This window comes from Staphylococcus piscifermentans (genome assembly GCF_900186985.1).
Lineage (GTDB): Bacteria > Bacillota > Bacilli > Staphylococcales > Staphylococcaceae > Staphylococcus > Staphylococcus piscifermentans.
This window is the reverse complement of record NZ_LT906447.1, coordinates 1,268,772-1,499,457: the sequence shown is the minus strand read 5'-3', so window position 1 is coordinate 1,499,457 and position 230,686 is coordinate 1,268,772. Positions and strand designations below refer to the sequence as shown.

Here is a 230,686-nt window from a genome sequence, read left to right as displayed (position 1 = left end):
ACTGGATTTCTTTTTCTTCAAACGTACGATCCATCTGTTCAGTAAATTGTTCTTTTTTTGTCGCACGGAGCTGTTCGGCCATTTTTTTAGCCATTTCATTAGAAAGAATAATTTCTCTGTTTTCATTAATCCCCAATACGCCTTCGACCATTGAATTGATGAGGCTGTCTCTGATGTTTTTTGAAGCAGAAATTTCATCAATATGTCTTTGGATATCATTACTCATCTTATTGAAAGAATGTGCTAATTCACCAATTTCATCTTTCGAATTAATATTGTTAACTTGCGTATAGTCGCCTTCAGATACGTTCATTGCTTGAGTACGGAGTTGGCGAAGCGGTTTGGTAATTCTTGATGATAAAAAGAATGCAAAAACAGTTGTTATAATTAAGAAGATAACTGCTGTCGCTAAAATAATAATAGTAATCACATTATTGGTATCATCTATACTCTTTAAGTCTTGATAAATAAATACTGCACCGTTTGGAGTGGCAGCATCTATTTTTGTCGGATAACCTAACAATACGTAAGTTCTAGTTTTATCATCGACTTTTAACTTCACATGCTGTGAGGTTTTTTGATGGTCTTTAAACACCTTTTGATAATTAGAATTTTTAGTAATCACATTCATCATTTCGTTTTTCAACTTAGAATGTGAATTATAGAATTCATCATTTTTATTTTTCATGATAATCAAGCCGCTCGGACCTTCGATCAATGCTTTACTATGCTTGATTGCCAGTCCCTTGTTATCGGATTCTTCGAGTAATACACTGATGCGTTCGGCATCTTTAATTAAGGATTGTTCAGTATCTTGCGTATAATAGTTTTGAATAAACGTAATTAAAGCTGCACTGAGTAAAATTAAAACTGTCGTCACTATAAGAATTATAGTTAACCACAGTTTTATTACGACATTATTGAGCCGTTTCATCATTGCTGTTGACCTCGAATTTATAACCGACGCCCCAGACAGTTTGAATCATGTGCGCTGCATCTGAGGAAACACGATTTAATTTTTCTCTAAGACGTTTGACATGTGTATCTACAGTACGCAAGTCTCCGTAGAATTCATAATGCCATACATCTTTCAATAATTGTTCACGGTCAAAAACCTTGTTCGGTGTCTTCGCTAAGAAGATTAATAGTTCATATTCTTTCGGTGTTAAGTTGACTTGAGTACCATCAGCAAGTACGCGATGTGCATCGTTATCAATCACTAAATGTTTGAATTCAATCAAATCTCTAGCGTGTGGCTCATTTTGCTCAGAAGCTGCTGTTAAAGTACGTCTTAGTAAGGCTTTAACACGTAAAACAACTTCGCGCGGTGAAAATGGTTTGACGATATAGTCATCTGCCCCAGATTCAAATCCTTCCACGCGGTTTGTCTCTTCCCCTTTAGCGGTCAACATAATAATAGGTGTGTCTTTATACTCTCTTAAACGGTTTGCAACTTCTATACCGTCTAATTCGGGAAGCATTAAGTCTAATAAGATACAAGCATAATCATTATTCAATGCCATATCTAATGCTTCTTTGCCGTCTTGAGCTTCTTCGATATCAAAAGATTCTCTTTCTAAATATAATTTAAGCAGTCTTCGGATTCTTTCTTCATCATCAACGACAAGTATTTTTGTCATAGTTATTGCTACCTCCCATTTGAGTATCCAATTTTATATGATACTTTAAGACGAATTGTGTTTATTGCAATATCAATTTCGTTGTATCATTCATCTTTTTTATATGTTTAGAGTTGTTAGTATTGGATATTTTAAAATTTAACATCGTTCATTTGTCGATTAGTATTGCCTACTTTATAACAAATAATTTTTCACTACAAAGGATATTATATCATAAGCATATATCAACAAGATAATTGAAACTAAGAGTTTGCGAACACAACGTAAAATATTGTGTAAAGTTTCACAAAGATTTTGCTGCAATTTTATGCTTTTTCAGATTTAACCGTTCTCGGCCAAGTTTCTGAGCTTTTTAACTTCATGCGGCGTCATTACACGCCCTTCACCAGCATTTAAACCTTTAAGTGTTAAAAATCCGCCTAACTCAATACGTGAAAGTTTAGTAACTTCGTGCCCAAAATGTTCAAACATACGGCGTACTTGACGGTTTCTGCCTTCTGAGATTGTAATTTCTACTACCGTTGTATTTTTTTCTTGGTTTTGATTTTTGATTTTGATTTCAGCTGGATGCGTTTTACCATCTTCTAATTGAATACCTTTTTCCAGCGCTTTGACTTCATCTCTCATTAAGTATCCTTTTAATTTAGCAACGTACTTCTTCTTGATTTTATATCTCGGATGTGTCATTAGATTAGTGAATTCTCCATCGTTAGTTAACAGCAATAACCCTGAAGTATCATAATCTAATCTGCCCACAGGATAAATTCGCGTTTCCAAGTCATCGAAATAATCCGTTACAACTGTTCTGCCGCGATCGTCTGAAACGCTGGTAATGACTTGTGCCGGTTTGTAAAAAAGAATATAAAGTTTATCTTCTTGTTCTAACTTAACACCTTCTACTTCGACATTATCAGAAGCTTTAACTTTTGTGCCTAATTCAGTTACTGTTTCACCGTTTACTTTAACTTTCCCTTCAGTGATTAATGTTTCCGCTTTTCTGCGTGAAGTATAGCCGCTGTTTGCAATTCTCTTTTGTAATCTTTCTAATTCTTTACTCATTATTATCTCCTTTTTGGTTAATCAAATTATTGAAAAATGATTCTATTTCTTCTTCCTCTTCTTCGGTTGTCGGAAGCTCATCCAAGTTTGCCATACCAAAAACATTCAAGAATAACGGCGTTGTATAAAGTTGTTGACTGCGTGAGTTATCTTCTGCTTTAGCTTCAACTAAACCTCTTGCAATCAACGTCTTAGCTGCACCATCCGAATTAATGCCGCGAATTAATTCAATATCGCTTCTTGTTACGGGTTGATTATAAGCGATAATGGATAATACTTCCATTGCTGCTTGCGAGAGTTTCATATTCGATTGATTTTTAATCAACTTTTCAATATATGGAGCAGCTTCGGATTTAGTAGTTAAGACATATGTAGTACCATATTGTTGAATCATTAAACCAGGAGCTTGGTAGGATGCTGCAAGTTCATTTAACTCATCTTCGGTTATTTCCAATACTTCCATTATTTGTCTGGCTTCTAAGCCTTCATCCCCTGCTGTGTATAATAAGCCTTCTAATATCCCCTTATGCTCCAATGCCATAATTTACACCTCTTGTAATACTGATATCTGCAAAATCTTTATCTTGGTTAATTTGTATAATTCCCGATTTAGACATTTCTAAAATTGCTAAGAAATGAGTCACCACTTCTTCTGTCGTTTCTTTAAAAGTGAAGAGACTGAAAAAATTAAAAGAGTTAGAAAGTGCGAGCTTTTCAGTGACTTGTTTTGATGCTTGTTCAATAGTAAACGTTTCTTTTTGAATTGTTACACTTTTAGGTGTATTGAAAGAAGTTCTGGTTTTGATTCTTTGATACGCCATGATTAATTCTGTTAAATCAATAGTTTGAGTAGCGTCCCAGACTTCTACAGTCTCTAAATGACTTAAATCTGTAGGATGTTTGCTGTAATAATTCTCTCTTTGCGCTTTCATTTCATTCAGAAACTCTGTATATTCTTTATAGTTCTGATATTCAATTAATCGGCCGACTAAATCTTCACGCGGATCATCTAATTCACTTTCTTCCTCTACGTCATACTGAGGTAAAAGCATTTTGCTTTTAATCATCAATAATTCAGAAGCTACAACTAAATATTCGCTGGCGATATTAATTTCTAATTTTTTCATAGCGTGAATATAATTCATATATTGCTCTGTTAAAGCTTTCATCGGAATATCGTAAATGTCGATTTCATATTTATGTATCAAATGAAGCAATAAGTCCAAGGGCCCATTGAAAGCATCTAGTTTAACTTCGTACATTTCGTTCTCCTTTAATTGCATGTTACGTTTGTCATTCAGTAAAATATTATACATGAATAGTCTAATAAAATAAATCAGAAGCAGGAGGTGAAGACAATGGAAGAAGCATTACTATCTTATTTTTATCAATTTCATGCTAAACAACATTATTTTTTATGTCATGACATTTTAGAAGAAGCATGGAAAGCGCAATCTTCCTATTCTAAAAAAGATGCTGTAGTCAGTCTGATATTATGCGCAACAGGATGTTATCATTATCGTCGTGGCAACTACAAAGGTGCGGCAACTTTATTTAAACGGGCGTACCGTGTAGCAGATTATCAGAATAACAATATGGAAACCTTAGGAGTAAAGCATCAGGCCTATTTGGATTTGCTCACACAATTATGTGAAAATGCTAGCCAACAATGCAGTTTCCAAGTTATCGAATTACCTCTTCTCGCTACAACTATTAAGAAACTGCAGCAATGTTATCCATATTATACAGTGATGACCTATATTAATGAAAGACCGTATATTTATGACCATCATTTATTAAGAGATCGACATGAGGTAGAACAAGCTAGAATAGAAGCGTTAAAAAGAAGTAAATTAAAATGGCAGAAAGATAATAATAATATAGAGGGAGAATGATTATTTTGTACCTTTCTAAAAATTAAAAAATAGCTATGAAGAAACCTGCAATTAAAGATTTCTTTATAGCTAAACTAAGTATCTTCGGATTAAGCTCTAGGATGAAATTCGTTATACATTTTTCTGATTTGTGATTTTGAGACATGAGTATAAAGCTGTGTAGTCGAAATATCTGAATGTCCCAACATCTCTTGAACCGCTCTTAAATCAGCACCATTTTCGAGTAAATGAGTAGCAAATGAATGTCTAAGTGAGTGCGGTGTCAGTTTCTTTTTGATATTAGCTTTAACGCCATATTGTTTGATAAGTTTCCAAATACCTTGTCTAGATAAAGGTTTGCCATGCATATTTAAGAATAAAACGTCCGTAACTGTTTGTTTCAACAACTGCGGTCTGACTGTTTCGATATATTTTTTTAAATAATCTATTACAGTCTCGCCTAAAGGAATAATACGTTCTTTGCTGCCTTTACCGAAAACTCGCACAAATCCCATGATTAAATTGACATCTTCAACGCGCACATGAATCAATTCTGTCACACGCATTCCAGTCGCATACAATAATTCTAAAATGGTGCGGTCTCTGTAACCGTTATTTTTTGACAAATCGGGTGTTTCTAATAATGCGAGTACGTCCTCAACATCTAATACATCAGGCAAGCGCCGTTCATATTTAGGCGTTTCAATTAAAACAGTCGGATCTTTCGCTGCATAACGTTCTCTTAAAGCAAACTGATGAAAACTTCTGACAGTTGAAATAAAACGAGCAATAGACTTAGCTGAATGTCCATCATCATGCAAGTATCCTAAGCATTGTTGAATAATTTCACGGTCTATAAAGTCTATATTATTAATTTTCTTTAAAACCAGATACTCTTTATATTTATTCAAATCTCTTCGATAAGCGCCGATTGTATTCGCACTTAATCCTTTTTCAATTTGAATAAATTTTAGGTATTCTTCGATAACCACATCATAATTGGTTTCCATCACACTTCACCTTCTTACCTTGTCATACTTCTTTTTTCTTTTGTTGACATTCATTGCAAATGCCATGAAATGTAAGACGATGATCTAAGATTTTAAAATTAAATTCATTTTCTACGCGTTCTTCAACTTTCGGCAATAAATCTTCAGCAATTTCCTCAACTTTGCCACATTCCATGCAAACTAAATGGTGATGGAAGTGTTTTTCGCCTTCTTTTTTCAAATCAAAGCGAGATACACCATCTCCGAAGTTGATCTTATCAACGATCTTCAACTCTGCAAGCAACTCTAATGTTCTATACACTGTTGCCAAACCGATTTCAGGCGCTTTGTCCTTTACTTTCAAATAGACATCTTCAGCACTAAGGTGATCAGATTCATTCTCAATCAAAACTCTTAAAGTTGCTTCACGTTGTGGAGTTAATTTATAAGATGATTGTTGTAATTGCTGCTTCACGCGTTTTAAACGTTCTTCCACGGAAGCCTCACTCCTCTACTAATAATTATAATCATTTTAATTTGTTTAATGACTCAATTATTAAATTACCAGTATTTTGTTAAAAAAGCAACTCATTCTCACTCTTTATTTAGAATGATTATAATTTGATAATAGATGTTGAAGAGCTATTAAAGTTTTTGAATCTGTAATTTCTAAGTTTGCTACTAAATCATTGATTTCATCAATACTTAACTCTACTTGTTCGACAAATTCATCAGGGTCTAAATGGACATTTCCTTTCTTCAACTTATCTGTAAAATAAATGGAGATTTTCTCATTTGCGAAGCCTGGAGAAGTATAAACATCTGCAATTAATTCTAAACTTTCAGCGATATATCCTGTTTCTTCTTCTAATTCGCGATGTGCAGCTTCCTCAGGATCTTCCCCCTCCTCTAATTTTCCGGCTGGAATTTCTAATAATACTTTTTCAACTGGTTTACGATATTGTTTCACAAATACGACTTTATTTTCAGGTGTAAGCGCACAAACTGCTACAGCTCCTGAGTGGTTTACAATCTCTCGTTTGGATGTATCTCCGTTCGGCAACTGTACTTCATCGACATCAACATCAATAATTTTTCCTGAATAGATATGTTTTTTACTAAGTGTTTTTTCTGTTAAGTCCATTATAATCACGTTCCTTTTAACTATTTTGATTTATTGCTAAACTAGGATTGTTAGACAATTAAAGTGTATCGAAAGGAGTAGAAACATGCAAAAGAATGTTTTGAAGAGCGGATTAGAGATATCTGAATTAGGTTTAGGGTGTATGAGCCTAGGAACAGAAAAGAAGCATGCACAAGCTATTATTGAACGTGCAATTGAATTAGGAATTACTTATTTTGATACAGCTGATATGTATGATAAAGGGATAAATGAGAAATTAGTCGGTGAAATTCTGAAACCTTATCAAAATACGGATGACATTGTTATCGGCACTAAGGTAGGAAATCATCTGAAAGCAGACGGCACTACTTTCTGGGATCCTTCTAAAAAACACATTAAAGAAAGCGTTAAGCATTCATTGAAAAACCTTGGCGTAGATGAGTTGGATTTATATCAACTTCATGGCGGTACGATTGATGATCCACTAGATGAAACAATCAGTGCATTTGATGAATTGAAGAAAGAAGGTCTAATTCGTGCATATGGGATATCTTCTATTCGCCCTAACGTTATCAATTATTATTTAGAGCATAGTGATATCGATACATGGATGGCGCAATTTAATTTAATTGATAATCGTCCTGAAGATTTATTCCAAGCAGCACACAAAAAAGGCGTAAAACTCTTAGCACGTGGTCCAGTGTTTAAAGGATTGTTAACTTCTTCTAGCAATCAAGCTTTAGATGATAAATTCAATGACGGTATTTTTGATTACAGTTATCAAGAATTAGGCAGTACGATTGCTTCTCTAAAAGAAATTGAACATAACTTAACAGCATTGACGTTTAATTATTCCCGTGCTCAAGATGTGCTTGGATCTATTATTGCAGGCGCAAGTAGCGTAGAACAACTTGAAGAAAATGTAAGAAATCTTAATACAGAAGTAGATTTTAATCGTATTCAAGCAGCTCGTAAACGTGTAAAAGACCTTCATTACACAAATCATTTAAATTAATAGAAAACCAGATGGAGTGGCATGTTATTGGGAACCCCCCCTAATATGTCACTCTTTTTTATTATTAAATAATTTTGGAAAAGCGCGTTCTAACTTTCTGGGTGCTAATTGGTATAATTTAAGTAAACTGTTCAGCCATTTGGGTGCATTTAACTCAGCTTTATTACGCAGCATATAGATTATTATTTGGTTGGCTAGTTTATCAGGGTCTAACATCAACTTGTCCACTTGAGTTGCATACTTCAAGGTAGGATCTGCTTTTGCATGGAAAGGCGTACGAATAGGCCCTGCGTTCACTGTTAAAATATGATAATTCGGATGCTCGAGACGATAAGTATTCAATACTTGGTTGAAGGCAGCTTTACTTGCTGCATAATGGCCGCTATGAGCTTGTGTAGAGTGTGCAGCTAAACTGCTGATGCCTATAATATAAGGATGTTCTGAAAAACTATGAGCCAAATGATTTAATAAGATGTTGAAATGAACGACATTGATTCTGTATGTCTCAAGCATCTCTTCTTCGCTATGTGCACTGATTGACTTGAAATAACCTAAACCAGCACTATGTATAAGGCCATTAATTGTTGCATGCGCAAAGTCCAAACGTTTAATTTGTTCTGCTGAGTTCAAATCACATTGCACTGCCTGAAGTAAATGTGTGTTATGCGGAAAAAAAGTTTGCTTGAATTTAGTCATACTTCTGACGAGGAGGGTCACCTTTGCTCCCCTTTCCAGTAGTACTTTTGTTAAAGCGTAGCCTAGCCCGCTTGTCCCTCCTGTAATGACAAAATGCTTTCCAATTAAGTTCTCCATAGCGTGAATTACCTCCTGTTTATAACTTCAAAGATGTTTGATTAACACCATAACAGGTAAATAATAACATTGTTGTGTCAAATATGTGCATGAATTGTGCTATCATATAAAATATCTTATTACTAATACAGGGAGTGCTATTCAATAATGAAAATTGTATTTTATGGTTCAGGCAATATGGCACATGCTATTTTTGCAGGTATCATTGATTCTAACGTAATTGATCCTAATGATATTTATATTACGAATCGTTCGAATGAAGCGGTTCTTAAAGGGTATGCTGATGAATTAGGTGTGAATTATAGTTATGATGATGCTGCGTTACTAGCAGATGCAGACTTTGTTTTTCTAGGTACAAAGCCTTATGATTTCGAATCATTGGCCGACCGTATTCGTCCATACATTACTGATCAAAATAAATTTATTTCTATAATGGCTGGCATTTCAATTCAATATATCAGAAAAGAATTGGAACATGATAATCCAATTGCCAGAATTATGCCGAATACTAATGCTCAAGTAGGTCATTCAGTCACTGGATTGAGTTTCTCGAAAAATTATCCTGAAGACGCACGTCAAAAAGTCGTCGATATTGTGAATGCGTTTGGTTCAGAACTTGAAGTTCAAGAAGACGCGTTGCATCAAGTTACGGCGATTACTGGAAGCGGTCCTGCTTTCTTGTATCATGTATTTGAGAAGTATGTAGAAGCGGGCGTGAGATTAGGATTAGACAAAGAAGAAGTTGAAGAATCTATCCGTAATTTAATCATCGGTACTGGTAAAATGATTGAACGTTCTGATTTGAGCATGGAACAATTAAGACAAAACGTGACGTCTAAAGGTGGTACAACACAGGCCGGCCTTGATGCTTTATCTCAACATGATATCGAAGGTATATTCGAGGATTGTTTTAAAGCTGCTGTTAAACGTAGTAAAGAACTTTCAAATAAAGAATAATATATATGAAGAACCGCTAAAAAGAGTTGAATCTATTCATCCTCTGCTTCAGCGGTTCTTTTTAGATTGTAAAAGTATCAAAATCTCTGACAAATTTAAATTTTAAATCTGGGTATTGATTCTGTAACTCAGCATAGAGCTTATCTATATCATTTAGATTGTAACGATTGCTGATATGATTTAATAATGCTTGTTTCGCTTCTGATTCTTCTAGCAAAGATAAAACGTCAGCAATATGACTATGATGATGGTTATCTGCTAATGTTCTATCGCCATCTATATATGTAGATTCATGGACAAGAACATCGACTCCGTGTGCGATTTTAAGTTCATTTTCACACGGCATTGTATCTCCGAAAATTGCGATTTTCGGACCAACTTTTGCTTCCCCTTTAAATTCTGAAGATTGATAGATTTTATCATTGAAAATAAAGGTCTCAGAATCTTTTACTTCTTGATATTTTGGTCCAGGTTCCATTCCAATTTCACGTAAGGCAGCAACATTTATTTTTCCTGGTGTAGTCGGTGCTTCAATACGATAACCGAACGAAGGTACACCATGATTCAGATGGTACGCAGTAACTGTAATGCCTTCATGTTGGTAATGCAACTGTTCATCAATTTCAATAAAGGTAATTGGATAATTCAAACGTGAAAGTGAAGCTTGCAGTGTGATCTCAATGTATTCTTTGATACCTCTAGGACCTACTATTGTTAAAGGTTTATTTTCGCCGCCTTGGAAAGAACGACTGGTCAATATGCCTGGCAATCCATAGATATGATCGCCATGCATATGCGTTATAAAGATATGATTAATTTTTCCGAGTTTAATAGAATGATGCAGAATTTGATGTTGTGTCCCTTCCCCTGCATCAAAGAGCCAGATAGAATTAGAATATGGTTCCAAGTTGAGCGCTATAGCTTGTGTATTGCGTTCTTTGGTCGGCAAAGCGGCGCCTGTACCGAGAAATGTAATTTCCATAACAACGCTCCTCTCTATTCGTAAGTGTACCATAATAATATATCAGCGTTCACGTACAAATTTAAGCAAAAATGTGTTATAACATTTCTGCATAGTCTATAATAATAGCATAACTTATTAAGAATTGAGGTTTTGAATCTTGAGTAATAAAAGAAAGCATATACCATGTTTGATTACAATATTTGGAGCAACCGGCGATTTAAGTCATCGCAAACTTTTTCCATCGCTCTTTCACCTATACCAACAAGATAATTTAGATCAACATGTTGCAATCATTGGTATTGGCCGGCGAGATTATTCTAACGATGAATTTCGCAAACAAGTTAAAGCATCAATACAAGCTCACGTAAAAGATACAAAACATCTTGATCAATTTATGGAACATGTATTCTACTTTAAACATGATGTTAGTGACGAACAAAGTTATGACGAATTATTGCAATTCAGTAATCAATTAGATTCTGAATTTGGTTTAGAAGGCAACCGTCTCTTCTACTTAGCAATGGCTCCTAACTTCTTCGGCGTAGTTACTGATTATTTGAAATCCTCAGGGTTGACTAAAACACGTGGATTTAAACGATTAGTTATTGAAAAACCTTTCGGTAGTGATTTAGCTTCAGCAGAAAAGTTAAATAAACAAATCCGTAAATCATTCAAAGAAGAAGAAATTTATCGTATCGACCATTATTTAGGTAAAGATATGGTACAAAATATAGAAGTTTTAAGATTTGCAAATGCTATGTTTGAACCATTATGGAACAATAAATATATTTCTAATATCCAAGTTACTTCATCCGAAGTTCTCGGTGTTGAAGATCGTGGCGGTTATTATGAAACAAGTGGTGCTTTGAAAGATATGGTTCAAAACCACATGTTGCAAATGGTAGCATTATTAGCAATGGAGCCGCCTATTAGTCTGAACAGTGCTGACATTCGCGCTGAAAAAGTTAAAGTACTTAAATCACTACACCCTCTTGGTGCTGAAGATGTAAGAACTAACTTTGTCAGAGGACAATATGGTGAAGGAGAAATCAATGGTCAATCTGTAGTCGGTTATAGAGAAGAAGATCGTGTAGCAGATGATTCTGATACCCCTACTTTCGTTTCAGGTAAAGTGATGATTGATAACTTCAGATGGGCAGGCGTACCATTTTATATTCGAACTGGTAAAAGAATGAAACGTAAATCTATTCAGGTTGTAGTTGAATTTAAAGAAGTTCCAATGAATTTATATTATGAAAAAGATAAACACTTAGATTCAAACTTGCTTGTGATTAATATTCAACCTAATGAAGGTGTCTCTCTGCATTTAAATGCTAAGAAAAATGTACAAGGTATTGAAACAGAACCCGTTCAACTTTCTTACTCTATGAGTGCTCAAGATAAAATGAATACAGTAGACGCATATGAAAACTTATTGTTCGATTGCCTAAAAGGCGATGCAACAAACTTTACACATTGGGAAGAATTAAAATCAACATGGAAATTTGTGGATGCAATTCAAGAAGAATGGGATCAAGTGATTCCAGAATTCCCTAACTATAAATCAGGAACTAATGGACCATTGGACAGTGAGTTATTATTAAGTCGTGACGGTTTCCATTGGTGGGACGATATTCATTAATTAACAATTAAAGAGTTAATACTAAATATAGACAAGTTTGTGCTTATTTTTTGCGCAGGCTTGTCTATTCTTTAACCCTTTTTTAAAGGAAAAATATTAGGAAATGCGGTATAATAAAAAGCAAAAGTAATTTACGGTAATTTTAGGAGTGAAAAGTTTGGACGTTATCAAGCAAATTCAGCAGGCAATTGTTTATATCGAAGATCGCGTCATTGAGCCTTTCCATTTGCAAGAATTGAGTGATTACGTCGGTCTTTCTCCCATGCATCTTGATCAGTCTTTTAAAATGATTGTGGGTCAGTCTCCAAGTGAATATGCAGAAGCTAGAAAACTAACTAAGGCAGCAGAAGATGTTATTCAAGGTTCATATCGTTTAGTCGATATTGCTAAAAAATATCATTATGAAGATACAAATGCTTTTGCGAACGCTTTCAGCGACTATCATGGAGTATCGCCGATTCAAGCAAAGGTAAAAGAAGATGAATTACGCATGCAAAAACGTCTATATATAAAAATAACTACAACAGATGCTCCGCCATATACATATCGGTTAGAAACATCTGATTCCTATACATTAGTAGGCTATGCCCGTTTTATCAATACAGAAGATTTAAGCAATCCATTTGTAGTGGCAGATTTTATTGAAGACTTGCTGGATAGCGGTAGAATTAAAGAACTCCAAAGATATAATGATATGAGTCCGCATGAATTATTTGTTGTTAAGTGTCCGTTAGATAACGGTGCTGAGATTTTTGCCGGCGTACCAAGTGAACGTTATCCTGCCCATTTAGAGAGTCGCTACTTACCATCGAGACAGTATGCTAAATTTAATTTGCAAGGAGAAATTGATTTCGCGGTAAATGAAGCATGGCACTATATTGAGACGAGATTGCAATTGACCTTACCTTACGAGCTTAATAGTTTATATGTTGAAATTTATCCATTTGATATTTCATTTGAAGATCCTTTTACTAAAATACAATTATGGTTGCCGATCGACCCAGATATTACGAATGATTAAATAGAAAAAGCACGGTTGAAATTTTTCAACCGTGCTTTTTGCCTTATTAATTATTTTTCCTCTGCCCAATGTGTATGGAAAGTACCTTCTTGGTCTTTACGTTGGTAAGTGTGTGCACCGAAGTAATCACGTTGTGCTTGGATTAAGTTTGCAGGTAAGTTTTCTGAGCGATAGCTGTCATAGTAATTGATACTTGCAGCAAATCCTGGAGTTGGAACACCATTTACTACGCTTTCAGCTACAACATCGCGGAGTGCTGATTGATAATTTGTAACGACCTCTTTGAAGTAAGGGTCAAGTAATAAATTGTGTAAATCAGCGTTATTGTCATAAGCATCTTTGATTTTTTGCAAGAACTGTGCACGGATAATGCAACCTTCTCTCCAAATCATAGCCAAATCACCAAGTTGCAAGTTCCAATCGTGTTCTTCACTTGCTTTACGCATTTGAGCAAATCCTTGAGCATATGAACAGATTTTACTCATGTATAATGCTTTGCGGATTTTTTCTAAGAATGCTTCTTTATCTCCATTAAATTGAGGTGAAGGTCCTTCTAATTGTTGAGAAGCTTTCACACGTTCTTCTTTCATTGAAGAGATGAAGCGTGCAAATACTGATTCAGTGATTATTGTTAAAGGAACACCTAATTCTAAAGCATTGATTGAAGTCCATTTGCCTGTTCCTTTTTGGCCAGCTTTATCCATTACTTTTTCAACTAATGGTGTGCCGTCTTCATCTAGTTTATTGAAGATTTCTCCAGTGATTTCGATAAGATAGCTATCAAGTTCACCTTGGTTCCATTCTTTGAATGTTTTAGCAATTTCAGTATGAGACATGTGTAAAGCATCTTTCATAAGTGCATAGCTTTCAGCAATTAATTGCATGTCAGCGTATTCAATACCATTATGCACCATTTTTACATAGTGACCAGCTCCGTCTGGGCCGATATAAGTGACACAAGGTGCACCGTCTTCTGCTTTAGCAGAAATTGCTTCTAAAATATCAGATACTTTGTCGTAGGCTTCTTTTTGTCCGCCAGGCATAATTGAAGGGCCTGTCAAAGCACCTACTTCACCACCGGATACACCTGTACCGATAAAGTTGATACCACTTTCAGCTAGTGCTTTATTTCTGCGGATTGTATCTTGATAGTTAGTATTACCTCCATCTATTAAGATATCTCCATCATCTAATAATGGTAATAAGCCTTCAATAGTAGCATCAGTAGCTGGACCTGCTTTAACCATTAATAAAATTTTGCGTGGACGTTCTAATGAGTTGACGAATTCTTCTAAAGAATATGTGGGGTGAATATTTTTACCTTTAGATTCTTCAACCATTTGTTCTGTTTTTTCTTTTGAACGGTTGTAAACTGATACTGAATAACCACGTGATTCAATATTCCAAGCTAAGTTTTTACCCATTACGGCTAAGCCGACTACACCTATTTGTTGCGTCATATTACTTACCTCTCTTATTAAAAATTTTCTACCTCATTGTAACACAATTCAGAGTCTTCCTCACTCATTCAAACTTTACTTTGTATGACTGACGATTTTAACAATATTAATAAGTTGTTGTGCTAATAAATTTAATGATTTAATTTCCATTCTTTCTTCGGTAGTATGAATATTTTCATAGCCAATTCCAAGTATAACAGTTGGAATACCTAAAGCGTTGATTATATTTCCGTCTGATCCGCCACCAGAAATTACTGTATTTCCGCTCAATTGAAGTTCTTTGGCACTTTCTATGGCAATTTGTGTCACTTCTGCATCTTCAGATACTTTAAATCCTTGATAACTTTCTTCGACTTCAACGTCTGCTGTACAGCCGTATTTTTCTGCTGTTTCTTCAAAAACTTCTTTCATGTGTTGGATTTGTGTTTTGATTTTTTGAGGAGAATGAGAACGTGCTTCTGCATGCAATGTCACTTCATCTGCAACAATATTAGTTACAGAACCGCCATGAAAACTGCCGATATTAGCAGTTGTCTCTTCATCAATTTGTCCTAATTTCATCTTGCTGACTGCTTTAGCGGCAATATTAATGGCACTGACTCCTTTGTTCGGCGTACTTGCGTGTGCTTTCTTACCATGAATAACTGCTGCAATTTTCATTTGTGTAGGCGCTCCTAGAACTGTAGTACCTACTGGCGCACTTGCATCTACAGCATAACCAAACTGGGCATCTAATAAATCAGGATTTAAAGCTTTAGCACCTAATAATCCTGATTCCTCTCCAACTGTAATTACAAATTGAATTTGGCCGTGTTGGATATCTTGTTCTTTTAGAGTTCTGATTAACTCAAAGATTGCAGCCAATCCAGCCTTATCGTCTGCACCAAGCACAGTTGTGCCATCTGAATAGATATAGCCATCATCTTTAACGATAGGTTTAACGCTAATACCAGGAATCACAGTATCCATATGGCTAGTGAAATAAATTTTATCGATTTGATTAGAAGCATCTTTATGTGCTGGCAGTGTACATACTAAGTTGTTTGCGCCTAATCCTGGTTGTTCGCTAGCGTGGTCTTCTTTAACATCAAGACCTAAATTTTGAAATTTTTCTTTTAATATTGGTTGAATAAGTTCTTCATGACCCGTCTCTGAATCAATTTGTACGAGTTCTAAAAATGTATCGAGTAATCGTTGTTCATTAATCATGTCAATTCCCCTTTCTCTTATAATATTAGTGTATATGAATATTTAATTTCAGAAAACTTATATGTTTCAAAGTATGTAGTAAATTTGTGATATAATAGTGGGAAATCATGCCCATTGCATTGGTGCTTTATGTGTTTTAAAATGTAAAACATTACGTAATCAATGCGACAAGGCAAGCAATTATTAGAGGAGAGTTGAAAGTGTTTAAAGGTAAAGTATCTAAAATTGTTATTATCGTCATGTTAGTTGCAGTAATTGTTGCACTGATTCTTTCAAGTTTAGCACCATTAATGCAATAATTAACGCAAAAAAAGCTTGGGAGCGGGACATTAAAATGTCTCAGCCCAAGCTTTTTTATTTTAAACTTCATGGTACATTTTTAAAGAACCGAATTGAGATTTAATTTGTAAATATCTCTCTAATTCATTCACAATTTGTATTTCGTTTGCTCTATTAATAAGTGCTTCTTTACTATCCGGTAATGCCTGGTCATACAATTCAATATGGAGCTCATATAATGAATATAAACGCATTGCAGTATAGTCATTGCTGTTTACATTTTTAGCTATTTCTGCAAATAGTGTTCCTAAACGATGTAAAATGGCATCTTCAGACTCCATTGACTTTAAAATATACTGGATACGCTCTATAATTTCCAATTGTTCTTCGCGCATATCGAAATAATGGTAATAAGAATTTTCATTACGGACGTAATGATTTTTAACATCTCGGAAAGCAAAAGATTTCGCTTTTTGAATCTCAGTTGATACTTCTTTCAAAGGTACTTCAACACTGTAATTAACATCGAAACAAGCTTTGCTGAAAGTATAAAAAATCTCAGTGAATTGCTTTTCGATTTTATGTTTATATTCCTCTAATTTATTATCTAAGCTCGGCATGATCATATTCATTAAAAATGCAATGCCTAATCCAACAATTAATAATAATACTTCATTCACAAATAAATGAAAATCTATTACTTTAGCATTGAAAACGTGCAGTAGAATTACACAGCTTGTCACAATACCTTCTTGAACACCTAACATAACAGTTAACGGAATAAATAAGAGTACAATGAGACCTAATACAATGGCATTCTGGCCAAGTAAGCTGAAGATAACAGAACCTAATATAAGTATGAGAATACAGGATACAAAACGGGAAATAATTGCTTGTAGGGAATGTACTTTGGTGTGTTTAATACATAAAACAACTAAAATGGCACTTGAAGAAAAATTATCTAAACCAATTAATTTGGCAATAATTATTCCCAGTGCCATTCCTACAGCAGTCTTAATCGTTCTAAATCCTATTTTATAGGGATTTAAACGTTTCATCTGCTAACCTCTTAGCGTTCTTCGCAATATTTTTCAAATAAGCTTTGAAGTTGATTAATAACATCCATGATATCATGTCCTTCAATTTGGTGACGTTCAATCATTTCAGCAATTTTACCATCTTTTACAAGTGCAAATGATGGACTTGATGGCGCATAACCTTCAAAGTAGTCACGTGCTTTTTGAGTTGCTTCTTTATCTTGACCAGCAAATACTGATACTAAACGATCCGGCATTTTATCATAATGCAAAGCGTGCTCTGCAGCTGGACGTGCAATGCCGCCAGCACAACCACATACTGAGTTGACCATCACTAAAGTAGTACCGTCTTGTTTCAACACTGCATCTACTTCTTCCGGTGTTGTAAGTTGCTCGTAACCTGCATTTTCAATTTCATTACGTGCTTGATTCACAACATCATTCATATATAAATCGAAATTTAAATCCATATCGATATCACCTTTCAGTCTTAGTAAAGTTCATACTTTATTCTACTAATTAATTTGACATTCTTCAACATGCTTGTTCTAGTCGAAGAATATATTTTAATAAATATGCGTATGTTCAATAGAATATTGTTCAATACGTTCTTTGATATAATTCATAAATCTGCCCGCTTGCAAACCATCGAGTATACGGTGATCTATGGAAATACAAAGGTTAACCATATTACGGATAGCAATCATATCATCAATAACCACTGGTTTTTTGACAATAGATTCAACTTGTAAAATAGCTGCTTGAGGATAGTTGATAATCCCCATCGATGATACGGAACCGAATGTTCCTGTGTTGTTGACAGTAAATGTGCCGCCACTTAAGTCTTCTTGTGTTAATTTATTATTTCTGGCTTTCTGTGCCAATGTATTAATTTCACGTGCAATACCTTTGATGGATTTTTCATCTGCATGATGAATCACTGGTGTGAAAAGCTTATCTTCGACAGCGACTGCGATAGAAATATTAATATCTTTATGCACTTTGATTTCAGAACCTTGCCAGCTGCTATTAAGCATAGGAAAGGCTTTAAGTGCTTCTGCTGCTGCCTTTACAAAGAAAGCAAAGAACGTCAGGTTATAACCTTCATCTTGTTTGAATTTATTTTTATAATGGTTTCGTGTGTTAACTAAGTTTGTAGCATCGGCTTCAATCATCATCCAAGCATGCGGGATTTCAGTCACGCTCGTAACCATATTCTTAGCAATTTGTTTTCTGACACCGTTAACTGGAATAGAATCTGTATTTGAAGATGTATTATTTTGAGCATATGTTTCATTAAGAGTTGGTGTATCTGCAACTTCAATAGAAGTTTGATCTTGAACGTTTGATTGTTCGAGCATCATGTCTGGATTTTGAATCACATTTTCAATATCTTTTTTTGTAACTCTGCCTTCAAATCCAGTACCTTGAACTTGTGAAAGGTCTATCTGATGTTCAGATGCAAGTTTAAATACGACAGGTGAGAAGCGACCGTTATTCAACGGTTGATTAGATGTTAAGTTAGTATTACTTTTCTGATGTTCATGAGTTTCATTTTTAGAAGACTTTTCTTCGTCTTTCTTCTCTTCAGAGTTTTCTTTTTCAGGAGCTGAAGTTTGAGTGTTTTCACCTTCTATTTCGCAAATCGGAGTCCCAACTTTGATTGTCTCTCCTGCTTCTACTAAGATTTTAGTGATTGTACCTGCTTCTGTTGAAGGGACTTCTGCGGTTACTTTATCTGTTATAACTTCACAGATCGGCTCGTATTCTTCGATAGTGTCCCCTACTTCAACCAACCACTGTTCGATTGTTCCTTCATGTACACTTTCACCTAATTTAGGCATATTGATTTCCATTTAAAGTCCTCCTAGCGATTAAAAGCGCGCTAATTCAAGCATTTTTTCTTTAATTTTATCAGGGTTCATCATAAATTCATCTTCTAATACTGGAGAGAATGGCATTGCAGGAACATCCGGTCCAGCAAGTCGCATAATTGGTGCATCTAAGTCGAAGAGACAGTTTTCTGCAATGATAGCGGAGACTTCTGACATAATGCTGCCTTCTAAATTATCTTCAGTTACCAATAAAATTTTTCCAGTACGTTTTGCTCGATTGATAATTGTTTCTTTATCAAGTGGATATACTGTACGTAAATCAACAATTTCTGCGTCTATGCCCTCTTCAGCTAATACGTCTGCAACTTGCAGACAGTAATTGACACATAAACCATATGTGAATACTGTTAAGTCGCTGCCTTCACGTTTCACATCTGCTTTACCTAATGGCACAGTGTAATATTCTTCAGGTACTTCTTCTTTTAATAAGCGGTAAGCTTTTTTATGTTCGAAATAAAGTACTGGATCATCAGATTCGACTGAAGCTAATAATAAACCTTTAGCATCGTAAGGGTTGGACGGGATGACGATTGTAAGCCCGGGTGTTGATGCAAAGACACTTTCAATACTTTGTGAATGATATAAGCCCCCATGGATGCCCCCGCCGAACGGTGCACGGATAGTTAATGGCACGTTCCAATCGTTATTAGAACGATAACGTGTTTTAGCTGCTTCACTCATAATTTGGTTTGTCGCAGGTAAGATGTATTCTGCAAATTGAATTTCAGCAATAGGTCGTTTGCCAAGCATTGAAGCACCGATAGCTGTTCCGACAATGTTGGATTCTGCTAAAGGTGTATCGATGACACGTTCGATGCCGAATTTTTCTTGCAATCCTAAAGTGACGCCGAAAACGCCACCTTTTTTACCGACATCTTCTCCTAAAACAAAAACATTCGGGTCTTTTTCCATCGCTTGAAAGATGGCCTGTTGAATGGCGGATAAGTATGTTAATTTAGCCATTATTCCACTCCTCCTTCTGCATACACAAAGGTATAAGTCTCACTTGGATCTGGATAAGGGGAAGCTTCAGCTTCTTTAGTTGCTTTCTGTACAATTTCTTTGTTGGCCTTTTCAATTTCAGTTAACCAGTTTTCATCAATAATTCCAAGATCTAATAAATGTGTTTTGAACTTAATGTTGCAATCTTGTGTTTTTAAATCTTTACGAATTTCTTCGCTGCGGTATTTATCATCATCATCAGAGGAATGAGCTGTCATACGTGTACACATAGCTTCTAATAAGGTAGAGCCTTCTCCATTTAGTGCACGTTCTCGCGCCTCTTTCATCGCTTTATACATTGCGATAGGATCATTGCCATCTACTCTTTCACCGTGAATACCATAGCCTAAAGCTCTATCTGATAATTTGTCGGCTGCATATTGTAAATTAGAAGGAACTGAAATGGCATATTCATTATTTTCAATCACACAAATAAATGGCAACTTTTGTACTCCAGCAAAATTCAAGCCTTCGTGAAAATCACCTTGGTTAGAAGTTCCTTCACCTAGTGTCGCCATCGCAATGTTAGGTTTTTTATCCATTTTTAAAGCAAGCGCTGCCCCTACTCCTTGAAGAACTTGGGTACCTACTGGTGAACTTTGAGATAGAATATCCACTTCTTTTTTACTATAGTGTGAAGGCATTTGTTTACCAGCTGAATTGATATCGCCACGTTTACCGAATGCCGACATCATAGTTTCGGCAGGTGTAATGCCTAGATAAGTAATTAATGCTAAGTCGCGGTAATAGGGAGCTGACACATCCCCTTTTTCCATTGCAAATGCCATTCCGATTTGAGCGGCTTCTTGACCTTGACAGCTAATGACGAATGGAATTTTACCTGCTCTATTTAATAACCACATTCTCTCATCTAATTTACGACCTAAATCCATCCATTTATACATTGATTTTAAGTCTTCTTCGGTTAATCCGACAGATTGATAATCCATCATATTTGTTTCCTCCTTAATTTAAGCATGCACTGAGCGTTTTGCTGCTTTAAGTCCTGCTTCCATTAACACTTCAGAAATTGAAGGATGTGCATGAGTCGTCAATCCTAATTCTAGTGTTGATCCATTCATAAATTGCAATAAAGCAACTTCATTAATCAATTCTGTAACATGCGGGCCGATCATGCTTAAGCCTAATACAGTTTCTGTGTCTTGATCTACAACTAATTCACAGAATCCGTCTTGTTGTGTTGCGTCTTCGATGACAGCTTTACCTACAGCTTTAAATGGCACTTTAAAACTTCTGGCTTTTGTATAGTCTGCGTCCTTAGCTTCCTCTAAAGTCATACCGATAGAAGCAATTTCAGGATAAGTGTAGATACATCTTGGAATAGTATTATAATTAACAGGGATTGTGTTATCTTCGAACATGGCCTCTACAGCAGTTGTCCCTTCTTTAGAACCTGCATGTGCCAGCTGAAGTTTACCAATACAATCTCCTGCTGCATAGATATGTTGTTCTGCTGTTTGTTGATTTTCATTAACTTCAATAAAGCCTTTAGCATCTGTGGCAATCTTGGTATTGTTCAATCCTATATCAGATGTATTCGGCGTTCTGCCGATTGCTAGCAATATTTTATCTGCAGTTAGTTTTAAATCAGCTTCGTTAATTTCTATTGCTTCATCTTTTAAAGTAAAACTTTCTTGGGAAAGTTGAACATTTTCATAAATTTTAATGCCGCGATCAGTAAAATGTTTCTTTAAGTTACTGGCAATATTTTTATTTTCACTAGGCAATATACGCTCGCCGGCTTCTATCACAGTAACATCAGTGCCGAAATCATTAAGTAATGAAGCGAATTCCATTCCGATAACACCGCCGCCTACTATCACTATAGAGTCAGGCAATTGCTTCATATTGAGCAAATCAGTACTTGAAATAATTGTTTGATGATTGAATTTCAAGAATGGCAGTTCAGCTGGTTTAGAACCAGTAGCAATAAGCACATAATCATTAGGTAAGAGTTCGGATGCTCCATCTTCATATTCAACCGATATAGTGCCTGGTCTTGGTGAAAAGATAGAAGAACCTAAGATTCTACCTGTTCCATTATAAATATCTATGTGGTTATGTTTCATCAAGTGCTCAATTCCTGTATACATCTGCTGGATAATTTCATTTTTTCTATCCAAAATTTGTTTATAATTAATTGAAAAATGCTCTGTATCAATACCATATAATGAAGCTGTTTTCACAGTATGTAATACCTCAGCTGACTTTAATAATGTCTTTGTAGGAATACATCCTTTATGCAAACAAGTTCCGCCTAATAATTGATTTTCTACTATAGCGACTTTCTTCCCTAATTGAGATGCACGAATGCCTGCTACATATCCCGCAGTGCCGCCACCTAATATCACTAGGTCATATTGTTCTTCTGCCATAATCGAACTCCTAACTATAATTATTTACTTGCTCTTTATTATTCATCACATCATTTACTCTAAGTGCAAGTGTTTCCATTTCTTTCTCACCAGGAAATACAGAGACAGGCGCAATCCAATCTACATATTCAGTAATGTGATCAGTTAAAAGGCTGCTGTTAGCCAGTCCGCCTGTTAAAATAATCTGGTCAACCTTTCCTTTGAATATAATTGCTTTTTCGCCTATTTGTTTAGCAATTTGATATATCATTGTGTCGATTGCTAAATGAATAATCTCATTTTCATGATACTTTTCTATAAGTGCTCTTAGATTATTACTTCCGCATAAAGCAATAAGTCCTGATTCTTTACTCAATATATGATTCATCTCTGCTAGAGAATATTGATGGCTGTGCGCCCATTGATAAAGTGAATCGTTCGGTAAACTTCCTGAACGCTCTGGACTTAAGGGCCCTTCTCCTAATAAACCATCATTGACATCTACCACTTTACCATATTGATGAGCACCTATCGTTATTCCGCCGCCCATATGCGCGACAATAACATTCACTTGTGTATAGGTTTTATTTACAGATTCTGCATACTGTCGAGCTACTGCTTTTTGATTCAAAGCATGGAACACACTTTTGCGTTGTATTGCTTTAACACCAGTCAACTTTGCAATATCGATCATCTCATCTACTACAACTGGGTCTACGATAAAAGCAGGAATGTCAAACTTTTGAGCCAATTTAAAACCAATAATTCCACTTAAGTTTGATGCATGAGTGCCATATTTAAATTTACGTAAATCATCATACATTTTATAATTAATAGCATAGGTCCCTCCAGAAATCGGCTTTAATAAACCGCCGCGACATGCAATTGCATCGATTTCATTTAAAGCAATATCATGCTCTGCGAGGAATGCTTCAATAGCCTGTACTCTGTGTGCCTCTTGTTGTAATAAAGAAAGCTGCGTAATTTGTATATCATGTTGAAGCAATGCTTCAGCGATACAATGTTGTTGATTATAAATTGCGACTTTTGAAGAAGTGCTGCCTAAGTTGATGACTAATACCTGCGTCATATGTTCACCTGCTTTAATTTGAATTCTATGATGTTTTGATGTGAGCATTTATACTATTAATTAAATGAACCCTTTATATTTTACCTTAATTACTATGCCTTTTTAAAGTAATCATAATAGATAATAATAACTTGTTACCAACAAATAGTTATTTTCCAATAAAAAAGGAGCAGAATTATTTCATCTTCTTGTCCCAATGAAGCTAGCCAGAAACGAAAGTAGATTATAAAATAAGTGAGTTTCTTTTGCGATAGCTATAGAAAAATCGAGAAGAAGCTGAGACATTTTATGCCCCAGCTCCAAAAAAAATCAATATGATTATGAGAGAGTTCGTAATGCAAGTATTGCTGAATTCACTTTATTTTCAACAGAATCTGCTCGTGATGTCAGTACAACCGGAAACTTAGTTCCTAATATTAAACTGGCTACCTTAGCATTTGCAAAGTAAGTCAATGATTTATAAAGCGTGTTACCGACGTCTAAATGCGGTACCACGAGCACATCAATGTTGCCCGCAATTTTTGAATCGATGCCCTTTTCAATCGCACTTTCTTTATCAATTGCATTATCAAAGGCAAATGGTCCTTCTACAGTTAAGAAATCATCAGTTGAAAAGTGTGCTGAAATTTCTGCCGCATCTATTGAGGAGGGAATCTTATGTGTTGGATTTTCGACTGAAGATAATAATCCAACATTGAGATGTGCATAACCAATATTTTTAGAAAATGCTTCAATATTGCGTATCATTTTAATGCGGTCATCAATGCTTGGATGAATATTTAGCGCGACGTCACTAATCATTAACATTTGATGGTAAGACGGGATTTCAAAACAAGCAATATGATTTAAAAAGTTATTTTCATCGATAAATGATTTATGTTCGAGAATAAATCTCAGAATTTCAGCTGAGGTAACATTGCCTTTCATCAAAATGTTAATAGTAGCTTCTGATAAATCATCTGCACACTTATCATATACACTTTCTTTATCATCAAATATTCTCAAGTGGATGCGATTTAAAAATTCACCATCTACATTAAATGAACGTATGAGTTCAGTAGGATCTTTAACGCCGTAGAGTGTAACGTGACTCTGTGTTTGTCTGAGTATTTCGATGACAGAAGAAATAATGTGTTCATCATCTGCAAAAACAACACCGACATTGCCCGACAGTGACTTAGAATCAGATATTAAAGATTGAAATTGCATAAGTCAAACTCCTCTCAAATCATTATTTTATAAAGCAGCGTGATTTTGCTCAATCATCTCTTTAGCATTTTCTCGCGTGATTTTAGTGACATTGGCCCCAGATATCATACGTGCTACTTCATCAATTCTTGATTCCCCAGTTAATTCTTGGACTTGAGTAGTGGTGCGTTCATCTGTTGAAGCTTTACTGATTAATAAGTGATGATTACTCATAGAAGCCACTTGCGGTAAGTGGGAAATACAGATGACTTGGATGTATTGAGAGATATCTCGCATTTTTTCAGCCATTTTTTGCGCTGCTATTCCTGATACACCAGAATCTACTTCATCAAATAATATGGCAGTTTGTCCTCTGGATTTCACGAAGATACTTTTTAAAGCTAACATGATTCTAGACAATTCTCCGCCAGAAGCAATTTTGCCTAAACTTTTCAAAGGTTCGCCTTTATTTGGGCTAATTAAGATTTCTACTTTTTCAATACCCTCTGCAGTAGGCTCATCAAGAGATTTGAACGAAATTTCTAAATTAGCATCTTTCATTTGCAAGTTTTGTATTTCATCTACAATATGGTCCCTTAACTCTCTAGCTACTTTACGGCGTTCTTTTGAAAGTTTCTGGCCATCTTCTAATAATTTAGATTTTAATTGTTTAATTTCTTCTTTAAGATTTGCTGTACTTTGCTCATAGTTCTCTATCTTACCTATTTCATTAACCAACTTGTCTTGATACTGAATTAAATCTTGAATATCTTTACCATATTTTCTTTTTAAATTGTTCAACAAATTCATTCGCGATTCTAATTCGTTTAAATATTGCTCATCAAACTCAGTATTCGATATTTCATCGTATAACTGATGTTTCGCATCCTCTAACGTATAATAAAATTGATCTACGTGCTCTTTCAATTCGCTAAATTCATTCGGAATAATTTCGTTGATTGTTTCTAAATGCTGACTGAGTTCATATAAACGATCTGGAATTGCTTGTTCATCGGTTAAAGTAGTATGTGCTGCATTTAAGGCAACGCTTAAATTTTCAGAATTTTGTATACGTTTAATATCCGATTCTAATTGCTCAACTTCTCCTTCTTGCAAATTAGCTTCTGACAATTCGTCTGCTTGAAATTTCATTAAATCTAAACGTTGCAACAAAGCTTGATCAGCAGATTCCAGTTCATTTAATTCATTAGTTTTATCTTTATAGGTTTGATAGGTCTCTTGATATTGCTTCAGATAACGTTCGTATTTACCGTCTGCATAAGAATCCAATAATTGTAAATGGTATTTCTGTTTTAATAAGGATTGGGTTTCATGTTGTCCATGAATATCCAATAATTCTTGCATAATCATTCGCAAATCATGTAAAGTAACCGTTTGATTATTTACCTTGCAGATACTTTTTCCTGAACTGAAAATTTCTCTTTTTACTAAAAGAAAGTCTTCGTCGATATCGATATCAAGATAATGTAAAGTCTCTATGACTGACTGGTTATCATCAATATCAAAAATACCTTCAATTGTTGCTTTTTTTTCACCATGACGAACAAAATCGGAAGATGCACGCATACCAATAAGTTGACCGATAGCATCAATGATGATAGATTTACCCGCACCTGTTTCTCCGCTTAAAACTGTCAGACCGTCTGCAAAATTAATTTCTAATTCATTAATAATCGCAAACTGTTTAATTGTTAAAGTTTGTAACATGGCTTATCGCTTCCTTATAACAAATTAAAAATTCGTGTTTTTATTGCTGTTGCAGATGCTGCATCGTGACAAATCAAGAGACAAGTATCATCTCCGCAGATAGTACCTAAAACTTCATCCCAATCAATCTGATCTAAGATTGCTCCGATTGACTGTGCGTTGCCGGGCAAGGTTTTTAAAACTAATAGATTGCCTGTTCCCTCAATATTTACAAAAGAATCCATTAAATATCTGCCTAATTTTTCAAGTGGATGATATTTGCGATCATTCGGTAAACTGTATACATATTGACCAGTAGGAGCAGGTACTTTAATGAGTTGTAATTCTTTAATATCCCTAGATACAGTTGCTTGAGTAACGTTTAAATCAAACTGATTTAAACGTCGCACTAACTCATCTTGAGTTTCAACCTGTTCAGTGGAAATGATTTCTCTGATTTTTATATGTCTAACTGATTTTTTAGCCACTTATTAACACCTCAAATTACGAATATTTATACAAGTATAGTATCATAATTTTTGTTGAAAAGGCTAGTGATAGTCTTGAGGTTTAACTTTAGTTATGTATAGAAATGTATCTTTATAAACAAAGTTTTAAAAATAAATAAACTGAGACACCTCATAAAGCGTCTCAGTATTTTAAGTCTTTAATGATCACGTTGATAAAACAATTGAGTCAGATACTCTAATTGTGAGGTATCGTAGGATGCTTCTCTTAATTTTTCTAGGCATTTTTCGGCCTGTTTAACATGGTAATCAAGCTTTTGTTCTGTTTTATCTTGACCTAATAAAGTAACATAAGTATTTTTATGATTTTTTTCATCGCTGCCGACTGGTTTACCTAATTTATCTTCATCGCCATACACGTCTAATAAGTCGTCTTTGATTTGGAAAATTAAACCTAAATGCTGACTGTAATCCTCTAGTAACTCAGAAACGTCATCTGATGGTTGAACGATAGTTACCGCAGCCATAATTGCAAAAGTTAATAATGCTCCGGTTTTTTCCTTATGGATGTGTTGCAAAGTTTCTAGTGAAATATTCTGATTTTCACTTTCCATATCCAGTGTTTGACCGCCAATCATTCCTAAATGGCCACTGGCATCTGACAATAGTTCCACTAATTTAATACGTGTCTGAGCATCTATAGATCCATCAGTACTGATTAGATGGAAAGCTTTAGTTAAAAGTGCGTCACCAGCTAGTAACGCTTTCCATTCACCATAAACTTTATGATTCGTTAATTTACCTCTGCGATAATCATCATTATCCATAGCAGGTAAATCATCATGAATTAAAGAATAAGTATGAACCATTTCTAAAGCTAAAGCAGTTTGTATACCCTTTTCGTAATTATCGCTTTTAGAAAGCATTTTTAGCGTTTCGATTAATAAAACCGGTCTAATACGTTTGCCGCCTGCTTCTAAGGAATAACGCATGCTTTCTTCAAGATTTGTTTCTAGTGGAGATGATGGAATGGATTGTAAAAGTAGATCGTTGATTTGGTTCACTAATTTATTCATCAGTTTGCTCAACTTCTTCGTCATCATTTTTCATCAATTGATTTACTTTTTTCTCTGCATCTTTTAAAGTTTCATCACATGAGGCAGATAACTTCATACCTTTTTGATATAACTCTAATGCATCTTCTAAAGAGACAGCTTCGTTATCTAACTTTTTTACAATCGTTTCTAATTCTTCCATCATTTCTTCAAAAGTCTGATTATTGCTCATTATCATTACACCTTACTTTCTTAACAATTGCATCTACAGTACCATCTTTCATCTGTAAATTGATTTCGTCATTAGTTTTCAAGGATTGAGTGCTTGTAACAACTTGGTCTTCTTTATTTACAATTGTATAACCTCGTAACATTGTATTTGAAGGACTTAAGTTATTTAATGTTTCAACTCTTTGGCTCAATTGTTTTTTAGAATTTTTCAACACATTTGTAATAGATTTATTAAGTGATTCATGTAATTGAAGTCTTGTTTGCATGCCTTGCAAAGTTTGTTGTTTCAAGTCTCGTAAATTCAAACGATTGGCTAGTAATTGAAGTTGTTGTTGTGAACGTTCAAGTTTAGCCTTTATCGAAAGATTCATTTGACGCTCTAAGTCGTCTCTTCTTTGTATTTGCTGATCATATAATAACGATGGCTGTTTGAATTTATAGTATGAGGAAACATGTTCTAAGTGCTTTTTCTTATTATTAATGATTTGAAAAATTTGTCGGGAAAGATGAAGTTCCATTTGTTTAATGTACTGACTTAATTCGACTTGATCAGGAGTCGCCATAACGGCTGCTTGTGTCGGTGTAGCTGCTCTCACATCAGCTACAAAATCACTTAGTGTAAAGTCTGTTTCATGTCCTACAGCTGAGATGATAGGTGTTTCAGCTTTGAAAATAGCTCTAACAACTTCTTCTTCGTTGAAATTCCATAAATCTTCTATAGAACCCCCGCCACGTCCGACAATAATGACATCTGCTCCTAATGTGTCTGCATATTTGATTTTTTCAATAATATCATTTTTAGCTTGTTCTCCTTGAACAAGTGTACTGATTTGTATTTGCTCTACTAGAGGATAGCGACTATTGATAGTCGAGTGAATGTCCCTGATTGCTGCACCAGTGCTAGCAGTAAGCACAGCAATCTTTTGGGGAAATTTCGGTATGGGTTTCTTGTGTATTTCATCAAATAAGCCTTGTTTTTTCAGTTCTTTTTTTAGAGCTTCTAATTTTTGATATAGATTACCTATACCATCTAAGTGCATTTTAGATACGTAAATTTGATAATTGCCACGTCGTTCGTAAACAGATACACGTGCTTCAATTAGGACTTCATCGCCTTCTTTAGGTTCGAAATCCAACTTGTTTGCTTGCGCTTTAAACATCATCGCATTGACTACACTGTTTTTATCTTTCAAATTGAAATACAAGTGCCCGCTGCTATGCTTTTTGAAATTAGAAAGTTCCCCTTTTAATAGTACAGACTGCAAATGAGGATCTTGGTCAAATTTATATTTAATATATTTAGTTAGCGCTGTTACACTTAAATAATCAGACATAGTTATCACTCAATCTTATTGATTTAAATTACTTAGAACACCATTGATAAAACGGTAATGGTCGTCATCACTGTATTGCTTTGCTAATTCAACTGCTTCGTTAATAATAACTTTTGGAGGTGTATCGCTATTTGCAAGTTCGAATGCCGCCATACGTAAAATAATGCGGTCTGTTTTGAGCAAACGAGAAATTTTCCAATCTTTTAAATTCTGTTGGATTTTTTCATCTAAAACAGGTTGATGGTCTTTGACTCCAGAAACTAACCAATGAATAAAATCAAACTCTAAGTCAGGATGATCATCTTTTATAAAGTTAATTGCTTCATCGATAGATAAATCTGTATTTTCCATTTCAAGTTGGAATAATGCTTGAAATGCTTGGCTTCTTGATTCTTTACGACTCATGAGAGTTTCTCCTTTATTTCTTATTTCTTAGTATTTTCAACTTCAATATGTGTAATATGAATGTTGATTTGTTTAGGAACTATAGTAGTCATTGTACTTAAAGAGTTGTAAATCGTTTCTTGAATTTTCGTAGCTGTTTTAGAAATATTAATGCCATATTTGAATTCACAGAATACATCTATATAAATACCATCATCTTTTGTTTCTAATTTAATTCCTCTTGTTAAATTTTTACGGTTCAACTTTTCAGGAGAAGCATTTTTAAGTTCAGCAAAATGGCCATATAAGCCATCGATTTCTGAAGTTGCAATACTTGCAATTGAAATGAGAACTTCTGGGGAAATTTCAACTTTGCCTAAATCTTTATGGTTGTTATCTAAGACCTTTACCATATATATTCCTCCTTTTTAAGCTCTTATTCTAAGCTATTCTTCGTCATCCATAATGTTGTTTTGTTCTAAGAACTTAGTACTATATTCTCCGCCTCTAAAGATATCATTTTGTAAAAGACGTATATGGAAAGGAATAGTAGTATCAATACCAAGTACTAAGTATTCACTCAAAGCACGCATACCCGCCATGATTGTTTCTTCTCTATTTGGCTCATGCACAATAAGTTTAGCCACCATAGAATCATAATAAGGTGGGATTGAGTAGTTAGTATAGCAAGCAGACTCTACTCTTACTCCATAGCCCCCTGGTGCGAGATATTGTGTGATTTTTCCTGGAGAAGGCATAAAATTTTTGTATGGATTTTCTGCATTGATACGAAATTCCATAGCATGACCATTGATTTTGATATCATCTTGAGTAAATGGTAATGGTTCTCCCATGGCTACTAGTAGTTGTAACTTAACTAGATCCACACCAGTTACCATTTCAGTTACTGGATGCTCTACTTGAATTCTGGTATTCATTTCCATAAAGTAAAAGTCATCTGTATCTAAATCGTAGATATATTCAATTGTTCCTGCATTTTCGTAATTAACGGCTTTGGCAGCTCGAATAGATGCAGCTCCCATTTCAGCTCTCTTTTCAGCCGTTAGTATAGGAGAAGGTGCTTCTTCTACAAGCTTTTGCATTCTTCTTTGAATAGTACAATCGCGCTCACCTAATTGAATGACATTACCAAATTGATCTCCAATAATTTGAAATTCAATATGTCTGAAATTCTCAATGAATTTTTCCAAATATAATCCGCCATTGCCGAATGCAGTTTCAGCTTCTTGTTGTGTCATTTTATATCCGTTTTCCAATTCTTTTTCATCTCTGGCCACACGGATACCTTTACCGCCGCCTCCTGCTGTAGCTTTGATGATTACTGGATAACCAATTTCTTTTGCAGTTTTTTTAGCGGCAGCGATTGATTCAACTAATCCATCACTACCTGGCACTACAGGTACATCGGCATTAATCATTTCTTCTTTCGCTACGTCTTTGATGCCCATTTTTTGAATAGATTCATAACTAGGACCAATAAATTTTAGTTGACAGGCTTCACATAACTCTGCAAAGTCTCCGTTTTCTGATAAAAATCCGTAACCTGGATGGACCGCATCACAACCAGTTGAAGTTGCGATGGATAAGATATTCGGAATGTTTAAATAAGAATCCTTTGATTGTGTAGGACCGACACAGTATGCTTCATCCGCCATTTGAGTATGTAAAGCGTCTTTATCCCCTTCAGAATATATAGCAACTGTATGTAATCCTAAATCTTTACAAGCTCTTATTATTCTAACGGCAATTTCACCGCGATTTGCAATTAATACTTTTTTCATAATTATTTCACCTTGAACAACGGTTGGCCATACTCTACCATTTGTCCGTCTTCAACTAAGATTTCAGTAATTTCCCCAGAGATTTCAGCTTGAATTTCATTGAATAGTTTCATAGCTTCTAAAATACAAACTGTTGTATCATTGGATACGGTGTCCCCAACTTGAACGTAAGCACCTTCTTCAGGTGATGGTGATTTATAGAATGTTCCTACCATTGGTGCATTTATTGTTTTACCTAAATCTTCTTCACCGGCAGAAGCAGCTGGTTCATTGTTTGCTGTATTGTCATTTTGTACTGGAGCTGGCGCAGCAGCTTGAGTAGCCATTGGTTGTTGTGAAATCTGAGGTGTAATAATTTCTCGTTCTTTTTCTTTCTTTAAGTTAATAACGCTGCCTTTATTATCTTCTATATTAATTTCGGTAAGGTTTGAGTTATCTAATATCTCAATTAATTCCTTAATTTCTTTAAAGTTCATAGTACTGCTCCTTCAGATTGTTTTTACTCTTCTTGTACATTTTACTCGAGTGAAATTCCCAATTCAAGCATATCACTGCTACTATGTACAGAGTCCAGATTCAAAATAGTTATTAATTTTGTTAAAAGAAAAACCCTTCTTCTCTTAAACATCAATAACAAGTGCGAATAAAATTATAACATAATCTCATCTGCACTTGTTTGAAATTTGACATTTAAGCAAAGAAAGGTTTGATACATTAACAAATATTAGGCTCTAGAAACATAGCTTCCATCACCAGTATTGATAACAAGTACATCGCCTTCGTTAACGAAAAGAGGTACATTTAAAGTGTAACCAGTTTCTACAGTTGCTGATTTTGTTGCTCCAGTTGCAGTATCACCTTTAATACCAGGTTCTGTTTCAGTAACTGTCAATTCAACAGTTTTAGGTAATTCAACTCCGATAGTTTCGCCTTCATAACTTTGAATTTGAACTTCCATGTTAGCTTTTAAAAACTTCAATTCATCTTCAAGATAATCGCCAGGCAATTCTGTTTGTTCGAAAGTTTGATTATCCATGAATACATGCATGTCACCATCGTCATATAAATATTGCATACGGCGATTTTCAATCATAGCTTGTTCTACTTTTTCTCCAGCACGGAAAGTTTTTTCTTGAATCGCTCCTGTACGTAAATTACGTAATTTTGAGCGGACAAAAGCTGAACCTTTACCTGGTTTTACATGTTGGAAATCAATAACTTTCCAAATACCATTATCTACTGAAATTGTTAAACCTGTTTTAAAATCATTAACCGAAATCATTCAGTTTCCTCCTCATATACGCTTTCATTATAAAATAATAAGGTCTTTTGTGCATTTAGTAAAGACTTCATTACCATTTTCAGTAATTAATATATCATCTTCTATACGCACGCCGCCTAATCCTTCTATATAAATACCCGGTTCCACTGTAACGCAATTATTCGGAACTAATTTTGTATCCACTGTTTTTGCGAGCATAGGTTGTTCGTGAATTTCTAAACCGATACCGTGACCTGTAGAATGGCCGAAATATTCGCCATAGCCGTGTTCTGCAATAATATCTCGTGCAATAGCATCTGCTTCTTTCCCAGTCATGCCTGCTTTGATTTTATCTACAGCAGTTTGTTGTGCTTCTAGAACAATATTGTAAATTTCTACTAGTTTAGGATCAGGCTGGCCTATTGCAAATGTACGCGTGATATCTGAGACATATCCATTATAGTAAGCGCCGAAATCTAAAGTAATCATGTCTCCTTCTTCGATTTTCTTATCACTGGCTACTCCGTGCGGCAATGCGCCTCGATAACCTGAAGCGACGATAGTATCGAATGAAGGACCACTCGCCCCTAAATGCAACATTTTGCTTTCTAATTCAGCTTTTAACTCTTGCTCAGTCATTCCTACTTTTGCAATTGATAAAATATATTCGTATGTTTTGTCTACAATTTCAGCTGCTTTTTGGATAGTTTCAATTTCATATTGATCTTTTACAGCTCGGATATCCTCAATTGCATCAGAAATACTTTCTAAAGAAATTTTTGCTTTATTTAGTTCTAAGTAAGTATCGTAGCTTACAATGTGCCCTTCAAAGCCGACGTTTTCGACTTTCAATTGTTCTAATAAAGCAACGACTTCTGGAATTAAGCCTTGTGACCGATTAACGATTTCAAAATCAGGTGCTTGATTAGATGCTTGATCAATGTAACGGAAATCTGTTACTAAGTATCTTTCTTGAGGGGTAATCACTAAAGCACCGCTTGTACCTGTGAATCCTGATAAGTATCTTCTATTATAGTCTGATAAAACGATTACAGCATTTAGCCCTTTTTCATTCATAAATGAATTTAATTTATCAATTCTAGACATTCTGACTCCTCCTATGTAATGAAAACCAATGATTAATTATATTCTATAAAGTTTCCTCTGATATTCTATATTTAAATCTTATCATAAACACAGATTGAACTATAAAGTTATGTACTGAAGATTCAAAATTATTAGTTATGAACATTAAATACATCTCTAAGAGTAGCAATAATAAGATTCTCTGCAGAAAATATGATAAAATATGACTACAATTATTGCTTAGAGATTGGAAGATTATTATGAAAAAAGTATTAACCACTGTGCTTGGAGCATCTATTCTATTATCTGGTTGCGGGAGTCAAAATCTTGGGCCTTTAGAACATAAAACAACAAAGTTAAGAGAAGAAAATCATCAACTGAAATTAGATAATCAAGAACTCAACCAACAAATCAGTGATTTAAAAGATAAGGAAAAATCATTAAAAGCAGATAAGGATAATACCAAAACTGCAGCAGAAAATGATTTAAAAACAAAATCAGCTAATGCTTCTTCTAAGTATTACCAACAAGTAACGGAAACATTGAATAATTATCATGATCTCGAAACAGATCTTGATAAAAATAAACGTGACGAAAAAGTTGTCAGTAAACTAGATAAAGTTGTGACCGATTTGCAAAGTGCAAATGATAAGTATAAATTAGATCGGGAACAACGAAAAATGTCTGAGGAAGACAAAGCTGAAGATAAAAATATAGAGAAGTTAAATAAAGATTTAGTTAGTGCATTTAAAACAATTCGTGACGGATATTCAAAAAAAGATATAAAGAAAATTAAACAAGGACAAAATCAACTTTCACAAGTTAACGTTAAAAATCCTCAATCTTAAGGCAATAGTTTTAAAGAGGTGAAAAAATGATTAAAAAAATATTATTCTATGCTGTATTGTTGGTTGCATTGATTGGATTAATTACTAATTTAGATGCTATATTATTTTCATTAGCCAGAATGGTGATTAGTCTAGCAATATTAGCGGGCATAGCATATTTAGTCTATTTCTTTTTCTTCTTAACAGAAGATCAAAGAAAATATAAAAAAGCTCGTTGGAAATATAAATGGCGTAATAGATAAAAGAAGAGTGGAACCGAAATAACATTTATTTAGATTATTTCGTGATTCCACTCTGTTTTTTATTTTCGATAAGTCCATTCGTCAGATTTATATTTTGCTTCAATCTCTTTAATTTCTGCTTTTTGCGCTTCAGTTAACTCAAGTGGTTTGAAATTAACATTCAACCCTTTTTGGAATCCTTTTTCGAAAGCCTTTTCCATCTGTTCTAAAGTCACTTTAGTATCTGATATATCATTGATAGCTACTGCTTTATCAGTAAAGGCATTTTTCATTTTTTCTTTTAAGCGCTCATTTTTGAAAATAAACATATCAAATAAGTTATCGACGTCGATATCTTTTAAAATTGAACCGTGTTGCAAGATTACGCCCTTCTGTCTTGTTTGTGCACTTCCTGCTATCTTGCGCCCTTCCACAACCAGTTCGTACCAACTTGGTGCGTCAAAACAAACTGAACTTCTAGGTTGTTTTAATTTCTCACGTTCCTCTTTACTTCTAGGTACAGCAAAGTAAGTTTCAAAACCAAGTTCTTTAAACCCTTCTAATAAACCTTGCGAAATAACTCTATATGCCTCCGTAACTGTTTTAGGCATCTCAGGATGTGATTCAGGAACAATGACACTATATGTAAGTTCTTTGTCGTGAAGAACTCCTCTGCCGCCTGTTTGTCTTCTAACAAGCCCATAGCCCTTTTCTTTAACTTTTTCAATATCTATTTCTTTTTGCAGTCTCTGAAAATATCCAATAGATAATGTCGCTGGATTCCATGTATAAAATCGAATTACAGGGTCGATTTCTCCTCTTGAAACGAAATTAAGCAATGCTTCATCCATTGCCATATTATAATATGGATCATGGCTGCCTGAGTTAATAAAATTCCATGTCTCTGTCAATTTAAAAATCTCCAATCGCCTTTAAATTACTGTTATGTAAGTATATTAACATACTAAATTTAAATTAGTTCAACTCTTACTCATAATCATATAAAAAGACTTGAATTATTTAAGAAAAACATTTTGATAATTGCATGAAACAGTCTTATAATTGTAGTATCGGTAAATTAGGGAGGAAGCAAAATGAGTAACTTTTGGTTTATCATTTTAGCTGTTTTAATTATTATCGCTTTATATATGTTAATCCAATTTTTTGTAAATCGAAGAGCAGTTACTGAGCTTGATCAGGACGAATTCCATAAAGGATTGCGAAAAGCTCAAGTCATCGATGTAAGAGAAAAAGTTGACTATGATTATGGTCATATCATTGGTGCTAGAAATATCCCAATGACTTTATTCAGTCAACGTTATAAAGGTCTTCGAAAAGACCAACCAATCTATCTTGTTGATGCCAACGGAGTTGCAAGTTATCGTGCAGCTCGTATTCTTAAAAAGAATGGTTATAAAGATATTTACATGCTTAAAGGCGGCTACAAAAAATGGACTGGTAAAGTTAAAGCAAAAAAATAATCTACAGCACTATATGCAACAGCAACGTCTAGAAAAGATGGTTGCTGTTTTTTTATTGAAAAAACGGGTTGAGACTCATTAATGTCCCAACCCGTAATTTCTAAACTGGCATAGCTATCTGAATAGAAAAGATGCTTGTTTCTGCCCCCTCTTTTCTAGTTAGCTTTGCCCATTATTTTTGTGTTACTCTTTTTCTTCGTGAAGTTTATCAAATTTCAATACTGGATGACGTGCAGCTTGTGTTTCATCCAATCTATCGATTACTGTATTGTGTGGTGCTTCAAGCACTTTATCTGGATCTTCTTTAGCTTCATTTGCAATTTGAATCATTGCATCGCAGAAGTAATCTAAAGTTTCTTTAGACTCAGTTTCTGTTGGTTCAATCATCATACCCTCTTCTACGTTAAGCGGGAAGTAGATTGTAGGTGGGTGTACACCAAAGTCTAAGAGACGTTTAGCCATATCTAAAGTACGCACACCTTCTTTTTTCTGCTTAGAACCGCTTAGTACGAATTCATGCTTACAATATTGTGAATATGGAATCTCAAAGGCATCTTTTAAGCGCGCTTTAATATAGTTCGCATTAAGAACTGCTGCTTCAGATACTTCTTTAAGACCGATATTACCCATTGTGCGGATATAAGTATACGCACGTAGATAAATTCCAAAGTTGCCGTAGAATGGTTTAACACGTCCGATTGAATTTTCAATATCATTATCATAACGATACGTATCCCCATCTTTGACTACCATTGGTTTTGGCAAGAAACTTGCTAATTCTTTTTTCACGCCTACAGGACCTGATCCTGGGCCACCGCCGCCATGCGGACCAGTAAATGTTTTATGCAAGTTTAAATGTACTGCATCAAATCCCATGTCTCCTGGACGTACTTTGTCCATAATGGCATTTAAGTTAGCTCCATCGTAGTATAATAACCCACCTGCATCATGGACAATCTTACCGATTTCCATAATATTATGTTCAAATATACCTAAAGTATTAGGATTTGTTAACATAATAGCTGCGGTATTTTCATTCACAAGACGTTTTAAGTCTTCAACATCTACTTCACCGTTTTCGTCAGATTTAACCGTAACAGCTTTGAATCCAGCAAAAGCAGCTGAAGCAGGGTTTGTACCATGTGCTGAGTCCGGTACAATAACTTCATTACGATGACCTTCACCATTTTTCTCATGATATGCTTTGAAAATCATAAGCGCAGTCCATTCACCGTGTGCGCCTGCTGCTGGTTGTAGTGTTACTTCATCCATGCCAGTAATTTCTTTCAATTCTTCTTGCAAACTGTGAATGATTTCTAAAGAGCCTTGAACCTGTGATTCTTGTTGTAATGGATGTGATTCCGCAAATCCAGGAATACGAGCGACTTTTTCATTGATTTTAGGGTTGTATTTCATTGTACAAGAACCTAATGGGTAGAATCCTGAATCTACTCCGAAGTTTTTATTAGAAAGTTCAGTGTAATGTCTCACTAGGTCTAATTCAGCTACTTCAGGAAATTCTGCTTTGTTTTTACGGATAAACTTATCATCTAGTAGTTCTTTTACAGCATTGTTATCAATTTCTTTTTTAGGTAAAGAATAAGCATATCTACCTGCTCTAGAACGTTCGAAAATTAATGGACTTGATTTACTTACCATTAATTTCACCCACTTTCTTCACAAAAGTATCAATTTCATCTTTTGTTCTTAGTTCAGTTACTGCAACAAGCATTGCTTGTCCCAAATTTTCATTTACTTCGCTTAAATCAAAACCGCCGATGATACCTTCATCTAACAATTTATCATTCACTTCTTTTACTGGTTTATCAAGTTTAATAACGAACTCGTTGAAAGAAGTGCCAGGCAGTACTTCGATTCCTGCTTCTTCGAATTGTTTTTTAGCATAATTAGCATTTTCAAAGTTTTGCTCAGCAATATCTTGTAGCCCTTGTTTACCTAAAGCGGACATTGCTATAGATGAAGCAAGTGCATTTAATGCTTGGTTTGAACAAATATTAGAAGTTGCTTTATCACGGCGAATGTGTTGTTCACGCGCTTGTAAAGTTAAGACAAATCCGCGGTTGCCATGGTCATCTTCTGTTTGTCCAACTAAACGACCAGGTACTTTACGCATTAATTTTTTAGTTGTAGCAAAGAATCCGCAATGCGGGCCACCAAATTGTGCGGGGATTCCAAATGGTTGTGTATCTCCTACAACAATATCAGCACCGAACTCACCTGGAGGAGTCAATAAACCAAGTGAAAGTGGATTTGTATAAACAATGAACAATGTTTTTTTGCTCTTAATTAATGATTTAATTTTCTCTAAATCTTCTATAGATCCATAGAAGTTTGGATATTGAACAGCAACTGCTGCTGTGTCATCGTCAATTGCAGCTTCTAATTTATCTAGGTCAGTAACTGTACCGTCTAAGTCTACTTCTACAATTTCATAGTCATTTCTGATTTTTGCGTAAGTATGCAATACTTGTAAAGCTTGATAATGTAGACCTTTAGAAACTACAATTTTATTCTTTTTAGTTTGGCTGAAAGCTAAAATACATGCTTCAGCGAATGCTGTGATACCATCATACATTGATGAGTTTGCAACATCCATACCAGTCAATTCACAAATTAAAGTTTGGAATTCAAAGATTGCTTGCAATTCACCTTGAGAAATTTCAGGTTGATAAGGTGTATATGCAGTATAGAATTCTGAACGAGAAATCATAGCATCTACTACAGCTGGTGTGTAATGATCATATACTCCAGCGCCTAAGAAAGATGTATGATCTTCTTTAGTTATATTTTTATTTGCAATTCTGCTTAATCTTTTAAATAAAGTTGTTTCATCTTCACCATTTGGAATATCCAACTCTCTGTTAAGCAATATTTCTTTAGGTATGTCTCCAAATAGTTCTTCAACGGAACTTGCTCCGATTGTTTCTAACATTTCTTGTTTGTCTTTTTCAGTTAACGGTATATATCGATGACTCACCACTGCCACCCCTTCACTAATTATTTACTAATTTGATTTTTCTTGACAATCTTAGCTTTAACTTGTCTTTTTCTGATTTGTACGAGTACCTCACGGCCCATTTCAAATTCATCACGATTAATGATTGCTAGTGCAATACTTTTTCCAGTAGATGGAGATTGTGTACCAGAGGTAACTTGCCCTATTTTATTACCATCTAAATCTAATACATCATATCCTGTTCTTGGAATTCCTTTATCAATCATTTCTAGCCCGACAGTACGTTCTTTAGAACCATTTTCTTTTTGATCTTTTAAGACTTCTTTACCAATAAAATCTGCATCAATCAGTGGTTTAGCAGCGAAAGCAATTCCACCTACATAAGGTGTGATTTCTTCCGATAAATCTTGTCCATGCAATGGAAGTCCAGCTTCTAAACGTAAAGTATCACGAGCGCCTAGTCCTGCAGGAACAAGGTCTTTATTTTCAAGCAATCCGTCCCAGATATCAACGACATCATCTGAATTACAATAAATTTCAAAACCATCTTCACCAGTATAACCAGATTGAGATAAAATCACATTTTTACCGAAGATTGTTACGTCTTTTTTGAAATCAAATGGTTTCATATCAGTCACATCAACATCGACTAAACTTCCCACATAGTCTCTTGCTTTTGGACCTTGAACAGCCAATTGCCCATATTGATCTGACACATTTTCAACTTTTACGTCAAACTTATCAGAATGAGATTTAATCCATTCATAATCTTTATCAGTATTTGCTGCATTTACAACTAATAAATATTTTTGATCATCTAATTTATAAGTAATTAAATCATCAATAATTCCGCCCTTTTCGTTACAAAGTGCAGTATACTGAGCTTTGCTATCAGTAAGCTGATCTGTATCATTTGAAAGTACATATTGGATGAAATCAGCAGCATCTTTACCTTCAATTAATATTTCGCCCATATGGCTTACATCAAAGATACCCATTTCTTCTCTGACAGCATTATGTTCGTCTTTAATACTTGTAAATTGAACAGGCATAGCCCAACCGCCGAATTCCACAATTTTAGCATCGCTTTCAACGAAACGATCATATAACGGCGTCTTTTTTAAATCATTTGCCATTTTTTAACCTCCTAATATGTGATTAAATATTAAAAACAGGATAGCAAATAAAATTGCTACCCTGTAGTTACCTTCAGGAACGCGTCCCAGTATTATCCTTTTGCCTGAGAGATTCGAACAATATCTTGCCCCTTCGGCGATAAATTCTGATAATTCATTAAATAATTTAACAAAATTTATACTCTCCAATACTGATCATCCGCATTTAAAATATTCATCAAATTTTGATACAAAATATCAACTTCTATATTTGTATCTATTCTGCTGAATGCGATTTCATTATATCGTGAAAGTCTTGATAAATACAACCTTTTTAAATCATCAAATGCTTTATTATTAGCATTTGGTCGATTGCTATCATTTTTAATTCGCTCGTATATAACTTCGATATCAGTATCTAACCAAAAAATATTATTTAATTTAGATAAAGTATTCATAGATGTTACACTTTCGACGATTCCTCCACCTGTCGATATTATATCGTATTTTTCCAAAGAGTCGATTAAATATTTACTTTCAAGTTCACGAAATTTTAGTTCGCCTTCTTCTGCAAATATTTCCGGGATGCTCTTATTTGTTTCTTTCTCTATGATTTTATCTAAATCAGCAAAAGTTTTATTTTCTTTATGCGCTATATATTCCGCTAAAGTTGTTTTGCCTGTCCCCATGAAACCGACTAATATTACTGGTGCTGTTTTGCTAATTTCCTTTTTCACTTGCATCATCCTTAATATAAAGACTTGTTAACTGTTCGGTATAATACATATTTAAATTGTGTATTGTCTTTAATTTTAATCCAAATTGGATGTTATAGGAAGTGATGATTAAAATGAATAACATAAATACAATTGTAGTGAAAGGAAGCATATATGCGTGTGTCTTATATAATAAGTATTTTCTTATATTGCCGATTATTTTCAAATAAAGTTAAGTCCACCTTGATATATTTATTATTGATTTTTGTGAGTTTAAAGTCCTTTATATTTTGGATAAGAGTGATATTACCTTTTCCGTCTACTGTCTTATAAATCTTTTCCTTTGTAAAAGTGAAATTAATGAGCCGTGCTTTTTTCTTAGCGATTAAGTGATTATTATCAATTTCAATATTTTTAATCGAAACTTCATTAAGTTCTCTTGTTATATCTTGAGAAAAAAATTCAAAGTTTATAAGAGCTGTATCGTTTATTTGATTGTTAAGTGCATTGACAGATTTAAATAATGGAGGAATTAAACTAAGTGCCAAACAGAAAATTGAAAATGCAAGGAGAGTTTCTATTAAAGTAAAAGCAAAGAACTTATTATTTTTGGATACATTGTTTTTTACCAATTTCTGAATCAATAATACATATTTCTTTATAATCGCTTTTAATATTATAATGCTCAATTTCCACTCCTTGAGTTAATTCTTTAGTTTTAAAACGATGTATTGCAGTTATCAATATTCTATTCATTTCTGCAATATGAATTTCATTTCTAAATTGTTGGTGTTGATTTATGGTAAAAGGTAAAAATAGTAATATCAATGTCAATATGAGTCCAAAAGAAGTTAGTGCATCTAATAGAAAAGATGCTTTAAACTTTTTGTTTTTCAATTCTTAAACTGCCTTTCTCAATATGAAAAATAAACCTGAATAAAGTTTGGTCAAATTTAATATAAATTGAACCAAAACGATTGAGTTGGCCTTCTTTATCAATCGTAACAATATCCATATTATTGCTATCTTTTATTATTCCATTTTCTAGTTGGATAGTATTAATTTTATTTCTCTCTTCTACTACTTTTACTTCTTTAGATCCTCGATTGAATATTATTGTAATACTATTTTGGTCCTTAATTGCCTTTGATTTTAAATATATAATTTGTGATGCTAGGTTTTTGGCTTTAGCTTCACTTTGAATTTTAGTGTATTGGGCCTGATTTTGAGCTGATAAACTTAAAAATGTAAATAAACTTATTAGTGAAAGAACTAAAAGGGTTTCTAGCATAGTAAAAGCTTCAATTTTTCTAGCTAATAGAAGCTTCACCATTTTTTATAGTAATGCTTTCTCCGGATTTACATTTCTTTTGCCCTTCTTTTAAATATCCTTGAGTAACGAGATCATCAACTGAATCTGGTTTTCGATTATTTTTTAAAGTATAAGCTTCAATTTGACTATTTACCATTTTTTGTTGTGCTTCGCATCCGGTTGCTTGCACATGTTCAGATTGCTTTGCGATATTAGGAATGATTAGAATCAAGAGTACACTGATTACTAAAAGTACAAGTAACATTTCTAAAAGCGTAAAAGCCTTAATATTTCGTTTTTTTATTTTTAAATAAATATTTTTCATAAAATTGTTCCTTTCAGTTTATTTAATAGATTGCATCATATCAAACATAGGCAGCATAATTACAAGATATAAAGATACAATTAAAAGACCAAGAAGTAAGAAAATAACGGGTTGTATCAACCTGATTTGTTTGTTCATTTTTGTTTCGATTTGACTTAATAATATTTGTGTATAGATAGTCAATTCTACTTCTAGTTTTCCGCTTTTCTCGCCCTGCTCTATGAATTGGATTAAATCATTTTCAAAGCAGCCTATACTTTTGAAAATTTCTGGCAAGCTCAGGCCTTTTTGAATATGGTCAATTGTGTAATTGCCGATATAGTTAAGAAATAAATCGACATTTTGTTCTGTGTAAATTTTTGAAATTTGTTGCAATACAATACCGTTTCGAAAAAATAAAGAAAGTTCATTTGCAACTTGATACGTTTTAAAGAGTTTAAAATATTTGCTTACAATTGGTATTTTTAAAATGAATTTCAATCGCTGTTTGATTGTTAGTTTTCTATAAACTAAATATGCGAATATGCTCATAATAGAAATAAGGACGAGGAGAGATAAAATAATAAGTGGGAAATGTTGAATGAGGTTGTTTAAAAATCTTAACGTCGGAGATAAGTGAATGTCCATTGTAGAATATATTTGTTGGAATTCGGGGAGTATAAAATGATTAATTCCGAACAGCATCATCATAAAGACCATGATTAATATGAGAGGATATTGGATAGTCTTAATTAATTTTTGTTTGGTCTCATTTTTTCTATTAAGAAATTCATAAGCGTCCTTTAAATTTTCAGTAAGTTGTCCATATTTTTCAGAGAAATAGATTTGCATAATAATAGTTCGGGGAAAGTTGAGAAATTTCAGTATTGAGTAGCAAGATGCGCCGTTTTTAATAAGATGGATAATTTCTTTAGCAGTCTCCTTTTGTTTATATTGAATATGCATATTTAAAAAGGTGAAACATTCTATTAATGTAAAACCATGTTCTAAGAGGATATTCAAACGATACAATAAGATTAACTGCTCTTTGGTATTCAGCTTTTTTGAAGGGACCAAGGAATATTTAAGTATATCTTTCGAGAATCTCTTCACAGATAACGCCCTCTTCACTCATTTGAGTTAATACTTTACTTAATTTCATAAAATGTTTCGGCATTGTGTAATCATGCTTGAAAAAATACTGTATATCCGACTGATACATCGTTTCATAAGCGAGTTCGCGGTTGCCGTATTGATTTGTAACTAAACGCTGATTTGAAATTAACGCGATAGATTGTTGGGCTTCCTGCGGTGTCACACCCATTTCTAATAATCTTAATAATGCGCCTTCGCAATCATTAGAATGTAAAGTGGATAAAACCAAATGTCCGCTTAAAGCAGCATGGATTACGCATTTAGCTATCTGAGCATCTCTGATTTCACCAATAAGAATGATATCTGGATCGCAACGTAAGATAGCTTTGAAAGAGCTCTCATAATTAATACCCGCCTTTTCATTAACCGAAATTTGGGTGATACCAGTAATTCTTTTTTCCACAGGATCTTCGACTGTTATAATATTTAAATTCAAATGCTCTTGAGCAAAAGCAACCATTTCATACATCATCGTGCTTTTACCTGAACCAGTTGGCCCTGTAAAAAGTATGAGCCCTTGTTTCTTATTCATAAGATGATAGAAATTTTTAGGGCCTGCCATTTTAGAATCTTGGGAATAATACTGCGGTGAAAGACGTATTACACAGCTTTCCATACCTAAGGAAAGCGGTAAAGTCGATATCCGCAAATTATATAAAGTTTGATGCTTAAAAGTTGTTTGGCCGCTTTGAGCTTGATGATAATTTGAAACATCGAGTCCTGCTTGAAATTTCATAAAGGTAAGCAATTTTGAATAATTTAGAATCTCAATTTTATCGTAATTAATCAAATCATCATTGACTCTGAATTTAATCGAGACTTCCTTTTCAAGCGGTATAAAATGGATATCTGATACGTTCTTAGCGATTGCATCTTTCAAAATTTGGTCTAAAAGTTTTTTCATAAAAAATCACCTCCTACAATAATAAACGTAGAAGGTGAGGAAATTTCTTTTATTTTATGAAATTTATTTTACCCATGAAGATATGGATTTAATTGTTCACCATTGACAGTTGTTGAAGAACCGTGTCCTGGATATAACGGTAAGTCGCCTTCAATTTCAAAAATTTTGTCTTGAATTGAATCAACTAAAGTTTCATAATCACCGCGGTATAAATCTGTTCGACCAATACCGTTGTTGAATAATGTATCGCCTACAACAGCGAAATCATTAAATACATAAGTTAAACTGCCAGGTGAATGTCCTGGTGTATGCAATACTTTTACATCGAAACCGCCGATGTTATGCGTACCCTCTTTTAATGATTGAGGTTTCGCCGAACTCTTAACGGGTTCCAATCCATATTGTTGGAATTTTGATGACCCATTTTTACTTGTGTCAGTTAAGAAATCAAATTCTTCTTCATGTAAATACACAGGCACATCATATTCATTTAATACTTCGTCCAAAGCACCAATATGATCAAAATGGGCATGTGTTAAAATAATTGCTTTTAAGGGTTTATCGATTGATTTAAGCTTGTCTATGATTTTTTTGCCATCACTTGATGGATCTACTAGTAAAACACTATTTTCATCCTCAATAAAATAAGTATTGGTATCAGCAATACCAAGTGTTAAAGATGAAATATTCATTATTGATCACCACTCATTTTGTCTAATTGTTTTTGAACAGATACCAATTTGTCGTTCATTTTGCGAGATTTATCACGACGGTCATCTATTCTTATATTAGTACATACCCTTTCTAATCCTTTATCAAAAGGTAATTCATGAATAGCTTGAACAACTTTGAATAAATCTTCTAAATCACCTTCAATAAGTGTATTCATAGGTGTTAATTGATAATCAATCAAGCCTTGTTCCTTAAATTCTTTTAGCTTAGTTTGAATCTCAGCGATATATTTACTGACGCTAGGTCCTTCTGTTCCAACAGGAATTACTACTACATCTACTATTGCCATTATTCAACTCTCTCCTCATCTATCACGTAAGTTTTTATTAAACCAGCTGCACCTGCAATCCCTGCATCGTTACCTAGTTGAGCTTTCACTATTTCAGTTCCATTTTGAGCTGGAGTAAATGTCAAATTACGATACTCTGTTTTAATGTTCTCTATTAAAATATCTCCTGCTTCGGACATGCCGCCACCCAAAATGATGTATTTCGGATTACTCATTACACTAATAATACTGCAAGCATATGCAATATAGTTTGCCACTCTTTCTGTTATGAACAAACAGAATAAATCTCCTTTTTTAGAGGCGTCAAAAACATCTTTGGCTGTCACACGATCTTCTTTAATAAGTTCTAAAATAGAAGATTTAATCGTTAATTTAGGATGGTAAAATTTGACCAAATTAACTACACCAGTGGCCGAAGCAACTGTTTCTAAACAGCCGTATTTTCCACAATTACAAGCAAATCTTTGATCGAAATCTACTCTGAAATGACCAATTTCTGCGCCAGAACCATTATGGCCATGAACAAGTTTACCATTAGAAATAATGCCGCCGCCTACTCCTGTACCTAAAGTTATAGCCACAACATCATCTGCGTCATGACCTGCGCCTTTGTGTTTTTCGCCTAAAGCTGCTGCATTAGCATCATTATCTACAAATACTGGAAAGCTGACATATTGAGAAAAGATTTCTCTAATATTTACGTCGCCTGGCCAGTTAAGGTTGACTGCCCCATGAACTACTCCCGTTTCAAAATCAACAGGTCCGGGGACGCCCAGTCCTAATCCTATTACATCTTCTAATTTAAGATTAAGTTCAGTTAACTTTTGTACAAAAGCACTATAGACTGATTTAAGCAGAACGACTCCTGTCGGATCACTGATATCTGTTTGTATTGACCACTTCGCCAGTCTGTCTAGATGTTTATCAAAAATCCCTAACTTGCATGTTGTACCGCCAACATCCGCTGCCAATATTAAATTTTTCATTACTTACTCATCCTTCTTTGATTGATAATTAGAATACACTTAATAAACGTGTCTTTGGATATGAGCTGATATTCATGAAGCTCCCTTATTTCTTGCTCCATCATTTCTAGCATATCTTGTTTATCTTTAAAATAAATTATAAAACCAAATTGCTTTAATAATTGCTGCACATCATAAAAACTATTTATCTGCTGATTCATTGTCATGCGTCAACTCTTCTTTAAGATATTTGTATTTTTCATTGTGCGGGTGATTTTTATAAGCGATTTTAATATGCTTCAAAGCAGATTTTTTATCACCTAATGAACGATTTGCAATAGCTAATTCATAATGCAAAATGCCAGATTCAGGATAATATTTGAGTCCACGTTCCCATGTGGAAATGCCTTCTGCTTTAGAATCTTTAGTTGCTTTAATCAGGCCACTTAAATAATATGTCTCATCATCTTCATAACCTTTATTTATAGTGTGTTCTACAAGTTGCGATGCTTTATTATAATTCCCTTCATTCATTTCATCTCTTATTAACTTATCATAAATATTATCTTCTTTGATAGTTAAAGTTCTTATAAGTAGGAGAATTGTCAATATCACCATTATTCCAAGTGAAATCCAAAAATATTTGCGATTTACTTTATAATAATAACCTATAAATGTAATTAAAATTCCACCAATAAAACCGCCAATATGGGCGAAGATATTCACATTGGAAATAAATAACGAAACTAGCGTTAAAAGTAAAAGCACACCGATGAGTTGAAATAATGTTTTGCGCTCGTATTGTTTGCCAATAAACATCATAGCAAATAGCGCACCAATTAAACCGAAGATTGCACCGCTCGCCCCAACTGAGATAGAAGTGCTATCTATAGCGAGTGAAACAAGGTTTCCAAATACTCCTGAAATCAAATAGATGCCTAGCATCCGCCAATGACCGGCTATTGCTTCTACAAGCTTACCAAAAATAAATAATGAGAGCATATTCATCAGTATATGTTCAAAATTAAAGTGTAAAAACATCGAAGTAATTAATCTGTACCATTCCCCGTGTACCACATTAAAATGCACTAATCCTCCTACATCAATCATCCGGTTATCTGAGAATATATTGAGTATGAGAAACATATAAAGCCAAATTATCACATTTAAAGCGATTAATCCGTATGTTACAGGGGCAAATTTCATCATATATTTTTCTAATGGATTATCACTTAATACTCTTTTTTTATAATAAAGTGAAGTTTTATCATTATTTCGTGAGTAAAGACGAATAAGAAGTGGATTAGGAAATATCTTATTCAAATCTTTCATATTTCTAATCACATTGAACTTCATTTTAATTGGATGTACTTCGTTAAGATTTTCATATGTAAAAATCTTTTCAGTCAAATAGTAAAAATCAACCTCTTTGATTTTAAAACCTGTAAATTCTGATATTTCTTTTTCGTGCTCTTGGACACGACTTTTATCAAAGCGAATTTCCTGAGAGCTATTGACTTCGGTTTTAAAAATAACAATTTTATGTTTTCTTTTATTGCTTAACCATATTTCTGAATCTTCCTTATTTCTGTATGCAATTTCGTAGTTCAAATATCGAATCCAATAATAAATTAATTTCCAAAATTGTTTTTCTATTCTCATGAGGCCTCCAAATAACTTACTTTGTTTTAGCAATAATTAAGCGGTCAACTTTTTCATCATGACTTTCAGTATTGAAATCATTATTTAATTGAATATCATAAATCAAGCTGATAGTAGCTGCTCTATGTTGACTTAAAAATTTATCAAAATAGCCGCCGCCATAACCGATTCGGTAACCATAATTATTAAAGACTACGCCGGGTACTATAATTAAATCTAATTGATCTGTTTTTTCAGTAGGTGCGTTCACATATTTAATCCCTTTTTCATCTACTGCTAGTGTTGATAAATCTGTCAGACGCTGAAAAGTCATTTTCTTTGTAGAATATTCAGTAGCAGGAACGAAAGCTTGTTTATTTTGATTAATAATTTGTTTAATAATCGAATAGGTATCAACTTCATGATTCATTGCTAAGACAATCCCTATTTTTTGAGCATTTTTATATTCTTCTGTCGAAAAGAGTTGCTCAGCCAGCCACTGATCGGCTTTTTCTTTTATACTCTTATTTAAATTTTTCATGTGTTTCAAGGTTTCTTTTCGAAAATCAGACTTCTTCATAATACCCCTACTTTAATTAATAATTTGATATACATATTATAACGTTTCTCAGATTAAGTGTCATTAAAGTTAAAATAGAAAACTTCTCTAGTTATATAAGTATTTGATTACTGCTTATATAAAAAACTCCCTATAAAGTTTTCACTGTTTAAGTGTCTGCTTTATAGGGAGCACCTCATTTAGTCTCTTATTATATATTGCTTATTTTTCTTTTTTATCTTTAAAGTAATAATTGATAACATCTCTACCAAGGTCTCCACCTTGCAACCAAGGTTCTGGAACAGGTTGGTTAGTGTAAACTATAGAGAATGAAAGTTGAGGATCATCTTTTGGAGCATAACCAATATACGTTGAGTTAACTCTCGGCTCTCCATTTTGGAATACCTCAGCGGTACCTGTTTTACCAGCTGAAGGAACTACAGTGTTATGGAAACTTTGATACCCAGTACCTGGAGCTTTATTAAATGCCATGTCGAATCCGTCTTGAACTTCCTTGATTTGGTCAGGCGTGTTATTAACTCTATTTAATACATTGCCTTTTATTTTATGTTTCACAGGTCCTAAATTGTCTTTATTTGTTGCTTTTCTGATTTCTAAGCCGACATGTGGTTGAATACGATATCCATTATTAGCAATGGTTGATACGTATTGAGAAAGTTGGAGCGGTGAATAGGTATCGTATTGTCCTATTGCTAAATCTAAATAATTACCGCTATTGGTATCTAATTTCTCAATTTGTCCTGCTACTTCATTTGGTAAATCAATACCAGTTTTAACGCCTAATCCGACTTGATTTAAACCTTTTCTCAATTTTTGACCTGCATCGGCAATATTATTTGGAAGTGCCATATTATAATGGTATGGATCTTTCGCTAATTTTAAAGCAGTTTTAAACATATAAACGTTTGATGAGTGCATTAATGCTTCTTTATCATTGATTCTTACTTTGCCGTTTTGGTTGAAGTAAGAACGTTTAGTAAGACCCCCTTGGAAATGGAGCGGCTCATCAATCATTTCTTCTCCAACATGGATTGCACCATTTTGATAACCTGCAAGTAAAGTTCCGCCTTTTACAGATGAACCAACTGTATATTGAGATGTGAAGTTACCAATATCATAATCAGTCATTTCGCCATTTGGCTTAATCTTTTTACCTGCCATAGCAAGTACATCGCCATTTTTTGGATCTTGAACAACAATCATTGCTGTATCCATATTTTTAGCGCCTTCGCTACGTAATTTATTAATTTGTTTTTCTAGTGCATCTTCTACCTCTTTTTGTAAATCAACATCAATTGATAATACTAAGTCGTCACCGCGAGAACCAGGATTTATAACTTCTGTATTAGTTATTGCGCCTGATTTATCTGTTGTATATTTCATTTCTTTTTTCTTTCCTCGTAATATACTCTCATATTGATATTCGAGATAAGACTTACCTACACGATCGTTTCTTGAATAGCCTTTTGATAAATAGTAATCAGTTAATTCTTTAGGAATCCCTTCTTCAGTTGTTGATACATCACCGAATAATCCTTTTAACAAATTACCATAAGGATATTTTCGATCCCAATCCATGGACGTATTCACGCCTGGTAATTTTGATAGTTGTTGTGAAACTGCAGCATATTCTTTTTCAGTTACATCTTTGTTTTTAATAGTTTGCGGGTTTAATGTTGATCCGGCCATCATTTCTCTGTAGATTGCTAATACCTGCAAGTCTTTTTTAGTTAATTGTTTAAGTTGTTTTTCTTTAATCTTGTTGTGTAGTTCTTCGTCATACTGATCTTGAGAAATATCGCCATCATTTAACATTTTTTCCTCTTTTTTCATCATATCTGCTGCTTTATTAGGATGTAATTGGATCCAAAAATCTTGTTCGTCTCGCTTAGTTATATGATCAGTATCCATTTTAATCAGTTTTGATAAACGTTTTGCTGTATCTAAGATTTCTTTTTGTGAAGTTTTGCGGCCTCTTGTATATGTAATAGACTTTTTAGAAGCGTTATCTACCAAAATTTTACCATTTCTATCCAGAATTCTTCCTCTTGGTACTGATTCATTGACAGTAATATTTTCATCATTTTTAATGAGTTGCTTATAATGAGAACCTTGTGCAATTTGTAAGTAACCTAACCGTAAAACAATGATTACAAATACTATGACAACTAGACCAAAGAAGAAATTGATTCTCTTATCCATCAGATTTCTAGTTTTTTCATCATTTGATTTTTCTTTTAACCTTTTTAACAAAACAACCTACCTCAATTCAACAGTTCTCTAAACAAATGATATATGAAAACGAAACTTTTTTCTATGATTTGTATTGAATTCCTGTCATAAATTTGTAATTGTGCGTTAAACTGTATGTTATGTAAAATATTGTAAAAGAAAAACAGTAACCGGAATAACCGATTACTGTTTGTGTAGATACTAGTTTAATTTAAATAACCTAGTATTATTTTGTTGCAGCTTCATAAAGTTCGTCAACTTTATTCCAGTTAACAACATTCCAGAATGCATCAATATAATCTGGACGTTTATTTTGATATTTAAGGTAGTAAGCATGTTCCCAAACATCTAAGCCTAAAATAGGAGTTTTGCCTTCTGTAATAGGGTTGTCTTGGTTTGGTGTAGAAACGATTTCTAATTTACCGTTTTTATCTACAACTAGCCATGCCCAACCTGAACCAAATTGTCCAGCAGCTTTTTTAGCAAATTCATCTTTGAATTTATCTAAAGAGCCCCATTCTTCTTTAATTTTATCAATTACAGTACCTTTTTCTTCAGAATTAGGTGTAAGAAGTTGCCAGAATAATGAGTGGTTTAAGTGTCCCCCACCATTATTACGAACTGCAGTTTGGATGTCTGATGGTACGCTGTCTAAATTAGCAACGATTTCTTCGATTGATTTATTTTCTAAATCAGTACCTTCGATTGCTGCATTTAATTTTGTTACATAAGTGTTATGGTGTTTGTCATGATGGATTTCCATTGTTTCTTTGTCGATATATGGTTCCAATGCATCAAACTCGTATGGTAAATTTGGTAATTCAAAAGCCATAAATAATCATCCTCCTAATTTGTTTTCATCTTAACTATATCAAGTCACGAGAAAGCTTACAATTTAAATGCTTGTATTATAAGTTCATCATGACTTTATTATCTCCATCTAATGTTTATCACTTTATAGTGTATTTCAAACATAAAAAAACAAATTCTGAACTGGTAATGCTCAGAATTTGTTAGGATGCGATTATAAAATTATTATTGGCAGTTTTCGCAAATGCCATATACTTCTAATTTATGGGTGTGTATTAAAACCCCTGGCAATTGTGCTTGAATTTCTTCCATCGGACAATAATCAATAATTTTAGTTTCGCCGCATACTTCACAAATAAAGTGATGATGGTGATGATGCGCACATGCGATACGGAATTTCATTTCACCATCTAGCTCTGTATTTTCAATAATCCCAAGATCTTTAAATAAATAAAGATTTCTATAAATTGTATCGAATGAAATACCTGGAAATTTTGAATCCATGCGTTGTTGAATGGCTTTTGCACTTATATACTTATCTTCATGTACAAATATATCAATAATCATTTTTCGTTTATCTGTGTATTTATGACCTTCGTCTTTTAAAATTTTAATAGCGTCAGTCGTATTCATACTAATTAACTCCTTTTTTAACTTTCACACGCAATGTTTGAATTAACATTGTAGCTACTAATATCAATACTAATAAGACTACAATGACACCACCTGGCGATAAGTTGAGATAAAAAGCGATTATTAGGCCGCCGATTACCGAAAGTTCACCTAATATAATACTTAATATAATAAGTTGCTTAAATCCTTTAGTAATTCTCATAGCAATTGCAACAGGAAGTGTCATGAGCGCACTTACTAAGAGTATCCCTACTACACGCATAGATGCTGAAACGACCATTGCAACTATGATTATAAATAAGAACTGTATCCATTTCGGAATACCGATAACTCTGCTATATTCTTCATCAAAAGAAAGAATAAATAATTCTTTATAAAATGAGAAAATAAACACCATTACGATAATAGCTATGACAAGTACTGTGACCATATCACTTAATGAAACAGCACTGATAGAACCAAATAGCAAGCCTACCAATTCTTGATTAAATCCATCTGCTAAGGATATGAAGATTGCACTCAAACCTATACCTGCACTCATAATAATTGGTATAGCGATTTCTTGGTAATTTTTATAAGAAGTACGCAATTTTTCAATTAATAATGCGCCCACTACTGCAAAAAGTATACCACCCCACATAGGGTTGATAGAAGCAAAAATCGGTGACAGAGTGGTAAGCAGCATTCCGAATGAGATACCGCCTAAAGTTACGTGACTTAAGGCGTCCGCAATTAGCGATAATCTACGAACCACAATAAAGGCGCCTATAAAGGGTGCGATAAACCCGATAAGTATCCCACTGATAAGAGAGTACCTCATAAAATCAAAGTTTAATAATGCATCAATCATTAGTTACAGCACTCCCTTTCGTGTTGATGGTCCACAAATTTAATAGGATAGCCATAAATCTTAGAAATCTCAACTTGATCTAATGATTTAAATTCTTTTGCAGAACCGTGGAAATGTAAATGTTTATTTAAACATGCAACTTGTGTCGCTGTATCAACCACAACTCCGATATCATGTGTAACTAAAATTATGGTTACACCCTCTTGCTTCAATTGTTCTAAAGTTTCATAAAACTCACTTACATGCTTTGCATCGATGCCATTAGTCGGTTCATCTAGTATGAGGACAGACGGATTTGAAATAAGCGCACGGGCAATTAACACACGCTGCTGCTGTCCCCCTGATAATTCAGCGATATTTTTATGAAGCAGAAATTCGATGTTCAAGCGTTTCAATATATCTTTGACCTTCTGCACATCTTTCTTATTAAACCATTGAAATAAGTGCTTTTTTTTAGTTAGACCACTTAGAACTACCTCTTTAACACTAGCTGGGAATCCAGCGTTAAAAGCAGAAGCTTTTTGAGAAACATAACTGATTTTTAAATCAGAAGCTTTTCTTTGATATTTAATACCATCTATGTACATCTCGCCTGTTTGTAGAGGCAATAATCCAAGCATTACTTTAAGTAATGTAGATTTACCTGCGCCATTTGGTCCTACAATCGCTAAGAAGTCACCTTTATAAATTTTAATATTAATGTTTTCTAATACTTGTTTTGTACCAAAATGGTAATTGATGTTTTTTAATTCAAAAACAGGAGTTGTCATGATTTCACCTCGCTACAAATATAACCTTGTTTTCTAATTATGTAAATTGTAATGCTTACGATTAAGAAGATAAAATAAAAGTGGGACGGAAATAATATACATTCAATTTATTTCAACGCCCACTCTAATAACAGCATCTTATTCAGCCATAATGATTTCTTTCATATTAGGATTAAATGTTTGGGATTCTAACATTTCAATTTCATGTTTATAAGGAGGTCGCTTGTTTTTCTTATCTTCACCTACGAACGGTGTCTCTAAGATTTTCGGAATATCTTCGAACACTTCATGATGTACGATGTAGTTTAAAGCATCAAATCCAATATGACCGAAACCAATATTCTCATGACGGTCTTTATGGGCGCCTATTTCATTTTTACTGTCATTTACATGTAACACTTTGATTCTATCTAATCCTATTATTTTATCAAATTCTTCTAAAACAGAATCAAAATCATCTTTAACTTTATAACCAGCATCATGCGTATGACAAGTATCAAAACAAATAGAAAGTCGTTCGTTATGGTTTACTCCATCAATAATTTGTGCTAGTTCTTCGAAGGTTCTGCCGACTTCTGAACCTTTTCCAGCCATAGTTTCTAACGCAATACGCACGTCATTCTCATTTGTTAATACTTCATTAAGTCCTTCGATAATTTTCTTGATTCCTGCTTCTGAACCTGCACCAACATGTGAGCCAGGATGTAAAACAATATCTTTCGCACCAATTGCTTCTGTACGTTCAATTTCTTTTTGCAAAAAGTCTACACCTAACTCAAATACATGCGGCTTTTGTGTATTAGCAATATTAATAATGTAAGGCGCATGAACAACAATATTGGATAAGCCATATTCTTTCATTGCTTCATGTCCAGCTTCGATATTCAAATCTTCAATTGCTTTACGTCGAGTATTTTGAGGAGCGCCTGTGTATATCATAAATGTCTTTTCATTTAAACGATGTGCTTCTTCTGCAGAGCCTTGTAACATTTTTTTGCCATTCATGGAAACATGAGAACCTATTAACACTTTTATCCACCTTACCCTTATCTATTTTTACGTTGTTCTTTATTTTTGCGTTTGCTGTATTGCTTACGCTCTTGACGTTTTAAATTTTCTAATTCTTTTTTAAACTTTTTCTTGTAACCTGGTTTAACTTTTTTCTTGTTGCCACGTTTAATTTTACGCTTAACTTGAGTTGTTAAATGATCATCTTTGTTTTGACGCGTTTTTCGAGTGTTATGTGCTTTGATAGGTACGATTTCGCCATTTTTAATATCTACATCTTCAAAATGATAGCCTTTTTCTTCGATGTCATTTATCAGTTCTTCTTCATCTGGCGTGAACAACGTGAAAGCTTCCCCTTTGTATTGACCTCTACCAGTTCGTCCTACACGGTGGGTAAAGAAATCAATATCTTTAGGCACATCAAAATTAATGACATGACTCACTCCTTCAATATCGATACCTCTTGACGCTAAATCACTTGCAATTACATATTGGAAATCTAAATTTCTAATACGTTTCATTTGCTGCTTACGTTCACGCGGGGATAATCCACCATGAATCATACCGATTTTCAATCCATCGGCTGTAAGTTCTTCTGCTAGCTCATCTGCATTTTCTCTGCTGTTGCAAAAAATAATACATAAATAAGGATTTAATATTTTTATTAAGGACTTAGTTTTATCAACTTTCGCCGCACCTTTTGTTGGTATTAGGTAAAAGTCAATATTTTTCTTATTTTGCGTCTTATTATCGACTTCAATTAATTCTGGTTGATTCAAGTATTTATTTAAAAACGGATGTAATGATTTAGGTATCGTTGCACTGAATACTGCGATATTCGCATTGTCTTCTAATCGAGCAGCAATATGGTCCACATCTTCGATTAATCCTAAATCAATCATTAAGTCAGCTTCATCAACAACTAAGTAGTTTGCTAAATGTGTATGCAAAGTACCATCTTTAGATAAATCGTTAATTCTAGTCGGTGTGCCAATTACAAGTTGCGGTTGTATATTGCAACGCTGTTTATCTCTTTCAAAGTCAGTACCGCCGATAAACAAAGAAACTTTGACATCCTTTTTAAATTCGGCTAAATGCTGTGCCGCGTTATTAAGCTGTTGAGCCAATTCTCTTGTTGGTGCAACTACAATCGCTTGAGGTTCTTGGATAGATGGATCAATACTTTGCATTAATGGTAAAAGAAATGCATGTGATTTACCTGTACCGGTTTGAGATTGTCCGATAATACTTGTCCCTTTTAAAATTTTGGGAATAACTCTTTGTTGGATTTCAGTTGGCTGATTAAAATTTAAATCAGAGACTGCTTCTATAAGCTGATCATCTAAATCAAATTGTTCAAATGGATGTTGTTTGGCCATTTTAAAATCCCTCCTTTTTATTTATACGTAGCTAAATGGATCTGTATTTAAATCTGAAGCAATTATCTTAAACGCTGGTTGATTCAACCATTCTTGTAATAAGTGCTTAAGTCCTTCTTTCATAACATATTCACTATAGTGATTAATATCAACTAAATTAATATTATCTGTTTTTGCATCAAGTGCGTCGTGATGTTTAATATCTCCTGTAACAAAAACATCTGCGCCTTTATTAATAGCGTCTTTTTCAAAACCAATACCAGAACCGCCGATAATAGCGACTGTGTTAATTAATGAATTAGGATTACCTGTAAATCTAACACTTGGCAAATTTAAAGCTTCTTTAGCTTTGAGCGCAAACTCTTTTAAAGTTACTTGATTTTTTAAAGAACCTATTACTCCTAATCCTCTATCTAACTGTTTAGTTAAAGGAATAAAATCGTATACTGGAGTTTCGTAAGGATGCAATTCATTAATATAGTATTCAGCTTGATGACGTTGATGATTTTGAATCATAAATTCTATTTTAATTTCAGACACTGATTCTATCTCATTGAGACTTCCAATATGAGGATTCGCTTCTCCTACTGGTTTGAATTGTCCTTCGCCTGCAGTTGAAAAGAAACAATGTTCATAATTGCCTTCTGAAGCAAAGCCAGCTTGACTCATTTTTTCTTTAAAGTCGACAGCATTTTCCTTTGGAATAAAGACTTGAACTTTGTAGTAATTTGTAAATTGAGGTTCAAGGATGGCTGTATTATTAACACCAAGTGTTTGAGCCAACATTGCGTTTACACCATGTTGATATACATCTAAATTTGTGTGGAGTGCGATTAGCTGAATATCGTGTTGGATAATGCGTCTTATGATAGTTCCATAGCCACCTTCGTTAACATTACTGATACCTTTAAAAATCAACGGATGGTGAGCAATTATCGTATTGACATTATTGTTGATTGCTTCGTCCACGATTTCTGCTGTACAATCTAATGTTGTTAAAATTCCCGTAACTTCTTTTTCTTTATCTCCAATAAGCAAACCTACATTATCCCATTCTTTAGCTGATGAAAAAGGGACGTGCTGATTAATAATATTTAGTAATTCTGAAGTTTTCATTTTAACACCTCTTGAATCATTTTAATTTCGTTATTAATCTCTGATAATCTGTGGCTGTGTTTATTGCTGTCTAGATTACTTTTTATATTTTCCAAAGCTTCTAATTCTCTATTCCATTTTTTAAAGAATAAATCACTTTTTTGTCTTAATAGAATAGGACCGAATTTCAAATCGTATACATCCGTATCTTCGCTGCCAAATTCAGCAACGACGATTTCATAGATATGTCCTTTCTCTTCAATGAGTGCTTCATCAATAATATGATAATTAAGTCGATGTAGCACTTTTCTTAGAGTATAGGTCTGTATATTACTCTGTAAAATGAGACGTGGATGGTTTTTTAATTTGGATTTGCCATTCTCAATAATTGAAGCGATAAGAGGTCCGCCCATCCCGCAAATCGTAATAGAGTCTACTTTATTATTTTCTTCAATAACTTCTAGCCCATTGCCAAGTTTAACATCAATACTTTGATTTAGCCCGTATTTTTCGACATTTAAATGAGCTGCTTCAAATGGTCCTCTGACAACTTCTCCTGCAATAACAGTTTGGCAAAGTTCGTTTTGAATAGCATAAATCGGCAAGTAAGCGTGGTCTGATCCAATATCTGCAAGTATCGGTCCTTTAATATATTGGCTGACTGCTTGCAACCTTTGATTAAGTGCAATCATCTTCAATTCTCCTCTGAATAATAAAAAAAGCGAAACAATATAACCGGTATGTTTGTCTGCAAGTACAATACATGCATAAGAAGAGACTCTTAACTAAGACCTTCTGAGCCAAACATATTCAGCTTATTGTCTCGCTTAAATTTACATAATTAGTCCATGAAATCTTTGAGTCGTTTACTGCGACTAGGATGTCTAAGTTTTCTTAATGCTTTGGCTTCGATTTGACGAATACGTTCTCTTGTAACGCCGAATACTTTACCGACTTCTTCAAGTGTGCGTGTTCTTCCGTCGTCTAAACCAAAACGCAATCTTAGAACATTTTCTTCTCTATCAGTGAGTGTATCTAGAACATCTTCTAATTGTTCTTTTAATAGTTCATAAGCGGCATGATCAGATGGGCTCTGAACTTCTTGGTCCTCGATAAAGTCACCTAAATGACTGTCGTCTTCTTCGCCGATAGGAGTTTCTAAAGAAACGGGTTCTTGAGCGATTTTTAAAATTTCACGTACTTTTTCTGGTGGTAAGTCCATTTCTTCCCCAATTTCTTCTGGAGCAGGGTCTCTGCCTAAATCTTGAAGAAGTTGTCTTTGAACACGAATTAATTTATTAATTGTTTCCACCATGTGTACTGGAATACGAATCGTACGTGCTTGGTCAGCAATAGCACGTGTAATCGCTTGACGAATCCACCATGTAGCATATGTCGAGAACTTAAATCCCTTACTGAAGTCGAACTTTTCAACAGCTTTAATCAAGCCCATGTTACCTTCTTGGATTAAATCTAAGAAAAGCATTCCACGGCCGACATATCTTTTAGCAATACTGACTACTAAACGTAAGTTGGCTTCAGCTAGTCTTGCTTTAGCAACTTCATCGCCTTGTTCAATACGTTTTGCTAATTCGATTTCTTCTTGAGCGTTTAATAAATTAACGCGTCCAATTTCTTTCAAATACATACGTACAGGGTCATTAATTTTTACTCCTGGAGGTGCACTCAAATCGTGAGGATTTAATTTTTCGTCTGTATCTGAGCTGTCTTTTTCATTGACAAGATTGATATCATTATCATTTAATTGGTCAAAGAATTCATCCATTTGGTCAGAATCCATTTCGAAATTCTGCAATTTTTCAGCTATTTCTTCGTGACTAAGATGACCTTCTTTTTTACCTTTTTCTAATAATTGTTTTTTTACATCTTCCAAAGTCAATGTCGGATCGATGGTTTGTTTTTTTACTACTTTCACTTGGTTTTCAGACATAAAATGGCCTCCCGAAATTAATATAAGCACATCTTTATATTTAACAAAAAGGTAGAATACTTCTTGTTAATTACTCATAACTCATTATTTCATTCTATTCTTATTCATATTAACTATTTTCTCTAAATAGTATTTTTGTAGCTCCATATCACCAATGCGAGCTGCTTCTCTTAACTTTTCATTCAGGGTTTCTGAAGTTTCTCCATTACGATTGTCAGTGATGATATTAATGTAATCTTGTAGCTCATATTCGTAGGGATTCCTATTTAACAGAAGATTTTCAAGTGAAATCAATGTTTCTCTATCAGCTTCTTGATTACTATATAATAAGGCAGTACTTAAATCATAATGTTCATTTTCAGAATAATAGTCGTGCAAAATATTAAATATACTCTTAAAATGACTATTTGTAAAGTCATCTGATTCAATTTCTTTATTGTAATCCAAAAAAACATCTTTGCTAAACATGAAATGTTTTAGTAATTTACGCTCAGCATCTTCCTTTTTAGTGAACTGTTGTTTTTCGAAAGTTGGAATTGGCATTTTCGCATCATTATATCGAGGAGAATGCAGAGCCACTTCATTATTTAGACTATCAAAACTTACTTTAAACAATTCAGAAACGTCTTGCAATACTTTTTTTTGTAAAATGCCTGATTGCATTAGTGAAATATCATCTGTAATCTCTTTTAAATATTTTTCATATGCCATATCATTATGTTCAATTTCATCTTTATGCAAATTCACTTTATATAAAATGAAAGCTTTTCTTTCGTGATCTAAATATGCTCTGAAGGCGTCATTACCATATTTAGCAATATATTCATCTGGATCCATTTTTGACGGCATCTGTACAACAAATACATTCATACCTTGTTGCAATAAATTCTGTCCTGTTTTCAAAGTAGCTTCTTGCCCTGCAAAGTCTCCATCAAACAATAAAGTTACATTTGAAGTTAATTTCTTTATAAAAGATACATGTTCTTGCGAAAGTTGTGTGCCCATGCTCGCTACTACTTGCTTTATACCTGCTTGGTCAGCTTTAATAACATCCATGAATCCTTCAAGTAAAATGAGTTCGTTTTTTTGACGAATCGTTCTTCTCGCTCTATCAACGTTATACAGTAATTTTCTTTTTTGAAATATTGGGGTTTCCGGGCTATTTAAATATTTCGGCTCTTGATTTTTGTATGTCCGTCCAGAATAGCCTACTGTACGCCCTTGAGCATTTTTTAGAGGGAACATGATGCGATCTCTAAATCGATCATAATAACTGAAGTTTTCTTCGTTTCTGGAAAGCAATCCTGCTTCATATGCAAGTTCGATATCGTAACCTTTTTTCTGTAAGAAGTCATGGCAGAAATGAGAGTTATCAGGTGCGTAACCAATTTTTCTTTCATTTAGTAATTCTTCTGTAAATCCCCTAGATTTTAAATAATCTAACGCTTCCTCTCCTTCAACAGTTTTCATAAGAACATAATGATAATAATCTTGCATCAACTCATGCATTTTAATCATCATCAAGTCATCAGAAGCAATTTGGTTTTGAGCATCGGAATCATTGACGTCTATTTTTATATTTACCCTTTCTCCCAGCTCTTTAACAGCTTCCACGAATGAAACGCCTTTAATTTCTTGCGTAAACTGGAAAACATTGCCTCCTTTTTTACAACCGAAACAATGGCAGATTTGCTTATCTTCAGAAACAGTGAATGAAGGTGTTTTTTCATCATGAAAAGGACACAAACCTATATAATTGCGTCCTCTTTTTTCTAATTTCACATATTCACTTACTAGATCTAATATATCTGTTTTATCTTTAATTTCATTTATTACTGATTGTTCAATTCGCAAACTAACCACCTGCATAGATTTAGTCTTATTATTATATCATTTTATTTATAAATGGAAAGTGATTTGCTTGAAATAATTAAACGCTGATTGTAACACCAGCGCTTTTATCAATTGTCATGATTAATTCATTTTATTTTGTTCAATAATATACATAATATCGTTTGCAGTTTCTTCGATTGCTTTATCAGAGACATCAATCACCGGACAACCGATTTTTTCAACGATATTATTAAAATAGTCGAGTTCTTCTTGAATACGCTGACCTGTTGCATATCTTGCCGAATCTCCAAGCCCCAACTGTTTCAAGCGTTCTTTTCTGATTTTGTTCAGCTTTTCTTCGCTTATTTTCAAAGCTACACATTTTTTAGGATCAATTTCAAATAGTGCTTCAGGCGGATTTATTTCAGGAACAATAGGTATATTCATTACCTTATATCGTTTATGCGCTAAAAATTGCGACAACGGTGTTTTTGATGTGCGAGAAATACCAAGAAGAACAATATCAGCTTTTGGTAATCCTTTTGGATCTTTACCGTCATCATATTTTACCGCAAATTCGATTGCCTCGATCTTTTTAAAATATGCTTCATCGAGTTTATGCACGATACCAGGTTCGCAATATGGTTGCTCATCAATCTTATCTGTGAGAATACTCATTAATGGTCCCATGATATCGACATGCTTAATTTTGTGTTCTGCTAATCTTTCTTCCATATATTGTTTGATTTCTGGTTTTACTAAAGTGAACACCACAATATTCAATTCATTTTCTTTAGCTACGTCTATCACTTCATCCACGTTTTCTTTTGTTTCAATATATGGATAGCGTACGATTTCACTTTTAAAGTTTTTGGAACTGAATTGAGAAACACACGCTTTTGCAACTTGTTCTGCAGTTTCCCCTACTGAATCAGATGCAATAATTATTTTTATCTTTTGCATTAATATATTCACCTACTCGTCAAAAATAGATACAAATAACTTGGTTATTGTTGTTTTAGATACACGGCCGATAACTTCTAGCTTGCCATTATCTTTTCCTCTTACGATAGGTATAGAATCAATTTCTTTTTCTATCATTAATTGGGCTGCTAAAACGACTAAATCGTTTTCTTTAACATAAGTCAAATTTGGCATGCGTGTCATTATAACACTGACTGGCATCGTATGTATATCTTTACCAATCATTGATGCTCTTAATAAATCCTTTCTCGAACAAACCCCGATAAAATCATTATTTGGATTAACAATAAATAAAGTACTGACATCTTCAAGAAAGATAGTACAAATTGCTTCGTACACTGTTTTATCACTTTTTAAGATTATGGGTAGTGATTGATAGTCCTTTACTATATATTCTCTTAATTTCTCAGTCAACAATTGGTTAGTTGACTTACCGGAATAAAAATAACCTACGCGCGGTCTAGCTTCTAAAAAACCAGACATAGTAAGTATGGCTAAATCAGGTCTAAGCGTAGCCCTAGTCAAACTTAGTTGTTCAGCAATTTTCTCTCCAGTGATTGGGCCGTTATGTTTTACGATTTCAACTATTTCACTTTGCCTATTACTCAGTTCTATATGTCCTCACCCCTTCACACTTACTTTCTTATTATAACTTGATTTGTTTTGTCCTACAAATGTATGTATTTACTTGTATTTAATTATTCGATGCATTAAAATGAATATTGAAGCGAGTTAAGGACGGTGTGAGCTTAACAATTAAATTGGCCTGACAATTTAATAATCTAAGCGAGTGTCTACACTAAATTGGGTGGAACCGCGGGTTATATTTATTAATGATGAAATTAGATAACTCGTCCCAAGATTTCGAAATGTTTATTTCGTTATCTTGGGGCGTTTTTTTATTTAAAAAAGAGGAGTGTTGTAAAATGGCAAAAGATATGGATTCAGTTGTACAACTTGCGAAACACAGAGGCTTTGTGTTTCCAGGAAGTGAAATTTATGGTGGATTATCAAATACTTGGGATTATGGTCCGCTAGGTGTTGAATTAAAAAATAATATTAAACAAGCATGGTGGAAAAAATTTATTTCTCAATCTCCATATAACGTTGGATTAGATGCAGCAATCTTAATGAATCCGAAGACTTGGGAAGCTTCAGGACACCTTGGCAACTTTAATGATCCAATGATTGATAATAAAGATAGTAAAATCCGTTATCGTGCAGATAAATTGATTGAAGATTATATGCAAAATGAAAAAGGTGACGAAAACTTTATTGCTGATGGCTTAAGCTTTGATGAAATGAAACGCATCATTGAGGAAGAAGGTATTAAAGATCCAGTCAGCGGTACGGCAAATTGGACAGATATCAGACAGTTTAATTTAATGTTCAAAACTTTCCAAGGGGTTACTGAAGATTCTACAAATGAAATTTTCTTGCGTCCAGAAACTGCGCAAGGTATTTTTGTAAACTATAAAAATGTGCAACGTTCTATGCGTAAAAAACTACCATTTGGTATTGGACAAATTGGTAAATCATTCCGTAATGAAATCACACCAGGTAACTTTATTTTCAGAACACGCGAATTCGAACAAATGGAACTTGAATTCTTCTGTAAACCTGGCGAAGAAATTGAATGGCAAAACTACTGGAAAACTTTTGCTGAAAAATGGTTGTTGGACTTAGGTGTTCAAAACGAAAATATTCGTCTTCGTGACCATGATGAAGATGAGTTATCTCACTATTCTAATGCAACAACTGATATTGAATACAAATTCCCATTCGGTTGGGGCGAATTATGGGGAATTGCTAGCCGTACAGACTATGATTTGAAAAAGCATAGTGAATTCTCAGGTGATGACTTTAAATATCATGACCCTGAAACAAATGAAAAATACATTCCTTATTGTATCGAGCCTTCACTAGGTGCTGACCGTGTAACATTAGCTTTCCTTTGTGATGCTTATGATCGTGAAGGAGTAGAAGGAAGCAAAGATGAAAGAACTGTTTTACACTTCCACCCTGCACTCGCACCTTATAAAGCAGCAATTTTACCTTTAAGTAAAAAATTGTCTGAAGAAGCTATCAAAGTTTATGAACAGTTAAGCGAAAACTTTACTGTAGACTTTGACGAATCTCAATCAATCGGTAAACGTTATCGTCGTCAAGATGAAATTGGTACACCTTATTGTATTACATTTGATTTCGATTCACTTGAAGACCAACAAGTTACTGTACGTGATCGTGACTCAATGGAACAAGTACGTATGCCGATTTCCGAACTAAACGATTTCATTGCTGAACAAGTAAGATTCTAATAATTCCTATAAAAAACGGGGTTAGGACAACATAATGTCCTACCCCGTTAATTTTTTGTTTGATTGGTTTCTAAACGCTTTAATTGATTGATAAGTTTTTGACTTCTGAAGAAGATGCCAGCATATTCTCGATAAAGCATTATTAATAAATCCGACATTTCATCTAAAATTTCTTGATGAATATTGAGTTGATTCATTTTAGTGATGGAGAGTTTCTGTAAGACATCCAATAAATATAAGGTTTTATTTGAAATTGGAATAGCTTTAGGATCTCGATTTATATAATCTCTAGAAATGACACCATGAAATTTAAAACTGAATGCACTGAGTTTAGATTGATCGTTATCTGCAGAAATTGCACATTTGCCAAAATCAATGGTAAAGCCGAAATCGTTCATTTTCTTTAATAACACTATAACAGACATCAACTGTGCGCTATCTTTTTTATTAATGCGTTCTAAACAAAACGCTAGAAGTTGGAAGTTAAATTGAGAGATTTCTTCATCTTCCATAGATTTATCTATAATTTCAGCACATAAGGCAGCATAGCTGCTCTCATAGATATCTAATCTGAGCTGGTAATTTTGATTAATGACATCGACTGAATTAAGAACACCAAGCCCTCTCAGCTTGGCGTATATAAACAATCCATATACAAACAACTGTGTATTTGCTTGCAATCCAGTTTTGCTCTTCTTAGCTCTCTTAGCCATTAAAGGAACTTTAGCACCATTTTCATTTAAAATTGTGATTATCTTATCGGATTCTCCGTAGTCGACAGTTTTAATAATAATTCCTTTTTGTTTCATCAACATCAGGGGATTCACCGACCTTTACAATTTAATCTTGGTCCTCAATATAACCCATTTGGCGGATAAAGTTTACTTTATTTCGCCAATCTTTTTGTACTTTTACCCATAAGTCTAAATAAACTTTTGAGCCGAGTAAGTTCTCAATATCTAATCTAGCTCGTTTGCCGATTTCTTTTAATTTTTTTCCGCCTTTACCGATAACAATACCCTTTTGTGAATCTCTCTCCACATAAATGGTAGCTTCAATTCTAACTTTATCCTCAGATTGTTTGACCATACGTTCGACGTTAACTCCAATTGAGTGAGGAATTTCTTCACTTGTTAAGTGTAAAACTTTTTCTCTGATGAGTTCACTCACAACAAATTGTTCAGGGTGATCCGATATTTGGCCGTCTGGATAATATTGCGGACCTTCAGGCATATAAGATTTTAAGACATTAATAAAGTGGTCTACATTTAATCCTTCTAGTGCTGACATTGGAACTGCTTCAGTAAATTGCATATGCTTTTCATAACTTTCAATAATCGGCATTATTTGATCAGGATGCACTAAATCTATCTTATTAATAACTAAGAAAACAGGTGTTTTTATATTTTTTAGCATTTCCATGATATATTCATCGCCACGGCCAATTTCTTCATTTGCATTAATCATGAAGATTACAGCATCTACTTCAGAAAGTGTATTTTTTGCCACTTTCATCATATAGTCCCCTAATTTATGTTTAGGTTTATGGATTCCCGGCGTATCAACAAAGATAATTTGTGCGTCATCCTCAGTCATGACACCATGTATCTTATTTCTTGTTGTTTGAGCTTTATCAGACATAATAGCAATTTTATGTCCCAAAACTCTGTTCATAAATGTAGACTTCCCTACATTAGGTCTGCCTATAATTGCGACAAACCCAGATTTGTGTTCTGTCATAAATTCAAATCCTTTCCTGAAAAACCTAATGGTAATAACTCGTTTATATTTGTTTCAATTACTTCGCCTTTGTGATTTGTCAGATAGATAGGCATATCATCATCACATAATTCTTTAATCACTTGACGGCATGACCCGCATGGAGAAGACGGTGAATCTACATCCACAGTAATTGTCAATGATTCAAAGTCGCCCGGTTTGTAACCTTGACTGATTGCAGCCACTAAGCTTGAACGTTCTGCGCAGATTGCTTCACCATAAGCTGCATTCTCTACGTTGGCTCCAAAAAATTCTGAACCGTCTTTTGCACGTAAATATGCACCGACTTTAAATTTACTGTATGGCGAATAAGAACGGCTTTGTGCTTCTCTTACTTTTTTGAAATGTTCATCAGTATAAGCCATGTAGTGTGTCTCCTTTGTTATCTATTTAAAAATGTATGGGAAAAAAATAATAATACCTATAATAAGTGCAGCAATTGAGGTGATTAAAACACTTAAAGCTGCTATATCTTTTGCATACTTAGCATATAGTTTATATTCACCTGTTACTAAATCAACAACATATTCGACAGCTGTATTTATTGCTTCGAAAGAGAGCACTAAGCTTATGACAATAATTAATATAATCCATTCAAATTTAGTAATGTTGAAGATGAATCCTGCGGTAATAACTACTGCTGCCGCTAATAAATGCAACAGAAAATTTTGGTCTTTTTTTATGATTGTAAAAAGACCTTGTATTGGATATTTGAAACGATTCATCTAACTATTCTCTCGTTAAACCGTAATTGTCTAAAATAGTTTTTTGACGCCCGAACATTTCTTTTTCATCTTCTTCAGTCATATGGTCATAACCTAATAAATGTAAAAAACCGTGAAGCGCTAAAAAACCTAATTCTCTTTCAAAAGAATGGCCATATTGCTCTGCTTGTTCTTTAGCAACATCCGCACAAATAACGATATCTCCTAGTACTCTAGGCATATCTAAACCTTCTATTTCAGGCTCATCCTCTTCTAAGGCGAATGAGATAACATCTGTAACCTTATCTTTATCTCTGTAGTCTCTGTTGATTTGTTGGATTTCGTCTTTGTCGACAAATGTAACAGATAACTCTGCATCTTCTTCTATTTGTTCTTCGGATTTTGCAAATGTAAGCAATTTATCGATTTGGTCATACCACTCGTCTTTTACTTCGTTGGTATGATCTGTAAAATCAATTGTAAACATCTTGACTATTCATCTCCTTCATACTGATCAATAATTTTACTGACCAATGGATGACGTACTACGTCGCTTTGGTCCAATTTTTGGACACTGATTCCTTTAACACCAGACAGTCTTTTAACCGCTTGTTTCAAACCGCTTTTAACGCCTCTAGGCAAATCAACTTGTGTCATGTCTCCAGTTACGACCATTTGAGAACCAAATCCTAGTCTAGTTAAGAACATTTTCATTTGCGCATGAGTTGTATTTTGAGCTTCATCTAAAATAACAAATGCGTCGTCTAAAGTACGTCCTCTCATATATGCTAAAGGAGCTACTTCAATAATTCCACGTTCGATAAATCGTGCAGTCTGTTCTGGACCTAGCACCGTATGCAAACCATCATACAATGGACGCAAATAAGGATCTACTTTCTCTTTTAAGTCACCCGGTAAGAATCCTAGTGATTCGCCTGCCTCTACTGCTGGCCGTGTTAATACTATTCTTTTCACATTACCTTGTCGCAATTCTTTAGCAGCATATACTACAGCTAAGAAAGTTTTACCTGTACCTGCTGGTCCAATTCCAAAGACTAAATCATTATGCTTCATGGCATTTAAATATAATCTTTGCCCCATTGTTTTAGCACGTATTGTTTTTCCATAAGCATCTTTAGTGATTGATTCATCGTACAAATCGACTAAATGATTAATTGATCCTTTTTCAGCCATTTTGATTGCTGCTTCTACATCTTTTAGGTTGATAGATATACCTTGATCTATTACTTTCAATAGATTCTTAATAACAGCCTCAGCCTTCTTAATTTCTTCTTCTTGTTGCCCTTTTACAGCTATTTCTTGCCCTCTCGCATGTATAATAACTTCGAAAGCTTCTTCGATTGCTTGTATATTTTCATCATTATTACCTATAAGCGCTTGGGCTTGATTCATATCGTCAATAACTATGATTCCTGGCATACATTAACTCCTTTTCGTTAATACAGCTATCTTGTAGTCTGTAATATTAATTTTAAGATGCAGAATATTTATTCTCAACGGAAATTTACGGACTTAGTTATAATTTCCACATATTCATAACTCTATTATATCACGTTCTCTTAAATTAATAATCCGATATTGTTTACTTGAAATACGAAAAAAGGATTAGACCTTCATCAATGAAAAGATCTAATCCTATATCGATTTATTGCAGTTGTTTAGGCTTACTTAAAATTTCAGACCAAATAATTCCATTTATAACTTCATCCTCGTCAAAACGTAAATTTCCATCTGTATTCTTACCTAGCACATTGGTATCAGCAAATAGTTGTTTAAGTCTTGCTTTTTTTGCTCTATTAGAAAGATATTTGTCATTTATAATTTTTTGAGCGCGTCTTTCAATCATTAACAGTTGTTTTTCTTTCTCGCGATCAATATCAGTTCTATATGAGTGCAACTCTTGATTTAAGGAATGATTTAATTCTTTCATTTCCTCCATATCTTTCGGACTCATATTACGTGGTTTTTGTCTTTCTTCTTTAGGCTGTTCTTGAGTTGAAGCAACTCTTTTTTCAACTTTTTCGGGTTCAGTTTTCCCAAGTTGTTTAGAAGATGGTCGATTCTCACGCACTTCTTTTTGGGAAGAATTGTCGAATTCTCTTTGTAACTCTTCGAAAGTTTCGCCTAGTTGTTCAAAAATACCTTTTTGACTTTTTCTTTCTGCGCTTGGTTGTTGTCTCGGTTGTTGAGTCCTAGGTGGTTGATTTTGACGTTTTTTATGACTTTTATCATTGATGGCAGTTATTATCGAAATGATGATACTAATAATAAATATTATGAGACCAATACTCATTTAATCACCTCTTTTTACTTGTCTGGTGACTCGTTATTGTCATCTGTATGAGTTCGTTTGTTAATTGACTCTCTCATTCCTGTATCTGCTTCTATATTTTTCAAATTGTAATAATCTTTTACGCCGATATTACCTTTTCTTAATGCTTCTGACATAGCAAGCGGTACTTCAGATTCAGCTTCTACAACTTTAGCGCGCATTTCTTGAACTCTAGCTTTCATTTCTTGTTCAGATGCTACCGCCATTGCACGACGTTCCTCAGCTTTAGCTTGCGCAATATTTTTATCAGCAAGTGCTTGTTCTGTTTGAAGATCGGCACCGATATTTTTGCCGATATCTACATCTGCAATATCAATAGATAAGATTTCAAATGCTGTTCCTGAGTCTAAGCCTTTACTTAACACTGTTTTAGAAATATTATCTGGATTTTCTAAAACGACTGTATGATGTTCACTTGAACCGATAGTGGAAACAATACCTTCACCTACACGGGCGATGATTGTTTCTTCACCGGCACCCCCTACTAATCTGGAAATATTTGCACGCACTGTAATTCTGGCTTTGGCTTTCACTTCAATCCCGTTCATCGCCACCCCAGTAATAAATGGTGTTTCAATTACTTTCGGATTTACCGACATTTGAACGGCTTCTAATACATCACGGCCTGCTAAATCAATAGCTGCTCCTCTTTCGAAAGGCAGATTGATATCTGCACGTTGAGCTGCAATATTGGCATCTACAACTCTGTCTACATTTCCTCCTGCTAAGTAATGTGATTCAAGTTGGTTTGTTGTAAGATTTAATCCTGCTTTGTGTGCTTTAATTAAAGGGGCGATAACTTTTCTTGGAGATACACGTCTTAAACGCATACCGATTAATGTACCAATGCTAACTTTAACACCAGCAGCAATTGCTGAAATCCATAGTCCGATAGGCACAAATGAAAATAGTATTAATAACGCAATGATAGCAATTATTATAATAATAACTAGAGGTATTAACATAATTAATTCTGCTACTAAAAACATATTCAAATGCTATTAGAGGATTTCTCTTTTCAATGAGGTTGATTTCGATTGAAATCAGGTCTATGAACCTCTCCCAGAGCGTTACTTCCGATGTAGCCCACCGTAGTTTGAAACTTTATCTATACATTTAAATTGTGTGATAACCTTTTAGCAGTTTTCCTTTCTTTATTTTTATTACACTATCACGGTGTAATCTGTTGCTTGTTTCAAATTAATACTGGCATTGATATCTCTGTCCTTCATCATTCCGCAATGATTACAATGATACGTTCTTTGATTCAAAGGCATGGGTTGTGTATGTCCGCAATCGGAACATATTCGGCTGGATGGATAAAATCTGTCGACTTGGCGTAATTCAATACCGTAATCTCGACATTTGATTTTCAACCATTCGACAATGTAACCGAGTCCGATCTGTTGAAAACTGTTGGCCAATCTTTTGTTTCTCATCATGCCCTTGATGTTTAAATTTTCAATCGTAATAAATTGCGGATTTGTACGGAGAATAGAGAGTATGCCTTTGCGTTTGATATCTTTTTTAATATTTTTAATACGTCGGTATAATTTTTGCACTTTCAACAACTGTTTATACCAATTATGAGAACCTTTTTTCTTTCTGGATAATTTTCGCTGCTGTCTTTTCAAAGATTTATCAAGTTTGATGATAGTTTGATTCGTCTTGAAGCTTCTGATTTTTACACCGGAGGGTGTGAATACAGCTTCTTTCAATCCTAGATCAATACCGATTCCGTCTGTCTGTTTCGGTTTAAAAATAGGGAGAGGCGGTTGATCAACTAATACCGACACATAATATCTGTCATATTCTTTAACAATGGTGGCAGATTTTATATTATTTGTTGGGATGTAACCTCTTTCTTTTAATTTAATCCATCCCAGCTTCGGCAATTGGATGCGATGCCGTTGTACATGGATGGTACCGATCAAATAATAGCTTCCAATGCCTGATTTCTTTTTAAACTTCGGATAACCTTGTTTATTTTTGAAAAATGTCTGATAAGCACGATGTGCATTCATAATGGATTGTTTGACGGCTTTGCTGGCACTTTGTTTAACCCAATGTTTATCAGGGTTATTGGGAAGATATACATTTTTCATCCATTTGCTGAAGGCAAAACCATTCATATATGATTGCCCGATTTTATATAAATTTTGATTAGTCTCGATAAATTTGTTGTAAATCCAACGGCATGTGCCGATGGTTCGGTTTATGGTCTGACGTTGTTCAAAAGAAGGATTGATTTCGGTTTTATACGCTCTCAGCATATTCTGCCACCTTCTTTTTTCAATCGACCAAAATCATAGATACAACCGCTAAAAACATGGACAGTTACGGTGATGCATTAAAAATTCAAATTGATTTTGTAATGCATCAAGTTGTGATGGGTTTGTAATCCGAATGTATGCTGTATATTTACGATTAGATGGGTTGGAAATAGTACTCCCTAATTTTCCAATAATTTCTTTAGTCTTATTCATCATTGCCACCTCAATTCAATTATAACTATATTCAGAGATATTTACTGCCTTTTAATTACATTTTTAGTAACTGTACTGTGCCTCCTTTTAAATTAAGTATTTGTAGGTATTTCTCTGACTACTACTCGTGAACCCTCAACTTCAGTGACTTTGACTTTCACACCTCTCTGAATAAATGTACCATCCGATACAGCATCAATCCGTTCATCATTTAAGGAAATGATTCCTGCTGGTCGAAGCTCAGTGAGTGTTTCAGCAGTTTGACCTACTAAGTTAGAGCGGTCGTCATGTGAAGTATAGCCAGCTTCAGATGTTGTAGAGTCCCTTAAGATTACTTTTTCGAATAAAGAAATTTTTTTGTTAAATCCTTTCACCAATATCACCCATTCAACAATTGATAAAATAAAGGCAATTACTACGTTTATCAACATCCATAGTATACTGTCGCCTAACATAATAATACTGATTGTAATTAGAATAATTCCGGCTATCCCAATCACTGCACCTACTACAAAAAATTCAATGGTAAGAAGTATGACGCCTAGAATAAAAAGACCGATTGAAATTAAAGATACTTCTCCTTGAATTAAAAAACCTAGAAAGAGTGTCATCAAAGCTAATGAGGCAATAATTCCTGCAAAGTTGATTCGCTTTGAGTAAAGTTGATAAAGGAAACCGAGAAAAATAATACAGGTTAAAATCAAGGATATAAGTGGACTGGTAATAAACTCTCCAAAACGTTGCATTAAGGGGCTTTGACTTGTCTGAAATACCGAAATATTATGTAAAATTTCGATGGAATGTGACATAAATTCACCTCGCTCTCTTTTTCATTATACATGACAAATATAAAGAATTATAGTTTTAATAGAGTGAATTTATAGAAAATGAATTTAGGAAAACTTGTAAAAGAAAAGACCGTATAAACTACTGATTAGAGTAATTTATACGGTCTTCAAAAACTGCATTTATATAATTCATATTTGTTGTTGAGGGAGTCAACAGACATATCAATTATTTAAATTTACGTTTACGTGCAGCTTCAGATTTCTTTTTACGTTTAACACTTGGTTTTTCGTAAAATTCACGTTTACGTACTTCTTGAATTGTACCGCTTTTTGAAACTGAGCGTTTGAAACGGCGTAATGCATCTTCAAGTGATTCGTTTTTACGGACTACTGTTTTAGACATCTGTATTTCCCTCCCTCCAAATATCAACGGAACTTTATTTTTCGACTGCATAACACGCTATATGCTATGCAATCATAAGTATAATATATATGATAGTTGCGGTCAATTAGAATAATTAATTTTTTGAATCTTAGATAATAGCTGTGAATTCACTACGGTTGGATGCATGGTCGATTACTCTGACTACATGACCTTCATTTAACGGGTAACCTGCTTTGGTGATTTTTACACGAACGAGTTCACCAATCAGTGACTCATCGCCTTCAAATTCCACTTTCATATAGTTGTCAGCGTAACCTACAAGCGTACCTGGATGTTCTCCTGCTTCTTCAGGAATAACTTCCAATACTTCATCTTCAAAGTGAGAAGCATATTGTTTAGCTAATTGATTGCTTAATTCAATTAATTTATGAACGCGGTCATTTTTAATGTTTTCATCAATTTGATCATCCATTCTTGCAGCTGGTGTACCAGTACGTGCAGAATATGGAAAGACATGTAATTCAGAAAAATGGTGTTTTAAAATAAAATCATAAGTTTCTTGGAATTCTTCTTCAGTTTCACCAGGGAAGCCTACAATTACATCACTCGTTACTGCTAAACCAGGTAATGCGTCATGTAACTTCATCAAACGCTCAGAAAAGTGTGCCATAGAATATTTTCTGCGCATTCTTTTCAATACAGAATCAGAGCCTGATTGTAATGGCACATGTAAGTGACGTACTACTTTATTTGAATTTGAAATGACATTAATAACTTCGTCAGTTAATTGACTCGCCTCTATTGAAGAAATTCTAATACGTTCAAGACCTTCAACAGTTTCCAAATCTCTTAGTAACTGCGCTAAGTTGTAATCTTTTAAATCTTGACCATAGCCGCCTGTATGAATACCTGTAAGAACAATTTCTTTGTAGCCGGAATTAACAAGTGTTGTTGCTTGTTCAACCACTTTTTCTGGGTCTCTAGAACGCATAAGGCCACGTGCCCATGGAATGATACAAAAAGTACAGAAATTATTGCATCCTTCTTGAATTTTAAGAGAAGCTCTTGTTCTGTCTGTAAAATAAGGAACTTCTAACTCTTCATATTTACGATTTTTCATAATATTGCCTACACCATTGATAGGTTCTCGTTCTGCTTTGAATTCTTCAATATAATCTAGTAACTTAGTTCGATCCTGTGTCCCAACTACTACATCAACCCCTGGAATTTCCATGATTTCAGCTGATGATGTTTGTGCATAACAACCTGTGACACAGACCACTGCTTCAGGATTTTTTCTGATGGCACGACGTATGATTTGTCGGCTTTTTTTATCTCCAGTATTCGTAACAGTACATGTATTTATAACAAAGACATCTGCGTTGGTATCAAATTCCACTCGATCATAGCCAGCGTCTTTAAATAATTGCCAAATTGCTTCAGTTTCATAATGGTTAACTTTACAACCTAAGGTATGAAAAGCTACAGTTGACATTTCTTCACCCCATTAATTCTTTTTCATAACTTATTGCACTTAACGCATATAGCGGCGCAGTTTCAGCTCTTAAAATACGTTTACCTAATCCTACGATAAAACTTTTATCTCGGAACAAATCAACTTCTTCTTCGCTCAATCCGCCTTCGGGGCCGAAAATAATTAATATACGGTCTCCATTTTTAAAGTTTTGAAGTGCTTTTTTAAATTGGCTGGCTTCGCCTCCTTTAGCAGCATCTTCATACGCGATAAGAACATAATCATATCTATCTATATTAACATATACTTGCTGTAAATTCGATACAAATTCAATTGTAGGGATTACTAAGCGATAACTTTGTTCAGCTGCTTCTTTAACAATCTTATTCCAACGTACAAGCTTTTTATCAACTTTACTCTGATTTAGTTTTGCAACTGATCTCTGCATTTGGACAGGAATAAAATGGGCAGCACCTAATTCTGTGCATTTTTGTAGCAGCCATTCGTATTTATCAGATTTAAGTAAACCACTGCATATTGTAACTTCTACAGGTAATTCAGTATCAGAATTTTGTTGCTCTACTAATTCTACTTCAATTTCATGGTTCTCTATAGAAATAATTCTGCATTTAAAAACAACACTGTGATTAAAAGTAATAACAATCAAGTCATCAGGCTGATTTCGCATTACATTAGAAATATGATGTATATCCTCTTTGTCTGTAATAAAAAAACGCTGATTTTCATCAGCGTTTTGATTTATAAAATATCTTTGCATATTAATTGCTCGCTTTCTCGCCAACGATACAAACCCAACCGTTGTCGTGATTAATAGAAATGATATTAAAACCTGCACGCTTCATATGTTCAGTAATTTCATCGCTTTTTTCTTCTATAATTCCTGATGTAATAAAGCGACCCTTTTCATTTAAAGTATTATAAGCGTCTTCTATCATTTCATCAATAATATGCGCTAAGATATTTGCAATAACAACATCATATTTACCTGATTCTTCATGCAACAAGTTACCGGTTGTTGTTTCAATTGCCTTTTCACAAGAATTTTTTTCAAAGTTTTCCTTAGCTACCCTGACCGCCATTTCATCCAGATCAACTGCTTTAATGTGTTTTACGCCAAGCAAATGACACGCAATACTTAAAATACCTGAACCCGTACCAACATCAATTACACTGTCCTTAGGAGAAACATATTGTTCAATCGCATTTAAACACATGCTTGTAGTAGGATGATCACCAGTTCCAAAAGCCATACCTGGATCCAACTCGATGCACAACTCAGAGTCATCCTCTTTTTGATAGCTTTCCCAACTTGGAACTATTGTAAAATGGTCAGATGCTTTAAATGGATGGAAATAGTTTTTCCATTCGTTTTCCCAATCAGATTCCTTGATAATTTCTTCTTTATATTCAAATAAAACCTGATTAAGATCACTTAATTCTTTTATGCTCTCTAAGATTTTAGATTTAAGTGTCTGAGAAAAATCAAGCTCATTAAAATAAGCCTTAATTCGAACACCACTTTCAGGATAATCGTTAGGATTTAATTCATATATTTCGCCGAATTTATCTGCAAGTTGTCCATTTAAGTCATTTGAATCTTCAATAACGACGCCATTTGAACCATTTTCTTCCAGTATATTCGTTACAAATTCCTGTACATCATGATTTACTACAATTGAAAGTTCCACCCAGTTCATAGCTTTTATTCTCCTTTAAAGAATCTGCGAGCACGCTCTTTGAAGTTTGTTGGTTGTTCTGTAATTTCTTCTCCGCTTACATCGGCAAATTCCCGCATTAATGATTTTTGTTTATCATTTAGTTTGGTTGGTGTTACAACACTAATATTAACAAATAAATCACCATAGCCGTAGCCATGAACATTTTTTATACCTTTTTCTTTCATACGGAATTGTTTACCGTCTTGAGTACCTTCAGGCACACTTAACATGACATGGCCATTTAATGTTGGTACTTTAATTTCATCACCTAATGCTGCTTGAGGGAAACTGATATTTAAGTTATAGAAAATATCGTCTCCTTCACGTTCAAAGGTATCCGATGGTTCAACGCGGAATACAACGTATAAATCACCTTGTGGACCGCCGTTATGACCTGGAGCGCCTTTTCCTGCTAAACGGATTTGTTGGTCATTGTCGACACCTTCTGGAACTTTTACTTTAATTTTAACATTTTTAGTTTCAGTTCCTTTGCCATGACAAGTTGGACAAGGCTCTTCAATTTCTTCTCCTGTACCATTACAAACTGGACACACTTTTTCTGTTCTTACGCGTCCTAAAATCGTATTTTGTTCGACTGAAACATGACCTGATCCATTACAATAATGACAAGTTTTTTTCTTAGAACCTGGTTTTGCACCTGAGCCGCCACAAGTTTCACATTTCACTTGTTTACGTATTGAAATTTCCTTTTCAGTACCGAAAACAGCTTCTTCAAATGTTACTGTCATGGTGTATTGAAGGTCGTCACCTTTACGAGGTGCATTAGGATCACGTTGCGCGCCTCCACCAAAGAAAGAACTGAAAATGTCTTCGAAGCCGCCGCCGAAACCGCTAAAGTCCTGACCACCGCCGAATCCTTGGCCGCCAAAGCCACCTTGTGGACCGCTATGACCGAATTGGTCGTAGTTAGCACGTTTATTTTCATCGCTGAGTACTTCATAAGCCTCTGAAATTTCTTTGAATTTTTCTTCAGCGCCCTCTTCTTGGTTAATATCTGGGTGATATTTTTTGGACAATTTACGGTAAGCTTTTTTGATTTCGTCTTTTGACGCATCTTTGCTGACACCTAAGACTTCATAATAGTCTCTTTTTGCCACTGTAATCTCTCCTTATCTATAAAACATTTCATTTTTTACCTTATAAAGTATAGTTGTTTAAATAATAAAAAGTCAAAGCCAATGTACAATTGACTTTGACTTAAATTTTAATTCAAGAAGCCGCAAACGATTATTTAATTAATGTGCAGCTTGCACTATTGATATAAAAACAATTATTTATTGTCTTTTTTATCGTCGTCATCTTTGACTTCAGTGTAATCAGCATCTTCAACATCGCTTTGGTTTGAACCTGCAGCGTCTCCTTGTTGACCTTGTTGAGCTTGCTGTGCTTGTTGGTAAACTTTCATAGATAAGTCTTGAACGACTTTTTCAAGCTCTTCTTTTTTAGATTTGATATCATCTAAGTCTTGGCCTTCAAGTGCAGATTTTAAAGCTTCTTTTTTATCTTTAGCTTGTTTTTTATCGTCTTCAGAAACGTTGTCGCCTAAATCTTTCAATGTTTTATCAACTTGGAATACTAAGCTGTCTGCTTCATTTCTGAGGTCACTTTCTTCACGACGTTTTTTATCTTCTTCAGCATTTTGTTCTGCATCTTTAACCATACGATCGATTTCGTCATCTGATAATGCTGAACTAGATTCAATAGTGATATTTTGCTCTTTATTAGTACCTAAATCTTTAGCAGTTACGTTAACAATACCGTTTTTATCAATATCAAATGTTACTTCGATTTGAGGTACGCCGCGTGGAGCTGGTGGAATGTCAGTTAATGAGAATCTTCCTAAAGTTTTGTTATCAGAAGCCATCGGACGTTCACCTTGTAATACGTGAATATCTACAGCTGGTTGATTATCAGCAGCTGTTGAGTAAACTTGTGATTTAGATGTTGGGATTGTTGTATTTCTTTCGATTAATGTGTTCATACGTCCACCCATAATTTCAATACCTAATGATAATGGAGTTACGTCTAGTAATACAACATCTTTAACATCACCAGAGATTACGCCACCTTGGATAGCTGCGCCCATTGCAACAACTTCGTCTGGGTTAACGCTTTTGTTTGGTTCTTTGCCTACTTCTTTTTTAACTGCTTCTTGAACAGCTGGAATACGAGTAGAACCACCCACAAGGATAACTTCGTCAATATCTTTGCTAGTTAAACCTGCATCGCTTAATGCTTGACGAGTTGGTCCCATTGTACGGCGAACTAAATCATCAGATAACTCTTCGAATTTAGAACGAGTTAAAGTTAGTTCCAAGTGTAATGGTCCACTTTCACCAGCAGAGATAAATGGTAATGAAATTTGTGTTTGAGATACACCAGATAAGTCTTTTTTAGCTTTTTCAGCAGCATCTTTCAAACGTTGTAGAGCCATTTTATCTTGTGATAAGTCAATGCCATTTTCTTTTTTGAATTCTTCTACTAAATAGTCAATGATAACTTGGTCAAAGTCATCACCGCCTAATTTATTATCGCCGGCAGTTGATAACACTTCAAATACACCGTCGCCTAATTCAAGAATAGAAACGTCAAATGTACCGCCGCCTAAGTCAAATACTAATACTTTTTCATCTTGTTCAGTTTTATCTAAACCATAAGCTAAAGCAGCAGCTGTAGGTTCGTTGATAATACGTTCAACTTCTAATCCAGCGATTTTACCTGCATCTTTTGTTGCTTGACGTTCTGCATCATTAAAGTAAGCAGGTACAGTGATAACTGCTTTGTCTACTTTATCACCTAAATAACTTTCAGCAGTACTTTTTAAATTTTGTAAAATCATTGCTGAGATTTCTTGTGGTGTATATGATTTACCTTCAACATCAACTTTGTGATCAGTACCCATTTCACGTTTGATTGATTGAATAGTATTTGGATTAGTAATTGCTTGGCGTTTTGCAACTTCACCTACTTGAGTTTCACCATTTTTGAATGCTACAACTGATGGAGTTGTACGTGCACCTTCTGGATTTTGAATTACTTTTGGTTCGTCGCCTTCTAAAACAGCCACGCAAGAATTTGTTGTACCTAAGTCAATACCTATAATTTTACCCATAACTAAAAATTCCTCCTATTTTCATTTGTTGTATAGTTAGTCAGTAATATATTATTGATTTACTTTTACCATTGAAGGTCGTAAGACACGATCTTTCAATTTGTAACCTTTTTGCAACTCTTGAGTAACAGCATTTGATTCGAATGATTCATCGTTATCTTGCATTACAGCTTGATGGAAGTTAGGATCAAATTGTTGCCCAACAGCTTCAATTTCTTCTAAACCATTTTCGTTTAGAGCTCTTAGCAAGCTTTCATATACCATTTGTACCCCTTTTTGTAGAGATTTAAATGATTCATCGTCGCCTTCGATTTGTAACGCACGTTCGATATTATCAATTGTTGGTAAAATATCAGTAAGCACGCTTTGAGCTTGATAAGTTTTCAAAGTTTGGTTTTCATTTTGAATACGTCTTTTATAGTTTTCAAATTCTGCATAAAGACGTAGATATTTTTCTTCTTGATTATTAACTTCTTCTTTCAATTGTTGAATTTCTTCATCTTTGCTGTCATTTTCAGAAGTTTTTTGTTCCTCAAGAACTTCTTCTTGATTTACAGTTTCATTTTGTTCATCAGTATTCGAGTCTTTAGCTGTATTCTCTTGGTTTTCAGCAACTTCTTCATTATTAACTGATTGATCTTTTTCTGTCATTTTCTGTCCTCCAATACGACTTCATTACTAAATTTTATAGAGTAATTGAATAACATTTTGATAACGCATAGCAGTTGGTCCAATAACTGCTATATGTCCGGTTAAGTGATTTTCAATATGATAATCACTGAGAACGATAGAAATATTCTCTAAATTATTATCAATTTCCTGACCGATCTTTACATCGATACCAGAGTGATAATCATCTTCAAATAATTTCAATATCTTATTGGACTCTAAATATTGAAGAATTTGTTGTATGGAACTAACATTCTGTTCATTCAACATGTCGATTAAATTAGATTTGCCACCTAAATAAATATCCGATGTTGAATCCTTTAAACGCTGATTCAATAAGTCTATTAATTGAAGTACAGTTACTGAATCTCTTGAATGTTCAAATGCCATTTTTGAAATTTTACTTCCTGATTCATCGTTAAAATTATCTTTAATGTAATTAGCAATTTGAATTAAACGATGTTTAGAAATTTTTTCTGGGACTGCTAATTGCAGGTGTTCTACATCTCCTGATTCAAACACAATTACCATTATAACTAAGTTAGCAACTGTGTTAAATAAATGAACATCGGTAATCAAATCTTTAGTTTGATTCGGTTTCATAATTAACGTAGTATAATTAGTTGTCATAGACAATTCATTTGCATATGCACTTAAAGCATTGGACAAATTATAATTATTTTCAGCTAAAAGATCATTTAAACGTTGATTATTAGGTTTGCGAGAGTAATTATTCTCTAATAATTGATCAACATAATATCTGAAACCTTTGATAGATGGGAATCTACCTGAAGAAGCATGTGCTTTTTCAACTAATCCTTCATTTTCGAGATATTTCATCTCATTTCGAATAGTTGCAGGGCTCACATCTACGTTATGTCTATCGATAATTGTTTTTGAACCAATCGGCAGACCATAATCAACATAATCTTCAACAATAGCATTCAAGATGCTCAGTTGTCTATCGGTAATCATGTTTCCACCTCATTAGCACTCTCTTCTTTCAAGTGCTAATTATAATTTATCAAATTGGTCAAAGTAAGTCAACGTTAAAGCCTTGATTATTTCAATACATTTTAATCAATCAAAAAGGCTTCAAAAACTTCATTTCCAATAACTTTTCCACGTTCAGTCAATTTCACGAAATCTCTTTCATTTTTGATTAAATTATTTTTACTTAATTCTAGTAATTCATTTGGATAAATATCTTCAATCTTTTTGCCAAATCTATGTGCAAATAAATCCTTAGAGACACCTTGGTTCATTCTAAGACCTAGAAACATTTGTTCTTCCATTTGCTCTTTGATATTTGGTTCTGTCTGTTGAAGGATAGGAGTTTCATTATTTTGGATTTTTTTAATATAGTGGTTAACTGGGTTTACATTGGTATATCTCACACCATTTGTATAGCCGCTAGCACCAGCACCAAATCCATAATAGTATTCATTTTTCCAATATACTTTATTATGCTCGGATTCATGTCCTTGTTGACTGAAATTTGAAATTTCGTATTGATGAAGATTCGATGCATGAATTTTATCTAATAATAATTCATACATATCTTCTCCTAAATCTTCATTGGGTAACTTTAGCTTGCCCTTACGATATAAATTATAAAATTGTGTTTTAGGTTCAAGAATTAATCCGTAACTTGAAATATGATTGATATCCATGGAAAGTGCAATATCTAAACTTTCTTCAAATTGATTTAAGGTTTGATTCGGTAAATGATACATTAAATCAAGACTGATGGAATTAATATTAAATTTATTTGCCAAGTTGACTGCTTGGTAAATATCTTCTGTTTTATGAGTCCTGCCAAGAACCTTTAATAGTGAATCATCAAAAGTTTGTACTCCCATTGATAGGCGGTTAACTCCATAATCTTTAAGCAAACGAATTTTTTCATCTGTGAGTTCATCTGGGTTAGCTTCAAATGTGTATTCATCTCGAATGTCAAAATTATCTGCAATACCTTGTAATAATTTTTCTAATTGTGGAGTGCTTAGAGCGGTTGGCGTGCCCCCGCCTACAAACATTGTATTCAATTCTTTCTTTATCGGTTGATGAAATTCTTTAATTAAACAATCCAGATATTCATCGACAGGTTGGTTATGAATAAAGTACTTATTAAAATCGCAATATGTACATATTCTTACGCAAAATGGAATATGAATATAAGCACTTTTAGTTTCCATATTTCTTCTCTCCTTCAATGAAGAGTTTTCAAAATAAAAAGCTGGGACATGTTACTCGCCCCAACCTTATTATTAATCTTCATCCATTTTTAATACGGCTAAGAAAGCATCTTGAGGAATTTCAACGTTTCCTACAGCTTTCATTTTAGCTTTACCAGCTTTTTGTTTTTCCAACAACTTACGTTTACGGCTGATATCTCCGCCATAACATTTAGATAATACATTTTTACCCATTGATTTGATATTAGTTCTAGCTACAATCTTTTGACCTACTGCAGCTTGGACAGGTACTTCGAATTGCTGACGAGGAATAAGTGTTTTTAGACGTTCTACTAATGCTTTGCCTCTTTCATATGCAAATTCTTTATGTACAATAAAGCTTAAAGCATCAACTTTATCTCCATTTAGAAGAATATCCATTTTAACAAGATCACTTTCTTTGTAACCTGTCAATTCATAATCAAAGGAAGCATATCCTTTTGTATTCGATTTAATTTGGTCGAAAAAGTCGAAAACGACTTCAGATAAAGGAATATCATAAATAATATTCACACGTATATCATCTAGGTAATCCATATTAACGAACTGTCCACGTTTACGTTGACAAAGTTCCATTACAGCACCTACATAATCATTAGGAACCATAATTGTGGCACGAACGTATGGTTCATATATCTTTTCAATTTGATCTCTTTCTGGCATTTGTGATGGATTATCCACAACTACTTTGTTGCCATTTTTTAGTATACATTCATAGATAACTGAAGGTGCAGTAGCGATTAGTTCAATTCCGAACTCTCTTTCAATACGCTCTTGAATAATTTCCATATGGAGCATACCTAAGAAGCCAGTACGGAAACCAAAGCCTAATGCTTGAGAAGTTTCAGGTTCAAATTCTAGTGAAGCGTCGTTCAATTGTAACTTTTCTAGAGCTTCTCTTAAATCGTTGTAATTTTTATTATCTATAGGGAATAAACCACAAAAAACCATAGGATTCATTTTTTTATAACCCTTCAGTGGTTGTTCTGCAGGTCTATCGGCATGAGTAATAGTATCGCCGACACGAGAATCATCGACATTCTTAATACTAGCAGTAATATAACCTACATCTCCAACAGTCAATTCTTCAACCGGTAGTTGTTTTGGTGTATTAATTCCTACTTCGTTAACTTCAAATTCTTTTCCGCTAGCCATCATTTTAATCTTATCACCAGCTTTCACTACCCCATCCATAATTCTGATTGAAGAAATAACACCTCTGTAAGGGTCATACTCAGAATCAAAGATAAGGGCCTTGAGTAGAGCAGCAGGGTCCCCATCAGGTGCAGGAATGGTTTCTACAATCTTTTCTAATATTTCATCTATGCCTATATTAGACTTTGCACTTGCCAGTACAACATCGTCTTGATCTAACCCGATAACATCTTCTAACTCTTGTTTAACACGCTCTGGTTCAGCAGCCGGCAAATCTATTTTATTGACTACAGGGAGTAATTCTAAGTCGTTATCCAAAGCAAGATAAACGTTTGCTAATGTTTGTGCCTCAATACCTTGGGCAGCATCGACAACGAGAATTGCCCCCTCACATGCTGCTAATGATCTAGATACTTCATATGAAAAATCGACGTGTCCTGGTGTGTCTATTAAATGAAAAATATATGACTCACCATTTTTGGCGTCATACTTTAATTTCACTGCATTTAATTTAATTGTAATGCCTCTCTCACGTTCTAAATCCATTGAGTCTAGCAATTGAGCTTGCATATCTCTTGTTTCAACACTTTTTGTATTTTCAAGTATTCTATCTGCCAATGTCGACTTCCCGTGGTCGATATGTGCAATGATAGAAAAATTTCGTATATTTTTTTGACGTTCTAAACGCTCTTCATTATTCATTCTATCTACTCACTTTCGTAATATTCAATAGACCGTTATGTATGATATCTTTGATATAATAACGTGTTTACGTATTTAATGCAACTTATCTATTTCGAGTATACTAGCTACTATTACTCTCTATTTTACTTTAAAACAGACTATCTTGAAACCCATAGCCAAAATAAATGATTGCAGTTTAATAGTACATTTGATAAAATATTTCTTGTTGTAATCAAATATTTATTTGATGAGCATAGATCACTTTTAGGAGGTGACATTCAATGCCAAATATTAAATCTGCTATTAAACGTGTAAGAACAAATGAAACAGCTGAAGCTAGAAATATTTCACAAAAAAATGATATGCGTTCAGCCGTGAAACATGCGAAAGCAGCTATCGCTGAAAACGCTGATAACAAACAAGAATTAGTACGTGTTGCTGTTAAGAAAGTAGACAAAGCAGCTCAAGCTAACTTAATCCACGATAACAAAGCTGACCGCATTAAATCACAATTAATGAGCGCAGACAAATAATGAAAAAGTTCAAGCATTTGCTTGAACTTTTTTTATGCTCAAATAGATAAAATAAAGAGCTCAAGAATCAACTGTTTATCCATATAAGAAGATTTCAATTTATAATCAGTCTCTGCGCAAGCATTTATAATTTGCATTAACTGATTGAGTTGATATTGACGTGATGTTCTGAGCGCTAATTTAACTCGGAAAGGATGTGCTCCTACCGTTTTAGCAATTTGTTGTTGGCTATAACCTTTTTTGCCTAAAATCTTACATTGATAATAGAGTCTGAAATTACTGGTTATTAAAGCGAGTAATTTAATGGGTTCTTCTTTCATAATAATCAAGTCATTGACTAAATTAACAGCTTCCTCTTTTTGTCCCTTTTGAATATAATCTGTCAGTAAAAATACATTTTGTTCTAAACTTCTATTTACAATGGTTTCCACATCTTGTTTAGTGATTGTGGGTCTTTCACCTATAAATAAAATGATTTTTTCTAATTCTTGCTTTATCAAATTAAAATTGATCCCTGTCAATTCAATGAATAAATTCAAAGCGTCTTGTTTAATATCTTTATATTGTTGATTTAACTCATTTTTTATCCAATTCTTCATCTCATCTTCGGTCATCTGTTCAATTTTGATAAGTTTCGTTTCTTTTTTTAGTGTTTTAACTAATTTTTTTCGTTCATCTAACTTAGAATGGTAAACTTCAAAAATCACTAAAGTAGAGCCATCATACTTTTGAATAAATTCTAATAACTGATCGATGTTTTGATTGATATCTTTAGGACCTTTTTCTCCAGTGAATAAATATGCATTTTTTATAACTACTACTTTTTTATCAGATAAAAATGGTAGCGTCAGAATTTCTTCAATGCAAGTAGTGATTTCTGTTTCTGCTAAATTAAAACTAACATAATTAAAATCATCTTTGGGTTCTTGTAAGTAGTTGTCAGCTATTTCTTTTGTTTTTTTTTCTATTAATTCAGGTACTTCCCCATAAATTGTTATAATATTTTCGTTCACAAATAGCACCTCTCAGCAAATTACATACTGTAAAAGTATATCACTTACAAATGATTCCTACCATGATTGATTATTGTTCGGTTATTACTTTTATATCTTTGTCTAAATCAAAAGTAATTTCACCATTAATTTGTGTATTATAAGTTTTTGAATTCACACTTTTTAACCGCTCTATCACTTCTTTATTAGGAAGCTTATAAACATTATTTTTACCGCTAGATATTACGCTATAGGTAGGTTGAACTTTTTCAATAAAACTTTTGCTTGAACTCGTTTTGCTGCCATGGTGCCCTACTTTTAAGATATCAATTTTGGGAAGTGAATATTTATCTAAAAGTTTTGCTTCGTTGTTTATAGTAGCATCGCCAGTAGTGAGAATATTGTAACGAGGTGTCTTGATGATGGCCATAATTGAGTGTTCATTTAAATCTTTATTCCCGTTGTGAAAAGCTTCTAAGAATTGTATTTTGCTTTCATCAATAGCGATTTGATCAATTACTAAAGCATTTAACAACTTAATGCCATGATTGTTGCAGCTAGTTTTTATTGTGTTTAAAGTATCTTGAGGATAACTCGCGAAATTAATAATTAAGCCTCGTCGTACTTTTATATGATGTAATAAATACTCTAATTCTCCAATATGATCAGCATGAGGATGGGTGATAATAATATAATCTAATTTGCTGATTCCTCGTTTTTTTAGTGTTGGCATAATATGATATTTGCTTATAGAATTTGAGTTGTCTGTTTTCTTTTGTCCAAATTTAAACAAACTTTCTTGTTGGTCTGCCTTACCTCCTGTATCAATTAATACTCGATGACCATGATTAGTTTCAAATAGAAATGAATCGCCTTGCCCAACATTTAACGCAGTAAATCTTGTGTGAGGTTTGGTTGTAATACTAGTAAAAAGCAAGCTGCCAATAATAAATAAAATAAAAGAACTTTTGAATCGCCTTTTGGTTAATGTTGTGATGGTTGCTATCATCCAAGCTACAACTAAAACAACATGATATTGATTTAATTCACCAATAAACCAACGATATTGATTAAAGTGAGAAAATATTTTAATGAAATATTGATCGTGTAATGTATAGAAAAAATTAATAAGATTATTAAGATAGTTAGAAGAATTGAAGAATTGTATATAGATATAGGTAAAGATTGCTAAAGGGAAAAGAATAAATGAATAATAAGGTATAAATAAAAAGTTTGAAAAGAATCCAATCCATTGGATTTGATTAAAATAGTAAGCGCTGATGATAAAAGAAGAAATTTGAGCTATAAAAGTGATTGCTATTGCAGATTGAACTTTGTTTAAAGTTTTAATAAGTGGAGTAGATAATAGAATAAATAGTGTGATTAAAAAAGAAAATTGAAAACCAATATCAAATATAATACCAGGAGAAACGATACATAACATCAGAAATACAAGCGAAAGAATATCAAGGAGCGAGCCATAGAATTTTTTCGGCAGAATCATAACAAATGATAAACACAATATAGCTCTTAAAGCGCTTGGAGCAAAATTTGTGTAATAAGCAAATAAAAATAAGGCAATAATAATCAAACATTGTGTAAATGCTTTGGGAACGTTGAATCTATTTAAAGCAAAATAAAAGATACCTGCTATAACCGCAACGTGTGAACTACTCACAGCAAGTAAATGATAGATACCGAGCTCTTTCTCAATATCAAGTGTTTCTGCATCAATGTAGCTTACATCCCCTGTTACCAAAGCAAAAGTATTTTGCCAGTGTGAAGAATATTGCTGCAGTCTCTTTAAAGAGTATTGCTTATGCCTAGCAATGATTTGGGAAATATTTTTTGATTTATCAACTTTGCAAGTTGAGAGATTAATATTTTTAAGAATAACTGTCGGCTGATCAGAAAAAGACTCGTCTATTTTCAACTTACCATTAACGAAACACTTTGAATATCTTGGCAAATGCTCGAAATCCGTTAAAGCTTGCTTTTTGTTTGGAAAATAAAAAAATTTAAGATTATGTCCTTTGAATTTAAGATTACCTGCTACATACTTATTATTTTTCACTCGAAAATCAGTTAAATCAACAAATTCATTAAGGTTTTTAATATCCTTAAACCGATTATTTTCTTTGTTTACTTGATTTTTGTAGTCAGAAAACCAAATATTACTTATTATAGGTTGACATAATATAAATATCGTTAGTAAAAGCGAAGGCTTTTTTCTAGTTAAAATTAATAATAATAAGCCTGCGAGCAAAATAGCTAGCGGCTTATTATAAATTATCAAGATGCCATCTAAAATTGCTAATGCGATATATATCAAATAGTTATCACTTCTTTGTTAAATATTCTGCTACCTGTCTCGCATCGAATGGTATCTTTTTATATTCAATTCCAGATTGTTCCAGCAGTTGGATTGCATATTCATGATTGTGATAGTCTTGTGCATAGTAAATTCTCTTGATGCCTGCTTGTATAATTGATTTAGTACAGTTTAGGCATGGAAAGTGAGTAACGTATATCGTGGCTCCTTCTGTCGATACACCTTGCTTAGCACATTGCAATAAAGCGTTCATTTCAGCGTGTATAGTTCTGATGCAGTGGTTATCTTCCATCAAACATCCTTCATCTATACAATGTACTTCGCCAGCTACAGAGCCATTGTAGCCTCCTGCTATAATACGGTTATCTTTAACTATAGTTGCGCCTACAGATAACCTCGTGCATGTTGATCTTAAGGATAATAGGTGACTTTGAGCCATGAAGTATTCTTCCCATTTAATTCTGTCCATTTCTGTGCCCCCTATAGTAAATTCAGAATAACTCTATCTTATTACATTTTTTCGTTATTTCATATCGAAGTCTCTAAATTGTAAAATAATCTTTTAATTTCTCGAAAGACTTTTCTCCAATTCCCTTTACTTCTTTAAGTTGTTCAACTTTATCAAAGCTTCCCTTGCTTTCTCTGAATTCGATAATAGCTTTGGCCTTGGAAGGTCCTACCCCTGTCACTGTAGTCAATTCAGTTTCTTTCGCTGTATTAAGATTTACCTTTTGTTGAGTTGCTGAACTATTATCAGGAGCCCCACTACTAACTGTTGCCAAATTATTAGAAGCGTTTTTTCCTTTTTCGGGTATGTAAATCAGTTTTTGGTCTACTAGCTTTTCCGAAAGATTAATTTGATTTAAATCTGCTTTATCAGTCGGAACAGCTTTCAAGACAACATCTTTAATACGTTGAGTATCCGACATTTCATAGACGTTCGGATGCTTTACTGCTCCCTTCACATCTACCATTACTTTCTTCGATTTAGTATTTTGAGCGTTTTGTATATCCTTTTTATTAGATTGCATTTTATTGTCATTGTCATTATTTTTTAAATTATCTTTATGATTCCACTCAGTACCTTGTTTCTCTTGCACTTCATTTTCAGGTTGTTTAGGTTGTATAAAGAATAACAGTGCAATAACCAAAACTACTAACCCTGCTGCTATATAACGGTACTGTTTGTAATGCTCTAGATAATACTTCAACTTTTCTAACATAAAAATTCACTCCTTTACTATATAAACGTTAAAAGGAGTGAATTTACTTTATTTTTTTACAACAAAGAATAATCTATTACTCTCGGGATTGTGGTTATTTTGATCAAAGTCATAAAATGTTTTGATATGCTTAAAACCTGCAGCATGCAACATTTCTTTATATTCTTCTTCAGAATATGTTTGTTGATAGTGTTCTTCATCAAAACGATGATATCGACCATCATTTTGATTTTCAAAAAAGGTCATATAATGCCATACACTGTTAGGTTCATCTCCAGCTACAGCATCCCAGCCAAGAAAAACATGCTCTGTTTCATCAATATAACTTTGATTGTTGAACAGTGTCTGCATTTTATAAATAGTATGCACATCAAAAATGAAGATACCATCATCTTTCAGGTGGTTATAAACTTGTCTGAAAGTATCATTTACAGCCTCTAAATTATCTAAATAATTTAATGAGTCACAAAAGATAGTAATAACATCGAAGGTTTGACCTAAATCGAATTGAGACATATCTCCTTCTATCCATCTGACTTCATTGGATTTTTGTGAAGCTATGGCTAACATATCAGGACTTAAGTCCATCCCTGTAACTGATCCTAATTGAGTTAATTGATGAGTCAAACTCCCTGTACCACAGCCAATATCTAATATCGATACTTTATTTCTTACTATAGATTTTACGATATCCAACCAAGCATCATAGGGTTGATCTAAAGTGAGTTCATCATAATATTGACTGAATTCATGATATTGTTCCATCTTTAATAGGCTTCCTCATAGGTTTGCATCGGAGCATCTCTATAGAGCTTTTCAATGTTATAGTAACTACGTTCGTCTTTATGGAAAATGTGTACAATTACACCTGATAAATCAAGCAATACCCATCTTGCTTCATTCAGGCCTTCAAATACTGAAATATCAATACCTGCTTTATCAGCCGCTTCTTTAACCGCCCTCGCAATCGCCTGTACTTGACGTTCGTTATTACCATGACAAATTACAAAATAATCCGCCATATCATTGATGCCTTCTAAATCTAAAGAGATTACTTCTTCTGCTCTTTTACTTTCAACAGCTTGCACAGCCATATTTAAAATTTCTGTTTTTTGCATTTAATCATCCTCTATTCTTTCATCACTGAAATTATAGTAATTTAAACAATCAATTGTTGCTTTATATACACTAATATCATTACCTATTAAGAATAATACAGTACGCTTAGATATTTCATAAATCGTCTTATCTAAGTTACCTGGTTTGAAAGCCATTTCTCGTATTTCTTCCACACCAGGAATCGTTCTTTTAGGTTCAATATAATCAGCTATAAAAACAATTTTTTCGGTCTTCGTCATATGAGCACGACCCATCGTATGATATTGAATAGCCAGCAGTACTTCTTCGTCTTCAATGTCATACTTCTCTTTCATCATAACGGCACAAACTGGGCCATGTAAAATTTCCGAACCATAACTCAATAAATCACTATCTAAATTATATTTACGTACAATTTGATACATCGTTCCTAAATCATCATATTTGGAATAATCATGCAAGATGCCTGCAAGTTCTGCTTTTTTCACGTCGCCGTCATGAATTTCAGCTAATTTCTTTGCTGTTTCTGCAACGCGCAATGAATGTTTATAACGCTTTTCTGGCAACTTATCTTCTATCAGCTTTATTGCTTTTTTAGTCTTCATATAATCGCTCCCTCTTGATATAGGCTTCAACTTGTTTAGGAACTAAAACTTCAATGGGTTGTTGATGCTTGATGCGTGCTCTGATCATCGAAGAACTGATATCTATCCGGGGAATTTGGACCTCCAACATTCCCGCTTCCACCTCTTGTTTTTCTTTACCTCTATTGACCACTACAAATGTCACGAGTTCTTTCAATGCGTCTATTTGATACCATTTATCCAACTGATCGTATTGATCTGTGCCGATGACGAAATAGATTACGGCATCTCCCCATTCATCTTTTAACGCGCGTATCGTATCGAACGTATAGCTTTCACCTTTACGATCAATTTCTGCCAAACAGATTTCCCCAAATCCTAAGTCTGATGCAGCAAGTTCCAACATATTAATACGATGTTGAGTATTCAATTGAGAATCATGCGTTTTTAAAGGCGACATATAACTTGGTAAAAATAAGAAACGATCTGGACGCAACGTATGATATACCTCGCTGGCTACAACAGCATGAGCCGTATGGATAGGATTGAATTGACCTCCATATAAAACGATAGAATGTGTCATATTATGGCAATTCTATTTGTTTATTTTCATCAGATTCTTTATATAATACAATCATAGAACCGATGATCTGTACTAATTCACTATCAGTTGCTTTACTTACCGCTTCAGCCAATTCTTTTTTATCATCCATATTATTTTGCAGAATATGAATCTTAATCAATTCACGATTCTCTAATATTTCATTTAACTGCTCAATCATGTTTTCATTAATTCCCGACTTTCCAATTTGAAAAGTTGGCGTTACATGATGTGCTTTACTTCTTAAAAATCTCTTTTGCTTTCCTGTTAACATTTAATCTCTCCTTTTTAAGTGTTCTAGAACTGTCTCTTTCATCACATTTATATCCGCTGTTTGGCCTGTCCATATTTTAAAACTTTCCGCACCTTGGTTGACGAACATATCCAATCCATTATAAATCGGATTACCTTTAGCTTCAGCCAATTTCAAAATAGGTGTTTTAGCTGGAACGTATACAATATCGCTCACTAACGTATTTGGAGCAAGTTGGTCTAAACTTATCACAACATCTTGATTATCGCTCATTCCAGCTGGCGTCGTATTAATTACGACATCGAATGTATTGAGATGCGTTTCTGCTTCTTTCAACGACATAGTATTGACACTTAAATCCCAAGAATCGAAGCGCGACATCGTGCGGTTTGCCACAGTTAGTTGCTGTTCTACCACTTGATTTAAAGCTGCAGCCAAACCCTTGCTCGCTCCTCCTGCACCCAGCAGCAAGATACATGCGTCTTTTAAATTAGGATAGACACGATTTAATCCTTTAACATAACCGATTCCATCAGTATTATATCCAATCCATTTGCCATTTACGATTTTAACCGTATTAATTGCACCAATCGTTTGTGCATGCGTATCTATTTCGTCTAAATAAGGAATAATACGTTCTTTATGCGGTATCGTAATATTAAATCCGTCTATTTCTTTTTCGGTCATAATTTCTTTAATCAAATGAAAGTGTTTAGGCGGTATATCCAATGCTTCATACGTTGCTTCAAAATCTAATGCCTTAAAGTTTGCATTATGCATTACAGGAGATAATGAATGTTGAATTGGATGACCGATTACTGCATATTTCATTTTCTTCACCTACATGATTGAATTTCTTAGTACTACATCAACAGATTTAGGTACATGAACCACTACTTTAGCACCTGGGCCTATCGTAATAAAACCGAGACCAGAAATCATCACATCGCGTTTTTCTTTACCTGTTTCTAAACGCACCGCTTTGACATCTTTCAAATCAAAATGTTCTGGGTCATTTGGCGGTGTTAAAAGAGAACCAAGTTGCGTTTTCCATAACACATCTGCTTTTTCCGTTTTAGTACGATGTATCATCAAATTATTGGAAAAGTAGCATACTAGAGGTCTTTTTCCTCCAGAGACGTAATCAATTCGTGCTAGTCCTCCGAAGAATAAAGTTTGACCCTCATTCAACTGATAAACGCGTTGTTTAATTTCTTTATTGGGCATAATCTGCTTTAATTCTTTTTCAGTAACATAATGTGTCATTTGATGTTCTTGAATGATACCTGGTGTATCGAACATAAATGTATTATCGTCTAGAGGGATATCTATCATATCTAACGTCGTTCCAGGGAATCGAGAAGTCGTCACTACATCTTTCTCTCCTACACTTTGTTCTATAAGTTTGTTAATTAAAGTAGATTTGCCGACATTAGTTGTCCCTACAATATATACATCATCATTGTTACGATACGTATCAATAGCTTCTAACAATTCGTCAATGCCGTATCCTTTATTGGCTGAAATTAAGATCACCGCTTCCGGTTCCAAACCATATTTCTTAGCTGTCTTTTTCAACCATTCTTTAACACGGCGTTTATTAATTTGTTTTGGCAATAAATCAATCTTGTTTGCCGCAAGTACGACCTTTTTATTTCCGACGATACGTTTTAAAGCGTGTATAAAAGAACCTTCGAAATCAAATATATCTACTACATTGACGACAAGGCCTTTTTTATCTGCTAAGTTATTTAATAAATCTAAGAAGTCTTCACTGTCCATACCGACATCTTGTACTTCATTGTAATTTTTCAATCGAAAACAACGTTGGCAGATAACGTCCTCTTTATGCAAGCTATGTGCAGGCACATAACCTGGTTTTTTTGGATCTTCTGACTGCAGCGGTGCTCCGCAACCGATACATTTTAGGGTTTCAGTCAATCAATTTTCCTCCCATTTAATATAGCCTTTTCTTTTATATCTGTGTAACAGTCTGCGTTCTATCAAACGATTGCATTTTGTCATAAAACCATCTGTTTTTTTAACTGGAACAACCATTATGGTATACATACCGCGTCGATTGCCCCCAATTACATCCGTCATCATTTGATCACCGATGACAACTGTTTCTTCCGGCTTTAAACTCATATGTTCACATGCACGTTTAAACGATTTTCCCATTGGTTTTCTGGCTTCAAATATATAATCAACATTTAACGGTGTACAAAAATTAGCAACACGTTTTTGGTGGTTATTTGAAACGACAGTAACCTTGATATTTAAATCATTCAATTTATTGAACCAATGAATAACAGCAGGCGTAGGATCTGCTTCATCCCAACCTACTAACGTGTTATCCAAATCTGTAATGACACCTCGAATGCCAGATTTTGCTAATGCATCAAAATCAATTTGATGAATACTTTGAACGTACGCATTCGGCATACAAAGTCTGCTTAAAATTCCCATTACTGATTTCACCTTATCCTTATAAAGATTTCAACATTTCTAAAACAATGTTGCTAGAAGATTGTGCTGCCTCTCCTATAAATTCATCAAATGTAATATTTGCTTCTCCATTCGCTAAATCCGATACAGCTCTAGTAATAATGAAAGGCACTTTAAATTGATAACAAGTTTGCGCAATTGCTGCGGCTTCCATTTCGACTGCCATAGCATCAGGGAAATTTTCTTTGATTACTTTTCTTTGGCTGACTTCGCCGATGAAACTATCTCCGCTGACTATTAAACCGAGTTTTCCATTCAATTCTTGTTGTTCAACCACAGATTGTGCTAGTGTTGTTAAATCATCATCTGCAGCATATGCAATCGGCATATTCGGAATTTGACCTAATTCATACCCGAATGCTGTTGCATCAGCATCATGATACGTAGCTTCAGTACTAATTAATACATCACCGATTTCTAAAGAATGATCTAATGCACCTGCTGAACCTGTGTTTAGAATTACATCAGGAGAAAATGTGTTAATTAATAACGTTGTCGACATTGCAGCATTCACTTTGCCGATTCCACTTAAAGTCAACACGACTTCTTTATTATCAATTTGGCCTCTATAAAATTTAACATGTGCAATTGAGATTTCTTCAAGGCCCGTTATTTTTTCTTTTAATATTTGTATTTCTTCTTCCATAGCGCCAATAATACCTATCATTACTCTTTCCCCTTTCTGATTACTATCACGCTTATTTTATCATAATTTTGAACTTGCAACGACTGAAGTCAATCTTGTTGATTTACATCTATTTTTCATCGCACAAAAAAAGTTGACGCTTTATTTTGAGTGGAAACAGCCGAACATCTCATACAGCCTTTATCTCAAATAAAGTAACGTCAACTTTATAATGCACATTCAATTTTAGTCCTTCGTTACATTTCAGAAAGAATTATACCTTATTGTGATTGAATATTTGTGATTTTGACTTTCATTTCAGCACCATTTGGAAGCGGTACACGTACTTCGTCATCTAAATGTTTGCCAATTAAGCTTTGTGCAATTGGTGATTCGTTTGAAATTTTTCCGTTGAAAGCATCCGCTTCAGCTGAACCAACGATTTGATAAACTTCTTCGTCGCCGTCAGGAATTTCTATGAAGGTTACAGTTTTACCGATTTGTACGACATTATTGTCACCAGTATCTTCAATAATCAACGCATTTCTGATCATATGTTCAATACGTTGAATATCTTGTTCAATAAATCCTTGTTCATCTTTCGCAGCATCGTACTCTGAGTTCTCAGACAAGTCGCCGAAAGAACGTGCAACTTTAATTTTTTCTACGACTTCTGGACGTTTTACAGTCTTTAATTCTTCTAATTCTTGTTCTAACTTCTCAAAGCCTTCTTGTGTCATTGGATATTGTTTTTGGTTTTCCATATTAGCATCTTCCTTTACTCAAAAGTTACAGTTGATTGTTAATCAATGATTGGATTTTAGTTGTCATTATGTCGATAGCCACTTTATTACTGCCGCCCTCAGGAATAATAATATCTGCATAGCGTTTTGTAGGTTCGATAAATTGATTATGCATCGGTCGTACAACAGTAAGATATTGTTCGATTACCGACTCCATAGAACGTCCGCGTTCTTTCGTATCACGCATCAAGCGTCTTAGGATACGTAAATCAGCATCTGTGTCGACATAAATCTTTACATCCATTAAATCTCTTAAAGTTTTGTTTTCTAGTGCAAATATTCCTTCTACGATAATAACATCTTTAGGTTGAAATGCAATGGTTTCAGAACTTCTTGTATGATTAACATAATCATATGTCGGTACTTCTACAGAATGCCCATTGCGTAAATCCATTAAATTTTGAATTAATAAATCATTATCGAAAGCAAACGGATGATCATAGTTTGTTTTCAAGCGTTCTTCAAAAGTTAAATGGGATTGGTCCTTATAATAGTAGTCTTGAGCAATTAATGCAACACTATGACCTTCTAAATTGTGCAATATTTCATTGGTAACAGATGTTTTACCTGAACCTGACCCGCCTGCGATACCGATAATCGTTGTTGGATTCATGATTATACTTCCTTTCGCATCATGTTGTTAGGATAAATAGGATGATCAACTTTGAATTGAACAATTTGAAGTGGATGACGCGCAGCATCTAATTCGTTGCCTTCTTCATCATAAATTGTTTCAACGATTTGTTTGAATCCATCTATTTCAGGCCCGAAGAATTCTACTTCTTGCCCTGGTTTGAAGTGATTGCGTTGTTGAATAGTCGCAATGTGTGTTGTTTCATCATAGTCTAATACTAAGCCGCAAAAATCATAAGGTGATTTTTTATTCGATTCATTGCCGAACATCTGTTGTTGGTAACCTGGTGTGCCTTCAAAGAATGAAGAAGCTGTATCTCTATTGGCGCACTTATCGAGCTCAATTAACCACTCAGGTTTAATTTTGAAATTTTCAGGGTCTGCAGCGTAGGCATCGATAACTTTACGATAAACCGAAACCACAGTTGCAATATAGTGAATAGATTTCATACGACCTTCAATTTTTAAAGAATCAATCCCTAAATCCATCATATCGGGAATCGATTCAATTAATTTCAAGTCTTTCGGACTCATTGCAAAAGGAGTAACATGTCCGTCTTTATATAATAAATCCAATTCTCCGTCTTCATCTACTTCTAATAAATCATAATCCCAACGGCAACTTTGGCAACATCCGCCTCTGTTGGAGTCACGTGCCGTCATATGATTACTGAGAGTACAACGACCAGAATAAGCAATACACATTGCACCATGTATAAAGGCTTCAATTTCAATATCTACCTTTTCTTTCATTTCCTTCATTTCCATTGCACCCGTTTCACGAGCTAGCACTACACGGTCTAATCCCTCTTCTTTCCAATATTCTATTGCTTTATAGTTGCTGAGAGATTGTTGTGTTGAGAGATGTATTTCTAACTTTGGCGCCACTGCTTTACATGTTTCAATGATTAATGGATCTGCAACAATAATACCTGTAGCACCTGTAGCTTCAAGGCTCTTCAAGTAATCTTCCAAACCGTCCATATTTTCATCATGTGCAATAATGTTAGTCGTTACGTAAATTTTCGCACCATATTTATCAGCGAATTCTACGCCTTCTTTGATTTCTTCCATTGTAAAGTTATCAGCATTAGAACGTAATCCGTATTCTTGTCCGCCTAAGAAGACCGCATCCGCTCCATAATGTACTGCAATTTTTAATTTTTCTAAGTTGCCGGCAGGTGCCAGCAATTCAGGTTTCTTCATTTGGCTTTTTGATTTTGACTCATCTTTTTTTGCTTGTGTAATCAAGAGATAGCCTCCTTAATAAACTGTGTGTTTGAATAAGAATCCTTCATCAAACGGTCGATGTTCAGGTTGGATTTCTTCAATCGGGTCCACTAGCATGAATTTTTCATCTTCATATGCTTCAGGATCTTCTTGGTATAAGTCGATAGCTTCTCTGTATTGTTCTGTACATACATTAATATATTCTTCAGTGTGCAACACACCATCTATTTTCAAACTATCGATTCCCGCTTCCAACAATGGATCTAATTCTTCAATCAAACATATATCGTTTGGCGACATAATATGTGTCCCATTATAATCTTCAAATACTGGATATTGATTTTCACGTTCTTCATCATATAACAATAAATCTTTCCCTGAATCTTGACGTTGAATTTTCATTTGACGATCTTGGAAAGTATAGTAATTACCGAGCAACATACGTTTCGATTGGAACATACAAGTCATCCCATGCACTTGTACTTCTATTTCTACCTCAGCATGTGCTTTAATATTCAAGATTTCTTCCAAGCTCAGCTCACGCGCAAGTACCGCACGTTTAGCGCCGCGTTTGCCCCAATAATTACATTGGAAATAATTTGTAACAATCGTCTCTGCATCCCAATTCAAAGGAATAGGCTGTGCTTGCGCTTTAACATACATGACTACTGCTGGATCACCGAAAATAATACGATCAACTTTGATTTCATGCAGAAATTGAATATAATCTTCTAAAGCATTCAAATGATAATTATGAAAAATACCATTTACAGCTGCATAGGCTTTTTTACCATGGCTATGAATGAGTTGTACCGCTTCACGCATGGCTTCTCGATCAAACTCTCCCGCTAAACGCAAACCGAATTTTTGTTCTCCGATTACAAAAGCATCTGCACCTTTTTCAATCAACACTTCAATATGCTCAACTGATTTAGGTGTCACAAGTAGTTCTGTCATTTTGACTCTCCTTTAATCGCGATGGCTAAACCATCTTCTATATCTAAAAAGTTAGTTTCATAGTCTGGATGATCATTTAACCAGGTATTAAACTTTTGAATTTTCTTCACCATCTGCTTAACGTTACGACTGCGTACCACTTCTATATCTGCTACAAAATCATGGTAGAGAATATTATCTACAATCACCAAACCGCCTTTTCTCAATAGTGGCGTATAGAGTTCAAAAAATTTCTGCGATTGTGCTTTGGCCGCATCAATAAAGATCATATCAAAAGATAAATCCTCAACTGCCTCAAAAGTTTCCCTTGCATCTCCTTCAATGAGATGAACTTGCGAACCATAGGTATAATTCGCTAAATTTTCTTTAGCAGCTTTCTGCATTGTTTCATCACGTTCAATTGTCCATACATTAATGTCTTCATTGACTGAAGCAAAATGCATAGCGCTATAACCGATAGCTGTTCCAATCTCTAAAATATGTCGTGATTGATGAATTCTTATCAATTGTTTAATCATATCCAACGACAAAGGATGGATAATCGGAACATTATTTTCTTCAGCGTAAGGTCTTAAGGCCTCTAACTCATGTGAGTGTTTTTGCGATAAATTAATCAAGTAATTTTCATTTTTATCCATAATACGCTTCCTTCATCGAAAAATTAACAAAAATAAATCAGCCACGCTGACTGATTTAAAGATGTAACCAACTTCATAAACTTTTCTTATAATTTAACTTTACATATTTTACCACAAAAAAGATGTAAAATTAAGTACCGACTTTAAATTATTGTAAAATTATCTTTTCAGAGGAATAACAGCCTATAATTCTCATTTATATATCTCAAAGTGCCGAATTTACGAGGGGGAGAACAAATGTTCTTGTGTGTAAAAAAGAAAAGACGGAGCACCTGGCTCCGCCTCAATTAACCTCAATTATTCCATTTCAGTATTGACTACTTCTTCAATCATATCCCATTCTTCCTCAGAATCGACAGGTAAGAATTTACCGCCATCGCCTTCTTCATCAGGAACATTAATCATCGGAATCAATTCAATCATATCGTCGTCATCAGATGTTTCGCCTTCTTCAGCTAAAATGACATATTCTTTGTCAAATTCAGGATGATAGAACTCTAGCACTTTACGATATAAAACTTCGTTACCATCTTCATCGTATAAAGTTAAAAGTTCCTCATCGTTATTCACTTTTAATTCTGCATCTTGGTTTTTATTATTTTCAGACATAAATAATGCTCCTTTTCATGGTTTATTGTAATGAGTCTAAATAACCTTGCAATATAAACACAGCAGCCATTTTATCAATTACTTTCTTACGTTTGTTTCTAGAAACATCCGCTTCTAGTAACGATCTTTCTGCTGCCATCGTACTTAAGCGCTCATCCCACATTACAATTTTGATATCTGGTAATGCATTTTGGAGTGCTTCCTTGTATTTTAACGAAGCTTCGCCTCTAAATCCAATAGAATTATTCATATTCTTCGGTAATCCTATTACAACAGTATCCGCGTCTTCTTTTTTTATGATTTCTGTTAACTTTGAAATACCTAATTCATTTTCTTCTTCATTGATTCGGAGTGTATCTAAGCCTTGAGCGGTCCAACCCATTAAATCACTGACAGCAACGCCGACTGTTTTACTGCCAACATCTAAACCGATAATTTTATGTGTGAGCATATACTATTTATCTTTAGACGCATTCAAGTAATTTGAAACAAGTTCTTCCATGATTTCATCACGGTCAATTCTTCTGATTTGGTTTCTTGCTTCATTATGACGCGGAATATAGGCAGGGTCACCTGATAAGAGATAACCGACAATTTGGTTGACTGGATCGTAACCACGTTCATTCAAGGTATTATACACGTTAGTCAGCACTGATTTAACATTTTCTTTAGGAACATCTTCAAGATTAAAGCGCATTGTTTTATCGTAATTGTTCATTTTCTTGCACACTCCTTCTACTTTAGTAGGCTGATACATCTACCATTCTACATGAGAGTGTCGATAAGTTATAGCGTTTTAATGTAGTTTTTAATGAATTGTAATGCCTCTGTTATCTTACTTGGTTCACTTCCGCCGCCTTGAGCCATATCAGGACGACCGCCGCCTTTACCGCCGACCACTGGTGCCATGTTTTTAATAATGTCCCCAGCTTTAATTTTATCTGTTTCAGCTTTAGGTACTGTGGCAACGAGTGCTACTTTACCGCCGACATCACTTGCTAAAATAATCACTGTATCTTGTAATTTTGATTTGAAATCATCCATTGTCTGACGTAATGCTTTTGCATTTTCAGCTTCTACTTGCAAGGCTAAGACTTTCAAGCCGTTCATTTCTTCTACTTGATCATCAATATTACCCATTTTCAATGCAGTGATTTCTTGATTACGTTGTTCTAATTGTTTATGCAATTGTTTTTCGTTGTCGATGAGTTGATTTACTTTTTCAGCTACTTGGTCATCTTCTTTAGCTTTTACTTGGTGCTTAACTGCTTTAAATTTATTTTGGATAGCTTCAAGATATAAGAAAGCAGCTTTACCAGTTAATGCTTCAATACGGCGTACGCCTGCACCAGTTCCTGATTCACTGACAATCTTGAATAAACCAATCTCAGATGTGTTGTTAACGTGAATACCACCACATAATTCAATAGAGAATGGTGACATATCTACTACACGCACAATATCGCCATATTTTTCTCCGAATAATGCCATTGCTCCAGATGCTTTCGCTTCTTCTATCGGCATTTCTTTGATAGTCACATCAATGCCTTTCCAAATTTCCTCATTAACACGGCGTTCAACTTGTTCTAATTCTTCTTCTGTTACTGGACCAAAGTGTGAAAAGTCGAAACGTAATCGGTCGCCTTCAACTAGAGAACCCGCCTGATTCACGTGATCACCTAGTACTTCTTTTAAAGCGGCATGCAATAAGTGAGTCGCACTATGGTTTTTCTTAATGTCGCGACGATCTGCATGGTTCACTGAAGCTTCAACTTCCGCACCTTCAGATACTTGTCCGAATTGAACTACACCTTTATGCAAGTTTTGACCATTTGGAGCTTTCGTCACTTCTGTCACTTCAATTTCAAAGTTTTCGTTGCTCACTGTACCTTGGTCAGCCACTTGTCCACCGCTGACAGCGTAAAATGGTGTTTGTTCAAGTACAAAGAATACCGTATCGCCAGCGTCTGCTTTCTCTACACGTTCACCGTTTACAATGATGTCTGTAATTTTAGTGTTTTGATCCATCACATCATAGCCTGTAAACGTACTTGCTGTAGTGATATTTTTTAATACTTCACTTTGGATTTGCATAGATTCTGATTTTTGACGTGCTTGACGAGCACGATCTCTTTGTTTTTGCATTTCCGCTTCGAAGGTTTTCATATCTACAGTTAAACCTTCGTTATCGGCAATTTCTTCTGTTAATTCAATTGGGAAACCGTACGTATCATATAATTTGAAAGCATCTTTACCATTGATCACATTACCGCCAGCTTTAGCCTCTTTAATCATATCGTTCAAGATAGCTAAACCTTCTTCTAATGTTTCGTGGAAACGTTCTTCTTCAGATTTAATAACACGTTTGATGAAATCTGCTTTTTGTTTCACTTCTGGGTAATAAGGTTCCATAATCTCTGCTACTGTGTCGACTAAGCGATACATGAATGGCTCATTAATATCTAGAGATTGACTGAAACGTACTGCACGACGCAACAAGCGACGTAATACATATCCGCGTCCTTCGTTTGCAGGTAAAGCACCATCACCAATAGCAAAGGCAATTGTACGGATATGGTCTGCAATGACTTTAAAAGCAACATCTTGTTCTGCATTTTCTTGATATTTTTTACCTGAAATTTGTTCTACATCTTCAATAATCGGCATAAACAAGTCTGTTTCGTAGTTGGTACGTACATTTTGCGCGATAGAAGCCATACGTTCCAGACCCATGCCGGTATCAATATTTTTATTGGGAAGCGGAGTATAGGTATGATCTTTATTATGATTAAATTCACTGAATACTAAGTTCCACACTTCAAGGTAACGTTCATTTTCACCGCCAGGGTACATTTCTTCAGCTGGATCGTCTTTACCATATTCTGGTCCACGATCATAGAAAATTTCTGTGTTCGGACCAGATGGACCTTCACCGATATCCCAGAAATTGCCTTCGATACGAATAATACGACTTTCTTCTAATCCGATAACATCATGCCATAAATCATACGCTTCTGTATCCTCAGGATGAATCGTTACATATAATTTTTCAGGTTCCATTCCCATCCAACGATCACTTGTTAAAAATTCCCAAGCAAATTCAATCGCTTCACGTTTGAAATAATCACCGATAGAAAAGTTGCCAAGCATTTCGAAAAATGTATGGTGGCGTGCAGTGAATCCTACATTTTCAATATCATTGGTTCTAATGGCTTTTTGAGAGTTGACAATTCTTGGTTTTTTCGGAATTTCACGACCGTCAAAGTATTTTTTCAGTGTTGCAACACCTGAGTTGATCCATAATAAAGAATCATCATTAATCGGTACAAGCGGTGCGGAAGGTTCTACCATATGTCCCTGTTCTTTAAAATAATCAATAAAATTTTGTCTGATTTCACTAGCTTTCAATTGCTTCATATATCCTCACTCCTAATTTACGATGATAAGCTCCGTATACTTGAGCATAAAAAAATACATTCATCCAAAAAGGGACGAATGTATCGCGGTACCACCCTAGTTATGTGTACAATCCACACTACACATCACTCATTGTTTATACGGACTGACATAAAGTAGCGTTCATCAATGTTTGCGATACCTTTCACCAACCGGCACCTCTCTCAAGCATAGTACATTGACTACTCATCTTTATGTGAATTTAATTTTATTTTAGATGGATGGTGCTTAAATGTCAATTATATGTTGTTTCGAAGGTGACTTTATTTTTCAGGCGCAAAACTATAAGGTGTAACATCGCCCATTCCAATCATCGGATCGATTTTGAAAATAGTAGCTTCTGACAGTTCGATGACTTTAGTATTTTGTTCTGCAGTTGAAGTTGAATGGTTCTCTTCAGTTTCACTTGACGATGCTTCCGTGCCGAAATAATCGCGCAGTAGTTGTGCCATGCGGGTCATACGCACCTGTCCGTACGTTTGCATTCCAATATCAAAGGCTTGGCTGTCTCCTAAAAAGACTAATGATTGTTTTGCGCGAGTCAAACCTGTATAGATAATCGGTCGTTGCAGCATACGATAATACTGTTTAACAATCGGCATAATCACGATTGGAAACTCTGAACCTTGTGCTTTATGAATTGAAGTACAGTAAGCATGCGTCAATTCCATCATGTCTTGTTTCGTAAAAGTGATTTCATTACCTTCAAAATCCACAACCAAGACGTCTTTATTTAATTCATTTTCTTTTGCCCAGAAAATACCTTGAATAACTCCAATATCACCATTGAAGATATTATCATTCGGACGGTTCACTAGTTGTAGTACTTTATCGCCTTTTCGAAAAACAACATCGCCAAATTCTATTTCTCGAGTATCTTCTTCTTTAGGGTTCAAGATATCTTGAAGTACTTTATTTAAGCGTTTAATACCTGCGCTTCCTCTATACATAGGTGCTAGCACCTGTATATCGCTCATATCATATCCTTTTTTAACAGCGGAAGTCACTACTTTATTAACGACATCAGGAATCTGATCGGCACTGCATGGGATGAAACTGCGATCATGGAAGCGTTGAGTAATATCAATTGGTTGTCCTAATTTCATTTTATGCGCTAATTCGATAATGCTTGAACCATCTTGTTGCCGATAAACTTCGGTCAAATTCACGCGTGGTATCACTTTAGAATCAATCAAGTCCTTAAAGACTTGACCTGGTCCTACAGAAGGTAATTGGTCTTCATCACCAACTAGAATAACTTGCGCATCAATCGGTACGGCATTTAAAAATTGATGGAACAACCAAGTATCTACCATCGACATTTCATCAATGATAATCAACTTAGCATTAATTTCATTTTCTAATACATCTTCTGGTTTCGTTTCTTGACTCCAACCAATCAAACGATGAATCGTCATGGCTTCTAAACCCGTAGATTCTTGTAATCTTTTAGCGGCTCGTCCTGTAGGCGCTGCTAAGGCGATAGGATAATCGTCTTCATTATAATCATCATAATCGAGCGATAAACCGTGGATTTCTGCGTAAAGTTCCACAATCCCTTTGATAACCGTAGTTTTCCCTGTACCTGGACCGCCAGTCAGCAGCATTACTTTAGAATTGATTGCAGTCTCTAAGGCTTCCTTTTGCGAAGCGGCATAATTCACTTTATTCATATCTTCAATTTCACCGATATGCATCTGCAAGTCTGATTGCTCGATAGTTTCTAATTTGGTTTGATGTGCTTCTATACGATATAAATTCTGTACACTTTTCACTTCGGAATAATATAAACTTGGAACAGAAAGGGTTTCATCCGCTTCCACCAGCTTCTCTTCCTCTGTCAGTTGCAAAATCATCTCTTCCAACAATTTAGCATCAATAGATTCGCTATGTACTTGCGATAACGTATCTTGAGAGGCTTCTATGACATAATCTTTCGGCAAATAAGTGTGGCCTTGTTTAATACATTCTTCTTCAATGGTATACAATAAGCCAGCTTTCAATCGCTCGGGGTCGTTGTATTCTATCCCAAGATTTTTAGCTAAAGTGTCAGCTTTATTAAAACCGACACCTTTCACATCATAGACCAGCTGATATGGATTCTTTTCAATTTCCGATAATGTCTCTACTTGATAGACCTGATAAATATTCATAGATAATTTAGGGCCGAAACCTAAATCATGCAGACGTATCATAATCTTTTCTACTTCTTGGTTACTATAGATTTGTTCGGCAATTTGTTTTTGCTTTTTCTTAGATAAATGTGGGACTTCAGCCAAAGCTTCTTCGTTATCCAAAATTTTATTAATCGCGTTTTCGCCAAGTGTAGCGACAATATTTTCTGCTGTTTTCTTTCCGATACCTTTAAATAAATCACTAGACAAATAACTGACAATAGCATCTTTTGTTTGCGGTAATTCTTTTTCAAAGGTTTCTGCTTTCAACTGTTTGCCATACTTCGGGTGTGTAACCGCTTGTCCTTTGAAGGTATACACATCACCTTCTGCAATTTCAGGAAAGAACCCTACAATTGTCGGCATACTATCAAATTCTTCATTCGTTTCAATAGGATCTACTTTCAGCACAGTATAGAAGTTTTCTTTATTTTGAAAAAGAATGGCTTCGACCGTACCTTTGACCATAGAGTAATCAAATAATGTAGGGTTGCTCAAGTGTTATTCCTCCTCTTGCTCAAGTTGTTTAAACGTTTTAATTGCGTGCTGACTTAACAAATGCTGAGGATCAATTTTGACTGCGCGTTCAAAATATGGCAGAGCATCGTTAGTATTTTCAGATTGCATATAGCCTGCAAGACCACGATTATAAAGCGCATCTGTATTTTCAGAATTGATATTTAGCACTTTATCTAACTGCTGTATTGCAGCGTCGAACATTTCTAAATGGCACAATACTAAACCATATTGAAATTGAATTTCTTCATCATTCTTCTCATCAAGTTCAGCTGCCCGCATTAAAAATGGCAACGCTTCTTTGAATGCGCCTAATTGATTGAATGACATACCAATCATATAATTGGTATCCGCTTCATCTACTCCTTTTTGCAAAGCTTGCTGATATAATTTAATCGCATCATTATAGCTTTCAGCATTATAGTAAACATTTGCCAGATTATAATAAATTGCACCATTATCAGGATTAATAGTTAAAGCTTTTTGGAAAAATTTCTCTGCTTTTTCTACTTCTCCAGCTTCAGCAAGCAAGATTCCTGAATTAATATAGTTTTCAATAGCTTCAGGGTTTTGTTCTATATTTTCAAATAAAGCTTTTAAAGCTTCTTCAAATTTGCCTTCTTTTATGAGTTGATAGATTGCTTCTTGTTCCATTTTTCAGTCCTCATTTCTATCTCGATTCAAATATATATTTTAACAGAAATAAAGCATTTTATGTAAAAAAAGAGACGAGGTATTGTCTCGTCTCTCTACTATTCCTTTATACAATATATGTTAATTGACCTGCTTCTTTATAGACATCATCAATCGTTGCACCACCGAGACATACATCTCCATCGTATAGCACTACTGCTTGTCCAGGCGTAATCGCACGCACAGGTTCATCAAAGTCTACGCGAATTTGGTTTTCTCCGATACTTGTAACTGTAACTTTTGTATCTTTTTGGCGATATCTGAATTTTGCTGTACATTCTAAGCCGTTTGCTAAATCGATATCATTCACAAGTGAAACATCTGATGCAATTAAGTAATCACTGTAAAGTGCATCATGATGGAAACCTTGTTCTACATATAAAACATTGTCTTCTAAGTTTTTACCGACTACAAACCACGGATCTCCATCTCCGCCGATACCTAAACCATGGCGTTGGCCGATTGTATAGTACATTAAGCCACTGTGTGTACCCATTTTCTTACCATTTAACGTACGCATATCGCCTGATTGCGCTGGTAAATAATTGGATAAGAATTCTTTGAAATTACGTTCTCCGATAAAACAGATACCTGTGGAGTCTTTTTTCTTAGCTGTTGCTAAATCTTGTTCAGCTGCAATACGACGTACTTCAGATTTTTCCATACCACCTAACGGGAACATGACTTTTGATAATTGTTTATGTGTCAATTGATTCAAGAAATAGGTTTGGTCTTTATTGTTGTCTACACCACGCAACATTTCAACATTTCCATTTTTATCCCGTCTCACTTGTGCATAATGTCCTGTTGCAACATAATCTGCACCTAACTTCATTGCATGATCTAAAAATGCTTTGAATTTAATTTCTTTATTGCACATTACATCTGGATTAGGGGTACGTCCTTTTTTATATTCATCTAGGAAATAAGTAAATACTTTATCCCAGTATTCTTGTTCAAAGTTAACAGCATAATAAGGGATGCCGATTTGGTTGCAGACAGCAATTACATCATTATAATCTTCAGTTGCTGTACAAACACCATTTTCATCGGTGTCATCCCAGTTTTTCATGAAGATACCGATGACGTCATAGCCTTGCTCTTTCAGCAAATATGCTGTAACCGAACTATCAACGCCGCCTGACATACCGACAACAACTCTTGTATCTTGGTTGCTCAAGTTTATTCCTCCTTAAATCTATGATAAATCTTTTGAATTTCTGCTACGATATATTTTATTTCCAATTCAGTTGTCAGTTCATTGAAACTGAAGCGGATAGATTGTTTTGTTCTTGGATCTTCGCCATACATAGCTTCTAACACGTGTGACGGCATAGTAGAACCTGCAGTACAAGCTGAGCCTGATGATACACTGATGTTAGCTAAATCTAACAAAGTCAACATCGTTTCTACGTCAATAAAAGGGAAATAGATATTTAACACATGTCCCGTGGTATCCGTCATGGAACCATTGACTTCAAAAGGAATACTACGTTCTTGCAATTGCACTAAAAATAACTCTTTTAGATTCATTAAATGAATATTATTTTCGTCACGATGAGCTGCAGCAATTTTCAATGCTTCTGCCATTCCAGCAATTTGAGATACATTTTCAGTTCCCGCACGACGTTTGGTTTCTTGACTACCGCCAAGCTGAGAAAATTTTATGGGTGTTTTTTCTTTTACTAATAAAGCACCTACGCCCTTTGGACCGCCGAATTTATGTGCAGTTAAACTCATACTGTCAAACTGAAATTCATCAAATTTAATAGGCAAATGTTCTATAGCTTGCACCGCGTCAACATGCAACATTGCATCACATTGCTTTACAATTTCTTCTATTTCATACATCGGTTGGACAGTGCCGACTTCATTATTTACAAACATAATAGATACTAATATGGTATCTTCGCGCATCGCTTCTTTAAGTTGTGCTAAATCCACAATGCCTTCTCGGTCAACATCCAGATAAGTAACTTCGAATCCCTCGCGTTCAAGTTGTTCAAAGACATGCAAAACAGAATGATGTTCAATCTTAGAAGTAATCATGTGCTTGCCCTTATGCTGGTTTGCATAAGCTAGACCCTTAATTGCAGTATTATTAGATTCAGTTGCACCACTGGTAAAAATAATCTCATTAGGCTTTGCCCCTAAAAGAGAACCCATTTCTCTACGTGCTGCATCTAAATACTGGCGCGCATCTCTGCCGACACTATGAATAGATGACGGATTACCATAATGATGCGAATATAACTCCATCATTTTCTCTATAACTTCTGGTTTCACAGGAGTAGTTGCTGCATAATCTGCATATACTTCCATTAGTCAGACACTTCCTCACAATTTTATCAATGTTCCAATTCTAGCACCAACATGTCAATTTTTCTAGTGCTCTGCTTGATTTAATTATAACACCATGAGCTATTTTGATAAGCAATTAAATATTTTCTTTTACAAACCACTGTTATAATGAGGGCATAAATTATATAAGGAGGCTAAATTTGTGAGTGATATTAAACTTTCCGCTTTAAACTTAGTACCTATTCGCGAAGGTGGCAATGAAAAAGAAGCAATTGATGATATGGTTAAACTTGCTCAGGATTTAGATGAACTGGACTATGAACGTTATTGGATTGCAGAACATCACAATGCACCCAATTTAGTTAGTTCAGCAACTGTATTGCTTATCCAACATACTTTAGCGCAAACTTCAAATATCCGTGTAGGTTCTGGAGGGATTATGCTTCCAAACCACGCACCATTAGTCGTTGCTGAACAGTTCGGTACATTAGAAACTATTTACCCAAATCGCGTTGATTTGGGACTTGGCCGTGCTCCTGGTACAGATATGATGACTGCTAGTGCTTTAAGACGCGATCAACACAATGGCGTTTATGCATTCCCTGAAGAAGTCGCTCAACTACAGAAATTTTTCGGCCCTGAAAAACAACAAGGCTATGTACGCGCTTATCCCGCTGTTAACAAAAATGTTCCTTTATATATCTTAGGTTCTTCTACAGACTCTGCACATTTAGCAGCTAGACAAGGATTGCCGTACGTATTTGCAGGACATTTTGCACCGCAACAAATGAAAGATGCTATTGAAATTTACAAAGAGTTATTTGAGCCTTCTGACGTACTTGATAAACCATATGTTATTGTATGTTTAAATGCTATCGTAGCTGATACAGATGAGGAAGCTAAAAAACTATCAACTTCATTAGCACAAGTGATGATTAGTATTGCACGAGGCAGAATGCAGCCACTGCAACCGCCAACTGATGATTTAGCTTCACTTTTAACGCCTGCTGAATTGCAGATGGCAGAAAAACGTGCTCAAGATTCTTTAATCGGTTCTGAAGAAACTGTGAAAGCACAGCTAGAAGATTTTATCGATTTCTATGGAGAGATTGATGAACTGATGGCTGTCAGCTATATCTATGATCAAGATAAACAAACAGAATCGTATAAACGTTTGAAAAATGTCATCGAAAAATTATAGCATAAAAAAACGCCCATTTTCGGGCGTTTTTTTGTTTACATACTTATTTATCTTTATTGAATTTATCTTTGACTTTATCAGTGAAGTCTTTGACTTTATCAGCAGCTTCATCTACTTTTTCATTAATTTTACCAGAAGTTTTATCTGCTTTACCTTCATTTTCTAAATCTTTATTATCAGTAGCGTTGCCTACTGTTTCTTTTACATTGCCTTTTGCTTGTTCGAATTTATTTTCTTCTTTGTTAGCCATTATGAATCCCTCCAAAAGTTATTTCAGATATTTATTTACCTTTAAAGTCGTACATTAAACATTATTTGCTCGGTTTATCTGGACCACCGTGTTTTACTAATTCATCGTGCATTTCATCCATAACATGCTGACCCTTCTCTTTATTAGATTCATGTTCTTCCATTTTTTTCGGATCAGCATGTTTTCTTGCATATTCTTCATAATCTTTAATTTTATTTTTTTCGTCTTTCATCATTATCTTCCTCCTCGAGATAACATCTAAGGTTATATCTTCTTGATGTGATATATTTACATACCCCAGAAAAATATTTTATAAACAAAACGATTAAATTAATTATACAATTATAAAAAAGGTTCACCAACCTAACGTCAGTTGGCAAACCTTTCTCAATTAAATATAGAACATATAGTTATCAAGTTTATCGGAATCATTGAACTCTGCTAAATATTTTAACGTCGTACCATCAAGTACTTCTCTTACTGCGTCGCGCATTCTTAACCATAATTCTTTTTGTGCTGGTGGCTCAGAATCAATACTTTCAACAAATGATATCGGACCTTCTAATAGACGGATAATATCGCCGGCTTTAATTTCTTCAGCTGGTACGCGAAGTTGGTACCCGCCTTTTGCCCCACGAACACTTCGTATAAGACCGGCATTTCTTAACGGCCCCACCAATTGTTCTAAGTATAGATCACTAAGATTGTTCTCTTCTGCTATTGTTTTTAAGGATACGCAACCTTGTCCCTCTCGCTTAGCTAGGGAAATCATTAAAGTTAATCCGTATCTCCCTTTAGTTGAAATTTTCATGTTATTACCTCGCTTAATCCGATTTTGTTTTATTCAATTTTAGCATTTTTTACGTTAATATAGTAACAGAAAGGTGTGAAACGATATTGAATAATGAACCATTAGCTTCCAGAATGCGACCCCAAAACCTGGATGAAATCATTTCGCAACAACACCTGGTCGGACCCAAAGGAGTTATCAGAAGAATGGTGGAGGCTAAACGGCTCACATCTATGATTTTCTACGGGCCACCAGGAATAGGCAAAACAAGTATTGCTAAAGCTATTGCAGGCTCAACACAATTTAAAATCAGACAATTGAATGCTGTAACTAATACAAAGAAAGATATGCAAATGGTAGTTGAAGAAGCCAAAATGTCTGGCCAAGTTATCTTATTATTAGATGAAATTCATCGATTAGATAAGTCGAAACAAGACTTTTTATTACCCCATTTAGAAAATGGAAAAATCGTCTTAATCGGTGCTACGACATCTAACCCTTATCATGCAATTAATCCGGCAATTCGCTCAAGAGCACAAATTTTTGAATTATATCCTTTGGAGGAAAATGGTATCAAAACAGCTTTAGAACGTGCACTTTCGGAAAAAGAACGCGGTTTAGCTGACTATAACGTCAAAATTGATGACGATGCACTCCAATATTTTTCTACACAAAGTCAAGGAGATGTGCGCGCTGCTTTAAATGCCTTAGAGCTCGCTGTCTTAAGTGCTCAACCTGAAGATGATGGCACAGTACACATTACGCTTGAAGATGCACAAGATTGTTTGCAAAAAGGAAGTTTCATGAGTGATAAAGACGGTGATATGCATTACGATGTTATGAGTGCGTTCCAAAAATCTATTCGCGGCAGTGATACAGATGCAGCATTACATTATTTAGCGAGATTAATTGAAGCGGGCGATTTACCGACTATAGCTAGACGTTTGCTGGTAATCAGTTATGAAGATGTAGGTTTGGCTTCTCCAGGTGCTGGTCAACGTACCCTAGCAGCTATAGAATCTGCAGAACGCTTAGGCTTTCCAGAAGCACGCATTCCGCTCAGTCAAGCGGTCATAGAGTTATGTCTGTCGCCTAAATCTAATTCAGGTATCAAAGCTATCGATGCAGCTTTATCTGATATACGAAAAGGCCAAGCCGGACAAGTACCTAATCATCTTAAAGATGGCCACTATGCAAGTGCTAAAAAATTAGGTAGAGCTATCGGTTATCAGTATCCGCATAACTCTGAAAGTGGATTTATTCCGCAACAATACTTGCCAGATAAATTAAAAAATCGTCAATATTATCATCCTAAATCTACTTCAAAAGCAGAACAGCAATTCAAACAAATTTATGATAATATTACCAAACAACAAAAACATCTTTAATAAAATGGTTGTATAATGAAAAGCTGAGGAATTCATTCTTTCTCAGCTTTTTAATATACAATCTTTATTTATCTTGTTTTCTGTCTTTAATGCGTGTAACTGGAATATCTTTTAAAATATCATTAATCACATAACCTGCACAAATCAACCCTACTACACTAGGTACAAATGCATTAGAAGAAGGTGGGATTTGTCCTTTTCTAGTGGCTGCATTTTTATCTCCGACTGTTTCTTTAACATCTTCACGAATGACAATCGGGCTTTCATCGGAAAATACCACAGGTACACCTTTACGAATGCCTTCTTTTTTTAATTTTTGACGAATGATTTTAGCGATTGGATCTGTATTAGTTTCAGAGATATCAGCCACTTGGAAGCGTGTCGGGTCTGTTTTATTAGCCGCTCCCATGCTCGAAATGAGCTTAACATTACGTTTCAAACATTCTCTCATTAAATGTACTTTATACATAATCGTATCACTCGCATCGATAAAATAATCGATATCGTAATCATTAAACAGCGCCTCATATGTATCTTCATTATAAAACATATGGAGTGAAGTAACCTTGCAATCAGGATTGATTAATTTAATACGTTCTTCCATCAATGTCACTTTGCTTTGACCGATTGTCGTTGTCAAAGCATGGATTTGACGATTGACATTAGTAATATCTACATCATCTTTATCAATTAAAATGATATGGCCGATATTGGTTCTAGCTAAAGCTTCTGCCGCAAACGAACCTACTCCGCCTACTCCTAAAACTGCAACTGTTTGACTTTTAAGTAAATCCAAACCTTCTTTTCCGTAAGCTAATTCATTACGTGAAAACTGATGTTTCATTTTTGGAAAACTCCTTTAATCCTTATTTTTACATCTATTTATTATAGCAAATTCTAATTTTTAATAAACTGGGGATGAATAGCTTTATAAATAAAAAAATACGCAAGGCAAATGCCCTGCGTACGATAGAATCCGTTGTACCGTAGTTATAATAGCTTGATCATTTTGGCCTGCTATATACAGGTGGGTGCCCTGTTTCTTGTTTTGCACGTCCTCCTAGAGAGGCGTGTGCGCTGCAAGAAAACCTATTGGGCTCCCTGATCAAAGAGTGTTAGGTCAAAATACATACAGCAAACTACGAGTATTTCAGACGACTATCTTATGAGTTAATATTACCACATTTTAACCGAATTGCAAATTTAAACTATCGAATCTGCGAATTTTGTATTAATGACGAATACGGAGTGATAGTTCTTCTAATTGTTTATCAGATACTTCACTTGGTGCTTGAGTCATAAGAGATACTGCAGATGCAGTTTTAGGGAATGCAATTGTATCACGTAAGTTATTACGTCCTGCAAGCAACATCACGAAGCGGTCTAAACCAAGTGCGATTCCGCCATGTGGTGGTGCACCGAATTTGAAGGCATCTAATAAGAAACCGAATTGTTCTTGTGCCTGTTCTTTTGTGAATCCTAATACTTCAAACATTTTTGATTGGATATCTGCATTATGAATTCTGATTGAACCGCCGCCAAGTTCATAGCCATTCAATACAATATCATATGCTTTAGCTTGTGCTTTTTCAGGTTCTGAATCTAATTTGTCTAAATCTTCATCTTTAGGTGAAGTAAATGGATGGTGGGCTGCTACATAACGTTTTTCATCTTCGTCATATTCAAGTAACGGCCAATCAGTTACCCATAAGAAGTTCAATTTGTCTTTGTCGATTAAACCTAATTCATGTGCTAATTTCACACGTAATGCACCTAAACTTTGTGCTACAACACTAGGTTTGTCAGCTACAAACATTACTAAGTCGCCTGGTTCTGCGCCAGTCAACTCTTTCACTTTTTCAACATCTTTATCTTCAAAGAATCTGGCAATCGGGCCACTGAAGCCGTCTTCTACAACTTTGACCCAAGCTAAACCTTTGGCACCATAGATATTTACAAATTCTGTTAAAGCGTCCATGTCTTTACGTGTATATTTATCAGCAGCGCCTTTAGCAGCTAAAGCTTTTACTTCTCCACCTTTTTCAACTGTATCTTTGAATACTTTGAAGTCCATAGTACGACCAAGTTCAGATACGTCTTTCAATTCCATATCAAAACGTGTATCCGGTTTATCTGAACCGTAACGTGCCATTGCTTCTGCGTAAGTCATACGTGGGAATTGATCAGTCAACTCAACACCTTTAACATCTTTCACTACTTTTTTAAGCAAGGCTTCGCCCATTTCCATAACATCTTCTTGATCTACGAAGCTCATTTCAACGTCGACTTGAGTAAATTCAGGTTGTCTGTCTGCACGCAAATCTTCATCACGGAAACATTTAACAATTTGGTAGTATTTATCAAAACCACTAATCATTAGTAACTGTTTAAATAATTGTGGTGATTGCGGCAAGGCATAGAATTGCCCTTCGTGTACACGAGAAGGTACTAAATAGTCACGCGCACCTTCTGGCGTTGATTTAGTTAAAACCGGAGTTTCAATATCTAAGAAACCGTCTCCATCTAAGAACTCACGTACTGAACGTGTAATTTGATGACGCATTTTGATAGTTTGCGCAAGCTCTTGTCTTCTTAAGTCTAAATAACGATATTTTAAGCGGATATTTTCATCTACTTGTTGGTTTTCATCGTTAATTGAAAATGGAGGTGTTTGTGCTTTATTAATAATATTAATGTGATCCACTTGCACTTCAACATTACCAGTTTTGATTTTAGGGTTGACTGTTTCAGGATCACGTTTGGTAACTGTACCTTCTACTTCAATCACATATTCACTACGGATAGATTCCGCAATTTCTAAGGCTTCTTTTGAAAAGTCAGGGTTAAATACAATTTGTACATATCCTTCACGGTCACGTAAATCCACGAAAATCAAACCGCCTAAGTCTCTGCGGTTATGCACCCAACCTTTTAATGTAACACGTTGTCCTAATAAATCTTCAGTTACTAGACCACAATAAGTTGTTCTTTTACTCATATATTACTTCTCTCCTTGTTTTTCTTTCTTACTTTCAAAATAAGAAACTAAGTCAGCTAAATGAATAGAATCAGATTCTCCACTATCCATATGTTTAATATCAATATTACCATCTTCAAGTTCTTGCTCGCCGATAACGATTGTATATTCTGCCCCTACACGGTTGGCTTGTTTCATTTGACCTTTAATTTTGCGTTTCAAATAATCCTTGTCGGCTTTAATACCGTGATGACGTAAATCATTTAATAAATTGACTGCATATCTATCAGCTTTTTCACCCATTGTGACAATGAATAAATCTAAATGTTCATCTTCTTCGATTTCAATGCCTTCTTCTTCTAAAGCTAATAATAGACGTTCGATACTCAAGGCGAAACCGATACCTGTTTGTTTAGGTCCTTCTAGTAATTCTAGCAATCCATTATAACGTCCACCCCCACATAAGGTAGTAATAGCGCCATCATAATCGGGACTGTCTATCATTAATTCGAAAGCAGTGTGCGTATAATAATCAAGACCGCGCACAAGATTTGGATCCTCAACATACGGAATATTTAAGTCGTCTAAATATTGTTTAACTTGGTTAAAATATTCTTTAGATTCTTCATTGAGATAATCAGTTATACGCGGAGCAGTTTTTACCGCTTCTTTATCTCTATCTACTTTACAATCTAAAATACGCATCGGATTAGTATGCAACCGTGCTTGACAATCACTGCAGAACGTATCGATAACGGGTTCGAAATGCTCAATTAATGCTTCATTGTATTGTTTACGAGAATCGAAATCACCGACGCTATTGATAACCAATTTAAGATGTTTTAAACCAAATGATTGGTATATATGCATCACCATTGCTAAAATTTCCGCATCGATACTTGGATCTTCAGCACCGATAGCTTCTACACCAAATTGGTTGAACTGACGATAACGTCCCTTTTGCTTACGCTCATAACGAAACATCGGTCCATTATAATAAAGTTTAATCGGTTGATTAGGATCTCCTTGCATTTTATTTTCAATATATGAACGTACTACCGCTGCTGTACCTTCAGGTCGAAGTGTAATACTTCTGTCACCTTTGTCTTTAAAGGTATACATTTCTTTTTGTACCACGTCTGTAGAATCACCGACGCCTCGAGCAAATAAATCAGTACTTTCAAAAATAGGTGTACGAATTTCTTTATAATTATATAATTCCATTAATTCATCTAATTTAGTTTCGATATATCTCCATTTTCTGCTTTGGTCAGGAAGAATATCTTGTGTCCCACGCGGGATTTTAATCATAATGTCACATCCTTTAATAAATAAAAAAATCCCTTGCATGATATCACTATCACACAAGGGACGAAAATTCCGTGTTGCCACCCTAATTGAGCCTAAACGTATTCTATGGCTCCTCTTTCAACAATTAACGCTTGTAAAACGAGAGTTGATTTCGCAAAATCAAACTCCACCTCTTCTTGTGTTCAATCATGACAAAAATACTCTGAATAATCTTTCAGCCACGGATTATTTCTCTAATTGCATTTCTTAATGTCTATTCAAGAATAATAACAGTTTTCTTATTTTCTTTACTATTCAGATACTATCATAACGATTTTATGATATGTTTGCAACTGTTTAATTTGAAAAATAGGTTCTAAGCCCATCAACAATTGCTTGTTCTACAATATGACGATGCAATTCATCTCGAATCATCATCTCATCAGTAGGATTACTAATATAACCTAATTCAATCAATACTGCTGGTATTTTAGATTGGCGCAGTACTTGATAATTTTCTTGTCTCGCGCCTTTTGGAGAAAGTATAGCTTTCTTTTGAATACTCATACTTAAAGCTTCAGCCAAGCCTTCTTGTTGTTTTTTAAACCAATAGACTGTTACTCCATTTGCATCAGGTGATTTCAGCGCATCATTATGTAAGCTGATAAATGCGTCGCCGCTCAAATTACGATCTTTGAGTTTGACGTATTCATCTTTATCACGCGTCATTTTAACTTTTGCACCTTCTTGTTCAAGCAACTTCTTTAGCTCTTGACCTGTTTTAAGCGTGTAATTTTTTTCTAAGGATTTAAAATGAGTTGAACTGGAAGCACCTTGGTCACCGCCTCCGTGACCAGGATCCAGCACAATCTTTTTATTCTTTAAAGGTTTGGCATTTGGGTTGTTATCTGGTTCAATATTCAAATCAGTATGCCATCCAGCAATCCATCCCTTTTCTTTGCCATCTTGTGTTGTTACATAAATCCACTTGCCTTTTTTATCCAGTTGTTTAAAGGTTTCACCTTTTTCAGCCGGATAAATTTCTGGATAAACAGCATTGGGACCTGTACGTAGTTCAGCATCTTCTTTCATTGTTACTTTATCATCATGATCAGTTTGATAATTTGCTACTAAGATAATGATAAATAATAAAATAATTAAAGCGATTAAGGCAATAAATATAGGAATCGGTTTGAGTTTACGTTTCTTAAACCAATTTTCGATACGGTTCATATAATTTTGCCATCCTGACTTTCATAAATAATCGTCACAGGACCGTCATTTTCAATATTAACCAACATATCTGTGCCAAATTCTCCAGTTTTCACTTCAACACCATATTGTCTGAGGGCCTCATTAAAAGCTTCATATAAATGATTGGCTTCCTCAGGTGGTTTAGAATTAGAAAATCCTGGACGATTACCTTTTTTCACATCTGCATATAATGTAAATTGAGAAATCGACAAAATTGCTCCATTTACTTGTTGGACATTTAAATTTAATTTGCCATTTTCATCTTCAAAAATACGTGCATTAATAATCTTCTTGGCTATTGCTTCTACGTCCTGTTCAGTAGAATCTTGACCAACACCGACTAAAAGACAAAGTCCTTTGCCGATTTCTTCATGTATTGATTCATTTGTGACGGATGCTTGTTTCACACGTTGTACGACAATTTTCATTATTTAACACCTCTGTTAATTCCAAACTCTTGTTACTGTATATACATCGCCAAGTTGTTTGATGCGTTCTACAACTTTAAATACTTCGTTGACATTTTTAACCATGACGCTTAAGTTGATGATTGCATTTTTTTCAACATCGGACTTACCAGCAACTTTAACTAAATTACTATCTGTTGCATTGACGGCTTGCAGTACTTCGTTGAGCAAACCATTGCGGTCATAAGCTGTTACTTCTAAATCAACTTGATAGCGTTGCGTGGAGTCTTTAGATTTAACCCACTCAACATCAATCAAACGTTCTGTTTCATTCTTGATATTCGGACAATCTGTTCGATGTACTTTAATGCCGTGGCCTTTGGTAATATATCCCACAATATCATCACCTGGAATCGGATTACAGCATTTTGACAACTTGATCAGTACATTTTCGATACCTTCCACGTATACACCGCTATCAGTAGTAATGTGATCTTTTATTGGCACCGACTTTGTTACTTCTTGTGCTGCATTCAATGCTTTTTGCTTATCTAAAATACGTTGTTTTTCCGTTAATTTATTTACAATTTGAGAAGATGTCACGCCACCGAATCCGACTGCTGCAAATAAATCATCTTCGTTAGAAAAATTATATTTATCATTGACCGCTTCAATATTATCTTCAGTTAAAACATCTTCAACTTTAAAGCCTTGATCTTTAATTTCAGCTTCAACCATAAATTTACCTTTTTCAATATTAGAAGAACGATCTTGTTTTTTGAAAAAGCTTTTAATTTTACTTTTAGCACTAGATGATTTTACAATTTTCAACCAATCTCTGCTTGGCCCATAAGAATGCTTACTCGTACGTATCTCAACTATATCTCCTGTTTGCAATACATAATCGATAGGTTCTATTTTTCCATTGACTTTTGCCCCGATCATTTTATTTCCGACTTCACTGTGTACTGCGTAAGCAAAATCAATTGGCACAGCACCGTACGGCAATTCAATGACATCACTTTGAGGTGTAAAGGCATACACTTTATCACTTTGTAGATCGAATTTAAGAGATTCCATAAATTCTTGTGCATCATTTGCTGTTTTATCCGCTTCTGCTAAATCTTTAAGCCACGATAATTTTTTAGCATATCCCGAATTATCTTCTGTAACTTTCTTGCCCTCTTTATAAGCCCAGTGTGCTGCTACACCATGTTCAGCAATTTCATGCATTTCTTGTGTACGAATTTGAATTTCTAAAGGATCACCATTTGGACCTACTACTGTGGTATGCAAAGATTGATACATATTTTGTTTCGGCATGGCAATGTAATCTTTAAAACGGCCCGGCATAGGTTTCCATAGAGTATGAACTAAACCAAGTACTGCATAACAATCTTTAATAGAGTCTACTATAATACGTACTGCTAATAAATCGAATATTTGATCAAATTGTTTCTTCTGTTTCATCATTTTACGATAAATACTATAGATATGCTTAGGTCTGCCGTTTATTTCACCGTTAATTTGCATCTTATCCATTTCAGCTTGTATCCGATCGATTGCATTAGTGATATATGCTTCTCTTTCGCTACGTTTCTTTTTCATTAAATTGACAATTCTAAAATATTGAACGCCATCAATATATCGTAAAGCAATATCTTCAAGTTCCCATTTAATAGTATTGATACCTAAACGGTGTGCAAGCGGTGCATATATTTCTAATGTTTCTTTAGAAATACGAATTTGTTTTTCTCGCGGCATCGCTTTAAGTGTTCGCATATTATGCAATCTATCTGCTAATTTAACTAAAATTACTCGTACATCTTTAGCAATTGCTATAAACAATTTACGATGGTTTTCAGCTTGTTGCTCTTCTTTGGAACGGTATTTAACTTTTTTAAGTTTAGTTACCCCTTCTACTATCATTGCAACTTCATCGTTAAACATTGCTTTAACATCATCAAATGTGTATGGAGTATCCTCAATCACATCATGTAGAAAACCTGCTACGATAGTAGGTCCATCCAAATGCATTTCAGTTAAAATTCCTGCTACTTGAATTGGATGCATGATATAAGGCAGACCATTCTTTCTGAACTGTCCTTGATGTGCTTCATAAGCAATATGATAGCTTTTCAGTACATGCTCGTATTCTTCCTTGCTTAGATAAGATTTAGCTTTATATAATACTTCGTCTGCGCTATATGGATATTCATTATTCACATTAGACACCCCCACATATTCGTTAACTTTTAAAATGTTCGTATGAGGTATGTAAAATATAATCCAATTTGAATTTATTTTAGTATTGCGAAAATATTGCGGAAAGCTACCAACTTTCGTTCGCATACTTTACCTCGAACCTCTTTTACCTATTGTCCACATTTATTAAATAATACTTCTATATTACTATAAATTGAAAGATAAATGAACCTTTTCAATTTACAGTAGTTTTACATCCTACTTCTAAACTCACCCTTTTAACTTAAGAAGTTTACTTACAATTCTAATGAGATATTAATTTGAATGCAAATCAATATAAATAAACCGTTTACTGTGTAATCAGCAAACGATTTATTTTCTCTTATCTATTTAATTACTCATCATAAGAAATTAAGCTTAAAACGTCATAACCATCAAGTTTATCAATACCGTGCAAATATTTTAATTCAATAATAAATGCAATTCCTACAACAATTCCACCTAATTCTTCAACAAGTTTAATTGTAGCTTCAATTGTTCCGCCAGTCGCTAACAAATCATCAGTAATCAATACACGTTGACCTGGTTTAATAGCGTCTCTGTGCATAGTAAGTACATTTGTGCCATATTCTAAATCATATTCGTAACGAATGACTTCACGAGGTAATTTGCCCTCTTTTCTGACTGGAGCAAAACCGATTCCCATAGAGTAAGCAACTGGACATCCGATAATAAAACCGCGCGCTTCAGGCCCTACAACAATATCTACTTCTTTTTCTCGTGCAAATTCTACAATTTGATCTGTCGCATAACCATATGCCTTGCCGTTATCCATAATTGTTGTAATATCTTTAAAATCGACGCCCTCTTTCGGCCAATCTTGTACTTCTGAAACATACTGTTTTAAATCCATTTTTTCTATATCCTCCTAAATTACTTTGCTAGCTGCTCTTTTATCCATAATTTAACTTTTGAAAAATCATCATAAAGCAAAAACTTCTCTACGTCTATTCGATTCATTCTTGCTTGATAGAGTCGACTAGAAGTAATTTCTTTCTTTTCTACATCCTTGTTCACTGTTATTATACCATTATTATCTTCAATGAAATCCAATTCATTAAAGACTTTGAGCATAAAAATAAGTACATCTGGTTTTACATTCAAGTATTCACATAGTTGCATACCATCTTGTTTTAAATTCACATTATTTTTTGAAAGTAACGCTTTATAGCACTTCTTAAATTTATTCAAATCCGGCATGCCATCAAAATAAATGGAATTTCGATGGTTGAGTTCTAGTATAATTTGACTTTGCGGTAAAGAAGCCAGCGTATTTTCCATCGCCGTAATGGTTAAAGGCAACTCTTTAAAAATATAGCGTTCATATTCGTTTTCAATAACATCACCATAAAAATATTGATGCTCGTGTTCTTTTTCAGGCTTTTTATTTACAATTTCAGCAACAGGAACATCGTCATGCAGTTTTAACTGCTGTCTGGCTTTCCCTCTGAAATCTAATATTTGCAGCGTTTCAGATGCCATATCTTGAACCATAAACTGAGGAGATTGATTACCATTCCATTCGTTAATTTGTAATGTTCCTATCATGTTAATAGGTTGATTAGGTTCAATTTGGCTTGCGTAATCCCCATGCTGCCAATAAAGACTCTGTAGTTTGGAATTACCAAGTATCATTTTCAAATGCTTACCTTCTTGACCGATTCCTTTCGCTTGCATGATTTTAATATCATTAAGCTGAAAAAGCGGGCTTGTGAAGTCTGTACCAAAAGGTCTCAACTTTTGAATATCACGAATATTTTTTACTGTAATATCGTTTTCATCTAATACTAAATCTACGGTTTTACGTGGAGAAATATCTTTAGTACGAGAAATTTCCATCATATGTTGATTTAAAGCTTCACTTAACTGTTCAATATTTTCGATAGGCAACGTCATACCGGCCGCCATATGATGCCCTCCGAATTTGGTAATAAGCTCGCGCTCTTTGTCTAAAATATCATACATAGAGACTTGCTCGATACTTCTTGCTGAACCTTTAGCAAAATTTTGTGCGTTATCAATATTTAATATAATTGTAGGTAGGCCATAAGTTTCCACCACTTTGGAAGCTGCAATGCCCAAGACACCTTCGTGCCAATTTTCTTGTGCTAATACTAAAAATTGATTGCCTTTCTCAACTTGATTTGCTGCCATCAGTATAGCTTCGTCTGAAATTTCATTCACAATATCCTTACGCTCTTGATTAAAATGTTCAACTTGCTCAGCTAGAAATTCTGCATCTTCTGGGTTCTCAGACATTAACAATTCGGCTGCTAAACTTGCATCATCCAATCTTCCTACAGCGTTTAATCGTGGACCAATCACAAATCCTATTGTTTCTTCTGTAATAGTGTCTTTGTATCCAGCATGATTAAGTAATGCTTGAATAGACGGGAATTCTGTCTGATTTAATATATCTAAGCCGCTTTGTACAATTGCACGGTTCTCATCTGTCAAAGAAACTAAATCAGCGACTGTTCCGATCGCGGCTAAAACCGTAAAGTAGGATGCAGGATGATCTAACAAGGCTTGCGCTATTTTTAATGCTACGCCCGCTCCACTTAAGTATTTAAAAGGATAATTAAATTCAGGATGCATCGGGTGGACAATAGCAAAGGCTTCTGGTAGTGTTTCACCGATTTCATGATGGTCTGTCAGAATCACATCCATACCTAATTCTTGTGCTGCTTTAATTTCCTTATGGCCTTGGATTCCGTTATCTACGGTAATAATCAAATTAACGCCCTCATCATATGCATTTTTGAATGCAGCTTCGTTAGGGCCGTATCCTTCTGTAAATCGATTAGGAATGTACCAACCCACTTCAGCACCTAACTCTTGAAGTGTAGAAACTAAAATTGACGTTGAGGTCACGCCATCAGCATCATAATCTCCATATACTAATATACGTTCTTGATTATCAATAGCCGTGTTAATCCGATCTATAGCTTTTTTCATATCACTCATTTCATAAGGATCATGATGGATTGTAGATTTTTGCAATACCGCTTCAATATCTTCTTTTTCAATTATATTTTTGCTTTCTAAAATCTTCTGTACAATTGGTGTTATTTTCATTTCTGAGACGACTTGTTCAGAAATTTCTTTTGAATTCTGTTTCAAATCCCATTTGAATTTTGCTTTAATCATAAACCGGCTTCCCTCTTTTCCACATGTCATTATACAAAAGAACCATTTAAATAAAAAGTAACTTCTCTATCTTAACATTTTTTAACGAGAAAAGGGGCTAGAACAAATTAATGTCCTAGCCCCTCACCAAATCGATTATACGAGTATTTTTTCATCATTACTGCGTTTTTCACGATGAACAACTAATCTATGATCAGGCGTTTTTTTCAATTGACGTTTCTTCATCATGCCCCATAAAGGAACAGCAATAAAGATAGATGAGAACACCCCTGAAATTAAACCGATTAATAGCGCGAGTGCAAAGTTAAAGATACTTGATGCACCAAAGATTAATAATGCTACTACTACGATTACAACTGTTAATACTGTGTTAATCGATCTTGTTAATGTTTGTCTAATAGAATGGTTGACAATATTATCGATTTGTTCTGGTTTCGTAATGACTTTAATCTTACTTAAGTTTTCACGAACCCTATCGAAAGTAACGATAGTATCATTAATGGAATAACCGATAATCGTCAGTACTGCTGCAATAAACGTTACATCTACTTCTATTCTAAATAAGCTGAAGACAGCTACAATCATAAAGGCATCATGTAATAATGAGATGATTGAAGATAGTCCCATACGCCATTCAAATCGTAATGAGATGTATATAATCATACCGATTGAAGCATAAATTAATGATAACAACGCATTTTTAGCGATTTCTTGTCCAATGACAGGCGAAACAGTATTTACTGTCGGATCATTACCGAATTTATCATTAATAGTTGATTTTACTTTAGCAACTTCATTTTTACTTAAGTCATGTTTAAACTGCACTGAAGCACTGTCATTGTTTCCAGATAGTGCCACTTGGTCTGGCTTCATGCCCACTTTATCTAAAGTATTTGTCACACTTTGTTGTGTGATTTTATGATCAGCCTTCATATCGATACGTGTACCACTTGTAAAGTCGATACCTAGATTCAATTTAAAGATAAAGAGAATCACTATACCTGCTAATATCACAATACCACTGAACCAGAATAACGGTTTAGCAAGTTTCATAAAGTTCCAATGATCATATGGCGTTTTCAATTGATAAACATCAATACCTTCGTTGATATTATGTCTATCTTTCTTGTTAACACCAAATAACCAGAAGCTGTTTTTGAAATAATTAGACTGAACAAGCAAGGATAATAAGATACGTGTTAAGAATACTGCTGTCACGAAACTCATTAAGATTGCTAGTAACAACATCGTCGCAAACCCTTTAACAGCACTTTCACCAAAGAAGAATAGCACTGCAGCGGCCAGCACTGTAGTCAAGTTGGCATCCAAAATAGTGATAAAGGAACTTTTATTCGCCTTATGGAATGCTTGTTTGAGGGTTCGGCCAATCCTCAATTCATCTTTAATCCGTTCATACATAATAATGTTGGCATCCACAGCCATACCTACACCTAACACTAATGCGGCCAAACCAGGCAATGTTAACACGCCATGGATAAAGTTGAAGGCTACAAGAGTGATATAAATATATGTTGTTAATGTAATCACTGCAATAATACCAGGCAATCTATAGAAGCCGACCATGAATAAGTAAATAACGCCGACACCTAATAAAGAACCAAAGATTGTTTTATCAAGAGCATCTTGACCGAACTGTGCACCAACTGAGTTAGAGTACAATTCTTTCAAGTGAACTGGTAGTGAACCTGAGTTCAATAAGTCCGCAATTTGTTTTGCTTTTTGAACACCTTTTTCACCATTGAATCCACCAGAAATTTCTACACTGTCTGAGTTGATTGGTTGGTCAACAGAAGCTGCAGATACATATTTCGGATCTTTTTTATCTTTTTCTTTTTGATAACTGTCGCCTTTTTCATAGTCTAACCAAACAACCATAACGTTATCTTTACGTTTGGAAATTTCTTCTGTTACTTTTTTGAATTTTTTGCTGTCTTTCAATTTAAAAGTAACGGCAGGTTGGTTCGTATTTTGCTTGAATTCTTGTTTTGCAGAACCTTGTACTAAATCTTTACCTGTCAATTTAACATGATCGTCAGAATCACGAATGGTTAAATTGGCTTGAGAAGATAGGATGTCTCGCGCTTCATTTTGATTTTTAACACCGGCTAATTGAACACGAATCCGGTTATTATTTTCAACTTGAATTTTAGGTTCGGAAACCCCAAGCACATTGACCCTGTTTTCTAAGGTTTTTGCTGTTGCTTGAACAGCCTTATCGTCAATTTTCTCACCTTTTTCCAGTGGGTTGACTTGATATAATACCTCAAATCCACCTTGAAGGTCCAATCCTAAACGGACGTCTTTAACTACACTCTTGTAAGTTGCTGCCATACCTGCAAAAAGCAAAACAACCAACAGCAAGAATGCAATTATTCTACTGTTTTTCTTCACATGAACACCTCATTATTTACTTATGTAAATAGCATACTCGATAATTCAAACTTACTGCAAGTCAAAACAAGTCAAAAGTATTGTTTCTCTTTGGATTGCAGTATTTAAATGAACCACACAAGTTTACTATATCTGCATATGTCTTTCAAAAATCACGATTAAATTTAAAAAAGTCTCAAACAATCGAGATTTCAAAATAACATTACCTTACGCAAAGTTTATAATATTTAAATTACAGTTAAATCGTGTACCAAGAGTACATTATACACGCAATTATTTTAATTTAAAACAATGTTTCAGAATCGCAACGAAATAGTAATATTTCTTACAAAAGAAACACCTTCTCATTATCGTTTAAATAAAGATAATGAGAAGGTGTATTTTCAATATTATGTATAGAGCTACCCTTAACATTGGAATCTATACGTATGAATATTGTTTTATTATTTAGTCTGGATTAACTTGTTTGATTGCAGGTTTCTCAAAAGTTAATTGAGTTCCTTTATCATTAACTGAAATCACGACTGAAGTTTCGTCTAAAGAACGTACAACACCTTTAATACCACCAATAGTAGTAACGTGTTGACCTGCTTCTAAACGATTAATCATTTCACGGTGTTCTTTTTGACGTTTTTGTTGTGGTCGAATCATAAAGAACCACATAAGTGCTAATAATGCTATAGGTAAAATAAGACCAGTTAAATTCACAAAAATTACTCCTTTAAAAGTTTTTAGGATTTTCCACATTCAATCCATATTGCTCAAAGAATTCCTCTTTAAAATCTAAAAGACGATCTTCCCTAATGGCCTGTCTGATATCCTCCATTAATTTTAACAGAAAATACAAATTATGGTAAGTAGTAAGACGTATGCCGAAAGTTTCTTCGGCTTTAATCAAATGTCTCAAGTATGCACGTGAATAATTACGACATGTATAGCAATCACAATTAGGATCAAGCGGACCTAAATCATCAGCATATTTCGCATTTTTAATGACTACGCGACCTTCTGATGTCATACAAGTACCATTACGCGCAATACGTGTAGGCAAAACACAATCGAACATATCCATTCCACGGATACTACATTCGATTAACGCATCCGGGGAACCGACACCCATTAAATAACGAGGCTTATCTTTCGGCATAAATTGTTCTGTATGTTTAACCATATCGTACATAACAGGTTTCGGTTCGCCTACGGATAAACCGCCAATAGCGTATCCAGGAAAGTCTAATTTGACCAATTCTTCAGCACTTTGCTGACGTAAGTCTTTATACTCTCCGCCTTGAATAATGCCGAATAAAGCTTGGTCTTCTGGACGAGCATGTGCTTTCAAACAACGTTCTGCCCATCTTGTAGTTCTTTCAATTGAATCTTTAACATATTTATATTCAGCTGGCATTGGTGGACATTCATCAAATGCCATCATAATATCTGAGCCTAAATCATTTTGTATTTCCATTGATTTTTCTGGGCTTAAAAATAATTTCGAACCATTTTTATGATGTCTGAAATAAACACCCTCTTCAGTAATTTTTCTTAAATTACTTAAACTAAAGACTTGGAAACCGCCGGAATCCGTTAAAATCGGTCCATCCCAATTCATAAAACGATGCAGACCGCCTGCACGTTTAATTAATTCATTTCCAGGTTGTAACCATAAGTGATAAGTGTTTCCTAAAATGATTTTTGCATTAATATCATGCAACTCTTCAGGGCTCATAGTTTTTACAGTTGCTTTCGTACCAACTGGCATAAACATAGGTGTTTCAAAAGAACCATGAGGTGTGTGAACAATACCTAATCTTGCTCCCGATTGCTTACACGTTTTAATGTGTTCATATGTTACTGCAGGCATAAGCTGTATTCAACTCCCTTAAATAATTAACATTGCATCACCGAAACTAAAGAAACGATATTTCATTTCTACTGCTGTTCGATAAGCATTTAAGATATACTGTCTTGAACTGAAAGCAGAGACCAACATCACTAAAGTTGATTTCGGCAAATGGAAATTAGTAATTAATCCATCTATAGCTTTAAATTCAAAGCCTGGATAAATAAAAATATCGGTCCATCCGCTGACTGCTTTAAATTCATCATAATCACGACGAATCGTTTCCAATGTTCTCGTAGATGTAGTGCCTACAGAAATAATTCTCTTTCCGTTTTCTTTAGTTTGATTCAACAAATCAGCTGTTTCTTGAGTCATTTGATAGTATTCGCTATGCATTTCATGATCATCAATATTCTCGACACTCACGGGCCTGAACGTACCTAACCCTACATGCAAAGTGATGAAAGCAAGTTGCACCCCTTTAGCTTTGAGTTCGTCTAGTAATTCATCAGTAAAATGTAAACCTGCTGTAGGAGCTGCTGCTGAACCTGTTGCTTTCGCATAAACAGTTTGATATCTGTCTTGGTCTTCTAATCGTTCTTTAATATAAGGCGGTAACGGCATCTCACCAAGTTCGTCCAAGCGCTCTTGCAAAATACCGTCATATGAAAGACGCATAATTCTTCCGCCTTGGTCTAATTCTTTGATACACAAAGCCTCGATTTTACCTTCACCAAAAGATAACTTTTGGCCTACTTTTATGCGTTTAGCAGGTTTTAACAATACTTCCCAGTCATCGCCTTCAATTTGGGTCAACATCAGCATTTCTACTTTTGCTTTTGTTTCTTGCTTCACTCCAAATAATCGAGCAGGCATAACCTTTGTATCATTTAATACTAAAGTATCTCCTGGATTAATATATTCAATGACATCTTTAAAGTGACGATGATCTATTTCACCGTTTTCTCTATTCAACACAAGTAAACGACTTGTATCTCTATCTTTTAAAGGCGTTTGTGCAATCAGTTCTTCTGGCAAATCATAATCAAATTCTTCAATGTTCAAAATTGTCCCTCTTTCCATACTCTGCACTGAAATGGTCATATGCTAATGGTGTTGCTTTACGCCCTCTAGGTGTACGCTCTAAGAAGCCTTTTTGTATTAAAAAAGGTTCATAGACATCTTCAATGGTAATACGCTCTTCTCCTATTGAAACCGCAATGGTATCCAAACCGACGGGGCCGCCATTATATTGATTGATAATACAACTCATCATTTTATGGTCAATATAATCTAACCCGTAATCATCTACTTGCAGTAACTGCAGCGCGCGTTTGGTTGTTTCGATATAAATTTTGTCGTCTTCGTTGACTTGTTGGAAATCTCTCACTCGTTTCAACAGTCGATTTGCAATACGTGGTGTTCCGCGACTTCTTTTAGCTAATTCTATAGCACTTTCCTCATCAATTTCTGTATTAAGCACTTCAGCTGTGCGAATAATAATATCTTTTAACTCAGATTCTTTATAGTATTCTAAGCGCAAGTGTACGCCAAAACGATCACGAAGCGGTCCTGTCAGACTGCCAGCTCTCGTAGTTGCGCCTACTAATGTAAATGGTGGCAAGTCAATGCGGATACTTCTCGCTTCTTCACCTTTGCCAATGACAATATCTAAATAGAAATCTTCCATAGCTGGGTAAAGTACTTCTTCAACTACACTGCTGAGACGATGTATTTCGTCGATAAATAATACATCCCCTGGTTGCAATCCAGACAAAATTGCAGCTAAATCTCCTGGACGTTCAATAGCTGGACCTGTAACCGTCCGGATGTTAACCCCCATTTCATTAGCGATAATATTTGATAAAGTAGTCTTACCTAAACCTGGAGGTCCAAATAACAGCACATGATCGAGAGGTTCTTCTCTCAATTTGGCAGCTTTAATAAACACTTCTAAATTAGATTTAATTGAAGCTTGGCCAATATATTGTCTAAGAAGATGGGGTCTTAATGATAATTCAAACGATGATTCATCCTCATGCAATGATTGATCTACCATTCTATCATCCATTGTGTCCCCTCCATTTCATCATATTATGATACAAGTATTTTTAAACCTGCTTTTACCGCTTCATCCACTGAATGATATGTTTCAGCTTGGAGCTTTTTCTCTACTTTATTCAACTCACGTTTAGAGTAACCTAAAGCTTCTAATGCAAGCAGTGCTTCTTCAAGTACCGGTGATGCATTATTACCTTGAGGGTTATCAAAGTTGAGTAATGTGTCAGGATTTTCTTCTGTGATTTGCACTTTACCTTTTAAATCCAAAATAATTTGACGCGCAGTTTTCTTGCCGATTCCTGGAAATTTTGTTAGATAAGTTTCGTTTTCATTTTCAATCCCGATTTTAACTTCAATAGGCGTACTAGCAGCAAGAATTGCTAAAGCAGATTTAGGACCAATACCTGTTACTTTATTTAAGCTTAAAAACATTTCTTTTTCTTCTTCACTCATAAACCCGTATAACAGTTGTGCATCTTCTCTCACTACTAAAGAAGTGAAAATAGTTACTTCTTGTTGATAATATTGTTGAAAACGATATGAATTAGGTGTTTGAATTTCATAACCTATGCCATTAGTTTCAACCACAACATGCGTTGGGAACAATTGTGATAGTTTACCTTTTATATATGCGTACACGTGGTCACTTCCTTACATCGACATACTTATTATTTCTACTTTATAAACATTATCTATATTACGCAGCGCAAAAATTACATCTTCAATTGAAGTAGGACTTCCTGCCGTATTAATCGACAATGTGATAGTAGCTTTATCTTCCATGGGAATACTTTGATGAATCGTAAGTACTGACATATGAATTTGCGATATCGTATTTAAAACTTGAGCTAACATGCCTACTTTATCATGCACATAAAGTATAATCGTAAACTCTTTAGTTTCTTCTATTTTTTCATCTAAGGGAAAAATAGTATCTTTATATTTATAAAAAGCACTACGAGACAGTCCGTATTCTCTGACAGCTTCATAAATTGAGAGTTCAGGATTTTCTTTTAAGGCATCCTTAATTTGCAAAGTCTTGATCACTGACTCCGGCAAAACATCCTCTCGTATCAAATAGAACTTTTTAACATTTTTCTCGTCCACTTAGACACCTCTATTCCACGAATTCAAACTCTCCGCCAAGTATTCTTACAATATCGCCATTCTTAGCACCGCGTTCTCTTAGTGCATCATCAATGCCCATTGAACGCATTTGACGTGCAAATCTTCTAACAGCTGGATCGCTATTGAAGTCAGTCATCTTGAACATACGTTCAATCGCTTTACCGCTTACGACATAAGCAGCATCATCATCACGCGTGATGGTGAAAGTATCTTGTGAAGGTGTATGTTTGTATAATACTCTGTTAACACCAAGCGCTTCATCGTCTTCTTTAGTAAAGTCGACATCTTTGTATTCATCTAATTTATCAGCGATTGCATAAAGCAACTGGTCTATATTCTCTTTAGTGTATGCAGAGATAGGAATGATTTCGACATCTTTACCTACTTCTTCTTTAAATAATTCTAAGTTGTCTTCAGCATCTGGTAAATCCATTTTATTCGCAACCACAATTTGCGGACGTTCTTCTAAGCGTTGACCATAAGATGATAATTCTTTATTAATGGTCTTATAGTCCTCTAAAGGATCTCTGCCTTCAGAACCACTCATATCAATAACATGCACAATTACTTTCGTTCTTTCAACATGTCGTAAGAATTGATGGCCTAGGCCTACGCCTTCAGAAGCACCTTCAATTAATCCTGGTAAATCTGCTAAAACGAAACTTCTGCCGTCAGGTGTGGAAACGACGCCTAAATTAGGTTTGATTGTTGTAAAATGATAAGCGCCGATTTTAGGTTTTGCTTTTGAAACTACAGAAAGCAATGTTGATTTTCCTACGCTTGGGAAACCAACTAATCCTACATCTGCTAATAATTTCAATTCTAAGGTTACTTCTATTTCTTCACCTGGTTCACCATTTTCACTAAAATCAGGTGCAGGATTTCGTGGAGTAGCAAAACGAGAATTACCACGTCCGCCACGTCCGCCTTTCGCTACTACTGCTTGTTGGCCATCTTCTACTAAGTCCGCTAAAACTTCTTCTGTTTCAGCGTCTTTAATCAATGTGCCTGGTGGTACTTTGAGTATTAAATCTTCAGCATTTCTGCCATGCATATTACTACCTTGGCCGCCTTCACCGCGTTTCGCTTTGAACTGACGTTGATATCTGAAGTCCAATAATGTACGTAGCCCTTCATCCACTTCGAATATGACTGAAGCGCCGCGTCCGCCATCTCCGCCTGCTGGTCCTCCAAATGGAACATATTTTTCTCTTCTATAAGCTGTAATTCCATTTCCGCCGTCGCCAGCTTTTAATAATATTTTGACTTGATCGACAAACATGTTTCTCACCTCTTTTTTATTAATTTACGTTTGAAATATCTTGATTATTATATCATTTTTCGTGTCTTGAGAGAAATAAAGACAAAAATAAAACACCAGAAGTATGACTTCTGGTGTTACGTTAACAAAAATTACTCAGCTACAGCGTAAACTGAAACTTGTTTTTTGTCACGGCCTTTGCGTTCGAATTTAACAACGCCGTCAATTTTAGCGAATAATGTATCGTCACCGCCGCGACCTACATTTTCACCAGCATAAATTTTAGTTCCGCGTTGACGGAATAAAATTGAACCGCCTGTTACGAATTGACCGTCAGCACGTTTAGCGCCAAGACGTTTGGATTCAGAGTCACGTCCGTTTTTTGTAGAACTTACCCCTTTTTTAGATGCGAAGAATTGCAAGTTTAATTTTAACATCTGAGTACACCTCACTTATAATTTAATTTTATATTATCGTGATACTCTTCTTCAATAGTTTGAAGTGATACGAGCATTGCTTGTAAGATTAATTGTGCTTTTTCATCGTTAACATGAACACTTCTATAATGGAAATATCCTCCATCATCATCGTAATCAATATCAGGTCTTTCAGATGTTAATCCCATGATGGCGTTAACACTTCCAAACAGAACTGCTGAGGCTCCAGCACAGACAATATCATGACCATACTCACCATGTTCAGCGTGACCATCCATGATGACATCTGTAACCTGACCATCATTATTTAACGATATATCAATATTAATCATTATTAAGCGTTGATTTTGTCAATTGTTAATTTAGTGTATGGTTGACGATGGCCTTTTTTACGTTTAGAGTCTTTACGACGTCTGTAAGTAAATACAGTAATTTTTTTACCGCGACCTTGTTTATTAACTGTAGCTGATACAGTAGCACCTTCTACTGTTGGAGCACCAACTTTTACAGAGTCTCCACCTACAAATAATACTTTGTCAAAAGTAAAAGCGTCGCCTTCATTTACGTCTAATTTCTCAACGTAGATTTCTTGACCTTCTTCTACTTTAATTTGTTTACCGCCTGTTTCGATAATAGCAAACATACTTTGCACCTCCTATATAATAAGTCACGCCATATATAGGTGATATTCTTCAATATACTTATACCTATATTTGAGCGGTTGTATGTAGCTATAAACTACTCAACTGCTAAAGCTTACCATCCTTATGCCTTCGTGTCAATTGTTGAAGTTAATTTTTTGATAAGTTTTCTCGTTAATGTAAATAGAATGACAAGCAATATCAGATTAAGTAATGCAGTCGGCACTAATCTGAATAAAATAAATTCTATAAAATTAAACTGGATGAGTCCTAATAATCCATATATCAATGCTGTGTAAATTTCAAAAATGACAGTAAATATCCATACTCCTAAGAAAATCATGGCATGATCTCTATAATATACTTTGAAAAAATAATTCATCAGCACTACAAACAGTAAATACCCAAATGTATTTAAACCATAAATAGTCCCATAATATAAATCAGTTGTAAGCCCGAAGATAATAGCGAGAGTAATCGCAATACTTGGTTTCTTATATATTGTCAAAATCAAAAGATACATTAATAAAAGATGAGGAACGAAAACGATTTCTTTATTACCTATATGCATAGGAATAATCAAAGCAATAAGTGAGTCAATGTAAAAAAGAACTGCGCCAAATAAAAAATAGCTGAATGCGCGCATTATTGCTCACCGCTTTCATCCGTCAAAGTTTTAGGATCTCTCTTCGCTACATACACATGGTCTAAATCACTCAAGTCTGCAGCAGTTTTCACACGCACTTCTTTAGCAAGTCCGTATTCATCATTATTTACTTTGGTAACCTCTCCGATGTATAAGTCGCTTGGCAGTTGGTTAGCTAATCCGCTAGTAACTACTTTATCGCCTTTACTTATTTTATCTTTATTATCAATATCACTAATAACCAATTCATTTGTTTTGCGGTCATAATGATTAATTAAACCGAAAACTTTTTTTGATTTATGTTGAATATTAACAGAAATTTTTCCTGTTCTAGAATTAGTTGACAATAAATCCACTTGTGAAGAGAACTGATTTACCTTAGCAATACGGCCTACTAATCCTTCAGAAGTAATAACTGCCATATTATTTTTTATGCCGTCTTTTTTTCCTTTATCGATAATGACTTTATTCATCCATTGATCAGGATTTCTGGCAATGACAGTAGAACTAATTGGATCATATTTTGAAATATCTTTAACTTTTAGTTCTTTTCTAAAATCACTGTTTTCAGATTTTAAACGTTGATTTTCCGCTTCTAGTTGTTTGATTTTATTTGTATCTTTCTTAGAACTTCCCCCATCGAATAAGCCGTTAATTGAACCTGTAACGATATGTATTGGATAGGCTATTGCACGTTGTGGAACAGATACAGAATCCCCTACAAATTGTTCCACTGAAGATTGATGATGTGATCTGATCGATAACCCTATTAAAGCTATAAATAGAATTAGGGAACAGAAAATAACAATCAACTTGTTATTTTTAAAAAAATTGGACAACCCGAACACCTCTATTACCTCGAAATTTCGTATCACAATTTATTTTATATTACTACACCTAGTAATTAAAGTACTTACCCCTCATATTTATATTTACTTAACAAAAAAGTGTATCGACAAAAGTCTCTAACTAAAATTTGCCGATACACTATCAATAATATGTTATTAAATAAAATTTCAAAAGCCGCATTTAATGGATTCAATATCGACTCTATTTGCTTGCTTTTTCATTATCGTTATCGTTTTCTTTTTCATCTTCTTTATAAAGTGTTTCTTCTTTTCTCCATTGCTCGAATAATTTTTGAGCTTTTGATTGTTCGTCAGCATTCTTTCCATTATTTTGCTTACTCATAATTAATCAACCCTCTCTATAATTAATTCAACCATAGGTTAACGTAATCATTTTTCTTTTTCAAGATTATCACTTTATTATTAGAAGAAAGATTAATAAGCATTAATAGGTTTCATTTCAATATTTTGCTGCATGGCATTTAAGTCTTGAAACAATTCTATTTCAGTGGCATATACTCTGATTTTATCTGAACCGAAGCGGTACATAATAAATTGGTTGCCACGTTGGCCAATTAAATATTTATCATTATAGCCCATACGGCTCAAATCACTTACATGCATAAATTCTTTTTTATTGATCATATTAAAAATATTTTTTGTTTGACTGGCAGGCATATTATTTAACAAGTCATTTTCTTCGATTGCATAATGCTGACCAGGTTTAAATTCATCTACAGGAACACTTTCAGTATTATAAGATGAATGGACGCCTTTATTACCGACAGGATTCCAGTCTTGTTCTTTAAGAAACGGCGCATATTTCAAAGCAAAAAACACAATAACAATAATACCTGCTACAGCGATGATATTTTTTATTAAATTAAGTATAAAACGCATCTTCTACACCGCCTACTGTTATTATATGTACATATTAAAGTATAACCTTAATTTATACATCGGCCTACAGAATGATAATATAGTTATGACTTAGGACTGATGTATAGGAAATTAAAATACGCTACTATAATATAAAAGGAGTGGCCACGATGACAATTTTATCATTAATTTTATTAGTATTACTTGTCGGCTTATTATTTAGAGTTGGATTATCTATCTTAAGATTTTTAATTAAAGCTGGCATACTTGTATTAATTATATATTTAGCTTATCAGGGTGTCCTTTGGATTATGCAATATCTACAAAGCCATCCACTTTAAAGACAATCAAATATTTTCATTTATAAAACCTGATTACAAATATAAAAGTGATTAGGTTTTTTAGTTTTCCAAATATCCTCCTTCTACCATACTTAAATATTTAGCATCACCGATAATAATATGGTCTAGCAGTTCAATACCTAATACTCTGCCGCATTCTTGCAATCTTTTAGTAGTAGCTATATCTTCTTTAGACGGTGTAACGTCTCCTGAAGGGTGATTATGCACCACGATAATAGCATTGCTTGACCATTTAATTGCCGCCTTGAATACTTCTCGAGGATGTACAATAGATGAATTCAAAGTACCTACAAATATAACTTCGTGGCGGATTACAATATTTTTAGAATTTAAAAAGAGAACTTCAAATTGCTCGTGCGTCAGATGCATCATTCTTGCTAAAAAATAATCTGCAGCATCTTGCGGAGATGATATCTTAATTTTTTCCTCTATGTCCGGAACGTGCATGCGCTCCCCTAATTCAAAAGCAGCTTTCAGAATCACAGCCTTATTTAACCCAATGCCTTTTACCTTGGTTAAATCATTTAATGAAAAGGACTTTAATTCACGTAAGCTATGCGCCAATTTAATTAAATCTTGCGCCACTTCTATACTAGAATGACCTTTTCTGCCGGTGTTGATGAGTATCGCAAGTAATTCTGAGTCTGCTAAATTTATTGCACCTTTCGCAATGAGCTTTTCTCGCGGTTTATCATTATCTGGTAAATGTTTAATCATCATTTAAATTTATCTCCTAAATGTAAAAATATTGAATTAAGTAAGTGTGGAAAATTGAGGTGAATAAAAAAGCTAGAAAAATAAATGGAATAAGAGGGATTTTAGCGATTTTCTTTTTTGAGATAGACATTAAAATGATTGCTAAAAAACCTGCGAAAATAAATGTACAGCAAAATATATAAAGAAATAATGGAAATGGTATTACTATAGCTAGAAGAGAAAATATAGCAATATCACCATAACCTATAGAACTGCTTGAGATTATATATAAGAAATGCAGCAAGAGGATAATTGGGATTTGATTATAATAAATATGATTGGATAAAGCTAAAACAGTTATTGTAAAAATAATTAAAAAGTGGATTGGTATAGAGAAAGTTTTGTAGTCGTACAGTGCAGCCGCTAGTAACAAAAGATAAATGGCTATAAATAAGCTTGCTTTTAAGTGGATAAGTTGAAAGGAGATTAGAGGTATTGGGATCCAAGCTAGAAGTTCTCCTATTAAATGGATGACTGGAATTTTACAGTTGCAATAGCGACATCTGCCACGCAGCCATAAAAAACTAATAACAGGGATTAAATCGAAATGATTAAGAACATGTTTACAACTCTCACATTTTGAGCGACGTGTTAAATAAGTAAAGTTTAACTGCTTAACGTGACAAAATTGCAAGAGAAAGCTTTCTAAAATAATACAATAGCAACTTAAAATAGTGATGGACAAATACTATCTGCCCCCTTCTGTTAGTGTCATGCAAGTATTATAGCTCCATTCAAGTAAACAATCAATTATTTTTATTACTTTATCATTTTTTTAAAATATGACTCGATTATCCTTAAATTTTGCATTTTCTACATGTAGTTAGCATTAAAATCTGAATTAATAACACATAAAAAAGTTGAAGCACAAAACATGTTTATGCTCCAACTCTTCTTTTATTTATTGAAATCTATTTTCGCTTTTACTTCACTGATAAAATAAAGACTACCTGTAATTATCAAAGCGTTGCCTTGATAATTTTCTACAAAATCAACATAATCATCGATAAGTTCTGGTGTAAATGTTTCCGCTTCTGCAGCAATTTCTTCTTTAGGCTTTGCTCTATGAAAATCGAAATCAGTAATATAGATATGATTAGAAATCGTTTTTAATTTCTCTAGCATATGTGCTATCGGTTTACCGCTTACAGCTGAAAATAAAATATCTACATTATCTTTGTCATAATAATTTTTGATTGTACTCACCAATGCTGCTACACTTTCATTATTATGTGCTCCATCTATCACCATTAAAGGTTCTTCTTTGACTCTCTCGATTCTGCCTGTCCAACTTACTTTTTCCATTGCATTAATCATTTTATTGAAATCTAGTTCTATTTGCCCTTGTTCAAACAAAATAATTAGCGCAGTAATAGCAAGTGCTGCATTTTCTTTTTGATGTTCACCCAACATATCTAATGCGATGTTTTCAAGTTCATAATCTTTAAATCTATAGATAAATTCATCATCTTCAGAAACGATTGATATATCTCGATCTAGTTCAAATGCTGGTGCATCTTGTTTTTCTGCATACTCACGGAAATACTTTAAGGCATCTTCATTTTTAACAGCATAAACAAAAGGTACGTGATGTTTAATGATATCGCCCTTATCTTTTGCAATATCGCCATAAGTTGACCCTAATAAATCTGTATGATCTAAACCAATGCTGGTAATAACAGACATAATAGGTGCAAATACATTTGTAGAATCATTTTTAATTCCTAAACCTGCTTCTATTACAACGAAATCTACTGGTCTGATTTCTCCAAAGTATAAAAACATCATAGTGGTAATGATTTCAAATTCAGTAGCAGTACCATATTCTGTTTCTGCTTCTAATTCCTCGCTTACTGGCTTGACACGTGATACTAATTCTACAATGACGTCATTGCTGACGGGTTCACCATTTAAACTAATACGTTCATTAAAGGTTTCGATATATGGTGAAGTGAAAGTACCGACATCATAACCATTCTCAACTAAGGCTGAGCGCAAATAAGCAACAGTTGAACCTTTGCCATTTGTTCCCCCAACATGGATACCATTGATATTATTTTCAGGATGTCCTAAACGATGCAACATCCATTCCATACGTTTAGTACCTGGTTTAATACCGAATTTATCTCTTTCATGTATCCAATATAAGCTGTCTAGGTAATTCATAATCAGGACTCCTATGCTTTTAATTGTTCAATTCTAGCTTTTACGCTATCGTATTTTTCTTGATAATCTTGCTTTTTCGCTTTTTCTTCATTGATGATTTTTTCTGGAGCTTTATTAACAAAGTTTTCATTAGACAACTTTTTGTCTACACGATCTAGTTCACTCTGCCATTTATCAAGTTCTTTTTCCAAGCGTGCAATTTCTTTATCCATATCAATTAAGCCTTCTAATGGTAAAATAACTTCCCCTGCACCTACTACAGAAGTCATAGCTTTATCAGGTGTTTCAATATCAGTTGAAATTACAAGCTCGCTTGGATGACCGAATCTTTCAAGATAATGTTGATTTTCATTTAACATTTGTGTGATTTCAGCATCTTTAGTTTTGATATAGATAGGAATGGCTTTAGATAGTGGTGTATTCACTTCAGAACGTGCTTGTCTTACTGCTTTAATGATTTCAACCACATATTGCATCGCTTGTTTGCTTTCTTCAAACATGAATTCCTCTTCTACTTCTGGCCACGCACTTGTTACAATTGTTTCTCCTACATGAGGAAGGTTTTGCCAAATTTCTTCAGTAACAAAAGGCATGTAAGGATGAAGCATACGCATTGTGCGATCTAGCACATAGCTTAACACTGAACGTGTGACTTGTTTTTGTGCCTCATCTTCGCCATTCATAGGTATTTTACTCATTTCAATATACCAATCACAGAATTCATCCCAGATAAAGTTATATAACGCACGTCCTACTTCACCAAACTCATAACGATCACTTAAATCAGTAACTGTTTTAACCGTTTCATTTAAGCGTGTCAATATCCATTTATCTGCTAACGATAAATTATGAGTTAAATCGATATCTTCAAATTTGAATTCTTCACCAATATTCATAATACTGAATCTCGCAGCGTTCCAAATTTTATTGATAAAGTTCCATACAGATTCTACTTTTTCAGTTGAATAACGTAAATCATGACCTGGTGATGATCCTGTTGCTAAGAAATATCTTAAGCTATCTGCGCCATATTCATTGATAACATCCATAGGATCTACACCATTGCCCAATGACTTACTCATCTTGCGACCGTCTTCAGCACGAACTAATCCATGTAATAGCACATCATCAAATGGACGTTCTCCTGTAAATTCAAGTCCTTGGAAAATCATACGTGCTACCCAGAAGAAAATGATATCGTATCCAGTCACGAGCGCGTTGGTTGGATAATAGCGCTGATAATCTTCAGATTCAACATCTGGCCAGCCTAATGTTGAGAATGGCCATAAACCACTAGAGAACCAAGTATCTAAAACATCTTCATCTTGTACCCAATTCTCTGCATCTTCTGGTTCAGTTTCACCTACATAGATTTCTCCAGTTTCTTTATGATACCAAGCCGGAATTTGATGGCCCCACCACAATTGGCGAGAAATTGTCCAGTCTCTAATATTTTCCATCCATTGATTAAAGGTATGTTCGAAACGTTCTGGAACAAAATTAATACGGTTATCTGTTTTTTGATTATCTAAAGCTTGTTTAGCTAAAGGTTCCATATTGACAAACCATTGTGTAGATAAATACGGTTCAACTACTGCACCTGTTCTTTCAGAATGTCCGACTGCATGTACATGATCTTCTATTTTAATTACTAAATCTTGTGCTTTTAAATCTTCGACAAGTTGAGTTCGGCATTCGAAGCGGTCCATACCTTCATATTTACCTGCTTTATCGTTCATTTTACCTTCTTCATCCATTACAATAATTGATTCTAAATCGTGTCTTTGACCGATTTCAAAGTCATTAGGATCATGAGCAGGTGTTACTTTCATCGCACCACTACCGAATTCAACATCTACGTATTCGTCTGCAAGAATTGGTAATTCGCGATTTACGATTGGTAAGATAACTTTTTTACCGATAACGTCTGTGTATCGTTCGTCATTAGGATTAACTACAATAGCTGTATCGCCAAGCATTGTTTCAGGACGTGTAGTCGCAATTTCAATATAACCTTCTCCATCCGCATACGGATATTTGAAGTGATAGAATTTACCTTCTACGTCTTCATGCACCACTTCAATATCAGATAAAGCAGTACGCGCTTCCGGATCCCAGTTGATGATACGTTCACCGCGGTAAATCAGTCCTTTGTTATACATATCTACAAAGACTTTTCTAACCGCTTTACTCAATCCATCATCCAAAGTAAAACGTTCTCGGTCATAATCTAAACCTAAACCTAATTTCGCCCATTGTTGACGAATGAAAGATGCATACTCATCTTTCCAACTCCACACTTCTTCAAGGAATTTCTCACGGCCGATATCGTGGCGTGAGATACCTTGTTCATTTAATTTTGCTTCTACTTTTGCTTGAGTCGCAATACCAGCATGGTCCATACCTGGTAAATATAATGTATCGTATCCTTGCATACGTTTCATTCTAGTCAGAATATCTTGTAAAGTTGTATCCCAAGCATGTCCTAAATGCAATTTACCAGTTACATTCGGAGGCGGAATAACAATTGTATAAGTTTCTTTTGATTTATCACCGCTGGGTCTGAAATAGCCTTTTTCAACCCATTCTTGATAACGTCCGGCTTCTACTTCAGTCGGATTGTATTTTGGTTTCATTTCCATTGAATTTCCTCCTTAAAAATAAAAACACCCGTTCCTAAACATAGGACGGATGTTCCGTGGTACCACCTAAATTCAACATAGCATCTACTATGAAGCACTTATATTGATTAACGCTCAATTACGCTTTATCCTACTTAGGTTCAAATAAAGATCCAAGCGGGCTACCTTCAACAGCTTCATTATACATTCTCACCAACCATGTACTCTCTTCAAAAATGAAAGACTGTGTACTCTTCCCGATTTGTATTATTCACTTACTTATTTATAGTATAATAGAACTACAAAATAAGTCAATGAGGTGGTATAAAAATATGTCAGATTGCGCCTTTGGAACAACTGATCCAATTTATAAAGAGTATCATGATAAAGAATGGGGACATCCGCTTCATGACAGCAGAAAGCTTTTTGAATTAATGGCTCTAGAATCTCAGCATGCAGGACTTTCTTGGTTGACCATTTTGAAAAAAAGAGAAGCTTACCGAGAAGCCTTCTATAATTTTGAACCTGAAAAAATTGCTTCTATGACGGATGAAGATATCGATAAACTGATGGAATTTCCAGGAATTGTACATTATCGCAAAAAATTAGAAGCTATTGTGAGTCAAGCTAAAGGTTATTTAGAAATTGAAAAAATACATGGCAGTTTTAGTAAATTCTTATGGGCTTATGTAGATTTTTACCCCATTGATTTACACTACAAAACGCCTACTGATCGTATTACGGTAGACAAGCGTGCAAAACAGATGTCTAAAGATTTGAAAAAATATGGTTTTAAATTCATGGGCCCTGTAACCATGTTTTCTTTTTTAGAAGCAGCTGGGCTATATGACGCTCATTTAGAAGATTGTCCATTTAAGCCTTCGCAAAATTAACTCTGTTTACTCTTGCTACCAGTAGCGAGAGTTTTCTTGTAATAAATTCTAAATATTCATAAAATTAAGATTTATTTATGTTATTATAGCTTCTATACTCATTTTTTATACGAGGAGGAACTATAATGGAATGGATTAAATTAATTGGTATTTTAATTATTATCTTGGGATTCTTATTTAAAATCGATACTATTGCTGTTATTTTAACGGCAGCAATTGTGACTGGTCTAGTCTCGGGTATGGATTTTTTCAAAATTCTAGAAGTTCTAGGAAAAGCTTTTATTGATAATAGACTTGTATCATTATTTATTCTTACTTTGCCAATGGTTGGATTAATAGAAAGATTCGGTTTGAGAAAACAGGCTGCAAACTTGATTGGTAATATTAAATCTGTCACGAGTGGTAGATTGCTTTCGCTATATCTGCTTATTCGAGAGATAGCTGGTTTAGCATCTATCAGAATTGGCGGGCATCCACAATTTGTCAGACCATTGATAAATCCAATGGTGCAAGGAGCTCTTAAAACAAGATATAAATTATCGGATAAACAAATTGAAAATAAGGATGTTGAAAAATTAAAAGCTGAAGCTTCAGCAATGGAAAATTATGGTAACTTTTTTGGACAAAATTTATTTGTTGGTAGTGCAGGAATTTTATTAATGGTTGGAACATTTAATTCACTACATATTAAGACAAGTGCTGTCGATTTAGCTCTTGCTTCTGTACCTATTGCGATTATTACATTAATAATTGTAGGAATAAAAAATTATTTCTTAGATAGATATTTGAGCAAAAAGTATTTAAGTAAGGAGGATAAAAAATGAGCCAGCATACTTTAAATGTCATACTTGAGTTTTTCTATATTTTAATAGGTTTACAATTATTTTATACTGCTTTTCGTGCTCTTCTTTCTAAAAATAAAGATAAAAAAATAGGAACTGCACTATTTTGGACATTACTTGGAATTACCTTTATTTTTGGTCCCTATATACCAAATATTATTAATGGTCTACTCATAATATGTATGGGATTACTCACTTTATTTAAACAAGTAAAGATAAAAAATATTGTAGATGTAACAGAAAAACAGGGCGATAAAGGCGCTAGAAAATTTAAAAACAAATTATTTTGGCCTGCCGTAGTTTTAGCTATAGTTGCCGTAGTTATCTCCAATTGGACTCCTTTAGGTGGCGCAATTGGTCTGGGTATCGCATCAGTAATTGGACTTATTTCAGCTTATTTTATTATTCGACCGAAATCCAAATATATTCTATATGACAGTGACAGATTAACGCAACAAGTCGGAACTGTAGGTATATTACCCCAATTTCTTGCTGCTTTAGGTGTTTTATTTACAGTTAGTGGTGTCGGTAATGTAATTTCAAAAGGTATTTCACACTTTGTACCTGAAGGTAATCATTTAATCGGCGCAACTGCTTATATTTTAGGAATGGTAATTTTTACTATGTTGATGGGTAATGCTTTTGCGGCTTTTACAGTGATTACTGCCAGTATTGGCATACCATTTGTAATTGCCCAAGGTGCTGATCCTGCAATTGCTGGTGCATTGGCAATGACTGGCGGGTTTTGCGGAACACTGCTTACTCCTATGGCAGCCAATTTCAACACTCTGCCTGTCGCGCTATTAGAGATGAAAAATGAGTTTGGTGTTATAAAATCTCAGTTTCCAGTTGCATTTCTATTAATCATAATCCATATTGCTTTAATGTATGTTTGGGCATTTTAATATTTAAGGAGATGAAATTACTATGAAAATTTTAGTTACAGCTTTTGATCCTTTTGGTGGAGAAGCCACAAATCCTGCTTTAGAAGCAGTTAAATTATTACCAGAAAAAATCGCTCAACATGAAATTACAAAATTAGAAATTCCTACTGTATTTCATAAATCTGCAGATAAAATCGATGAAATATTAAAAGAAAATAAGTACGATGTAGTACTAGCAATCGGTCAAGCCGGTGGACGATACCATTTAACACCTGAACGCATAGGTATTAATATCGATGATGCACGTATTCCAGACAATGAAAATAATCAGCCTATCGATGTACCTATTCAATCAGATGGTGCAGCTGCTTACTTTTCGAATTTGCCTGTCAAAAAAATGACGCAGGCAATTAAAGACGCAGGAATTCCAGCATCACTATCTAATACTGCAGGTACATTCGTATGTAACCATATTCTTTATCAACTCGGATACCTGCAAGCTACACAATATCCTGATATCCAATTCGGCTTTATACATGTTCCGTACATACCAGAACAAGTTGTAGATAAACCTGATAAACCTTCAATGGCTTTGAGTAGTATTGTAACAGGATTAGAAGCTGCTATCAGGGCAATATCCAAAGATAGTAACGATATCAAAGAGCCTCTAGGTGAAATCCAATAAGAGAGAACAAGGGCTTGGAACATAAGTTTGTTCCAAGCCCTTGTTTCACGCTCTAAATTTTACACTAAATATTTCTATACCTATTTTTTAGCAGCACGTTCTGTGTAATTTAAGAAGTATTTAATTGCTGGTGCAATTAAGAATAAGATGAAGAAAATTCTAAAGATATGGAAACTAGAGATAATCGCCACATCCGCATGGGTTTCTAAAGCTACCAGTACGATTTGACTCATACCGCCAGGAGCTGCCCCCAAGAATAAATCATTGAGTGACATATGATTTAATAAATGCACGAAGTATACCATAATTCCCGCACATAAAATCAACATTACATTTTGAAAGGCAATGGCAACGGCAACTCTGCCCTTTAAATCACTCAATAATTTAGAAATTTGTATACCAATGCGTATCATGTAGGCAACTTGTGCGCCTGCAATAAGGTAATTATCTAAAGTAAAAGTAGCATTGGTAACCATATTCCATGCAATTAAAACGACAATAGGAGCTAATAATTGTTTTGTAGGAAAATTAATTTTATCCATCACAATATAAACCACTGCTACCGCTATAATTAAAAAGACAACTTGCCAAATCGAAAGTGCTTCACTGAGCGGTTTTAATTTTACTGCTTTCGCTGCGCCGCCTTCTGAATTCCCACTAGACATAAAATAAGAAAGCATCGGGATTAAGATCACCACAAAAATAATCCGCGAAGTTTGAGTCAAACTTACAACTAAAATATTTGCTCTTTTATCTTCTTCAGCCATAATCAACATTTGACTTAATGCGCCTGGAATTACACTTAACAACGCTGTTTCAGTGTTGACTCGTGCTATCTTTTTAAAGAAATAAGCAATTAAAATAGCTAATACTAGTAGTAAAACTGTGACCAAAACAATTGAGAACCAGTTTTGAGTGATATCATTCACAACGGTCTTTGTAAACGTTGAACCGATTTGTACCCCAAGTAAAATCAACCCAAGCTGACTGATCCAAAATGGCCATTGAATATCCATTTTAAAGACTCTGATACAAATGATACTCGCAACAATTGGTCCAAACATAAACGGCAACATAATATGCAAAGCCGAAAAAACCAAACTGATTATTACTGCTAATAATAATACAATTATATTATTAAACCATTTTTTATTCACTTTTATCACTACCCTTTGGCCCTGACTTCACTTTTGCTACGTTAATAATAACATTTTTCATTACGTATCGTTACTAAATTGTATCATAATAAAAGTACATACCTATCGGCATGTACTTTTATTATTTTAATATTCATTTTAATTCATTATTTATTTGCAACTTTTTCAAAAGCTTTATCAAATGCTGCAATTGTACGTTCAATATCTTCTTTAGTGTGAGCAGTTGATAAGAATGTACCTTCAAATTGAGATGGTGGTAAGAAAACACCCTCATTTGCCATTTCACGATACATTTCACTGAATAATTCTAAGTCACTTTGGTTTGCTTGTTCAAAGTTTGTAACAGGACCATCATTTAAGAAATAACCAATCATAGAGCCTGCTCTGTTTACTGTCATCGGTACATTATGTTTGGCAGCTACTTTTTTCAAGCCTTCTTCTAACATATCTCCTAATTCATTAAAGTATTCATAACTTTCAGGAGTTAATTGGCTTAATGTTTCATAACCGCTTGTCATTGCAAGTGGGTTACCTGATAAAGTACCTGCTTGGTAAATCGTACCTACAGGAGCAATTTTATCCATGATTTCTTTTTTACCACCAAAGGCACCTACAGGAAGTCCGCCTCCAATAACTTTACCAAGACAAGTTAAATCAGGCATAACGTCAAAGTAGCCTTGTGCACAATTGTAGCCGACTCTGAAGCCAGTCATGACTTCATCGAAAATCAATAGAGAACCATATTCGTTAGTGATATCACGTAAACCTTGCAAGAAGCCTTCAATCGGAGGTACTACTCCCATATTGCCTGCTACAGGTTCTACAATCACTCCTGCAATATCATCGCCATATAATTCAAATGCTTTACGGATAGCATCTAGGTCATTGTATGGAACTGTGATTGTACTTTTAGCTGTACCTTCAGGAACACCTGGAGAGTCTGGCAAACCTAAAGTTGCCACACCAGATCCAGCTTTAATTAACAATGAGTCACTATGACCATGATAGCAACCTTCGAATTTAACAATTTTATCTCGACCTGTGTATCCGCGTGCAAGACGAATCGTATCTTGTGTAGCTTCTGTACCAGAAGATACCATTCTTACTTTTTCAATAGAAGGAACGCGGTCAATTACTAATTCAGCAAGTTTAATTTCTTCTAAAGTTGAAGCACCAAAACTCGTACCTTTATCTACTGCTTTATGCAAGTTTTCAATGACTTGGGGATTCTCATGCCCAAGAATTAACGGACCCCAGCTGAGTACATAGTCAATATATTCATTGCCATCAATATCGTAAATTTTAGAACCTTTACCGTGGTCCATAAAAATTGCTGGCATATCTACAGATTTAAAAGCTCGGACAGGACTATTCACCCCGCCTGGCATTAATTTTTCTGCTTTCTTATAGGCTTCAATAGATTTTTCGTAACCCATCTTAATCCTCCTTCTGATCTAAATAACGACAAATATCTTTTGAGAAATAAGTGATAATCATATCAGCGCCTGCGCGTTTCATAGAAGTCATTTGTTCCATCACAATTTGTTCTTCGTTAATCCAACCTTGCATAGCAGCTGCTTTAGTCATACTATACTCACCACTTACGTTGTATGCAATAACAGGCACGTTGGTTCTTTCTCTGACATCTCTGATAATGTCTAAGAAACTTAATGCTGGTTTGACAATTATCATATCCGCACCTTCATGCAAGTCGCTTTCTAATTCTAACAATGCTTCGCGACGGTTTGAAGGGTCCATTTGATATGTTTTGCGGTCACCGAATGATGGTGCAGATTCAGCAGCATCACGGAATGGACCGTAGAAACTTGATGCATATTTAATACCGTAACTCATAATAGGAATATTATAATATCCCGCTTCATCTAATCCTTTTCTGATTTCAGTAACGAAACCATCCATCATATTACTTGGGGCGATAATATCTGCGCCTGCTTCAACTTGAGAGACAGCTGTTTTAACAAGCAAAGGTAAGGATTTATCATTATCAACATCATGTGTATGTTCATCAATCAAACCACAATGGCCATGGTCTGTATATTCACATAAACAAGTATCCGCAATCACTAACATATCCGGATATAATTGTTTAGATTTACGTGTTGCTTTTTGAACAATACCTTCATGTGCATATGCACCAGTACCAACGGAATCTTTTTCATTTGGAACACCAAAGAACATCACGCCTCTGATACCTAGATCATAAGCTTCTTTCAATTCTTCATCCAAACGATTCAAGCTGATTTGGTAAATACCCGGCATGGAAGGAATTTCTTCTTTAACGTTATCTCTTTCCACTACAAATATTGGATAAATCAAATCTTCTTTTCTAACGTGATTTTCTCTGACAAGGCTACGAATTGTTTTATTTGCACGTAGTCTTCTATGTCTATCAAAACTCATTTACGATTCCTACTTTCTTTAATAATGTTTAACAATCCATCAATAGTTTGTTCATTCGCTATTTCAGCTTTAAAACCAAACTGCTTTATTTTTTCAAAGGTGGGCTTACCAATTGCATAATACATATAATTTGCACCTAAATTTGCCTCTTCAGCTTCCTCAAAAAAATAATCGGCAGCAGAGGAACTTGCAAATGCGATTCCGCTTGCAAGTCCTCTTTTTAATAATGAAATAGCTTGTTCTATATTCTCAGTGTAAGCCTCAGGTTCATATAAATCTATTTTAACGACTTCGGCATCCTGTTCTTGAAGTTTAGTTTGTAGTAAAGGGCGTGCAGCCGCACTGCTAGGAATCAATATCCTACTATCCTTATTCACTGTAAATTCATTTATAAATCCTTCTTGTGAGAAATTTTCAGGAAAGAAATCCACCGTAATGTCTCTCTGATTACAATACTTCTTGGTCTTCTCACCGATTGCCGCTACATGACTCACATCAACCTTTGGATAATATTCATTGAAAAATTTCACTGCATTTTTAGAGGAAAAAATAATCCAATCATAATGGTCATTTAACAGTTCTTGATTAAATGATAACTTTTTCAATCTAATGAAAGGCAAATGAATTACTTCTTCAACGTTTTCATTTAAATTGCTGGTTTGTGTCATAATCACAGGTGCTGCCATTGATACTCAACTCCGATGTTTATGAATTAAGACTCTTCATTCAGTGCATCGATAATTTCTTTTGCACCTTGTTCTTTTAAGATATTACTTACTTCTTTGCCTAATTCTACTGGATCGTTTCCTGTAGCTGTTTGTTCATAACGTTCTTTGCCATCTGTTGACATAATTAATCCCGTAAATGAAAGACGGTCATTATCATCTTTAGTGGCATAACCGCCGATTGGTACTTGGCAACTTCCATTCATTTCTTTTAAAAATGTACGTTCAGCCGTTACACATTCAGCAACGTCTTGATTATGAACTTTTTTCAGTAATTCTAATAAATCAGTATCATCACTACGACACTCAATTCCAAGCGCTCCTTGACCGATTGCAGGCAAGAGCAGCTCAGGATCAAGATATTCAGTAACGATATCGTCTGACCAGCCCATTCTGCGTAAACCAGCAGCAGCTAAAATAATCGCATCATAATCGTCAGTTTCTAATTTGCTTAGGCGCGTATCAATATTACCTCTAATCCATTTAATTTCTAAATTCGGATATTTAGCGAGAATTTGAGCACCTCTGCGAAGAGAACTTGTTCCTACAATACTTCCATCAGGTAAATCTGCTAATTGAACATGATTTTTGGAAATAAATGCATCAAAAGGAATTTCTCTATCTGGTATACACCCTAAAGTTAATCCTTCAGGCAATTCGCTTGGGACATCTTTTAATGAATGTATTGCCATATCTATTTCATGGTCAAACAATTCTTGTTGGATTTCTTTTACAAATAAGCCTTTACCTCCAACTTTAGACAATTGCTTGTCTACGATACGATCACCTTTAGTGACAATTTCTTTTATTTCTATTTCTAAGCCAGGCTCAGCTTCTTTTAACTTTTCTATGAATTGACGGCTTTGCGTCAATGCTAATTTACTTCTGCGCGAACCTACTACAAGCTTACGCATGCTCATTCCTCCGTTTCAATCTGGTCACTCACTAACCAAAGAAATTCGGAAAGTGAGATATAAACATTAAATTAAACATACTTAACATATATATCAGCATATTGAATAATACATAATTCAATGGACTCACTAATCTCTTAGTTCTAATAATAATGTATACGACATAGCAAATCATAATAATAATAGATGAAATTACTTTGGGATCGAAGAGTATTTTAAGACCGATTGTCTGAAATCCCCATTGCGCTCCTAGAATAACACCGATTATAAGAATAATTAAACCTATGAGCGTTGAATAAAACATAATCTTTTCTAAACTGAAGACACTGCCTATTCTAAAATACTTCTGATCAAAATGCTTTTGTTTAAGATTGCGATACTGAAGGATATACAGCGCACCGTTTACAAAAGCTAATGAAAAGAGCGCATAACTGATAATAGCTAACGAAACATGAATGATTAATAACTCATGATTCACATTAAATTCAGCATGACGTATAAATGACTCATTTGGGCGGAAAGTATGAATTGCCATTACTATAAAGCCGATTGTATTAAATAAAAAGATTGAAAAATCAAGTTGCTTCACAACGCTGATGACTATCGAAATCGAGAGTATCAGCCAATTTAAAAAATAGAATACATCAAAAACTGAACCTAAAGGGACTGCATGTATACTATTGATATATAAAGATAAAGAGATTGTTTGACACAACCAAACAATCCCCAAAGTGTAGAAACCTACCATTCTAATTTTATGATTCTTTTTGAAGAAATCATAAAAATAGCAAGAAATACTAAGTAAATAAATCAGCAACGTTATTTCATGGAAACGTACGAAAAATACATCTTGCATATCATCACCATACTAAGGCTGTTTATTCAAAACCTAAAATATGTCGTGCCGAGAGTTTACGTTCTTTTTTCTCTAGACTTTTTTTGTATTCACTTTCAGCTTCAATATCAAAAATGTTTTGAAACAGCTCTAATTTTTCACTGCTATTCTTATCGTTACTCAATTCTTTAGCCTGTTTAATAGGATCTTTCAACATTTGGTTAATGATGCTTTTAGTATGTTTAGATATAACCTTGCGTTCACGTTCGCTTAAATCCGGTAATTTACGGTCGATACTCGCCATGGTATCTTGTTGTATATTCATGGCTTTTTCACGAAGTGCACGGATAACAGGAACAACACCTAACATATTGACCCAATCATTATGTTCATTAATTTCTGTTGGAATTTGGTCAGCAATTTGTGCAGCAGCTGCTTCACGTTCTCTAAGGTTAGCATCTACTAATCCTTTCAAATCATCAATATCATAATTAAAGATATTCATATCAGATTCGATTGCAGGATCGATATCTCTAGGTACCGCTATATCGATTAAGACCATAGGCTCATGACGACGTTTTCTTAAAACTTTGTTCATCATATCTTGAGTAATAATATAGTTTTGTGCACTTGTTGAACTGATTACAATGTCTGCATTCACAAGTAATTCATCTAATTCATTGATGTCTGCATAATTTGTTTGATGTTTCTCAGCAAGTTGTTGTGCACGTTCTTTAGTTCTATTCACAACTGTAATGTTATCAAGACCAGAGCCTAGAAGATTAAGCAATGAAAGCTCACTCATTTCTCCAGCGCCAATAATTACTGCATGTTGTGATTTTAAATTTCCAAATACTTTTTTAGCTAATTCAACTGCAGCATATGATACACTGACCGCATTGTCTGCGATATCTGTTTCATGATGCGCACGTTTAGCAAATGTAACCGCTTGTTTAAATAAATGATTAAAAATTGTACCAGTCGTACCTTCTTCTTGAGCAATAAAGAATGCATCACGCATTTGTCCTAGAATTTGCGTTTCCCCCAACACAATTGAATCTAGTCCAGATGTCACTCTGAATAAATGCTCTACCGCTTCATCCCCTACCAAAGCTTCTGACATTGCTTTGATTTCTTCAACTTCTAAACCGAATTTACGTGCTAAAAAGCGTTGGATGTAGTAACGTCCTGTGTGAATTTGGTCTGCTACCGCATAAACCTCTGTGCGGTTGCAAGTTGATAAAATAACATTTTCTAATATCGACTTAGTTTCAAATAAGTCCATATGTGATTCACGTATGGCATCAGCTTTGAAAGCAACTTTTTCTCTAAGTGCTACATCTGCGGTACGATGGTTGATGCTAATCGCAATTATATGCATTTATAACGCCCTCCATACTATTGACAATACTCATATTATAACACACATGTGACAACCATAAAGTTATCAATCCACATTAATTATAAATATTCTAATCTAGCAAATATTTCATTCATAATTTCGTCAAATTTCTCCTATCACATATCTTTGTTGTCATAAAAATGTCAAATCTTCTTGTTGAAAATTATAAATAATGCTAAATTCGTTGTTATTTAAGCTTTCCCCACTTTTAGTATAATTAAAGCATGCTCTTCATTATAATTTTATCATGTAATAATTATTATAAATAACGTTGAATTGCATTCCAAATCGTCTGCTGATTTTTGTTATTAATTGATGAATAGCTTATAATTGTATCTTCTTCTTCAAGTTCTAGGCGCTCTTTGATTGCTTTAAGATGCTTTTGAATTTTACCTTTAGCAATTTTGTCTTCTTTCGTAGCAATAACCAACACAGGCAGCTCATAATATTTTAAGAAATCGTACATTAAAATATCGTCTTCAGTAGGGTTATGTCTAATGTCGATTAATTGGATGACTAATTTTAATTGTTCACGTTGTGTAATGTACTTTTCAATCATTTTTCCAAACTGCTCGCGTTGTGTTTTACTTACTTTCGCATAGCCATAACCTGGCACATCTACAAAAACCAGCTGATCATCTATATTATAAAAATTTAAAGTTTGCGTTTTGCCTGGCTGTTGAGAAGTACGCGCCATATTTTTTCGGCCTATCATGCTGTTGATAAAAGTAGATTTACCTACATTAGAACGGCCGCTTAATGCCACTTCTTCTAAACCCGTCTCAGGATATTGATCTGGCTTTACAGCACTTATCAATAATTCAATATTATTAGGATTTACTTCCATTTTCTCCCTCTTTTCTTTTAGTAATTCTTATCTTAGTCGCGTTATATTATATCAGAATTTTACAGAGTTTTGATATTTTTTTGTAAAACAAAAAACACCCCAAACTACTCATGATTGAGTAATTCGGAGTGTAGCTTCAAATTATCAATTAAGCTGATGTTTTTTCTAAATTAACTTCATTACCTTCAGCGTCATATAAATCTGGATTAGATTCGTTATTGATTGTATTTTCAGTGATAACCACTTTGGCAACATCTTCTGTTGACGGGATATCATACATAATTTCGATTAACGATTCTTCAATAATTGAGCGTAATCCACGTGCCCCTGTTTTACGTTCAATTGCTTTTTCAGCAATTGCAGTTAAAGCTTCTTCTGTGAATTCTAATTCTACGTGATCTAGCTCAAGCATTTTTTTGTATTGCTTAACTAAAGCGTTCTTAGGCTGAGTTAAGATATTTTTTAGCGCAGCGATATCTAATGTCTCTAAATTTGCAACGATTGGAATACGACCAATAAATTCTGGGATTAATCCGTATGATTGCAAATCTTCTGGACGAATGTGTTCAAGTAGTGCACTTTCGTCGTATTTAGCTGCTTCATTGCTTGCAAAGCCGATAACTTTTTCACCTAAACGGCGTTTGATAACTTCGTCGATACCATCAAAGGCACCACCTAAGATGAATAAGATATTAGTTGTATCGATTTGAATAAATTCTTGGTTTGGATGCTTACGACCACCTTGTGGCGGTACACTTGCAGTAGTACCTTCTAAAATTTTAAGCAAGGCTTGTTGTACACCTTCACCAGATACATCACGTGTGATTGAAGTATTTTCAGATTTACGTGCAATTTTATCGATTTCATCGACATAGATAATGCCTTTTTCAGCTTTATCAATATCAAAGTCAGCTGCTTGTATTAAGCGTAGTAAGATGTTTTCAACATCTTCACCCACATAACCTGCTTCAGTTAAGCTTGTAGCGTCGGCAATTGCAAACGGTACGTCTAACGTTTTAGCTAGTGTTTGAGCTAATAATGTTTTACCACTACCTGTTGGACCAATTAAGGCAACATTACTTTTTTGCAATTCTACCTCATCATCTTTAGGTCCAAGTTGTTGGATACGTTTGTAGTGATTATAAACAGCAACAGACAATGATTTTTTCGCTTTATCTTGTCCTATAACATAGTTATTTAATTGATCCATAATTTCTTTAGGAGTCGGTAAATCTGTGAATTCTTCTGTGGCTGTTTGAGCAAGTTCTTCTTCTACTATTTCAGAGCATAACTCAATACACTCGTTACAAATGTAGACACCGCTGCCTGCAACAAGTTTTTTAACTTGGTCTTGGTCCTTACCACAGAATGAGCATTTTAATTTTTCTTCATCTTCATTGAATTTGAACATTATTTTTTACACCCCTATTCCATAAAGACTATACTAAAACACTCTCAATGTTTCAATTGATGTGTTTATAACCTTTATATATTTCTATTTTGGGTATCCCTTTCTAATAAACTTTTGGGTAAATAAGCTTAATCAAGACACCCCATCTCATCGGAAAGATGGCTCGTATCGATAATATAATTTCATAATTTGAATATATCATTTACGCCAACTTATGCAACAAAATTGCTTACAATTACTATAACACAACTTAATCCAAATCAGAATTATTCCGATTATAAATCAAGTGTAGAGGATGAGATAGTAAATAATACTTATCTCACCCTCTACATGTCTAATTATAAATCTGATTCAATTCAATTATTAATCTTCTGATTTTTCTTCGTCGTCTTTTGAAGGTTCAACTAATTTAGCTTTATCTAATAATAAGTCGATTACTTTTTTAACACGTACATCGCCTTTAACGATATCAGTGTTGCCTAAAGTTTTCTTAATATCTTCTACTGAGATGTTGAATTGAGTGCTCATTGCTTCTAATTCTTTATCAACATCTTCTTCAGTTGCTTCAATTTCTTCTGCTTCTGCAATCGCAGTTAAGGTTAAGTTAGTTTTGACGCGTTCTTCTGCGTCATCTTTCATTTGTTCTCTCAATTGAGATTCATCTTGACCAGAAATTTGGAAGTAAGTTTCAAGATCTAAACCAGATTGTTGGATACGTTGTGCAAATTCTTGCATCATACGATCTAATTCATTATTAATCATAGCTTCAGGAATGTCTACTGAAGCATTGTTAACAGCTTTGTTGATAGCTTCTTCTTTTTCATCGTTTTCAGCTTTGACTTTCTTTTCTTCAGCCAAACGTTTACGAAGATTTTCTTTATATTCTTCAACGCTATCAGCTTCAGAGTCTAATTCATTAGCGATTTCATCGTCTAATTCTGGAACGTTTTTATATTTGATTTCATTAATTTTAACTTTGAATGTTGCTTCTTTACCTGCTAGTTCTTCAGCATGGTATTCTTCTGGGAATGTAACTTTAACGTCTTTTTCATCACCAGTTTTTAAACCAACAAGTTGTTCTTCAAAGCCAGGAATGAACATGCCAGATCCGATTTCTAAATCGTAACCTTCTGCTTGGCCGCCTTCGAATTGTTCGCCGTCAACATAACCGTCGAAATCGATATTGACAGTGTCGCCTTCTTCAACTTCACCGTCTTCTTTAATTACCATTTCAGCTAAATGACCTAAACTATGATCGATTGCTTCTTGTAATTCTTCGTCAGTTAATTCAGCATTTTGTTTTTCAATTTCAAGACCTTTATATTCACCAAGTTCAACTTCTGGCTGAACAGTTACAGTTGCATCGAATTTCAAATCTTTGCCTTTTTCGATTTGAGTCACGTCGATTTCTGGTTGATCAACAGGTTTGATACCTGTTTCTTCAATTGCTTCACCATAAGCTTCAGGAAGCAAAATATCTACTGCATCTTGGTATAAAGCTTCCACGCCAAAACGTTGTTCGAAAATTTGACGAGGTACTTTTCCTTTACGGAAACCAGGAATATTTACTTGTTTAACTACTTTCTTGAATGCTTGATCAATTGCTTGATCTACTTTTTCAGCTGGAACGGTAACAGATAATACGCCTTGGTTACCTTCCTTTTTTTCCCATGTTGCTTTCATGTCCAAAAACCTCCATAATCTTCCTATTTTAATTTTTTCAACTTCATCATTATAGCATACGTATAATATGGTTACAAACGTTGTGTTTAAGGTGTTCAAGCACGATTAAACTTACGATACAATATTAATTTAGTACCCTATTTATTGCTTAATATTCTTTTCTACTTTCGAAATCCATGCATAGACATCTTGATTTAAATTTTCAACAGATGCAAACGATAAATTCAGCATTTGCTCAATGTAATGATAAAATGTATTTACCCATACGTTTACGGTTGCTACTTCTTCTATCTCTAATGGATATAGTGCAATTGCAAAACTTTGGAGCATTTGAGAAATTTCACTTCTTAATTGGTCGCCATAGTTATCTTCGAATCTTTCTAATACTTTAGGTATCACGTGTTGCGTGAAAGAAGCGTACTCAAGCCCTGGCAGTCTAGCTGGATAAGCACTGAAATCAGTCTCATATTTACTAAAGTCAACTTTTTTCTCGTATTGTCCTTTTTTGAGATACTCTAATATAATGGTTTGCACATTAGAATGAAAGTTGTGGCTGGATAGTAATTCTGCAAATGTATCTATGAATCCGTACTGTCCTTCATGCATTAAATCAAAAATCAAATATAATTGTTGATTTACATTTAATTCGGTAAATTGCTGTATTCTAGCAATATAATGTTTCTTGTTTTCATTTAACTGCATTTGCGCATCTTCTTTAATGGGATACAATTGCATCCGAATATTATGATCTTCAACTTGTTCAATAATCTGATTAAATACTTCTATGCACTCATAATACTGTCCTAAACCATGTAAACTTGTTATATAATAAACCATCAATTGATTGTAAGCGTCAAAGCCTTGTTTTAATAGCACAATTGCTTCTTCTCTCAGCTCCAAATATTGTTCCATTCGCAACAGCATTTCACATTTTAATAATGCAAGTTCAGTTGTTAATTCAAATTCCTTTTCATATTTCATGAAAGTATCATACATTGGTTCATATTTTTCTTGTTCAAAATGTGTTTTAATATCTTTTATTAATTTTTCTTTGTTTTGCGGAAACGGAATGATATCTGACATTTATTACACCTACTTTTAATTAAATGCTTTCAGTATTAAAGCACTCCACGTTTCAAAGTCATCGTAATTTTCAATACGTCCTTGGTGCATCCAGTTAATTTTAAGTGTATCTGTCTCTTTTACTTCTACATTTTGAGTATCCACTCTTATTTTGAACACAATACCTAAATGTACTTCTCCTACTTCGTTAGTATCATCGTTAATAAATCCAAGGTATTCCATGTTTTGAGTTTTGCTCGGACTTAACCCGATTTCTTCTTCTAATTCTCTTTGAGCATTGACGCGCAATACTTCATTAACATTTTGAGCATCCATGACATCATTCATATGTCCGCCGACGCCAATTGATGATTGACCATGCAAACGTTCTTCGCCACCGCCAGAAAGTCGCTCATATACTAAAGTTTCACCTTTTTCGTTTTCTAATAGGCAGTAGGAAATCAACTGTTTATAATTTGGATCTTCTTCCATATCTCCACGTCGTTTAACTTCATATTGATCTAACGTATCAAAGATTTTTTCACCCATCGGATCATTTTTAGGTAAGAATCCATTAAAAGCATTCTTCTCATTATTAAAAACAACTTCTCTAGGTACTACTATAATTTTTTCATCGAATTTAGACATCTTAATCTCCTTTAAGTTTTTGTTATGTACTTGTTTGTATTTTATCAAAAATTTCAAAAACCCGTAAAGATGAACTCTATTATCATATAAAAAATACTCAATCATCGAATTTCTATCAATGATTGAGTATTTTAAAATAAGCTTATTTTAAAGCAGCTTTTGCTTTTTCTACTAATTCACCGAAAGCTTTGTCATCTGAAATAGCAATTTCAGAAAGCATTTTACGGTTGATATCGATGTCAGCTTGTTTTAAGCCGTTCATCAATTTAGAGTAGCTCATACCGTGGTTACGAGCTGCTGCATTGATACGAGTAATCCATAATTTACGGAAATCACGTTTTCTTTGACGGCGGTCACGGAATGCGTATTGACCTGATTTCATTACTTGTTGTTTTGCTGTTTTATATAAAGTACGTTTAGCGCCGAAGTAACCTTTTGCTAATTTGATTACTTTTTTACGACGTGCTCTTGTTACTGTTCCACCTTTAACACGTGGCATATTAAATTCCTCCTTGGTTATGTTTATAACACTTATATTTTAGTCGTTTTGAGTGATGGCAACCTTTGATTCAAAGCTGTTGTTCACTGATTTTGTTATCTATACGATCAATTATTTTTTGTAAGCTAATAATTGTTTTACGCGTTTCATATCACTTTTAGATACTAAGCTAGCTTTACGTAATTTACGTTTTTGTTTAGTGCTTTTGTTAGCGAATAAGTGAGATGTGAAAGCTCTTGAACGTTTTAATTTACCTGAAGCAGTTCTTTTAACACGTTTAGCTGCTCCGCGGTGTGTTTTCATTTTAGGCATAATGAAATTCCTCCTATAAATTTTAAAAAGTTATTTTTCTGCTGTTGGTGCAAGCATGATAAACATTTGACGACCTTCCATTTTAGGGCGTTGCTCAACTGTAGCGATATCTTTGCATTCGTCAGCAAATTTTTCTAATACACGTTGACCAATTTCCTTATGTGTAATGGCGCGTCCACGGAAACGAATTGAAACTTTACATTTATCACCTTTGCTCAAGAATTTACGTCCATTTTTCAACTTAGTTTGGAAATCATGTTCCTCAATTGTTGGGCTTAAACGAATTTCTTTAACATTGATAACTTTCTGTTTCTTTTTCATTTCTTTTTCTTTTTTCTGTTGCTCGAATTTATATTTGCCGTAATCCATAATACGAGCAACAGGAGGTTTAGCATTTGGCGCGACAACTACTAAATCTAAACCTACACGTTCAGCCATTTCTAATGCTTCACGTTTTTGTTTTACACCGATTTGTTCACCGTCTTGACCAATGACACGAATTTCTCTTGCGCGAATTCTTTCGTTAACTTGCGTTTGATCCTTTGCTATGGTTAACACCTCCGTTATATTTACGAAATATCCCAAGTAAAAAGAGCGGACACAGAAGTGCCCGCTCTTTTTCCATTACTCAACATGATAAGATTATCACGTTGTATTGGACCTGCCAACAGCTTCAATGCGTCGCTACAGGTGAGAAGCGGGAAGCTTCTACTTGGTTCGTTTCGTATTCAACGTATATAATCATATCAACTCTATTACTCAAAGTCAATCATTATTTTATTTTTTATTTGAATTGGCTCATATCCACATCTTGACGTAAATCCACATCTTTTAATGGGATTTTTTTAGTTTTATATCTTAGTTTGTGATAAATAAAGAATGCTAAGAATACAGGAATTCCCATATAAGTGATAATGAATCTATTTGGATCAAAATCACCTGTTTTAATGAAATCAACATCTTGTCCAATGATTACGATAACACATAATATGCCTGCAAAAATCGGACCGAATGGGAACCATTTTGCTTTGTATTTCAATTCGTATTTACTGTGCTGCTGTACATTAAATGCACGACGGAAACGATAATGACTTACTGCAATTCCGACCCATGCGATAAAGCCTGTCATACCACTTGCTGCTACAATATATTCATAGGCATCTCCACTTAATTTTTGCACTAGGAAAATAAGTACTACTACAAGTCCTGTAGCGAATAGTGAGATATAAGGCACCCCGCTATTAGACGTTTTACCGAAGGCTTTCGATGCAAGTTTGTCTTTACTCATTGAATATAACATTCTTGTAGAAGCATACATTCCTGAGTTACCAGCCGATAATACGGATGTTAAGATAACGGCATTCATAAATGATGCTGCAAATGCCAATCCTGCATTTTTGAAAACTAATGTAAATGGTGAAGTAGCAATGCTATCTCCACCACCCATAAGTGCTGAGCTTGAGTATGGAATTAACATACCAATAATGAAAATAGCTAAGATATAGAATAACAAAATTCTCCAAAACACTTGTTTAATCGCTTTCGGTACGGCTCTTTCAGGGTTCTCAGACTCTCCTGCAGTAATACCGATTAATTCAGTACCTTGGAACGAGAATCCAGCAATTAAGAATACACCTAATATAGATAATAAGCTTCCACCTAAACTACCTCCAAGAATTGGGCCATCACCAGATGTAAAGACTTCAAATCCGATAAATTTACCGCCCATAATACCGAAAATAGTTAACAAGCCGATAATGATAAAGATAATAACAGTTACCACTTTAATAAGCGCAAACCAATACTCACTTTCACCGTAAACTCTAACTGATAACGAGTTCAAAGCAAAAATAATGATAATAAATAGTACGCTCCAGCCCCAAGCCGGCATTATTTTCATTGGTTCCCAATACTGAATCACTTGTGCAGCAATTGTAACGTCTGCCGCTACAGTGATGACCCAGTTAAACCAGTAATTCCATCCTAATGCAAATCCAAGCGATGGATCGACAAAGCGTGTCGCATAAGTACTGAACGAACCTGAAACCGGCAAATAAGTGGCCATTTCTCCAAGTGATGTCATTAAGAAGAATACCATGATGCCAATAATTGAGTATGCAAGTAAAGCCCCTAACGGCCCTGCATCATGAATTGCACCGCCAGATGTCATAAATAAACCTGTTCCGATACATCCGCCAATCGCAATCATGGAAATATGGCGATCTTTCAGGCCTCTTTGAATGCCTGCATCTTGACTAGTTTTATTTTCCATAAACGTTTCCTTTCCTAGGATTAGAGGCTTGCAAAAAATAAAAAAACAATGATTGCAATTCCTAGATATGCAACCATTGTTTGACTTTATAAATATACGGTAGCACATCACATTTTGTGACAGTCCAGTTTCTATTCGAAAACTGTCCCAATATACAATAGTTATGGTTATTATATATTTCGGCATCTTTGCCTTTGACTCATTCAACCTACGCTCCACACAGCTTCTGATAAGTTACTCATCAAAGATGCAACCTCTAACACTTTTTTTAATATTTATTCAACTACATTGTAATATACCTTAATACCTCAGTTATTTCAAGGTCTTATTGTTGTCTTTGTTTTTTTAAACGAATTTCATCAACTAAATTCCAAATAAATTCATCTTTTTCTACAGTTTCTTGATCTTTAGAACCGTATTTTCTAACGTTTACTTCATTATTTTCAATCTCTTTATCACCAATTACAAGTTGATAAGGAATTTTATGCATTTGTGCTTCACGAATTTTATATCCCATTTTTTCATTACGATCATCGATTTCCACACGTACGCCTTGAGATTTCAATTCATCTTGAATTTGTCTTGCATAGTCGTAATGTAAATCAACGTTTACCGGAATAATTTCAACTTGTTTTGGTGCTAACCAAGTTGGGAATGCCCCTTTTGTTTCTTCAGTTAAGAAGGCAACAAAACGTTCCATTGTTGAAACCACACCACGGTGAATGACTACAGGACGATGTTCTTCACCATCTTTACCGATATAAGCAAGTTCAAATCTTTCAGGCAATAAGAAATCAAGTTGCGCTGTTGATAATGTTTCTTCTTTACCCATTGCTGTTTTAACTTGGACATCCAATTTAGGGCCATAGAATGCCGCTTCACCAATCGCTTCTTCATATGGCAAGCCCATTTCATCGACCGCTTCTTTCAACATCGCTTCTGCTTTTTCCCACATTTCGTCATCGTCAAAGTATTTTGCTTTGTCTTCAGGATCACGATAGCTTAATCGGAAGCTGTAATTTTTAAATCCGAAGTCTTCATATACATCAAGAATTAATTCAACAACTCGCTTGAATTCTTCTTTGATTTGATCAGGTCTCACAAAGATATGAGAGTCATTTAAAGTCATACCGCGCACACGTTGTAAGCCTGATACAGCACCACTGGCTTCATAACGATGCATTGTACCTAATTCTGCAATTCGGATTGGTAATTCTCTGTATGAATGTGGTTTATTTTTATAAATCATCATGTGATGTGGACAGTTCATTGGTCTCAAGACCATTTCTTCTGTTTCATCCAATTTCATTGGCGGGAACATGTCGTCTTGATAATGTTCCCAGTGTCCAGAAGTTCTATAAAGGTCAACATTAGCCAATACTGGAGTATATACATGGTCGTAACCTAATGCCACTTCTTTATCTACAATATAGCGTTCGATTTCACGACGGATTGTGGCACCATTCGGCAACCATAATGGCAACCCTGCACCTACAAGTTGACTATTCATAAACAAGTCTAATTCTTTACCGATTTTACGATGATCGCGTTCTTTACGTTCTTCCAACATTTTCAAGTGTGCTTTTAAATCTTTTTTATCGAAGAAAGCAGTACCATAAATACGTTGTAGCATTTTATTGTTGCTGTCGCCTCTCCAGTAAGCACCTGCAGTTGATAATAATTTGAATTCTTTAATTTTAGAAGTAGATGGAACATGGACCCCGCGGCATAAATCAGTAAATTCGCCTTGTGTGTATAATGTTACTGATTCGTCTTCTGGAATTGCATCTATTAATTCCAATTTATAAGGATCGTCTTTAAAGAATTCTTTTGCTTCTTCACGACTCACTACTTTACGTTCAATTTTATAATTTTCATTCACAATTTGTTTCATTGTTTTTTCAATTTCAGGAAAATCATCTGAAGAGATTTTGACATCTGTATCGAAATCATAATAGAAGCCTCCGTCAATTACTGGTCCTACTCCGAATTTCACATCTCCATACAAACGTTTTAATGCTTGTGCCATTAAGTGGGCAGTAGAATGACGTAAAACTTCTAAAGCTTCGTCACTTCCTGGAGTTACAATTTCAATTGATCCATCTTCTTCTAATGGACGAGTCAAATCCACCATTTTGTCGTTGAATTTACCAGCCACTGCTTTTTTACGAAGTCCTGGGCTGATAGACTGAGCAATTTCCTCAGTAGTAATACCTTTATCAAACTCTGTACTGTTTCCGTCTGGGAAAGTAATATTGATTTTATCCATTCATAAACGCCTCCAATATATAATCCTCTACGTAAAAACAAAAAAACCTCCTCCCAATAAAGGGACGAGGTTATCGCGATACCACCCTAGTTCAGATAAAAACATGATTCCCGCATGTCTTTATCTATCTCTGCATAAGATAACGGTCTTGAGCCGGATATTCATTACGAATATCGATATCAACGAGGGAGTAATCAATTGCTATGATAACTGTATTCTCATCACTAACAGTTTTCTGTGTATCAGGAAACAATTCATCTTATCCTCGATTTGTTTACGTTAATTCAGATTTAATTCTATTATAACTCATTTTTTCAAAATTTCAATCGTCACGGTAATTCTCGCCGACAAGTTCATACGGCGCTGCTAAAGATTTAATGCGTTCCATTATTCTAGCAGCTTTTGTTTTTTCTGCACCATTACGTGTGATAGAAAGATGGTGTTCAAGTTCATCAAAATCTAAATTTGAGCTGAACAGCGTCGGGAGTTCATGCACCATACGATAGTGAAGTAATGGCCCGATAACCTCATCTCTCACCCATGGCGTTACTTCTTCTGCACCAATATCATCCAGCATCAATATATTCGCTTCTCTGATACGTTGTAATTTCTTTTCAAATGAACCATCTTTGAATCCATTTTTTAAAGTACGAATAAATTCAGGAAGATAAACAATGGTTGAAGGTATTTTTTTCGACTTTAATTGATTGGCAATGGCACCTAGAATAAAAGATTTCCCCGTACCAAAAGAACCATATAGATATAAGCCTTTCACATTCTCTTTTCCTGCAATAACATCTTTACAAAACTTATCAGCTACCATTGCAACATTTAATCTATCACGCTTGTCCATATAAATATCTTTTAATTTAGCATTCAAAGTATCTCGCTGCATATGATGAGATGTTATGAGATGTGCCTCTCGCTGTTCCTCATCATGTTTGATTTTGCATGGACACGGAAGATATTTGATTTTAATCCGTCCGTTTTCAATATAAAGTTCTGGTACATGGCCTTTCACAAAGTTAGGACAGTCTGCAAAATCATGTCCATCATAATGCTTCTGCTGATCTTTATATTCTTGCAAGATGTTTAAATCTTCATCAATCATTCGATTAGTTAATTCAGCTCGATGATTTTCTAAAAACTTTTTGACATCTGGATCATTAATAACGTCTTTTTTAATCTTTTCGAATCGTTTCTGAAAATCAGGAGAGGTTTGCATTATATTACTGAAACGTTTCATTCGTCATCCTCCTTCCATGTTTCTTTTAAATGTTTAAGAAAGTTCGCTCTATCTTGAGCCAGACTTTGATCTTCAGCATCATCTGCTTTTCTTTTATTTTTGCCGCTTCTCTTCTTATGTTCTCCTTTAATCAGCCAATCAGGAGTAATTTCCTTCGAAGCAATTTGCTGACCATAATTCTTAAATCTTGGCGGATTATTTTTTTGTTTAGCTTTTCGTTGTTTTTCAGCTTCTTTCATATCCATTACATGTGCATGCGCTTCAGCAGCTGAAGATAGTTCTTTCTTCTTCCAGTTAGAAGCGATTTCTTGGATATAAGTCTTCGGCAATTGCATATCATTATTGAGCATTACGTATTGGAGCAACATATTGATAACGCCAAACGGCAATTGTTCTCTCACTATTAAATCTTCTACTAAATACTTCTGTTTCAATGTAGGTTCAGATTTCGCCCAACTTGTTAGCATATCAATCGGACTTGTGGCATCCATCAATTTAAACCAGCTTTCATATTCCTCCGGTGTTTGTGGCGCTTTCGTTAACTCAATGACTTCTTCTTGCTGTTGAGGTGATGTAGGCAAATTGGCTTTAGCTTCTAAAGCAGGCAATTGATTTTCGTGCTCAATGGCATAAAAAGACCGCGCTTGTTTGCGGAGCTCTTCATAAGAGATACGTTGATTGCTAGTAAGCGATTTTAAAATAAGCCCTTTCATCCCTTCTGGTGTAATACCATATAAAACCGCAAGTTGTGTAATCAGACCTTTCGCTTGCTCTTCAACAATTTCTGAACTGACAAAGTGATTGCTCAATAGTTGGTAGAGCGATTCAAAGTCAAATTGCACTCTATCTAAATTAATTCCTTTGTATGAAGCGGTTTGAGTAATATTATTTTCCTGGACATTATCGAAAGCTTGATTAGGAACTTTGAAAACATCTGTAAAATTACGCGTAACCTCTTGATAATTACTTAAATCCATTTGAGTATGTTCAAAGTAACGTTTCAATTGATGGTACCGTTTATTCTCTACTTCTTTATAAAGGTAAACAGAAAGCATGGGATCATTGAAAAATTGTTTAGGAGTTGGCGGTTGTACTAATTCATATACAAAATGTGAATTATCTTTGTTATGTTTCACAAAAGTTTTAATTAAACCGATTGCTTCTAAACGATTCATTTCTTCCCGAAAATCTCCCAGATTAATTTTCAATTCACTCATAATGACATAATGAGTGACTGCTTGATTATTGTTAGGATACGCAAATTGCGATAAGTAATGATAGACACCAATCGCTCTCGTACCGATTAATGGAGTAAACAAACGGTTCAAAACCTCTAATTGGGCTTCTGATAATTTTTCAGATTGTATTACATTAAACGGATCTTGAGGTCGAATACCGAAATCGTCTTGGTTAAACATAATTAATTGTCACTCCGATTATTCTTTTCTTGCAAGATACCTTGCATGGATTCCAGTAATTGGTCAACGTCTTTAAATTCTTTATAAACAGAGGCGAAACGAACATAGGAAACTTGATCGACGTGCATCAGCAAATTCATCACATGTTCCCCGATTTCTCGAGATGAAACTTCAGCTTGTCCCTCATCTCTTAAACGCCATTCTACTTTATTCGTAATATCCTCTAATTGCTGATAACCGACTGGACGTTTCTCACATGAACGAACTAGCCCATTTAAAATCTTTTCTCTTAAGAATTGCTCACGTGTCCCATCTTTCTTGACAACGATTAACGGACTCATTTCGATATGTTCGAAGGTAGTAAATCGGGTACCGCAATTTTCACACTCTCGTCGTCTGCGAATCGCATTGGCTTCGTCTGCATGTCTTGAATCCACTACACGAGAATGTGTTGAATTACATTTAGGGCATTTCATTCATTTTCACCTCTCATATTAATTATGCCTATTATACTATAATCTTACTTAACACAAAAGAAAGCGGAACTTTTCAAATAATACACAGCAAAAAACCAGCTGATTGGAGCCCTACTTCCAATCAGCTGGTTTATATATATGACAGCAGCAAATATTAAGCTGTTGCTTTTTCTTTAGTATTCAATAATTCTCCAATTTCTACTGCAATATCAACGACACGGTTTGAATAACCCCATTCATTATCATACCAAGCGATTACTTTCACTTTTTTATCATCCATTACTAATGTAGACATTGCATCAACAATAGCAGAATTAGGATTTGTATTGAAGTCTACTGAAACTAATGGCTCATCTGAAACAGCTAAAACACCGTTCAAATCAGCATCTTCAAATGCTTGGTTTACTTCTTCAGCCGTAACTTCTTTTTTCAAGTCTACAACTAAGTCAACTAAAGAAACGTTTTTAGTTGGAACACGAAGCGCCATGCCATGTAATTTACCTTCTAATTCTGGTAAGACTTCTTTAAGTGCTTTTGCAGCGCCAGTTGATGTAGGGATAATACTTTCGTTGCAAGAACGCGCACGACGTAAGTCTTTATGCGGATTATCAATGTTTTTTTGGTCATTTGTAATAGCATGTACTGTTGTCATCAATCCATTTTCAATACCAAAATTATCATTTAATACTTTGGCAACTGGACCGATACAGTTTGTTGTACATGAAGCATTACTAAAAATGTCATACTCTTCAACATCTAAGTTATCGTTATTTACGCCTTTAACAACCATTTGTACATGACCGCCTTTTGAAGGTCCTGTCAATAATACTTTTTTAGCGCCAGCATTGATATGTGCTACTGCTTTGTCGCCATGGTTGAATTTACCTGTAGCTTCTATGACAATATCGATATCTAATTCTTTCCAAGGTAAGTTTTCTGGGTTACGGTCTGAAACTAATTTAATATCATGACCATCGATACGAATACCGTTTTCAGTTGGTACTACCTCACCATCATATTTACCATGAGTCGTATCGTATTTTACTAAATGTGCAATTGTTTCTGGAGGATAGCTCGCATTAATCGCTACTACGTTTAAATCATCATTTTTAGAAGCGATACGTAGTACCATACGCCCAATGCGTCCCATTCCGTTAATTGCAATATTCGTTGTCATAAAAAGCACCCCTCGTTTTTATATGTGTTATACTTTATGGAATCAGTATAGCATAATTCCGCAAAAATGAAAGCGTTTTACAAAAATAAACAAAAAAATTACTTATCACTTACGATAAGTAATTTGACTGAGGGTATATGCGGATGAAAAGGCTTACTTATTCACCTATTTCCTCTTGATTTTCTCCTGTTTGTTGAATATATCCTTCATCCATTAATAATTGTTCAAGATTTTGTTTTAATTCTAATAAGGTACCACGATTATCAATAACATGATCAGCCATGCGTTGTTTCTTATCAATAGAAATTTGACTATAAACTCTAGCTTTAGCTTCTTCTTGAGATAAATCGTTACGCTCCATCAATCTTTCTACTTGAATACTTTCAGAAGCATATACCAACCAAGTTTCATCTACTGTATCTTGGAGATTATTTTCAAAAAGTAAAGGAATGTCCATAATCACATTATAACCTTCACTTAAATACTTTTCTTTTTGATTTTCCATAATTTCTCTGACGATAGGATGTACGATTTGATTCAACTCTTTACGTTTTTCCGCATCATTAAAAACAATTTCGCCGATATATTTGCGATTCATTTCTCCATTGTCATCGATAGCTTCTTCCCCGAAGACTTGTTTTACTTGCTGTAAACCTTCAGAGCCTTTTTTTACCGCTTCTCTAGATGCTACGTCAGCATCTACAATTTTAAATCCATGTGCTGCTAACAACTCTGATACCGTTGACTTTCCAGTGCCAATTCCGCCTGTTAATCCAATTACTTTTCCCATAACATGTCTCCTTCGTTCTATTTTTGACATTGCGGGCAGTAATGTGAGTTTCTGCCTGCTATTACTTTAGTATGAATGGGTCCGCCGCATACTGGGCAGACTTTCTTTTTATAAACTTTCAGATAGTGTTGCATTTGGCCTGTCTTTCCATCAGCATGACGATAAGAAGATACGCTTGTACCGCCATTTTCGATACCCAAACGCAAAACTTTTACCACTTCATCAAATACACGTTTTTGTTCAACTTCTGTTAATGAGTAAACAGGACGTTCAGGATCAATCTTGGCATTAAATAAAGCCTCGCAAGCATAAATATTTCCGCAACCCGCAATGACTTTATGATCTAATATCACCTGTTTGATAGGTTTTTTACGATACGTTTTTGTACTTAACTGAAGTTTGTAATGCGCAAATGCAGTTTCATCAAATGGTTCAGGCGCCATGTCGGAAAAAGAAGAATGTACAGATAAATCTGCTACATTCTTAATTTCTCCGAAACGACGTATGTCTGAAAAGATAAGCTGTTTGCCATTGCTCAGCTTAAAATTGACGTGCCAATGCTTTTTGTAGTTCGGAACAATAATATCATCTAACGTATCCACAATGAAAAAGCCGCCTGACATCCCTAAATGACTCACGAGCACCCTTTTATCTTTATCTGTTTCTATATAAAAAAGAATATACTTACTTCTACGCTCTATACGTGTAATTTTATATCCTTCTGAATACAATTTAAACATCGGCAAATCCATTTGTTTAATAATTGTATCTTTACCGATTTCTTTTCCTTTAATCACAGCATCTGAAAATTCTACTTCTTCAATATACTGATTGATTGCTAACGGTTCAATGCCGCGTTTTACATGTTCTACTTCTGGTAATTCCGGCATTTATATACCTTCTTTCTATTTTGCATCATACCAAGTTGGACCGTAGTTCGTATCCACTTGTAATGGTACATCTAAATCTATTGCATTATCCATAATATCTTCAATAAACTTACTGAATGCTTCAACTTCTGCTTCTGGAAGTTCAAAAATCAATTCGTCGTGCACTTGTAAAAGTAAATGCACATGAAAATCTTGATTCTGAATTTCCTTATCAAAATTGACCATTGCTAATTTGATAATATCCGCAGCACTACCTTGTATCGGTGTATTCATTGCAGTTCTTTCTGCAAAACTTCTGCGGTTAAAATTACGACTCGTAATATCGGGAATATATCTCCGACGATGTAAGAGTGTTTCTACATACCCTTTCGCTTTCGCATCTTTAACAATATCACTCATGTATTGTTTGACCCCTGGGAAACTAGCTAAATAATCATCGATAAATTGTTTCGCAGCTTTTCTAGAAATACCCAGACTCTGGCTTAAGCCGTAATCACTAATACCATAAACAATGCCGAAGTTAACTGCTTTAGCTTGGCGACGCATTAATCCGTCTACTTCATCAGGTTCTACACCAAATACTTTCATGGCAGTGGCCGTATGAATATCATGTCCTTCTCTAAAAGCTTTAATCATACTCTCATCTTGTGTAATGTGAGCTAGCACCCGTAATTCGATTTGTGAATAGTCTGCTGAGAGAATTACATTGCCTGGTTCTGCAGGCTTGAATGCTTTTCTTATTCTTCTTCCTTCTTCTAAGCGAACCGGAATATTTTGTAAGTTCGGATCTACAGAAGATAAGCGCCCAGTCTGTGCCAAAGTTTGATTGAAGTGTGTGTGTATGCGGTGGTCTTTTTGTATCACCTTTTGCAGTCCTTCTATATAAGTGGACTGTAATTTAGAGAGCTGACGATATTCAAGTATATCATCTATAATAGGATGTTCTCCTTGTAATTGCTCAAGCACATCTACTGCGGTAGAGTATCCTGTTTTAGTTTTCTTGATTACTGGTAATTCAAGTTTTTCAAATAGTACTACTCCCAGTTGTTTTGGTGAATTGATATTAAATTCTTCCCCAGCCGCCTCATGAATGCGCTCAATAAGAGTATCCAGCTTTCCTTGAATTTCTTTTTCCATTTCTTGCAGTTCGTCAACATCCGTATAAATCCCTAGTTCTTCCATTTCTCCTAAAATACGTGCGAGTGGAAGTTCTAGTGATTTAAAGAGTTCAAGTTGATTGTATTCTTCCAGCTGGTCATACATAAGCGGAGTACTTTCAGAGACAGCATCTAAGATTGCTGCAATATAAGGATTCATCACTTCGTCATCAGGTATTTGACGTTTCCGACCTTTACCATAAATGTTGACCGCTTCAGCCACATAATTCTGACCATAATGCTGAACAACTGAATAGACATCATCAATACTTCTAGATGGATCTAAGATATAACTTGCTAACATAATATCAAAAGTAATATTTTGAATATTTATATTTAATCGATGCGCTTCAGCATATGTTTTCTTAGCGTCATAAACAAGTTTTCGCGTGTTTTTATCTTCCAACCATTTGACCAATTCAGGGTAATCTTGAATAGTATCGGCATCGATCACAACAAAGTGACCATCAGCCTTCATTCCGAATTTAAGGATATCGGCCGTTAAATAGTCTCCTTCATCCACTTCGAAATGCACTGCTGCTTCAGATAAGTCATTAAAATTAATATTATTGAAGTCGTGTTCAACTTCATATTCACGTTTTTCTTCTGTTTTATCTTCTGCATCTACATCGATTTGATTCAACATTTGTTTGAAATCTAATTCTTTAAATAAATCAATTTTCGCTGTTTGGTCCACTTCTTCAGGAAGTTTTGTGTCTTTTAAAGTGACTTCAATCGGACTGTCTCGTTTGATAGTCGCTAACTGTTTGCTCATTAAAGCATCGTCATGACCATTTTCGAGTTTTTCTTTTAATTTTTTACCTGAAACTTCATCTATATGCTGATAGAGATTTTCTACAGAGTCATATTGATTCAGTAATTTGATTGCTGTTTTTTCTCCAACACCAGCAATGCCAGGGATATTGTCAGAAGTATCACCCATTAAGCCTTTCATATCTATTATCTGTGAAGGCTGTAGACCGTTATACTTTTCAGCAATAAATTCAGGTGTATAATGGTCCACATCTGTTACGCCTTTTTTCGTATAATAAATTGTTACGTTTTCAGAAGCTAATTGCGTCAAGTCGCGATCTCCTGTAACGATAATCGTTTTGATACCTGCTTTATCCGCTTGTTTACTCAAAGTCCCAATAATATCATCTGCTTCATAATTTTCTAGTTCATAATGCTTAATTTGATACGCATCTAATAATTGGCGAATTAAAGGAAACTGCTCGCTTAATTCTGGCGGTGTCTTTTGACGTCCGCCTTTATAATCACTGAAAGTTTGATGTCTGAAGGTGGTTTTGCCTGCATCAAATGCCACTAAAAAGTGTGTAGGCTTCTCTTCTTTTTTAATTTTTTCTAATAACATCGCGAAACCATAAATAGCATTTGTATGGATACCCGCACGATTTGTCAAAAGAGGTAAAGCATAAAATGCGCGGAAACTTAAACTATTTCCATCAATTAATACTAACTTTTCCACGTTATAACCTCCTGAATTGATTTAATTCTATTTTATCATAAGTATATCTTTGCTCATAAAATTAGCGCCGGACTTCTATCCGACGCTATTACATCTTATGAATTTCGTGATTTATTATCGAAGAAAATAATACGGAAAGTGGTACCGACATCTAGTTCACTTTCAATTTGTATGCGGCCTTGGTATGCTTCAACAATATGTTTAGTAATTGATAAACCAAGTCCTGTACCTCCAGAATCTCTGCTGCGTGCCTTATCTACCCTGTAAAAACGTTCAAAGACATGCTTTTGGTCTTCAGGTGCTATGCCAATTCCATGGTCTTCCACTTCTAATATCTTCTTATCACCTTGACTGGATACTCTTACAAAAACAGTACTTTCATTCGGTGAATAATTAATCGCATTACTGACTAAGTTTGTAACCACTTGTGCAATCTTAGAAGCTTCAGCGTCTATATAAACGTCATCTTGTATGTTTGCATCAATAGTAATATCTTTTCTTTGAGCGTAGGCGTATAACGTATCAACAGTAGTTTGCGTAACTTCTGATAAATCTACACGTTCTGTTCTGATTTCAGTTTGCTGTTCAATATGTGATAAGTCCAACAAATCTTCAACCAGAGATTCTATACGGTTAGATTCTTTTAAAATGATATTTAAAAATTCATCTAACAAATGTTCATCTTCTTTTGCTCCGTCAATTAATGTTTCAGCAAATCCCTTTATCGAAGTAATAGGCGTCTTCAATTCATGGGATACATTCGCTACGAATTCACGACGCAGATTTTCGAGTTTCTTAAGACTTGTAATATCATGGAGTACAACCACCATACCTTGAAGCCTTTTTTTATTACGAGATAAAATCGGGACACATGCTGTATCGAAATACTTTTCATGGACATTATTAATATAAATTTCAACTTGTTCATTAATCGTCTTTTCAGTTTTAAAGGCATTAATAATTAACGTATTCAGCTTACCTTTAATCACACGATTATAATTTTTATTCACTACGCTCGCTTCAGGATTGAACATATCGTAATACGCAGTGTTGGCTACTACAATTTTACCGTATTTATCAATCATTAAAACTGAGCTTGGAATATTTTCTAAGGTCGTTTTCAAACGATTAGATTGAATCTTTTGTTCGTTATGCATCTTTTGCAAACGACGTGCCAGTTCATTAGTCGTTACAAAGAGATCTCTCGTTTCTTTTACATTACTTTCTGGCACTCGGATGTGATAATGACCTTGAGCTAACAGTTTAGTTGCATAGGTTACATCATTAATAGGTCTGATATAAGTCCTATTGATGTTTCTAACAATCAAAAATACAACTGTCAATATAAACATTCCTATAATAACAATGTATTTCCAAGCTTCAAACTGCAACTGTGAAATTTCATTATTGTATCCTGAAATAATAATGTGATGATTATTATCAATATATTTATAAGTAAATCGATGATTTCCTTTATGTGTGTCATAAATTAAATTAGATGGATTACCGACAACATTAATATTTTCATTTGCAGGTACATTATTCCCCGCCTTGAATAAAACTTTATGATTTGAATTGCTATGTATAGAAATCGCAAAATCATTTAATCGTGCGTATTCTTCAATAGCTTTAGTTTGATGTGCCTTATAAGATTCATTTACTCTTTCTGAATCATTTTTCAGGTTTTCACTATCTCTGCTGGATATCGTCGTATAAATCGCATGGTTGATGAGCAAACCTAGAGCAATAAGACAAGAGACAATCAGTGTTACCAGTGTAAGCAGTAATCGAGTATAAAACTTCAATTAGCAGATTTAGGTCTTTCTAATTTATAGCCTAAACCACGTAGCGTTTTAATCAATTTTGGCTGCTTAGGGTTTTCTTCTAATTTATCTCTCAAGTGACTGATATGCACATCGACAATACGTGAATCACCTGTAAATTCATAGTTCCATACAGAGTTCAACATATGTTCTCTTGTAATTACGCGACCTTGACGTTCAATTAAGTACAATAACAATTCAAATTCTTTAGGTGTCAGCTCTAATAATTCATTATTTTTGTATACTTCAAAATACTCGGGTCTAATCTTGATGGAACCAATGATAACGTCCTCATTATCATTTTCGTCTTCTTGGATACTTTGAACTTGTTGAGAACGTCGCAAAATAGCTTTTACACGTGCAACTACTTCTCTTGGTGAAAATGGTTTAGTCATATAATCATCTGCACCAAGCTCTAAGCCTAGTACACGATCAAACTCGTCATCTTTGGCAGTCAACATTAGAATAGGAACTAAGTTCTTATCTGAACGAATCGTTTTACATACTTCAATGCCGTCTAATTTCGGAAGCATTACATCTAAAACTACTAAATCCGGCTGTACAGCATTTACTTTTTGAAGCGCCTCTTCTCCATCATAAGCAACTTCTACTATGTAACCTGCAGTTTCCAAATTGTATTTCAGTAAAGTTACAATTGATTGTTCATCGTCGACTACTAAAATTTTTTGTGACATGGTCGTACCCCCTGTGTATTTTTCAACCTAATTATAACTTATATTTTCATAAAGATAACATACTATGTATTAACTTTACAGAAACTTAACAATTGATTAACATTCTATAATTTTTATTTTGAAAAAGAAATAAGAGGAGCTGGGACAAATGAATGTCTCAGCTCCTCTCTAAGATAGATTAAAGGTTTTTAATTAATTCATCAGCAAATTGTGATGTTTTAACTTCAGTTGCACCATCCATTAAACGTGCAAAGTCGTAAGTTACAACTTTAGATGCAATTGTTTTTTCAATTGAAGCTGTAATTAAGTCAGCTGCTTCTTGCCAACCTAAGTGTTCTAACATTAATACAGCACTTAATAGTTCAGATGAAGGGTTAACTTTATCTAAATCAGTGTATTTAGGTGCAGTTCCGTGAGTCGCTTCAAAAATTGCATGACCAGTGTCATAGTTGATGTTCGCACCTGGAGCAATACCGATTCCTCCAACTTGAGCTGCTAATGCATCAGATACATAGTCACCATTTAAGTTCATAGTCGCAACTACATCGTATTCAGCTGGACGAGTCAAGATTTGTTGTAAGAAGATGTCAGCAATAGAATCTTTGATGATAATTTTACCATCTGCTACTGCTTGATCTTGAATTTTGTTTGCTTCTTCTTTACCTTTTTCATCAACTAAACGATCATATTGTTGCCATGTAAATACTTTGTCACCGAATTCGTTTTCAGCTAAATCGTAACCCCATTGTTTAAAAGCACCTTCAGTAAATTTCATGATATTACCTTTGTGTACTAAAGTTACTGATTTGCGGTTGTTATCTAAAGCGTATTGGATTGCAGCACGTACAAGACGTTCTGTACCTTCTTTAGAAACTGGTTTCACACCGATACCTGAAGTTTCAGGGAAGCGGATGTTTGTTGCACCCATTTCTTCTTGTAAGAATTTAATTAATTTCTTAGCTTCTGGAGTGCCTTCTTTAAATTCGATACCTGCGTAGATATCTTCTGTATTTTCACGGAAAATAACCATATCAGTATCTTCTGGACGTTTAACAGGTGAAGGTACACCTTTGAACCAACGTACAGGACGTAAGCAAGTAAATAAATCTAATTCTTGACGTAACGCAACGTTCAATGAACGAATTCCGCCGCCGATTGGTGTTGTAAGTGGTCCTTTGATAGCGATTAAATACTCTCTGATTGCTTCAAGTGTTTCTTCAGGAAGCCATTTTCCAGTATTATCATACGCTTTTTGACCTGCTAAAATTTCTTTCCATTCGATTTTCTTTTCGCCATTATAAGCTTTTTCAACTGCAGCGTCTAAAACACGGCGAGATGCTCTCCAGATATCTGGGCCGATTCCATCACCAATGATGAATGGAATAATTGGATTATTCGGTACTAATAAACCGTCTTCTTGTTTAACAATTTTTTCTGGTGCCATTAATAATTCCTCCGTAACTTAATTAATAAGGTGTTTCAATTTCAGAATCAAAATTAATATATTCTATCTCTCTTCGATTGGAACATATTCACGATTTGTTTCACCAATATATTTCGCACGTGGTCTCATAATACGGTTATCTCTGTATTGTTCAAAGATATGTGCTAACCAACCTGAAGTACGGCTGACCGCAAAGATTGGAGTGAATAAATCATGTGGAATATCCATGCTATGATAAACAGTTGCACTATAGAAATCGACATTAGCAATAATACCAGTACGTTCTTTCATAATATCTTCGATTTTCACTGAGATATCATATAAGTGCTTTTGACCTGTTTCATCTGTAATTTTCTTACTCATTGTTTTCAAGTATTTCGCACGTGGATCGCCGTCTTTATAAACACGGTGACCGAAGCCCATAATTTTTTCTTTATTTGCGAATTTTTTGTCTAAATATGGTTCTACATCATCAACTGATTTGATTTCAGAAAGCATATTCATTACGCGTTCATTAGCGCCGCCATGTAAAGGCCCTTTCAATGAACCAACTGCAGCTACGATACCTGAGTACATATCTGATAATGAAGATACTGCACAACGTGCTGTAAATGCAGAAGCATTCAATTCGTGATCTGCATGCAATACTAAAGCTTTGTTAAATGCTTCTTCTTCGATATCAGTAGGTTCTTCCCCACGTAACATATACAAGAAGTTTGCTGCGTAGCTTAACCCTTCTTTAGGTTTAACTGGTTCTTTTCCTTCACGAACGCGTTGGAAAGAAGCTACTAACGAAGCCATTTTAGCTTGAATTCTAATTGCACGTTCTAATTTTTCTTCATCAGTTTCACCTTCTGCATTTTCATCGAAATGTGCAATGTATGAAACTGAAGTTCTTAATGCTGTCATCGGATGTACATTATCAGTAGCATAATCTTCAAAGTGTTCATATACTTTGTCATCTAATGTAGCATACTCGTATAACTTTCTTTTCAATTCATCTAACTCATCTTGCGTAGGAAGTCTATAGTTCCATAATAAAAAGATAATTTCTTCAAATGATGCGTTTTCTGCTAAATCATCGATGTCGTAACCGGCATATGTCAGTTGGCTATCGATAATTGAGCTCACTTTTGTTTCAGCTGCAATTACCCCTTCTAAACCTTTTTGCAATTCTGCCATATTAATTTCCCCTTTTCTATAACAAATTGAAATGGCTTTCATTTAGTATTATATCCAATTATCGCGATTTTGTGAACAATTAAGCAACTCTTATAAACATGTAAATCTACATACTTATCATGTGTTTATAGAAGAATCGTCTACTTATAGCCTTGCATCCATGCACTTATTACATTTTAATTGTTTTAAGTTCCTTAAAACATAGTTTTAGGATATGTCATTTTAAATATTTATCATTCATAATAACTATATTTCATTGCGAATTGCATGAAAATTTGTATTATTCTCAAAAAACATTTGTCATTACCTTCAAATATGTGCATAATATTGATGAGGTGCAAAAAGGGAGTTGTTTGTATATGGCAAATAATAATTTACAAAGAGAACTGAGCAATCGTCACATTCAACTGATTGCTATCGGCGGAGCAATCGGTACAGGGTTATTCTTAGGGGCTGGACAAACGATTGCTATGACAGGTCCTTCCATATTACTAACATACATTATCGTTGGATTAATGTTGTTTATGTTTATGAGAGGATTAGGAGAAATTTTAGTTTCAAATACTAATTTTAAGTCTTTCGCAGATGTTACAAATGAATATATCGGGCCTTTTGCAGGATTTGTAACAGGATGGACATATTGGTTCTGTTGGATTATCACAGGAATGGCCGAAGTTACAGCCGTTGCGAAATACGTAAGTTTCTGGTGGCCGGCCATACCTAACTGGGTAAGTGCACTATTTTGTGTACTATTACTGATGGTATTCAACTTATTCAGTGCTAAAATTTTCGGGGAATTAGAATTTTGGTTTGCAATTATCAAGGTTACCACTATTATTGTACTTATCGTTGTAGGTCTTGTCATGATTGTCATGGCCTATAAAACACAATTTGGACATGCTTCATTTACAAATTTATATGAACATGGCATTTTCCCTAAAGGAGCAACAGGATTCTTTATGTCCTTCCAAATGGCAGTATTCTCCTTTGTTGGTATAGAAATCATAGGTGTAACTGCTGGAGAAACTAAAGATCCTACTAAGACTATACCTAAAGCAATTAACAGTGTGCCTGTGCGTATTCTTTTATTCTACGTTGGTTCGTTAGCGGTTATTATGTCAATTATTCCTTGGAACAAAATGGATCCTTCAGAAAGTCCGTTTGTTCGCTTGTTTGCCTTAGTCGGCATTCCGTTTGCAGCTGGAATTATCAACTTTGTAGTATTAACTGCTGCTGCATCATCTTGTAACAGTGGAATATTCTCTAACAGTCGTATGTTATTTGGTTTAGCGAGACAAGAACAAGCACCACCGATTTTCAGATCTACAAATAAAAATGGTGTACCTCATATCGCAATTTTAGTTTCTTGTGCGCTATTATTAGTAGCTGCTTTACTTAACTATATCTTCCCAGATGCTACATTAGTATTTACTTATGTTACTACTGTTTCAACAGTATTATTCCTTGTAGTATGGGGATTAATTACTTACGCATATATTCGTTATCAAAAACGTGATCCAGAGCAACATAAAAAATCAATTTATAAATTACCTGGCGGAAAAATTTCTGGTTACCTTATTCTAATATTCTTTGTGTTTGTACTAGGATTACTTTTCGTCAACCCGGTAACTCGAGTTGCAATTTTCATTTCACCTATTTGGTTTATTCTTTTAGGATTCATGTATTGGAGATATACGCAGCAAGTGAAGAAACACAATGGCTAATTTTTATTGAATTAAGCACCTTTAACAATAAAATAAGAGTGAGCACCCTCAGTAAAAGTTTGGCGATTCCAAAATTTGAACTTTTGGAATCGGTACAGTTTCTACGTGGGGTGCTCTTTTTTTATCTCTTATTTTCATTAATATAAGTTGGAATCAGTTGCGTAAAGTAGTCAACGAACTGTAAGTAAGTATCTTTATTAACATACTCGTTTACTTGATGTGCTGTGGCACCTGGACCAAATGTTAAAAATGGAAAACTTTCATCTTTGCCACGTAACAAATTCGAAGCATCCGTTACCCCAGGCATCGGTGTGACACCTAACGATTTATGAAACATTGTTTCCCCTAGCTGATGTCCTAATTCCACTAAATTATTCTTTCCGGTCGTGAGTGCTGGTTCTAGATCAAGATAAATATCCGCTTCTAAATGTGCCCCTTGCTCATTTTCTTTATCTAGATAGTGTTGAAATAATTGTTTTACTTTTTCATTATTGTATTCAGGAACCGTACGGATATTAAATTCTGCAGTAGCTTTATCTGGGACAGAATTGACCTGAGCGCCTCCATTAAATATTGTATTAGTAATAACCAGACCAGATAACATGTTTCTGACTTTGCTCATATCAGTATTATCACCAAGTACTGAAGCCAAACGATTTTCAAATTTTGAACAATCAATTTGGTTCATTGACTGTGTTTGTATAATTTCTTCGTAAGCGTTATCTATATTTTGTACGAAATTTATTAATGGCTTTATGGCATTTTGCCCCGCAATAGGCATAGAACTATGCGCAGCTTTTCCAGTAGAAATAACTCGATAATCCATTGAACCTTTATTTGCATATATCAAATTATTTTCTGTTGGCTCTGCTATTAATAATGCATCTACATCATCCATATAACCTTTTTCATAAAGTTGTTTGGAGCCCAATTGTTCCATTTCTTCACCTGTTGTAGCCATGAATTGAATAGATCCTTCTTTCAATAAATGTTGTTCATGTATCTCTATAAAAGCAATGGCAAGTGCTGCTAAACCAGATTTCATATCTGCTGCTCCACGACCATAAAGCTTTCCATTCTCTTCAGTGAGTTCGAATGGTGGATAATCCCATTTATCGATATCTCCTTCCGATACCACATCCATATGGCCTGAAATGCCCATAACCGGATGACCGTTATCAATTTTTGCAATCAAATTCGCTCTGTGAGGACTGATTGAATCAATTTCTGATTCAATACCATGCTGAGCAAATAAATCTTTTAAGTAGTTAGCAACTTGAATTTCATTATCATTAACACTTTTTATTTTTACGATATCTGCTAGTATTTGTACTTTCTCTTCATTTGAAAAGACTGCTGTCAAAACGTCTCAACCTCCTATAACTTGGCTAGAATGAAAATGAAACTAGCACTCATTTTATAATTAAACGAAACTTTATCGTTTTTGTGGTGGATCGAGAAAATGCTGAGACCATGATAGAAACCTCAGCCTATTTTCTCACACAAGCACTTTAACATTTATAGTTAGCTAAGCAAACTAATTTGATAGGAACAATTATAATAAAAAAACGAACTGCATCTTCAAGTTTCTGAAGAGCACAGTTCGTTTAATTGATTAATATTTAATATTATATTCGGCTATTAAAGTACGTTTGCATATCCATCATAGACACGACCAGTATTGGCATCAACTGTAATCACTACATCATTAGCAATTAATTTAGTTGCATTATTAGCGCCTACAATTGTTGGAATGCCTTGTTCTAAACCGATGATAGCACTTGGAGAAGTAATTCCGCCTTCTTCAGCTACTAATCCAGCAGCTTGTTCAATATAAGGTACGAATGTTTCATCTGTAGAATGTGTCACAATAATTTTATTTGAAAGATCTTTACCTTCTAATTCAATAGCATCTTGGACTACGACTGCATTTCCAACTACTGAGTTGCGGCCGACACCTTGACCTTTAACAATTTCATCGCCAACTAAATGTAATTTCATCATGTTAGTAGTACCTTTTTCACCAGTTGGAACACCAGCAGTGATGATTAGTAAATCACCATTTTGCACGCGACCTGTTTCGATTGCTGTAGCTACTGCATTATTTAATAAGGCATCAGTAGTTTTACGTCCTTTTTTAACTACTGGGAATACGCCCCAAACTAACGCTAATTGACGTGCAGTTTCTGGACTTGGTGTTACAGCGATAATATCTGAATGTGGACGGAATTTAGAAATTGTTCTAGCAGTAGAACCACTTTCAGTAGCAGCCACAATTGCTTTTACTTTCAAGTTTAAAGCTGTATGCGCTACAGAAACACCAATTGCATTTACAAGGTTAGTTTCTTCAAGTTTAGTTCTGTCATTCAATAATTTTTTATAATCTTGAGCCGCTTCTGCAGCAACAGCAATATTTCTCATTGCTTTCACTGCTTCTTCAGGGTATAGACCAGCAGCAGTTTCGCCTGATAACATTACAGCATCTGTTCCATCATAGATAGCGTTGGCAACATCACTTGCTTCGGCTCTTGTAGCACGTGGGTTACGTTGCATAGAATCTAACATTTGAGTTGCTGTAATAACTGGTTTGCCTAATCTATTACATTGTCTGATTAAGTCTTTTTGGATAACTGGTACATTTTCTGGTGGAATTTCTACACCCATGTCACCACGAGCTACCATTAAGCCATCAGATACTTCTAAAATTTCTTTGATGTTATCGATACCTTCTTGGTTTTCAATTTTAGGAAGAATACTGATATTAGTATTGCGTTCTTCTTCTAAAATTTTACGGATATCTAAGACGTCACTTGGGCGACGCACAAAGCTTGCTGCGATGAAGTCTACATGTTCATCGATACCGAAGCGGATATCGTCTGCGTCTTTTTCAGTGATACCTGGTAAATTAACTTTCACGTTCGGCAAGTTAACACCTTTTTTATTTTTAATTTCACCAGAGTTTAATACTTCGCAAAGTACTTCGCCTTTTTCTTTATCTTTAGCTTTAACTTCTAATTCTACTAAACCGTCATCAAGTAAAATGAAAGAACCGATTTCAACGTCGTTAATTAAATCTTCATAAGTTACTGAGAATTTTTCAGCAGTACCTAATACTTTATTCATGCTGACAATAACTTCATTGCCTTTTTCTAAATTAATCACGCCGTTTTCCATATCATGAGTACGGATTTCTGGGCCTTTAGTATCAAGCATGATAGCAATTGTTTTCTCTAAACGTTGTGAAACTTTACGAATGCGGTCGATACGCGCTTTGTGTTCGGCATGGTCACCATGTGAGAAGTTCAAACGCGCAACATTCATTCCAGCTTTCATTAATTTTTCTAACATTTCTTCAGATTCTGATGCAGGTCCAATCGTACATACGATTTTAGTTTTTCTCATTATTAAAGCCTCCTAATAAATTCACTATAAATTAAATAGATAGTTCTTGAGCAAGTCTATACATTTCTGTATCGAATTTACTTACTTTAGTATTGAAGATTTCTTCAAACTTAGTTTGAGTAAGCTGGTTTTGCTTGATGCCAACGCCCAGTGCTGTTTTGCCTTCCATCAGCAGTTCTACTGCATGGCCGCCCAATCTTGAAGACAATACTCTGTCTTGACCAGTAGGACTGCCGCCACGTTGCATATGTCCTAGAACTGATACACGCGCATCTACATGAATATATTTTGCTAATTCGTCAGCACATTCTTGTCCGCTCATCACCCCTTCTGCCACAATGACAATAGAGTGTTTCTTACCGCGTTTGATACCCGTTTCAATTTTTTCAGCCACATCTTTAATATCTGTTTTTTCTTCAGGAACGATAATTGTTTCTGCTCCAACAGCTAAACCAGCCCAAAGTGCAAGATCACCACAATCTCGACCCATTACTTCAACAATAAAAGTACGTGCGTGGCTAGATGCCGTATCTCTGATTTTATCGACAGATTCAATAATTGTATTCAATGCTGAATCAAAACCGATTGTAAAATCAGTGCCTGGTATGTCGTTATCAATGGTACCCGGTATACCGATAGTTTGAATTTCAGGACACTCTTCACTGATACGTTGAGCACCTCGATAACTACCGTCACCACCGATAACAACAAGACCATCTATACCTCGTGAGCGTAAATTCTTAATTGCTCGTGCACGAACTTCTTTGTCCTTAAATTCAGGGCAACGTGCAGAGAATAAGAAAGTACCGCCTCGTTGGATAATATCTCCCACAGATCCTAATTCAAGTTTCTTAAGATCATCATTGATTAATCCAAGATAGCCTTGATACACACCATAAACTTCAATCCCATTATAAATGGCAGTACGCACAACTGCTCGAACAGCAGCATTCATTCCCGGTGCGTCTCCGCCACTTGTTAAAACTGCAATTTTTTTCATGACGACTGACCTTCCTAACTTGTATGATTTACATTAAAAATACCATAAAAATAGCGGCTTATCCATAGAAATACAATGCATTCTATAATGTAAACGTTTTATATTTATGATTTCAAAATATAGCCATAATCTTTATTATATTTTTGCGTAAAACAATAGATAAAAATAGTTTATTTTATAAAAAACATCAAATCAATTACTTATTATTAGTATCAAACAGCAGACTATAAATTCAAATAAGAAAAAAGAGACGCTACACATCTCCTAAAATAACGTGTAGAATCTCTTTACCCTTATTATTCTTTAAATTCACCAATTTGACGGAACTTTTCAAAACGATCATCTGCTAATGCTTGACCAGATAAGTCTTTAAGTTCTGCTAATTGCTTAGTGAAAGCGCTTTTAATTTTCTTAGCTTGCATAGCAATGTCTTTATGGGCACCGCCAAGAGGTTCTTGTACAACCTCATCAATAATTTGCAATTCTTTCAAATCAGGTGCAGTAATTTTCATTGTTTCGGCAGCAATTTTAGAAAGATTGCTATCTTTCCATAAAAGTGCTGCTGCTCCTTCTGGTGAAATCACGGAATATGTACTGTTTTCCAACATCAATACACGGTTAGCAATGCCAATACCTAAAGCACCGCCACTACCGCCTTCACCGATGACAATTGTAATAACCGGCACTTGCAAACTTGCCATTTCAATCAAGTTTCGCGCGATAGATTCACTTTGACCTCTTTCTTCAGCCGCTTTACCAGGGTAAGCCCCCTTTGTATCTATGAAAGTAAAAATAGGGCGATCGAATTTCTCAGCCTGTTTCATTAATCTCAAAGCTTTGCGATATCCTTCCGGATGAGCCATTCCGAAATTACGATAGATATTATCTTTAGTATCTTTACCACGTTGTTGGCCGACTACAGTAACTGGTTGACCATTTAAATAGCCGATACCGCCAATCATTGCAGGATCATCACGATAATTTCTGTCACCATGCAGCTCCATAAATTCATCAAAGATATACGGAATATAATCTAAAGTTGTAGGTCTTTCTTGTAATCTTGCTAGTTGAACACGATCCCATGGTTTTAAATGCATGTAGATTTTTTCAGTTTCTCTTTCTAAAGACGCTTCAAGCATATCGATTTCATCTTGCAAATCAACATCATTTTTCTCTTGAGATTCTTTCAAAGCATCTATTTTATTTTTAATATCAAATAACGGCTTTTCAAAATCAAGCATCTTTGTTCACCTCTTGTCCCTCATGCAATTTCAGAATTGATTCTAAAGTGCTGCGCATTTCTTTACGATGTACCACTTTATCTAATTGGCCATGTTCTAACAAGAATTCAGCAGTTTGGAAATCATCCGGCAGTTTTTCATTAATAGTTTGTTCAATTACTCGGCGACCTGCAAATCCGATTAAAGCTTTAGGCTCTGATAAATTGATATCTCCGACTGAAGCGAAACTTGCAGATACACCACCTGTAGTCGGATTTGTAATGTATGAAATATATAATAAACCAGCATCAGAATGACGTTTCAAGGATACACTGGTTTTCCCCATTTGCATCAATGAGATAATCCCTTCTTGCATTCTGGCACCGCCACTTGCTGAGAATAAAATAAACGGTAAGCGATGCTCTGTACAATAATCTATAATTCGGCATATTTTTTCACCTACTACAGAACCCATGCTTCCCATTCTGAAACGGGCATCCATCACTGCTACTCCATAAGGGATGCCTCCAAGTTCTGCAGTCCCTGTTACAACCGCTTCATCCAATCCTGTTTTTTCCTGATCTTTTTTAATTTTATCTTCATATCCCGGAAAATCTAAAGGATTAGCAGAAGTCATACCTTTATCAAATTCTTTAAAAGTACCTTCATCTGAAATAGCCTCAATACGTTTATATGCAGTTAATGACAAGTGATGGTCACAATTGAAACATACATTGAGATTTTCAGAAAGTTCTTTAGTATACATGATTTTTTTACATTTCGGACATTTCGTCATGATACCTGTTGGAACATCGTTCTGTTTCGAATCTTGAACAGTAACGTATTTTTTCTTTTTACTGCCGCGATTAAAAAAATCTTTAAACATTGGTCAACCTCCACACCACTATTATGCCGCCTCAAACCGCATAACAGCTCTTTGAAAAATAAATTTCTAATTAAATATCAGTTAATCTCATCGTTTTATTGTATATTTCATCTGGATCAACTTCAACCCTTGACACTCCAGACTCCATTGCTGCACGTGCTACATTGCGTGCAACTGATGGTGCAACACGTCTGTCAAATGGTGCTGGAATACAATAATCTGGTGATAACTCATCAGGCTGAATTAAATCTGCAATTGCTGAAACCGCTGCTTGTTTCATTTTTTCATTGATATGCGTTGCTTCCACATCTAATGCCCCTCTGAAAATACCTGGAAATGCTAAAACGTTATTAATTTGGTTAGGATAATCAGAACGTCCTGTACCCACTACTTTAGCCCCTGCTTCCTTAGCATCATCCGGCAAAATTTCAGGATTCGGATTCGCCATTGCAAAAATAATACTGTCTTCATTCATTGATTTTACCATATCTTTGGAAAGCGCGTTTGCTACAGATACACCGATAAACACATCTGCTCCCTGAATGACATCAGAAAGTTTGCCCTCTTGTTTATCTTTATTCGTCCATTCAGCCACAAAATCTTTAGTTGGATTCATGCCATAAGAACGTCCTTCATAGATAGCACCCTTAGAGTCGCACATAATCATATTTCTCACGCCATAAGAGTATAAGAGTTTAACTATAGCGATACCTGCTGCTCCTGCACCGTTTAGGACTACTTTAATATCTGAAAGAGATTTATCTGTAACTCTTAATGCATTGATTAAACCTGCCATAGTTACGATAGCTGTACCATGTTGATCATCATGAAAGACCGGAATTTTCGTTTCTTTTTTCAAGCGATTTTCAATTTCAAAACAACGTGGTGCTGAAATATCTTCTAAATTGATGCCACCATAATTAGGTTGGAGATATTTGACCGTTTTAATAATTTCTTCTGTGTCAGTAGTATCTAAGGCAATCGGCACGCCATTAATACCCGCAAAGCTTTTAAACAAGACTGATTTACCTTCCATAACAGGAATACTTGCCTCTGCTCCGATATTACCAAGACCTAGTACTGCAGTGCCATCTGTTACTACTGCTACTGTGTTGCCTTTAGCTGTGTAATCATAGACTTTACGCGGATCTTCATAAATTTCTTTACAGGGTTCTGCAACACCAGGAGAATAAGCTAAACTTAATTCTTCTTTATTCGTAACTTTTACTTTCGGGGTAACTTCTAGTTTCCCTTGATGCTTTTTGTGCATTTCAAGTGCTTCATCTCTTAATGACAAGTCAATCGCTCCTTTTTCAATATTTATGTGATTTGAATGAAACCATCTATTTTAGTCTCAAGAATATTATATGATTCAATATAAAAACTGTGTTTATACCTTTATATCATACATTTTTTTGAATTAATTTCAAAATATAGACGATTATAACACATCGTCTCCTCTTTCAAGCAATGCTTTCTAATTGCTTGATATACCATCGTTAATATTTTATAAAAAATGGGCTCAAGACAATTAATGTCTAAGCCCGTCGTTAAATAATTCTAATATTTTCAGGAGGAATAGCGGCCATAAAATCCTCAAGTGCTTGGATATCTCTCTCGATATAGCCTATTTTCTCCATTTGGTTATTTTTTGTGTGATAAAGATTAACCGGGATAGAATTTTTATTTCCGTCGTCATCCGTATCTAAGTTCAATTCTTCCTCAGCGACATTACGCAAAACCAGCATTTTAGCATGTTGAAATTTTTGTTTTTCATAATGATCTAACGTATCAAGATGATTAATAATCAACTGCATTTGGTTCTGGCGCTTTTCAAATTTACCACTCACAATAAACGTTTTGCTTTCTTCTAATATATCTTCAATTTGTTTAAATACATTCGGGAAAATGACACCATCTAATGTATTAGTACCATCATTTAAAGTTACGAATGCCATTGGTTGACCATTCTTAGTACGAATTCTATTAATTTTATCAATTTGCACTAAAATCGGTTGATTATTTTGAGCATTAGAAAGCTTATAAATCCCTAATAATTGCTTGTTCTTAAACATTTTCTCTACCGGATGCTTGGAAATATAAAATCCAAGATGTTCTTTTTCAAAATCGCTGAGCACCTGATCTGGCAATTCTTCTTTTTCTTCATAACTTTCTTTAGGCGTTACAAATTCAAATAACAATTCATCTTGTTCAACATTGCTTGCACCGTCTAATACTTGGTCTAAGGTTGATAAAAGCGTTGCACGATTTTCTTTGAAGTGGTCAAACGCACCTACTAGTATGAGTGCTTCAAGCAGCTTACGTGTCTTCACTCTATTTGGCAATCTTCTAGTTAAGTCAAAGAAGTCTTTATATTTTCCATGTGCATATCGCTCATCTACAATGGCCTTCACGCTTTGAAAACCCACACCCTTTATGGCACCCAAAGATAAGTATATTCCTTCTGATGTTGCTTTATAATACCAGTGGCTTTCATTAATATCCGGCGGTAATATTTTTAAGTCCATAGCCTTAGCTTCTGCTATCATTAACTCAGTCTTTTTCTCGTTGCCGATAGAGTTCGTAAGGATATTTGCATAGAAATAATTAGGATAATGCACCTTTAAATAAGCCATAATATAAGCTACCTTAGAATAACTTACAGCATGCGCTCTTGGAAAACCATAATCGGCAAATTTCAATATTAAATCAAAGATCTGCTTACTCAGTTGTTCTGAATATCCATTTTGATTAGCACCTTCAACAAAATGTTGTCTTTCACTTTCTAAGACTGCTCTGTTTTTCTTACTCATAGCACGTCTCAAAATGTCCGCTTCGCCATAACTGAATCCAGCAAACTTACTGGCAATCTGCATAATCTGTTCTTGATAAATAATGACACCATAAGTGTTTTTCAGAATAGGTTCTAAATCAGGATGCAGATACTGCACTTTCGAAGGATCATGACGACGCGCAATATAAGTCGGTATTTCTTCCATTGGGCCAGGTCTATAAAGTGAAGTCATCGCTACAATATCTTCAAAATGCTGCGGTTGCAATCTTTTCAAAGCCTGTCTTACACCATCTGATTCTAATTGGAACAATCCCGTAGTGTCGCCGCGAGAGAGCATTTCAAACACCTGAGTATCGTCAAAAGGAATTGCTTCAATATCAATAGACACATTTAAATCTTTTTTAACTTGGTCAATAATTTGATGAATGATAGATAGGTTTCTTAATCCTAAAAAGTCAATTTTCAACAAGCCTAACTTTTCATCTTCAGTCATAGTCCATTGCGTCAGCAGACCAGTATCTCCCATCAGTAAAGGAACATGCTCATACAAAGGTCGATCATTAATAATGATACCCGCAGCATGAGTCGAAGTATGTCGCGGTAAACCTTCTAATTTTTTACTTAATTCAAACCATTTTTCATGGCGATGGTTACGGTGTACAAACGCTTTAAAGTCTTCATTTTGATAAGCTTCGTTTAAAGTAATACCTAATTTTGATGGAATTAATTTAGAAATTTCACTTAAAGTTTTTTCTTCGAAGCCCATAATTCTGCCAACATCTCTAGCTACAGCCTTTGCGAGCAAATGACCGAAAGTTACAATACCTGAAACGTGATATTCACCATATTTTTCTTGAACATATTGAATGACCTTTTCTCGACGCGTATCTTCAAAATCAATATCAATATCTGGCATTGTGACACGTTCTGGATTTAAAAAACGCTCAAAAAGCAGATTGTAGCGCAATGGATCAATTGTTGTTATATTCAGCAAGTAACTCACTAATGAACCTGCAGACGAACCCCGTCCTGGACCGACCATTACATTATGTGTTTTAGCGTAATGTATTAAGTCACTTACGATTAGAAAGTAATCTTCATACCCCATCTTAGTAATAATATCAAATTCATATTCTAACCGTTCACGGTAAACAGGTTGATCTAAATCCATTTCTTGCAAAGATTGTTCCAACAGACCCCATAAATATGTTTTAGAAGAAACATTGTCTGGTGTTGAATATTGAGGGAGAAGCGGTTGGTGATAGCTGATTTCAGCAGTACACATGTCTGCCAGCGATTCAGTATTTTCTATAATATCTGCAGAAAGCCCTAAATCTTGTACTTCGCTTTGGGAGTAAAAATGGGCGTGTTCATCATTGCCAGGATGAACTAAGTCTATCGTTTGATTATCTTTAATCGCTTTCAAAGCACTTACAGTATCTGCGTCGTCCGGATTCAAATATCTGGATTCTTGCATGTAAACTCTGTTTAAATCAAGTCTCTCAGCCGCTCCGCTACTTTGGTGGTCTACATAGATATCTTGATGCTCAACGAAATTTTGCACCAGATTCAATTGTTCAGAAGTGACATTTTTAAAAATAAGTGCTAAATCCTCTTGATAACGTTTCAACCATTCTAACGGTGTGGCTTGCTTTTCCTGCACTTTGATAGCGGATGATAATTGATACAGTGATTTTAAACCTGTTTCATTTTTAGCTAGCAAAACTGTTTCTACTTCCGTCAAACCATCACTTAAATAAATTGTCATTCCGAAAATCGGCTTAATTCCTGCTTTAATACTTTCATCATAAAATTGAGGAACAGCATGCAGTACGTTTGTATCTGTAATGGCTAAAGCTTCGTATCCTTCTTGCGCAGCCTTTTGGATAATATCCGAAACTTTTAAACTTGAATTCAGCAAGTCATAAGCGGTATGAATATTCAGATGTGCTTTCACTGCAAACAGTCCCCCTTTTTTATTGATTGTCTAGCGCTCTTTGATTCAATTCTGCAGCAAGTTTATCAAACTCTTGCCAATTGTCTACAGAGACTCCTGAAGCGTTCGGATGGCCGCCTCCTCCGAATTGTTGAGCAATATCATTAATAACAATACCTTTTGAACGTAATCTGCAACGAATCTCCGTACCTTCATCTACGGCAAACACCCATATTTTCAAGCCACGCAAATCAGAAATCGTATTCACAAATTGGGAAGCTTCATTTGGCACTAAACCGAATTGTTCTAAGACATCTTTAGTAATTTGTACTTTGGCAAACCCATTCTCATTGAGATCAAAGTTTTGTAAAACATAACCTTGGAAAGGCGCCAATTTAGGATCTTTCTCAGCCATTTTGTTTAATTCTGCACTGTGATCGAATGGATATTTCAATAATTGGGCTGCAACTTGCATAGTGTGCGGCGTCGTATTATTAAAGAAGAAACGTCCTGTATCTCCTACAATTCCTAAATACAATAAGCGTGCAGTGTTTTCATTAATTATGGATGTGTCATTAAAATGTGTAATCATATCAAAGATAATTTCGCTGGTAGAAGAAGCCTCAGTATTTACATAATTCAGTTCTCCGTATTGATCTACAGGAGGATGATGATCAATTTTTACTAACGCTTGGCCTTTATCAAAGCGTTGATCGTCAATTCTAGGAGCGTTGGCTGTATCACAGACAATAACTAACGCTTCTTTATAGTCATCATCTTCCACTGCATCGAACGTGCCCATAAAATCTAGTGAAGGTTCGCTTTCTCCTACTGCAAAAATATTTTTATCTGGAAATTTAGATTGCAGATAAGATTTCAAGCCTAATTGTGAACCGTATGCATCCGGATCCGGACGAACATGTCTATGAATAATAATTGTGTCGTATTGAGAAATCTTATCCATTATTTCATTAAAGTTATTCATTTTTCTTTCAATCTCCTTTTCTAACTTTCAAGCATTTGACAGATTGTTAATGCTTTAGCTACAGGCGTTTGCCCATTCATCATGCTGACTTCTATTTTAGCAAAGTGTCTGCCTATATCTAACATGTTGTAGTGTATTTCTAATTCTGTTTCAATAGAAACTGTTTTCAAATACATAATACTTAAACTTTCAATCATAACTTCTTGTTTTTTTAATTGACGCATTTTATAACGAATCGTTTCTTCGATAATCGCTACGAAGGCTCCTTTACTTAAAGTGCCATATTGACTTGTTAATTGAGGTGCGACGTCGACAGTAATACTATCTTTATTGATCGAAATATATTTAGCGACTTGATCATTGATCGTTTCGCCTACTTGCGGTTGTCGTCCAATCAATTGCATAGCTCTTAAAACATCTTCTCGGGAAACGACACCTAATAATTTTTTATTAATAGTAGTGACTGGAAGCAATTCAATACCTTCCCAAATCATCATATGTGCACAACTTGCTACTGTAGTAGAGTTCTGTACATTTAAAACTGGTTTAGTCATAACCTTGTGTATACTTTCATCTGAATCTTTTGCAATAATATCTTTGCTGGTAACGATACCGACTAATTTCCAATCTTTGTCTACAACTGGAAATCTGGAATGACCAGTTTTTTGAGATTGCTGTTTCAAATCTGATACCAGCATATCTTCTTTTGCAACCGTTTCTTCTGTTACTGGTTTAACGATATCTTCAACAATCAAAATTTCTTTACGTATAATTTGATTATACATTGCTCTGTTAATCATATTTGCCACTAAATAAGAATCATAGTTCGAAGATAGAATCGGTAAATTATGCTCATCTGCATATTTTTTTATTTCAGGTGTGGTATTAAAGCCACCTGTGATAAGCACTGCACTACCATGTTTTAAAGCCTCTAATTGTACATCTGTTCGATTTCCTACTATCAATAAAGTGTGTTTTGTTAAATATTTGACCACATTTTCTAATTTCATGGCTGCAATCGCAAACTTAGTTAACGTATTATGCAAACCGTCTCTACCGGCTAATACTTGTCCATCTATGATTTTCACAATTTCACCGAATGTCAGATGTTCAATTTGTTCGCGACTTTTCTTTTCAATTCTAACTGTTCCTACTCTATCGATTGTTGCGACTAGTCCTAATTGCTCAGCATCTTTAATAGCGCGATATGCTGTGCCTTCAGAGACCTCTAAATCTTTAGCTATTTTTCGTACAGAGATTTTCTTACCTACTGCTAAAGATTCAATATGCGCAAGAATTTGTTCATGTTTTGTCATCTAACTTCCCTCATTCTCTGCTTACTCTTATTCTTTATTATAACTTGCTTTACTCTAAAAATCGAAACAATATCACACGTGATTTTAACATTTAGTTACTACGTTCTCTAATATAAGAATTTAATTTACCTAAAAATAGGTTATTAATTATTAGAAGATAAATTTAATTGGAAAAATTGTTACATCTTTATTAGAATAAGAAGTAAGGAGGGGTTGAGATGTATAAAAACATTTTACTCGGTGTTGATACGGATTTGGAAAATAAAAAAGCACTAAAAAATGTCCAAAAATTATCTGGTGAAGGCACAATAGTTACAATTTTAAATGCAATTTCAGAACAAGATGCTCAAGCATCTATCAAAGGCGGTACTCACTTAAACGAATTAACTGCCGAACGCAGCAAAGACTTACAACCAACTCGTGATATCTTAGATGAATACGGCATTGATTATGACGAAATTATTGTTCGCGGCAACCCTAAAGATGAACTTGTGAAATTTGCAAATAGCGGCGACTATGACATTTTAGTGGTCAGCAACCGCAAAGCGCAAGAGAAAAAGAAATTTGTATTAGGCAGTGTCAGCCATAAGGTAGCTAAGCGTGCTTCCATTCCTGTATTAATTGTTAAATAGTAAAAAAGCTTGTACAGAATTTTGCTGTACAAGCTTTTTTGATGAATTTAGAAATTTAATCAAATTTAACTTCTTCACCCGGTTCTAAAATTTGAACTTCACCTTTATTGACGAGCTTTTTAAATTCTTCAGGGTCTTGTTCAATATAAGGGAACGTATTGTAATGAATTGGAACCGTAATTTTAGGCTGAATAAATTCATTAATAGCATAGCTTGCATCATCAATTCCCATCGTGAAATTGTCACCGATTGGTACGAAGCATACATCGACTGGGTGACGGTCAGCAATTAATTTCATATCACTGAACAATCCAGTATCTCCGCAATGATAAATCGTTTTGCCATCAATTTCTAAAATAAGTCCTGTTGACGCACCTAGATAAACAGGAATACCATCTTCATTTGTTAAACTAGAACTATGAAAGGCTTGTACATATTTTACTGAGCCGAATTCAAATTCCCATTTACCGCCGATATTCATTGGATGTACATTTTTCACACCTTGTGATGTAGATAAATAATCGGCAACTTCAGCGAGCCCTACTACAGTCGCATTATTTTTCTTCGCAATGTCAACTGTATCTCCGAAGTGATCTCCATGACCATGTGTAAGTACAATATAATCAACTTCCACATCTTCTGGGTTTAAATCAGATAACTCATTACCTGTAATAAATGGATCTACAATAACTTTCTTACCATTTGCTTCAAAATAAATTGTTGATTGTCCATGAAATGATAGTTTCATTCTTTAATCCCCCTATGTTCATTTTGTTATTTATAGTATAACATCTTCCCTCTTTTCCTTAAAAACAATCCCGCACCTTTTGAATTATATTGAAATGTGGACTAAACTATAATTAATTATGAAAATGGAGGTTGATGGATTGTGAAGATTGAGGAAATTGTAAAAGAAATTCGTAATCAAGATGCGGATGCCGCTTGGATTACCACACCATTAAATGTATTTTATTTTTCAGGATATTTAAGCGAACCGCATGAACGCTTATTAGCTTTATTAATTACTGCTGAAGGTGAACAAGTTCTATTCGTACCAAAATTAGAAGTAGAAGAAGTTAAAGCTTCTCCATTTAAAGGCAAAGTAGTCGGCAATGCTGACGGTGAAGATCCATTCAAATTAGTCGATTATCATTTCGACAAACTACTTGTTGAAAATGAACATTTAACATTAAAACGTCAAAAAGAATTAATCGATGGTTTCGGTGTAGAAACATTCGGCGATATTGATGGCGCAATTAAAGCACTTAGAAATGTAAAAACTCCGGAAGAAATTGACAAAATTAAAAAAGCAGCTGAACTTGCTGACAAATGTATTGAAATCGGAGTAGATTTCTTAAAAGAAGGCGTCACTGAAAAACAAGTTGTCCGTCATATTGAATATGAAATCCAAACTAAATACGGCGTAGATCAAATGAGCTTCGATACTATGGTGTTATTTGGTGACCACGCTGCATCACCTCATGGTATCCCAGGCGAACGTACGCTTAAAAACAATGAATATGTATTGTTTGATTTAGGTGTTGTCTACGAACAATATTGTAGTGATATGACACGTACAGTTGCTTTCGGAACACCCGATCAAAAAGCTAAAGAAGTTTATGACATTGTTCTTAAAGCGGAAAAAGAAGCTATCAATATGATTAAACCTGGCGTTGTCATCGGCGATGTTGATAGAAAAGCGCGCGGTATTATTGAAGAAGCAGGTTATGGCGAATATTTCTTACATCGCTTAGGGCATGGTCTAGGATTAGAAGAACATGAATATCAAGACGTTGCAGGTCATAACACAAATAAATTTGTTTCTGGTATGGTCGTTACTGTTGAACCAGGTATCTATGTACCAGAACAAGTGGGCGTTCGTATCGAAGATGACATTTTAGTTACTGAAGACGGTCATGAAGTTTTGACACACTATGAAAAATAAAGATTTATAAGAGGAGAGCGCAAGGGCAATTAAATTTGTTAATATTATTTTTTCCTTGCGCTTTGGCAAAAATTTGTATTTAGCAAATTTTCCATTCAGATAGCTGCAGTCGGTAAAGTATACGGGAGTTGAGACAGGATGATGATATGGTCTCAACTCCTTTTTTATATAGCGAGAGAAGTGTCCAGATTATATGCTTTTCTAGACACTTCTCTGAAACTTGTGTCTAGATTACACCCTTTTCTGGACACTTCTCTGAATCTTGTGTCTAGATTTACCCCTTTTCTAGACACTTCTTTAAAACTTGTGTCTAGATTACACCCTTTTCTGGACACTTCTCTAAATCTTGTGTCTAGAAAATACTCTTTCTAACATATTCGCGCGATACCAAAAATTTCCAGCAACTCTCCCACCCCTCTTTTCAAACAAAAAAGCCCCAACGCATTCTGAAAAACCCTAAACAGAATGGTTGGAGCTTATTATATGATGTTTGCTGAGACAATAAATTATCGCCTCAATGACATCCCATTAATTTTAATTATTAAATTAAACTAATGCTTTATCTACTGGTGTATACGGAAGATCAAGTGCTTTAGCGACGCCTTCGTTAGTTACTTTGCCGTCGTAAACATTTAATCCTAATGATAATGGTTGGTTATCACGTAATGCATTTAAATAACCTTTGTTTGCAATTTGCAATGCATAAGGTAATGTTGCATTGTTTAAACCAACTGTTGAAGTACGTGGAACCGCACCAGGCATGTTTGCAACTGCATAATGCACAACACCATGTTTGATGTAAGTTGGATCATCATGAGTTGTCACATGGTCAGATGTTTCGAAGATTCCGCCTTGGTCAATAGCGATATCAACCATAACAGAACCGTCTTTCATTTGTTTAACCATGTCTTCAGTAACTAATTTTGGAGCTTTTGCACCAGGAATTAATACTGCACCAATTACAAAGTCACTGTTTACTACAGCTTCTTCAATATTTAATGGGTTAGACATAATAGTGTTAACACGTCCATCAAATAAATCTTCAAGCTCTTGTAAACGTTTAGGGTTAACGTCTAAGATGGTTACGTTTGCACCTAAACCTAAAGCGATTTTAGCAGCGTTTGTACCTGCTTGGCCACCACCGATAATTGTTACATTACCTTTAGGAACGCCAGGAATACCAGAAAGTAAGATACCTTTACCGCCATAGAATTTTTGCAAGAATTGCGCACCGATTTGCGCAGCCATTCTTCCTGCAACTTCACTCATTGGTGTTAATAATGGTAAAGAGTTATCTGGCAATTGAACTGTTTCATAAGCAATTGCTACAACTTTATTTTCAGCTAATGCTTCTGTCAATTCTTTATCGTTTGCCAAGTGTAAATAAGTGAATAAGATTAAGTCTTCTCTGAAGTATTGATATTCTTCTTTGATTGGTTCCTTAACCTTGATAACCATTTCTACATCCCAAGCTTCTCCAGCGCTGTTTACAATATCAGCACCTACAGCTTTATAATCTTCATCCGTAAAGAATGAACCTTCTCCAGCAGTGTGTTCGACAAGCACCGTATGCCCTTTCTCTACTAATGCATGCACACCACTTGGTGATAAACCTACTCTGTTTTCATTATTTTTTATCTCTTTTGGAATACCTATTTTCATTCCGTACACCTCCCATGCATTATCGTAACGCGAAAGCGATGGAAGCGCAATCATTATGGCTATAATTATTGATAAGTTTAAATTATTACGAATTATAAGAATATTGCAACCTTCAATAAATTGTAAATATTTAACTTAATATAATCATTTCTAATATTCTGTAAACTGTGCTAAAATAAAATTGAATAGAAGAAGGAGGTCATTTACGATGTTAACTTACAAACATATTTTAATCGCTGTTGATGGATCGCAAGAAGCTGAATGGGCATTCAATAAAGCGGTGGAAGTTGCAAAACGTAATGATGCTAAACTCATTATTACAAATGTTATTGATTCAAGAACTTATACTTCTTATGAGGTATATGATGTACAATTCACTGAGAAATCTAAACAATTCTCTGAAGAATTACTTAAAGGGTACAAAGAATTTGCTCATGAAGAAGGCGTGAAAGATGTAGAAACATTATTAGAGTTTGGTTCTCCTAAAGCAATTATTCCTAAGAAAATTGCTAAAGAAGTCGATGCAGACTTAGTAATTTGCGGTACATCTGGTTTAAACGCAGTTGAAAGATTTATCGTAGGTTCAGTTTCTGAAGCAATTGTACGTCACTCACCTTGTGATGTTTTGGTAGTACGTACTGAAGAAATGCCTGAAGATTTCCAACCGCAAGTTGCGACTGAAGAATTACGTAAACAATATCAAGCTAAATAAAACTATCTATCACTTAAGTGATAATGAGGGATTGAGACTTATTAAAGTTTCAATCCTTTTTTCATGTTCGGAAAATAGCTATGTGCATAGACATTATACTTAATTCAAACTCTTTCCAATTCTCCCCTACTCTCAGTTCTAACTAAAAAAACAATCCATCTGATAGCCATTGGGACCAATTAAAGTTCCAACCTCTATCAAACGGATTGTTCATTTTAAATTATAGACTGCCGAATTTAACAGCGTCTCTTGCTATCATAACTTCTTCATTTGTTGGTATTACCATGACTTTTACTGGTGAGTGAGGATAATTGATAAATCCTTCTGTGCCATGTAACTGAGAATTTTTCTTAGGATCCCAATACACACCCATGAATTCTAATCCTTCTAATACACGGGCACGGACTTCATCGGAGTTTTCTCCTACTCCTGCAGTAAAGATAACGACATCCACACCATGCATTTTTGCTGCATAAGAGCCGATATATTTATGAATACGAGATGCAAACACATCTAAAGCAAGTTGTGCACGTGTTTTACCTTCTTCCGCATCTTGTTCTAAATCACGCAAGTCACTTGAAGTACCAGAAATACCAAGTAGACCTGATTCTTTATTCAAGATATCTAATACGGCTTCAGCGCTTTTACCTGTTTTTTCCATAATGTACGGAATTAAGGCTGGGTCAATATCACCTGAACGTGTACCCATTGTTACACCTGCTAAAGGTGTGAAGCCCATTGAAGTATCTACCGATTCGCCGCCGTCGATTGCAGCGATTGAAGCACCATTACCGATATGACATGAGATAATACGTAATTCTTCAATTGGTTTACCGAGAATTTCAGCTGCACGTTGTGATACATATTTATGACTTGTGCCATGGAAACCGTATTTACGAATACCATAGTCTTTATAATAGTGGAACGGTAAGCTGTATAAATAAGCTTGTTCAGGCATAGTTTGATGGAATGATGTATCGAATACTGCCACATGCGGAATGCCTGGCAATAACTTACGGAATGCACGGATACCCATTAAGTTGGCCGGGTTGTGCAAAGGTGCAAGTTCTGTTAAAGATTCAATTTGTTTTTCCACATCATTTGTTACTAATGCTGATTCAGGGAAAAGTTCGCCGCCATGTACCACACGGTGGCCTGTTCCATCGATATCATTGATGTCACGAATAATACCTAAATCAATTAAGTTATCTAACATGACATTAACAGCTTGTACGTGGTCATTAATTTCCTTTTCATCAGTGAATTTACGTCCATCGTATTCAACAGTTATCTTTGAGCCTTTAAGACCGATTCTTTCAATTAAGCCTTTACTGACTAATTTTTCTTCAGGCATTTCGATAAGTTGAAATTTCAATGATGAGCTGCCTGCGTTAATCGCTAAAACTAAATTTGACATAAGAGTATGCCTCCAATTTTTCCATTTTCTTTTACCATATCTATTTAACCATTAATACAGTGCAAATACAAGATTGTTACAGTTAAAATTTGTGATGATTTTGTTGCAGCCATTCATTCAATTCACCCATAAATTTTTGGAATTGTTGTGGTGCTTTGAAATCTGGAATATTCGCTAACAACACCTCTACAGAGTGCGTTTCGCCTTGTTCTTTTTTCTGCAGAATTAAAATAGATTTACGAGAGTTTTCACTTTTGAAAAGTGTTTTCGGTAAGTTAAGAAATGCTTGCATTTCAGTATCTGTAGCAATGAATTTTTCAAGCTGTTTCACTTCATTACCTTCAAAAATATTACTTGGTACTACTAAGAAGGCATAACCGCTTCCTCTCAACGCTTCCACAGCCTGCTCAATTAAAAGATAATGCGCATAACTGTGTCCTTCTTCAAATCCAAGTTTCATTTCATGACTACGATCATCTACAGGATAATACCCTACAGGAAGGTCACCGATTACCACGTCCGCCTCTTCAAACGGCAAAGGCATAATGGCATCTTGAGGATAAACATCGAAAGGTATTTCTAAGAAATTAGCGAGATGGACACTTACACGTGAGAGTACAGGATCAACTTCAACCAAGTGATGCATCAATGTCTGGTCTTTCAACACTTCATGCACTGTAGCACTCAAATGGCCGCTTCCGCTCGTTAAGTCTACAATATTCAGTTCTTTCTTACCTTCAGTGAAGCGTTCAACTAAATAACCCAAAATCAATCCTATAGAATCAGGTGTAATTTGATGATTCGCTTGAATTTCTTGCTCTTGCATCAAACTTAAATAAGCAAACTGGAATGCTTTACGTCTATCAGCAAGTGTCGCCTGTTCTAACAACTCGCGATTATTTTGATAAATATCCTCCATTGCTAAACCCAAATTCTCAATAAAACTCTGTCCGTTCTCCTCATTCAAAGCCTTTGTTTTATCATCTAGTTCATGAAACAACCGTTCCATGATTGTTTTTTCTTCAGCCATATTATAACCCTTCCTAAAAAGACTGCTCATAATCAATAAGTACTACTAGCACTAATTATGAGCAGTCTGATTTAATATTTATTTATAAGAAATCACTTATATTTTAGTCTAATTCTTTATAAGCTTTTAAAGCTGAATCGAAATCAGGGAAGTCAGTACCTTCGCTCACGATTTCAGAATAAACAACTTTGTTATCTTTGTCTAAGACGAATACTGAACGTGCTAATAATTCTAAACCTTCCATCAAAACACCGAAGTTTTTACCAAATGAATGTTTTTGATAATCACTTAATAAAATAACATTATCTAAGCCGCTTGCTGCACACCATCTTTTTTGTGCGAAAGGCAAGTCTTCAGAAATAGTCAACACAACGCCGCCTTCTTCAGAAGAAGCCTCTTCGTTGAATTTACGTGTTTGTTTGTCACATACACCTGTATCAATTGAAGGCACTGCACTAATTAATTTCTTCTTGCCATCATAATCTTTAAGTGTCACTTCTTCTAAATCGTTGTTCACAACTGTGAAGTCTGGTGCTGTTTGACCTTCTTCTACCGGGTTGCCTGATAATGTAACGGGATCACCGCCGAATGTAATTTGTACCATAAAATAAACGACCTCCTAAGATATTGTTATTTATTTCTCATACCCTCATTATAACGATATCAATCTTAGAAAACCAACGATTATGGTTTCTCAATTCAGATTTTTCTTGAAAAAGAAAACTTTAGAAAGAGGCTTTTCCCTCTTAAAAAATGCATTCCGGAAATTCCGGCATAAAAAAAAGATGGGACGGAACTGAATAAGGTTCCGCTTCCCATCTTCAATAGTTCATGACAACCACTGTTGAACATAATCATAAATATTTTTCAGAATCAACGCACTTGTGACGATTACAAAAAGCGCTTTGACATATCCTACACCTTGACGCAGAGCGAATTGTGCACCAGCATATGAACCGACTATCATACTCACTGCCATCAATAATCCTATACCATAATCCACTTTACCTAGAATCATGAAGAGCATCAGTGCTCCAACATTAGATGCAAAATTTAAAACTTTCGCATTGCCTGCTGCGCTTAAAAAGTCAAAACCGACAATTAATAATGTAAATAAGAAGAATGATCCTGTACCGCCGCCTAAAAAACCATCATAAAAGCCGATGCACAACAATATGATTGTAAATATAAAGGCTTTGCCTGGCGAGAGTTTTTGATATGTTCTGATACTTCCCCAGTCTTTACGCATCAATGTATAAATCATTACCACAGTTAAAATCACAATCACTAGCGGTTTTAAAACAGATGCAGGTAAAAACGAGGCCAAACTTGCACCGCCTGCTGCAGCTATGAAAATAAAGGGAAATAACTTCCCGACAATCTTTAAATCTACTTTCCCAGAACGAATAAATTTTACTGCACTGGTTAAAGAACCAAATGAACTTGCTAATTTATTCGTGCCAAGAGCAACCGCTGGCGGTAGCCCAATGGCTAATAAAGCGGGTGTTGAAATTAATCCCCCGCCGCCTACAACCGAATCTATGAAAGCAGCGAGGAATCCAAATACTATAATAATGATAATTAATGTTAGGTCCCATTCCATGTTGAACTATCCCCTTTGTCTGAATGATGTTAGTTCATTAGCTTAGAATAAATCTTGCATTAATGTTTCAGTATCTTTATCCTTTTGACTTTGATAATTTTTATTAATTTCAATTGTTTCTACATTATCTACTGCACGTTGAATCATTTCACTGAAATCGAAGACCCCTTCATATTTCTCTACTTTTTCGAAATCAGGTTCTGTAACGGGATTCTTAGGTGTAAATATTGTACAGCAATCTTCAAATGGTTGAATGGAAGTTTCAAATGTTCCATATTCTTTCGCTTTAATAACAATATCTTCTTTGTCGAGGGTGAGCAGCGGACGTAAAACAGGTGTCGTCGTCACATGATTGATTGCATACATGCTCTTCAATGTTTGACTAGCTACTTGTCCTAAATTTTCCCCATTGACAATTGCATCTGCTCCGATTTGGTGTACCACTTTATCTGCAATTCGCATCATCATACGTCGAGTAGAAGTCATAGTATAACGTTCGTGAACTACTTTGTTGATTTGTTTTTGCACTTCTGTAAACGGTACAATGTGCAATTTAATCGGACCGACGTGTTCAGCTAGAATACGCGTTAATTCAATGACCTTTTCTTTGGCTTTTTCACTTGTAAAAGGCGGACTATGAAAATGAATGGCTTCAATTGTAACGCCGCGACGCATAATCTCCATTCCTGCAACTGGTGAGTCAATTCCGCCAGAAAGCATCAATAATGTTTTACCGCCTGTTCCGACTGGTAAACCGCCTGCACCTTCAATTACACGATCATAAATATAAATCGCATCTAAGCGAACTTCGGTTTTGATAATATGATCTGGCTGACGTACATTTACATGGACTTGTGGATTATGCTCTAAAACTGCTCCTCCTAAAATACGTTGTAATTGATACGTATCATATGGGAATTGTTTATCTGAACGTTTGACATCAATTTTAAATGACTCACCTTCTCCATAAGCTTCTGCAAAATCACTCGCTTGTGCTTTAGCCACTTCTAAATCTTTCTCTATTTTCATCACAGGACTGATAGATTTGACCCCGAATACTTTACTGATTCGGCGCATCATTTCTTCGATATCCGCTTCAGGTGTAACTTCAATATACATTCTGTCTCTATTTGCTTTAACTGTATAACCTTGCAACGGCACTAACGCTTGTTTCACATTCGAGCGTAATTTATTCACGAACATTTTTCGATTCGCTCCTTTAAGCGTCAACTCGCCGTATCGTACTAATATATGGTCGTACATCATGATTTTAACAACTCCTTCATTTCTTCATAAACTTTTTCAAAAGCAGCTTTGAATCCTTCGATATCCGCTTCACTGGTCAAAGCACCCATAGAAATACGAATACTGCCTTCAATTTGTGATTCTGGCACTCCCATTGAGAGCAAGACTTCATTTAAATGACCCCGTTTAGATGAGCAAGCACTTGTAGTAGAAAGCATTACATTTTGTTTGGAGAATGCATTCACAAGTACCTCACCTTTTACACCGTCAAATCCCACATTCAGAATATGAGGGGCACTATTTACAGGTGAATTGATTTTTACGCCTCTGAAAGTCTGCAGAAAAGCACGTAAATCGTTATTATATTGACGTAAGCGTGAATTGAGCGCATCACGTTGCTGTACTGCTTGTTTTAAAGCTTTTACGATAGCAATATCAATAGGCAGATTTACTGTTCCGCTTCTTAATCCATATTCTTGCCCTCCACCATGAATGACGGGTTCCAAATTATGAATATTGCGTGCTAACAATAAACCTTGGCCTTTTAATCCATTAAATTTGTGACCGCTGAAACTCATACTGTCTACTCGATTAAATGTTAATGGAACTTTACCAATAGCTTGAACTGCATCTACATGAAAATGCGCTTTAGGATAATCTTTCAGTAATTGAGCGATTTCGGCAATCGGTTGTTCTTGTCCTGTTATATTATTGACTTGCATACACGTAACCAATCCGACATTACTAGACATTAAAGATTTCAAATGTTCTAAATCGATTTTTCCTTCTGTAGTGACATTGACGTATTTCAATTTGAAGCCTTCTTCTTCTAAATGGCGCATAACTTCTAATACAGAAGGGTGTTCGATAACGGAAACAATAATTTCATCCGCGAAAGGCTTTCTATTATAAGCTGCTCCTTTCAACGCCATATTGTTAGATTCAGTCGCGCCGCTCGTAAAGATAATATCGTAGCGATTCTCTAGTCCTAGTATACGATCGATTTGTACTTTCGCTTGTTGTAATAATTGTTCTGCTTGCAATCCCGCTTGGTGAGGACTATTGGGATTAAAATATAAATCTTGATTGACTTTCACAAACGTATCTAATACGTCTTGTGCAGGTTTAGTTGTTGCTGCATTATCTAAATAAATCACTTATAAGTCACTTCCACTAATATTAATTCTCTTTCTACTCCGGTTCACTTCCAATTTTTATATTTTACCATATCTCGATAATTTCTCAATACGCAAAAATCCCTGGAAGCTTGGCATTGCCTCCAGGGATTCATATTAAACTGCTATTGATTTTGAGAAATGACTTCATCTTCAATTCGTTGTGAGATACCAGGATCTACTGAATCTAGAGCTTGTTCAGCAATTTCAATTGCTCGTTTGTAACGGTTGTTCTTGAATAATCGTTCCGCTTCATTCAGACTCTTATCAATACTGCTGTCATCTTTACGGTAACGGTTGCCGTACTGAATTAATTTTTCAGCAAGCACAGCATTAACAAGGACATCTGTCGCTTCATTTTCGAAATTATTCATATGAAGTACTACTTTCGTCACTTTATCTTTCAAATGTTTAACATTGATAGGACGTTCACTGAATTGACTGTTAATTTCTCGCACTTCATGGTCGATTTCATTCTTCATAATAATGAAACGTTCAGGCACGCTTGTTAAGTTTGAAGCAAGTAATCGACGATAAATCTCTTCTTTCTTAGATTGGACACGTAAAATATTATCTTCAGCCTCAGCTTCATCTTCACGTAACTGTATTAAATGATTTTGAAGTTTTTCTTGTTTTTCATTAATAACTTGAACGTGTTCTTCAATATAAGCTAAATTATCTTGGACTTCACTGTAACGTACAGTTGATTTAGCCATTTCTTTCAAGATATCATCATATACAGCAATTAAGTTTTGAATTTCGTTCTCAAATTGACGTACATTTTGAATATCTGTTTCATTAATATAATAATTTTCACGCACATATTCAATTTCAGTTTGTAGCGTATAATTCATTTCTTTCGCTTTGAATAAATCACTTGTGATGACTTCTTTCGTTTCATCCACTTGGTTCTTAGCTTTGACTTCATGTTCGATTAAATCGTACATTTCATCAAGCTGTTCATTAATATTAATCAATTTGTTATTTGCTTCTTCTAACTCTAATCGACTAATCATCGGTTCTACGAAACTCAACTCAGTTTTCAGCGTTTGCAGCGTGCTGTCGATTTTCACATGGTCCAAGTCGTACCCTTCAACTTTTAAATCACGGCAGCCATATTTTAAATCTTGGAACTGACCAGGCAATTCTTTTTGCGCTTCTCGAATTAAGTCAGGGATTTCTTCCATATCTTTCTTCAGATAATTCATGTCTTCATTTAATGTTGCGATATGTTCGTGGGCTTGGCGATAGTCCCCATGCTCTTTAAGCTCTGTATATTTTATTAATTCAGGCTCAAAAGATTCGATTTCTTTCTCTAATGGAGCAGCTGCTTCACCAAATTGATGACGGTTTGCAAGGACATCGCGTTTCATTTCGCGGTAGTTATTCTTGCTCTCCTCATAAAGTCGATCACTATCTTTATGTAAGGCAAGAATATTGTCAACTTCTTCAGAAAGTTTACTATGTTGCAACTCATAGCGATCCATTAATGCATTCGCATCGTCAAGTTCAGTTTGGGCCACTGAAAATTTAAACTTATCAAAGTTTTCTTCAGCATTATGAATTTTTTCCTCAACCGGGCTTAAATTTTCATTAAAGTTATTTAATGATTCGCGCTTTAAGCGGTCGTGTTCTTGTTGCGTTTCCCCTTTAAGATTCAAATCGTCCAATTCTTTCAAACGATCATCTAAAGTTAGTTTTTCAACCTCTATCTTGCGCTCTTCCGTTTGCTCAACCACTTGACGTTTTGAAGAACGGAGATAGAACATGATACCGACAACTATCAAAGCTATGATGATAATTGCTAAAATGATATACAGTGCCATTGTTTTCTCCTCCTATTTAATCACTTCTCATTATAGCGTAATTTCGGGTGTCATTAAAATAAAAATCTTAACTTTCTTATAACAATCTGCTAACATTTCAGCGAAACAAGCGATTTGAATTGAAACACTTCAAGAAATCATATTATAATATGGAAAATCTCAGATAGAAAAGAGGTCTTTTGCATGCCGCAAATTACTACTAATTATCATTCGCTTCAGCAGCAACTAGAAGGTTTGAATGCGGAAGAAAAATATTTAATTACCTTATTAAGCAATACATCAGCTTTATTAAATGATAATATTCCAGAAATCAACTGGTTAGGATTTTATTTAATAGAAGATAATCAACTTATCTTAGGTCCTTTTCAAGGACGTCCAGCTTGCACTCCAATTCAACTTGGCAAAGGCGTTTGCGGAACTTCAGCTGAAAAAGATATTACACAGCGTATCGATGATGTGCATGCTTTCCCTGGTCATATTGCTTGTGATGCACGTAGTCAATCTGAACTCGTAATTCCAATGCATCGCGATGGCAAAGTAATAGGACTCTTAGATATTGATGCCCCTATTAAAAATCGCTTCTCTAAAGAAGATCAAGAAGGATTAGAAGCAATTATGGCAGTTTTAGAAAAACAAATTGCTAAAACAGTGAAATAACTCACTTGTTACTACTATTTTCAATAAATGTATTGACTTTGTTATCTTAAATGGGTACAATACTCTTTGTGTGAATTAACGAAAGTAGCAGTTGTATATTATTAGGCGCTATGTTGTTCCCAATGCGGACGTGCCGTGTAACCGTAGCTATGAGGCGAGGACACATAAAACAACATATCTTAATAAGCATACAACACTCTTTTTTGTTTTTTCATAACAACTAAAAAACAAAAGGAGGAGTCTTATTATGGCTCGATTCAGAGGTTCAAACTGGAAAAAATCTCGTCGTTTAGGTATCTCTTTAAGCGGTACTGGTAAAGAATTAGAAAAACGTCCTTACGCACCAGGACAACATGGTCCAAACCAAAGAAAAAAATTATCAGAATATGGAATTCAATTACGTGAAAAACAAAAATTACGTTACTTGTATGGAATTACTGAAAGACAATTCCACAATACTTTCATCGAAGCTGGTAAACAATCTGGTGTTCATGGTGAAAACTTCATGCGCTTATTAGCTAGACGTTTAGACGCAGTAGTATATGCTTTAGGTTTAGCACGTACTCGTCGTCAAGCACGTCAATTAGTAAGTCATGGTCACATCGAAGTAGATGGCGGACGTGTAAACATCCCTTCTTATACTTTAAAACCAGGCCAAGTTGTGTCAGTTAGAGAAAAATCTCAAAAACTAGACATTATTCAAGAATCAGTTGAAATTAACAACTACGTTCCTGAATACTTAGACTTTGACGAAGAAAAATTATCAGGTACTTTCGTTCGCATTCCTGAACGCAGCGAATTACCAGCTGAAATCAACGAACAACTTATCGTTGAGTACTACTCAGGTAAATAATAACCAATCTAAAAGACCGCTCTCCTTATTCTGTAAGGAAGCGGTCTTTTTCACTTTGTATTTATTATTTCTTTTTTCTTTTCACGATTTGATAAATCGCTACTCCTACGATTACAATGATCCAACTAGCTAATTCTTTCTTGTCTTTAAATTTAATATTGATATCCATATCGATGTATTGAGGAAAGAAATCTAGGATTAGTACTTGATGTCTCTCGCTCTTCCTCCATTTATTTTGATAATTTAATTATACAATAGTTGATCTACTCAGTCTAAATCAAAATAATAATTCGGTCCATCGGTAATAATTCCGTCGACCCCTAAGTCTATGAGTTTTCGGATTTCATCAATATCATTCACAGTATATGGCAACACTTGCAACCCATGCAGATATGCCCTCTCTACAAATTTACGATTTACAAGCTGGTAATTAGGATTCACATATTGACAGTATTTGGCTATTTTATTGAAATTCGGCATGCGCATTAAGTATTTCTTTTTACTTAAAAGTAATCCTAGTTCGTACTCTTGTGTGATTTCCGCAATTTTTTGCATGCTCTTTTCATCAAATGACTGTATAATCACACGCTCTGGATACAAGCGGTATTCCTTTAATTCTCTTAATAATATTTCCTCGATATTAGGATATTGACTTGGCTTTTTAATTTCAATCAGCAAAGTAATGTCATACGCTTGAATCAGTTTGACCACTTCACCGAAAGTCATGATATGAGTACCTTCGAATGTACTATCCTTCCATGAACCGAAATCGTAGCTTTTCAATTCATCTAAGGTATAATCTTTTACATAGCCTGATCCATTAGAAGTGCGATCAATTTTATCGTCATGGATGACCACTAATTCTTGGTCTTTGGTTAAATGCACATCTATCTCTAACATGTCTACGGATGCATTTAACGCGGCTTTATAAGCTAAGAGTGTATTTTCAGGATAATCTATATTAAAACCGCGATGTGCGATTATTTTCAGTTCTTCATCAGGTTTAATTTTTTGCATGCTTGCTCATCCTTTTCATAGAATATACTTTAAAATCAATTTATCATAGTTATTTGGGAGGTCAAAGAAAAATGCCGAATCATGATTTTATTGTTGCCACGCAATGGAGTGGCGGACGCGACGAAGTTGGCCGTGTAACTGGAGATGTTATTAATGAAGAAATTTCAATTCCAGCCTCTTTAGGCGGTCAAGGAATTGGAACTAATCCTGATGAAATGCTCGTGGCTGCTGCTTCTTCATGCTATATTATTTCTTTAGCTGCGGCTTTAGAACGTGCACGCTTCACATCTATTTCTATCAACCAACAATCTATAGGGACTGCTTCTTTAGAAAATGGAAAGTTTAAAATGGAACGTATTACACATCAACCACAAATTTCTGTAAATAGTACTGAAAAAGCACAACTAGAAAAACGCCTCGACTCTTTATTAAAAATTGCAGATAATAACTGTATGATTTCAAATTCTATTCGAGGAAATGTGGAAATTAAAATTGAACCGACTGTATTGTAACTTTTTAGGGAGTGGGATGTTTGTTATTCCATCCCCTTTTTACTTCTTCCCTCTCTCTGAATCTTTCTTTTTACAAAAGAAAACGATTTCATCTTATAAGTGTGTTAATTTGTCGTAAATCTTCTATATTTACACTGAAATTCACTTCCTTATTTTCAGAATATTTGATAAAATGAAACAATCTTGTTGTTAGGGGGAAATCTTTATGTATCATCATCCATTGTTATTAACACCGGGACCGACTCCGATTCCGGAACGTATTCAACGTGTCATTAATGAACCTATGATTGGACATCGTACTAAAGCATTCGAAGCGGTTGCTGAAAAGGCTTATAAAGGGTTGAAGCCTGTTTTCGGTTCGAAAAATGATGTCTTGATTTTTACTTCAAGTGGCACGAGTGCGTTAGAGGCAAGTATGGTAAATCTTCTTAATGCAGATGACCATGTTGCTGTTATTGTATCAGGCGCTTTCGGTAATCGTTTTAAACAAATTGCTGAAACTTATTTTAATCATGTTCACGTCTTTGAGGTCGCTTGGGGTGAAGCGGTTAATGTGGCATCGTTTATAGACTTTTTAAATGACTTACCCGCAAACGTCACTGCTGTTTATACACAGTACTGCGAAACTTCCACTACGGTAGTCCACCCTATTCATGATTTAGGAGAAGCTTTACATCAACATTATCCTGAAACTTATTTTGTTGTGGATGGTGTAAGCTGCGTAGGTGCGGTAGACGTCAATTTAGAACGTGATCATATCGATGTCTTGGTTGCCGGCAGTCAGAAAGCAATGATGTTGCCTCCTGGTCTAGCCTTTGCAGCTTATTCAGACAGAGCGGGCAAACGTTTTGCAGAAGTTAAAACACCGAGATTTTATTTAGATTTCAATAAGTATATTGCTTCTGCTGAGAAAAACTCAACGCCGTTCACACCGAATGTCAGCTTCTATAAAGGAGTCGCTGCATATGCAGAGCTGGTTGAAGATGAGGGCTTCAACAATGTAATCGAGCGCCACTATATCATTAGAGATGGACTTCGCGCTGCATTGAAAGCGTTGGATTTACCGCTTCTTGTAGACGACGAACATGCTTCACCTACTGTTACAGCATTTGTTCCTCCTACTGTCGAGGAAGTCTCAGCGATTAAAAATGCTTTATTAGATCGTTTTAATATTACTATTGCAGGTGGGCAAGGTAAATTAAAAGGAAAGATTTTACGTATCGGTCATTTGGGCATGATTGATACTGCTGATATCTTGCAGTGTGTGAGCGCTTTAGAAGTTATCCTTTCAGAATTACGTAATGAATCTTATATTGGTAGAGGTACACAAGCTTATTTAGAGGTGGTTAAAGAATATGTATAAAATCTTAGTCTCTGATCCTATTGCTGAAGAAGGATTACAAACATTATTAGATGATGAGCAATTTGAAGTAGATATTGATACTGGATTATCTCCAGAAGCTTTAATTGAAAAAATTAAAGATTATGATGGCTTAATTGTCAGAAGTCAAACGCAAGTGACAGAAGATGTCATTGAAGCTGCTGATAATTTAAAAATTATTGCACGCGCTGGTGTGGGCGTTGATAATATTAATAGAGATGCAGCAACTAAACGCGGTATATTGGTCATTAATGCGCCGGATGGCAATACCATTTCTGCCACTGAGCATTCAATGGCTATGATATTAGCAATGGCTCGCCAAATCCCTACTGCGCATCAATCGCTTAAAGAAGGAAAATGGAATCGCTCTGAATTTAAAGGAACAGAACTTTATCACAAAACTTTAGGTATTATCGGAACTGGACGTATTGGTCTTGGTGTGGCTAAACGGGCTAAAAGTTTCGGTATGAAAATCATCGCCTTTGATCCGTATTTAACTGCTGAAAAAGCAAAAGAATTAGATATCGAGCGTGCAAGTGTCGATGAAATTGCGCAGCAAGCTGATTTTGTAACTGTTCATACGCCACTTACTGCTAAAACTAAAGGTATGGTCGGCAAAGAATTTTTCGAACAAGCAAAGCCGCAATTACAAATTATTAACGTAGCACGCGGCGGTATTATTGACGAAGAGGCCTTAGTAGATGCTTTAGACCGCAATTTAATCACTAGAGCGGCGATTGATGTATTTACACATGAACCGGCTACTGATTCGCCTTTAACTAAGCATGACAAAGTTATTGTGACACCTCACTTGGGTGCTTCAACAGTAGAAGCACAAGAGAAAGTGGCTGTGTCAGTCGCAAATGAAATTGCGGAATTCTTCCATACTGGTAACGTCCGTCATGCGGTAAATGCACCAAAAATGATTTTCGGAGAAGAAGACGCCGAATTAAAAGATTACCTTGATTTGTGTGACATGGCCGGCAAAGTAGCGATTCAATTACTTGGGAAAGCACCGCGTGAACTCAAAATTAAATTCAGCGGTGAGTTGGTAAAAGAAGATACGAATATACTTACACGCACTATTGCCAAAGGCGTATTATCACAAGATTTAGGAGAACGCGTCAATCTAGTTAATGCTTTATTCTTATTAAATGAACAGAATGTAGTGTATAACGTAGAAAAAGATGCGAAATCTCGCTCTTTCAACAACTATATTGAATTAACAATGGTGAATCGAGATCAAGTCGTTACTGTCGGAGCAACCGTATTAAATGGTTATGGGCCTCGTATTGTAAGAATTAATGATTACCCTGTTGATTTCAAACCTGCAAAATATCAATTGGTTATCAATCATACAGACCGTCCGGGAATTGTAGGCAGAACCGGTCAAATTTTAGGAGAATATGATATCAATATTGCATCTATGCATTTAGGGCGTGCTGAAGAAGGCGGAGATGCCATGATGATTATTTCTGTTGACCATACGGTTTCTGAAGACATTATAAAAGCCCTCTTCCAAATTGACGGCTTTAAATCTATTCAGTTTGTAGATTTAAGTAAATAAGTAACAGTAAATATTTACTAAATATAGATAAAGAGAGTTAGAACAAAGCAATGTTCTAACTCTCTTCGCTATTTCTCACTCGTATTTTTCAATCTTTATAATAATATTTTTCGGATATCTAATACATTATTCACGATATAATCTGCATGATGTGCTTTCAATTCGCTTTTTGCCTCTTTACCTTTCAACCCGGTCAGCGTTCCTATAAAGGTTGCGCCTGTTACATCGGCACTGAATAAATCTGCCAAAGAATCACCTACAATATAAATATCTTCTGATGAGAAAACATTCTCTTGATTCTCAGCATATTCTTGATAATGCGATGCATCGTTTCCATTATAAGCGGTAATATAACTGAATGGATTGGGTTTTCCTAAAGGTTTCAACTTAGGAAATTGTTCTTCCGCCATCAACACTTCAGAAGCCGTCGCAATATGATGTTCATCAAAATATCCGGCTAGTCCTTTATCTTCAAAAGGTACTAGTGTTTCAGTTCTAGGACGTCCAGTTGCAATGGCAAGTTGATAGCCTGCTGACTTTAAGTCTTTAAGCAACGTTTGAATTTGCTCAATTGATGCCAGTTCTTCTTCTTGATAAATATACCCTGTCTTAAAATCACTGCGCGGTAATTTATCCTCTACTTTCCGATATAAACGACATCCTAAATACCATTCTTGATAGACCTCTTGTGCAATTTCCCATAAAGGACTACGTATTTCAAATAGTTCTGTATGTGTCGTTTCTAATTCTTGTTCAGCATATTTTCTTAAATCGCGATAAATTTGTGATTTCCCCGCTTCTGCATTTTCCATAAAATGAAGCGGTTTGATAAAATCTAAATTTCTGTCGCTCACCAATGCACCTAATTCTTGAAGCGTCACATCTGTAAAAGGATGAGCCGTTAAAAATGAAGTTCTTTCTTCTGGTGATACTTGTTTCAATAATTCTATCAAATGGATAGAGAGTGTGATAAAGAGCATATCCCAATTAGAATTTAGCCCCCTGGATTTCATAGCATTCAAAATCCTATCTTGATCAAATACTACTTGGCGTATTAAATTAATTTCGCTATTCGTTATTTTGTTAAAATTAACTGTCGGCATTAACTTCAAAAATTGATTGCTCATCAATATTTCATATACGGTTAATGCTGAGACATCGAAACAGCGTTCTTCACTTAAAAATACACCGTCCACATCAAATAATACTGCTTTCATAATTTACGCACCTACTTCAGAAAATTCAGATTAATGAGTATCATTATACAAATGAATACTTAAATAAGCAATAGAGCGAAGTAAACCTTTAGAAAAGATTTATACTCCGCTCTGCTGTTATTTCATTTATTGTTGTTCTAATTGCTGTTCTACTTCATCTGCTACTTGCTGCACATGAGTCCCTATAATGACTTGAACATTGTGTTGTCCGCTTGTCGTTATGCCTACCGCACCTGCTTGAGTGATTTTATTTTCATCTAATTTATGGACATCTTCTACTTCTAAGCGTAATCTTGTCGCACAATTCGTCAACGATCTAATATTCTCTTTTCCGCCGAGACCGTCAATAATTTGAGCAGACATACTCTCATATTTACGTGGCTCTCTCTTAGGGTTTTCTTTTTCCATAGTAGAAGTTGAAGGGGTTTCTACTACAGGATCACCAATTTCGTCTTCTCCGCGTCCAGGTGTATTCAAGTTGAAGATTTGAATGACTGCTCGGAACACAACATAGTAGATGATAAAGAATACGACGCCTTGGACCATGAGCATCATTGGATGGTTGGCCACTGGGTTTAAGAGTGACAGTACAAAGTCGATAAGTCCGGCGCTGAATGCAAAGCCTGCTGTCCAATGGAAGATAGCAGCTATCATGAGTGATAGACCGGTAAGTATTGCGTGAATAACGAATAGCATAGGTGCTACAAACATGAATGCAAATTCAATGGGTTCAGTCACGCCGACAAAGAAGGCTGAAATGGAACCAGCGAGCATTAATCCTGCTACGCGTTTCTTCTGTGTCGTCTTAGCTGTATGATACATTGCTAGTGCTGCAGCTGGAATACCGAACATCATGACTGGGAAGAAGCCAGCCATATAGCGGCCTGTTATGCCTTTAACTGCTCCATGTCCGGTTTGGAATTTAGCCACATCGTCAATTCCAGCGAGGTTGAACCAAAATACAGAGTTCAAGGCATGATGCAATCCTGTTGGAATTAATAAACGGTTAAAGAAGCCGTATAAGAAGGCGCCAAATGGTCCAAAGTTAATAATCCACTTCCCGAATGCAACTATAGCATCATACACAAACGGCCAGACGAAAAAGAAAATGATGGCCAGTATGGATGAAAAGAGCGCTGTCATAATCGGTACTAAGCGTTTTCCGCTGAAAAAGGACAGTGCGGTGGGTAATTCAGTGCTGCTGAACTTATTATAAGAATAAGCGGCAATTAAACCGACGATCAGTCCTACAAAGACATTTTGTCCATTCATAGCGGTAAATGCCTCATTGAGACTACTTTCTTTGATGTGGAGCACTTCTGTAAGCTTTTCTGGAGAAAGTACACCAGTTACGACAAAGAAACCAACTACTGCTGCCAAGGTGACGGCCCCATCATTTTTCTTGGCCATGCCAAGTGCTACCCCTATGGCAAAAAGGATACCGAGATTTTCCATAATTACAATTCCGCAGTTGAAAATAAATTGACCTATTGTGGAATTTGCTTGAAAGGCTTTGATAGCATTACCTATTCCGATCAGTATTGCGGCTGCGGGCAAAACTGCAACCGGCAACATCAGCGAGCGTCCTAAACGCTGTAAAAAGTTATACATTTGCTTCACCTTATTTCTATATATTTAAGTATGTATGAAAACGCTTAATTAAAAAGTTTGAAAAAAGACGCCTTTCGTGATGTTTATCAATACTGATTTTATATAACACCGAGAAAAGACGCCGTCTGAAATATATTTTATTTCAATTGATTCAGTTCTTGCTGTAATGCTCGTGTACGCTTTGTGACTTCTTGCGTAATATAGTCTACTTTTTCATTACGTTTCTTTAAATGGTCCGGCAAATTAGCGGTATCAATCGGTTCTCCAAATTTGATGTGCGCTTTGCCTGTAACTAATCCTATAATTTTATCCGGACCTACATATGCTGCGGGTACAATCGGAACTTTTGCCAACATCGCAATCGTTGCTGCACCACGTTTCAATGGTGTTTCTTCTGTAGTTCTGTGGCCGGCTGGGAACATGCCGATTGTTTTATTCTTTTTCAATAAATTAACTGGTGTTTTAATCGTACTTGGGCCTGGATTTTCACGATCAACCGGAAAGGCGTTCAGTGATTTTAAAAAATTGCCAAATAATTTATTATTAAAAAGTTCTTTTTTAGCCATGTAATGAATTTGATTTGGATAAAGAGCCATTCCTAGCATAATAACCTCATTATAGCTTTCGTGATTACATGTTACGACATAACGATGTAATTGCGGTACATTTTCTTTGCCATAGACGTTGAGTGATTTACACTTTTTGACTAATATCCAATACAGAATGCTGCTGATAAATTTATACATTTTGTCACCTACTATATTGAATGTTTACTACTCAAATTTTATCATTATGCTTTCATGACAACAAGTTAATTCGCAAGCCTTTCTTTTCTTTTTTTACTTAAATTAAAGAATAAAATGACATCCTATTAATGAAATATTATCAAATTACTAGAATTAAATGCCAAATCATTAGATAATATCATTAAGAAAATTAAATGGAGGTTTAGGATGACAGATTACGACAATCGAAATGGTCAGCACAGACCCTCGCCTAGAAACAGATTCCCTTGGTTCCGTGTTGTTTTAATCGCCTTACTCTCAGGTATTATCGGAGCGCTTCTCGTATTAGGTGCGGTTAAACTCGGCGGAATGCTAACCAATCATGCAAATGAAGGATCCCAAGTAAATGAATCTACGCAAACTAAAGGCGGAAATGTGCTTGATGGAAAAAGTGAAAAATATAAAACAGTCAATCAAATGTTGAATGATGTCTCACCCACTATAGTAGGTGTCATTAATATGCAAAAGGCTCAAAGCTTAGAAGACTTCTTTAATGGCAGTGCTGGGAAGTCGCAAGAAGCGGGTATCGGTTCTGGAGTTATTTACCAGAAATCTGGCCAAGGCGCATATATTGTAACCAATAATCACGTGGTCGACGGTGCGAGTGAAATTAAAGTGCAATTACATGATTCTAAGCAAGTGAAAGCCAGATTAATCGGTAAAGATGCTTTAACTGATATTGCGGTACTTAAAATTGATAACGCACCCGGCACTAAAGCAATCAACTTTGCTGACTCTTCAAAAGTCAAAACTGGAGACAGTGTCTTCGCAATTGGTAACCCTTTAGGATTAGAATTTGCGAACACTGTAACTTCTGGTATCATTTCAGCTAATGAACGTACCATTGATACAGAAACTTCTGAAGGTTCAAATAAAGTAAATGTGCTGCAAACAGATGCGGCAATCAACCCAGGTAACTCTGGAGGTGCTTTAGTCAATATTAATGGTGATTTAGTGGGTATCAACTCAATGAAAATTTCCAGCGATCAAGTTGAAGGAATCGGCTTTGCGATTCCTAGCAACGAAGTGAAATTAACAATAGAACAACTTGTTAAACACGGGAAAGTTGACCGCCCTTCTATCGGCGTAGGATTAATTAATTTAAGTGATATTCCTGAACGCTATAAAGACGATTTGCATACTGACCGCACGGATGGCGTTTATGTCGCGAAAGTTTCACATCAAGATGAAATTAAGAAGGGCGATATTATCATTAAAGCTGATGGGAAAGCCATTAAGGATGATGCATCGCTACGTTCTTATCTGTATGCGAATAAAAAACCTGGAGAATCAATGAAGATTACTGTACTCCGTGATGGTAAAGAAAAAGAAGTCACAGTAACACTTGGTAAAAAATAGAGAGCAGAACAAAAGAGCTTTGATCCTATTTGAAAATAGGTAATCAAAGCTCTTTTAATATTAATTATTGATATTTAACCATAAAGTATTTTTTCTTACCGCGTCTCACAATCGTGAATTCGTTATCAATTTTATCTGCATTTGAAATCTCATATTTCAAATCTTGTTGGCGTTCTCCATTAATATAAATTGCACCATTGGATACATCTTCTCTTGCTTGTCGTTTTGAAGAAGAGATTCCCGCTTCTACAATAAAGTCTACAATATTAGTTGTTTCATTGCTGACCTCAGCTTGCGGCACATCTTTAAAGCCTTGACGCAACTCTTCGCTACTCAATTCTTTTAAGTTACCTTTGAATAAAGCTTCAGAAATACGAATGGCATCTTGTAACGCATCTTCACCATGAATGAAGCGTACTACGTTCTCAGCCAATGCTTTTTGTGCTTCACGTAAATGGGGTGCTTCTTCTTTAGACTGCTCTAAGCGTTCAATTTCTGCTTTATCTAAGAATGTAAAGTACTTCAAGAATTTAATAACATCTGCATCAGAAGTATTAATCCAGAATTGGTATAATTCGTAAGGACTTGTTTTATCAGCATCTAACCAAACAGTTCCCGCTTCGGATTTACCGAATTTTTTACCGTCTGCTTTTGTTACTAATGGAATAGTGATGCCGTAAGCCTCAGTTTGACCATACATGCGACGCATCAATTCAATACCACTAGTGATGTTGCCCCATTGGTCTGAACCACCGATTTGTACTTTACAATTGTATTCGCGGTTTAAATGACCGAAATCGATCGCTTGTAAAATCATATAAGTAAATTCAGTGTAAGAAATACCATTCTCTAAGCGTGATTGTACAGAATCTTTACCCAACATATAGTTCACACCTACATGTTTGCCGTAATCTCTTAAGAAATCAATAAGAGAAATTTGTCCTAACCAATCACGGTTATTCACTAATTGCGCAGCTTCTTTACCAGAGAAATCAAAGATTTTATCCATTTGTGCTCCGATACCGCGTACATTATGTTCAACTTGTTCTTCGGTTTGTAAAACACGTTCATCTGTTTTACCAGATGGGTCACCGATCATTCCAGTTCCCCCGCCGATTAACACAATCGGTTTGTGACCGTGTTCTTGGAAGCGTCTTAAAGTCAATAACGGTAATAAGTGCCCGATATGCATACTGTCAGCAGTCGGGTCTACACCGCAATACAAAGTGACTTGCTCTTTGTTTAAAATATTTTCTAATCCTTCAGCGTCTGTTTGCTGATACACGAGTCCACGCCATTCTAAGTCTTGAAGTAATTCATTTGTCATTCTTCGTTTCCTCCTTATTTTCATCACATTTATCTATATGTTTCAGATTGTTGAAAAATAAAAAACCCTTACAGCTTATTGACTGTAAGGGCGCATTAATGCACGGTACCACCATACTTGAGGTTAACTTTAATTAATGATACGTACATTAAATCAAACGTTGGATACTTAATAATTCATAAGGTACCAGGTGTATTCGCTCATTTGCTGTTGTTAGTTCGCAGCCCCCACTAACTCTCTGAAAACAGCTCAATCAGTTACTTTTCCTTATCCAAAAACATATAATTTTAACTTCAGTATAATGAACACCTAATTAAAAGTCAACTTCAATTCAATTATGATATACTAATTTTAATATTGGAGGTAGATCATGGAAAGACCGCAACCTGGACAATCTGCCACTTCCAAATCACTCATATTATTTGAGGTTTGGTATAAGCGGATTAAATATTTCTTTGTAGGTATATTTGTCATTATATTACTCGTCTTTAGTTTAGCATTTGGTCTTTTATTTGGTTTTTTTATGAGTATGACCACGCATTCTGAAAATATGACAGATACTCATTTACGTGCACTCGTCTTAAAGGTGCCAGGTGATGAACAAATCAATTATAAAAAGAAAGACTTTTTACAGCAGTATGATGCATCGTTAAACCCTTTATTAGTCGGACCAGAAAGCGTCAATGCGAAGATACCTAAAGCATTAGTAGCTTCAGAGGATTCTCTATATTATAAACACGACGGTATATTGCCAAAAGCGCTTTTAAGAGCCATATTCCAAGATATCTTTCGTACTGAAGCTTCTTCAGGCGGTAGTACTATTACACAACAAGTTATTAAAAACCAAGTGCTTAATAATGAGAAGACTTATAATCGCAAGGCCAATGAAATCGTCCTTGCCTTGAAACTTGAACGGATTATGTCCAAGGAAGAAATTATGTATATTTATTTAAACATCGTTCCTTTTGGCCGAGATTACAACGGTGATAATATAACTGGCATTGCTTCAGCATCTTATAGTTTATTCGGCAAACCGCCAAGTGATGTTAATTTACCCGAAGCAGCTTATCTGATTGGATTAGTCCAAAGCCCCTATACGTATACGCCTTATTATGATGATGGCACCTTGAAGAAGGACTCCGATTTAGAGATTAGCTTAAGAAGACAGCATTACGTATTATGGCGCATGAAAGTCGAAGGTGTCATCACTGAAAAAGAATTCCATAAAGCTGAACAGTTCAATATTAAAACGCATCTAATGACAAAAAGACCCTGAAACAAACGGTAATCATATTAATGATTCCGTAATTGTTCCAGGGTCTTGCTATAAATCTTTATATACTAATTAGAATAATCCTTTAGCATGTCCGTCGTCAGTAACGTCCATATTAAGTGCTGCTGGTTTCTTAGGAAGACCAGGCATTGTCATAATTGCGCCAGTTAAAGCTACAATGAAACCTGCACCTGTTTTAGCTTGCAATTCTCTGATTGTAATTTCAAAGTCATCTGGTGCACCCAAACGATCTTTATCATCAGTAAATGAGTATTGAGTTTTAGCCATACAAACAGGATAGTTATCCCATCCATTGTCTTTAATTTGTTTAAGTTGTTTTAAGGCAGCATTAGTAAAGGTTACTTTTTTACCACCGTAAATACTTGTAACCACTTTTTCGATTTTTTCTTCGATTGGCAAGTCAAGATCATAAGTATGTTTGAAGTCGTGTTTTTCATTCAAGACTTCTTGAACTTGTTTTGCTAAAGCAACGCCGCCTTTACCGCCTTTTTCCCATACTTCAGTTAAAGCGATACGCACGCCGTTTTCTTTTGCCCAATCTTCGACAACTTGTTCTTCAGCTTTTGTATCAGAAACGAAAGCGTTTAAAGCAATAACAGGCTCTACTCCGAATGAGCGGATATTTTTAACATGTCTTTCTAAGTTTGCTAAACCGTCTCTTACCGCTTCAACATTTTCTTCTTTCAAATCATCTTTAGCTACGCCGCCATGCATTTTCAATGCACGAACTGTAGCAACTACGACTGCAGCACTTGGCTCAAAGCCAGCTTTACGTGCTTTGATATTCATGAATTTTTCAGCTCCTAAATCAGAACCGAAACCAGCTTCAGTTACTACTACATCTGCAAGTTTGCGAGCAGTTTCAGTAGCAATAATTGAGTTACAGCCATGAGCGATATTAGCAAATGGTCCGCCATGAATTAATGCTGGTGTACCTTCAATAGATTGTACTAAGTTAGGTTTGATAGCATCTTTCAAGATCATGGCAAGCGCGCCTTCAACTTTTAAATCTGCAACAGTGACAGGTTTGCGATCACGTGTGTAACCGATAGTAATATTGGCAATACTTGATTTCAAATCTTTCAATCCAGTACTTAAGCATAAAATAGCCATAATTTCAGAAGCAACTGTGATATTGAAACCGTCTTCTCTTGGTACACCTTGTGTAGGACCGCCCAGCCCGACAACTACCTTTCTTAATTCACGGTCATTCATATCAAGCACACGTTTCCATTCGATACGGCGTTGATCAATGCCTAATTCGTTACCTTGATGAATATGGTTATCAATAAATGCTGCTAAAGCATTGTTTGCTGTCGTAATTGCATGGAAGTCACCGTTAAAATGCAAGTTGATATCTTCCATTGGCAATACTTGTGCATAGCCGCCGCCAGTTGCGCCGCCTTTAATACCGAATACTGGACCTAACGCAGGTTCACGCAATGCCATCATGACATTTTCGCCTAATTCATGAAATGCGTCAGCCAACCCTACTGTTACTGTAGATTTACCCTCGCCTGCTGGTGTTGGACTCATAGCCGTTACAAGTACAACTTTACCTTTCTCTCCATTGTCTTTCAGCTTGTTAATATCAATTTTCGCTTTATAATGCCCGTATTGTTCTAAGGCATCTTCAGGAATACCGATTTTTTCAGCAATTTCTGTGATAGGTTGGATTGTAGCTTGATTCGCTATGTCTAAATCTGATAAATGAGTCAATTCATTCAGCCCCTTACTAAAGTAATAAAAATTACAGTATCGACCACTGTCTGTTAAGCAGTTTTCATTTGGTGCCACAACAACTTTATTCCCTCAATAACAAAGCCGTTGTCTGCAATACACTTGCTTTGGTGAAAATTGCATTGACAGGCACTGTTTCAACTGTAGGAAAAGCTTTTACATGTCTAATCATAACGAATTATATATTTATTGTCGAACATATTCATCAATTATTTTTTAGTTATCTTACTTTTGATGTAAAAACTCCAATTAAAATACTCTATAATAATTTTATTGTATTTTATCCACATACTATGCAAGCGTTTACAATTGCTTTAGACTCCGCTGTGGTAAGATTTTATTTTTATGGAATGAAAAACTAAATCGAGTTTGAGAAAGTGCTAATTTGATTGCCTCAATTCCTGTTTTTCTAAATATAAAATGTGCTAATAGGCATGGCTGAATAAATTGGCAAAGTAATTTGGGATGACGTTTATGCACAAACTGTATAAGCAACAATCGCGTGCCTCGACACTTTGTCGACTGAACATAAAAAAAGGAGCCTGGACATTAATTTGTCCAAACCCCTCTTCATACTCTGTATTTAGTCTTCCATTGTACTTAAATCGCCTTCTGGTAAATCGAGTTCCCAAGCTTTAAGCACACGTCTCATAATCTTACCAGAGCGTGTCTTCGGAAGTTTATCTTTAAATTCAATTTCTCTTGGTGCAGCATGACCAGATAAACCAGTCTTCACAAATTGACGAATATCTTCTTTCAATTCATCATCCGGCTCATAACCAGGATTTAAAGCAACAAAGGCTTTAATAATTTCTCCACGGACTGGATCTGGTTTACCTATAACACCCGCTTCAGATACTGCTGGATGTTCTACTAGTTTAGATTCAACTTCAAATGGACCGACACGTTCTCCGGCTGTCATGATAACGTCATCCACACGTCCTTGGAACCAGAAATATCCATCTTCGTCTTGATATGCAGAATCTCCTGAAACATACCAATCTCCGATAAAGTAAGAATTATATTTCTCAGGATTTTTCCAAATCTTGCGCATCATAGAAGGCCAGCCTTTTTTAATCGCTAAGTTGCCCATGCGGTTAGGCGGCAAGACATTGCCTTGGTCATCTATAATGGCCGCTTCAATACCTGGAAGCGGTTTACCCATTGAACCTAATTTAACGTCCATAGAAGGATAATTCACTATCATATGGCCGCCAGTTTCTGTCATCCACCATGTATCTAATACAGTATGACCTAAGACTTCTTTCGCCCATTTAATAACTTCAGGATTTAATGGTTCACCTACAGATAGGACCTCACGTAACGAAGACAAATCATATTTTTTAACTACATCGTCCCCAGCACTCATCAACATCCGCAAAGCTGTCGGAGCTGTATACCAAACTGTTACTTTAAATTCTTCAATCATGCCGTACCAAGCTTCTGGCGAGAATCTACCTCCTGCAATACAGTTAGTTACACCGTTCAGCCAAGGTGCAAAGATTCCATATGATGTTCCTGTTACCCAGCCTGGGTCAGCTGTACACCAATAAATGTCGTCTTCTTGCAAATCCAACACATATTTACCAGAAATATATTGTAATATCATAGCATCTTGAACATGCAAGACCCCTTTTGGTTGTCCTGTAGAACCAGATGTATAATGTAGAATCAAACCGTCTTCTCTATCTAGCCATTCAATATCAAATTGATCGCTTGCTTCTTGTAAATCTTTTTTGAAATCTACATATTGAGCATCCACATCATCATCATCTACTACCACAATCGTTTCTAAATTTGGTAATTTATCTTGAGGAATGCGTTCTAACAAGTCTTTAGTAGTCACTATTACTTTAGCATCGCTATTTTCTAAACGGTCAGTAACTGCTTTTTCCATAAATGCTTCAAACAATGGTCCAACAATCGCGCCAATCTTTAAAATACCGAATAATGCAAAGTATAATTCTGGTGTTCTCGGCATAAAGATAAATACGCGATCACCTTTTTCAACCTTTGCTTTATCTTTCAAAACATTGGCTGCTTTATTTGAGTAGTCTTGCATTTCTTTGAAAGTGTAACTTTCTTGACGTTGCGCATCTTTATAATTCAATGCTGTTTTATCACCTTTGCCATTATCGACATGACGGTCAATACATTCGTAAGCCATATTCACTTTGCCAGTTTCATACCAAGAAAATTCCTTTTCTACTTCTTTCCAATCAAAGTTGTTGTATGCTTCTTCGTAATCTTGAAGGTTATAATTACCTTCTCCCCCTTTGTATACATCGACTTTCATTTGAATTGCCCCCTTCGTTTGAAATCGTTTTCATAATGCTATTATACAAAAACAAAGCACAACATTCAAAATATAATTATGATAATTCTGATTTTTGTGTTAATTATGTTCGAAAAACATTATAATAGTAATAAATGCAAGCAAATATATCGATGGTCATTTTATAGTAAAAGATTCACATTTGAATTGGGCTTGGATATATTTTAATTCATTAAAGGAAGTGGCGATATATGGAACATATCAAAACGTATGTAAGGCAAGATTACACTCGCAACGGTGAAAAGTATGTCATTGAAGGTCCTGTACCGCGCGAAAAACTGGAAACATTTAATTATGATGATGGGCTCGATGCATTCAGGAAGCCTATAGAACAATTTGAAGCAATACAAGAAATTAGCGAGCTGCCTGAAGGTCGCATTTATGTATTACGCAAAGCAGATACGATTGTCGGTTATGTAACTTACCACTATCCAGATCCTCTAGAACGTTGGTCAACGGGAAATTTGCCTTACCTAGTAGAGCTTGGCGCTATTGAAGTGGCACTTCCCTATCGTGGAACAGGTCTCGGAAGTGAATTAATTAAACAAAGCTTAAGTGAAGATGAATTCGAAGATTATATTATTTTAACAACTGAATATTATTGGCATTGGGATTTGAAAAATTCTAAATTAGATGTATATGAATATAAAAAGTTAATGCAGAACTTAATGGCACAAGGAGGTTTAGAAATTTTTGCGACAGATGATCCGGAAATTACCGGACATCCTGCGAATTGTTTAATGGCAAGAATTGGTTCACGCATCTCTTTAGATCAAATTAAAGCATTTGACGATGTGCGCTTTATGAACCGCTTTTTCTACTAAAGGGGAGATTTTATGAGTCAAAATAATAAACAAACGGGGTATGTCTATTCTAATCAATTGATGCAGTATCGCTTCAGTAATGACCATCCATTTAATCAAATGCGCTTGAAATTAACTACAGAGTTATTAATTGATGCAGGATTATTAACAGCGGATCAAATCATTACGCCGCGGATAGCAACTGATGAAGAACTGACATTGATTCATTCCTATGATTATGTCAATGCAATCAAGCATGCTTCACATGGGATATTAAGTCCATCTGAAGCTAAGAAATATGGATTAGCAGACGAAGATACGTCACAATTCAAACACATGCATCAGCATAGCGCACGCATTGTTGGGGGTGCGTTGAAGCTTGCTGATATGATAGTTAATGATGAATTACAAAATGGCTGTCATTTAGGCGGTGGATTGCATCATGCATTGCCTGGCAGAGCAAATGGCTTTTGTATTTATAATGATGTTGCCATTACTGCTAAATATTTATCTAAACAATATGGCTTGCGTGTAATGGTCATTGATACAGATGCACATCATGGAGATGGTGTGCAATGGAGCTTCTATACAGAAAATGATATTCTCAATTATTCCATTCATGAAACAGGAAAATTTCTCTTCCCTGGTTCTGGACATTATACAGAGCGCGGAAAAGAACAAGGATTCAGTTATTCAGTGAATGTTCCTCTTGAGCCCTATACTGAAGATGAATCTTTTATCGAGTGTTTCAAAAAAACGGTTACACCAGTCGTTCAATCTTATCAACCTGATATATTATTGAGTGTACATGGTGTGGATATACATTATCTAGATCCGCTCACGCATATGAATTGTACTTTAGATGCTTTGTATGAAGTGCCCTATTATATTAAATACTTGGCAGATACGTATACAAATGGGAAAGTACTGATGTTCGGCGGAGGAGGCTATAATATTTGGCGTGTGGTTCCGCGAGCTTGGAGCCATGTTTTCTTAAGTTTAATGGATATGCCGATTCAACATGGTGATTTGCCAGAAGAATGGATTAGTAAATGGCAGCACTATGCTCCATTAGATTTACCGACCACTTGGGATGATAAACGTTTAGATTACATGGAAATTCCTCGAACTGCTGAAATTTCTGCTAAGAATTTAAAGCATGCGAATCAAGTGGCCAGCTGGTTTTAAAACAATTTGGAAGCGACATAAAAAAACATCTTATCTGTTTAGGAAGCTATTATCTATCAATAAAAAAAGCTATGCAGAAATTTATAGAATAGATTTCGCATAGCTTATTTTATATTTAGAGCAAGTTGGAACTTTAATTTATTTCAATCTCTTTATATTTATAGAAGAATTAACGTGTTGTACCACGATATTCGATTCGATAAGGTAAGATAACATTTGAATCTGAAATTTCTTCATTGTTCATATATTTTGTTAATAAACGCATACCTACAGCACCAATATCATATAGCGGTTGGATGACACTTGATAATTGCGGACGAACCATTTCTACAAGTCGTGTATTATTAAAGCTGACGACTTGCAAATCTTCTGGAATTTGAACATTTGCATCTAAAGCTGAATGCACTATACCGATTGCTTGCTCATCACTAATTGATAAAATGGCATCTGGTTGATACTGTGATATAGTTTCAAATGCATTCACACCATCTTTATATGTTTCTTTACCTGTAAATTTCATTTCATCTTTCAATGATAAATCATGTTTTTCAAGCACTTCGATTAAACCTGCTAAAACATCTGCTTCAGCTTTCTCTGAATTATTTCCTCCAACAAATGCAAATTGCTTTGCACCTGTTTCAATTAAATGTTCAGTAACTTCAATAGCTGCTTGTTTATAATTAATATTTACAGAAGCAATACTTTCATCATCATCACTTGTTCCAGACACAACTACAGGTACTGAAGAAGTTTCAATCATTTGTTCAAGTTCTTCATCTAATGTACCGCCTAAGAAGATAATGCCATCCACTTGTTTGCTAAGCAGATTATTAAAAATCTCTTTAGCTTTTGCGGGATCATTATCAGAATTTGAAATGATTGAATGATATTTATACATTGTCGCAATATCTTCCAAACCACGTGCTAATTGAGAGTAATAGACATTTGAAATATCCGGTATAATTACCCCAACTGTTGTTGTTTTCTTGCTTGCTAGACCTCTAGCAACCGCATTAGGTCTATAATTTAACTTTTTAATGACTGCGTTAACTTTATCTCTGGTTTCTGGTTTCACATTTTGGTTGCCATTTACAACACGAGACACTGTCGCCATGGATACTCGTGCTTCTCTTGCAACGTCATATATAGTAACGGTCATGTCTTCACCCTTTCTGTAAGCGTTTCAAACTCTATTATAATAAGTTTTCATAGCATTTTCAAAGTTTACCACAAATTCCCGAGAACTTAAATTAATATATTCTGTTTGTCACTTTTTTGTCAATAATCATCCTTTTGTAGCTGCTAAAGTGTAAATGAATTAATAATTTTTCACTTATGTGTACAAAACATGAATAAACTCCTTTCAAAAATACTATACTTTGAGCATTTCTTTGAAAGGAGTAAATTCACTATTAAATTTTATTTCAATTAACGTAATTGATTATTATCGTACATATCTGCTAGTGGTTTTAATTCATTATAGAATTTATCGAATTGTTCTAAGTCCATTTGTTGTCCGCTGTCACTTAATGCAACTGCTGGATCAGGATGTACTTCTGCCATTACGCCATCTGCTCCAACTGCTAAAGCAGCTTTTGCTGTCGGCAACATAATATCTTTGCGTCCTGTGCTATGTGTAACGTCTACCATTACCGGTAAATGTGTACCTTGTTTTAAAATAGGTACAGCTGAAATATCCAATGTGTTACGTGTGGCTTTTTCGTAAGTTCTGATACCACGTTCACATAAAATGATATTACTGTTACCTTGAGAAGCGATGTACTCAGCTGCAAAAATAAATTCTTCGATAGTCGCTGACATACCACGTTTCAATAACACTGGTTTGTTCGTACGCCCTGCTTCTTTCAACAATTCAAAGTTTTGCATATTGCGTGCACCAATTTGGAAAACATCCAAGTATTCATCTGCTAATTCAAAATCTGCTGGCGATACAATTTCACTGACTACATTTAAATTGTATTTATCTTTAACATTTTTAAGAATTTTTAATCCTTCTAATCCTAAACCTTGGAAATCATATGGTGATGTACGAGGTTTGAATGCACCTCCACGAATAAATTTCAAGCCTTTGTTTTGCAAATCAGCAGCAACTTTATCAACTTGTTCTTGGGATTCTACTGAACAAGGGCCGAAAATAAACGATTTATTTCCATCACCGATGACACCGCCATTATCAAATTGTACAATTGTGTCTTCAGGTTTTAATTTTCTAGAGACAATAAGATGTTTCTCATGATCAGCTTTTTGTAAATCTGTGGATGCTTTAAAAATTTCTTTAAATAATTGTTTAATTACATTGTCGTTAAATGGACCATTATTTTTCTCAATTAATGCATTCAACATTACTTTTTCGCGTTCAGGATCATATACCTTTGTTCCCTGCTTACGCTTTTCTTCCCCGATTTTTTGTGCGAGTTCACCACGTTTTACAAAAAGGTCTAAAATTTGTTCATTAATGTTCTCGATTTCATTTCTGTACTGTTCCAACTTATTCATTACCTGGTCACCTCTATGTAATTATTTTATGCATCCAACTTATTACACTTTAAAGCGGTAAAAAATTGAATTTAACAAGTATTGTAGCAGTAAGTCGGTCAAATTTCAAGCTTTATTCTAAAATATTCTCATTCTTTAAACTATTTACAATTTTCACATAATTGATTAATCTATAAACAAAATCGGAGTGAGAGAGAAATAAGCATAACAAAATTATTTCGTCCTCCCACCCCAAGCAAACTAACTTGAGCAAATAGTTATTGCCAGTTCAGAAACCAAGGGCTAAGACAAATTGATGTCTCAGCCCTCATTCAACCATTAATCATCAAAAGTTTTCTTTTCGATTTTTTTCTTAGTTGTTTCACCTTTTGGTTGGTTATTTTTAGGTGTATTTTGAGATTGTGTTTTTGGTGTTGATTTTGTTGTTTTTTTCTGAGCAGTTGATTTAGAAGCTGCTGATTTAGATGTATTATTTTGACCTTGCGATTTAGTTTTAGTCGTTGTTTTTTGTGTTGTTGTTTTATTACCTTTAGAAGCTGGCTTTCTTGTTGTCTTCGTTGTTGTTTTAGTAGCATTTTTAGGAGAAGATGCTTTTGCTTCTTTAGTAGTTGTAGCTGCTGTATTTTTTGGTGTGTCTGTTGTTTTCTTAGTTTGTGTTTTTGTTGTTGTTGTGTTGTTTACTGTTTTTGATTCTACTTTAGCTGAAGGTTCATCTTTTTTATCAGCTGATTGTTTTTTCGCATCTGCTTTTTCTACCTTAGTTGCTTTAATATTTTCTTCAGATTTTCCTTCGTTAGTAGCTGCGACTTTTTTTGCTGATTCATCATCTTTCTTCGCACTCACTACTGTGTGACCTGCAACATTTTTCTCATTTGATGAGTGATTTGCAGTAGCTTTATCATGTGTAATTACACCTTTGTCCATTGATGCTTTTTCATGAGTTTGGTTTGTGCGTTTCTCTGCTGCTTTTGGTGAAGTCTTAGAAGTAGATTGAGGTGATTTTTTTGCAGCTGGTTTAGAATCTTTTTTAGCAGTATCTTTTTCAGTACCTGCGACTGCAGTTACAGTAGTAACTAAAATCGGTACTGCTGTATAAGAACTAGATTTTACTGGTGCTGCTTTAAATAATTCGCTGACTTTAGCAGCTACAGTATTATCATTTTCAATCAATTTAGCTTTTTCTTTTGCTGCCTTAGCATTTCCTTGTGCACTAAATTCACGAGTTGAGACAGCAGTTGATTGATTTCCAGCAACTTCTTCTTGTGCTTGCGGAGATACATTTGCTAAATCATGAGCTGACGCTTCATTTCTGATTGCTTGTTTTTCTGCACGTAAAGTATCTACGTCATATTCTTGCTCATCTTGTTTGATTTTTTGGTTCACTTGATTTCTGATTTGCTGCGCAACGTCTTTCATACCTTGCAACTGATCTTGAGCGTTAGCTTTTAAGGCATCTGTTTGCGCTGACACTTTATCTTTCATTGAAGGTTTATCTTGTTCATGTTGGGCTTCAAATTGTTTTTCTTGTTGTTTACGTTTTTTAACTTGATTTAAAATAAAACCAACTGCTGAACCAATGAAAGCACCTGCAATAAAACCAGACACGAAATCTTTACGAACCGTATCGGCCATGGCTTCAACTTCATATATTTCTAACTTAGCTTCATCATTTTTCTTTCTCATGTTTTGCCTCCTATAAATAAAAGCACTTAAACAAAGTTGAATCAACCTCATTTAAGTGCAGTTTGTAAGTACTATAATTGATAATGTTAAGCCTACAGATGAGGTATACAGTTCAATTCGAACTACATTATACCATTAGCCTCTGTAGTTTGCACTTTCTCTTTGTTGCTTTCTATATTGCCATTTATCAGCAATTTCCATAGCAACATTTGACCATTGGATGACTTGTGAAATTTTGTCTTCATTTTGAGAAATATTATGTGCAATTGAGTTTGTTACTCGGTCCACTGATCCATCTAAATCTTGGATAGAATCACCGATGCCTTTTACTCCATCAACTACAGA

At 35.0% G+C, this 230,686-nt stretch carries 223 protein-coding genes, 1 other RNA gene, 1 pseudogene, 2 riboswitches and 4 other annotated features (2 of these 231 only partly in view); of the genes and pseudogenes, 31 read left to right on the top strand and 194 right to left on the bottom strand.

Annotated features, from left to right (window positions below; all coding sequences use genetic code 11):
* The 5 genes from CKV71_RS07030 to CKV71_RS07010 all read right to left on the bottom strand — a co-directional run.
* Window positions 1–934: the 5' portion of an ATP-binding protein gene (locus CKV71_RS07030; protein ID WP_170168034.1), read on the bottom strand. 815 nt of this gene lie to the left of the window's left edge; the window shows 934 of its 1,749 coding nt (coding positions 1–934); the start codon lies at window positions 932–934; its stop codon lies beyond the left edge, outside the window.
* Window positions 918–1,640, bottom strand: coding sequence for a response regulator (locus tag CKV71_RS07025; RefSeq protein ID WP_095105150.1), 723 nt, complete (start codon window positions 1,638–1,640; stop codon window positions 918–920). The genes CKV71_RS07030 and CKV71_RS07025 overlap by 17 nt, the downstream gene beginning before the upstream one ends.
* 321 nt (window positions 1,641–1,961) lie before the next feature.
* Complete coding sequence (locus CKV71_RS07020) at window positions 1,962–2,699, bottom strand: pseudouridine synthase (RefSeq protein WP_095105148.1); 738 nt, start codon at window positions 2,697–2,699, stop codon at window positions 1,962–1,964.
* Window positions 2,692–3,240, bottom strand: coding sequence for an SMC-Scp complex subunit ScpB (scpB, locus tag CKV71_RS07015; RefSeq protein WP_095105146.1), 549 nt, complete (start codon window positions 3,238–3,240; stop codon window positions 2,692–2,694). The genes CKV71_RS07020 and scpB overlap by 8 nt, the downstream gene beginning before the upstream one ends.
* Window positions 3,224–3,961 carry a segregation and condensation protein A gene (locus tag CKV71_RS07010; RefSeq protein ID WP_167376389.1) on the bottom strand — a complete coding sequence of 246 codons (738 nt, stop codon included), beginning with the start codon at window positions 3,959–3,961 and terminating at the stop codon, window positions 3,224–3,226. Before CKV71_RS07010 ends, scpB begins: the two co-directional genes overlap by 17 nt.
* A 96-nt stretch (window positions 3,962–4,057) precedes the next feature.
* Between CKV71_RS07010 and CKV71_RS07005 the strand changes: the two genes are divergently transcribed.
* Window positions 4,058–4,594 (top strand): DUF309 domain-containing protein, encoded by a 537-nt coding sequence (locus CKV71_RS07005; RefSeq protein ID WP_095105142.1) that lies wholly within the window; start codon window positions 4,058–4,060, stop codon window positions 4,592–4,594.
* Between the two features lie 89 nt (window positions 4,595–4,683).
* Here CKV71_RS07005 and xerD read toward each other — a convergent pair whose 3' ends face one another.
* The 3 genes from xerD to CKV71_RS06990 form a co-directional block, all read right to left on the bottom strand.
* Window positions 4,684–5,583, bottom strand: coding sequence for a site-specific tyrosine recombinase XerD (gene xerD / locus CKV71_RS07000; protein WP_095105141.1), 900 nt, complete (start codon window positions 5,581–5,583; stop codon window positions 4,684–4,686).
* 22 nt (window positions 5,584–5,605) lie between these two features.
* The gene (gene fur / locus CKV71_RS06995; RefSeq protein WP_095105137.1) at window positions 5,606–6,058 is read right to left on the bottom strand and encodes a ferric iron uptake transcriptional regulator; all 453 of its coding nucleotides are present in this window, start codon (window positions 6,056–6,058) and stop codon (window positions 5,606–5,608) included.
* A 105-nt stretch (window positions 6,059–6,163) separates the two neighbouring features.
* Window positions 6,164–6,706 (bottom strand): NUDIX hydrolase, encoded by a 543-nt coding sequence (locus tag CKV71_RS06990; protein WP_095105133.1) that lies wholly within the window; start codon window positions 6,704–6,706, stop codon window positions 6,164–6,166.
* 85 nt (window positions 6,707–6,791) lie between these two features.
* Between CKV71_RS06990 and CKV71_RS06985 the strand changes: the two genes are divergently transcribed.
* The gene (locus tag CKV71_RS06985; protein ID WP_095105129.1) at window positions 6,792–7,700 is read left to right on the top strand and encodes an aldo/keto reductase; all 909 of its coding nucleotides are present in this window, start codon (window positions 6,792–6,794) and stop codon (window positions 7,698–7,700) included.
* 48 nt (window positions 7,701–7,748) lie between these two features.
* Here CKV71_RS06985 and CKV71_RS06980 read toward each other — a convergent pair whose 3' ends face one another.
* Entirely contained in the window at window positions 7,749–8,513 is a 765-nt protein-coding gene (locus tag CKV71_RS06980) for an SDR family NAD(P)-dependent oxidoreductase (RefSeq protein WP_095105124.1), read from the bottom strand.
* Window positions 8,514–8,660: 147 nt separating this feature from the next.
* Between CKV71_RS06980 and proC the strand changes: the two genes are divergently transcribed.
* A complete protein-coding gene (gene proC, locus CKV71_RS06975) occupies window positions 8,661–9,470 on the top strand; it encodes a pyrroline-5-carboxylate reductase (RefSeq protein ID WP_095105119.1) in 810 nt (269 codons plus the stop codon).
* A 61-nt stretch (window positions 9,471–9,531) separates the two neighbouring features.
* On the opposite strand, the gene rnz is transcribed toward proC, so the two are convergent.
* Complete coding sequence (rnz, locus tag CKV71_RS06970; RefSeq protein WP_095105114.1) at window positions 9,532–10,452, bottom strand: ribonuclease Z; 921 nt, start codon at window positions 10,450–10,452, stop codon at window positions 9,532–9,534.
* 139 nt (window positions 10,453–10,591) lie between these two features.
* Between rnz and zwf the strand changes: the two genes are divergently transcribed.
* Complete coding sequence (gene zwf / locus CKV71_RS06965) at window positions 10,592–12,076, top strand: glucose-6-phosphate dehydrogenase (RefSeq protein ID WP_095105111.1); 1,485 nt, start codon at window positions 10,592–10,594, stop codon at window positions 12,074–12,076.
* Between the two features lie 157 nt (window positions 12,077–12,233).
* Window positions 12,234–13,097, top strand: a complete 864-nt coding sequence (locus tag CKV71_RS06960; RefSeq protein ID WP_095105108.1) for an effector binding domain-containing protein — start codon at window positions 12,234–12,236, stop codon at window positions 13,095–13,097.
* A gap of 50 nt (window positions 13,098–13,147) precedes the next feature.
* On the opposite strand, the gene gndA is transcribed toward CKV71_RS06960, so the two are convergent.
* The 21 genes from gndA to CKV71_RS06855 form a co-directional block, all read right to left on the bottom strand.
* Window positions 13,148–14,557: an NADP-dependent phosphogluconate dehydrogenase gene (gndA, locus tag CKV71_RS06955; protein ID WP_095105104.1), complete on the bottom strand. Its 1,410-nt coding sequence runs from the start codon at window positions 14,555–14,557 to the stop codon at window positions 13,148–13,150.
* Window positions 14,558–14,632: 75 nt separating this feature from the next.
* Entirely contained in the window at window positions 14,633–15,766 is a 1,134-nt protein-coding gene (locus tag CKV71_RS06950) for a M20/M25/M40 family metallo-hydrolase (protein WP_095105101.1), read from the bottom strand.
* Window positions 15,767–16,125: 359 nt separating this feature from the next.
* On the bottom strand, window positions 16,126–17,103 hold the full coding sequence (locus CKV71_RS06945; RefSeq protein WP_095105099.1) for an aromatic acid exporter family protein: 978 nt from the start codon (window positions 17,101–17,103) through the stop codon (window positions 16,126–16,128).
* 11 nt (window positions 17,104–17,114) lie between these two features.
* Window positions 17,115–17,552: a bacilliredoxin BrxB gene (gene brxB / locus CKV71_RS06940; protein WP_095105097.1), complete on the bottom strand. Its 438-nt coding sequence runs from the start codon at window positions 17,550–17,552 to the stop codon at window positions 17,115–17,117.
* A gap of 96 nt (window positions 17,553–17,648) precedes the next feature.
* Window positions 17,649–18,938 carry a dihydrolipoamide acetyltransferase family protein gene (locus CKV71_RS06935; protein ID WP_095105093.1) on the bottom strand — a complete coding sequence of 430 codons (1,290 nt, stop codon included), beginning with the start codon at window positions 18,936–18,938 and terminating at the stop codon, window positions 17,649–17,651.
* A gap of 18 nt (window positions 18,939–18,956) precedes the next feature.
* Window positions 18,957–19,940: an alpha-ketoacid dehydrogenase subunit beta gene (locus tag CKV71_RS06930; protein ID WP_095105091.1), complete on the bottom strand. Its 984-nt coding sequence runs from the start codon at window positions 19,938–19,940 to the stop codon at window positions 18,957–18,959.
* Window positions 19,940–20,932, bottom strand: a complete 993-nt coding sequence (locus tag CKV71_RS06925) for a thiamine pyrophosphate-dependent dehydrogenase E1 component subunit alpha (protein WP_095105089.1) — start codon at window positions 20,930–20,932, stop codon at window positions 19,940–19,942. The genes CKV71_RS06930 and CKV71_RS06925 overlap by 1 nt, the downstream gene beginning before the upstream one ends.
* Window positions 20,933–20,950: 18 nt before the next feature.
* Window positions 20,951–22,375: a dihydrolipoyl dehydrogenase gene (gene lpdA, locus CKV71_RS06920; RefSeq protein ID WP_095105088.1), complete on the bottom strand. Its 1,425-nt coding sequence runs from the start codon at window positions 22,373–22,375 to the stop codon at window positions 20,951–20,953.
* A gap of 10 nt (window positions 22,376–22,385) precedes the next feature.
* On the bottom strand, window positions 22,386–23,444 hold the full coding sequence (gene buk, locus CKV71_RS06915) for a butyrate kinase (protein WP_095105087.1): 1,059 nt from the start codon (window positions 23,442–23,444) through the stop codon (window positions 22,386–22,388).
* A 318-nt stretch (window positions 23,445–23,762) separates the two neighbouring features.
* A complete protein-coding gene (locus CKV71_RS06910; protein ID WP_095105085.1) occupies window positions 23,763–24,653 on the bottom strand; it encodes a phosphate acyltransferase in 891 nt (296 codons plus the stop codon).
* 27 nt (window positions 24,654–24,680) lie between these two features.
* Window positions 24,681–26,360 (bottom strand): DNA repair protein RecN, encoded by a 1,680-nt coding sequence (gene recN, locus CKV71_RS06905; RefSeq protein ID WP_095105084.1) that lies wholly within the window; start codon window positions 26,358–26,360, stop codon window positions 24,681–24,683.
* 14 nt (window positions 26,361–26,374) lie between these two features.
* Window positions 26,375–26,827 carry a transcriptional regulator AhrC/ArgR gene (gene ahrC / locus CKV71_RS06900; protein ID WP_095105083.1) on the bottom strand — a complete coding sequence of 151 codons (453 nt, stop codon included), beginning with the start codon at window positions 26,825–26,827 and terminating at the stop codon, window positions 26,375–26,377.
* Window positions 26,828–27,006: 179 nt separating this feature from the next.
* Window positions 27,007–27,909: a polyprenyl synthetase family protein gene (locus CKV71_RS06895; RefSeq protein WP_186824447.1), complete on the bottom strand. Its 903-nt coding sequence runs from the start codon at window positions 27,907–27,909 to the stop codon at window positions 27,007–27,009.
* On the bottom strand, window positions 27,875–28,099 hold the full coding sequence (locus CKV71_RS06890; RefSeq protein ID WP_095105080.1) for an exodeoxyribonuclease VII small subunit: 225 nt from the start codon (window positions 28,097–28,099) through the stop codon (window positions 27,875–27,877). The genes CKV71_RS06895 and CKV71_RS06890 overlap by 35 nt, the downstream gene beginning before the upstream one ends.
* Window positions 28,083–29,426, bottom strand: a complete 1,344-nt coding sequence (xseA, locus tag CKV71_RS06885) for an exodeoxyribonuclease VII large subunit (protein ID WP_095105079.1) — start codon at window positions 29,424–29,426, stop codon at window positions 28,083–28,085. Before xseA ends, CKV71_RS06890 begins: the two co-directional genes overlap by 17 nt.
* Window positions 29,427–29,441: 15 nt before the next feature.
* Entirely contained in the window at window positions 29,442–29,831 is a 390-nt protein-coding gene (gene nusB / locus CKV71_RS06880) for a transcription antitermination factor NusB (RefSeq protein WP_095105078.1), read from the bottom strand.
* A 20-nt stretch (window positions 29,832–29,851) separates the two neighbouring features.
* Complete coding sequence (locus CKV71_RS06875) at window positions 29,852–30,223, bottom strand: Asp23/Gls24 family envelope stress response protein (protein WP_095105077.1); 372 nt, start codon at window positions 30,221–30,223, stop codon at window positions 29,852–29,854.
* 33 nt (window positions 30,224–30,256) lie between these two features.
* Window positions 30,257–31,612 (bottom strand): acetyl-CoA carboxylase biotin carboxylase subunit, encoded by a 1,356-nt coding sequence (gene accC, locus CKV71_RS06870; protein ID WP_095105076.1) that lies wholly within the window; start codon window positions 31,610–31,612, stop codon window positions 30,257–30,259.
* Between the two features lie 2 nt (window positions 31,613–31,614).
* Entirely contained in the window at window positions 31,615–32,088 is a 474-nt protein-coding gene (accB, locus tag CKV71_RS06865) for an acetyl-CoA carboxylase biotin carboxyl carrier protein (RefSeq protein WP_095105074.1), read from the bottom strand.
* 248 nt (window positions 32,089–32,336) lie between these two features.
* Window positions 32,337–32,894 (bottom strand): elongation factor P, encoded by a 558-nt coding sequence (efp, locus tag CKV71_RS06860; protein WP_095105072.1) that lies wholly within the window; start codon window positions 32,892–32,894, stop codon window positions 32,337–32,339.
* Between the two features lie 27 nt (window positions 32,895–32,921).
* A complete protein-coding gene (locus tag CKV71_RS06855) occupies window positions 32,922–33,980 on the bottom strand; it encodes a M24 family metallopeptidase (protein WP_095105070.1) in 1,059 nt (352 codons plus the stop codon).
* A 239-nt stretch (window positions 33,981–34,219) separates the two neighbouring features.
* Here CKV71_RS06855 and CKV71_RS06850 point away from each other — a divergent pair, with 239 nt between their 5' ends.
* Window positions 34,220–34,807: a hypothetical protein gene (locus tag CKV71_RS06850; protein WP_095105068.1), complete on the top strand. Its 588-nt coding sequence runs from the start codon at window positions 34,220–34,222 to the stop codon at window positions 34,805–34,807.
* Between the two features lie 29 nt (window positions 34,808–34,836).
* A complete protein-coding gene (locus CKV71_RS06845; RefSeq protein WP_167376388.1) occupies window positions 34,837–35,049 on the top strand; it encodes an SA1362 family protein in 213 nt (70 codons plus the stop codon).
* Window positions 35,050–35,108: 59 nt separating this feature from the next.
* Here CKV71_RS06845 and CKV71_RS06840 read toward each other — a convergent pair whose 3' ends face one another.
* Window positions 35,109–35,939: a lipoate--protein ligase family protein gene (locus CKV71_RS06840; protein ID WP_095105064.1), complete on the bottom strand. Its 831-nt coding sequence runs from the start codon at window positions 35,937–35,939 to the stop codon at window positions 35,109–35,111.
* 183 nt (window positions 35,940–36,122) lie between these two features.
* On the opposite strand from CKV71_RS06840, the gene CKV71_RS06835 reads away from it, so the two are divergent.
* Window positions 36,123–36,509, top strand: a complete 387-nt coding sequence (locus tag CKV71_RS06835) for a rhodanese-like domain-containing protein (RefSeq protein WP_095105062.1) — start codon at window positions 36,123–36,125, stop codon at window positions 36,507–36,509.
* 183 nt (window positions 36,510–36,692) lie between these two features.
* Here the strand turns inward: CKV71_RS06835 and gcvPB are convergent, their stop codons facing one another.
* The 28 genes from gcvPB to CKV71_RS06690 all read right to left on the bottom strand — a co-directional run bounded on the left by gcvPB (window position 36,693) and on the right by CKV71_RS06690 (window position 63,359).
* Window positions 36,693–38,168, bottom strand: a complete 1,476-nt coding sequence (gene gcvPB / locus CKV71_RS06830; protein WP_095105060.1) for an aminomethyl-transferring glycine dehydrogenase subunit GcvPB — start codon at window positions 38,166–38,168, stop codon at window positions 36,693–36,695.
* Window positions 38,158–39,507, bottom strand: coding sequence for an aminomethyl-transferring glycine dehydrogenase subunit GcvPA (gcvPA, locus tag CKV71_RS06825; RefSeq protein WP_095105058.1), 1,350 nt, complete (start codon window positions 39,505–39,507; stop codon window positions 38,158–38,160). The genes gcvPB and gcvPA overlap by 11 nt, the downstream gene beginning before the upstream one ends.
* 20 nt (window positions 39,508–39,527) lie before the next feature.
* A complete protein-coding gene (gcvT, locus tag CKV71_RS06820; RefSeq protein WP_095105056.1) occupies window positions 39,528–40,622 on the bottom strand; it encodes a glycine cleavage system aminomethyltransferase GcvT in 1,095 nt (364 codons plus the stop codon).
* 82 nt (window positions 40,623–40,704) lie between these two features.
* Window positions 40,705–40,821: riboswitch (glycine riboswitch) on the bottom strand.
* Window positions 40,799–41,344 carry a shikimate kinase gene (locus tag CKV71_RS06815; protein ID WP_186824446.1) on the bottom strand — a complete coding sequence of 182 codons (546 nt, stop codon included), beginning with the start codon at window positions 41,342–41,344 and terminating at the stop codon, window positions 40,799–40,801. It overlaps the preceding riboswitch by 23 nt.
* 158 nt (window positions 41,345–41,502) lie before the next feature.
* Window positions 41,503–42,006 carry a competence type IV pilus minor pilin ComGF gene (gene comGF / locus CKV71_RS06805; RefSeq protein WP_095105048.1) on the bottom strand — a complete coding sequence of 168 codons (504 nt, stop codon included), beginning with the start codon at window positions 42,004–42,006 and terminating at the stop codon, window positions 41,503–41,505.
* Between the two features lie 188 nt (window positions 42,007–42,194).
* Window positions 42,195–42,650 carry a competence type IV pilus minor pilin ComGD gene (gene comGD, locus CKV71_RS06800; RefSeq protein ID WP_231917514.1) on the bottom strand — a complete coding sequence of 152 codons (456 nt, stop codon included), beginning with the start codon at window positions 42,648–42,650 and terminating at the stop codon, window positions 42,195–42,197.
* Window positions 42,628–42,954: a competence type IV pilus major pilin ComGC gene (gene comGC, locus CKV71_RS06795; protein ID WP_095105044.1), complete on the bottom strand. Its 327-nt coding sequence runs from the start codon at window positions 42,952–42,954 to the stop codon at window positions 42,628–42,630. Before comGC ends, comGD begins: the two co-directional genes overlap by 23 nt.
* Before the next feature lie 18 nt (window positions 42,955–42,972).
* On the bottom strand, window positions 42,973–44,046 hold the full coding sequence (gene comGB / locus CKV71_RS06790; protein WP_095105039.1) for a competence type IV pilus assembly protein ComGB: 1,074 nt from the start codon (window positions 44,044–44,046) through the stop codon (window positions 42,973–42,975).
* On the bottom strand, window positions 44,018–44,992 hold the full coding sequence (comGA, locus tag CKV71_RS06785) for a competence type IV pilus ATPase ComGA (RefSeq protein ID WP_095105036.1): 975 nt from the start codon (window positions 44,990–44,992) through the stop codon (window positions 44,018–44,020). Before comGA ends, comGB begins: the two co-directional genes overlap by 29 nt.
* A 68-nt stretch (window positions 44,993–45,060) precedes the next feature.
* A complete protein-coding gene (locus tag CKV71_RS06780) occupies window positions 45,061–45,684 on the bottom strand; it encodes an MBL fold metallo-hydrolase (protein WP_095105034.1) in 624 nt (207 codons plus the stop codon).
* Window positions 45,684–46,013, bottom strand: a complete 330-nt coding sequence (locus CKV71_RS06775) for an MTH1187 family thiamine-binding protein (RefSeq protein WP_095105029.1) — start codon at window positions 46,011–46,013, stop codon at window positions 45,684–45,686. Before CKV71_RS06775 ends, CKV71_RS06780 begins: the two co-directional genes overlap by 1 nt.
* On the bottom strand, window positions 46,013–46,999 hold the full coding sequence (locus CKV71_RS06770; protein WP_095105027.1) for an ROK family glucokinase: 987 nt from the start codon (window positions 46,997–46,999) through the stop codon (window positions 46,013–46,015). The genes CKV71_RS06775 and CKV71_RS06770 overlap by 1 nt, the downstream gene beginning before the upstream one ends.
* Window positions 46,999–47,199 carry a YqgQ family protein gene (locus CKV71_RS06765; protein ID WP_095107267.1) on the bottom strand — a complete coding sequence of 67 codons (201 nt, stop codon included), beginning with the start codon at window positions 47,197–47,199 and terminating at the stop codon, window positions 46,999–47,001. Before CKV71_RS06765 ends, CKV71_RS06770 begins: the two co-directional genes overlap by 1 nt.
* Window positions 47,180–48,640: a rhomboid family protein gene (locus CKV71_RS06760; protein ID WP_095105025.1), complete on the bottom strand. Its 1,461-nt coding sequence runs from the start codon at window positions 48,638–48,640 to the stop codon at window positions 47,180–47,182. The genes CKV71_RS06765 and CKV71_RS06760 overlap by 20 nt, the downstream gene beginning before the upstream one ends.
* Window positions 48,641–48,656: 16 nt before the next feature.
* Window positions 48,657–49,199, bottom strand: coding sequence for a 5-formyltetrahydrofolate cyclo-ligase (locus CKV71_RS06755; RefSeq protein ID WP_095105023.1), 543 nt, complete (start codon window positions 49,197–49,199; stop codon window positions 48,657–48,659).
* Between the two features lie 201 nt (window positions 49,200–49,400).
* Window positions 49,401–51,452, bottom strand: coding sequence for a peptidoglycan D,D-transpeptidase FtsI family protein (locus CKV71_RS06750; protein WP_095105019.1), 2,052 nt, complete (start codon window positions 51,450–51,452; stop codon window positions 49,401–49,403).
* Window positions 51,453–51,657: 205 nt separating this feature from the next.
* The gene (locus CKV71_RS06745) at window positions 51,658–52,263 is read right to left on the bottom strand and encodes a superoxide dismutase (RefSeq protein WP_095105014.1); all 606 of its coding nucleotides are present in this window, start codon (window positions 52,261–52,263) and stop codon (window positions 51,658–51,660) included.
* A 203-nt stretch (window positions 52,264–52,466) separates the two neighbouring features.
* The gene (locus CKV71_RS06740; RefSeq protein WP_095105012.1) at window positions 52,467–52,874 is read right to left on the bottom strand and encodes a Fur family transcriptional regulator; all 408 of its coding nucleotides are present in this window, start codon (window positions 52,872–52,874) and stop codon (window positions 52,467–52,469) included.
* Window position 52,875: 1 nt separating this feature from the next.
* On the bottom strand, window positions 52,876–53,724 hold the full coding sequence (locus CKV71_RS06735) for a metal ABC transporter permease (RefSeq protein WP_095105010.1): 849 nt from the start codon (window positions 53,722–53,724) through the stop codon (window positions 52,876–52,878).
* A complete protein-coding gene (locus tag CKV71_RS06730) occupies window positions 53,724–54,494 on the bottom strand; it encodes a metal ABC transporter ATP-binding protein (RefSeq protein ID WP_095105007.1) in 771 nt (256 codons plus the stop codon). The genes CKV71_RS06735 and CKV71_RS06730 overlap by 1 nt, the downstream gene beginning before the upstream one ends.
* A gap of 138 nt (window positions 54,495–54,632) precedes the next feature.
* Window positions 54,633–55,523, bottom strand: a complete 891-nt coding sequence (locus tag CKV71_RS06725) for a deoxyribonuclease IV (RefSeq protein WP_095105005.1) — start codon at window positions 55,521–55,523, stop codon at window positions 54,633–54,635.
* A gap of 17 nt (window positions 55,524–55,540) precedes the next feature.
* A complete protein-coding gene (locus tag CKV71_RS06720; RefSeq protein ID WP_095105003.1) occupies window positions 55,541–56,881 on the bottom strand; it encodes a DEAD/DEAH box helicase in 1,341 nt (446 codons plus the stop codon).
* A gap of 21 nt (window positions 56,882–56,902) precedes the next feature.
* Entirely contained in the window at window positions 56,903–57,997 is a 1,095-nt protein-coding gene (locus CKV71_RS06715; protein WP_095105001.1) for a Nif3-like dinuclear metal center hexameric protein, read from the bottom strand.
* Window positions 57,994–58,668, bottom strand: coding sequence for a tRNA (adenine(22)-N(1))-methyltransferase (locus tag CKV71_RS06710; RefSeq protein ID WP_095104998.1), 675 nt, complete (start codon window positions 58,666–58,668; stop codon window positions 57,994–57,996). Before CKV71_RS06710 ends, CKV71_RS06715 begins: the two co-directional genes overlap by 4 nt.
* A 149-nt stretch (window positions 58,669–58,817) precedes the next feature.
* Window positions 58,818–59,927, bottom strand: coding sequence for an RNA polymerase sigma factor RpoD (gene rpoD / locus CKV71_RS06705; protein WP_095104996.1), 1,110 nt, complete (start codon window positions 59,925–59,927; stop codon window positions 58,818–58,820).
* An 84-nt stretch (window positions 59,928–60,011) separates the two neighbouring features.
* Entirely contained in the window at window positions 60,012–61,781 is a 1,770-nt protein-coding gene (gene dnaG / locus CKV71_RS06700) for a DNA primase (RefSeq protein ID WP_095104994.1), read from the bottom strand.
* A gap of 120 nt (window positions 61,782–61,901) precedes the next feature.
* Window positions 61,902–62,723, bottom strand: coding sequence for a pyruvate, water dikinase regulatory protein (locus CKV71_RS06695; RefSeq protein WP_095104992.1), 822 nt, complete (start codon window positions 62,721–62,723; stop codon window positions 61,902–61,904).
* 12 nt (window positions 62,724–62,735) lie between these two features.
* Window positions 62,736–63,359: a transcriptional regulator CcpN gene (locus tag CKV71_RS06690; RefSeq protein WP_095104990.1), complete on the bottom strand. Its 624-nt coding sequence runs from the start codon at window positions 63,357–63,359 to the stop codon at window positions 62,736–62,738.
* Between the two features lie 311 nt (window positions 63,360–63,670).
* Between CKV71_RS06690 and CKV71_RS06685 the strand changes: the two genes are divergently transcribed.
* A complete protein-coding gene (locus tag CKV71_RS06685) occupies window positions 63,671–65,062 on the top strand; it encodes a glycine--tRNA ligase (protein WP_095104988.1) in 1,392 nt (463 codons plus the stop codon).
* Between the two features lie 47 nt (window positions 65,063–65,109).
* Here the strand turns inward: CKV71_RS06685 and recO are convergent, their stop codons facing one another.
* The 20 genes from recO to lepA form a co-directional block, all read right to left on the bottom strand.
* The gene (gene recO / locus CKV71_RS06680; RefSeq protein WP_095104986.1) at window positions 65,110–65,877 is read right to left on the bottom strand and encodes a DNA repair protein RecO; all 768 of its coding nucleotides are present in this window, start codon (window positions 65,875–65,877) and stop codon (window positions 65,110–65,112) included.
* Between the two features lie 25 nt (window positions 65,878–65,902).
* Window positions 65,903–66,802 carry a GTPase Era gene (gene era, locus CKV71_RS06675; protein WP_095104984.1) on the bottom strand — a complete coding sequence of 300 codons (900 nt, stop codon included), beginning with the start codon at window positions 66,800–66,802 and terminating at the stop codon, window positions 65,903–65,905.
* Window positions 66,799–67,206, bottom strand: a complete 408-nt coding sequence (cdd, locus tag CKV71_RS06670) for a cytidine deaminase (protein ID WP_095104982.1) — start codon at window positions 67,204–67,206, stop codon at window positions 66,799–66,801. Before cdd ends, era begins: the two co-directional genes overlap by 4 nt.
* A 21-nt stretch (window positions 67,207–67,227) precedes the next feature.
* On the bottom strand, window positions 67,228–67,566 hold the full coding sequence (locus CKV71_RS06665; RefSeq protein ID WP_095104980.1) for a diacylglycerol kinase family protein: 339 nt from the start codon (window positions 67,564–67,566) through the stop codon (window positions 67,228–67,230).
* Between the two features lie 4 nt (window positions 67,567–67,570).
* On the bottom strand, window positions 67,571–68,032 hold the full coding sequence (ybeY, locus tag CKV71_RS06660; protein ID WP_095104978.1) for an rRNA maturation RNase YbeY: 462 nt from the start codon (window positions 68,030–68,032) through the stop codon (window positions 67,571–67,573).
* A 5-nt stretch (window positions 68,033–68,037) separates the two neighbouring features.
* Window positions 68,038–68,985, bottom strand: coding sequence for a PhoH family protein (locus CKV71_RS06655; RefSeq protein WP_095104976.1), 948 nt, complete (start codon window positions 68,983–68,985; stop codon window positions 68,038–68,040).
* Window positions 68,986–69,211: 226 nt separating this feature from the next.
* Window positions 69,212–69,859, bottom strand: coding sequence for a hypothetical protein (locus CKV71_RS06650; RefSeq protein WP_095104974.1), 648 nt, complete (start codon window positions 69,857–69,859; stop codon window positions 69,212–69,214).
* A gap of 14 nt (window positions 69,860–69,873) precedes the next feature.
* Window positions 69,874–70,863 carry a flotillin-like protein FloA gene (floA, locus tag CKV71_RS06645; protein WP_095107266.1) on the bottom strand — a complete coding sequence of 330 codons (990 nt, stop codon included), beginning with the start codon at window positions 70,861–70,863 and terminating at the stop codon, window positions 69,874–69,876.
* A 198-nt stretch (window positions 70,864–71,061) separates the two neighbouring features.
* A complete protein-coding gene (locus tag CKV71_RS06640; protein ID WP_095104972.1) occupies window positions 71,062–72,171 on the bottom strand; it encodes an RNA-guided endonuclease InsQ/TnpB family protein in 1,110 nt (369 codons plus the stop codon).
* Window positions 72,172–72,476: 305 nt separating this feature from the next.
* Window positions 72,477–73,130 carry an NfeD family protein gene (locus CKV71_RS06635; RefSeq protein WP_371685225.1) on the bottom strand — a complete coding sequence of 218 codons (654 nt, stop codon included), beginning with the start codon at window positions 73,128–73,130 and terminating at the stop codon, window positions 72,477–72,479.
* A gap of 268 nt (window positions 73,131–73,398) precedes the next feature.
* Window positions 73,399–73,575 (bottom strand): 30S ribosomal protein S21, encoded by a 177-nt coding sequence (gene rpsU, locus CKV71_RS06630; RefSeq protein ID WP_000048060.1) that lies wholly within the window; start codon window positions 73,573–73,575, stop codon window positions 73,399–73,401.
* 130 nt (window positions 73,576–73,705) lie between these two features.
* Window positions 73,706–75,052: a tRNA (N(6)-L-threonylcarbamoyladenosine(37)-C(2))-methylthiotransferase MtaB gene (gene mtaB, locus CKV71_RS06625; protein WP_095104968.1), complete on the bottom strand. Its 1,347-nt coding sequence runs from the start codon at window positions 75,050–75,052 to the stop codon at window positions 73,706–73,708.
* Window positions 75,053–75,056: 4 nt separating this feature from the next.
* Entirely contained in the window at window positions 75,057–75,809 is a 753-nt protein-coding gene (locus CKV71_RS06620) for a 16S rRNA (uracil(1498)-N(3))-methyltransferase (RefSeq protein WP_095104966.1), read from the bottom strand.
* A 1-nt stretch (window position 75,810) separates the two neighbouring features.
* Window positions 75,811–76,749 (bottom strand): 50S ribosomal protein L11 methyltransferase, encoded by a 939-nt coding sequence (prmA, locus tag CKV71_RS06615; RefSeq protein ID WP_095104964.1) that lies wholly within the window; start codon window positions 76,747–76,749, stop codon window positions 75,811–75,813.
* Between the two features lie 5 nt (window positions 76,750–76,754).
* Window positions 76,755–77,888 carry a molecular chaperone DnaJ gene (gene dnaJ / locus CKV71_RS06610; RefSeq protein WP_095104962.1) on the bottom strand — a complete coding sequence of 378 codons (1,134 nt, stop codon included), beginning with the start codon at window positions 77,886–77,888 and terminating at the stop codon, window positions 76,755–76,757.
* A 173-nt stretch (window positions 77,889–78,061) separates the two neighbouring features.
* Window positions 78,062–79,903 carry a molecular chaperone DnaK gene (gene dnaK / locus CKV71_RS06605; protein ID WP_095104960.1) on the bottom strand — a complete coding sequence of 614 codons (1,842 nt, stop codon included), beginning with the start codon at window positions 79,901–79,903 and terminating at the stop codon, window positions 78,062–78,064.
* Between the two features lie 51 nt (window positions 79,904–79,954).
* Window positions 79,955–80,554: a nucleotide exchange factor GrpE gene (grpE, locus tag CKV71_RS06600; protein WP_095104958.1), complete on the bottom strand. Its 600-nt coding sequence runs from the start codon at window positions 80,552–80,554 to the stop codon at window positions 79,955–79,957.
* Window positions 80,555–80,581: 27 nt separating this feature from the next.
* Window positions 80,582–81,547, bottom strand: a complete 966-nt coding sequence (gene hrcA, locus CKV71_RS06595; protein WP_095104956.1) for a heat-inducible transcriptional repressor HrcA — start codon at window positions 81,545–81,547, stop codon at window positions 80,582–80,584.
* Window positions 81,548–81,648: 101 nt separating this feature from the next.
* Window positions 81,649–82,770: a radical SAM family heme chaperone HemW gene (hemW, locus tag CKV71_RS06590; protein WP_095104954.1), complete on the bottom strand. Its 1,122-nt coding sequence runs from the start codon at window positions 82,768–82,770 to the stop codon at window positions 81,649–81,651.
* A 72-nt stretch (window positions 82,771–82,842) separates the two neighbouring features.
* Window positions 82,843–84,666 carry a translation elongation factor 4 gene (gene lepA / locus CKV71_RS06585; protein WP_095104952.1) on the bottom strand — a complete coding sequence of 608 codons (1,824 nt, stop codon included), beginning with the start codon at window positions 84,664–84,666 and terminating at the stop codon, window positions 82,843–82,845.
* Window positions 84,667–84,929: 263 nt separating this feature from the next.
* Between lepA and rpsT the strand changes: the two genes are divergently transcribed.
* A complete protein-coding gene (gene rpsT, locus CKV71_RS06580; RefSeq protein WP_095104950.1) occupies window positions 84,930–85,181 on the top strand; it encodes a 30S ribosomal protein S20 in 252 nt (83 codons plus the stop codon).
* Between the two features lie 38 nt (window positions 85,182–85,219).
* Here rpsT and holA read toward each other — a convergent pair whose 3' ends face one another.
* From holA to CKV71_RS06450, 26 genes are all read right to left on the bottom strand, one after another.
* Complete coding sequence (gene holA / locus CKV71_RS06575; RefSeq protein ID WP_095104948.1) at window positions 85,220–86,194, bottom strand: DNA polymerase III subunit delta; 975 nt, start codon at window positions 86,192–86,194, stop codon at window positions 85,220–85,222.
* Window positions 86,195–86,264: 70 nt separating this feature from the next.
* A complete protein-coding gene (locus CKV71_RS06570) occupies window positions 86,265–88,505 on the bottom strand; it encodes a DNA internalization-related competence protein ComEC/Rec2 (RefSeq protein WP_095104946.1) in 2,241 nt (746 codons plus the stop codon).
* Window positions 88,506–88,512: 7 nt separating this feature from the next.
* A complete protein-coding gene (locus tag CKV71_RS06565) occupies window positions 88,513–88,974 on the bottom strand; it encodes a ComE operon protein 2 (RefSeq protein ID WP_047131805.1) in 462 nt (153 codons plus the stop codon).
* 73 nt (window positions 88,975–89,047) lie between these two features.
* A complete protein-coding gene (locus CKV71_RS06560; protein ID WP_095104944.1) occupies window positions 89,048–89,728 on the bottom strand; it encodes a helix-hairpin-helix domain-containing protein in 681 nt (226 codons plus the stop codon).
* A gap of 48 nt (window positions 89,729–89,776) precedes the next feature.
* A complete protein-coding gene (locus CKV71_RS06555) occupies window positions 89,777–90,493 on the bottom strand; it encodes a class I SAM-dependent DNA methyltransferase (RefSeq protein WP_095104942.1) in 717 nt (238 codons plus the stop codon).
* A 2-nt stretch (window positions 90,494–90,495) separates the two neighbouring features.
* A complete protein-coding gene (rsfS, locus tag CKV71_RS06550; RefSeq protein ID WP_095104940.1) occupies window positions 90,496–90,846 on the bottom strand; it encodes a ribosome silencing factor in 351 nt (116 codons plus the stop codon).
* Window positions 90,847–91,431: a bis(5'-nucleosyl)-tetraphosphatase (symmetrical) YqeK gene (yqeK, locus tag CKV71_RS06545; protein WP_095104938.1), complete on the bottom strand. Its 585-nt coding sequence runs from the start codon at window positions 91,429–91,431 to the stop codon at window positions 90,847–90,849.
* Window positions 91,421–91,993: a nicotinate (nicotinamide) nucleotide adenylyltransferase gene (gene nadD, locus CKV71_RS06540; RefSeq protein WP_095104936.1), complete on the bottom strand. Its 573-nt coding sequence runs from the start codon at window positions 91,991–91,993 to the stop codon at window positions 91,421–91,423. Before nadD ends, yqeK begins: the two co-directional genes overlap by 11 nt.
* A 1-nt stretch (window position 91,994) precedes the next feature.
* A complete protein-coding gene (gene yhbY, locus CKV71_RS06535; RefSeq protein WP_095104934.1) occupies window positions 91,995–92,285 on the bottom strand; it encodes a ribosome assembly RNA-binding protein YhbY in 291 nt (96 codons plus the stop codon).
* Window positions 92,286–93,095 (bottom strand): shikimate dehydrogenase, encoded by an 810-nt coding sequence (gene aroE, locus CKV71_RS06530; RefSeq protein WP_095104932.1) that lies wholly within the window; start codon window positions 93,093–93,095, stop codon window positions 92,286–92,288. It abuts the gene before it with no gap.
* A 9-nt stretch (window positions 93,096–93,104) separates the two neighbouring features.
* The gene (gene yqeH, locus CKV71_RS06525; protein ID WP_095104930.1) at window positions 93,105–94,205 is read right to left on the bottom strand and encodes a ribosome biogenesis GTPase YqeH; all 1,101 of its coding nucleotides are present in this window, start codon (window positions 94,203–94,205) and stop codon (window positions 93,105–93,107) included.
* Window positions 94,206–94,733 carry a YqeG family HAD IIIA-type phosphatase gene (locus CKV71_RS06520; protein ID WP_095104928.1) on the bottom strand — a complete coding sequence of 176 codons (528 nt, stop codon included), beginning with the start codon at window positions 94,731–94,733 and terminating at the stop codon, window positions 94,206–94,208.
* A 19-nt stretch (window positions 94,734–94,752) separates the two neighbouring features.
* Window positions 94,753–95,439 carry a 5'-methylthioadenosine/adenosylhomocysteine nucleosidase gene (locus tag CKV71_RS06515; protein WP_095104926.1) on the bottom strand — a complete coding sequence of 229 codons (687 nt, stop codon included), beginning with the start codon at window positions 95,437–95,439 and terminating at the stop codon, window positions 94,753–94,755.
* Window positions 95,440–95,678: 239 nt separating this feature from the next.
* The gene (gene greA, locus CKV71_RS06510) at window positions 95,679–96,161 is read right to left on the bottom strand and encodes a transcription elongation factor GreA (protein WP_047131814.1); all 483 of its coding nucleotides are present in this window, start codon (window positions 96,159–96,161) and stop codon (window positions 95,679–95,681) included.
* A 25-nt stretch (window positions 96,162–96,186) separates the two neighbouring features.
* The gene (gene udk / locus CKV71_RS06505) at window positions 96,187–96,813 is read right to left on the bottom strand and encodes a uridine kinase (RefSeq protein WP_095104924.1); all 627 of its coding nucleotides are present in this window, start codon (window positions 96,811–96,813) and stop codon (window positions 96,187–96,189) included.
* A gap of 2 nt (window positions 96,814–96,815) precedes the next feature.
* Window positions 96,816–98,039: a peptidase U32 family protein gene (locus tag CKV71_RS06500; protein ID WP_095107264.1), complete on the bottom strand. Its 1,224-nt coding sequence runs from the start codon at window positions 98,037–98,039 to the stop codon at window positions 96,816–96,818.
* Window positions 98,040–98,096: 57 nt separating this feature from the next.
* Complete coding sequence (locus CKV71_RS06495; protein ID WP_095104923.1) at window positions 98,097–99,020, bottom strand: peptidase U32 family protein; 924 nt, start codon at window positions 99,018–99,020, stop codon at window positions 98,097–98,099.
* Window positions 99,017–99,658 carry an O-methyltransferase gene (locus CKV71_RS06490; RefSeq protein ID WP_095104921.1) on the bottom strand — a complete coding sequence of 214 codons (642 nt, stop codon included), beginning with the start codon at window positions 99,656–99,658 and terminating at the stop codon, window positions 99,017–99,019. Before CKV71_RS06490 ends, CKV71_RS06495 begins: the two co-directional genes overlap by 4 nt.
* 297 nt (window positions 99,659–99,955) lie before the next feature.
* Window positions 99,956–100,267 carry a DUF1292 domain-containing protein gene (locus CKV71_RS06485; RefSeq protein WP_095104919.1) on the bottom strand — a complete coding sequence of 104 codons (312 nt, stop codon included), beginning with the start codon at window positions 100,265–100,267 and terminating at the stop codon, window positions 99,956–99,958.
* 22 nt (window positions 100,268–100,289) lie between these two features.
* The gene (gene ruvX / locus CKV71_RS06480; protein WP_095104917.1) at window positions 100,290–100,718 is read right to left on the bottom strand and encodes a Holliday junction resolvase RuvX; all 429 of its coding nucleotides are present in this window, start codon (window positions 100,716–100,718) and stop codon (window positions 100,290–100,292) included.
* 3 nt (window positions 100,719–100,721) lie between these two features.
* A complete protein-coding gene (locus tag CKV71_RS06475) occupies window positions 100,722–100,985 on the bottom strand; it encodes an IreB family regulatory phosphoprotein (RefSeq protein WP_095104915.1) in 264 nt (87 codons plus the stop codon).
* Window positions 100,986–101,053: 68 nt separating this feature from the next.
* On the bottom strand, window positions 101,054–103,684 hold the full coding sequence (gene alaS, locus CKV71_RS06470) for an alanine--tRNA ligase (protein ID WP_095104913.1): 2,631 nt from the start codon (window positions 103,682–103,684) through the stop codon (window positions 101,054–101,056).
* Window positions 103,685–103,751: 67 nt separating this feature from the next.
* Window positions 103,752–103,925 (bottom strand) — a binding site (T-box leader).
* Between the two features lie 61 nt (window positions 103,926–103,986).
* Window positions 103,987–106,395 (bottom strand): SF1B family DNA helicase RecD2, encoded by a 2,409-nt coding sequence (gene recD2, locus CKV71_RS06465; protein WP_095104911.1) that lies wholly within the window; start codon window positions 106,393–106,395, stop codon window positions 103,987–103,989.
* Window positions 106,396–106,398: 3 nt separating this feature from the next.
* A complete protein-coding gene (locus CKV71_RS06460) occupies window positions 106,399–107,067 on the bottom strand; it encodes a tetratricopeptide repeat protein (RefSeq protein WP_095104909.1) in 669 nt (222 codons plus the stop codon).
* A gap of 106 nt (window positions 107,068–107,173) precedes the next feature.
* Window positions 107,174–108,286, bottom strand: a complete 1,113-nt coding sequence (mnmA, locus tag CKV71_RS06455; RefSeq protein WP_095104907.1) for a tRNA 2-thiouridine(34) synthase MnmA — start codon at window positions 108,284–108,286, stop codon at window positions 107,174–107,176.
* Window positions 108,287–108,288: 2 nt separating this feature from the next.
* Complete coding sequence (locus CKV71_RS06450) at window positions 108,289–109,428, bottom strand: cysteine desulfurase family protein (protein ID WP_095104905.1); 1,140 nt, start codon at window positions 109,426–109,428, stop codon at window positions 108,289–108,291.
* A 181-nt stretch (window positions 109,429–109,609) separates the two neighbouring features.
* Here CKV71_RS06450 and CKV71_RS06445 point away from each other — a divergent pair, with 181 nt between their 5' ends.
* Window positions 109,610–110,608, top strand: coding sequence for an LLM class flavin-dependent oxidoreductase (locus CKV71_RS06445; protein ID WP_095104903.1), 999 nt, complete (start codon window positions 109,610–109,612; stop codon window positions 110,606–110,608).
* Window positions 110,609–110,651: 43 nt separating this feature from the next.
* Here CKV71_RS06445 and CKV71_RS06440 read toward each other — a convergent pair whose 3' ends face one another.
* The 3 genes from CKV71_RS06440 to cymR all read right to left on the bottom strand — a co-directional run bounded on the left by CKV71_RS06440 (window position 110,652) and on the right by cymR (window position 111,669).
* Window positions 110,652–110,858: a CsbD family protein gene (locus CKV71_RS06440; protein ID WP_095104901.1), complete on the bottom strand. Its 207-nt coding sequence runs from the start codon at window positions 110,856–110,858 to the stop codon at window positions 110,652–110,654.
* A gap of 61 nt (window positions 110,859–110,919) precedes the next feature.
* The gene (locus CKV71_RS12430; RefSeq protein ID WP_157738594.1) at window positions 110,920–111,093 is read right to left on the bottom strand and encodes a hypothetical protein; all 174 of its coding nucleotides are present in this window, start codon (window positions 111,091–111,093) and stop codon (window positions 110,920–110,922) included.
* Between the two features lie 156 nt (window positions 111,094–111,249).
* Entirely contained in the window at window positions 111,250–111,669 is a 420-nt protein-coding gene (gene cymR / locus CKV71_RS06435) for a cysteine metabolism transcriptional regulator CymR (RefSeq protein ID WP_095104899.1), read from the bottom strand.
* Window positions 111,670–111,755: 86 nt separating this feature from the next.
* Here cymR and CKV71_RS06430 point away from each other — a divergent pair, with 86 nt between their 5' ends.
* On the top strand, window positions 111,756–113,036 hold the full coding sequence (locus tag CKV71_RS06430; protein ID WP_095104897.1) for a replication-associated recombination protein A: 1,281 nt from the start codon (window positions 111,756–111,758) through the stop codon (window positions 113,034–113,036).
* 64 nt (window positions 113,037–113,100) lie between these two features.
* On the opposite strand, the gene CKV71_RS06425 is transcribed toward CKV71_RS06430, so the two are convergent.
* The 24 genes from CKV71_RS06425 to CKV71_RS06310 all read right to left on the bottom strand — a co-directional run bounded on the left by CKV71_RS06425 (window position 113,101) and on the right by CKV71_RS06310 (window position 136,553).
* Window positions 113,101–113,880: a tRNA threonylcarbamoyladenosine dehydratase gene (locus CKV71_RS06425; RefSeq protein WP_095104895.1), complete on the bottom strand. Its 780-nt coding sequence runs from the start codon at window positions 113,878–113,880 to the stop codon at window positions 113,101–113,103.
* 125 nt (window positions 113,881–114,005) lie between these two features.
* Window positions 114,006–114,196: non-coding RNA, 6S RNA (gene ssrS, locus CKV71_RS06420), on the bottom strand.
* Between the two features lie 71 nt (window positions 114,197–114,267).
* Window positions 114,268–116,034 (bottom strand): aspartate--tRNA ligase, encoded by a 1,767-nt coding sequence (aspS, locus tag CKV71_RS06415; RefSeq protein ID WP_095104893.1) that lies wholly within the window; start codon window positions 116,032–116,034, stop codon window positions 114,268–114,270.
* Between the two features lie 3 nt (window positions 116,035–116,037).
* Window positions 116,038–117,324 carry a histidine--tRNA ligase gene (hisS, locus tag CKV71_RS06410; RefSeq protein ID WP_095104891.1) on the bottom strand — a complete coding sequence of 429 codons (1,287 nt, stop codon included), beginning with the start codon at window positions 117,322–117,324 and terminating at the stop codon, window positions 116,038–116,040.
* 336 nt (window positions 117,325–117,660) lie between these two features.
* Window positions 117,661–118,536: an N-acetylmuramoyl-L-alanine amidase gene (locus CKV71_RS06405; RefSeq protein WP_095104889.1), complete on the bottom strand. Its 876-nt coding sequence runs from the start codon at window positions 118,534–118,536 to the stop codon at window positions 117,661–117,663.
* The gene (gene dtd / locus CKV71_RS06400; RefSeq protein WP_095104888.1) at window positions 118,533–118,985 is read right to left on the bottom strand and encodes a D-aminoacyl-tRNA deacylase; all 453 of its coding nucleotides are present in this window, start codon (window positions 118,983–118,985) and stop codon (window positions 118,533–118,535) included. Before dtd ends, CKV71_RS06405 begins: the two co-directional genes overlap by 4 nt.
* 15 nt (window positions 118,986–119,000) lie before the next feature.
* The gene (locus CKV71_RS06395) at window positions 119,001–121,190 is read right to left on the bottom strand and encodes a RelA/SpoT family protein (RefSeq protein WP_095104887.1); all 2,190 of its coding nucleotides are present in this window, start codon (window positions 121,188–121,190) and stop codon (window positions 119,001–119,003) included.
* A 373-nt stretch (window positions 121,191–121,563) separates the two neighbouring features.
* Window positions 121,564–122,082, bottom strand: a complete 519-nt coding sequence (locus tag CKV71_RS06390; protein WP_095104886.1) for an adenine phosphoribosyltransferase — start codon at window positions 122,080–122,082, stop codon at window positions 121,564–121,566.
* 20 nt (window positions 122,083–122,102) lie between these two features.
* Window positions 122,103–124,379, bottom strand: coding sequence for a single-stranded-DNA-specific exonuclease RecJ (recJ, locus tag CKV71_RS06385; RefSeq protein ID WP_095104885.1), 2,277 nt, complete (start codon window positions 124,377–124,379; stop codon window positions 122,103–122,105).
* Between the two features lie 135 nt (window positions 124,380–124,514).
* A complete protein-coding gene (gene secDF, locus CKV71_RS06380; RefSeq protein ID WP_095104883.1) occupies window positions 124,515–126,791 on the bottom strand; it encodes a protein translocase subunit SecDF in 2,277 nt (758 codons plus the stop codon).
* A 447-nt stretch (window positions 126,792–127,238) separates the two neighbouring features.
* Entirely contained in the window at window positions 127,239–127,499 is a 261-nt protein-coding gene (gene yajC / locus CKV71_RS06375; protein WP_082080543.1) for a preprotein translocase subunit YajC, read from the bottom strand.
* Between the two features lie 13 nt (window positions 127,500–127,512).
* Complete coding sequence (gene tgt, locus CKV71_RS06370) at window positions 127,513–128,652, bottom strand: tRNA guanosine(34) transglycosylase Tgt (RefSeq protein WP_095104881.1); 1,140 nt, start codon at window positions 128,650–128,652, stop codon at window positions 127,513–127,515.
* A gap of 18 nt (window positions 128,653–128,670) precedes the next feature.
* A complete protein-coding gene (gene queA, locus CKV71_RS06365; protein ID WP_095104879.1) occupies window positions 128,671–129,696 on the bottom strand; it encodes a tRNA preQ1(34) S-adenosylmethionine ribosyltransferase-isomerase QueA in 1,026 nt (341 codons plus the stop codon).
* Window positions 129,686–130,702, bottom strand: coding sequence for a Holliday junction branch migration DNA helicase RuvB (gene ruvB / locus CKV71_RS06360; protein WP_095104877.1), 1,017 nt, complete (start codon window positions 130,700–130,702; stop codon window positions 129,686–129,688). Before ruvB ends, queA begins: the two co-directional genes overlap by 11 nt.
* 23 nt (window positions 130,703–130,725) lie before the next feature.
* Window positions 130,726–131,331, bottom strand: a complete 606-nt coding sequence (gene ruvA / locus CKV71_RS06355) for a Holliday junction branch migration protein RuvA (RefSeq protein WP_095104875.1) — start codon at window positions 131,329–131,331, stop codon at window positions 130,726–130,728.
* Window positions 131,332–131,343: 12 nt separating this feature from the next.
* Window positions 131,344–131,799 (bottom strand): ACT domain-containing protein, encoded by a 456-nt coding sequence (locus CKV71_RS06350; RefSeq protein WP_095104873.1) that lies wholly within the window; start codon window positions 131,797–131,799, stop codon window positions 131,344–131,346.
* A 10-nt stretch (window positions 131,800–131,809) separates the two neighbouring features.
* Window positions 131,810–133,102 (bottom strand): GTPase ObgE, encoded by a 1,293-nt coding sequence (obgE, locus tag CKV71_RS06345; RefSeq protein ID WP_095104871.1) that lies wholly within the window; start codon window positions 133,100–133,102, stop codon window positions 131,810–131,812.
* A gap of 131 nt (window positions 133,103–133,233) precedes the next feature.
* Window positions 133,234–133,518, bottom strand: a complete 285-nt coding sequence (gene rpmA / locus CKV71_RS06340; RefSeq protein ID WP_015900503.1) for a 50S ribosomal protein L27 — start codon at window positions 133,516–133,518, stop codon at window positions 133,234–133,236.
* An 11-nt stretch (window positions 133,519–133,529) separates the two neighbouring features.
* Window positions 133,530–133,850, bottom strand: a complete 321-nt coding sequence (locus tag CKV71_RS06335) for a ribosomal-processing cysteine protease Prp (protein ID WP_095104869.1) — start codon at window positions 133,848–133,850, stop codon at window positions 133,530–133,532.
* Between the two features lie 2 nt (window positions 133,851–133,852).
* A complete protein-coding gene (gene rplU / locus CKV71_RS06330) occupies window positions 133,853–134,161 on the bottom strand; it encodes a 50S ribosomal protein L21 (protein ID WP_047131846.1) in 309 nt (102 codons plus the stop codon).
* Window positions 134,162–134,173: 12 nt separating this feature from the next.
* Window positions 134,174–134,251: a sequence feature (ribosomal protein L21 leader region), on the bottom strand.
* A 32-nt stretch (window positions 134,252–134,283) separates the two neighbouring features.
* The gene (gene mreD, locus CKV71_RS06325) at window positions 134,284–134,805 is read right to left on the bottom strand and encodes a rod shape-determining protein MreD (RefSeq protein WP_095104867.1); all 522 of its coding nucleotides are present in this window, start codon (window positions 134,803–134,805) and stop codon (window positions 134,284–134,286) included.
* Window positions 134,805–135,644 carry a rod shape-determining protein MreC gene (gene mreC / locus CKV71_RS06320; RefSeq protein ID WP_095104865.1) on the bottom strand — a complete coding sequence of 280 codons (840 nt, stop codon included), beginning with the start codon at window positions 135,642–135,644 and terminating at the stop codon, window positions 134,805–134,807. Before mreC ends, mreD begins: the two co-directional genes overlap by 1 nt.
* A 211-nt stretch (window positions 135,645–135,855) precedes the next feature.
* Window positions 135,856–135,996 carry a hypothetical protein gene (locus tag CKV71_RS12535; RefSeq protein ID WP_095104863.1) on the bottom strand — a complete coding sequence of 47 codons (141 nt, stop codon included), beginning with the start codon at window positions 135,994–135,996 and terminating at the stop codon, window positions 135,856–135,858.
* Between the two features lie 92 nt (window positions 135,997–136,088).
* Window positions 136,089–136,553, bottom strand: a complete 465-nt coding sequence (locus CKV71_RS06310; protein WP_095104861.1) for a DUF4930 family protein — start codon at window positions 136,551–136,553, stop codon at window positions 136,089–136,091.
* Between the two features lie 149 nt (window positions 136,554–136,702).
* Here CKV71_RS06310 and CKV71_RS12530 point away from each other — a divergent pair, with 149 nt between their 5' ends.
* Entirely contained in the window at window positions 136,703–136,873 is a 171-nt protein-coding gene (locus CKV71_RS12530; RefSeq protein WP_095104859.1) for a hypothetical protein, read from the top strand.
* Between the two features lie 60 nt (window positions 136,874–136,933).
* Here CKV71_RS12530 and radC read toward each other — a convergent pair whose 3' ends face one another.
* A complete protein-coding gene (gene radC / locus CKV71_RS06300) occupies window positions 136,934–137,614 on the bottom strand; it encodes a RadC family protein (RefSeq protein ID WP_095104857.1) in 681 nt (226 codons plus the stop codon).
* 41 nt (window positions 137,615–137,655) lie between these two features.
* On the opposite strand from radC, the gene CKV71_RS12670 reads away from it, so the two are divergent.
* Window positions 137,656–137,793 carry a hypothetical protein gene (locus CKV71_RS12670; RefSeq protein WP_231917512.1) on the top strand — a complete coding sequence of 46 codons (138 nt, stop codon included), beginning with the start codon at window positions 137,656–137,658 and terminating at the stop codon, window positions 137,791–137,793.
* 302 nt (window positions 137,794–138,095) lie between these two features.
* Here the strand turns inward: CKV71_RS12670 and CKV71_RS12790 are convergent.
* The 3 genes and pseudogenes from CKV71_RS12790 to CKV71_RS06285 all read right to left on the bottom strand — a co-directional run.
* Window positions 138,096–138,335, bottom strand: a pseudogene (locus CKV71_RS12790) (prepilin peptidase); the annotation flags it as partial.
* Between the two features lie 212 nt (window positions 138,336–138,547).
* Window positions 138,548–139,816 (bottom strand): bifunctional folylpolyglutamate synthase/dihydrofolate synthase, encoded by a 1,269-nt coding sequence (locus tag CKV71_RS06290; RefSeq protein ID WP_095104853.1) that lies wholly within the window; start codon window positions 139,814–139,816, stop codon window positions 138,548–138,550.
* Window positions 139,817–139,827: 11 nt separating this feature from the next.
* Complete coding sequence (locus CKV71_RS06285) at window positions 139,828–142,458, bottom strand: valine--tRNA ligase (RefSeq protein WP_095104851.1); 2,631 nt, start codon at window positions 142,456–142,458, stop codon at window positions 139,828–139,830.
* Between the two features lie 38 nt (window positions 142,459–142,496).
* Window positions 142,497–142,711: a binding site (T-box leader), on the bottom strand.
* A gap of 58 nt (window positions 142,712–142,769) precedes the next feature.
* On the opposite strand from CKV71_RS06285, the gene CKV71_RS06280 reads away from it, so the two are divergent.
* From CKV71_RS06280 to pcp, 4 genes are all read left to right on the top strand, one after another.
* Window positions 142,770–143,330, top strand: a complete 561-nt coding sequence (locus CKV71_RS06280; RefSeq protein ID WP_095104849.1) for a DNA-3-methyladenine glycosylase I — start codon at window positions 142,770–142,772, stop codon at window positions 143,328–143,330.
* Between the two features lie 125 nt (window positions 143,331–143,455).
* Window positions 143,456–144,154: a DUF969 domain-containing protein gene (locus tag CKV71_RS06275; protein WP_095104847.1), complete on the top strand. Its 699-nt coding sequence runs from the start codon at window positions 143,456–143,458 to the stop codon at window positions 144,152–144,154.
* Entirely contained in the window at window positions 144,151–145,077 is a 927-nt protein-coding gene (locus tag CKV71_RS06270; RefSeq protein ID WP_095104845.1) for a DUF979 domain-containing protein, read from the top strand. Before CKV71_RS06275 ends, CKV71_RS06270 begins: the two co-directional genes overlap by 4 nt.
* A gap of 22 nt (window positions 145,078–145,099) precedes the next feature.
* The gene (gene pcp, locus CKV71_RS06265) at window positions 145,100–145,741 is read left to right on the top strand and encodes a pyroglutamyl-peptidase I (RefSeq protein WP_095104844.1); all 642 of its coding nucleotides are present in this window, start codon (window positions 145,100–145,102) and stop codon (window positions 145,739–145,741) included.
* A gap of 80 nt (window positions 145,742–145,821) precedes the next feature.
* Here pcp and CKV71_RS06260 read toward each other — a convergent pair whose 3' ends face one another.
* The 28 genes from CKV71_RS06260 to CKV71_RS06125 form a co-directional block, all read right to left on the bottom strand.
* Window positions 145,822–146,898 (bottom strand): AbrB family transcriptional regulator, encoded by a 1,077-nt coding sequence (locus tag CKV71_RS06260; protein WP_186824438.1) that lies wholly within the window; start codon window positions 146,896–146,898, stop codon window positions 145,822–145,824.
* Between the two features lie 146 nt (window positions 146,899–147,044).
* Window positions 147,045–148,334 carry a glutamate-1-semialdehyde 2,1-aminomutase gene (gene hemL / locus CKV71_RS06255; protein ID WP_095104843.1) on the bottom strand — a complete coding sequence of 430 codons (1,290 nt, stop codon included), beginning with the start codon at window positions 148,332–148,334 and terminating at the stop codon, window positions 147,045–147,047.
* A gap of 1 nt (window position 148,335) precedes the next feature.
* Window positions 148,336–149,319 carry a porphobilinogen synthase gene (gene hemB / locus CKV71_RS06250; protein WP_095104842.1) on the bottom strand — a complete coding sequence of 328 codons (984 nt, stop codon included), beginning with the start codon at window positions 149,317–149,319 and terminating at the stop codon, window positions 148,336–148,338.
* The gene (locus CKV71_RS06245; protein WP_095104841.1) at window positions 149,316–150,005 is read right to left on the bottom strand and encodes a uroporphyrinogen-III synthase; all 690 of its coding nucleotides are present in this window, start codon (window positions 150,003–150,005) and stop codon (window positions 149,316–149,318) included. Before CKV71_RS06245 ends, hemB begins: the two co-directional genes overlap by 4 nt.
* A 26-nt stretch (window positions 150,006–150,031) precedes the next feature.
* Window positions 150,032–150,958, bottom strand: coding sequence for a hydroxymethylbilane synthase (hemC, locus tag CKV71_RS06240; RefSeq protein WP_095104840.1), 927 nt, complete (start codon window positions 150,956–150,958; stop codon window positions 150,032–150,034).
* Between the two features lie 31 nt (window positions 150,959–150,989).
* Window positions 150,990–151,814, bottom strand: coding sequence for a cytochrome c biogenesis protein (gene ccsA / locus CKV71_RS06235; RefSeq protein WP_095104839.1), 825 nt, complete (start codon window positions 151,812–151,814; stop codon window positions 150,990–150,992).
* 22 nt (window positions 151,815–151,836) lie between these two features.
* Window positions 151,837–153,174, bottom strand: a complete 1,338-nt coding sequence (gene hemA / locus CKV71_RS06230; RefSeq protein WP_095104838.1) for a glutamyl-tRNA reductase — start codon at window positions 153,172–153,174, stop codon at window positions 151,837–151,839.
* 280 nt (window positions 153,175–153,454) lie between these two features.
* Complete coding sequence (gene yihA / locus CKV71_RS06225; protein WP_095104837.1) at window positions 153,455–154,042, bottom strand: ribosome biogenesis GTP-binding protein YihA/YsxC; 588 nt, start codon at window positions 154,040–154,042, stop codon at window positions 153,455–153,457.
* A 148-nt stretch (window positions 154,043–154,190) separates the two neighbouring features.
* Window positions 154,191–155,453 (bottom strand): ATP-dependent Clp protease ATP-binding subunit ClpX, encoded by a 1,263-nt coding sequence (clpX, locus tag CKV71_RS06220; protein ID WP_095104836.1) that lies wholly within the window; start codon window positions 155,451–155,453, stop codon window positions 154,191–154,193.
* A gap of 363 nt (window positions 155,454–155,816) precedes the next feature.
* Window positions 155,817–157,136 (bottom strand): trigger factor, encoded by a 1,320-nt coding sequence (gene tig / locus CKV71_RS06215; RefSeq protein ID WP_095104835.1) that lies wholly within the window; start codon window positions 157,134–157,136, stop codon window positions 155,817–155,819.
* A 141-nt stretch (window positions 157,137–157,277) separates the two neighbouring features.
* Complete coding sequence (locus CKV71_RS06210) at window positions 157,278–158,219, bottom strand: hypothetical protein (protein WP_095104834.1); 942 nt, start codon at window positions 158,217–158,219, stop codon at window positions 157,278–157,280.
* 15 nt (window positions 158,220–158,234) lie between these two features.
* A complete protein-coding gene (locus CKV71_RS06205; RefSeq protein WP_095104833.1) occupies window positions 158,235–158,846 on the bottom strand; it encodes an NUDIX domain-containing protein in 612 nt (203 codons plus the stop codon).
* A 142-nt stretch (window positions 158,847–158,988) separates the two neighbouring features.
* Window positions 158,989–159,345 carry a 50S ribosomal protein L20 gene (gene rplT / locus CKV71_RS06200; protein WP_015900530.1) on the bottom strand — a complete coding sequence of 119 codons (357 nt, stop codon included), beginning with the start codon at window positions 159,343–159,345 and terminating at the stop codon, window positions 158,989–158,991.
* 111 nt (window positions 159,346–159,456) lie between these two features.
* The gene (gene rpmI, locus CKV71_RS06195) at window positions 159,457–159,657 is read right to left on the bottom strand and encodes a 50S ribosomal protein L35 (RefSeq protein ID WP_015900531.1); all 201 of its coding nucleotides are present in this window, start codon (window positions 159,655–159,657) and stop codon (window positions 159,457–159,459) included.
* Window positions 159,658–159,687: 30 nt separating this feature from the next.
* Window positions 159,688–160,215 (bottom strand): translation initiation factor IF-3, encoded by a 528-nt coding sequence (gene infC / locus CKV71_RS06190; protein ID WP_095104832.1) that lies wholly within the window; start codon window positions 160,213–160,215, stop codon window positions 159,688–159,690.
* Between the two features lie 22 nt (window positions 160,216–160,237).
* Window positions 160,238–160,377, bottom strand: a sequence feature (ribosomal protein L20 leader region).
* 64 nt (window positions 160,378–160,441) lie between these two features.
* Complete coding sequence (locus CKV71_RS06185) at window positions 160,442–161,929, bottom strand: amino acid permease (protein WP_095104831.1); 1,488 nt, start codon at window positions 161,927–161,929, stop codon at window positions 160,442–160,444.
* A gap of 92 nt (window positions 161,930–162,021) precedes the next feature.
* Window positions 162,022–162,196, bottom strand: a riboswitch (Lysine riboswitch).
* Window positions 162,197–162,254: 58 nt separating this feature from the next.
* Window positions 162,255–164,198: a threonine--tRNA ligase gene (gene thrS / locus CKV71_RS06180; RefSeq protein WP_095104829.1), complete on the bottom strand. Its 1,944-nt coding sequence runs from the start codon at window positions 164,196–164,198 to the stop codon at window positions 162,255–162,257.
* Window positions 164,199–164,520: 322 nt separating this feature from the next.
* Window positions 164,521–165,444 carry a primosomal protein DnaI gene (gene dnaI, locus CKV71_RS06175; protein WP_095104827.1) on the bottom strand — a complete coding sequence of 308 codons (924 nt, stop codon included), beginning with the start codon at window positions 165,442–165,444 and terminating at the stop codon, window positions 164,521–164,523.
* Window positions 165,441–166,862 carry a replicative helicase loading/DNA remodeling protein DnaB gene (locus CKV71_RS06170; protein ID WP_095104825.1) on the bottom strand — a complete coding sequence of 474 codons (1,422 nt, stop codon included), beginning with the start codon at window positions 166,860–166,862 and terminating at the stop codon, window positions 165,441–165,443. The genes dnaI and CKV71_RS06170 overlap by 4 nt, the downstream gene beginning before the upstream one ends.
* A 2-nt stretch (window positions 166,863–166,864) precedes the next feature.
* Window positions 166,865–167,338, bottom strand: coding sequence for a transcriptional regulator NrdR (gene nrdR, locus CKV71_RS06165; protein WP_095104823.1), 474 nt, complete (start codon window positions 167,336–167,338; stop codon window positions 166,865–166,867).
* A gap of 154 nt (window positions 167,339–167,492) precedes the next feature.
* Window positions 167,493–168,515, bottom strand: coding sequence for a glyceraldehyde-3-phosphate dehydrogenase (locus CKV71_RS06160; RefSeq protein ID WP_095104821.1), 1,023 nt, complete (start codon window positions 168,513–168,515; stop codon window positions 167,493–167,495).
* A gap of 157 nt (window positions 168,516–168,672) precedes the next feature.
* Window positions 168,673–169,305, bottom strand: coding sequence for a dephospho-CoA kinase (gene coaE, locus CKV71_RS06155; RefSeq protein WP_095104819.1), 633 nt, complete (start codon window positions 169,303–169,305; stop codon window positions 168,673–168,675).
* Window positions 169,306–169,322: 17 nt separating this feature from the next.
* Complete coding sequence (mutM, locus tag CKV71_RS06150; RefSeq protein ID WP_095104817.1) at window positions 169,323–170,195, bottom strand: bifunctional DNA-formamidopyrimidine glycosylase/DNA-(apurinic or apyrimidinic site) lyase; 873 nt, start codon at window positions 170,193–170,195, stop codon at window positions 169,323–169,325.
* Between the two features lie 15 nt (window positions 170,196–170,210).
* Window positions 170,211–172,841, bottom strand: a complete 2,631-nt coding sequence (polA, locus tag CKV71_RS06145; protein WP_095104815.1) for a DNA polymerase I — start codon at window positions 172,839–172,841, stop codon at window positions 170,211–170,213.
* Window positions 172,842–172,936: 95 nt separating this feature from the next.
* The gene (pnpS, locus tag CKV71_RS06140) at window positions 172,937–174,646 is read right to left on the bottom strand and encodes a two-component system histidine kinase PnpS (protein ID WP_095104813.1); all 1,710 of its coding nucleotides are present in this window, start codon (window positions 174,644–174,646) and stop codon (window positions 172,937–172,939) included.
* On the bottom strand, window positions 174,643–175,359 hold the full coding sequence (locus CKV71_RS06135; RefSeq protein ID WP_095104811.1) for a response regulator transcription factor: 717 nt from the start codon (window positions 175,357–175,359) through the stop codon (window positions 174,643–174,645). Before CKV71_RS06135 ends, pnpS begins: the two co-directional genes overlap by 4 nt.
* Window positions 175,360–175,537: 178 nt before the next feature.
* Window positions 175,538–176,803 (bottom strand): NADP-dependent isocitrate dehydrogenase, encoded by a 1,266-nt coding sequence (gene icd / locus CKV71_RS06130; protein WP_095104809.1) that lies wholly within the window; start codon window positions 176,801–176,803, stop codon window positions 175,538–175,540.
* Between the two features lie 63 nt (window positions 176,804–176,866).
* Window positions 176,867–177,985 (bottom strand): citrate synthase, encoded by a 1,119-nt coding sequence (locus CKV71_RS06125; protein ID WP_095104807.1) that lies wholly within the window; start codon window positions 177,983–177,985, stop codon window positions 176,867–176,869.
* Window positions 177,986–178,344: 359 nt separating this feature from the next.
* Here CKV71_RS06125 and CKV71_RS06120 point away from each other — a divergent pair, with 359 nt between their 5' ends.
* Window positions 178,345–179,709: an amino acid permease gene (locus CKV71_RS06120; RefSeq protein ID WP_095104805.1), complete on the top strand. Its 1,365-nt coding sequence runs from the start codon at window positions 178,345–178,347 to the stop codon at window positions 179,707–179,709.
* A 121-nt stretch (window positions 179,710–179,830) separates the two neighbouring features.
* Here the strand turns inward: CKV71_RS06120 and CKV71_RS06115 are convergent, their stop codons facing one another.
* The 9 genes from CKV71_RS06115 to CKV71_RS06075 form a co-directional block, all read right to left on the bottom strand.
* A complete protein-coding gene (locus CKV71_RS06115) occupies window positions 179,831–181,072 on the bottom strand; it encodes an ArgE/DapE family deacylase (RefSeq protein WP_095104803.1) in 1,242 nt (413 codons plus the stop codon).
* A gap of 278 nt (window positions 181,073–181,350) precedes the next feature.
* A complete protein-coding gene (gene pyk / locus CKV71_RS06110; protein WP_095104801.1) occupies window positions 181,351–183,111 on the bottom strand; it encodes a pyruvate kinase in 1,761 nt (586 codons plus the stop codon).
* Window positions 183,112–183,142: 31 nt separating this feature from the next.
* On the bottom strand, window positions 183,143–184,111 hold the full coding sequence (gene pfkA, locus CKV71_RS06105) for a 6-phosphofructokinase (RefSeq protein WP_095104800.1): 969 nt from the start codon (window positions 184,109–184,111) through the stop codon (window positions 183,143–183,145).
* A gap of 296 nt (window positions 184,112–184,407) precedes the next feature.
* A complete protein-coding gene (locus tag CKV71_RS06100) occupies window positions 184,408–185,352 on the bottom strand; it encodes an acetyl-CoA carboxylase carboxyltransferase subunit alpha (RefSeq protein WP_095104798.1) in 945 nt (314 codons plus the stop codon).
* Window positions 185,345–186,217: an acetyl-CoA carboxylase, carboxyltransferase subunit beta gene (accD, locus tag CKV71_RS06095; protein ID WP_095104797.1), complete on the bottom strand. Its 873-nt coding sequence runs from the start codon at window positions 186,215–186,217 to the stop codon at window positions 185,345–185,347. The genes CKV71_RS06100 and accD overlap by 8 nt, the downstream gene beginning before the upstream one ends.
* A gap of 70 nt (window positions 186,218–186,287) precedes the next feature.
* Window positions 186,288–187,514 (bottom strand): NADP-dependent malic enzyme, encoded by a 1,227-nt coding sequence (locus CKV71_RS06090; protein WP_095104795.1) that lies wholly within the window; start codon window positions 187,512–187,514, stop codon window positions 186,288–186,290.
* Between the two features lie 253 nt (window positions 187,515–187,767).
* Window positions 187,768–190,968 (bottom strand): DNA polymerase III subunit alpha, encoded by a 3,201-nt coding sequence (locus tag CKV71_RS06085; RefSeq protein ID WP_095104793.1) that lies wholly within the window; start codon window positions 190,966–190,968, stop codon window positions 187,768–187,770.
* A 19-nt stretch (window positions 190,969–190,987) separates the two neighbouring features.
* Window positions 190,988–191,932 carry a DHH family phosphoesterase gene (locus tag CKV71_RS06080; protein WP_095104791.1) on the bottom strand — a complete coding sequence of 315 codons (945 nt, stop codon included), beginning with the start codon at window positions 191,930–191,932 and terminating at the stop codon, window positions 190,988–190,990.
* A 20-nt stretch (window positions 191,933–191,952) separates the two neighbouring features.
* Window positions 191,953–193,248 (bottom strand): DRTGG domain-containing protein, encoded by a 1,296-nt coding sequence (locus CKV71_RS06075; RefSeq protein WP_095104789.1) that lies wholly within the window; start codon window positions 193,246–193,248, stop codon window positions 191,953–191,955.
* Window positions 193,249–193,466: 218 nt separating this feature from the next.
* Between CKV71_RS06075 and CKV71_RS06070 the strand changes: the two genes are divergently transcribed.
* On the top strand, window positions 193,467–193,880 hold the full coding sequence (locus CKV71_RS06070) for a universal stress protein (protein WP_095104788.1): 414 nt from the start codon (window positions 193,467–193,469) through the stop codon (window positions 193,878–193,880).
* A 55-nt stretch (window positions 193,881–193,935) separates the two neighbouring features.
* Here the strand turns inward: CKV71_RS06070 and CKV71_RS06065 are convergent, their stop codons facing one another.
* Complete coding sequence (locus CKV71_RS06065) at window positions 193,936–194,628, bottom strand: metal-dependent hydrolase (RefSeq protein WP_095104786.1); 693 nt, start codon at window positions 194,626–194,628, stop codon at window positions 193,936–193,938.
* A 141-nt stretch (window positions 194,629–194,769) separates the two neighbouring features.
* Between CKV71_RS06065 and CKV71_RS06060 the strand changes: the two genes are divergently transcribed.
* Entirely contained in the window at window positions 194,770–195,825 is a 1,056-nt protein-coding gene (locus CKV71_RS06060; RefSeq protein WP_095104785.1) for a M24 family metallopeptidase, read from the top strand.
* A 546-nt stretch (window positions 195,826–196,371) separates the two neighbouring features.
* On the opposite strand, the gene ald is transcribed toward CKV71_RS06060, so the two are convergent.
* The gene (gene ald / locus CKV71_RS06055) at window positions 196,372–197,487 is read right to left on the bottom strand and encodes an alanine dehydrogenase (protein ID WP_095104783.1); all 1,116 of its coding nucleotides are present in this window, start codon (window positions 197,485–197,487) and stop codon (window positions 196,372–196,374) included.
* A 208-nt stretch (window positions 197,488–197,695) separates the two neighbouring features.
* On the opposite strand from ald, the gene CKV71_RS06050 reads away from it, so the two are divergent.
* On the top strand, window positions 197,696–198,199 hold the full coding sequence (locus CKV71_RS06050; RefSeq protein WP_095104782.1) for a universal stress protein: 504 nt from the start codon (window positions 197,696–197,698) through the stop codon (window positions 198,197–198,199).
* A 220-nt stretch (window positions 198,200–198,419) separates the two neighbouring features.
* Here the strand turns inward: CKV71_RS06050 and CKV71_RS06045 are convergent, their stop codons facing one another.
* The 7 genes from CKV71_RS06045 to ezrA all read right to left on the bottom strand — a co-directional run bounded on the left by CKV71_RS06045 (window position 198,420) and on the right by ezrA (window position 206,495).
* Complete coding sequence (locus tag CKV71_RS06045; protein ID WP_095104780.1) at window positions 198,420–199,616, bottom strand: acetate kinase; 1,197 nt, start codon at window positions 199,614–199,616, stop codon at window positions 198,420–198,422.
* An 82-nt stretch (window positions 199,617–199,698) separates the two neighbouring features.
* Complete coding sequence (locus tag CKV71_RS06040; protein WP_095104779.1) at window positions 199,699–200,646, bottom strand: class I SAM-dependent methyltransferase; 948 nt, start codon at window positions 200,644–200,646, stop codon at window positions 199,699–199,701.
* 103 nt (window positions 200,647–200,749) lie between these two features.
* Window positions 200,750–201,250 (bottom strand): thiol peroxidase, encoded by a 501-nt coding sequence (gene tpx / locus CKV71_RS06035; RefSeq protein ID WP_095104777.1) that lies wholly within the window; start codon window positions 201,248–201,250, stop codon window positions 200,750–200,752.
* Between the two features lie 225 nt (window positions 201,251–201,475).
* Window positions 201,476–202,249, bottom strand: a complete 774-nt coding sequence (locus CKV71_RS06030; RefSeq protein ID WP_095104776.1) for a TSUP family transporter — start codon at window positions 202,247–202,249, stop codon at window positions 201,476–201,478.
* A 42-nt stretch (window positions 202,250–202,291) separates the two neighbouring features.
* A complete protein-coding gene (gene thiI / locus CKV71_RS06025; RefSeq protein ID WP_095104775.1) occupies window positions 202,292–203,515 on the bottom strand; it encodes a tRNA uracil 4-sulfurtransferase ThiI in 1,224 nt (407 codons plus the stop codon).
* A complete protein-coding gene (locus tag CKV71_RS06020) occupies window positions 203,512–204,651 on the bottom strand; it encodes a cysteine desulfurase family protein (RefSeq protein ID WP_095104773.1) in 1,140 nt (379 codons plus the stop codon). Before CKV71_RS06020 ends, thiI begins: the two co-directional genes overlap by 4 nt.
* A gap of 143 nt (window positions 204,652–204,794) precedes the next feature.
* On the bottom strand, window positions 204,795–206,495 hold the full coding sequence (ezrA, locus tag CKV71_RS06015) for a septation ring formation regulator EzrA (RefSeq protein WP_095104771.1): 1,701 nt from the start codon (window positions 206,493–206,495) through the stop codon (window positions 204,795–204,797).
* A gap of 183 nt (window positions 206,496–206,678) precedes the next feature.
* On the opposite strand from ezrA, the gene CKV71_RS06010 reads away from it, so the two are divergent.
* Complete coding sequence (locus tag CKV71_RS06010) at window positions 206,679–207,152, top strand: GAF domain-containing protein (RefSeq protein ID WP_095104769.1); 474 nt, start codon at window positions 206,679–206,681, stop codon at window positions 207,150–207,152.
* Window positions 207,153–207,399: 247 nt separating this feature from the next.
* Window positions 207,400–208,005, top strand: a complete 606-nt coding sequence (gene rpsD / locus CKV71_RS06000; protein WP_095104767.1) for a 30S ribosomal protein S4 — start codon at window positions 207,400–207,402, stop codon at window positions 208,003–208,005.
* Window positions 208,006–208,272: 267 nt separating this feature from the next.
* Here rpsD and CKV71_RS05995 read toward each other — a convergent pair whose 3' ends face one another.
* Window positions 208,273–209,022, bottom strand: coding sequence for a glycerophosphodiester phosphodiesterase (locus CKV71_RS05995; RefSeq protein WP_095104765.1), 750 nt, complete (start codon window positions 209,020–209,022; stop codon window positions 208,273–208,275).
* Window positions 209,023–209,093: 71 nt separating this feature from the next.
* On the opposite strand from CKV71_RS05995, the gene CKV71_RS05990 reads away from it, so the two are divergent.
* The 3 genes from CKV71_RS05990 to serA all read left to right on the top strand — a co-directional run bounded on the left by CKV71_RS05990 (window position 209,094) and on the right by serA (window position 212,482).
* Window positions 209,094–209,534, top strand: coding sequence for an SACOL1771 family peroxiredoxin (locus tag CKV71_RS05990; protein WP_095104763.1), 441 nt, complete (start codon window positions 209,094–209,096; stop codon window positions 209,532–209,534).
* 205 nt (window positions 209,535–209,739) lie between these two features.
* Window positions 209,740–210,897 (top strand): pyridoxal-phosphate-dependent aminotransferase family protein, encoded by a 1,158-nt coding sequence (locus CKV71_RS05985; protein WP_095104761.1) that lies wholly within the window; start codon window positions 209,740–209,742, stop codon window positions 210,895–210,897.
* Window positions 210,890–212,482 carry a phosphoglycerate dehydrogenase gene (serA, locus tag CKV71_RS05980; protein WP_095104759.1) on the top strand — a complete coding sequence of 531 codons (1,593 nt, stop codon included), beginning with the start codon at window positions 210,890–210,892 and terminating at the stop codon, window positions 212,480–212,482. The genes CKV71_RS05985 and serA overlap by 8 nt, the downstream gene beginning before the upstream one ends.
* A gap of 95 nt (window positions 212,483–212,577) precedes the next feature.
* Here the strand turns inward: serA and CKV71_RS05975 are convergent, their stop codons facing one another.
* The 3 genes from CKV71_RS05975 to CKV71_RS05965 all read right to left on the bottom strand — a co-directional run bounded on the left by CKV71_RS05975 (window position 212,578) and on the right by CKV71_RS05965 (window position 216,056).
* Window positions 212,578–213,699, bottom strand: a complete 1,122-nt coding sequence (locus tag CKV71_RS05975; RefSeq protein WP_095104757.1) for an HAD family hydrolase — start codon at window positions 213,697–213,699, stop codon at window positions 212,578–212,580.
* A 126-nt stretch (window positions 213,700–213,825) separates the two neighbouring features.
* On the bottom strand, window positions 213,826–215,310 hold the full coding sequence (gene nagE, locus CKV71_RS05970) for an N-acetylglucosamine-specific PTS transporter subunit IIBC (protein ID WP_095104755.1): 1,485 nt from the start codon (window positions 215,308–215,310) through the stop codon (window positions 213,826–213,828).
* Window positions 215,311–215,447: 137 nt separating this feature from the next.
* The gene (locus CKV71_RS05965) at window positions 215,448–216,056 is read right to left on the bottom strand and encodes a lysophospholipid acyltransferase family protein (protein WP_095104753.1); all 609 of its coding nucleotides are present in this window, start codon (window positions 216,054–216,056) and stop codon (window positions 215,448–215,450) included.
* Between the two features lie 207 nt (window positions 216,057–216,263).
* Here CKV71_RS05965 and CKV71_RS05960 point away from each other — a divergent pair, with 207 nt between their 5' ends.
* Window positions 216,264–217,454 (top strand): S1C family serine protease, encoded by a 1,191-nt coding sequence (locus CKV71_RS05960; protein WP_095104751.1) that lies wholly within the window; start codon window positions 216,264–216,266, stop codon window positions 217,452–217,454.
* A 64-nt stretch (window positions 217,455–217,518) separates the two neighbouring features.
* Here the strand turns inward: CKV71_RS05960 and tyrS are convergent, their stop codons facing one another.
* Complete coding sequence (gene tyrS, locus CKV71_RS05955) at window positions 217,519–218,781, bottom strand: tyrosine--tRNA ligase (RefSeq protein WP_095104749.1); 1,263 nt, start codon at window positions 218,779–218,781, stop codon at window positions 217,519–217,521.
* 370 nt (window positions 218,782–219,151) lie between these two features.
* On the opposite strand from tyrS, the gene CKV71_RS05950 reads away from it, so the two are divergent.
* Window positions 219,152–220,057, top strand: a complete 906-nt coding sequence (locus CKV71_RS05950; protein WP_095104747.1) for a biosynthetic peptidoglycan transglycosylase — start codon at window positions 219,152–219,154, stop codon at window positions 220,055–220,057.
* Window positions 220,058–220,126: 69 nt separating this feature from the next.
* Here the strand turns inward: CKV71_RS05950 and CKV71_RS05945 are convergent, their stop codons facing one another.
* Window positions 220,127–221,794, bottom strand: a complete 1,668-nt coding sequence (locus tag CKV71_RS05945) for a formate--tetrahydrofolate ligase (RefSeq protein WP_095104745.1) — start codon at window positions 221,792–221,794, stop codon at window positions 220,127–220,129.
* A gap of 604 nt (window positions 221,795–222,398) precedes the next feature.
* Window positions 222,399–224,111 (bottom strand): acetate--CoA ligase, encoded by a 1,713-nt coding sequence (acsA, locus tag CKV71_RS05935; RefSeq protein WP_095104741.1) that lies wholly within the window; start codon window positions 224,109–224,111, stop codon window positions 222,399–222,401.
* Window positions 224,112–224,341: 230 nt separating this feature from the next.
* Here acsA and CKV71_RS05930 point away from each other — a divergent pair, with 230 nt between their 5' ends.
* The gene (locus tag CKV71_RS05930) at window positions 224,342–224,974 is read left to right on the top strand and encodes a GNAT family N-acetyltransferase (RefSeq protein ID WP_095104739.1); all 633 of its coding nucleotides are present in this window, start codon (window positions 224,342–224,344) and stop codon (window positions 224,972–224,974) included.
* 12 nt (window positions 224,975–224,986) lie between these two features.
* Entirely contained in the window at window positions 224,987–226,141 is a 1,155-nt protein-coding gene (locus CKV71_RS05925) for an acetoin utilization protein AcuC (RefSeq protein WP_095104737.1), read from the top strand.
* Between the two features lie 169 nt (window positions 226,142–226,310).
* Here CKV71_RS05925 and ccpA read toward each other — a convergent pair whose 3' ends face one another.
* The 4 genes from ccpA to CKV71_RS05905 all read right to left on the bottom strand — a co-directional run.
* Complete coding sequence (ccpA, locus tag CKV71_RS05920; RefSeq protein WP_095104735.1) at window positions 226,311–227,300, bottom strand: catabolite control protein A; 990 nt, start codon at window positions 227,298–227,300, stop codon at window positions 226,311–226,313.
* Window positions 227,301–227,569: 269 nt separating this feature from the next.
* A complete protein-coding gene (locus tag CKV71_RS05915; protein WP_095104733.1) occupies window positions 227,570–228,658 on the bottom strand; it encodes a bifunctional 3-deoxy-7-phosphoheptulonate synthase/chorismate mutase in 1,089 nt (362 codons plus the stop codon).
* A gap of 318 nt (window positions 228,659–228,976) precedes the next feature.
* Window positions 228,977–230,341: a hypothetical protein gene (locus CKV71_RS05910; protein WP_095104731.1), complete on the bottom strand. Its 1,365-nt coding sequence runs from the start codon at window positions 230,339–230,341 to the stop codon at window positions 228,977–228,979.
* Between the two features lie 135 nt (window positions 230,342–230,476).
* Window positions 230,477–230,686 carry the 3' end of a DUF948 domain-containing protein gene (locus tag CKV71_RS05905; protein WP_015900590.1) on the bottom strand. It continues 231 nt past the right edge of the window, so the window shows 210 of its 441 coding nt (coding positions 232–441); the start codon falls outside the window, past its right edge — the gene reads right to left on this strand; its stop codon occupies window positions 230,477–230,479.

Coding starts and splice junctions, on each gene's coding strand:
- CKV71_RS07025 (WP_095105150.1), bottom strand. CDS start 1,640: ATGACAAAAATACTTGTCGTTGATGATGAAGAAAGAATCCGAAGACTG.
- CKV71_RS07020 (WP_095105148.1), bottom strand. CDS start 2,699: ATGAGTAAAGAATTAGAAAGATTACAAAAGAGAATTGCAAACAGCGGC.
- scpB (WP_095105146.1), bottom strand. CDS start 3,240: ATGGCATTGGAGCATAAGGGGATATTAGAAGGCTTATTATACACAGCA.
- CKV71_RS07010 (WP_167376389.1), bottom strand. CDS start 3,961: ATGTACGAAGTTAAACTAGATGCTTTCAATGGGCCCTTGGACTTATTG.
- CKV71_RS07005 (WP_095105142.1), top strand. CDS start 4,058: ATGGAAGAAGCATTACTATCTTATTTTTATCAATTTCATGCTAAACAA.
- xerD (WP_095105141.1), bottom strand. CDS start 5,583: ATGGAAACCAATTATGATGTGGTTATCGAAGAATACCTAAAATTTATT.
- CKV71_RS06990 (WP_095105133.1), bottom strand. CDS start 6,706: ATGGACTTAACAGAAAAAACACTTAGTAAAAAACATATCTATTCAGGA.
- CKV71_RS06985 (WP_095105129.1), top strand. CDS start 6,792: ATGCAAAAGAATGTTTTGAAGAGCGGATTAGAGATATCTGAATTAGGT.
- CKV71_RS06980 (WP_095105124.1), bottom strand. CDS start 8,513: ATGGAGAACTTAATTGGAAAGCATTTTGTCATTACAGGAGGGACAAGC.
- proC (WP_095105119.1), top strand. CDS start 8,661: ATGAAAATTGTATTTTATGGTTCAGGCAATATGGCACATGCTATTTTT.
- rnz (WP_095105114.1), bottom strand. CDS start 10,452: ATGGAAATTACATTTCTCGGTACAGGCGCCGCTTTGCCGACCAAAGAA.
- gndA (WP_095105104.1), bottom strand. CDS start 14,557: ATGACGCAACAAATAGGTGTAGTCGGCTTAGCCGTAATGGGTAAAAAC.
- CKV71_RS06950 (WP_095105101.1), bottom strand. CDS start 15,766: ATGATTAATGAACAACGATTACTCGATACATTTTTAGAACTCGTACAA.
- CKV71_RS06945 (WP_095105099.1), bottom strand. CDS start 17,103: ATGAAACGTTTAAATCCCTATAAAATAGGATTTAGAACGATTAAGACT.
- brxB (WP_095105097.1), bottom strand. CDS start 17,552: ATGGATTTAAATTTCGATTTATATATGAATGATGTTGTGAATCAAGCA.
- CKV71_RS06935 (WP_095105093.1), bottom strand. CDS start 18,938: ATGGAAATCAATATGCCTAAATTAGGTGAAAGTGTACATGAAGGAACA.
- CKV71_RS06930 (WP_095105091.1), bottom strand. CDS start 19,940: ATGGCTAAATTAACATACTTATCCGCCATTCAACAGGCCATCTTTCAA.
- CKV71_RS06925 (WP_095105089.1), bottom strand. CDS start 20,932: ATGATGGATTATCAATCTGTCGGATTAACCGAAGAAGACTTAAAATCA.
- lpdA (WP_095105088.1), bottom strand. CDS start 22,375: ATGGCAGAAGAACAATATGACCTAGTGATATTAGGTGGCGGCACTGCG.
- buk (WP_095105087.1), bottom strand. CDS start 23,444: ATGACGCAGGTATTAGTCATCAACTTAGGCAGCACTTCTTCAAAAGTC.
- CKV71_RS06910 (WP_095105085.1), bottom strand. CDS start 24,653: ATGCAATTTCAATCTTTAATATCTGATTCTAAGTCACTGTCGGGCAAT.
- recN (WP_095105084.1), bottom strand. CDS start 26,360: ATGTTACAAACTTTAACAATTAAACAGTTTGCGATTATTAATGAATTA.
- CKV71_RS06895 (WP_186824447.1), bottom strand. CDS start 27,909: ATGATGACGAAGAAGTTGAGCAAACTGATGAATAAATTAGTGAACCAA.
- CKV71_RS06890 (WP_095105080.1), bottom strand. CDS start 28,099: ATGATAATGAGCAATAATCAGACTTTTGAAGAAATGATGGAAGAATTA.
- xseA (WP_095105079.1), bottom strand. CDS start 29,426: ATGTCTGATTATTTAAGTGTAACAGCGCTAACTAAATATATTAAATAT.
- nusB (WP_095105078.1), bottom strand. CDS start 29,831: ATGAGTCGTAAAGAATCAAGAAGCCAAGCATTTCAAGCATTATTCCAA.
- CKV71_RS06875 (WP_095105077.1), bottom strand. CDS start 30,223: ATGGTAAAGGTCTTAGATAACAACCATAAAGATTTAGGCAAAGTTGAA.
- accC (WP_095105076.1), bottom strand. CDS start 31,612: ATGAAAAAAGTATTAATTGCAAATCGCGGTGAAATTGCCGTTAGAATA.
- accB (WP_095105074.1), bottom strand. CDS start 32,088: ATGAACTTTAAAGAAATTAAGGAATTAATTGAGATATTAGATAACTCA.
- efp (WP_095105072.1), bottom strand. CDS start 32,894: ATGATTTCGGTTAATGATTTTAAAACAGGTTTAACAATTTCAGTAGAT.
- CKV71_RS06855 (WP_095105070.1), bottom strand. CDS start 33,980: ATGTCTAGAATTGATAAATTAAATTCATTTATGAATGAAAAAGGGCTA.
- CKV71_RS06850 (WP_095105068.1), top strand. CDS start 34,220: ATGAAAAAAGTATTAACCACTGTGCTTGGAGCATCTATTCTATTATCT.
- CKV71_RS06835 (WP_095105062.1), top strand. CDS start 36,123: ATGAGTAACTTTTGGTTTATCATTTTAGCTGTTTTAATTATTATCGCT.
- gcvPB (WP_095105060.1), bottom strand. CDS start 38,168: ATGGTAAGTAAATCAAGTCCATTAATTTTCGAACGTTCTAGAGCAGGT.
- gcvT (WP_095105056.1), bottom strand. CDS start 40,622: ATGGCAAATGATTTAAAAAAGACGCCGTTATATGATCGTTTCGTTGAA.
- CKV71_RS06815 (WP_186824446.1), bottom strand. CDS start 41,344: ATGCAAGTGAAAAAGGAAATTAGCAAAACAGCACCAGTAATATTAGTC.
- comGD (WP_231917514.1), bottom strand. CDS start 42,650: ATGGTGAAGCTTCTATTAGCTAGAAAAATTGAAGCTTTTACTATGCTA.
- comGC (WP_095105044.1), bottom strand. CDS start 42,954: ATGAAAAATATTTATTTAAAAATAAAAAAACGAAATATTAAGGCTTTT.
- comGA (WP_095105036.1), bottom strand. CDS start 44,992: ATGAAAAAACTTTTAGACCAAATTTTGAAAGATGCAATCGCTAAGAAC.
- CKV71_RS06780 (WP_095105034.1), bottom strand. CDS start 45,684: ATGAATATTTCATCTTTAACACTTGGTATTGCTGATACCAATACTTAT.
- CKV71_RS06775 (WP_095105029.1), bottom strand. CDS start 46,013: ATGGCAATAGTAGATGTAGTAGTAATTCCTGTTGGAACAGAAGGACCT.
- CKV71_RS06770 (WP_095105027.1), bottom strand. CDS start 46,999: ATGAAAAATTTAATATTGGCAGCGGATGTTGGCGGTACAACATGCAAG.
- CKV71_RS06765 (WP_095107267.1), bottom strand. CDS start 47,199: ATGAATCAGCAGATAAATAGTTTTTATGATGTGCAGCAATTATTAAAG.
- CKV71_RS06760 (WP_095105025.1), bottom strand. CDS start 48,640: ATGAGAATAGAAAAACAATTTTGGAAATTAATTTATTATTGGATTCGA.
- CKV71_RS06755 (WP_095105023.1), bottom strand. CDS start 49,199: ATGAAGAAGTCTGATTTTCGAAAAGAAACCTTGAAACACATGAAAAAT.
- CKV71_RS06745 (WP_095105014.1), bottom strand. CDS start 52,263: ATGGCTTTTGAATTACCAAATTTACCATACGAGTTTGATGCATTGGAA.
- CKV71_RS06740 (WP_095105012.1), bottom strand. CDS start 52,874: ATGAATACGACTGACGCTATTAAAATTTTAAAAGACGAAGGTCATAAA.
- CKV71_RS06735 (WP_095105010.1), bottom strand. CDS start 53,724: ATGATTGATGCATTATTAAACTTTGATTTTATGAGGTACTCTCTTATC.
- CKV71_RS06730 (WP_095105007.1), bottom strand. CDS start 54,494: ATGACAACTCCTGTTTTTGAATTAAAAAACATCAATTACCATTTTGGT.
- CKV71_RS06720 (WP_095105003.1), bottom strand. CDS start 56,881: ATGGCCAAACAACATCCATTTGAACAATTTGATTTAGATGATCAGCTT.
- CKV71_RS06715 (WP_095105001.1), bottom strand. CDS start 57,997: ATGAAAACTTCAGAATTACTAAATATTATTAATCAGCACGTCCCTTTT.
- CKV71_RS06710 (WP_095104998.1), bottom strand. CDS start 58,668: ATGATTGCACTTAATCAAAGGTTGCAAGCAGTCAGCCAATATATTAAA.
- rpoD (WP_095104996.1), bottom strand. CDS start 59,927: ATGTCTGAAAACCAAGTGAAAGTAGTAAAAAAACAAACCATCGATCCG.
- CKV71_RS06695 (WP_095104992.1), bottom strand. CDS start 62,723: ATGCAAAAGATAAAAATAATTATTGCATCTGATTCAGTAGGGGAAACT.
- CKV71_RS06685 (WP_095104988.1), top strand. CDS start 63,671: ATGGCAAAAGATATGGATTCAGTTGTACAACTTGCGAAACACAGAGGC.
- recO (WP_095104986.1), bottom strand. CDS start 65,877: ATGTTGATGAAACAAAAAGGAATTATTATTAAAACTGTCGACTACGGA.
- era (WP_095104984.1), bottom strand. CDS start 66,802: ATGACAGAACACAAATCTGGGTTTGTCGCAATTATAGGCAGACCTAAT.
- cdd (WP_095104982.1), bottom strand. CDS start 67,206: ATGGCTTATACTGATGAACATTTCAAAAAAGTAAGAGAAGCACAAAGC.
- CKV71_RS06665 (WP_095104980.1), bottom strand. CDS start 67,566: ATGAATCGTTTCAAATATCCAATACAAGGTCTTTTTACAATCATAAAA.
- ybeY (WP_095104978.1), bottom strand. CDS start 68,032: ATGTTTACAATTGATTTTACAGATCATACCAACGAAGTAAAAGACGAG.
- CKV71_RS06655 (WP_095104976.1), bottom strand. CDS start 68,985: ATGCCAGGAATCATAGTTATTGACGATATGAATCAAGCCCAAGCGCTT.
- CKV71_RS06650 (WP_095104974.1), bottom strand. CDS start 69,859: ATGAGTATTGGTCTCATAATATTTATTATTAGTATCATCATTTCGATA.
- floA (WP_095107266.1), bottom strand. CDS start 70,863: ATGTTAATACCTCTAGTTATTATTATAATAATTGCTATCATTGCGTTA.
- CKV71_RS06640 (WP_095104972.1), bottom strand. CDS start 72,171: ATGCTGAGAGCGTATAAAACCGAAATCAATCCTTCTTTTGAACAACGT.
- CKV71_RS06635 (WP_371685225.1), bottom strand. CDS start 73,130: ATGCAACGTTTTGGAGAGTTTATTACCAGTCCACTTATATCCTTGATT.
- rpsU (WP_000048060.1), bottom strand. CDS start 73,575: ATGTCTAAAACAGTAGTCCGTAAAAACGAATCACTTGAAGATGCATTA.
- mtaB (WP_095104968.1), bottom strand. CDS start 75,052: ATGTCAACTGTAGCTTTTCATACCTTAGGTTGTAAAGTTAACCATTAT.
- CKV71_RS06620 (WP_095104966.1), bottom strand. CDS start 75,809: ATGCAAAGATATTTTATAAATCAAAACGCTGATGAAAATCAGCGTTTT.
- prmA (WP_095104964.1), bottom strand. CDS start 76,749: ATGAACTGGGTGGAACTTTCAATTGTAGTAAATCATGATGTACAGGAA.
- dnaK (WP_095104960.1), bottom strand. CDS start 79,903: ATGGGTAAAATTATAGGTATTGACTTAGGTACAACAAATTCTTGCGTG.
- grpE (WP_095104958.1), bottom strand. CDS start 80,554: ATGACAGAAAAAGATCAATCAGTTAATAATGAAGAAGTTGCTGAAAAC.
- hrcA (WP_095104956.1), bottom strand. CDS start 81,547: ATGATTACCGATAGACAACTGAGCATCTTGAATGCTATTGTTGAAGAT.
- hemW (WP_095104954.1), bottom strand. CDS start 82,770: ATGGAAACTAAAAGTGCTTATATTCATATTCCATTTTGCGTAAGAATA.
- lepA (WP_095104952.1), bottom strand. CDS start 84,666: ATGAATAATGAAGAGCGTTTAGAACGTCAAAAAAATATACGAAATTTT.
- rpsT (WP_095104950.1), top strand. CDS start 84,930: ATGCCAAATATTAAATCTGCTATTAAACGTGTAAGAACAAATGAAACA.
- CKV71_RS06565 (WP_047131805.1), bottom strand. CDS start 88,974: ATGGACAGAATTAAATGGGAAGAATACTTCATGGCTCAAAGTCACCTA.
- CKV71_RS06560 (WP_095104944.1), bottom strand. CDS start 89,728: ATGTTAGAAAAGTTGAAGTATTATCTAGAGCATTACAAACAGTACCGT.
- CKV71_RS06555 (WP_095104942.1), bottom strand. CDS start 90,493: ATGGAACAATATCATGAATTCAGTCAATATTATGATGAACTCACTTTA.
- rsfS (WP_095104940.1), bottom strand. CDS start 90,846: ATGCAAAAAACAGAAATTTTAAATATGGCTGTGCAAGCTGTTGAAAGT.
- yqeK (WP_095104938.1), bottom strand. CDS start 91,431: ATGAAGACTAAAAAAGCAATAAAGCTGATAGAAGATAAGTTGCCAGAA.
- nadD (WP_095104936.1), bottom strand. CDS start 91,993: ATGACACATTCTATCGTTTTATATGGAGGTCAATTCAATCCTATCCAT.
- yhbY (WP_095104934.1), bottom strand. CDS start 92,285: ATGTTAACAGGAAAGCAAAAGAGATTTTTAAGAAGTAAAGCACATCAT.
- aroE (WP_095104932.1), bottom strand. CDS start 93,095: ATGAAATATGCAGTAATCGGTCATCCAATTCAACATTCATTATCTCCT.
- CKV71_RS06520 (WP_095104928.1), bottom strand. CDS start 94,733: ATGGGAATTTTAAGCAGACTTTGTATGCCGAATGCGTACGTTCAAAGT.
- CKV71_RS06515 (WP_095104926.1), bottom strand. CDS start 95,439: ATGATAGGTATTATTGGCGCTATGGAAGAAGAAATACAAATATTAAAA.
- greA (WP_047131814.1), bottom strand. CDS start 96,161: ATGGAAAACCAAAAACAATATCCAATGACACAAGAAGGCTTTGAGAAG.
- udk (WP_095104924.1), bottom strand. CDS start 96,813: ATGAATCCAACAACGATTATCGGTATCGCAGGCGGGTCAGGTTCAGGT.
- CKV71_RS06500 (WP_095107264.1), bottom strand. CDS start 98,039: ATGAAGAAACCTGAATTGCTGGCACCTGCCGGCAACTTAGAAAAATTA.
- CKV71_RS06495 (WP_095104923.1), bottom strand. CDS start 99,020: ATGACAGAACTACTTGTGACACCTAAATCAGTTGAGCATATTGAAGTG.
- CKV71_RS06490 (WP_095104921.1), bottom strand. CDS start 99,658: ATGGATAAAAATGAAAATTACTTGATTAATTTATCGCAAAAACACTCA.
- CKV71_RS06485 (WP_095104919.1), bottom strand. CDS start 100,267: ATGTCTGAAAATAATAAAAACCAAGATGCAGAATTAAAAGTGAATAAC.
- ruvX (WP_095104917.1), bottom strand. CDS start 100,718: ATGCTCACACATAAAATTATCGGTTTAGATGTTGGCAGTAAAACAGTC.
- CKV71_RS06475 (WP_095104915.1), bottom strand. CDS start 100,985: ATGAACAATTACGATAAAACAATGCGCTTTAATCTTGAAGATGTTCCT.
- alaS (WP_095104913.1), bottom strand. CDS start 103,684: ATGAAGCAATTGAAAGCTAGTGAAATCAGACAAAATTTTATTGATTAT.
- CKV71_RS06460 (WP_095104909.1), bottom strand. CDS start 107,067: ATGGAACAAGAAGCAATCTATCAACTCATAAAAGAAGGCAAATTTGAA.
- CKV71_RS06450 (WP_095104905.1), bottom strand. CDS start 109,428: ATGGAAGTATATGCAGATTATGCAGCAACTACTCCTGTGAAACCAGAA.
- CKV71_RS06440 (WP_095104901.1), bottom strand. CDS start 110,858: ATGGCTAACAAAGAAGAAAATAAATTCGAACAAGCAAAAGGCAATGTA.
- CKV71_RS12430 (WP_157738594.1), bottom strand. CDS start 111,093: ATGATGAAAGACGAAAAAAATAAAATTAAAGATTATGAAGAATATGCA.
- cymR (WP_095104899.1), bottom strand. CDS start 111,669: ATGAAAATTTCAACTAAAGGGAGATACGGATTAACTTTAATGATTTCC.
- CKV71_RS06425 (WP_095104895.1), bottom strand. CDS start 113,880: ATGAAACATCAGTTTTCACGTAATGAATTAGCTTACGGAAAAGAAGGT.
- aspS (WP_095104893.1), bottom strand. CDS start 116,034: ATGAGTAAAAGAACAACTTATTGTGGTCTAGTAACTGAAGATTTATTA.
- hisS (WP_095104891.1), bottom strand. CDS start 117,324: ATGATTAAAATCCCGCGTGGGACACAAGATATTCTTCCTGACCAAAGC.
- CKV71_RS06405 (WP_095104889.1), bottom strand. CDS start 118,536: ATGAACCGTATCGAAAATTGGTTTAAGAAACGTAAACTCAAACCGATT.
- dtd (WP_095104888.1), bottom strand. CDS start 118,985: ATGAAAATTGTCGTACAACGTGTGAAACAAGCATCCGTCACAAATGAA.
- CKV71_RS06390 (WP_095104886.1), bottom strand. CDS start 122,082: ATGGATTTAAAACAGTATGTTTCAGAAGTACAAGATTGGCCGAAAGAG.
- recJ (WP_095104885.1), bottom strand. CDS start 124,379: ATGATTAAAGCAAAATTCAAATGGGATTTGAAACAGAATTCAAAAGAA.
- tgt (WP_095104881.1), bottom strand. CDS start 128,652: ATGCCTGCAGTAACATATGAACACATTAAAACGTGTAAGCAATCGGGA.
- ruvB (WP_095104877.1), bottom strand. CDS start 130,702: ATGGATGATAGAATGGTAGATCAATCATTGCATGAGGATGAATCATCG.
- obgE (WP_095104871.1), bottom strand. CDS start 133,102: ATGTTTGTCGATCAAGTCAAAATATTATTAAAAGCTGGCGACGGCGGA.
- rpmA (WP_015900503.1), bottom strand. CDS start 133,518: ATGTTAAAATTAAACTTGCAATTCTTCGCATCTAAAAAAGGGGTAAGT.
- CKV71_RS06335 (WP_095104869.1), bottom strand. CDS start 133,850: ATGATTAATATTGATATATCGTTAAATAATGATGGTCAGGTTACAGAT.
- rplU (WP_047131846.1), bottom strand. CDS start 134,161: ATGTTTGCTATTATCGAAACAGGCGGTAAACAAATTAAAGTAGAAGAA.
- mreD (WP_095104867.1), bottom strand. CDS start 134,805: ATGCGCGCATTCAGCTATTTTTTATTTGGCGCAGTTCTTTTTTACATT.
- CKV71_RS12535 (WP_095104863.1), bottom strand. CDS start 135,996: ATGAGTAAGCAAAATAATGGAAAGAATGCTGACGAACAATCAAAAGCT.
- CKV71_RS06310 (WP_095104861.1), bottom strand. CDS start 136,553: ATGCGTTTTATACTTAATTTAATAAAAAATATCATCGCTGTAGCAGGT.
- CKV71_RS12530 (WP_095104859.1), top strand. CDS start 136,703: ATGACAATTTTATCATTAATTTTATTAGTATTACTTGTCGGCTTATTA.
- radC (WP_095104857.1), bottom strand. CDS start 137,614: ATGATGATTAAACATTTACCAGATAATGATAAACCGCGAGAAAAGCTC.
- CKV71_RS06290 (WP_095104853.1), bottom strand. CDS start 139,816: ATGAATTACCTAGACAGCTTATATTGGATACATGAAAGAGATAAATTC.
- CKV71_RS06285 (WP_095104851.1), bottom strand. CDS start 142,458: ATGGAAATGAAACCAAAATACAATCCGACTGAAGTAGAAGCCGGACGT.
- CKV71_RS06280 (WP_095104849.1), top strand. CDS start 142,770: ATGTCAGATTGCGCCTTTGGAACAACTGATCCAATTTATAAAGAGTAT.
- CKV71_RS06275 (WP_095104847.1), top strand. CDS start 143,456: ATGGAATGGATTAAATTAATTGGTATTTTAATTATTATCTTGGGATTC.
- CKV71_RS06270 (WP_095104845.1), top strand. CDS start 144,151: ATGAGCCAGCATACTTTAAATGTCATACTTGAGTTTTTCTATATTTTA.
- pcp (WP_095104844.1), top strand. CDS start 145,100: ATGAAAATTTTAGTTACAGCTTTTGATCCTTTTGGTGGAGAAGCCACA.
- hemL (WP_095104843.1), bottom strand. CDS start 148,334: ATGGGTTACGAAAAATCTATTGAAGCCTATAAGAAAGCAGAAAAATTA.
- hemB (WP_095104842.1), bottom strand. CDS start 149,319: ATGAGTTTTGATAGACATAGAAGACTACGTGCAAATAAAACAATTCGT.
- CKV71_RS06245 (WP_095104841.1), bottom strand. CDS start 150,005: ATGGCAGCACCTGTGATTATGACACAAACCAGCAATTTAAATGAAAAC.
- hemC (WP_095104840.1), bottom strand. CDS start 150,958: ATGCGTAAGCTTGTAGTAGGTTCGCGCAGAAGTAAATTAGCATTGACG.
- ccsA (WP_095104839.1), bottom strand. CDS start 151,814: ATGCAAGATGTATTTTTCGTACGTTTCCATGAAATAACGTTGCTGATT.
- hemA (WP_095104838.1), bottom strand. CDS start 153,174: ATGCATATAATTGCGATTAGCATCAACCATCGTACCGCAGATGTAGCA.
- yihA (WP_095104837.1), bottom strand. CDS start 154,042: ATGGAAGTAAATCCTAATAATATTGAATTATTGATAAGTGCTGTAAAG.
- clpX (WP_095104836.1), bottom strand. CDS start 155,453: ATGTTCAAATTCAATGAAGATGAAGAAAAATTAAAATGCTCATTCTGT.
- tig (WP_095104835.1), bottom strand. CDS start 157,136: ATGAAAGCAACATGGGAAAAAAAGGAAGGTAACCAAGGCGTATTATCT.
- CKV71_RS06210 (WP_095104834.1), bottom strand. CDS start 158,219: ATGTCAGATATCATTCCGTTTCCGCAAAACAAAGAAAAATTAATAAAA.
- CKV71_RS06205 (WP_095104833.1), bottom strand. CDS start 158,846: ATGTCTAAATTCGATGAAAAAATTATAGTAGTACCTAGAGAAGTTGTT.
- rplT (WP_015900530.1), bottom strand. CDS start 159,345: ATGCCACGTGTTAAAGGTGGAACAGTAACAAGAGCACGTCGTAAAAAA.
- rpmI (WP_015900531.1), bottom strand. CDS start 159,657: ATGCCTAAAATGAAAACACACCGCGGAGCAGCTAAACGTGTTAAAAGA.
- CKV71_RS06185 (WP_095104831.1), bottom strand. CDS start 161,929: ATGGAAAATAAAACTAGTCAAGATGCAGGCATTCAAAGAGGCCTGAAA.
- thrS (WP_095104829.1), bottom strand. CDS start 164,198: ATGGATAAAATCAATATTACTTTCCCAGACGGAAACAGTACAGAGTTT.
- dnaI (WP_095104827.1), bottom strand. CDS start 165,444: ATGAAACGTTTCAGTAATATAATGCAAACCTCTCCTGATTTTCAGAAA.
- CKV71_RS06170 (WP_095104825.1), bottom strand. CDS start 166,862: ATGTTTAACCAAGACGATTTCGGTATTCGACCTCAAGATCCGTTTAAT.
- nrdR (WP_095104823.1), bottom strand. CDS start 167,338: ATGAAATGCCCTAAATGTAATTCAACACATTCTCGTGTAGTGGATTCA.
- CKV71_RS06160 (WP_095104821.1), bottom strand. CDS start 168,515: ATGACAACGAATATTGCAATTAACGGAATGGGACGCATTGGGCGTATG.
- coaE (WP_095104819.1), bottom strand. CDS start 169,305: ATGGGAAAAGTAATTGGATTAACAGGCGGAATTGGCACTGGAAAGTCA.
- mutM (WP_095104817.1), bottom strand. CDS start 170,195: ATGCCGGAATTACCAGAAGTAGAACATGTAAAACGCGGCATTGAACCG.
- CKV71_RS06135 (WP_095104811.1), bottom strand. CDS start 175,359: ATGTCACAAAAAATTTTAGTAGTCGACGATGAACAATCAATTGTAACT.
- icd (WP_095104809.1), bottom strand. CDS start 176,803: ATGGCACCAGAAAAAATTGTTAAACAAGAAGACGGTTTATTAGTACCG.
- CKV71_RS06125 (WP_095104807.1), bottom strand. CDS start 177,985: ATGGCAGAATTGCAAAAAGGTTTAGAAGGGGTAATTGCAGCTGAAACA.
- CKV71_RS06120 (WP_095104805.1), top strand. CDS start 178,345: ATGGCAAATAATAATTTACAAAGAGAACTGAGCAATCGTCACATTCAA.
- pyk (WP_095104801.1), bottom strand. CDS start 183,111: ATGAGAAAAACTAAAATCGTATGTACGATTGGACCTGCATCAGAATCT.
- pfkA (WP_095104800.1), bottom strand. CDS start 184,111: ATGAAAAAAATTGCAGTTTTAACAAGTGGCGGAGACGCACCGGGAATG.
- CKV71_RS06100 (WP_095104798.1), bottom strand. CDS start 185,352: ATGCTTGATTTTGAAAAGCCGTTATTTGATATTAAAAATAAAATAGAT.
- accD (WP_095104797.1), bottom strand. CDS start 186,217: ATGTTTAAAGATTTTTTTAATCGCGGCAGTAAAAAGAAAAAATACGTT.
- CKV71_RS06080 (WP_095104791.1), bottom strand. CDS start 191,932: ATGAATAACTTTAATGAAATAATGGATAAGATTTCTCAATACGACACA.
- CKV71_RS06075 (WP_095104789.1), bottom strand. CDS start 193,248: ATGACAAAACATGAACAAATTCTTGCGCATATTGAATCTTTAGCAGTA.
- CKV71_RS06070 (WP_095104788.1), top strand. CDS start 193,467: ATGTATAAAAACATTTTACTCGGTGTTGATACGGATTTGGAAAATAAA.
- CKV71_RS06065 (WP_095104786.1), bottom strand. CDS start 194,628: ATGAAACTATCATTTCATGGACAATCAACAATTTATTTTGAAGCAAAT.
- ald (WP_095104783.1), bottom strand. CDS start 197,487: ATGAAAATAGGTATTCCAAAAGAGATAAAAAATAATGAAAACAGAGTA.
- CKV71_RS06050 (WP_095104782.1), top strand. CDS start 197,696: ATGTTAACTTACAAACATATTTTAATCGCTGTTGATGGATCGCAAGAA.
- CKV71_RS06045 (WP_095104780.1), bottom strand. CDS start 199,616: ATGTCAAATTTAGTTTTAGCGATTAACGCAGGCAGCTCATCATTGAAA.
- CKV71_RS06040 (WP_095104779.1), bottom strand. CDS start 200,646: ATGGCTGAAGAAAAAACAATCATGGAACGGTTGTTTCATGAACTAGAT.
- tpx (WP_095104777.1), bottom strand. CDS start 201,250: ATGGTACAAATTACATTCGGCGGTGATCCCGTTACATTATCAGGCAAC.
- CKV71_RS06030 (WP_095104776.1), bottom strand. CDS start 202,249: ATGGAATGGGACCTAACATTAATTATCATTATTATAGTATTTGGATTC.
- thiI (WP_095104775.1), bottom strand. CDS start 203,515: ATGATGTACGACCATATATTAGTACGATACGGCGAGTTGACGCTTAAA.
- ezrA (WP_095104771.1), bottom strand. CDS start 206,495: ATGGCACTGTATATCATTTTAGCAATTATCATCATAGCTTTGATAGTT.
- CKV71_RS06010 (WP_095104769.1), top strand. CDS start 206,679: ATGCCGCAAATTACTACTAATTATCATTCGCTTCAGCAGCAACTAGAA.
- rpsD (WP_095104767.1), top strand. CDS start 207,400: ATGGCTCGATTCAGAGGTTCAAACTGGAAAAAATCTCGTCGTTTAGGT.
- CKV71_RS05995 (WP_095104765.1), bottom strand. CDS start 209,022: ATGCAAAAAATTAAACCTGATGAAGAACTGAAAATAATCGCACATCGC.
- CKV71_RS05990 (WP_095104763.1), top strand. CDS start 209,094: ATGCCGAATCATGATTTTATTGTTGCCACGCAATGGAGTGGCGGACGC.
- CKV71_RS05985 (WP_095104761.1), top strand. CDS start 209,740: ATGTATCATCATCCATTGTTATTAACACCGGGACCGACTCCGATTCCG.
- serA (WP_095104759.1), top strand. CDS start 210,890: ATGTATAAAATCTTAGTCTCTGATCCTATTGCTGAAGAAGGATTACAA.
- CKV71_RS05975 (WP_095104757.1), bottom strand. CDS start 213,699: ATGAAAGCAGTATTATTTGATGTGGACGGTGTATTTTTAAGTGAAGAA.
- nagE (WP_095104755.1), bottom strand. CDS start 215,310: ATGTATAACTTTTTACAGCGTTTAGGACGCTCGCTGATGTTGCCGGTT.
- CKV71_RS05965 (WP_095104753.1), bottom strand. CDS start 216,056: ATGTATAAATTTATCAGCAGCATTCTGTATTGGATATTAGTCAAAAAG.
- CKV71_RS05960 (WP_095104751.1), top strand. CDS start 216,264: ATGACAGATTACGACAATCGAAATGGTCAGCACAGACCCTCGCCTAGA.
- tyrS (WP_095104749.1), bottom strand. CDS start 218,781: ATGACAAATGAATTACTTCAAGACTTAGAATGGCGTGGACTCGTGTAT.
- CKV71_RS05950 (WP_095104747.1), top strand. CDS start 219,152: ATGGAAAGACCGCAACCTGGACAATCTGCCACTTCCAAATCACTCATA.
- acsA (WP_095104741.1), bottom strand. CDS start 224,111: ATGAAAGTCGATGTATACAAAGGGGGAGAAGGTAATTATAACCTTCAA.
- CKV71_RS05930 (WP_095104739.1), top strand. CDS start 224,342: ATGGAACATATCAAAACGTATGTAAGGCAAGATTACACTCGCAACGGT.
- CKV71_RS05925 (WP_095104737.1), top strand. CDS start 224,987: ATGAGTCAAAATAATAAACAAACGGGGTATGTCTATTCTAATCAATTG.
- ccpA (WP_095104735.1), bottom strand. CDS start 227,300: ATGACCGTTACTATATATGACGTTGCAAGAGAAGCACGAGTATCCATG.
- CKV71_RS05915 (WP_095104733.1), bottom strand. CDS start 228,658: ATGAATAAGTTGGAACAGTACAGAAATGAAATCGAGAACATTAATGAA.
- CKV71_RS05910 (WP_095104731.1), bottom strand. CDS start 230,341: ATGAGAAAGAAAAATGATGAAGCTAAGTTAGAAATATATGAAGTTGAA.